The sequence below is a fragment of the Mesorhizobium sp. G2-6-1 genome (assembly GCF_055809095.1).
Map to the genome: position 1 here is coordinate 1,726,099 of NZ_CM147896.1, position 227,479 is coordinate 1,953,577.

Annotated in this window: 204 protein-coding genes, 27 pseudogenes and 2 riboswitches (1 of these 233 cut by a window edge); of the genes and pseudogenes, 121 read left to right on the plus strand and 110 right to left on the minus strand. The window is 57.0% G+C overall.

The window, feature by feature from the left end; all coding sequences use genetic code 11:
- Positions 1-115: 115 nt before the first annotated feature.
- A pseudogene (locus AC0L7S_RS08270) lies at positions 116-1,629 on the minus strand (malonate--CoA ligase).
- Between the two features lie 226 nt (positions 1,630-1,855).
- Here AC0L7S_RS08270 and AC0L7S_RS08275 point away from each other — a divergent pair.
- A complete protein-coding gene (locus tag AC0L7S_RS08275; RefSeq protein ID WP_473473884.1) occupies positions 1,856-2,917 on the plus strand; it encodes a dipeptidase in 1,062 nt (353 codons plus the stop codon).
- Between the two features lie 6 nt (positions 2,918-2,923).
- On the opposite strand, the gene AC0L7S_RS08280 is transcribed toward AC0L7S_RS08275, so the two are convergent.
- From AC0L7S_RS08280 to AC0L7S_RS08295, 4 genes and pseudogenes are all read right to left on the minus strand, one after another.
- On the minus strand, positions 2,924-3,172 hold the full coding sequence (locus AC0L7S_RS08280) for a hypothetical protein (protein WP_473473885.1): 249 nt from the start codon (positions 3,170-3,172) through the stop codon (positions 2,924-2,926).
- A 2-nt stretch (positions 3,173-3,174) separates the two neighbouring features.
- Positions 3,175-4,413 carry an aminomethyl transferase family protein gene (locus AC0L7S_RS08285; protein WP_473473886.1) on the minus strand — a complete coding sequence of 413 codons (1,239 nt, stop codon included), beginning with the start codon at positions 4,411-4,413 and terminating at the stop codon, positions 3,175-3,177.
- A 1-nt stretch (position 4,414) separates the two neighbouring features.
- Positions 4,415-5,980, minus strand: coding sequence for a phytoene desaturase family protein (locus tag AC0L7S_RS08290; protein ID WP_473473887.1), 1,566 nt, complete (start codon positions 5,978-5,980; stop codon positions 4,415-4,417).
- A pseudogene (locus AC0L7S_RS08295) lies at positions 5,967-7,585 on the minus strand (phytoene desaturase family protein). Before AC0L7S_RS08295 ends, AC0L7S_RS08290 begins: the two are co-directional and overlap by 14 nt.
- Before the next feature lie 172 nt (positions 7,586-7,757).
- On the opposite strand from AC0L7S_RS08295, the gene AC0L7S_RS08300 reads away from it, so the two are divergent.
- From AC0L7S_RS08300 to AC0L7S_RS08325, 6 genes are all read left to right on the plus strand, one after another.
- Positions 7,758-8,558 carry a methyltransferase domain-containing protein gene (locus tag AC0L7S_RS08300; protein ID WP_473473888.1) on the plus strand — a complete coding sequence of 267 codons (801 nt, stop codon included), beginning with the start codon at positions 7,758-7,760 and terminating at the stop codon, positions 8,556-8,558.
- Positions 8,559-8,564: 6 nt separating this feature from the next.
- Positions 8,565-9,281: a transcriptional regulator BetI gene (gene betI, locus AC0L7S_RS08305; RefSeq protein ID WP_473473889.1), complete on the plus strand. Its 717-nt coding sequence runs from the start codon at positions 8,565-8,567 to the stop codon at positions 9,279-9,281.
- A gap of 25 nt (positions 9,282-9,306) precedes the next feature.
- Positions 9,307-10,389, plus strand: coding sequence for an ABC transporter substrate-binding protein (locus AC0L7S_RS08310; protein WP_473473890.1), 1,083 nt, complete (start codon positions 9,307-9,309; stop codon positions 10,387-10,389).
- On the plus strand, positions 10,386-11,723 hold the full coding sequence (locus AC0L7S_RS08315) for a flavin monoamine oxidase family protein (protein WP_473473891.1): 1,338 nt from the start codon (positions 10,386-10,388) through the stop codon (positions 11,721-11,723). The genes AC0L7S_RS08310 and AC0L7S_RS08315 overlap by 4 nt, the downstream gene beginning before the upstream one ends.
- A gap of 180 nt (positions 11,724-11,903) precedes the next feature.
- Positions 11,904-12,350, plus strand: a complete 447-nt coding sequence (locus tag AC0L7S_RS08320; RefSeq protein WP_473473892.1) for a DUF302 domain-containing protein — start codon at positions 11,904-11,906, stop codon at positions 12,348-12,350.
- A 193-nt stretch (positions 12,351-12,543) separates the two neighbouring features.
- Positions 12,544-13,821: a PQQ-dependent sugar dehydrogenase gene (locus tag AC0L7S_RS08325; protein WP_473474231.1), complete on the plus strand. Its 1,278-nt coding sequence runs from the start codon at positions 12,544-12,546 to the stop codon at positions 13,819-13,821.
- An 8-nt stretch (positions 13,822-13,829) separates the two neighbouring features.
- Here AC0L7S_RS08325 and AC0L7S_RS08330 read toward each other — a convergent pair whose 3' ends face one another.
- The 5 genes and pseudogenes from AC0L7S_RS08330 to AC0L7S_RS08350 all read right to left on the minus strand — a co-directional run bounded on the left by AC0L7S_RS08330 (position 13,830) and on the right by AC0L7S_RS08350 (position 18,805).
- Positions 13,830-14,204 carry a DUF1850 domain-containing protein gene (locus AC0L7S_RS08330; RefSeq protein ID WP_473473893.1) on the minus strand — a complete coding sequence of 125 codons (375 nt, stop codon included), beginning with the start codon at positions 14,202-14,204 and terminating at the stop codon, positions 13,830-13,832.
- Positions 14,201-16,331, minus strand: a pseudogene (locus tag AC0L7S_RS08335) (TRAP transporter permease). Before AC0L7S_RS08335 ends, AC0L7S_RS08330 begins: the two are co-directional and overlap by 4 nt.
- A gap of 194 nt (positions 16,332-16,525) precedes the next feature.
- Entirely contained in the window at positions 16,526-17,476 is a 951-nt protein-coding gene (locus tag AC0L7S_RS08340; RefSeq protein ID WP_473473894.1) for a TAXI family TRAP transporter solute-binding subunit, read from the minus strand.
- A 274-nt stretch (positions 17,477-17,750) separates the two neighbouring features.
- Positions 17,751-18,230 (minus strand): DUF302 domain-containing protein, encoded by a 480-nt coding sequence (locus tag AC0L7S_RS08345; RefSeq protein ID WP_473473895.1) that lies wholly within the window; start codon positions 18,228-18,230, stop codon positions 17,751-17,753.
- 134 nt (positions 18,231-18,364) lie between these two features.
- Entirely contained in the window at positions 18,365-18,805 is a 441-nt protein-coding gene (locus tag AC0L7S_RS08350; RefSeq protein WP_473473896.1) for a DsrE family protein, read from the minus strand.
- Positions 18,806-18,942: 137 nt separating this feature from the next.
- Here AC0L7S_RS08350 and AC0L7S_RS08355 point away from each other — a divergent pair, with 137 nt between their 5' ends.
- Entirely contained in the window at positions 18,943-19,857 is a 915-nt protein-coding gene (locus tag AC0L7S_RS08355) for an MBL fold metallo-hydrolase (protein WP_473473897.1), read from the plus strand.
- Between the two features lie 3 nt (positions 19,858-19,860).
- Here the strand turns inward: AC0L7S_RS08355 and AC0L7S_RS08360 are convergent, their stop codons facing one another.
- From AC0L7S_RS08360 to AC0L7S_RS08375, 4 genes are all read right to left on the minus strand, one after another.
- The gene (locus AC0L7S_RS08360) at positions 19,861-20,394 is read right to left on the minus strand and encodes a YeeE/YedE thiosulfate transporter family protein (RefSeq protein WP_473473898.1); all 534 of its coding nucleotides are present in this window, start codon (positions 20,392-20,394) and stop codon (positions 19,861-19,863) included.
- Positions 20,331-20,954 (minus strand): YeeE/YedE thiosulfate transporter family protein, encoded by a 624-nt coding sequence (locus AC0L7S_RS08365; RefSeq protein WP_473473899.1) that lies wholly within the window; start codon positions 20,952-20,954, stop codon positions 20,331-20,333. Before AC0L7S_RS08365 ends, AC0L7S_RS08360 begins: the two co-directional genes overlap by 64 nt.
- Before the next feature lie 66 nt (positions 20,955-21,020).
- Positions 21,021-21,368 (minus strand): ArsR/SmtB family transcription factor, encoded by a 348-nt coding sequence (locus AC0L7S_RS08370; RefSeq protein WP_473473900.1) that lies wholly within the window; start codon positions 21,366-21,368, stop codon positions 21,021-21,023.
- 1 nt (position 21,369) lies between these two features.
- A complete protein-coding gene (locus AC0L7S_RS08375; protein ID WP_473473901.1) occupies positions 21,370-21,753 on the minus strand; it encodes a transcriptional regulator in 384 nt (127 codons plus the stop codon).
- A gap of 106 nt (positions 21,754-21,859) precedes the next feature.
- Between AC0L7S_RS08375 and AC0L7S_RS08380 the strand changes: the two genes are divergently transcribed.
- The 9 genes and pseudogenes from AC0L7S_RS08380 to AC0L7S_RS08420 all read left to right on the plus strand — a co-directional run bounded on the left by AC0L7S_RS08380 (position 21,860) and on the right by AC0L7S_RS08420 (position 29,907).
- On the plus strand, positions 21,860-22,594 hold the full coding sequence (locus AC0L7S_RS08380; protein ID WP_473473902.1) for a cytochrome c biogenesis CcdA family protein: 735 nt from the start codon (positions 21,860-21,862) through the stop codon (positions 22,592-22,594).
- Positions 22,595-22,603: 9 nt separating this feature from the next.
- Positions 22,604-23,187, plus strand: a pseudogene (locus tag AC0L7S_RS08385) (SoxW family protein).
- A 133-nt stretch (positions 23,188-23,320) separates the two neighbouring features.
- Positions 23,321-23,782 (plus strand): sulfur oxidation c-type cytochrome SoxX, encoded by a 462-nt coding sequence (soxX, locus tag AC0L7S_RS08390; RefSeq protein WP_473473903.1) that lies wholly within the window; start codon positions 23,321-23,323, stop codon positions 23,780-23,782.
- A gap of 24 nt (positions 23,783-23,806) precedes the next feature.
- The gene (gene soxY, locus AC0L7S_RS08395; RefSeq protein WP_473473904.1) at positions 23,807-24,262 is read left to right on the plus strand and encodes a thiosulfate oxidation carrier protein SoxY; all 456 of its coding nucleotides are present in this window, start codon (positions 23,807-23,809) and stop codon (positions 24,260-24,262) included.
- 28 nt (positions 24,263-24,290) lie between these two features.
- Complete coding sequence (soxZ, locus tag AC0L7S_RS08400) at positions 24,291-24,617, plus strand: thiosulfate oxidation carrier complex protein SoxZ (RefSeq protein ID WP_473473905.1); 327 nt, start codon at positions 24,291-24,293, stop codon at positions 24,615-24,617.
- A gap of 99 nt (positions 24,618-24,716) precedes the next feature.
- Positions 24,717-25,532, plus strand: a complete 816-nt coding sequence (gene soxA, locus AC0L7S_RS08405; protein ID WP_473474232.1) for a sulfur oxidation c-type cytochrome SoxA — start codon at positions 24,717-24,719, stop codon at positions 25,530-25,532.
- Between the two features lie 106 nt (positions 25,533-25,638).
- On the plus strand, positions 25,639-27,330 hold the full coding sequence (gene soxB / locus AC0L7S_RS08410; RefSeq protein ID WP_473473906.1) for a thiosulfohydrolase SoxB: 1,692 nt from the start codon (positions 25,639-25,641) through the stop codon (positions 27,328-27,330).
- A gap of 200 nt (positions 27,331-27,530) precedes the next feature.
- Positions 27,531-28,811 (plus strand): sulfite dehydrogenase, encoded by a 1,281-nt coding sequence (soxC, locus tag AC0L7S_RS08415; protein WP_473473907.1) that lies wholly within the window; start codon positions 27,531-27,533, stop codon positions 28,809-28,811.
- On the plus strand, positions 28,795-29,907 hold the full coding sequence (locus AC0L7S_RS08420) for a c-type cytochrome (protein WP_473473908.1): 1,113 nt from the start codon (positions 28,795-28,797) through the stop codon (positions 29,905-29,907). The genes soxC and AC0L7S_RS08420 overlap by 17 nt, the downstream gene beginning before the upstream one ends.
- A gap of 19 nt (positions 29,908-29,926) precedes the next feature.
- Here the strand turns inward: AC0L7S_RS08420 and AC0L7S_RS08425 are convergent, their stop codons facing one another.
- A complete protein-coding gene (locus tag AC0L7S_RS08425; protein ID WP_473473909.1) occupies positions 29,927-31,027 on the minus strand; it encodes a YeeE/YedE family protein in 1,101 nt (366 codons plus the stop codon).
- Between the two features lie 361 nt (positions 31,028-31,388).
- Between AC0L7S_RS08425 and purE the strand changes: the two genes are divergently transcribed.
- The 5 genes from purE (at position 31,389) to AC0L7S_RS08450 (ending at position 35,039) form a co-directional block, all read left to right on the plus strand.
- Complete coding sequence (gene purE / locus AC0L7S_RS08430) at positions 31,389-31,886, plus strand: 5-(carboxyamino)imidazole ribonucleotide mutase (protein WP_473473910.1); 498 nt, start codon at positions 31,389-31,391, stop codon at positions 31,884-31,886.
- Positions 31,883-32,962 carry a 5-(carboxyamino)imidazole ribonucleotide synthase gene (locus tag AC0L7S_RS08435; protein WP_473474233.1) on the plus strand — a complete coding sequence of 360 codons (1,080 nt, stop codon included), beginning with the start codon at positions 31,883-31,885 and terminating at the stop codon, positions 32,960-32,962. Before purE ends, AC0L7S_RS08435 begins: the two co-directional genes overlap by 4 nt.
- Positions 32,963-33,091: 129 nt before the next feature.
- Positions 33,092-33,217, plus strand: coding sequence for a type B 50S ribosomal protein L36 (ykgO, locus tag AC0L7S_RS08440; protein WP_473473911.1), 126 nt, complete (start codon positions 33,092-33,094; stop codon positions 33,215-33,217).
- A gap of 114 nt (positions 33,218-33,331) precedes the next feature.
- Positions 33,332-33,934 (plus strand): hypothetical protein, encoded by a 603-nt coding sequence (locus AC0L7S_RS08445; RefSeq protein WP_473473912.1) that lies wholly within the window; start codon positions 33,332-33,334, stop codon positions 33,932-33,934.
- Positions 33,935-33,989: 55 nt separating this feature from the next.
- The gene (locus AC0L7S_RS08450) at positions 33,990-35,039 is read left to right on the plus strand and encodes an alpha/beta fold hydrolase (protein ID WP_473473913.1); all 1,050 of its coding nucleotides are present in this window, start codon (positions 33,990-33,992) and stop codon (positions 35,037-35,039) included.
- 132 nt (positions 35,040-35,171) lie between these two features.
- On the opposite strand, the gene pyk is transcribed toward AC0L7S_RS08450, so the two are convergent.
- Both pyk and AC0L7S_RS08460 read right to left on the minus strand, forming a co-directional pair.
- Positions 35,172-36,611: a pyruvate kinase gene (gene pyk / locus AC0L7S_RS08455; RefSeq protein WP_473473914.1), complete on the minus strand. Its 1,440-nt coding sequence runs from the start codon at positions 36,609-36,611 to the stop codon at positions 35,172-35,174.
- Positions 36,608-37,048 (minus strand): DUF1036 domain-containing protein, encoded by a 441-nt coding sequence (locus AC0L7S_RS08460; RefSeq protein WP_473474234.1) that lies wholly within the window; start codon positions 37,046-37,048, stop codon positions 36,608-36,610. The genes pyk and AC0L7S_RS08460 overlap by 4 nt, the downstream gene beginning before the upstream one ends.
- A gap of 307 nt (positions 37,049-37,355) precedes the next feature.
- On the opposite strand from AC0L7S_RS08460, the gene AC0L7S_RS08465 reads away from it, so the two are divergent.
- The 3 genes from AC0L7S_RS08465 to AC0L7S_RS08475 all read left to right on the plus strand — a co-directional run bounded on the left by AC0L7S_RS08465 (position 37,356) and on the right by AC0L7S_RS08475 (position 39,788).
- Positions 37,356-38,153 (plus strand): N-formylglutamate amidohydrolase, encoded by a 798-nt coding sequence (locus tag AC0L7S_RS08465; RefSeq protein ID WP_473473915.1) that lies wholly within the window; start codon positions 37,356-37,358, stop codon positions 38,151-38,153.
- 28 nt (positions 38,154-38,181) lie between these two features.
- Complete coding sequence (locus AC0L7S_RS08470; protein ID WP_473473916.1) at positions 38,182-38,490, plus strand: DUF1244 domain-containing protein; 309 nt, start codon at positions 38,182-38,184, stop codon at positions 38,488-38,490.
- A 116-nt stretch (positions 38,491-38,606) separates the two neighbouring features.
- Positions 38,607-39,788: an MFS transporter gene (locus tag AC0L7S_RS08475; RefSeq protein WP_473473917.1), complete on the plus strand. Its 1,182-nt coding sequence runs from the start codon at positions 38,607-38,609 to the stop codon at positions 39,786-39,788.
- Between the two features lie 7 nt (positions 39,789-39,795).
- On the opposite strand, the gene AC0L7S_RS08480 is transcribed toward AC0L7S_RS08475, so the two are convergent.
- The 8 genes from AC0L7S_RS08480 to AC0L7S_RS08515 all read right to left on the minus strand — a co-directional run bounded on the left by AC0L7S_RS08480 (position 39,796) and on the right by AC0L7S_RS08515 (position 50,495).
- Complete coding sequence (locus AC0L7S_RS08480) at positions 39,796-39,954, minus strand: DUF3309 family protein (RefSeq protein ID WP_473473918.1); 159 nt, start codon at positions 39,952-39,954, stop codon at positions 39,796-39,798.
- A 207-nt stretch (positions 39,955-40,161) separates the two neighbouring features.
- Positions 40,162-43,332, minus strand: a complete 3,171-nt coding sequence (locus AC0L7S_RS08485; RefSeq protein WP_473473919.1) for an efflux RND transporter permease subunit — start codon at positions 43,330-43,332, stop codon at positions 40,162-40,164.
- Positions 43,333-43,334: 2 nt separating this feature from the next.
- Complete coding sequence (locus tag AC0L7S_RS08490; protein WP_473473920.1) at positions 43,335-44,477, minus strand: efflux RND transporter periplasmic adaptor subunit; 1,143 nt, start codon at positions 44,475-44,477, stop codon at positions 43,335-43,337.
- Between the two features lie 450 nt (positions 44,478-44,927).
- Positions 44,928-45,953, minus strand: coding sequence for a class I fructose-bisphosphate aldolase (locus AC0L7S_RS08495; protein ID WP_473473921.1), 1,026 nt, complete (start codon positions 45,951-45,953; stop codon positions 44,928-44,930).
- A gap of 297 nt (positions 45,954-46,250) precedes the next feature.
- Positions 46,251-47,063, minus strand: coding sequence for a hypothetical protein (locus AC0L7S_RS08500; RefSeq protein WP_473473922.1), 813 nt, complete (start codon positions 47,061-47,063; stop codon positions 46,251-46,253).
- Positions 47,024-47,119: a DUF6471 domain-containing protein gene (locus AC0L7S_RS08505; RefSeq protein ID WP_473473923.1), complete on the minus strand. Its 96-nt coding sequence runs from the start codon at positions 47,117-47,119 to the stop codon at positions 47,024-47,026. The genes AC0L7S_RS08500 and AC0L7S_RS08505 overlap by 40 nt, the downstream gene beginning before the upstream one ends.
- Positions 47,120-47,258: 139 nt before the next feature.
- Positions 47,259-48,455, minus strand: coding sequence for a phosphoglycerate kinase (locus tag AC0L7S_RS08510; RefSeq protein WP_473473924.1), 1,197 nt, complete (start codon positions 48,453-48,455; stop codon positions 47,259-47,261).
- A 99-nt stretch (positions 48,456-48,554) separates the two neighbouring features.
- On the minus strand, positions 48,555-50,495 hold the full coding sequence (locus tag AC0L7S_RS08515) for a potassium/proton antiporter (RefSeq protein ID WP_473473925.1): 1,941 nt from the start codon (positions 50,493-50,495) through the stop codon (positions 48,555-48,557).
- Between the two features lie 475 nt (positions 50,496-50,970).
- Between AC0L7S_RS08515 and AC0L7S_RS08520 the strand changes: the two genes are divergently transcribed.
- Entirely contained in the window at positions 50,971-51,609 is a 639-nt protein-coding gene (locus tag AC0L7S_RS08520) for a glutathione S-transferase family protein (protein ID WP_473473926.1), read from the plus strand.
- Between the two features lie 211 nt (positions 51,610-51,820).
- Here AC0L7S_RS08520 and gap read toward each other — a convergent pair whose 3' ends face one another.
- Together gap and tkt are read right to left on the minus strand one after the other, a co-directional pair.
- A complete protein-coding gene (gene gap, locus AC0L7S_RS08525; RefSeq protein ID WP_473473927.1) occupies positions 51,821-52,831 on the minus strand; it encodes a type I glyceraldehyde-3-phosphate dehydrogenase in 1,011 nt (336 codons plus the stop codon).
- 147 nt (positions 52,832-52,978) lie between these two features.
- Entirely contained in the window at positions 52,979-54,970 is a 1,992-nt protein-coding gene (gene tkt / locus AC0L7S_RS08530) for a transketolase (RefSeq protein ID WP_473473928.1), read from the minus strand.
- Between the two features lie 254 nt (positions 54,971-55,224).
- Here tkt and AC0L7S_RS08535 point away from each other — a divergent pair, with 254 nt between their 5' ends.
- The 3 genes from AC0L7S_RS08535 (at position 55,225) to AC0L7S_RS08545 (ending at position 56,791) form a co-directional block, all read left to right on the plus strand.
- Positions 55,225-55,497 carry a DUF4164 domain-containing protein gene (locus AC0L7S_RS08535; protein ID WP_473473929.1) on the plus strand — a complete coding sequence of 91 codons (273 nt, stop codon included), beginning with the start codon at positions 55,225-55,227 and terminating at the stop codon, positions 55,495-55,497.
- A 16-nt stretch (positions 55,498-55,513) separates the two neighbouring features.
- Positions 55,514-55,879, plus strand: a complete 366-nt coding sequence (locus tag AC0L7S_RS08540) for a cell division protein ZapA (protein ID WP_473473930.1) — start codon at positions 55,514-55,516, stop codon at positions 55,877-55,879.
- Positions 55,880-56,131: 252 nt separating this feature from the next.
- Positions 56,132-56,791, plus strand: a complete 660-nt coding sequence (locus AC0L7S_RS08545) for a peroxiredoxin (protein ID WP_473473931.1) — start codon at positions 56,132-56,134, stop codon at positions 56,789-56,791.
- 502 nt (positions 56,792-57,293) lie between these two features.
- Here AC0L7S_RS08545 and rpmE read toward each other — a convergent pair.
- Entirely contained in the window at positions 57,294-57,515 is a 222-nt protein-coding gene (rpmE, locus tag AC0L7S_RS08550; protein ID WP_473473932.1) for a 50S ribosomal protein L31, read from the minus strand.
- 204 nt (positions 57,516-57,719) lie between these two features.
- Here rpmE and AC0L7S_RS08555 point away from each other — a divergent pair, with 204 nt between their 5' ends.
- Positions 57,720-59,519, plus strand: coding sequence for an ABC transporter transmembrane domain-containing protein (locus tag AC0L7S_RS08555; protein ID WP_473473933.1), 1,800 nt, complete (start codon positions 57,720-57,722; stop codon positions 59,517-59,519).
- Between the two features lie 134 nt (positions 59,520-59,653).
- On the opposite strand, the gene AC0L7S_RS08560 is transcribed toward AC0L7S_RS08555, so the two are convergent.
- The 8 genes and pseudogenes from AC0L7S_RS08560 to AC0L7S_RS08595 all read right to left on the minus strand — a co-directional run bounded on the left by AC0L7S_RS08560 (position 59,654) and on the right by AC0L7S_RS08595 (position 67,501).
- On the minus strand, positions 59,654-60,337 hold the full coding sequence (locus AC0L7S_RS08560; RefSeq protein WP_473473934.1) for a nitroreductase family protein: 684 nt from the start codon (positions 60,335-60,337) through the stop codon (positions 59,654-59,656).
- Positions 60,338-60,381: 44 nt separating this feature from the next.
- The gene (locus AC0L7S_RS08565) at positions 60,382-61,866 is read right to left on the minus strand and encodes a carboxypeptidase M32 (RefSeq protein ID WP_473473935.1); all 1,485 of its coding nucleotides are present in this window, start codon (positions 61,864-61,866) and stop codon (positions 60,382-60,384) included.
- Positions 61,867-61,964: 98 nt separating this feature from the next.
- Positions 61,965-62,995, minus strand: a pseudogene (locus AC0L7S_RS08570) (peptidoglycan -binding protein).
- Between the two features lies 1 nt (position 62,996).
- The gene (locus AC0L7S_RS08575) at positions 62,997-64,019 is read right to left on the minus strand and encodes a MotA/TolQ/ExbB proton channel family protein (protein WP_473473936.1); all 1,023 of its coding nucleotides are present in this window, start codon (positions 64,017-64,019) and stop codon (positions 62,997-62,999) included.
- A gap of 182 nt (positions 64,020-64,201) precedes the next feature.
- A complete protein-coding gene (locus tag AC0L7S_RS08580; RefSeq protein WP_473473937.1) occupies positions 64,202-65,002 on the minus strand; it encodes an inositol monophosphatase family protein in 801 nt (266 codons plus the stop codon).
- Positions 65,003-65,110: 108 nt separating this feature from the next.
- Positions 65,111-65,677, minus strand: a complete 567-nt coding sequence (gene efp / locus AC0L7S_RS08585) for an elongation factor P (RefSeq protein ID WP_473473938.1) — start codon at positions 65,675-65,677, stop codon at positions 65,111-65,113.
- A gap of 126 nt (positions 65,678-65,803) precedes the next feature.
- Positions 65,804-66,850 carry a tetratricopeptide repeat protein gene (locus AC0L7S_RS08590; RefSeq protein WP_473473939.1) on the minus strand — a complete coding sequence of 349 codons (1,047 nt, stop codon included), beginning with the start codon at positions 66,848-66,850 and terminating at the stop codon, positions 65,804-65,806.
- Positions 66,851-66,853: 3 nt separating this feature from the next.
- The gene (locus AC0L7S_RS08595; RefSeq protein WP_473473940.1) at positions 66,854-67,501 is read right to left on the minus strand and encodes a thiamine phosphate synthase; all 648 of its coding nucleotides are present in this window, start codon (positions 67,499-67,501) and stop codon (positions 66,854-66,856) included.
- Positions 67,502-67,715: 214 nt separating this feature from the next.
- Between AC0L7S_RS08595 and AC0L7S_RS08600 the strand changes: the two genes are divergently transcribed.
- From AC0L7S_RS08600 to ruvB, 7 genes and pseudogenes are all read left to right on the plus strand, one after another.
- Positions 67,716-68,486, plus strand: coding sequence for a sulfite exporter TauE/SafE family protein (locus AC0L7S_RS08600; RefSeq protein WP_473473941.1), 771 nt, complete (start codon positions 67,716-67,718; stop codon positions 68,484-68,486).
- Positions 68,487-68,549: 63 nt separating this feature from the next.
- Positions 68,550-70,188, plus strand: a pseudogene (locus tag AC0L7S_RS08605) (acyl-CoA synthetase).
- Between the two features lie 229 nt (positions 70,189-70,417).
- Positions 70,418-70,798 (plus strand): hypothetical protein, encoded by a 381-nt coding sequence (locus tag AC0L7S_RS08610; protein ID WP_473473942.1) that lies wholly within the window; start codon positions 70,418-70,420, stop codon positions 70,796-70,798.
- A 560-nt stretch (positions 70,799-71,358) separates the two neighbouring features.
- The gene (gene rcdA, locus AC0L7S_RS08615) at positions 71,359-71,892 is read left to right on the plus strand and encodes a protease adaptor protein RcdA (RefSeq protein WP_473473943.1); all 534 of its coding nucleotides are present in this window, start codon (positions 71,359-71,361) and stop codon (positions 71,890-71,892) included.
- Between the two features lie 69 nt (positions 71,893-71,961).
- On the plus strand, positions 71,962-72,471 hold the full coding sequence (ruvC, locus tag AC0L7S_RS08620; protein ID WP_473473944.1) for a crossover junction endodeoxyribonuclease RuvC: 510 nt from the start codon (positions 71,962-71,964) through the stop codon (positions 72,469-72,471).
- 12 nt (positions 72,472-72,483) lie between these two features.
- Positions 72,484-73,104 carry a Holliday junction branch migration protein RuvA gene (gene ruvA / locus AC0L7S_RS08625; protein WP_473473945.1) on the plus strand — a complete coding sequence of 207 codons (621 nt, stop codon included), beginning with the start codon at positions 72,484-72,486 and terminating at the stop codon, positions 73,102-73,104.
- Positions 73,105-73,147: 43 nt separating this feature from the next.
- Positions 73,148-74,185 carry a Holliday junction branch migration DNA helicase RuvB gene (gene ruvB / locus AC0L7S_RS08630; protein WP_473473946.1) on the plus strand — a complete coding sequence of 346 codons (1,038 nt, stop codon included), beginning with the start codon at positions 73,148-73,150 and terminating at the stop codon, positions 74,183-74,185.
- Between the two features lie 39 nt (positions 74,186-74,224).
- Here ruvB and AC0L7S_RS08635 read toward each other — a convergent pair whose 3' ends face one another.
- A complete protein-coding gene (locus tag AC0L7S_RS08635) occupies positions 74,225-75,457 on the minus strand; it encodes a glycoside hydrolase family 5 protein (protein ID WP_473474235.1) in 1,233 nt (410 codons plus the stop codon).
- 80 nt (positions 75,458-75,537) lie between these two features.
- On the opposite strand from AC0L7S_RS08635, the gene ybgC reads away from it, so the two are divergent.
- The 10 genes and pseudogenes from ybgC to rlmH all read left to right on the plus strand — a co-directional run bounded on the left by ybgC (position 75,538) and on the right by rlmH (position 86,073).
- Positions 75,538-76,014, plus strand: coding sequence for a tol-pal system-associated acyl-CoA thioesterase (gene ybgC / locus AC0L7S_RS08640; protein ID WP_473473947.1), 477 nt, complete (start codon positions 75,538-75,540; stop codon positions 76,012-76,014).
- A 327-nt stretch (positions 76,015-76,341) separates the two neighbouring features.
- A pseudogene (tolQ, locus tag AC0L7S_RS08645) lies at positions 76,342-77,051 on the plus strand (protein TolQ).
- Positions 77,052-77,061: 10 nt separating this feature from the next.
- Positions 77,062-77,520 (plus strand): protein TolR, encoded by a 459-nt coding sequence (gene tolR, locus AC0L7S_RS08650; RefSeq protein ID WP_473473948.1) that lies wholly within the window; start codon positions 77,062-77,064, stop codon positions 77,518-77,520.
- Between the two features lie 2 nt (positions 77,521-77,522).
- Positions 77,523-78,682 (plus strand): annotated as a pseudogene (locus tag AC0L7S_RS08655) (hypothetical protein).
- Between the two features lie 60 nt (positions 78,683-78,742).
- A complete protein-coding gene (gene tolB / locus AC0L7S_RS08660; protein WP_473474236.1) occupies positions 78,743-80,035 on the plus strand; it encodes a Tol-Pal system beta propeller repeat protein TolB in 1,293 nt (430 codons plus the stop codon).
- Positions 80,036-80,257: 222 nt separating this feature from the next.
- A complete protein-coding gene (pal, locus tag AC0L7S_RS08665; protein WP_473473949.1) occupies positions 80,258-80,758 on the plus strand; it encodes a peptidoglycan-associated lipoprotein Pal in 501 nt (166 codons plus the stop codon).
- Positions 80,759-80,937: 179 nt separating this feature from the next.
- Positions 80,938-81,959, plus strand: a pseudogene (gene ybgF / locus AC0L7S_RS08670) (tol-pal system protein YbgF).
- Positions 81,953-83,347, plus strand: a complete 1,395-nt coding sequence (gene tilS, locus AC0L7S_RS08675) for a tRNA lysidine(34) synthetase TilS (RefSeq protein WP_473473950.1) — start codon at positions 81,953-81,955, stop codon at positions 83,345-83,347. Before ybgF ends, tilS begins: the two are co-directional and overlap by 7 nt.
- Before the next feature lie 124 nt (positions 83,348-83,471).
- A pseudogene (gene ftsH / locus AC0L7S_RS08680) lies at positions 83,472-85,408 on the plus strand (ATP-dependent zinc metalloprotease FtsH).
- Positions 85,409-85,590: 182 nt separating this feature from the next.
- Positions 85,591-86,073 carry a 23S rRNA (pseudouridine(1915)-N(3))-methyltransferase RlmH gene (rlmH, locus tag AC0L7S_RS08685; RefSeq protein ID WP_473473951.1) on the plus strand — a complete coding sequence of 161 codons (483 nt, stop codon included), beginning with the start codon at positions 85,591-85,593 and terminating at the stop codon, positions 86,071-86,073.
- A 186-nt stretch (positions 86,074-86,259) separates the two neighbouring features.
- Here the strand turns inward: rlmH and AC0L7S_RS08690 are convergent, their stop codons facing one another.
- The 7 genes from AC0L7S_RS08690 to AC0L7S_RS08720 all read right to left on the minus strand — a co-directional run bounded on the left by AC0L7S_RS08690 (position 86,260) and on the right by AC0L7S_RS08720 (position 91,704).
- Positions 86,260-87,036: an amino acid ABC transporter ATP-binding protein gene (locus AC0L7S_RS08690; protein WP_473473952.1), complete on the minus strand. Its 777-nt coding sequence runs from the start codon at positions 87,034-87,036 to the stop codon at positions 86,260-86,262.
- Between the two features lies 1 nt (position 87,037).
- Positions 87,038-87,700 carry an amino acid ABC transporter permease gene (locus tag AC0L7S_RS08695; RefSeq protein WP_473473953.1) on the minus strand — a complete coding sequence of 221 codons (663 nt, stop codon included), beginning with the start codon at positions 87,698-87,700 and terminating at the stop codon, positions 87,038-87,040.
- Positions 87,700-88,347, minus strand: coding sequence for an amino acid ABC transporter permease (locus AC0L7S_RS08700; protein ID WP_473473954.1), 648 nt, complete (start codon positions 88,345-88,347; stop codon positions 87,700-87,702). Before AC0L7S_RS08700 ends, AC0L7S_RS08695 begins: the two co-directional genes overlap by 1 nt.
- 57 nt (positions 88,348-88,404) lie before the next feature.
- Entirely contained in the window at positions 88,405-89,223 is an 819-nt protein-coding gene (locus AC0L7S_RS08705; RefSeq protein ID WP_473473955.1) for a transporter substrate-binding domain-containing protein, read from the minus strand.
- A 174-nt stretch (positions 89,224-89,397) separates the two neighbouring features.
- Complete coding sequence (locus tag AC0L7S_RS08710; protein WP_473473956.1) at positions 89,398-89,943, minus strand: acyl-CoA dehydrogenase family protein; 546 nt, start codon at positions 89,941-89,943, stop codon at positions 89,398-89,400.
- On the minus strand, positions 89,934-90,557 hold the full coding sequence (locus AC0L7S_RS08715; protein ID WP_473473957.1) for an acyl-CoA dehydrogenase family protein: 624 nt from the start codon (positions 90,555-90,557) through the stop codon (positions 89,934-89,936). Before AC0L7S_RS08715 ends, AC0L7S_RS08710 begins: the two co-directional genes overlap by 10 nt.
- Positions 90,544-91,704, minus strand: a complete 1,161-nt coding sequence (locus AC0L7S_RS08720) for a CaiB/BaiF CoA transferase family protein (RefSeq protein ID WP_473473958.1) — start codon at positions 91,702-91,704, stop codon at positions 90,544-90,546. The genes AC0L7S_RS08715 and AC0L7S_RS08720 overlap by 14 nt, the downstream gene beginning before the upstream one ends.
- 440 nt (positions 91,705-92,144) lie before the next feature.
- Here AC0L7S_RS08720 and AC0L7S_RS08725 point away from each other — a divergent pair, with 440 nt between their 5' ends.
- From AC0L7S_RS08725 to AC0L7S_RS08735, 3 genes are all read left to right on the plus strand, one after another.
- Complete coding sequence (locus tag AC0L7S_RS08725) at positions 92,145-92,354, plus strand: Trm112 family protein (protein WP_473473959.1); 210 nt, start codon at positions 92,145-92,147, stop codon at positions 92,352-92,354.
- A gap of 203 nt (positions 92,355-92,557) precedes the next feature.
- A complete protein-coding gene (locus AC0L7S_RS08730; RefSeq protein WP_473473960.1) occupies positions 92,558-93,328 on the plus strand; it encodes a TerC family protein in 771 nt (256 codons plus the stop codon).
- A gap of 259 nt (positions 93,329-93,587) precedes the next feature.
- Entirely contained in the window at positions 93,588-94,337 is a 750-nt protein-coding gene (locus AC0L7S_RS08735) for a YebC/PmpR family DNA-binding transcriptional regulator (protein WP_473473961.1), read from the plus strand.
- A gap of 66 nt (positions 94,338-94,403) precedes the next feature.
- On the opposite strand, the gene holA is transcribed toward AC0L7S_RS08735, so the two are convergent.
- Positions 94,404-95,498: a DNA polymerase III subunit delta gene (holA, locus tag AC0L7S_RS08740; protein WP_473474237.1), complete on the minus strand. Its 1,095-nt coding sequence runs from the start codon at positions 95,496-95,498 to the stop codon at positions 94,404-94,406.
- Positions 95,499-95,829: 331 nt separating this feature from the next.
- Between holA and AC0L7S_RS08745 the strand changes: the two are divergent.
- The 4 genes and pseudogenes from AC0L7S_RS08745 (at position 95,830) to lpdA (ending at position 100,860) form a co-directional block, all read left to right on the plus strand.
- Positions 95,830-97,061, plus strand: a pseudogene (locus AC0L7S_RS08745) (thiamine pyrophosphate-dependent enzyme).
- A 2-nt stretch (positions 97,062-97,063) separates the two neighbouring features.
- Positions 97,064-98,076: pseudogene (locus AC0L7S_RS08750) on the plus strand (alpha-ketoacid dehydrogenase subunit beta).
- Between the two features lies 1 nt (position 98,077).
- Positions 98,078-99,394 carry a dihydrolipoamide acetyltransferase family protein gene (locus AC0L7S_RS08755; RefSeq protein WP_473473962.1) on the plus strand — a complete coding sequence of 439 codons (1,317 nt, stop codon included), beginning with the start codon at positions 98,078-98,080 and terminating at the stop codon, positions 99,392-99,394.
- 68 nt (positions 99,395-99,462) lie between these two features.
- Positions 99,463-100,860, plus strand: coding sequence for a dihydrolipoyl dehydrogenase (lpdA, locus tag AC0L7S_RS08760; RefSeq protein WP_473473963.1), 1,398 nt, complete (start codon positions 99,463-99,465; stop codon positions 100,858-100,860).
- A 33-nt stretch (positions 100,861-100,893) separates the two neighbouring features.
- Here the strand turns inward: lpdA and AC0L7S_RS08765 are convergent.
- Positions 100,894-101,999, minus strand: a pseudogene (locus AC0L7S_RS08765) (saccharopine dehydrogenase family protein).
- Here AC0L7S_RS08765 and AC0L7S_RS08770 point away from each other — a divergent pair.
- Together AC0L7S_RS08770 and AC0L7S_RS08775 are read left to right on the plus strand one after the other, a co-directional pair.
- Positions 101,998-102,168 (plus strand): hypothetical protein, encoded by a 171-nt coding sequence (locus AC0L7S_RS08770; protein WP_473473964.1) that lies wholly within the window; start codon positions 101,998-102,000, stop codon positions 102,166-102,168. The pseudogene AC0L7S_RS08765 and the gene AC0L7S_RS08770 overlap by 2 nt on opposite strands.
- Positions 102,125-102,553, plus strand: a complete 429-nt coding sequence (locus AC0L7S_RS08775) for an Lrp/AsnC family transcriptional regulator (RefSeq protein ID WP_473473965.1) — start codon at positions 102,125-102,127, stop codon at positions 102,551-102,553. Before AC0L7S_RS08770 ends, AC0L7S_RS08775 begins: the two co-directional genes overlap by 44 nt.
- 61 nt (positions 102,554-102,614) lie before the next feature.
- Here AC0L7S_RS08775 and AC0L7S_RS08780 read toward each other — a convergent pair whose 3' ends face one another.
- Complete coding sequence (locus AC0L7S_RS08780) at positions 102,615-102,776, minus strand: hypothetical protein (RefSeq protein ID WP_473473966.1); 162 nt, start codon at positions 102,774-102,776, stop codon at positions 102,615-102,617.
- Positions 102,748-102,855, minus strand: a pseudogene (locus AC0L7S_RS08785) (DUF6074 family protein); the annotation flags it as partial. The gene AC0L7S_RS08780 and the pseudogene AC0L7S_RS08785, both read right to left, overlap by 29 nt.
- Before the next feature lie 120 nt (positions 102,856-102,975).
- Between AC0L7S_RS08785 and AC0L7S_RS08790 the strand changes: the two are divergent.
- Entirely contained in the window at positions 102,976-103,398 is a 423-nt protein-coding gene (locus tag AC0L7S_RS08790) for a metallopeptidase family protein (protein ID WP_473473967.1), read from the plus strand.
- A 22-nt stretch (positions 103,399-103,420) separates the two neighbouring features.
- Here AC0L7S_RS08790 and AC0L7S_RS08795 read toward each other — a convergent pair whose 3' ends face one another.
- Entirely contained in the window at positions 103,421-103,630 is a 210-nt protein-coding gene (locus AC0L7S_RS08795) for a DUF1737 domain-containing protein (RefSeq protein WP_473473968.1), read from the minus strand.
- Between the two features lie 198 nt (positions 103,631-103,828).
- Complete coding sequence (locus AC0L7S_RS08800) at positions 103,829-104,365, minus strand: TetR/AcrR family transcriptional regulator (RefSeq protein ID WP_473473969.1); 537 nt, start codon at positions 104,363-104,365, stop codon at positions 103,829-103,831.
- 152 nt (positions 104,366-104,517) lie between these two features.
- Between AC0L7S_RS08800 and AC0L7S_RS08805 the strand changes: the two genes are divergently transcribed.
- Together AC0L7S_RS08805 and AC0L7S_RS08810 are read left to right on the plus strand one after the other, a co-directional pair.
- Complete coding sequence (locus AC0L7S_RS08805; RefSeq protein WP_473473970.1) at positions 104,518-105,741, plus strand: efflux RND transporter periplasmic adaptor subunit; 1,224 nt, start codon at positions 104,518-104,520, stop codon at positions 105,739-105,741.
- A complete protein-coding gene (locus AC0L7S_RS08810; protein WP_473473971.1) occupies positions 105,738-108,821 on the plus strand; it encodes an efflux RND transporter permease subunit in 3,084 nt (1,027 codons plus the stop codon). Before AC0L7S_RS08805 ends, AC0L7S_RS08810 begins: the two co-directional genes overlap by 4 nt.
- A gap of 90 nt (positions 108,822-108,911) precedes the next feature.
- On the opposite strand, the gene AC0L7S_RS08815 is transcribed toward AC0L7S_RS08810, so the two are convergent.
- Both AC0L7S_RS08815 and AC0L7S_RS08820 read right to left on the minus strand, forming a co-directional pair.
- On the minus strand, positions 108,912-111,248 hold the full coding sequence (locus AC0L7S_RS08815; protein WP_473473972.1) for a response regulator: 2,337 nt from the start codon (positions 111,246-111,248) through the stop codon (positions 108,912-108,914).
- A gap of 100 nt (positions 111,249-111,348) precedes the next feature.
- Positions 111,349-112,286 (minus strand): annotated as a pseudogene (locus tag AC0L7S_RS08820) (polyprenyl synthetase family protein).
- 157 nt (positions 112,287-112,443) lie between these two features.
- Between AC0L7S_RS08820 and mtgA the strand changes: the two are divergent.
- From mtgA to AC0L7S_RS08835, 3 genes and pseudogenes are all read left to right on the plus strand, one after another.
- Positions 112,444-113,153 (plus strand): annotated as a pseudogene (gene mtgA / locus AC0L7S_RS08825) (monofunctional biosynthetic peptidoglycan transglycosylase).
- 155 nt (positions 113,154-113,308) lie between these two features.
- A complete protein-coding gene (rpmF, locus tag AC0L7S_RS08830) occupies positions 113,309-113,491 on the plus strand; it encodes a 50S ribosomal protein L32 (protein ID WP_473473973.1) in 183 nt (60 codons plus the stop codon).
- 142 nt (positions 113,492-113,633) lie between these two features.
- Positions 113,634-114,041 carry a hypothetical protein gene (locus AC0L7S_RS08835; RefSeq protein WP_473473974.1) on the plus strand — a complete coding sequence of 136 codons (408 nt, stop codon included), beginning with the start codon at positions 113,634-113,636 and terminating at the stop codon, positions 114,039-114,041.
- Positions 114,042-114,102: 61 nt separating this feature from the next.
- Here AC0L7S_RS08835 and AC0L7S_RS08840 read toward each other — a convergent pair whose 3' ends face one another.
- The 3 genes from AC0L7S_RS08840 to AC0L7S_RS08850 all read right to left on the minus strand — a co-directional run bounded on the left by AC0L7S_RS08840 (position 114,103) and on the right by AC0L7S_RS08850 (position 115,932).
- Positions 114,103-114,366, minus strand: a complete 264-nt coding sequence (locus AC0L7S_RS08840; protein ID WP_473473975.1) for an ArsR/SmtB family transcription factor — start codon at positions 114,364-114,366, stop codon at positions 114,103-114,105.
- Positions 114,367-114,397: 31 nt separating this feature from the next.
- Positions 114,398-115,645: an MFS transporter gene (locus AC0L7S_RS08845; RefSeq protein ID WP_473473976.1), complete on the minus strand. Its 1,248-nt coding sequence runs from the start codon at positions 115,643-115,645 to the stop codon at positions 114,398-114,400.
- 95 nt (positions 115,646-115,740) lie between these two features.
- Positions 115,741-115,932, minus strand: coding sequence for a DUF1192 domain-containing protein (locus AC0L7S_RS08850; RefSeq protein ID WP_473473977.1), 192 nt, complete (start codon positions 115,930-115,932; stop codon positions 115,741-115,743).
- A 149-nt stretch (positions 115,933-116,081) separates the two neighbouring features.
- Between AC0L7S_RS08850 and AC0L7S_RS08855 the strand changes: the two genes are divergently transcribed.
- From AC0L7S_RS08855 to AC0L7S_RS08865, 3 genes are all read left to right on the plus strand, one after another.
- Complete coding sequence (locus AC0L7S_RS08855; protein ID WP_473473978.1) at positions 116,082-117,092, plus strand: NAD(P)H-quinone oxidoreductase; 1,011 nt, start codon at positions 116,082-116,084, stop codon at positions 117,090-117,092.
- Between the two features lie 141 nt (positions 117,093-117,233).
- Complete coding sequence (locus tag AC0L7S_RS08860) at positions 117,234-117,374, plus strand: DUF1127 domain-containing protein (protein ID WP_473473979.1); 141 nt, start codon at positions 117,234-117,236, stop codon at positions 117,372-117,374.
- A gap of 244 nt (positions 117,375-117,618) precedes the next feature.
- On the plus strand, positions 117,619-118,305 hold the full coding sequence (locus AC0L7S_RS08865) for a DUF1013 domain-containing protein (RefSeq protein ID WP_473473980.1): 687 nt from the start codon (positions 117,619-117,621) through the stop codon (positions 118,303-118,305).
- Positions 118,306-118,376: 71 nt separating this feature from the next.
- Here AC0L7S_RS08865 and AC0L7S_RS08870 read toward each other — a convergent pair whose 3' ends face one another.
- From AC0L7S_RS08870 to AC0L7S_RS08890, 5 genes and pseudogenes are all read right to left on the minus strand, one after another.
- A complete protein-coding gene (locus AC0L7S_RS08870) occupies positions 118,377-118,820 on the minus strand; it encodes a DUF6691 family protein (RefSeq protein ID WP_473473981.1) in 444 nt (147 codons plus the stop codon).
- Positions 118,817-119,206: a YeeE/YedE family protein gene (locus AC0L7S_RS08875; protein WP_473473982.1), complete on the minus strand. Its 390-nt coding sequence runs from the start codon at positions 119,204-119,206 to the stop codon at positions 118,817-118,819. Before AC0L7S_RS08875 ends, AC0L7S_RS08870 begins: the two co-directional genes overlap by 4 nt.
- 37 nt (positions 119,207-119,243) lie before the next feature.
- A complete protein-coding gene (locus AC0L7S_RS08880; RefSeq protein WP_473473983.1) occupies positions 119,244-119,687 on the minus strand; it encodes an ArsR/SmtB family transcription factor in 444 nt (147 codons plus the stop codon).
- A pseudogene (locus tag AC0L7S_RS08885) lies at positions 119,599-120,479 on the minus strand (MBL fold metallo-hydrolase). The gene AC0L7S_RS08880 and the pseudogene AC0L7S_RS08885 overlap by 89 nt, the downstream one beginning before the upstream one ends.
- A 218-nt stretch (positions 120,480-120,697) precedes the next feature.
- Positions 120,698-121,543 carry an alpha/beta hydrolase gene (locus AC0L7S_RS08890; protein ID WP_473473984.1) on the minus strand — a complete coding sequence of 282 codons (846 nt, stop codon included), beginning with the start codon at positions 121,541-121,543 and terminating at the stop codon, positions 120,698-120,700.
- Positions 121,544-121,792: 249 nt separating this feature from the next.
- On the opposite strand from AC0L7S_RS08890, the gene AC0L7S_RS08895 reads away from it, so the two are divergent.
- The 7 genes and pseudogenes from AC0L7S_RS08895 to AC0L7S_RS08925 all read left to right on the plus strand — a co-directional run bounded on the left by AC0L7S_RS08895 (position 121,793) and on the right by AC0L7S_RS08925 (position 128,854).
- Positions 121,793-123,418, plus strand: a complete 1,626-nt coding sequence (locus tag AC0L7S_RS08895; protein ID WP_473473985.1) for a benzoate-CoA ligase family protein — start codon at positions 121,793-121,795, stop codon at positions 123,416-123,418.
- A complete protein-coding gene (kynA, locus tag AC0L7S_RS08900) occupies positions 123,415-124,251 on the plus strand; it encodes a tryptophan 2,3-dioxygenase (RefSeq protein WP_473473986.1) in 837 nt (278 codons plus the stop codon). Before AC0L7S_RS08895 ends, kynA begins: the two co-directional genes overlap by 4 nt.
- Positions 124,252-124,297: 46 nt before the next feature.
- Positions 124,298-125,434 carry an ABC transporter substrate-binding protein gene (locus AC0L7S_RS08905; protein WP_473473987.1) on the plus strand — a complete coding sequence of 379 codons (1,137 nt, stop codon included), beginning with the start codon at positions 124,298-124,300 and terminating at the stop codon, positions 125,432-125,434.
- A gap of 95 nt (positions 125,435-125,529) precedes the next feature.
- Positions 125,530-126,450 (plus strand): branched-chain amino acid ABC transporter permease, encoded by a 921-nt coding sequence (locus tag AC0L7S_RS08910; protein WP_473473988.1) that lies wholly within the window; start codon positions 125,530-125,532, stop codon positions 126,448-126,450.
- A complete protein-coding gene (locus AC0L7S_RS08915) occupies positions 126,450-127,430 on the plus strand; it encodes a branched-chain amino acid ABC transporter permease (RefSeq protein WP_473473989.1) in 981 nt (326 codons plus the stop codon). Before AC0L7S_RS08910 ends, AC0L7S_RS08915 begins: the two co-directional genes overlap by 1 nt.
- On the plus strand, positions 127,423-128,172 hold the full coding sequence (locus AC0L7S_RS08920; protein ID WP_473473990.1) for an ABC transporter ATP-binding protein: 750 nt from the start codon (positions 127,423-127,425) through the stop codon (positions 128,170-128,172). Before AC0L7S_RS08915 ends, AC0L7S_RS08920 begins: the two co-directional genes overlap by 8 nt.
- Positions 128,169-128,854, plus strand: a pseudogene (locus AC0L7S_RS08925) (ABC transporter ATP-binding protein). Before AC0L7S_RS08920 ends, AC0L7S_RS08925 begins: the two are co-directional and overlap by 4 nt.
- Positions 128,855-128,859: 5 nt before the next feature.
- On the opposite strand, the pseudogene kynU reads toward AC0L7S_RS08925, so the two are convergent.
- The 4 genes and pseudogenes from kynU to AC0L7S_RS08945 all read right to left on the minus strand — a co-directional run bounded on the left by kynU (position 128,860) and on the right by AC0L7S_RS08945 (position 132,898).
- Positions 128,860-130,106 (minus strand): annotated as a pseudogene (gene kynU / locus AC0L7S_RS08930) (kynureninase).
- Positions 130,107-130,121: 15 nt separating this feature from the next.
- Positions 130,122-131,044, minus strand: a pseudogene (locus AC0L7S_RS08935) (ABC transporter permease).
- A 4-nt stretch (positions 131,045-131,048) separates the two neighbouring features.
- Positions 131,049-131,828 (minus strand): ABC transporter ATP-binding protein, encoded by a 780-nt coding sequence (locus AC0L7S_RS08940; RefSeq protein ID WP_473473991.1) that lies wholly within the window; start codon positions 131,826-131,828, stop codon positions 131,049-131,051.
- A gap of 83 nt (positions 131,829-131,911) precedes the next feature.
- Positions 131,912-132,898 (minus strand): ABC transporter substrate-binding protein, encoded by a 987-nt coding sequence (locus AC0L7S_RS08945; protein ID WP_473473992.1) that lies wholly within the window; start codon positions 132,896-132,898, stop codon positions 131,912-131,914.
- Between the two features lie 199 nt (positions 132,899-133,097).
- Between AC0L7S_RS08945 and AC0L7S_RS08950 the strand changes: the two genes are divergently transcribed.
- The 8 genes from AC0L7S_RS08950 to AC0L7S_RS08985 all read left to right on the plus strand — a co-directional run bounded on the left by AC0L7S_RS08950 (position 133,098) and on the right by AC0L7S_RS08985 (position 141,589).
- Positions 133,098-133,844, plus strand: a complete 747-nt coding sequence (locus AC0L7S_RS08950; protein ID WP_473473993.1) for a GntR family transcriptional regulator — start codon at positions 133,098-133,100, stop codon at positions 133,842-133,844.
- The gene (locus tag AC0L7S_RS08955) at positions 133,841-134,809 is read left to right on the plus strand and encodes a threonine ammonia-lyase (protein WP_473473994.1); all 969 of its coding nucleotides are present in this window, start codon (positions 133,841-133,843) and stop codon (positions 134,807-134,809) included. Before AC0L7S_RS08950 ends, AC0L7S_RS08955 begins: the two co-directional genes overlap by 4 nt.
- 174 nt (positions 134,810-134,983) lie before the next feature.
- Positions 134,984-135,502 (plus strand): MarR family winged helix-turn-helix transcriptional regulator, encoded by a 519-nt coding sequence (locus AC0L7S_RS08960; RefSeq protein ID WP_473473995.1) that lies wholly within the window; start codon positions 134,984-134,986, stop codon positions 135,500-135,502.
- A 420-nt stretch (positions 135,503-135,922) separates the two neighbouring features.
- On the plus strand, positions 135,923-138,250 hold the full coding sequence (locus AC0L7S_RS08965) for a bifunctional salicylyl-CoA 5-hydroxylase/oxidoreductase (protein WP_473473996.1): 2,328 nt from the start codon (positions 135,923-135,925) through the stop codon (positions 138,248-138,250).
- Positions 138,247-139,029 (plus strand): SDR family NAD(P)-dependent oxidoreductase, encoded by a 783-nt coding sequence (locus AC0L7S_RS08970; RefSeq protein ID WP_473473997.1) that lies wholly within the window; start codon positions 138,247-138,249, stop codon positions 139,027-139,029. The genes AC0L7S_RS08965 and AC0L7S_RS08970 overlap by 4 nt, the downstream gene beginning before the upstream one ends.
- Positions 139,030-139,033: 4 nt before the next feature.
- A complete protein-coding gene (locus AC0L7S_RS08975) occupies positions 139,034-139,876 on the plus strand; it encodes an enoyl-CoA hydratase family protein (RefSeq protein WP_473473998.1) in 843 nt (280 codons plus the stop codon).
- Positions 139,877-139,879: 3 nt separating this feature from the next.
- Positions 139,880-141,076 carry an acyl-CoA dehydrogenase family protein gene (locus tag AC0L7S_RS08980; RefSeq protein WP_473473999.1) on the plus strand — a complete coding sequence of 399 codons (1,197 nt, stop codon included), beginning with the start codon at positions 139,880-139,882 and terminating at the stop codon, positions 141,074-141,076.
- Positions 141,077-141,151: 75 nt separating this feature from the next.
- The gene (locus tag AC0L7S_RS08985) at positions 141,152-141,589 is read left to right on the plus strand and encodes a RidA family protein (protein ID WP_473474000.1); all 438 of its coding nucleotides are present in this window, start codon (positions 141,152-141,154) and stop codon (positions 141,587-141,589) included.
- 43 nt (positions 141,590-141,632) lie between these two features.
- Here AC0L7S_RS08985 and AC0L7S_RS08990 read toward each other — a convergent pair.
- The 3 genes and pseudogenes from AC0L7S_RS08990 to AC0L7S_RS09000 form a co-directional block, all read right to left on the minus strand.
- Positions 141,633-142,483 (minus strand): annotated as a pseudogene (locus tag AC0L7S_RS08990) (lytic transglycosylase domain-containing protein).
- A gap of 4 nt (positions 142,484-142,487) precedes the next feature.
- Positions 142,488-143,744 carry a flavodoxin-dependent (E)-4-hydroxy-3-methylbut-2-enyl-diphosphate synthase gene (gene ispG, locus AC0L7S_RS08995; RefSeq protein ID WP_473474001.1) on the minus strand — a complete coding sequence of 419 codons (1,257 nt, stop codon included), beginning with the start codon at positions 143,742-143,744 and terminating at the stop codon, positions 142,488-142,490.
- Between the two features lie 172 nt (positions 143,745-143,916).
- Entirely contained in the window at positions 143,917-144,378 is a 462-nt protein-coding gene (locus AC0L7S_RS09000) for a YdcH family protein (RefSeq protein WP_473474002.1), read from the minus strand.
- A gap of 250 nt (positions 144,379-144,628) precedes the next feature.
- Here AC0L7S_RS09000 and AC0L7S_RS09005 point away from each other — a divergent pair.
- Positions 144,629-144,830: pseudogene (locus AC0L7S_RS09005) on the plus strand (YdcH family protein).
- Positions 144,831-145,046: 216 nt separating this feature from the next.
- Here AC0L7S_RS09005 and AC0L7S_RS09010 read toward each other — a convergent pair.
- From AC0L7S_RS09010 to thiB, 4 genes are all read right to left on the minus strand, one after another.
- The gene (locus AC0L7S_RS09010; protein WP_473474238.1) at positions 145,047-146,516 is read right to left on the minus strand and encodes a M48 family metalloprotease; all 1,470 of its coding nucleotides are present in this window, start codon (positions 146,514-146,516) and stop codon (positions 145,047-145,049) included.
- Between the two features lie 169 nt (positions 146,517-146,685).
- Complete coding sequence (locus tag AC0L7S_RS09015) at positions 146,686-147,450, minus strand: thiamine ABC transporter ATP-binding protein (protein ID WP_473474003.1); 765 nt, start codon at positions 147,448-147,450, stop codon at positions 146,686-146,688.
- The gene (gene thiP / locus AC0L7S_RS09020) at positions 147,447-149,069 is read right to left on the minus strand and encodes a thiamine/thiamine pyrophosphate ABC transporter permease (protein WP_473474004.1); all 1,623 of its coding nucleotides are present in this window, start codon (positions 149,067-149,069) and stop codon (positions 147,447-147,449) included. The genes AC0L7S_RS09015 and thiP overlap by 4 nt, the downstream gene beginning before the upstream one ends.
- An 18-nt stretch (positions 149,070-149,087) precedes the next feature.
- Positions 149,088-150,086: a thiamine ABC transporter substrate binding subunit gene (gene thiB, locus AC0L7S_RS09025; RefSeq protein ID WP_473474005.1), complete on the minus strand. Its 999-nt coding sequence runs from the start codon at positions 150,084-150,086 to the stop codon at positions 149,088-149,090.
- 44 nt (positions 150,087-150,130) lie between these two features.
- Positions 150,131-150,242, minus strand: a riboswitch (TPP riboswitch).
- Between the two features lie 137 nt (positions 150,243-150,379).
- Here thiB and AC0L7S_RS09030 point away from each other — a divergent pair.
- Both AC0L7S_RS09030 and AC0L7S_RS09035 read left to right on the plus strand, forming a co-directional pair.
- A complete protein-coding gene (locus AC0L7S_RS09030; RefSeq protein ID WP_473474006.1) occupies positions 150,380-151,024 on the plus strand; it encodes a thiamine diphosphokinase in 645 nt (214 codons plus the stop codon).
- 1 nt (position 151,025) lies between these two features.
- Positions 151,026-152,843 carry an ABC-F family ATP-binding cassette domain-containing protein gene (locus tag AC0L7S_RS09035; protein WP_473474007.1) on the plus strand — a complete coding sequence of 606 codons (1,818 nt, stop codon included), beginning with the start codon at positions 151,026-151,028 and terminating at the stop codon, positions 152,841-152,843.
- A gap of 85 nt (positions 152,844-152,928) precedes the next feature.
- On the opposite strand, the gene AC0L7S_RS09040 is transcribed toward AC0L7S_RS09035, so the two are convergent.
- Together AC0L7S_RS09040 and AC0L7S_RS09045 are read right to left on the minus strand one after the other, a co-directional pair.
- Positions 152,929-154,473, minus strand: coding sequence for a hypothetical protein (locus AC0L7S_RS09040; RefSeq protein ID WP_473474008.1), 1,545 nt, complete (start codon positions 154,471-154,473; stop codon positions 152,929-152,931).
- A gap of 75 nt (positions 154,474-154,548) precedes the next feature.
- Positions 154,549-155,847 (minus strand): adenylosuccinate synthase, encoded by a 1,299-nt coding sequence (locus AC0L7S_RS09045; protein WP_473474009.1) that lies wholly within the window; start codon positions 155,845-155,847, stop codon positions 154,549-154,551.
- A 200-nt stretch (positions 155,848-156,047) separates the two neighbouring features.
- On the opposite strand from AC0L7S_RS09045, the gene AC0L7S_RS09050 reads away from it, so the two are divergent.
- Positions 156,048-156,947: a DMT family transporter gene (locus AC0L7S_RS09050; protein WP_473474010.1), complete on the plus strand. Its 900-nt coding sequence runs from the start codon at positions 156,048-156,050 to the stop codon at positions 156,945-156,947.
- 20 nt (positions 156,948-156,967) lie between these two features.
- On the opposite strand, the gene serA is transcribed toward AC0L7S_RS09050, so the two are convergent.
- The 7 genes from serA to AC0L7S_RS09085 form a co-directional block, all read right to left on the minus strand.
- Positions 156,968-158,569: a phosphoglycerate dehydrogenase gene (serA, locus tag AC0L7S_RS09055; protein ID WP_473474011.1), complete on the minus strand. Its 1,602-nt coding sequence runs from the start codon at positions 158,567-158,569 to the stop codon at positions 156,968-156,970.
- Positions 158,570-158,633: 64 nt separating this feature from the next.
- Entirely contained in the window at positions 158,634-159,809 is a 1,176-nt protein-coding gene (locus tag AC0L7S_RS09060; protein ID WP_473474012.1) for a phosphoserine transaminase, read from the minus strand.
- A gap of 198 nt (positions 159,810-160,007) precedes the next feature.
- Positions 160,008-160,754, minus strand: coding sequence for an outer membrane protein (locus AC0L7S_RS09065; RefSeq protein WP_473474013.1), 747 nt, complete (start codon positions 160,752-160,754; stop codon positions 160,008-160,010).
- 245 nt (positions 160,755-160,999) lie between these two features.
- Positions 161,000-161,659 (minus strand): outer membrane protein, encoded by a 660-nt coding sequence (locus tag AC0L7S_RS09070; protein ID WP_473474014.1) that lies wholly within the window; start codon positions 161,657-161,659, stop codon positions 161,000-161,002.
- 389 nt (positions 161,660-162,048) lie between these two features.
- Entirely contained in the window at positions 162,049-162,999 is a 951-nt protein-coding gene (locus AC0L7S_RS09075) for an acetyl-CoA carboxylase carboxyltransferase subunit alpha (protein ID WP_473474015.1), read from the minus strand.
- A gap of 96 nt (positions 163,000-163,095) precedes the next feature.
- A complete protein-coding gene (locus AC0L7S_RS09080; RefSeq protein WP_473474016.1) occupies positions 163,096-164,013 on the minus strand; it encodes a site-specific tyrosine recombinase XerD in 918 nt (305 codons plus the stop codon).
- Between the two features lie 6 nt (positions 164,014-164,019).
- A complete protein-coding gene (locus tag AC0L7S_RS09085) occupies positions 164,020-164,169 on the minus strand; it encodes a histidine kinase (RefSeq protein ID WP_473474017.1) in 150 nt (49 codons plus the stop codon).
- Between the two features lie 136 nt (positions 164,170-164,305).
- Here AC0L7S_RS09085 and AC0L7S_RS09090 point away from each other — a divergent pair, with 136 nt between their 5' ends.
- From AC0L7S_RS09090 to AC0L7S_RS09100, 3 genes are read left to right on the plus strand one after another with little or no spacing between them, the layout of a single operon-like run.
- Complete coding sequence (locus tag AC0L7S_RS09090) at positions 164,306-164,902, plus strand: shikimate kinase (protein WP_473474018.1); 597 nt, start codon at positions 164,306-164,308, stop codon at positions 164,900-164,902.
- Positions 164,899-166,011, plus strand: coding sequence for a 3-dehydroquinate synthase (gene aroB / locus AC0L7S_RS09095; RefSeq protein ID WP_473474019.1), 1,113 nt, complete (start codon positions 164,899-164,901; stop codon positions 166,009-166,011). Before AC0L7S_RS09090 ends, aroB begins: the two co-directional genes overlap by 4 nt.
- Complete coding sequence (locus AC0L7S_RS09100; protein ID WP_473474239.1) at positions 166,011-166,907, plus strand: transporter associated domain-containing protein; 897 nt, start codon at positions 166,011-166,013, stop codon at positions 166,905-166,907. The genes aroB and AC0L7S_RS09100 overlap by 1 nt, the downstream gene beginning before the upstream one ends.
- Positions 166,908-166,910: 3 nt before the next feature.
- On the opposite strand, the gene AC0L7S_RS09105 is transcribed toward AC0L7S_RS09100, so the two are convergent.
- Entirely contained in the window at positions 166,911-167,213 is a 303-nt protein-coding gene (locus AC0L7S_RS09105) for a BolA family protein (protein WP_473474020.1), read from the minus strand.
- A 144-nt stretch (positions 167,214-167,357) separates the two neighbouring features.
- Here AC0L7S_RS09105 and AC0L7S_RS09110 point away from each other — a divergent pair, with 144 nt between their 5' ends.
- The 6 genes and pseudogenes from AC0L7S_RS09110 to leuD all read left to right on the plus strand — a co-directional run bounded on the left by AC0L7S_RS09110 (position 167,358) and on the right by leuD (position 173,675).
- Complete coding sequence (locus AC0L7S_RS09110; RefSeq protein ID WP_473474021.1) at positions 167,358-167,966, plus strand: J domain-containing protein; 609 nt, start codon at positions 167,358-167,360, stop codon at positions 167,964-167,966.
- 121 nt (positions 167,967-168,087) lie between these two features.
- Positions 168,088-169,074: a cobaltochelatase subunit CobS gene (gene cobS / locus AC0L7S_RS09115; RefSeq protein WP_473474022.1), complete on the plus strand. Its 987-nt coding sequence runs from the start codon at positions 168,088-168,090 to the stop codon at positions 169,072-169,074.
- 61 nt (positions 169,075-169,135) lie between these two features.
- Positions 169,136-171,029, plus strand: a pseudogene (cobT, locus tag AC0L7S_RS09120) (cobaltochelatase subunit CobT).
- 29 nt (positions 171,030-171,058) lie between these two features.
- Positions 171,059-172,051 carry an esterase-like activity of phytase family protein gene (locus tag AC0L7S_RS09125; RefSeq protein ID WP_473474240.1) on the plus strand — a complete coding sequence of 331 codons (993 nt, stop codon included), beginning with the start codon at positions 171,059-171,061 and terminating at the stop codon, positions 172,049-172,051.
- Positions 172,052-172,462: 411 nt separating this feature from the next.
- A complete protein-coding gene (locus AC0L7S_RS09130) occupies positions 172,463-172,948 on the plus strand; it encodes a glyoxalase superfamily protein (protein ID WP_473474023.1) in 486 nt (161 codons plus the stop codon).
- Between the two features lie 121 nt (positions 172,949-173,069).
- Positions 173,070-173,675 carry a 3-isopropylmalate dehydratase small subunit gene (leuD, locus tag AC0L7S_RS09135; RefSeq protein ID WP_473474024.1) on the plus strand — a complete coding sequence of 202 codons (606 nt, stop codon included), beginning with the start codon at positions 173,070-173,072 and terminating at the stop codon, positions 173,673-173,675.
- A gap of 18 nt (positions 173,676-173,693) precedes the next feature.
- Here leuD and ade read toward each other — a convergent pair whose 3' ends face one another.
- Positions 173,694-175,394, minus strand: a complete 1,701-nt coding sequence (ade, locus tag AC0L7S_RS09140) for an adenine deaminase (protein WP_473474025.1) — start codon at positions 175,392-175,394, stop codon at positions 173,694-173,696.
- 555 nt (positions 175,395-175,949) lie between these two features.
- On the opposite strand from ade, the gene AC0L7S_RS09145 reads away from it, so the two are divergent.
- The 4 genes from AC0L7S_RS09145 to leuB all read left to right on the plus strand — a co-directional run bounded on the left by AC0L7S_RS09145 (position 175,950) and on the right by leuB (position 178,552).
- On the plus strand, positions 175,950-176,564 hold the full coding sequence (locus AC0L7S_RS09145; RefSeq protein WP_473474026.1) for a hypothetical protein: 615 nt from the start codon (positions 175,950-175,952) through the stop codon (positions 176,562-176,564).
- Positions 176,565-176,609: 45 nt separating this feature from the next.
- Positions 176,610-177,005, plus strand: coding sequence for a RidA family protein (locus AC0L7S_RS09150; RefSeq protein ID WP_473474027.1), 396 nt, complete (start codon positions 176,610-176,612; stop codon positions 177,003-177,005).
- Positions 177,002-177,352, plus strand: coding sequence for a VOC family protein (locus tag AC0L7S_RS09155; protein WP_473474028.1), 351 nt, complete (start codon positions 177,002-177,004; stop codon positions 177,350-177,352). Before AC0L7S_RS09150 ends, AC0L7S_RS09155 begins: the two co-directional genes overlap by 4 nt.
- Before the next feature lie 93 nt (positions 177,353-177,445).
- Positions 177,446-178,552, plus strand: a complete 1,107-nt coding sequence (gene leuB / locus AC0L7S_RS09160; RefSeq protein WP_473474029.1) for a 3-isopropylmalate dehydrogenase — start codon at positions 177,446-177,448, stop codon at positions 178,550-178,552.
- Position 178,553: 1 nt separating this feature from the next.
- Here the strand turns inward: leuB and AC0L7S_RS09165 are convergent, their stop codons facing one another.
- On the minus strand, positions 178,554-180,416 hold the full coding sequence (locus AC0L7S_RS09165) for a DEAD/DEAH box helicase (protein ID WP_473474030.1): 1,863 nt from the start codon (positions 180,414-180,416) through the stop codon (positions 178,554-178,556).
- Between the two features lie 203 nt (positions 180,417-180,619).
- Between AC0L7S_RS09165 and AC0L7S_RS09170 the strand changes: the two genes are divergently transcribed.
- From AC0L7S_RS09170 to AC0L7S_RS09180, 3 genes and pseudogenes are all read left to right on the plus strand, one after another.
- Positions 180,620-180,754, plus strand: coding sequence for a hypothetical protein (locus AC0L7S_RS09170; protein WP_473474031.1), 135 nt, complete (start codon positions 180,620-180,622; stop codon positions 180,752-180,754).
- Positions 180,755-180,881: 127 nt separating this feature from the next.
- The gene (locus tag AC0L7S_RS09175) at positions 180,882-181,916 is read left to right on the plus strand and encodes an aspartate-semialdehyde dehydrogenase (protein ID WP_473474032.1); all 1,035 of its coding nucleotides are present in this window, start codon (positions 180,882-180,884) and stop codon (positions 181,914-181,916) included.
- A 249-nt stretch (positions 181,917-182,165) separates the two neighbouring features.
- Positions 182,166-182,432: pseudogene (locus AC0L7S_RS09180) on the plus strand (glycine zipper domain-containing protein); the annotation flags it as partial.
- Between the two features lie 112 nt (positions 182,433-182,544).
- On the opposite strand, the gene AC0L7S_RS09185 reads toward AC0L7S_RS09180, so the two are convergent.
- The 5 genes from AC0L7S_RS09185 to AC0L7S_RS09205 all read right to left on the minus strand — a co-directional run bounded on the left by AC0L7S_RS09185 (position 182,545) and on the right by AC0L7S_RS09205 (position 187,047).
- On the minus strand, positions 182,545-183,252 hold the full coding sequence (locus AC0L7S_RS09185) for an HAD family hydrolase (RefSeq protein WP_473474033.1): 708 nt from the start codon (positions 183,250-183,252) through the stop codon (positions 182,545-182,547).
- A 191-nt stretch (positions 183,253-183,443) separates the two neighbouring features.
- Complete coding sequence (rpsP, locus tag AC0L7S_RS09190) at positions 183,444-183,860, minus strand: 30S ribosomal protein S16 (RefSeq protein WP_473474034.1); 417 nt, start codon at positions 183,858-183,860, stop codon at positions 183,444-183,446.
- 49 nt (positions 183,861-183,909) lie between these two features.
- On the minus strand, positions 183,910-184,239 hold the full coding sequence (locus AC0L7S_RS09195) for a chorismate mutase (protein ID WP_473474035.1): 330 nt from the start codon (positions 184,237-184,239) through the stop codon (positions 183,910-183,912).
- A gap of 7 nt (positions 184,240-184,246) precedes the next feature.
- Positions 184,247-185,827, minus strand: a complete 1,581-nt coding sequence (gene ffh, locus AC0L7S_RS09200; protein ID WP_473474036.1) for a signal recognition particle protein — start codon at positions 185,825-185,827, stop codon at positions 184,247-184,249.
- Positions 185,828-186,099: 272 nt separating this feature from the next.
- The gene (locus tag AC0L7S_RS09205; RefSeq protein ID WP_473474037.1) at positions 186,100-187,047 is read right to left on the minus strand and encodes a lysostaphin resistance A-like protein; all 948 of its coding nucleotides are present in this window, start codon (positions 187,045-187,047) and stop codon (positions 186,100-186,102) included.
- A 391-nt stretch (positions 187,048-187,438) separates the two neighbouring features.
- On the opposite strand from AC0L7S_RS09205, the pseudogene AC0L7S_RS09210 reads away from it, so the two are divergent.
- A pseudogene (locus tag AC0L7S_RS09210) lies at positions 187,439-188,199 on the plus strand (lytic murein transglycosylase).
- A 31-nt stretch (positions 188,200-188,230) separates the two neighbouring features.
- On the opposite strand, the gene AC0L7S_RS09215 reads toward AC0L7S_RS09210, so the two are convergent.
- The 5 genes from AC0L7S_RS09215 to tlpA form a co-directional block, all read right to left on the minus strand.
- Entirely contained in the window at positions 188,231-189,295 is a 1,065-nt protein-coding gene (locus AC0L7S_RS09215; protein ID WP_473474038.1) for a sn-glycerol-3-phosphate import ATP-binding protein UgpC, read from the minus strand.
- A gap of 3 nt (positions 189,296-189,298) precedes the next feature.
- A complete protein-coding gene (gene ugpE / locus AC0L7S_RS09220; protein ID WP_473474039.1) occupies positions 189,299-190,147 on the minus strand; it encodes a sn-glycerol-3-phosphate ABC transporter permease UgpE in 849 nt (282 codons plus the stop codon).
- 78 nt (positions 190,148-190,225) lie between these two features.
- The gene (gene ugpA, locus AC0L7S_RS09225) at positions 190,226-191,110 is read right to left on the minus strand and encodes a sn-glycerol-3-phosphate ABC transporter permease UgpA (RefSeq protein ID WP_473474040.1); all 885 of its coding nucleotides are present in this window, start codon (positions 191,108-191,110) and stop codon (positions 190,226-190,228) included.
- Between the two features lie 187 nt (positions 191,111-191,297).
- Positions 191,298-192,608, minus strand: a complete 1,311-nt coding sequence (gene ugpB, locus AC0L7S_RS09230) for a sn-glycerol-3-phosphate ABC transporter substrate-binding protein UgpB (protein WP_473474041.1) — start codon at positions 192,606-192,608, stop codon at positions 191,298-191,300.
- A 148-nt stretch (positions 192,609-192,756) separates the two neighbouring features.
- The gene (gene tlpA / locus AC0L7S_RS09235; RefSeq protein ID WP_473474042.1) at positions 192,757-193,440 is read right to left on the minus strand and encodes a thiol:disulfide interchange protein TlpA; all 684 of its coding nucleotides are present in this window, start codon (positions 193,438-193,440) and stop codon (positions 192,757-192,759) included.
- 32 nt (positions 193,441-193,472) lie between these two features.
- Between tlpA and argH the strand changes: the two genes are divergently transcribed.
- The 4 genes from argH to AC0L7S_RS09255 all read left to right on the plus strand — a co-directional run bounded on the left by argH (position 193,473) and on the right by AC0L7S_RS09255 (position 199,113).
- Positions 193,473-194,873 (plus strand): argininosuccinate lyase, encoded by a 1,401-nt coding sequence (gene argH, locus AC0L7S_RS09240; protein WP_473474043.1) that lies wholly within the window; start codon positions 193,473-193,475, stop codon positions 194,871-194,873.
- Positions 194,874-194,940: 67 nt separating this feature from the next.
- Positions 194,941-195,147: a hypothetical protein gene (locus tag AC0L7S_RS09245; RefSeq protein WP_473474044.1), complete on the plus strand. Its 207-nt coding sequence runs from the start codon at positions 194,941-194,943 to the stop codon at positions 195,145-195,147.
- 18 nt (positions 195,148-195,165) lie between these two features.
- Entirely contained in the window at positions 195,166-196,431 is a 1,266-nt protein-coding gene (lysA, locus tag AC0L7S_RS09250) for a diaminopimelate decarboxylase (RefSeq protein WP_473474045.1), read from the plus strand.
- A gap of 120 nt (positions 196,432-196,551) precedes the next feature.
- Entirely contained in the window at positions 196,552-199,113 is a 2,562-nt protein-coding gene (locus tag AC0L7S_RS09255) for a TIGR02302 family protein (protein ID WP_473474046.1), read from the plus strand.
- A 202-nt stretch (positions 199,114-199,315) separates the two neighbouring features.
- Here the strand turns inward: AC0L7S_RS09255 and AC0L7S_RS09260 are convergent, their stop codons facing one another.
- The 4 genes from AC0L7S_RS09260 to AC0L7S_RS09275 form a co-directional block, all read right to left on the minus strand.
- Positions 199,316-199,699 (minus strand): response regulator, encoded by a 384-nt coding sequence (locus AC0L7S_RS09260; protein ID WP_473474047.1) that lies wholly within the window; start codon positions 199,697-199,699, stop codon positions 199,316-199,318.
- A 281-nt stretch (positions 199,700-199,980) separates the two neighbouring features.
- Complete coding sequence (locus AC0L7S_RS09265) at positions 199,981-200,853, minus strand: DMT family transporter (protein WP_473474048.1); 873 nt, start codon at positions 200,851-200,853, stop codon at positions 199,981-199,983.
- A gap of 252 nt (positions 200,854-201,105) precedes the next feature.
- Complete coding sequence (gene hpt, locus AC0L7S_RS09270; protein WP_473474049.1) at positions 201,106-201,648, minus strand: hypoxanthine phosphoribosyltransferase; 543 nt, start codon at positions 201,646-201,648, stop codon at positions 201,106-201,108.
- A 30-nt stretch (positions 201,649-201,678) separates the two neighbouring features.
- Entirely contained in the window at positions 201,679-202,329 is a 651-nt protein-coding gene (locus AC0L7S_RS09275; RefSeq protein ID WP_473474050.1) for a hypothetical protein, read from the minus strand.
- A gap of 181 nt (positions 202,330-202,510) precedes the next feature.
- On the opposite strand from AC0L7S_RS09275, the gene ftsE reads away from it, so the two are divergent.
- The 4 genes and pseudogenes from ftsE (at position 202,511) to AC0L7S_RS09295 (ending at position 205,857) form a co-directional block, all read left to right on the plus strand.
- Positions 202,511-203,170 carry a cell division ATP-binding protein FtsE gene (ftsE, locus tag AC0L7S_RS09280; protein WP_473474051.1) on the plus strand — a complete coding sequence of 220 codons (660 nt, stop codon included), beginning with the start codon at positions 202,511-202,513 and terminating at the stop codon, positions 203,168-203,170.
- Positions 203,163-204,157: pseudogene (locus AC0L7S_RS09285) on the plus strand (cell division protein FtsX). Before ftsE ends, AC0L7S_RS09285 begins: the two are co-directional and overlap by 8 nt.
- Positions 204,158-204,285: 128 nt before the next feature.
- Positions 204,286-204,966 carry a YdcF family protein gene (locus tag AC0L7S_RS09290; RefSeq protein WP_473474052.1) on the plus strand — a complete coding sequence of 227 codons (681 nt, stop codon included), beginning with the start codon at positions 204,286-204,288 and terminating at the stop codon, positions 204,964-204,966.
- Positions 204,967-205,074: 108 nt separating this feature from the next.
- Positions 205,075-205,857 carry a lysophospholipid acyltransferase family protein gene (locus tag AC0L7S_RS09295; protein WP_473474241.1) on the plus strand — a complete coding sequence of 261 codons (783 nt, stop codon included), beginning with the start codon at positions 205,075-205,077 and terminating at the stop codon, positions 205,855-205,857.
- A 12-nt stretch (positions 205,858-205,869) separates the two neighbouring features.
- Here AC0L7S_RS09295 and AC0L7S_RS09300 read toward each other — a convergent pair whose 3' ends face one another.
- A complete protein-coding gene (locus AC0L7S_RS09300; protein ID WP_473474242.1) occupies positions 205,870-206,397 on the minus strand; it encodes a gamma-glutamylcyclotransferase in 528 nt (175 codons plus the stop codon).
- A 104-nt stretch (positions 206,398-206,501) separates the two neighbouring features.
- On the opposite strand from AC0L7S_RS09300, the gene AC0L7S_RS09305 reads away from it, so the two are divergent.
- Positions 206,502-207,503, plus strand: coding sequence for a DUF2125 domain-containing protein (locus AC0L7S_RS09305; protein WP_473474053.1), 1,002 nt, complete (start codon positions 206,502-206,504; stop codon positions 207,501-207,503).
- 25 nt (positions 207,504-207,528) lie between these two features.
- On the opposite strand, the gene AC0L7S_RS09310 is transcribed toward AC0L7S_RS09305, so the two are convergent.
- Together AC0L7S_RS09310 and AC0L7S_RS09315 are read right to left on the minus strand one after the other, a co-directional pair.
- A complete protein-coding gene (locus tag AC0L7S_RS09310; RefSeq protein ID WP_473474055.1) occupies positions 207,529-208,464 on the minus strand; it encodes a prephenate/arogenate dehydrogenase family protein in 936 nt (311 codons plus the stop codon).
- A gap of 5 nt (positions 208,465-208,469) precedes the next feature.
- Complete coding sequence (locus AC0L7S_RS09315; RefSeq protein WP_473474056.1) at positions 208,470-209,579, minus strand: pyridoxal phosphate-dependent aminotransferase; 1,110 nt, start codon at positions 209,577-209,579, stop codon at positions 208,470-208,472.
- 133 nt (positions 209,580-209,712) lie between these two features.
- Positions 209,713-209,790, plus strand: a riboswitch (SAM riboswitch).
- 59 nt (positions 209,791-209,849) lie between these two features.
- On the opposite strand from AC0L7S_RS09315, the pseudogene metX reads away from it, so the two are divergent.
- The 3 genes and pseudogenes from metX to chrA all read left to right on the plus strand — a co-directional run.
- Positions 209,850-211,007 (plus strand): annotated as a pseudogene (gene metX, locus AC0L7S_RS09320) (homoserine O-acetyltransferase MetX); the annotation flags it as partial.
- Between the two features lie 10 nt (positions 211,008-211,017).
- Positions 211,018-211,632: a methionine biosynthesis protein MetW gene (metW, locus tag AC0L7S_RS09325; RefSeq protein WP_473474057.1), complete on the plus strand. Its 615-nt coding sequence runs from the start codon at positions 211,018-211,020 to the stop codon at positions 211,630-211,632.
- A 13-nt stretch (positions 211,633-211,645) separates the two neighbouring features.
- Positions 211,646-212,857 carry a chromate efflux transporter gene (gene chrA, locus AC0L7S_RS09330; RefSeq protein ID WP_473474243.1) on the plus strand — a complete coding sequence of 404 codons (1,212 nt, stop codon included), beginning with the start codon at positions 211,646-211,648 and terminating at the stop codon, positions 212,855-212,857.
- 337 nt (positions 212,858-213,194) lie between these two features.
- Here the strand turns inward: chrA and AC0L7S_RS09335 are convergent, their stop codons facing one another.
- On the minus strand, positions 213,195-213,962 hold the full coding sequence (locus tag AC0L7S_RS09335; RefSeq protein WP_473474058.1) for a class I SAM-dependent methyltransferase: 768 nt from the start codon (positions 213,960-213,962) through the stop codon (positions 213,195-213,197).
- Between the two features lie 148 nt (positions 213,963-214,110).
- Between AC0L7S_RS09335 and gloB the strand changes: the two genes are divergently transcribed.
- A complete protein-coding gene (gene gloB, locus AC0L7S_RS09340; RefSeq protein ID WP_473474059.1) occupies positions 214,111-214,878 on the plus strand; it encodes a hydroxyacylglutathione hydrolase in 768 nt (255 codons plus the stop codon).
- Positions 214,879-214,894: 16 nt separating this feature from the next.
- Positions 214,895-215,344, plus strand: a complete 450-nt coding sequence (locus tag AC0L7S_RS09345; protein WP_473474060.1) for a cupin domain-containing protein — start codon at positions 214,895-214,897, stop codon at positions 215,342-215,344.
- Here AC0L7S_RS09345 and AC0L7S_RS09350 read toward each other — a convergent pair.
- From AC0L7S_RS09350 to AC0L7S_RS09360, 3 genes are read right to left on the minus strand one after another with little or no spacing between them, the layout of a single operon-like run.
- The gene (locus AC0L7S_RS09350; protein ID WP_473474061.1) at positions 215,337-216,008 is read right to left on the minus strand and encodes a lysoplasmalogenase; all 672 of its coding nucleotides are present in this window, start codon (positions 216,006-216,008) and stop codon (positions 215,337-215,339) included. The genes AC0L7S_RS09345 and AC0L7S_RS09350 overlap by 8 nt on opposite strands.
- Positions 216,005-216,898: an aromatic amino acid exporter YddG gene (gene yddG / locus AC0L7S_RS09355; RefSeq protein WP_473474062.1), complete on the minus strand. Its 894-nt coding sequence runs from the start codon at positions 216,896-216,898 to the stop codon at positions 216,005-216,007. Before yddG ends, AC0L7S_RS09350 begins: the two co-directional genes overlap by 4 nt.
- 38 nt (positions 216,899-216,936) lie before the next feature.
- Positions 216,937-217,722: a DUF3108 domain-containing protein gene (locus tag AC0L7S_RS09360; protein WP_473474063.1), complete on the minus strand. Its 786-nt coding sequence runs from the start codon at positions 217,720-217,722 to the stop codon at positions 216,937-216,939.
- Positions 217,723-217,973: 251 nt separating this feature from the next.
- On the opposite strand from AC0L7S_RS09360, the gene rpmB reads away from it, so the two are divergent.
- Positions 217,974-218,279, plus strand: a complete 306-nt coding sequence (rpmB, locus tag AC0L7S_RS09365) for a 50S ribosomal protein L28 (protein ID WP_473474065.1) — start codon at positions 217,974-217,976, stop codon at positions 218,277-218,279.
- Between the two features lie 134 nt (positions 218,280-218,413).
- Complete coding sequence (locus AC0L7S_RS09370) at positions 218,414-219,094, plus strand: queuosine precursor transporter (protein WP_473474066.1); 681 nt, start codon at positions 218,414-218,416, stop codon at positions 219,092-219,094.
- 100 nt (positions 219,095-219,194) lie between these two features.
- Here AC0L7S_RS09370 and glmM read toward each other — a convergent pair whose 3' ends face one another.
- The 3 genes from glmM to AC0L7S_RS09385 form a co-directional block, all read right to left on the minus strand.
- Positions 219,195-220,547: a phosphoglucosamine mutase gene (glmM, locus tag AC0L7S_RS09375; RefSeq protein ID WP_473474068.1), complete on the minus strand. Its 1,353-nt coding sequence runs from the start codon at positions 220,545-220,547 to the stop codon at positions 219,195-219,197.
- Between the two features lie 283 nt (positions 220,548-220,830).
- Positions 220,831-221,208 (minus strand): ribosome silencing factor, encoded by a 378-nt coding sequence (rsfS, locus tag AC0L7S_RS09380; protein WP_473474244.1) that lies wholly within the window; start codon positions 221,206-221,208, stop codon positions 220,831-220,833.
- Between the two features lie 205 nt (positions 221,209-221,413).
- Entirely contained in the window at positions 221,414-221,797 is a 384-nt protein-coding gene (locus AC0L7S_RS09385) for a fimbrial protein (RefSeq protein ID WP_473474069.1), read from the minus strand.
- A gap of 24 nt (positions 221,798-221,821) precedes the next feature.
- Between AC0L7S_RS09385 and AC0L7S_RS09390 the strand changes: the two genes are divergently transcribed.
- Both AC0L7S_RS09390 and rpoH read left to right on the plus strand, forming a co-directional pair.
- Complete coding sequence (locus AC0L7S_RS09390; RefSeq protein WP_473474071.1) at positions 221,822-222,847, plus strand: RluA family pseudouridine synthase; 1,026 nt, start codon at positions 221,822-221,824, stop codon at positions 222,845-222,847.
- A gap of 187 nt (positions 222,848-223,034) precedes the next feature.
- Positions 223,035-223,946 carry an RNA polymerase sigma factor RpoH gene (gene rpoH, locus AC0L7S_RS09395; RefSeq protein WP_473474072.1) on the plus strand — a complete coding sequence of 304 codons (912 nt, stop codon included), beginning with the start codon at positions 223,035-223,037 and terminating at the stop codon, positions 223,944-223,946.
- Positions 223,947-223,948: 2 nt separating this feature from the next.
- On the opposite strand, the gene AC0L7S_RS09400 is transcribed toward rpoH, so the two are convergent.
- The 3 genes from AC0L7S_RS09400 to AC0L7S_RS09410 form a co-directional block, all read right to left on the minus strand.
- On the minus strand, positions 223,949-224,962 hold the full coding sequence (locus AC0L7S_RS09400) for a DUF3179 domain-containing protein (protein WP_473474073.1): 1,014 nt from the start codon (positions 224,960-224,962) through the stop codon (positions 223,949-223,951).
- Between the two features lie 36 nt (positions 224,963-224,998).
- The gene (locus tag AC0L7S_RS09405) at positions 224,999-225,211 is read right to left on the minus strand and encodes a TetR/AcrR family transcriptional regulator C-terminal domain-containing protein (protein WP_473474245.1); all 213 of its coding nucleotides are present in this window, start codon (positions 225,209-225,211) and stop codon (positions 224,999-225,001) included.
- Between the two features lie 186 nt (positions 225,212-225,397).
- Positions 225,398-226,078 (minus strand): CerR family C-terminal domain-containing protein, encoded by a 681-nt coding sequence (locus AC0L7S_RS09410; RefSeq protein ID WP_473474074.1) that lies wholly within the window; start codon positions 226,076-226,078, stop codon positions 225,398-225,400.
- A 138-nt stretch (positions 226,079-226,216) separates the two neighbouring features.
- Here AC0L7S_RS09410 and AC0L7S_RS09415 point away from each other — a divergent pair, with 138 nt between their 5' ends.
- Positions 226,217-226,513 carry a YjiS-like domain-containing protein gene (locus tag AC0L7S_RS09415; protein WP_473474075.1) on the plus strand — a complete coding sequence of 99 codons (297 nt, stop codon included), beginning with the start codon at positions 226,217-226,219 and terminating at the stop codon, positions 226,511-226,513.
- A 102-nt stretch (positions 226,514-226,615) separates the two neighbouring features.
- Positions 226,616-227,479, plus strand: the 5' portion of a protein-coding gene (locus tag AC0L7S_RS09420) for an HlyD family secretion protein (protein ID WP_473474076.1). The gene runs 330 nt beyond the window's last position; only the first 864 of its 1,194 coding nucleotides appear in the window; it begins with the start codon at positions 226,616-226,618; its stop codon lies off the right edge, out of view.

Here is a 227,479-nt window from a genome sequence, read left to right on the forward strand (position 1 = left end):
ACTCTATAGGGTGAGTTTATGGCGCATTGCAACAGAAGCCTTTGTTTCGCTGCCATTTCCTTGCGCCCAGCCATTTTCCGGGTGAGAGCCTTGCGGTTTAGGGCGTGCGGCGTGTCTAACCAGTGAAAACGTTCTTGTATTTTTCTCGCAGTGCCGCCTTTTGCACTTTGCCCATGGCATTGCGCGGCAGTTCGTCGATGACAAAGAGGCGGCGGGGTTGTTTGAACCGTGCAAGTCTTTCAGAGATCGCGCCAATCAGCTCGGCCTCATCGATTTTCGCGCCCGCAGCCGGAACGACGAGGCCGACGATGCCTTCACCAAGATCGGCATGCGGCACGCCGATGACGGCAGATTCAACAATGCCCGGCTGTTCGTCCAGTAGCAGTTCGACTTCCTTGGGATAGATGTTGTAGCCGCCGGAAATGATGAGATCCTTGGCGCGTCCGACAATGGAAATATATCCCTCGCCATCGACGGTAGCGAGATCGCCGGATATGAAATAGCCATCGGCGCGGAATTCCTGCGCTGTTTTTTCCGGCATTTTCCAATAGCCTTTGAAGACATTGCGGCCTTTGACCTCGATGACGCCAACCGTGCCTGGCGCTACCGGGGTTGCGGTATCGGGATCGCAAATGCGAATGCTTACCCCTTTCAGCGGTTGGCCGACCGTGCCGGCGCGGCGTTCTCCATCATAGGGGTTTGACGTGTTCATATTGGTTTCGGTCATACCATAGCGTTCGAGTATGCGGTGGCCGCAGCGTTCCTCGAAATCGCGATGTGTGTCGGCCAACAATGGTGCGCTGCCGGACACAAACAGACGCATATGCGCGGCCAGTGCGTGCTGAAAACGCGGATCGGCAAGCAGGCGGGTGTAGAAGGTCGGTACGCCCATCATGGTGGTGGCGCGGGGCATATTGGCAATGAGATCGTCGACATTGAAACCGGGCAGATAGATCATGGCAGCGCCGCAAAGAAGGATGGTGTTGGACGCTACGAACAAGCCATGCGTGTGAAAGATCGGCAGCGCATGCAAAAGCACGTCTGTTGCGGTGAAGCGCCAGGCTTCGACCAATGTCTCGGCGTTGGAAAGGAGATTGTCATGCGTGAGCATGGCCCCTTGGAGCGCCCTGTCGTACCGGACGTGTAGAGGAAGGCGGCAAGATCGTCGGGCGCGCGCTCGGCGGGCGCGGATATTTCCGGGTGGTTTGCCGCTCGGGCAGAAAGACTGCCTGAACCGTCGGCATTCAAGGTGAGCAGGCTGGTGCCGGTCTTCGCAGTAACGGACTCAAGTGCTGCTTTATTGGCGTCATCGCAGATCAGCAGCTTTGCTTCGGCATCGTTGATGAAGTATTCGACCTCGGCTGGCGTATAGGCGGTGTTGAGCGGCAGGAAGACCGCACCGGTTTTGACGCATGCGGTATAAACCGCCAGCGCTTCGACCGACTTTTTAGCCTGCAATGCAACACGGTCTCCAGCCGTTATGCCGCAACTCGAAAGAGCATTTGCGAAACGGGCTGCCATACGCAGGAAATCCTCATAGCTGACTTCGCTGCCATCCTTGAGAATGAGGAAAGGTCTTGCGCTGTGCTCATGGGGCAGGAAAAGCGCGTCGTAGAGGGTGTTCGGCATTGGCAGGTGCCCGGTATGCTGTTGCTGCTGGAATTGCGAATTGGGGTATTTTGCAGGAATAGGCACAAGCGTAAACATCGCTGCGCTGATTTATATGAACCTCTGCGGGAAAGCGGGGTTACGTTTGTGTGCTGGCGCGATAAACTTCGCCAGCGATTGTTACCAAGACATTCTTTGTGCGCTCAATCGGGCGTGACAAAGCTGCCGCATTTTAGAATGGTTTTTCATGGCATCACAGGCTCCACTCCCGATATTCGACGGCCACAATGACACGCTTCTCAAACTCTATCATTCTGGCGAGTTGGATAAGGAAAGCCTGTTTGTCGAAGGAGCCCCGCCAAACTGGCATATAGATTTGCCGCGCGCCAAACGCGGCGGCTTTGCCGGGGGAATGTTTGCCATCTTTCCGCCGCCGGTTGAAAGAAACAGGCAAAAGGCGTCGCCGTCGGCATTGGGCGATGAGGAGCCAAGATCGCCGGAACTTGGCCGGTCCGAGGCGCTCGCTTCGACCATCGGCATGGCGTCGATCCTGTTTCGGCTGGAGCGGGCCGGGGCGCTTGATATATGCCGCAGCGCCAATGATATACGTGGCGCGATGAAGCGCGATGTCCTTGCCGCCGTCTTTCATATCGAGGGTGCGGAAGCCATCGATCCAGACCTTGCGATGCTGGATGTTCTCCACGCCGCCGGTTTGCGTTCGCTTGGCATCGTCTGGAGCCGTCCCAATGCCTTCGGGCACGGCGTGCCGTTTTTATTCCCCTCCTCACCCGATACGGGCCCCGGCTTGAGCGATGCCGGCAAGGCATTGGTCAAAGCCTGCAACGAGCTGAAGATCATGATCGACCTGTCGCATCTCAATGAAAAAGGTTTTCGCGATGTTGCGGCACTCAGCGATGCGCCGCTGGTGGCGACACATTCCAATGCCCACTCCGTATGCCCGCATGCGCGCAATCTGACCGACTGGCAATTAGGGGCGATCCGCGAAACGGGCGGCATGGTTGGCCTGAATTTCGCGACGGGTTTCCTGCGCGAAGACGGAAGGATGAACGCCAATACCGGGCTTGATGTGATGGTTCGCCATGTTGATGAGCTGCTGGAGGCTCTCGGCGAGGATGGTGTCGGGTTGGGTTCGGATTTCGATGGTGCAATCGTTCCTTCGGTGATTGGCGATGTGGCTGGCCTGCCCCGACTGATCGAGGCATTTGACGCACATGGCTACGGGCGCGAATTGATAGAGAAGATTGCCTGGAAGAACTGGGTCTCGATGCTTGAACGAACGATCGGATAGAACGGATCACTCACGAAATGCCATGCGCTGTAGCCATTCCTCTCCGATACCACGGTCGCGGATGATCGGCAGCGGGTCGGCGGCGTCGAGCCTTGCGCATATGCGGTAGACTTCCAGCGTTTCGGCGTTCATCTCGCCGCGCTTGTGGAAATACATTGCCGCCGCATAGCGCGTTCGACCGGACCACGGTTCGCCAAGGGCCGTGTTGACCAGCGCCCATTGCTCCGCAATTTCCGGATCGCTTTCACCGGCCATTGTCAAAAGTCCGCTGGCGGGGTGGCGGTGCGCCGGTCCAATTTGATGAAGGGCCGCGCCACGACCTTGGCGCGTTTCATCAGTTTTTGATATTGCAGTTCGCGCAAGGCGTAAATCTCGACCCACAGATCATCAACAAGCGTATCGCCAAAGGGACGCGCCATTGATGCAATGGCGATGTTGCGCTTTGCCATTGGCGACCACATTGCCGCACTGACCAGCCCGACTTCACGGTGCTTCTTGTGGTAGACGATTGCGTGTTCGGCCGGGATATTGCCCTCGATTTCAAGCCCAACCAATATGTGACGCAAGGTTTTGCTTTCGCGCGCCTCAATGATGGCGCGCCGTCCATTGAAGTGAGGTTTTTCAGGATCGATCATGAAACCCAGCCCGATCTCGTCGGGCATACGCAAACGGTTGGCGCGCAGCGCATGTTCGGCGGCGATGAAATCCGCGTTGGCGACGATGAGACCGGCTTCCAGCCGCGCGCGGTCGAGCGCCGCATAGCCGATGGCGCGGATACCGCGCAATTGGCCTGCCGTTATCAATCGATCCCATAGGCTGAGCGCGTGCTTGCGCCCGACGAACAATTCGTAGCCGAGATCGCCGGTAAAGCCGGTGCGCGAGACGGTCACTTTGCCGCCTTCGTGTTCGAATTCAGCGAGATCGAATATCTTCAGCTTGTCGATACCGGCAAACCCGGCCTCGCGTAGTACGGCGCATGATGTCGGGCCTTGCAACGCCAGCGCCGCCACTTCTTCCGTTTCTTCCTCAACCATGACATCGAAGCCGATTGCGCTGTCGAGCAGCCAAGGCAGGTGGCGCTCCTGCGAACACAGCCGGAAGCGTGTGGCCGAGAGGCGAAACAGGGTGCCGTCGTCGAGTACAAACCCCTGATCGTCGCACCACGCGGTGTAGTGAACGCGCCCCGTGTTCAATTTTCTCACGTCGCGCAAGGTAACGCGGTTGAGGAATGCCTCGGCCTCTGGTCCCTCGATCCGGTATTTCGTCATCGGTGAAATGTCGAACAGGGCCGACTGGCTGCGAATGGCAAAATATTCCAGCTCTTCATCCCACAATGAATGCGGTGCCCGGTAACCAGCCCAGGAATACCAATCACTGGTTCTGGCTAATGCATCCAGGCGTGGTTGAAACGGTGTTTCCAGTCGCCATGTGCGAAAATGCGCTTGCGCCCCAATGCGAGCCGTGGCGGATGAGTTGTTGGCATTGTTGGGGCTCATCTCAGGACCTCATTGCCACTATCCGGCGTGCCGCATTCAACCCCGGCACACCCGAAACGCCGCCACCGGGATGCGAGCCCGCGCCGGCCAGAAAGAGCCTGTCGATTGGTGTGTCGTAGCCTGCGCAACCCGATATGGGGCGCGACATCAACATCTGGTCGGCTTGCAGTTCACCATGATGCCAATGACCGCCGGGCATTCGATAGCGCGCCTCGATGTCTGCGGGCGTCAAAAGCTCGGCATGGCGCATGCTCTTTCCAATGCCAGGCGCATAAGCTTCAAGTTGCGTCATGATTGCCTTGAGGAACGCCGGTTTGCCTTTGTCCCATCCTTGCTTCAACGCATAAGGAGCATATTGGATGATCGCTGACAGGACGCAGGCACCATCAGGTGCAAGCGTGGGGTCGGACAGTGAGGGCAGGGTTATTTCCATCACCGGTTCGGGAGAAAATGCGCCATATTTCGCAGGATTGAAGGCACGTTCCACATGATCCGGCGAAGGTGCGATGACGAGACGTCCTTTCAGACCAGCGGCATCGACACTGGTAAATTCGGGCGGTCTGTCAAGGGCGAGATGCAGTTTGGCGGCGTCGCCCTTCATGCGGATATTGGTCAGCTTGCGCACGAAACCGGTGTCGATTTCGCGTGCGCCGACGAGATCGAGGAAGGTTGTCGCCGGGTTGATTGCTGAGACGATCGTTCCCGCGCGAAATTCTTCGCCATTATCGAGAACAATTCCGGTGGCACGCCCGTTCTCGACCAGAATTTTGGTGACCGAGGTGGATGTGCGGATGACGACGCCAGCATTTTCCGCTGCCCTGCCGATGGCCGCAATGACCGCGCCCATGCCGCCTTGCGGCAATAGCTGTGCGCCGCATTCGCCTCCCGTTTCACCGGCAAGGCGATAATAAAGCCCGAGCAAGGAGGTCGGTGAACGCGGGCCGAGATGTGAACCTAGCACCGCATCGAACGCCAGCAGGCCTTTGAGCCTGTCGTCTTCCAATTGCTCATCCAAAAGGTCCGCGACATTCATCAGCAACACGCGCAGAAAATCGCGCATGTCTTCCTTGCCCAATCGCTTCAGTGCCAAAGCTGTTTTGCCCAGTGCCGCGGTTTCGCCAAGCGACATGCCACCGAGATCAGGCGGGCGGCGTGCGAGAAGCGGCTTCAATATGCCTGCGTAACGCAACAATTGAGCGCGCAGGTCGCGCCATGCTGCCTGTTCAGACGCGCTTGCACCAACAAGGGTGTCACCATAGGCACCGTTCAATACAAGCGGTTCGCCCTGCATCGAAAGCGCGACCGATGAGGCAAATGTGGCCAACGTCACATCCAGCCCATGCTTGTGAAGTTCAAGGCTTGCCACGACTTCGGGATGCAGGCGGTTCAGCACATGGGCGATGGATGAGACACGAAAACCCGGCGCGAATGTTTCTGTGCGGGCCGCACCGCCAATGGTATCGGCGGCTTCGAGAACGAGCACCTTTCGCCCGCTTTTGGCCAGCGTGGCGGCTGCGACAAGGCCATTGTGGCCAGCGCCTATGACTATTGTATCAAATGATGTCATGGGCCGGGCTCATATGCTGGTTCGGCTTTGCAAGATCTCGCAGGATTTCGGCTGCGGCATTGCGGCCGGGAGCGCCCATCACGCCGCCGCCCGGATGGGTTGAGGAGCCGCATATATAAAGCCCGCCGACCGGCGAGCGATATTGCGCGTAGCCGGGAACGGGGCGATTGAACAGAAGTTGGTCGAAGGTCAATTCGCCCTGGAAGATGTTGCCTTCGGTCAACCCCACTTCAGCCTCGATTTCGCGTGGCGTGCGAACCTCCATGTGGACGATGCGATCCCGAAATCCTGGTGAATAGTCCGCGATCTGCGAGACAACCGATTGCGCGAAACCGTCACGGTCAGCATCTGTCCATTCGCGCCCGGCAATCCTGGGCGGGGCATATTGCACAAAGCAACTCATGAAGTGCTTGCCGGGGGTGCCATCGTCGGGTCGGCCGTCGTCGGGATCATCATGTCGAGAAATGGATCGACGGACCAGTGGCCTGCCTTCCAGTCGTCATAGGCGCGTTCCATGCGCTCCATCGAGTCGGTGAAATGCAAATCGCCACGGTAGCATGGCGAATCCTTCGGCAGCGCGGGGAATTCGGGCAGTGAATCCAGCGCAATGTTGACTTTGCCGGATGAGCCGCGAATCTTGAAATTCTTCACCCGCCTGAGGAATATGTCGGGCAGTTCCTTTTCCTCGACCAGTTTCAGGAAAGTCCGCTTCACATCGGCATTGGAGATGACCAGCTTGCCCTGAATTTCGTCGCCGCCTGCAAGCACGACGCCTTTCGCCTTGCCATTCCGAATCAGGACGTGATCGACCTCTGCGCCGGTGCGGATCACACCGCCCGACGCTTGAAAGGAGGCGGCGAGCGCCTTGGTGACAGAGCCCATGCCGCCACGCGCATAGCCCCATGCACCGACCGACCCGTCAACTTCGCCCATATAATGATGGAGCAGAACATAGGCGGTGCCCGGCGACATGGGACCGAGCGCCGTACCGATGATGCCGGAAATGGCGAAGTTCGCCTTGATGACGTCGGTCTCGAAATATTCGTCGAGAAAATCGGAAATCGACATTGTCCAGAAACGCAGGGTCAGTGCCATTTCCTCAGACGTGAGGCCGCCAAACTTCTTTCCCAGATAAAGCAATTCACCAAGGTCGCGCGGGCGCAGACTGGTTGGGTCCGGGGCTGTTCGCATCAATAGCGGCTGGATGAAACGGCACTGGCGCGTCACGTCGCGCGCGTAGCGGTCATAGGCTTCGGCATCGCGTTTCGAAAAACGTGCGAATTCGCGCCGGTGCGCATCGTGATCGCGGTAATTTGCAAGATAGTCGCCGTCTCGCGTCAATACGGCACCTCCTTCATAGGAGATCACTTGCAGCCCGAAACGAGGCAATTCGAGATCGCGCATGATCTCGGGCCGGAACAGGGAGCAGACATAAGAACAATTGGAATAGAGGAAGCCGGGCGTCAGTTCGCGACTGGTGGCGGCGCCGCCGACCCAATCGTTCTTTTCGACGACCAGAACATCAAGGCCCGCCCGCTGCAAATAGCAGGCGTTGACCAGTCCGTTGTGGCCGCCGCCAATGACGATTGCATCCCATGTCTTCATCGTGGCCACGTCTTCATCATTTCTGTGGGACCCGCCTGCTGTCGGCGGGAATTTCGCATGACAAATATCTTTTTGTCCAGTCATTTTGAATGAATGTTCAACAAATGAAGTTGCGTTTTTCTGTTTATGCGCTAGGCTTTCCGCAAGTTTGGTTTTGGAAATTGATGATCCTATGGGCGACGCTGCCGAGGCAGAACCGGAATATGACGACACCGCAATTCGCTTCCTCGAAGCACTTTGGGGTGAAGGTTATCTGTCGCCCGGCGGCCCCGATGAGGTTGACCGGATCGTCGACGCCATTCCCCTAAAAGGGCTGTCCGTTCTCGATGTCGGGTGCGGCGTTGGCGGCATCTCCATGCATTTGCTGGAAAAGCACGGTGCGGCCCATGTGACGGGTTTCGATGTCGAGCGTCCGGTTATCGACGTGGCGCAAGAGCGTGCGAGGCGGCGCGGGCTGACTGAGCGTACGAAATTCGTTCAGGCATCACCCGGGCCATTGCCATTTGAAAACGGGTCTTTCGACGTTGTTTTTTCCAAGGATGCCTTGTTGCATGTGCCAGACAAGGACGCGCTGTTTGCGCAGATATTTCGCGTGTTGAAGCCGGGCGGTGTCTTTGCGGCATCGAACTGGATGATCTCGCATGATGGAGAGCCTTCGCCAGAGATGAAGGCCTATCTGGTCGCCGAAGGTCTTTCTTTCGCCATGGCCTCGCCCGCTCGCTATGTGGAGGCCATGCGCCGTGCCGGTTTTGTCGATGTGGCGGTCAATGATCGCAACCTTTGGTATCGGGAGGCTGCGCGTCATGAACTGGAGCGGTTGAAGGGTCCGCTCTATGACATCGCCGCAGCCGCCGTTGGCCAAGCCTATGTCGATAAAAACATCAGGACATGGGAAGCCATGCAGAGAGTGCTTGACAGCGGCGAGCACCGTCCCACTCATTTGTGCGGGTGGAAACCCGGCGCACCTGGATAGCCGGCAATGTTGGAGATGACCAAGCCAATGAAGACGGCAATGGCAAACGATCAGGCGGCTCAACCCGCCACGAAAGACGGCTTTGAAAAGCGTGGAGGGCGCAAGGCCTCAAAAGAAACGCGGCGGTTGCAACTTATAGAGGCGACCATCGATTCCCTGGCCAAGCGCGGTTATTCCGACACAACGATGGCCAATGTAGCCGATGGTGCGGGGTTGTCGCGCGGTATCGTCAACTTCCATTTCGAGAGCAAGGAAAAGCTGCTCGTCGCCACGTTGCAGCATATGTACGACGAATATGCCGCGCATTGGCGCGGCGCACTCGATAAGGCTGGAGACAATCCGGCGGCCCGGCTGCGCGCCTTGGTGGCAGCCGATTTCGACCGTTCGATATGTAACAAGCGCAAGCTTGCCGCCTGGTGCTCGTTCTGGGGAGAGGCGAAGTCGCGTCCAACTTATCAGGCGCTGAGCGGTGCCCGCGACAAGGCCTATCAGGGAACGATCGTCGAACTGTGCGCGCTTCTCAAGCGCGATGCTGGCTATGACTTCAACATTGATGCCACCGCACTTGCCCTGAGCGCGTTGCTGGAAGGGCTGTGGTTGCGCCTGATGATGGGCGCGCAAGACGTCAATCGCGAGGTTGCGCTCATCTCGGCCAATGATTTCCTGTCGTCGGTCTTCCCGGACCATTACCCGCGGGAGGCGGCCAGCCGGGAGACCTCATAAACAACTAAAAACAGAGGATGGAACGATGAAGACAATGACTCGACGTTTGACCCTGACCCTTGCCCTGGCAGGCACATTGATGACCTCTGCCGCTGCCCTGTCGATAGCTGCCGACAACGACCTGATCGTTTTCGACTGGGCAGGCTATGAAGATCCCAGCTTCCATCCGAAATATGTCGAACAGTATGGGGCATCACCGACATTCGCTTTCTTCGGTGACGAGGACGAAGCGTTCCAGAAAGTCCGCTCCGGTTTCAAGGCCGATATCGGCCACCCCTGTTCGCAAAGCGTGGAAAAGTGGCGCGAAGCCGGACTGCTTCAACCGCTCGATACGTCAAGGATCACGGGCTGGAAGGATCTCAATCCCGGCATTATGGCGATGAAGAATCTCGCCACCACCGAAGACGGCAAGGCATGGTTCATGCCCTGGGACTGGGGCGATACGCAGTTGACGTATAATTCCGAAAAGATTGACGCAAAAGATGTCCAGTCGCTGCAAGCCTTTGCCGATCCCAAATTCAAGGATCGTGTTTCAATAGGCGACAATGTCGATGATGCCTATGCGCTGGCGAGCCTTGCCATCGGCCTCAAAGACTGGACTCAGATGACGGATGAACAGTTCAAGCAGGCGTCGGACTTCTTGCGCAAGGTTCACAAGAATGTGCGCCTCTACTGGAGCGACACCACCGAAATTGTCCAAGCCTTGAGCGGTGGCGAAGTCGATCTGGCGTGGGCCTGGAACGATGCGGCTGTGCAATCGATGGCCGCAGGTGCCCCCATCGTTTCCAAGAAAGATACGGACGAAGGCATTTCGACCTGGGTGTGCGGCTATGTCTTGTACAAGGATGCGCCCGGCAATCTCGACAAAGCCTATGATTTCTTCAATGCGGTCAATGATCCGGAAGTGGCCAAGACACTTGTTGGCGATTGGGGCTATGGCCAGGCCAACGTGAAGGGGATGGCCGGCGTCGACCCGGCTGTCTTGAAAGATCAAGGCTATGACGACGTAGAGAAATTCATCGACAAGACGTTGTTTCAGTCGCCGGTTCCAACCGATCTGAAGCTCAAGATGATTGCCGAGTTCGAGAAGATCAAGGCTGGCTATTGAGCGACGCTGAATACAAGTCCGAATACAAGTCCGAATACAGGGATGTCGTCATCATAGGTGGCGGTTTTACGGGTCTGTCGGCAGCGCATGAACTGCAAAAGGCCGGTGTCGATTTCCTGCTGCTGGAGGCGCGTGAGCGCGTCGGCGGCAGGGTCGAACCGGGAACCAACGGCCTTGGTGAATCTATCGACAACGGCGGACAGTTCTTGTGCGACGACATGCCTGAAGTCCTTTCCCTCATACGCCGTCTTGGCAAGACAGTGAGCGAAGTCAGACTTGACGGGGCTGTCGTTGCACAGCCGCCTCTGCCGGAGCAGGAATCCGCGCGCACTTATGTCGAGGCGATGGCGTTACGTGAGCGGATGAAGGCAATTGAGCCGGGCGACCCGGCAATCGCTGGCTTGAGTGTCGGCATCTGGTTGAAGCGGCAGGATGAGACCGACACCGTCAAAGCGGTTTTCCGTTCGATGATCGAAGGGCTTTGGTGTCAGTCATTGGAGCGTGTGCCCTTGTGGTATCTGATCGACAATGATCGACGGATCAACAATCAAGTGACTGAACTGCAATATTTTGTCGAAGAAACCATGCACGCTGTTGCGCAGGATCTTGCGTCGGAAGTCATTGACAACATCAGGCTGCAATATCCGGTGTCACGCATTGAGCACAGCGCGCAAGGCGTACGCATAGGTAGCGGCGACTGCGCGATCGAAGCGCGATCCGTCATCATCGCCGTGCCACCAATGATGGCGGCAAGGCTCTCGTTTTCGCCAGCCTTGCCGGCGCCGCTGGCAAAAGCGCTTGGCACCTGGCGCAACGGCTCTGTCATCAAAGTGCAGCTACGATATGCTCATGCATTCTGGCGTGACAGAGACTTGAGTGGCACGGTGATGTGGCATGATCCGGCCGGTCTCTATGCGTTCGATGTCAGCAAGGATGCCGAACACGCAGCGCTTGGCTTTTTCATCGGCGGCCCTTTGGCCGAACTGTGGCGCGGTTTTGATGAAACAGAATTGAAGGATGAAGTGACAGCCCGGCTTGTCACAGCACTTGGCCCCGAAGCGGGTGCGGCCATCGATATCGCGATTCGCGACTGGACGAATGACGCATGGAGTGGTGGCGCCTATAGCGATCTGATCTTCGACATGGGTGCGATGGATGCCGAGCAGGTCTTGCTGGCAGGTGCGCCGCCAGTCTATTTCGCCTCATCAGAACTTTCCCCATCGTTTCCAGGTTATATTGAGGGTGCGCTTGTCGCCGGGCGCATTGGCGCGCGTAAGGTCATTGCCGACCTTCGCCTTGCCAAGCCGGGTATGGCTTCTGGAGATAGGGTCTGATCGGCGAGCCGCCGAAGCCCTTTCAGTCCGATACATGCCGGAGCGAAACCGAAGGTGGCGGACCATATATGACGGGCATCACACAAGTGTGACTGAACCATTGTAGCCACATTCGGTTAAGGTTGACGGCCTCAAGCGCACAATCAAGTGAGAGCTATCATTATTGATGGGAGAAATGCCTTGAAGACACTAATCATTGCGACGGCGATGTTGCTATCGATATCCGGGACGAGTTGGGCGAATGGTGATTGGATCGTCAAGAAAAGTCCTCACACGGCTTCGCAAACCGCAGACCTTCTGGTCGCTGCGGTTGAAAAAGCCGGTGCTAAGGTTTTCGCAAAAGTCGACCATGCCGCAGGTGCCAAGGCTGTGGGCGCGGAGCTTGAACCGACGATTCTGGTTATCTTCGGCAATCCCAAGATAGGAACCCCCATTATCGAGGCGGACCGGCGCGCGGCCCTTGATCTGCCAATCAGGGTTTTGATCTGGGAAGTGGATGGAGCAACATCGATCGGCTATGAAAAGCCCGAAGCACTGAAAGCACGATATTCGATTGATGGGGCGGATAAATCCTTTGCCACCATGACTGGCGCGCTGAACAAGCTGACAGACGCAGCCATTCAATAGACAATATGGGTGCCGCATCGATCTCTGCGCGTGCCAATTTCTGGCCGGTTTCTGGTAAGGGTATGATTGGGGGTTCTTTCGCCCCGATTCGGGTCGCGTCAGGTGTTGGCGCGATGGGAGATATTTGACGTTGAAGAAAGCCCTGATCGGTTTGGGAGCCATCGCTGCGATCATTGTCGTAGCGGTTGTCGGCATTGCAATTTTTTCGAGAGAAGTTGCAACCGTCGCGGTTGAAGAAGGCTATGGGCCGAACCCGAAACTCCCGCCACCCAACCCAACCTTGTTGCCGACGGTCAATATCGCCAGGGCCAGTCCGTGGCCTGATGGCGAAAAGCCGATTGCGGCGCAGGGGTTGATCGTCAATGAGTTCGCTGGCGGCCTTGATCATCCACGCTGGCTGCATGTGCTGCCAAACGGCGATGTTCTGGTCGCGCAGAGCAACAAGCCGGCAAATTCCGAACAAGGTTTCAGCTTGCGAAACTGGGCGACGGAATTGGTGATGGGCTTGGCGGGCGCTGGCGTGCCAAGCGCCAATCGCATCACGCTGCTGCGCGATAAGGATGGTGACGGCGTTGCCGAAACCCGTGAGACATTTCTGGAAAACCTCAACTCGCCATTCGGCATGACCACTGCAAATGGCAAGCTGTATGTTGCCAATACCGACGCAATTGTTGCGTTCCCCTATCATGAGGGCGAAACCCAAATCATAGCAGAGCCCGAAAAGATTGCCGATCTGCCGGCCGGTGCCATCAATCATCACTGGACGAAAGACGTCATCATTTCGCCTGATGGGACGAAGCTTTACGCCACCGTCGGTTCCAACAGCAATGTGGGTGAAAATGGCATGGATGCCGAAAAGAACCGCGCGGCGGTGCTGGAGATCGATCTGAAAAGCCGCGCCACGCGATTGTTCGCCTCAGGGCTGCGCAATCCCAACGGTCTGTCATGGAACCCGCAAACCGGTGATCTGTGGGTGGTCGTCAACGAGCGCGATGAAATCGGCAGCGACCTCGTGCCCGACTACATGACTACGGTGAAGGATGGCGGGTTTTATGGCTGGCCCTACAGCTATTACGGACAACATGTTGACGAACGCGTGAAACCGCAACGCCCCGATCTGGTCGAAAAAGCACGCGTGCCGGACTATGCGCTAGGTGCACACACGGGGTCTCTGGGGCTTACCTTCAATACGTCGGAACGGTTTGGGAGCGTCTTTCGCGATGGCGCATTCATTGGCCAGCACGGGTCGTGGAACCGCCGGCCGCGCAGCGGCTACAAGGTGATCTTCGTACCATTCACTGATGGTATGCCTTCGGGACCGCCGCAAGATATCCTGACCGGGTTCATCGGTGCCAATGACAAAGCATATGGTCGGCCAGTTGGCGTTGCCATTGACCGAAGCGGCGCGCTCCTGGTGGCCGACGATGTTGGTAACAAGATATGGCGCGTGGTTCCCGGCGCACCGATGTAGGCTGCATGTTATTCTTGCCCATGCGAACAGGGCTCGATCACGATGGGCGCGCTGGCGCTTGCTCCGAGCGTCAGACATGGCAGACCTTTGGCGCAGAGAGACCATCCCCCGACTGTCGCGCCTGAGGCAGCAAGATTGAGCCTTGGCAGTGGCGGCAGCTTCGGCCGGTAAATCCATTGGCCGTTTTCAAAAACACTGCCTTCGGGCGGGTCCATGCCTGCCCCCGAACCCTCAATGCGCGCCTCGGTGACGATCAATCCAGCCGGCGTCACCTTCCAGTGTTCTTCCCATCGGATTTTCTCGACAGAGTGGGTCCATGACAATGTGAAGGCTGCGGCGGCAAGCACTACAGTTTTACCAGCAGCAATGACGCAAATGCTCATGATCGAGCCGTCGCGTCCGGCGTTTTCGTGCGAAACCAGTGCAAACCGAAGAACACGACGGCCAGCGAAAAGCCGATCTCGTCAGTCACGGGAAGCGCTGCGATCAGCGACAAAGCCGCTGCTGTTGCAAGCAATCGCTCCCAGATGACGAGCCGCGCGCGAAGGAAGCCTATGACGGCCGCGCCCCACAAGGCTATCGCCAGCGCCGCCTTGAACACGACAAATGCAACGGCTGGCCAAAACCCGATAGCGGCGGCAAGTGGTCCGCCGTCCTGCATCATCAATGCGGGCGTATAGACCGCCATATAGGGGATGACGAAACCGGCGGCGGCGACCTTTATGGCCTCGAACGAAATCTTGAAACCTGTTTCCTTGGCAATCGGTGCTGCCGCAAAACAGGCCAGGGCGACTGGGGGGTGAGATCGGCGAGGATGCCGAAATAGAACACGAACATATGGGTGACCAGCAGTGGCACCTCAAGATGCAGGAGTGCCGGTCCGGCTATCGAAGACGTGATGATGTAGTTGGGGATGGTCGGGATGCCCATGCCGAGCACGATGCAGGTTATCATGGTGAGGACGAGTGACAGGAAAAGACTGGTGCTGCCGACCGAGACGATAAACTGGCCAAAGGTGGTGGCAATGCCGGTCAGCGTCATGGTGCCGATGATGATGCCAACGACCGCGCAGGCCACGCCAACGGGCAGTGCTGTTTTGGCACCTTCTGCGAGTGAATCGCGGCAAACGGCGAGTGTCTCCCGGCCTCCGTCGACAAAAATATTTGCGATGATGAGAACTGCGGCGGCAACCAGAATTGCGCCGATGCCGATCTTGAAAAAACTCGCCGCTACAAGCCCAAGGCCAATCCAGAAGATGACGCGCAGCACGGCATTGGGAAAGCCGAGCGCCACCGAACCGCCGAGAATGAGAAGGACGGTGAGCGCCAGCCCGATCGTGCCCGCATAAAGCGGCGTGTAGCCGCTGAACAGCAGGTATATCAGCACCGCCAGCGGCAAGATGAGATACCACCCCTTCCTGAAGGCGGCGAGCGGAGAGGGCAATTCGGATTTCGGCAACCCGTGCAAGGCGTATTTGCCCGCTTCCAGATGAACCATCCAGAAGGCGGAAGCAAAATAGAGAACGGCAGGAATGATCGCTGCTTTGACAACTTCGTAATATTCGATGCCGATTGTTTCGGCCATGATGAAGGCAACAGCACCCATGACCGGAGGCATCAGTTGGCCGCCCATGGAAGATGTCGATTCCACGCCACCGGCAAAAGCCGCGCGATAGCCGAAGCGCTTCATCAGGGGGATCGTGAATTGGCCGGTGGTAACGACGTTGGCAACGCCGGAGCCCGAAATCGTACCCATCATGCCTGATGCAATGACGGCGACCTTGGCCGCACCGCCGCGAGCGTGACCAACGAAACCGAGCGAGACATCGGTGAACAGCCGGATCATACCGGCGCGTTCGAGAAAGGAACCGAACAGGATGAAAAGGAAGATGTAGGTGGCCGAGACATAAATCGGAATGCCGTATATGCCTTCCGTGCCATAGGCCATCTGATCGATCACCTGCGAGAAGTCATAGCCGCGCGTGTCGAAGGGGGCGGGCAGATACTCGCCAAAGCATGCGTAGAGCAGGAAGCTGCCGGAAATGATCGGCAGCGCCGGGCCCATGATAATATAAGCGGCGATGAAGACCGTGATCAGTGCGACAATGCCAAACAGCAGGTCGAGCGTATTGGGCGTTCCCGCGCGGAAGATAAGCGGCTGATATTCGACATATTGGTAAAGCGCGACCGAGACGCCAGCCAGCGCCAACAACCAGGCAATCGTCTTGAAGGGGGCGATGCACCGCGCACGATGGCGACAAGGGGAAAGGCCAGCAGCATCAAGAAGCCGATATGGAATGCGCGCAGAATCTGGCTCGGCAGATTGATGATATGGGCGGCCGTTGCAATCTGAAACAGCGAGAAAACAACAGCGATCCAGAAAAGAAGACGCCCTTCGAATGTGACGGGAAATCCGTTGCCGGTGGGATCGTGCAGATCAGGCTTGAGCGCCTTACTGTCATCTGGGCCACCGGGCGTACTGTCAGCGCGGGGATCGTCAATTTTGGTCATGAAAACCTCGAAACTGCACGAACCAATACGGGTGGCGCAACATTAATGAGTCCTGACCCTTGAGCACCGTAAGGAAGAGCTGGCGCTGTCTTTGCGCCACGCCCTTCCCCTTCAGGAAAATCGCTGCATTCGATGGTATCGACGAACCGAAATGGAGCGGTTCAATCCGATACCATCGCAATTATCAGGCAAGGTTACAGCAAGCCCTGTTCCTTGTAGTAGCGCTCGGCACCGGGATGGAGCGGGATCGGCAGTCCCATGACCGCGTTCTTGGCGGAGATCGCCTTGGCGGCATTATGGGCGGCAACCATGTCGTCGAGATGCTCGAAAAGCTGTTTCGTCATCTGATAGGCTTCCTCGTCGGAAATGTCGGCGCGGGTGACGAGAATATTGGTGATGGCAAGCGTCGGCACATCTTCCGTCTGGCCCTCATAAGTGCCGGCGGGAATGGTTGCGGCCTGGAACGGCGCGCCGAGTTTTTCCGCGACTTCTGCCGGAACCGCAACGACGGTAATCGGCATTGATGCGGCCAGGTCCTTGATGGAGGCAACACCGAGACCCGCCGATTGCAAGGTGGCGTCAAGCTGGCGGTTCTTTATGAGTTCGACAGACTCGCCAAAGGGCAGATACTGCGCCTGGCCCAGATCGTCATAACTCATTGACTCGGCTTCAAAAATGCGGCGTGCATTGAGTTCGGTACCCGATTTGGGCGCACCAACGGAAAGGCTCTTGCCTTTCAGATCCGCGAATTTCGTGACGCCTGAATCCTTGGAAGCCACGATCTGGATGTAGTTGGGATAAATCGCGGCAATGGCACGTAGCTTGTCGAGTTTCTTGGGAAAGCCGGCTTCCTCGTCTCCGGCCCATGCGGATTTGACGGAGTCACCGAGTGCGAACGCTATTTCGCCCTTGCCTTGCTGAATCAGGTTGAGGTTATCGACCGATGCCTTTGTGGATTGCACCTGCGTGCGTACGCCTTCGATATTGTCAGCATAGATTTTCGACAGGGCAACGCCCAGCGGATAATACACGCCGGAAGTGCCGCCGGTGAGCACATTGATGAATTCGCCGGCACGGGCCGATGCAGCGGATAGTCCGGTTGTCAGCGCAATTGCGCCGGCAGCAACAAGATTGATGATCTTCATGGTCAGTAGAACCTCCCTGTTGAATCATGCAGGCCTGCAAAACCAGACCTCCGATGGGTACTAGATTAATATTATACGTCGTCGGACAAATTGAAACTTCTGGTTGCCAGAATTGGCGCAGACCCCGGTTCCTCCAAATTGGCATGTTAGGCTGCGTTTTTACGATGCCGCAAGCTATGTTGTTCGATAGTTTTATCCGCAGCCATACCAACCCGGCTTGCATGGCTGCGCGGCAATCGCGAAAATCCGCGAAATCACTCCCAGTTCGAGCAGTTTACTGCCCAGCGGCTTCTTTCGCGATCTCATCAAGTAGCGCGTTGACCTGATCGCGTCCGTCGCCGGGTGGCAGGCGGCGATAGCCGACGGTTACCGTGCCTTTCTGGGTTGCGGCCTCATAAACGAAAAGCCCGTACGGACAATAGGCGATGTTGCCGATGTCGGCCTCCATCGCCTTGCGTGACACCACGGCGGAGCAGAAAAGAAAGAGTTCCGCACCATTGTAAAGCGCCTTGTCTGCGCCGACATCGCCAGCGGTTCGCTTGAGCATATCGCCGACCATGCCGTGATAATCGACGACATAGCCGCGATTGATGATGGCGTCCGATAGATCGGCCGCGACATCGGCGAAACTTGAGTCTGTGGTGTAAGTGGTAACGTCATCTCCGGCGCGGCCTGGCGTCGAAAATGCCAATCCGGCAATGAGGCAAAAAGCGATTATACCAGCACTGCGCAGTTTCTCACAAAACAGTATCATCGAAACCTCGCTTTCTAAAGCGCGTCGCGTCTAAAGGAGTTCATGCAGGGTTCTTCAAGCCTTTGTGCTTGTGCATGTCGTTGTCTGAAAAACCGTTGCATATTTTTGGGCGACATGCAGCAGGCGTCGACCGATCACGGCCTCACATAGGCGTAGCCGTCTGCCTGAAGCTCCATCAGGCGCACAACGCCTGAAGGCACGCTCGTTGCCTCGCTCAACAGCGGCACGTCCTTGCCGGCTTTCTTGATCATGCCTTTATGCGTGTTCTCACAGGCGGCGAATGTGATCTCCGGGCTCTCCAGCGACATGGCCGATATGCGGTCCTTAACCGGGCTCTTGTCGGCAACATACATATTCAGACCGGGGCCATAGGCGACAATTTCGATGGCAACAGCCTCGCCCTTGGCCTCGTAGTATTTCTTGACGTTCTGGGCATTGTTGAGCGCCAGATTCATGACAGCCGGATCGTTCTCATCGACCTGAATAGCCAGTTTGTGAACCGCTTCGGCAGCCTGCGCGGCGACAACGGTGAGCGAAAGTGCAGCGGCAATCGCCGCTTGGCGCATCCAATGCATATTGATTCCTCCATAGCGACCTTCTTGGTGCGTTGACCCGGGTCGTCAAAGCAATAAAGATGCGAAAAATAGAATGTGTCAATGACGCTGCGTTCGCATTCGGTATTTTAAGATAGAGTTTGCTGGAGGGTCTGACGATGGCTTTTACGCGCCGAAGCATGATGGTGGGGTCTGCGACACTGGTTGCGGCGGGGACTATGGCACAGCCACTATGGGCGATTGGGCACCTTGCCGCCGGAGACGCAGAACTGACCATCGTCAGTGACGGTTACATGGAATTGCCGATCGGGTTTGCGATGCCTGATACTCCGGTGCCGGATCTGACACGCCTGCTCTCGGAAAATGGGATGCCGACCGACAGGCTGGTCAATGATTGCAATATCACGTTTCTGAAGCGCGCCGACCGCCTCGCCATCTTCGATGTCGGTGCAGGCAGCCGGTTCTTGCCGACGACGGGAAGGCTGAGCGACAATCTCAGCGAAGCGGGTATCGACGCGGAAGCGGTGACCGATGTCATTTTCACGCATGCCCATCCCGATCATATTTGGGGCGTCACCGACGATTTTGACGAGTTGATGTTTCCCAACGCCAGCTACAAGATCGCGCAGGCCGAGTGGGATTTCTGGTCGTCTCCAGACGCAATTGATTCAATGCCCGATGAGCGCAAGAATTTCGTGGCCGGAGCACGCAACCGTTTTGCGGCGATTGAAGACCGCGTCTCGTTCTTCATGCCCGGCGATGCGGTTTTCGATAATGTCGAGGCTGTTGCGACGCCCGGCCATACGCCGGGCCACACCTCATTCATGGTGCATGGTGGCAGCGACCCCGTGCTGATTGCGGGCGACGCTGTCACCAATGTCGTTGTGTCTCTTGGTCGGCCAGACTGGCCTTCCGGTGCCGATCAGGATCGCGACCTCGCCATCAAGACGCGACTGGCATTGCTCGACCGTGTGGCCGGAGACAAAAACCGCATCATTGGGTTTCATTTTCCGCATCCGGCAGGCGGCATGATCGAACGCAGCGGTTCTGCCTATCGATTCGTGCCTGCCTGACAGCTATTCGACTGGCTGGCGATCCACGTGGCGAAAAGCCGCGAGCGGCTTGCCTTCGATCAGATAGGAAAGCCCCATGCGCGCACCGAGCGCAATGGAGGCCATGACCAGTGGCGCGGAAACGGCCATTACCGAGACTGCGGAAATACCCTGGCCAATCGTGCAACCCAAGGCGAAGACACCACCGGTCCCCATCAGGAAGCCACCAGTGAGGTGGCGACCGAGTTCGCGTGCATCGTCACAAGCTTCCCAGCGTACATCCCTGCGATAGAGCGCGCAGGCACTGGCACCGATGACCACACCGACGACCAATCCGACACCATAGTCTGGTAGCAGGCCGGTGAAGGTGATGAACTGGAAAATCGTATCGGCGACTGGAACGACGAACGATGCGGCCTCGATCTGCACCGGCTCGAACGAGTGGCGCAACGCATATGTTGTTGCCACCCAACCCAGGGAAACAACTCCGCCAATCACAGCACCAGTTGCAAGCGAGCCATATTCGCGACGAAATCCGCGGTCACAAAAATCCACCACAGCAAGCCGGCGGCAGCGACGACAGCGGCGGCCAGGTGAAGATCGGTGCCGGTGAGCCACGAAAGGATCGCACCTATCGATTGATCACTTGCCGGTGACAGGTCGAAAGCCAGATTGTCGACGATGCGCACCCGTCCCATTGCGATGAGCCCGCGCTGCGCGGCAAGCGCCGACAGGCCGAGCACGACCAGAACGATGAGCGCGCGCAGGCTGCCGCCGCCGGTGCGCACCAGTGCGCCGAAACCACAGGTGCCGACCAGCGCCATGCCGAAACCGAAGGCGAGCCCGCCGATAATCGAGCCGGTCCATCCGAATTCCGGGTTGAGGTAGAAGCTTTTGCCGATATCGGCATAGCCGGCGCGGGCAAGCAATTGAGTGAGGATCAGCGCGATGGCGGCTGCCAGCACCCAGGTTCTCAGGCCGCGGCTGTCACCGGCATACCAGTGGCGCTCCAGCGCCGACATTGTGCAAAAATGCTGATGGCGCGCGACAAAGCCAAGGACTATGCCAGCGAGCAGGCCGACCAGCGGCAGGAACCACGGCGAGGTGGTCAAGTCCATCCTTTTCCTCCCGCAGGCCAATGGTGGCCTGCATGACGGCACGCAAAGTGCCGCAACTCCTGTCGCTCAGGTCGTATTGCGTACCGGTGCGCAGAAAAGCTCATAGAGCGTGCCAACGACCGACGAGACCTCTGCACTGGCGATCGAATAGTAAATGACACGGCCTGCGCGACGTGTGTTGACCAATCTGTCGAAGCGAAGTCTGGCGAGTTGTTGCGACACGGCGGCCTGCGGCATGTTCATGATGTCCTCAAGTTCGGACACAGACTTTTCCCCCTCCGCAAGCAGGCAAAGGATCAGAAGGCGGCTTTCATGCGACAATGCCTTGAGCAAGTCGCTCGCCTTGCGGGCCTGATCGAGCAAACGCTTGAAATCTTCCGGTGACTGGGTTTCGCTGGGTTTGGGCAGGCTCATTTCACGCGCCTCCACCTTGTTCGCTTGCGGGCGGCAGTTTTGCCAGCAATTCGTCGATGCGAAACCAGAAGAACTGGTCGCCGGGATAGCCACGCAATCTACCGATCTCCTTGCCCTTGTCCATAAGGATGAACGTCGGGGTGGCGCGCTCTTTTTGCACGTCCTCCAGATCAGCGGGCCACGGTTCGGTGATATCCACGCGCCGCAGCGGCGCACGCCGGCCCTCGTCGGTGTTTGGCCATGCCGGCGCGATCTCCGCGTTGAACCTGGCGCACCAGATACAGCCGGGTTGCTCCACCACCACGAGTTCGGCAGCAAATGTGGGAACAGCCATTGCGCAGAGCATGAATGCAAGGCCGAGCAGGAGCGGAACAGAAAATTTCATCGAGAGGTCCAAATTTGTCGTTTGCAACATATAGTATTTTTCGAATATCTTCCAGAACCAATAGTCGGGCTGCCATAGACGCCGCTCCAAAACCACAGGGGATGAAATGCTCGATGTCAGCCTAGGCGGTGCGTTTCTGGCAGGTCTGCTTTCTTTCGTGTCGCCTTGCGTGCTGCCGATCGTTCCACCCTATCTGGCATGGCTTGCCGGTGTCAGCTTTGAAGAACTCAAGGCGGAAGGCGAAAATGAGGCGCGCCGCAAACGGGTGTTTTTTGCCGCAGTCGCTTTCGTACTCGGCTTTACCACCGTCTTCGTCGCGCTCGGGGCAACAGCAAGTGTGCTGGGCAGAACCATCGCGCAATATTTCGACGTGCTGTCGGTCATCGCCGGCGCCATCATCATCGTGATGGGACTGCATTTCCTTGGCGTCTTCCGTATTGGTTTGCTCTACCGCGAGGCACGCGTTCAGGTGGCCAGAAAGCCTGCCGGTCTGGTTGGTGCCTATGTCATCGGCCTCGCCTTTGCCTTTGGCTGGACCCCTTGCGTCGGGCCGGTGCTGGCGGCCATCCTTTTCATTGCGGGGACTTCGGGTAGCGCGGGCCAAGGCGCATTGCTTCTCGCGGTCTATTCTCTCGGGATAGGTATACCCTTCCTTTTGGCGGCGTTGTTTGCCGGGCGGTTTCTTGGCTGGGCGGCGCGGTTTCGCCAGCACATGCACAAGATCGAAATGGCAATGGGTGGCCTCCTGGTGATTACCGGCGTGCTGTTCATCACCGGACAAATGTCAGTCATCTCCTATTGGTTGCTCGAAACATTCCCTATATTCCAGTTGATTGGATAGGATGTGCAAATGCTCAAGACCACACTCGCCTTCATTGCACTCATGTTTGTCGGGCTCACCCCGGCATTGGCCGATATCGGTGATGACGGATTGCACAAGGAAGCCTGGTTTACGATCACCTTCCGCGACATCGGCGAGGATATCCAGCAGGCCAAGGACGAAGGCAAGCGTCTGGCCATCGTGTTCGAGCAGCGCGGCTGCATCTATTGCGCAGCCATGCATGAAAAGCTCTTGAGCGACCCTGAAGTGCGCGACTACATCAAGGCCAACTTCATGGTCGTCCAGTACAACATGTTCGGCGACGAGGAAGTGACCGATCTCGACGGCGATGTGCTGACCGAAAAAAGGCTGCGCGCAAATGGGGGTATGTTTTCACGCCGACCATCGTCTTCCTGCCTGACGACGTTCCAAGCGGCAAGAGCGTGGCGGAGGCGGCCGTTGCCACCATGCCGGGCGCGTTCGGCAAATGGACTTTTCTGGACATGTTCCGGTGGGTTCGCGAAAAAGGTTATGAAAAGGACGAACATTTCCAGATCTACCATGCCCGCCATATAAAGGAATTGCGTGCGGCTGGCCGACTGGATGCGGAATAAATAACGGGGCGAGGCCAACATATTCAGAAAATCATATTTTTCGATTGATGACTTGGCAAAGTGTCGATAACCTACATTCAAGGAGACAGGAGCCAGCTCGATAGGTTCCGAAAAGTTGGGGGAGAGTGAGCGCATGAATTTTGCTCGAATCTTTATGGCGGCATCCGCCGGTTTGCTGCTGGGTGGCACGGCGTTCGCTGCTGATATCGCTCCTGCAAACGTGAAGTTCGTGGATAATGCGATTTCCGATTCACTGACCGGAGCGCCGGGCAATGCCGAAGAAGGTGCCAAGGTCTTCGCAAACCGCAAGCTTGGCAATTGTCTGGCGTGTCACGCCAACAAGGCCATGTCGGAGCAGCTTTTTCAGGGTGATGTCGCGCCGCCGCTCGATGGTGTGGCCGACCGCTGGAAAGCTGAAGAATTGCGCGCGATCGTTGTCGATTCCAAGCATGTGTTTGGCGAGGAGACTGTGATGCCCGGCTTTTATTCGCTGAATGTCGGCATCAATGTACGCAAGAATCTGGTCGGCAAGACGATATTGAGCGCCCAGCAGGTTGAAGACGTTGTCGCCTATCTGGCGACGCTCAAGGAATAGTCGCGCAAGCGCACGGAGACACCGATGAAGATGAACAGACGGCAGGCATTGCAGTTTTCGGTGGGCGCGGTCGCGCTCGCAGGGCTTGGCCTTCGCATAGATACTGCGAACGCCACGCCTGAGGAAACCAGCAAGGCAATCGCGGAATTTGCGGGTGGCAAGACACCCGGCGCAGGCAAGATAACATTGATAGCGCCGGAAATCGCGGAAAACGGCAACACAGTGCCGATTTCCGTCAGTGTCGATAGCGCCATGAGCGGCGACGACATGGTGCAGTCGGTGATGATCTTTGCCGAGAACAATCCCAATCCGGAAGTGGCGACGTTCAATTTTACCGCAATGAGCGGAGCTGCGGAAGCGACGACGCGCATGCGTCTGGCTAAGACGCAAAATGTCATTGCCGTTGCCAAGATGGCTGACGGCTCAGTGTTCATGGACAAGAAAGAAGTCAAGGTAACCATCGGCGGTTGCGGCGGCTGATGGTAACGAGCGTTTAGGAGCATCGAACATGGCGACACCCAAACCACGGGTCAAAGTGCCGAAAACCGCCAAGGCCGGCGAAGTTATCGTCATCAAGACACTGATCAGCCACGAAATGGAGTCCGGCCAGCGCAAAGACAAGCAGGGCAATGTCATTCCGCGCGAGATCATCAACAAGTTCAGTTGCGAGTTCAACGGCGAGCCGGTGTTCTCCTGCAATATCGAACCGGCGATCTCGGCCAATCCATATTTTGAATTCAGGGCGAAGGTGGCTGAGAGCGGTACGTTCAAGTTCACTTGGGTGGATGACAATGGTTCCACCTATACGGACGAACAGAAAATCGACGTGAACTGATCTGGCCAAACTGTCGGTTTGAGCGAACGGATGCGGCGATTTGTGGGGAGGGAAGGCAAGTTGAAAAAGATCTTACTGGTAATCGCGACCGCCGCGACAATGGTGCCTGGCCTTGCCATGCTTGCCCATTCGGACCCGGTCGACGACAAGCTCGTCGTCGATGATCAGGAGATGATCACGCGCGCTCCCGCACCCGAGGGCCATCCATTCGATGAAGTCTATTCCGGTTGGCTGTTTCGCGAGCCCGAGACACGCGCGCTGGAGGCCGATTCGCTTCAGAATCCCGGCATGCTTTATGTCGAGCGAGGCGAAGAAATATGGAATACGGTCGATGGCACGATGGGTAAATCCTGCGCATCCTGTCACGAAGATGCGGCAAAAAGCATGAAGGATGTTGGCGCGCACTATCCGAAATGGGACGCTGACGCCAAGCGCCCGATCAACATCGAATTGCAGATCGACAAGTGCCGCGTCAACAATATGGGGGCTGAAGCCTATAAATTCGACGCCGCCGACCAGAAGGCGCTGACGACCTATATCAAGTATCAGGCTCACGGCACTCCGGTCTCGGTCGATCTCACCGCCGGCGACATGCAGAGCTGGTGGGATCGGGGCAAGAAGGAATATTATACGCGCACCGGCCAGTTGAACCTGGCTTGCGCGTCCTGTCACGAAGCGAGCATGGGCAAGCATATCCGCGCCGACCATCTGAGCCAGGGACAGGCCAACGGGTTTCCGACCTATCGGTTGAAGCAAGCCAACATGGTGTCGCTGCACAATCGTTTCCGCGGCTGTATTCGCGACACGCGAGCCGAATTTCCAAAGCCGTTTTCCGACGAGTTGATGGCGCTTGAAGTCTATGTGACATGGCGCGGAACGGGTCTTTCGGTCGAAACTCCGGCTGTGCGCCAGTAAACAGGGCATCCCGTCAAGACGGGTCTTGCAAATAACAGCTTGAAAAGCACGTTGTGCGGCCTGGCCTCGCGCCCGGCTGGCTGCTGCGTGCCGAAAGGAACAATTCATGTTCTCACGTCGCGAATTCCTGATGGCGACCGCAGCGCTTTCCGCAATAGCCGGTCCGGGACTTGTCGGCGGCTGGTCGCGCGCAGCCGCCCAGCAGATGCTCAAGCAAGACGACCTTCTCGATTTCGATACATATGGCAATGTGACGCTGGTTCACATCACCGACATTCATGCGCAATTGATGCCGGTCTATTTTCGTGAGCCGTCAATCAATCTGGGCGTTGGCGAGGTTGCTGGCCTGCCACCGCATGTGACCGGTGCGGATTTCCTGAAGATCTACAACATCGAACCCGGTTCGCCGCATGCTTATGCGCTGACCTCGAACGATTTCGCGGCACTGGCCCAAACCTATGGCAAGATGGGTGGACTGGACCGCATCGCCACCATCGTCAAGCGTATCCGCGCTGAGCGCGCCGACAACATGCTGCTGCTCGATGGCGGCGATACGTGGCAGGGCAGCTATACGTCGCTGCAGACCAAAGGCCAGGATATGGTCGATGCGTTCAATGCGCTTCAACCGGACGCCATGACCGGCCATTGGGAATTCACCTACGGTACCGATCGGGTCAAGGAAATCGTCGATGGCCTGCCATTTGCCTTTCTGGGTGGCAATATTTTCGACGCGGAGTGGGACGAACCGGCTTTCGACGCCTACAAGATGTTTGAAAAAGGCGGCGTCAAGATTGCGGTTCTCGGACAGGCGTTCCCCTATACGCCGATTGCCAATCCGCGCTGGATGTTTCCGAACTGGTCATTCGGTATCCGCGAGGAAGAAGTCGCCAAGAACGTAACCGCGGCGCGTGCGGCTGGTGCCGATCTGGTGGTCTTCCTTTCGCACAATGGCTTTGACGTGGATCGCGCGCTGGCCGCCAGAATTGAGGGCATCGACATTATCCTGACCGCTCATACGCATGACGCATTGCCCGAACCGGTACTCGTGGGCAAGACACTGCTGATTGCATCAGGCTCACACGGAAAATTCGTGACCCGTCTCGACGTCGATGTGCAGAACGGGACCATGAAGGGGTTCCGCCACAGGCTGATACCGGTGTTTTCCGACGTGATCAAAGCTGACCCGGATATGACCGCGTTGGTCGCAGGGCTACGCGCACCTTACGAGGACGAACTCAAGCGCGAACTGGCCACGACGCAGTCGCTTCTCTACCGGCGCGGCAATTTCAATGGGACGTTCGACGATCTGATCTGCGATGCTTTGCTGGATGTGCGGGATGCCGATATTGCCTTGTCTCCGGGCTTTCGCTGGGGAACTTCTGTTTTGCCGGGACAGGCGATCACCGTTGAAGACCTTTATAACGCCTGCGGCATGACCTATCCCGCCGCCTATCGTTCCGCCATGACCGGTGCTGCGTTGAAGAACATCATGGAAGACGTGGCCGACAATCTGTTCAACAAGGACCCCTATTATCAACAAGGGGGTGATATGGTCCGGGTCGGCGGCATGGCGTACACAATCGATCCCGATGGCGCGATGGGCGGGCGTATCTCCAACATGACGCTCATCAAAACAGGGGAAGCGATTGACGCGACCAAGGAATATCAGGTGGCAGGATGGGCCTCTATTAACGAGGCGACGGAAGGCCCACCAATCTGGGATGTCGTCGAGGAGTATCTGACCCGCAACCCAATCGTTGAACTTAAGGAAAATCGCTCGGTGACAATCGCCGGGTAGTGTTTCGGCATCCCAAATGCATGCGGTCCAAAATATGCGGCGGATTCTCAGACAGAGACATGCATGAGAGTAAAAATTTCAAGCGCGCGGCGCGGTTTTTCAATGCGAGACACGCTTTGGAAGCAATAGACAAGATGCCTTCGGTTTGATACATAGAAATAACTATATGTTTCTATATTGCACGCCACGGGGAGACACCGATGAAGGAAAAAAGCCAATCGGATGAAGCGTCCTCGCGCCGCAATTTTCTGAAGGCAGGCCTTGCTGGTGGCGCAACGGTTGTCGGAGCACTGACCGCAGGGCGCGCAGCGGCTGCCGGCGATCCCGCAATCACCGAGATTCAGGACTGGAACCGCTATTCCGGCGATGGGGTTGATGCCAGCCCTTATGGAACGCCGTCGGCTTTTGAAAAAGACGTTATCCGGCGCAACGTGCCCTGGTTGACGGCGGACCCGGTCTCCTCGGTCAACTTCACGCCGCTGCATGCGCTGGACGGGATCATTACCCCGAACGGGCTCTGTTTCGAGCGCCACCATGCGGGCGTCGCCGTCGTTGATCCGCAAGAGCACCGCCTGATGATCAACGGTCTGGTCGACAAGCCGCTGGTTTTTACCATGGCCGATCTCAAACGCTTTCCGCGTGAAAACCGGATTTATTTTCTCGAATGTGCGGCGAATTCCGGCATGGAGTGGCGCGGTTCGCAGCTCAATGGCTGCCAGTTTACCCACGGCATGGTCCATTGCGTCATGTATACGGGTGTGCCGCTCAAACATATTCTGGCCGAAGCTGGTGTAAAGCCGAATGGCAAGTGGTTGCTGGCCGAGGGTGCGGATGCAGCCGCCATGACCCGCTCAATCCCGATGGAAAAAGTGCTGGACGATTGCATGGTGGCGTTTGCCATGAACGGCGAAGCGCTGCGCCCCGAACAGGGCTACCCGATCCGCCTCGTCGTGCCTGGCTGGGAAGGCAATATGTGGGTGAAATGGCTGCGCCGGCTGGAAGTCGGTGACGAGCCCTGGCAGCAGCGCGAGGAGACCTCGAAATATACGGACCTTCTGGCAAACGGCAAGGCGCGCCGCTTTACCTGGGCAATGGATGTCAAATCCGTCATAACCAGTCCAAGCCCGCAAGCACCGATTGTCCAGGGTAAAGGCCCCCTTGTCCTGTCGGGCCTCGCATGGTCGGGCAATGGCAGGATCAGCCGCGTTGACGTGACTGTCGATGGTGGCCGCAACTGGACGACGGCACGCATTGATGGGCCAAGCCTGCCTTTAGCGTTGCACCGCTTCTATCATGAGTTCGACTGGGACGGGTCGGAACTGTTCCTGCAGTCGCGTGCCATGGACGAGAAAGGCGTTGTACAGCCCACCAAGGACGAGCTGCGCGCTGTTCGCGGGTCGAATTCGATCTATCACAATAATGGCATCCAGACATGGCATGTCGGCACCGACGGAGCGGTCGAAAATGTCGAGATTTCCTGAAATATTGCTGGCCGCAAGCGTCGCGGTTCTGATGAGCGGCGGCACGGCTTTCTCGCAGGATGCTGGGCTGGGCGAAAGGCTGTTTTCCAGATGCAAGGCTTGCCATGCTGTCGGCGAAGGCGCGAAGAACCGCGCCGGGCCTGAGTTGAATGGCATTCTGGGTCGGGCAGCCGGTGCCGCTGACGGATACCACTATTCGCCGGCGATGGGAAAAGCTGGTGAGGGCGGGCTTGTCTGGAGCGTCGATACACTGAAGGAATTCCTGCTTAGTCCGCGCAGTATGATCAAGGGCACGAAGATGTCGTTCGGCGGCTTGAAGAAAGACGAGGACCGCGAGAACATCATTTCGTATCTGGCGACATTCGCGCTCGACGGCACCTCGTCCGCGACGTCCGAAACCGTGCCGGAAAAGAAAGCGGTAGCCAAACCCGACACGAAAATCGAGCCTGAAGCACCCAAGCCACAAACTGATGTTGCACATGGAGCGGGACTGGTTCTTGGCCTTGGTCGTCTGGCCACCACTGACGAGATCGCCGCGTGGGATATCGATGTGCGGCCCGATGGTCTCGGATTGCCCAAAGGCAGCGGTACCGTAGCTCAGGGCGAAAAGTTATACGACACCAATTGCGCTTCCTGCCACGGCGATTTCGGCGAGGCTATCGGGCGGTGGCCGGTACTTGCCGGAGGCCGTGACACGCTGATGGATGATCGACCGGTCAAGACCGTCGGATCCTATTGGCCTTATCTGTCGACGGTTTATGACTATATCCGCCGCGCCATGCCATTTGGCAATGCGCGTTCATTATCCGATGATGATGTCTACGCTTTGACGGCCTACATTATGTACCTGAACGACATCGTGACTGATGAGAATTTCGAACTTTCAGACAAGAATTTCACGTCGATCCATTTGCCGAACGAGAAGAATTTCATCGACGACAACCGGGCACAAGAGCCGGAATATGCAAAGGAGGGTGAGCCTTGCATGACCGATTGCCAGCCGGGCAAAGCCAAGATCAGCATGCATGCCGCCGTTCTGGATGTTACACCCGACGCCGCAACGGACGACAAGGCACCTGCGGCCGGAATCGAGTAAGACTATTAATCGAGTAGGCCTATTCGGCAGGAAGGGTCATGTGATTGCCACGAGACAGCGAAGTTGGCTCCCTCGCGCCGTCGATCACCCTGTCGGTGATAGCTGCGCCGGCAATCATCGAAACCAGGCCGAGCAATGATGAGACCGCCAGGACCGAGCCGCCGGTGAGCCCTGCCCCAATCGTGCAACCCACGGCCAGGATACCGCCGAAGCCCATGAACGCCGAGCCTATTGCGTAGCGCCAGATCGATGGCGTGCCGGGCTCGTTGAAGGTTGCAATGCGAAAATCGCGAAACAGCAGCGCGGCAATCAATGCGCCGACGATGGTGCCTATCAGCAATCCCTGATCCATACCGGCAATGGCATCGGCGTGCGTGGCTATTTCGCCGGTGGTCGCCAATGGCCGAATGAATGACAGGCTCTCGGCCTGAATGGGGTCGAAAACCTGAGTGGAAAGCTGATAGGTGAAATACCAGCCTGCGACGACCGTCGCGCCAACAGCGCCGCCTCCGCTGAGCCGCCAAAGCGAAACATTCGAGCGCAGCGCGACGACGAAAGCAGCAATGAGCAGCGCAACGCCAATGACGACACCCGCAGTCTGGCTGAACCCGGCATGGGCGAGAAGGTCGTTGCCGCCGATCTGGGCGGTGCTCCACAGGCCGCCGACGCTATCGCGCAGATGGGTCAGGACGCCGGTGTAGGTTGCGTAACCGGCAAGGGCGACAATGAAGATAGAAAAGATGGCGCGCAAATTGCCGGATGATCCGAGCACCAGAAGTCGCGAGACGCAACCACGCGCCATCACCATTCCGACACCAAAGACCAGTCCGCCAATGAGGGCACCTGAGAGGCTTTGGGCTGTCGAAAAGAAACGCGTTTCGCGCACATCGATCTGGCCGTAGGAAAGCAGCAGTTGAACCCCAAGAATGGCGACCGCGAAACCGGCAGCCCAGGTGGCAAGCGCCTTCAAATCGCGACCACGGGTCAGGTCGAGAACAGCGGATCGGGTGCAATAAGCACTGCGCTGGGCGAAAAAGCCGAAGACAAGTCCGAGCAACGCGCCACCGACTATGGCAGCGCCGGGCTCCCCGACCGCGTTAATGAGCGGAACCAGATCCATCGCAAATTACTCCTGAGCGGCAACGCCACAGTAAATAATGCTTGCGGTGGAAAAGCGTGATCTGGATTTATCCAAATCACTCGATTCCGGCAAAATCATTCCATGAAACGCAAAGTTCATAGAACGGCCATGTCGCCATGCCTTGCCAAAGAAACATGACTGAGAAAGCACGTGCGTTGGGTTGTTGGTGGTCGAGCATCAATTTAAGTACGCGATCTGGTGACATGGCTGGATTTTACCGGGGCCCTTTTCATCGCGACCAACGCTTTCCAACGGAGGCAATTGGAAGGGATGCTTCAACCATCCTTGCAGGGCAGTAGGAATTCGGCTACGTCGCCGCTTTGTTGCAAGGAGCATCGCCTTGAACGATCAACGCGCCGACGTCGCCATTATCATGGGTAGTCAATCCGATTGGGCTACCATGCACTTTGCTGCCGAAACACTGGAGGCCCTTGGCGTCTCGCATCGACGGCTGATCGTGTCCGCCCACCGCACGCCAGACCGGCTCTACGATTTCGCCAAGGGAGCCAAAGATGCGGGTTTCCGGGTAATCATCGCGGGGGCAGGAGGTGCGGCCCATTTGCCTGGCATGACGGCGGCGATGACACCGCTTCCGGTTTTTGGCGTGCCTGTCGAATCGAAGGCGTTGTCCGGTCAGGATTCCCTGTTGTCCATTGTACAGATGCCAGCTGGCATCCCAGTCGGTACGCTGGCCATCGGCAAGGCTGGTGCAATCAATGCCGCATTGCTCGCCGCCGCCGTACTGGCATTGAGCGATGCTGATCTCGCTGTCCGTCTCGATGCCTGGCGCACAGCACAAACAGACAAGGTTGCCATAGAACCTCAGGGTGCATCCTGATGCTTCCAGCCGGATCGACCATCGGCATTATTGGCGGCGGCCAGCTTGGCCGGATGCTGGCAATGGCAGCCGCACGGCTCGGCTACGCCACCACAGTGCTTGAGCCGCAGCCGGATTGCCCGGCTTCACAGGTCGCCAACCGTCAAATCATCGCCGCCTATGATGATGTCGCGGCACTCAGCGAACTTGCGGCTGAATGTGGCGTCGTAACCTATGAATTTGAAAACGTGCCCGTTACATCAGCGGACATTCTGGCTGCATCCGTGGCCGTTTCGCCGCCGGCTGGCGCGCTTCGTGTTGCCCAGGACAGGGTCGAGGAGAAGGAATTTCTCAACGGCATAGGCATTTCCACCGCAGATTTCCGAAAAGTCAACAATGATGCTGACCTGGCCGCGGCTTTGGAGGCATTTAGCGGCAGCGGGGTCTTGAAAACACGCCGCATGGGCTATGACGGCAAGGGCCAGCGCGTTTTCAAAAATGTGGAAGACGGCGGATTTTCCGGCACCTGCGAAGCCATGGGAAATGTCCCGCTCATTCTGGAATCGCTGGTGCGTTTCGAGCGCGAAATCTCCATAATCGCGGCGCGCGGCATGGATGGTGCGGTAACAAGCTTTGATCCGGCCGAGAACATCCACCGCGATGGCATCTTGCACATGTCGTGTGTCCCCGCCGCCATTTCCGAGACGACGGCTGGTGCAGCACGCAAAGCGGCTGCGAAAATCCTTGATGCGCTGGACTATGTGGGCGTCATCGGTGTTGAATTTTTCGTTCTGGCGGACGGCACATTGCTCGCCAATGAGATTGCGCCACGCGTACACAATTCAGGGCATTGGACTGAAGCCGCCTGCACGATCTCGCAATTCGAACAGCATATTCGAGCCGTGGCTGGCTTGCCGCTCGGCAGCACAAAGCGTCACAGCGATTGCATGATGCAAAACCTGATCGGCAACGATGTGGAGAATGTGGCTGAACTCCTGACCACTCCCGACGTCATGGTGCATCTTTATGGCAAGGCTGAGGCCCGTGCGGGGCGCAAAATGGGGCATTTCACCCGCATAAATCGCTGCAATCTCTGAACCCCAACAGACGGGTAATGGTTGACACGGGCGAGGCTCCTCGTTTATGAGCTTCTCACAAATTCGGCGCGCTCTTTAGGGCGCGCTATTCGGTTGAGCCCGTTGTGGGCAAGGATTACGGGCAGACCAATGAAAATCAAGAATTCACTCAAGGCACTTAAGGCGCGCCATCGTGACAACCAGCTGGTTCGTCGCAAGGGACGCATCTACATCCTCAACAAGACCGATCCGCGTTATAAAGCGCGTCAGGGTTGAGGTGCGGGCGAAACACTCCAGTTTCGCTTCATTGAGATCGAATGACGCCGACATTCAGGCGTCTTCACGCTAATTTCAGTTTGACGTTACGCTGGCAGAGGCTAGATTCCTGCCATGCGTATTGTTTTTGCCGTCTTCGCGGGCATGCTTGCTTTTGATGCCGCCACAGTTTCTGCCTGGGCCGACGCTCCAGCAGCGAAAGGCGTTGAAGCGGTTAAAATCACCTCCGAGGCGAAGGTTGAGCGTCTCAATCAATTGTTTTCCGACCTCAAGCGCGAGCGCAATGAAAAAGCGGCCTTGCGTATTTCCGTGCAGATTTGGGAGCAATGGTCGCAATCCGGCAGCGCTTCCATTGATCTGATGATGCAGTGGGCGCAAGAAGCTATCGAGAAGCGAAAATTCGATGTTGCGCTCGATTTTCTCGATCAGGTCACAACCTTGCGTCCCTTATACGCGGAGGGCTGGAACCGCCGCGCCACGGTTCATTTCATGATGAAGAATTACGCCAAGTCGATGGCCGATATCGACCACACATTGCAACTCGAACCCCGCCATTTCGGCGCGCTTTCGGGCCTTGCCCAGATCATGATGGATAGTGGCCACAAGGAAGCGGCGCTCAAGGCGTGGCAAAGCGTTCTCAAAATCTATCCGATGTTGCGCAATGCCCAGAACCAGGTCACAGCAATCTCCGAAGAACTGACTGGCGAGCGCATTTGAACTCGCCGGAGAGCCTGCATGCTGCGTTGAACAGGCTGAAGCGCGGGCCTGATAGATGAACTTGTTCTATGCCCTGATTTCGCTGATCATCGCGATCACATTCGCATTTGTTGCCATAACACGTACCGGATCGTGGCTGATCGAACGACGCAATCCGCCGGTCGGAGCCTTCATCGAAATTGACGGCGCGCGCATTCACTACGTTCACATTCGCGCGCCTGCCACGGCGGACTTGCCGCCGGTTATTTTTATCCACGGCGCCAGCGCCAACCTCAATGACCAGATGGTGCCATTGCGCCCACTGCTGGAGGGACGCGCCGAATTGCTCTTTTTCGACCGCCCCGGACACGGTTGGTCGGGGCGCGGTTCCGGCAACAATGAAGACCCATCAAAACAGGCGCAAACACTTGCGAAACTGATGGACCGTCTCGGCATCGATAAGGCGATCATTGTCGGTCATTCATTCGGCGGTGCGCTGGCAGCGGCCTTTGGACATGATTATCCGCAAAAGACGAGCGGTCTCGTCTTTCTTTCTGCCGCAACACATCCCTGGCCCGGCGGGGCGACCTCGTGGTATTATAATTTGGCAACCACACCTGTGCTCGGTTGGCTGTTTTCCGAAACCTTGACCTATCCAGCCGGTTCGATGCGCATGAACGCGGCCACGGAATGCGTCTTTGCCCCGAACGAAGTCCCGAATGGCTATCTCGCCAGCGCCGAAATCCCGCTTGTGCTGCGGCCCGCCGCTTTTCGCGCCAATGCAATAGATGTCGAGGGGCTCTATCGCTACGTGCTTAATGCGCAGCCCGGCTATCATGAGATCAAGGCGCCCACGGTGATCATCTCTGGAGACCGCGATACAGTCGTCTATGAGGAAATCCATTCAGTGGGTCTGGCCAACGATATCCCGGGTGCCGAACTTGTCTGGGTGAAAAACCTCGGGCACAAGCCCGACTGGATTGCGCCCGATCTTGTCGTGGGGGCGATCGAGAAGGTTTCGGGAAAACAACGTGATTTGCAAAGCATGGCAAAGACCGTCGAAGCACGGATCGCCAATGATGCTTTCGGCATCGAACATTGTTCCGATTTTCCAGCACCGAAGTGATGGGTGCGAGACGGCGGGCGCTTCGAGGCTCTAGAGAAGTTCAGCTTTTGATAGAATCATAGAGCCGCTCCAAGCATTTGTTTTTACGCAATTCCGGACGGAAAACCGCACAACACTTTTCCTGGAATTGCTTTAATGCCGGCTTCCACTGCCGTCTTCAGCGACATAGGCAATGCGCAGCATATTGGTAGAGCCCGAAGTCCTCAACGGCACGCCTGCGGTGACGATGATGCCGTCACCCGGCTGGCCAAAACCTTCCTCATGCGCAATGCGGCAGGCACGGTTGACCATGTCGTCAAGGTCAGTCGCGTCCGGCGATACAACGCAATGCGTTCCCCACACCAGCGAGAGCCGCCGCGCAGTGTTGAGGATCGGTGACAAAGCGATGATCGGTACCTGCGGGCGTTCGCGCGCGGCACGAAGCCCGGTCGCGCCCGAGGCCGTATAGGTGATGATCGCTGCAAGTTTCAGCGTTTCGGCGATCTCGCGCGCGGCAAGCGAGATAGCATCGGCCCCCGTTGCCTCCGGGGTGGAGCGCTGTGCATTGATAACGGAAGCATAGGTCGGATCGCGTTCCACTTGAGCCGCGATACGGTCCATCGTTGCGACCGCCTCGACCGGATAGTCACCGGCAGCAGATTCTGCCGACAGCATGATCGCATCGGCTCCCTCGAACACCGCTGTCGCGACGTCGGAAACCTCGGCGCGCGTCGGCACTGGCGCACTGATCATCGATTCAAGCATCTGGGTAGCAACCACAACGGGCTTGCCGGCCCGCCGCGCGGCGCGGGTAATCTGCTTCTGGATGCCGGGAACAGCCTCAAGCGGCATTTCGACACCGAGATCGCCACGCGCCACCATCAGCGCGTCGGACAAGGCCATGATCTCGGCCAGCCTCGAAACGGCCTGCGGTTTTTCGATCTTCGATAGTATCAGTGCCCGGCCATCTGCTATTTTGCGGGCCTCAACCAAATCTTCGGGGCGCTGGATGAATGACAGTGCGATCCAGTCAACGCCAGCTTCAAGCACCGCGTCGAGATCCTTGCGATCCTTTTCGGTGAGTGCGCCAACCGGCAGGTCGGTGTCGGGCAGGCTGACGCCCTTTCTGTCGGAAATGCCGGTTCCGGCTATGACGGTACAGGTGATTTTCTTGCCGTCGCTTTCCACCGCTTTCAGTTCCAGCTTGCCATCGTCGATCAATAGACGATGCCCCGCCTGCACCGAGTTCAAAATCTCTGGGTGCGGTAGATAAACACGCGTCGAATTGCCGGGTGCCGGATCGTCATCCAGGGTAAATGTCTGGCCGACTTCAAGCACTTCCTTGCCATCGGCGAACTGGCCGACACGCAGCTTGGGGCCTTGCAGATCGGCAAGGATACCGATTGGCCGGCCAACAGTCTCTTCAACCGCGCGAATGCGCCCGACAAGTGTGCGCATCAAGTCATGATCGGCATGGCTCATATTGATGCGAAATACGTCAGCTCCCGCCTCGAACAGTTTCGTCAGCATAGCCTCATCGGAAGAAGCCGGACCGATTGTGGCGAGAATCTTGACCTTGCGGCTGCGTCTCATTGATTATTGTTTCCCTGAACAGCGGTGCTGTCGGTTGTGGCTTGCTCGGTCAACTGGACCATCCAGCTTGCCTGCTCGCCAGTATCGTATTCCTGAAATCCGGCGCGCTGGAAGCCTCGGGCAACGCAGTCGGTTACGCCGGCAATCTTGAATTCCTTTTCAGCCACACACATGCTGACCGGTCCATCCCAACGGCCGCCCCGTTCGGCATCTTCGGCATAAAGATAATAAAACCTCGATGACAGCGAGCCTTCGATCAGTGTTTTGCAACTCGACGCTTCGATATGCCACCAGCCTTCCGTGATCCAGCCTGCCTTGGCCCGGTAGCCAATGCCGACCCCGACAAGATTTTGCGTCGCATTGCAGACCCGGAAATCAGCGCGGGCCAAATCGGTCGCCGTCAATATAAGCAGAGGCGCAACGAACAGCGGCAGCATTGCGACAACCACATTTCGCATGCGTCGCTTGCTGGCGGTTACAATTCCCGAGCGCCCAAAATCCGTCATTTCCATCTCTCGACGTTCCTTTTCGGAAAAGTACGAACGCATGTCAACGCGCACGAGCCATAAATCCAATCGATTTAAAACGCCGCTAATGCGACCCTTTGTCAGCCTCTGCCGGATTTTTGCGAAAACCTTGTCCAAACGACGGCTTTCGAGCAGGCAACAGCATTGCGCAGACATCATCTTCGTGGAATGACGCTACCATCCTCTCCCGGCAAAGAATGGGCGTTTTTTACAGGCCATGACCCGATCCACAGTTTTCGCTCCATTCGATATCGTCGAGGGCGATCGCAAGCAAGGCATTGTTATCATTGCCGACCATGCGCGACGCGACCTGCCCGAAGAGTATGGGACGCTCGGCCTGGAGCCAATCGAATTTGACCGTCACATTGCCTACGACATCGGTGTCGAGACGGTTACACGCGAACTCGCATCGATTCTTCGCGCGCCTGCTGTGCTGGCAAATTTCTCGCGCCTGCTGATCGATCCCAACCGTGGCGAGGATGACCCCACACTTGTTCGCCAGCTTTATGATGGCACGGTCATAGCGGAAAACTATCCCCTCACCGTGCAGGAGCGAGACAAGCGTCTCGATAAGTTCTATCGGCCCTATCACGACGCAATCAGCGCCATGACTGCTTCCGTCGCAGAGGCATCGGGCATGGCACCCTTCATCGTTTCAATTCATTCTTTTACACCGTTGATGCAAGGCATCGAACGGCCCTGGCATGTCGGCATCTTGTGGGATCAGGATGAGCGCGCACCACGCGCGCTTATCGACGCGCTTGAAGCCGATGAGAGCCTCATTGTCGGCGATAACGAACCCTATGACGGCGCGCTGCGCGGCGATACGATGTTCAAGCATGCAGTCATCAATGGTTTTGCCCATGTGTTGATCGAACTCAGGCAGGACCTGATCGCAGATCGGGAAAATGCCATCGATTGGGCGGGCCGGCTCGCCCCGATCATTGACGCGATCAACCGCCGTCCCGATATTCATGAGGTAAAGCAATTCGGCTCGCGTACCGGACCGCTATGAGGTTCACCGCATAAGGGAGACGTTTGACATGACTGGATTGACGCAAGATCAACAAAGAGAGTTTGAAGCTGCGGCTTTTCGCCGACTGGTTGAGCATTTGCGTACGCGGAGCGACGTGCAAAATATCGACTTGATGAACCTCGGCGGTTTCTGCCGCAATTGCCTGTCCAACTGGTATCGCGAAGCCGCCGATGGCGCAGGTGTCGAGCTTTCCAAGGAACAGGCCCGCGAAATCGTCTATGGCATGCCCTATGACGAATGGCGCGCCTTGAACCAGACCGAGGTTTCACAGGCCGAGAAAGAGGCTTTTGAAACAAACAGGCCAAAAGACAACTGATATAGATTGGGGTCTGGTCCGGTTTTTTTGCCTAGTGGGCCGAAAGCGGGCTTGCCATCGCAACGAACAGAGATAGAACCCAATCTGCCCCAGCCTGCTGTCAGGATTTGTCTTCGATGCATGGACCCAGTGCGACCAATAGTGCGATAGGCGGCCGCTGGGCCATCGCCGCAATGTTTTTCGCAAACGGATTCCTGACCGGCAGTTGGGCACCGCAAATCCCGGTGTTTCTGACCCGGCTGGACATCAGCAAGTTTACGCTTGGCTTGCTTATTTTTCTGTTCGGCATCGGAGCCGTAATTGCGATGGCCTGGTGCGGTCATCTGATTTCGCGACACGGTTCGCGCAACACGTTGCGCTGGTTTGGCATTGCTGCACCCTTTGGTCTCCTTTTCATTGCCCTGGCGCCGAATGTACCTCTGGCAGCGATTGCGATGATATTGTTTGGCGGATTGATTGGCGGCATGGATGTCGCGATGAACGCGAATGCCGTCGCAGTGGAGCGCAAACTTGGGCGTGCCATCATGTCCTCATCGCATGGCTTTTGGAGCCTCGGTGGTTTTGCTGGGGGAGGATTGGGGGGCATTGCGATCCAGCATTACGGCCACAGCGCCCACGCCGCAGTTGTGACCGTTCTCGCCTTCTCGGCAATCGCATTTGCCATGCGCCATCTCATAGTTGAAACCGCGCCTCCGGTCGAAACGCATCGAAAATTCGCTCTGCCCAGAAATCCATTGGTCTATTTGATCGGCCTGATGGCATTGTTATCAATGATACCCGAAGGTGCGGTGCTCGATTGGGCGGCACTTTACCTGCGCCAGGAACTTGGCACCGGTATCGCCACAGCCGGATTTGCCTTCGCCGCGTTCTCAGGCGCCATGGCGATCATGCGCTTTGCTGGAGACACGGTGCGCAACCGGTTCGGCGCGGTCAAGACAATGCGCCTGTCCAGTCTCATCGCAGCCGCTGGAATGCTTGTAGCCGGGCTCTCGCCATCACCCTGGTTGGCAATCGCGGCTTTCGCGTTGTGCGGGTTCGGCGTCGCCAATATGGTGCCTATCGCGTTCTCCGCCGGGGGCAATCAGGAGGGCATGTCGTCCGGTGCGGGCATCAGCGTGGTCACGACCATGGGTTATTGCGGAATTCTGGTAGCGCCTTCGGCAATCGGCTTCGTTGCCGAGCGAACAGGGTTTGGACCTATCTTCGTCTTTCTGTCAGGGCTGTTGATTATCGTATCCCTGATGGCCGGGCTTGCCCATCGCGCAGACTTCGACGTTGAGCCGCTCCCGGCCGAATAGGGGTCGATCAAATCCTGCCCATGAAAAGCAGCAGCAGCAGGATCACCAGGATGACGCCGACTATACCGGAAGGGCCATAACCCCAGCCTCGCGAATAAGGCCAACTCGGCACAGCGCCGATCAGGATCAGGATCAGCACGATTATAAGCAGTGTTGTGAGTGACATGGAAATACCCCTCTCTTCGAACTGTCAGAGCGCCGTGCGTCCGTTTAGACGCACAAAGGACGCTCTATTGCTTTGATTGAGCATCGGAGAATTCCGAAAACCGGTAACCACTTTTCGGTCCGATGCTCTCACTACATGACAATGCACAAGGCCGCCCGAGGGTTCCCGGGCGGCCTGTCAATTTCACATCGATGAGGGGTTGAGCCTTTATTCAGCGGCTTTCGGGAAAGCCACGTCTGCGTCCTTGACCGGAGCGTCGTCCGATGAGGCTTCTGTTGCCTTGTTGCGCCGGAACAATCGGCTCAGAACACTGCGGCGCTGCCCCGGGATCTGCTTGGCGCGCGTGAACACCATCAACATCGCCGGCGTGACAACCAGCGTCAGGACGGTCGCAAACGACAAGCCGAAGACAATGGCCGAGGACAGGGAAATCCACCATTGCGTCGAGGGTGCGTTGATCGTCGTTTCATGATGGAATATTTCGAGGCCCAAGCCGAAGGCAATCGGCAGCACGCCAAGAATGGCCGAAACTGCGGTCAAGACAACGGGGCGGGCACGTTCCCGGCAGGTTTGCAACACTGCCTCCATCTTGTCCCAGCCCTCTTCACGCAGCCGGTCATAGGTGTCGATCAGGACGATATTGTTGTTCACCACCACACCGGCCAGCGCGATAACCCCGATGCCGGACATGACGATGCCGAAGGTCTGCCCTGTCAGCATAAGACCGAGGAACACTCCGATCGTTGCCATAACGACGCAAGACAAGACCAGCCACACACTGGTGAACTTGTTGAATTGCGCCAGCAGTACAAGGAAGATCAGGAAGAGTGCAGCACCAAAAGCCTTGCTCAGGAAGGCGCTGGCTTCAGCACTATCCTCGTTGGAGCCTGCAAGCTTCCAGCGGATGCCATTGCCCAGTTCCATTTCGCCGACAATCTTTTCGACATTCGCCTGTACGACGGCTACTTGCTTGTCGGCGGCAACGTTTGCCTGAACAACGACTGTTCGCGCCCCGTCAATGCGGTTCAGGATGCCAACGCTTGGCTCCGGTTTGCGGATCACGAAGTTCGAGATCGGCACCGATCCCTCGCTGGTCTGCACCCGCAATTCATCAAGTGTCGAAAGTGTGCGCCGGTCTTCAGGAAGACGCAGACGTATATCAACAGCGTCATCGGCGCCAGCCGGCCGATATTCCGTAAGCTTCAGCCCGTTGGTCACGAGTTGAACCACTGTTCCCACGGCCGTCGGGCTGATGCCGTATTGCGCGGCCTTGGCCCGGTCAACTTCCAGCGCCCAGTCCACGCCGGGCGGCGGCAAGCCGTCTGAGACGTCGATGACGCCGGCAACCTTGGAGATCTTGGCCGCAACATTGCGCGCAATCTTGTCCAATCCGTCCGGGTTGGCCGCCGACAGCCGTATCTGGATCGGTTTGCCAGTTGGCGGGCCAGCCTCGGGAACACGGACTTCGATATCGACGCCGGGAATGCCAGCCATCACTTTACGCAGATCGTCGAGAATCTGGTTGGCGGGCTTGCGCTCTCGCCAATCGACAAATTCGTACTGGATCACGCCCACGACATCTTCGGGAATGTCGGCACCCCCGCCTTGCGTCTTGCCCACGCGGGTATAGACCGACTTCACACCGGGCCAGCCAAGCAGGCGATTTTCAGCCTCGTGGGTCGCTTCATCCATTTCGGCAAGGGAGAGGTTGCCGCGCGCATGTACGTATAGAAGGCCGTAATCTGGTTCGACGCTCGGGAAGAACTCAACGCCCGCGCCAAATTTCGAGTAAGACATCTGGATCCCGACCAGCAACACCACGGTCAGGAGCAATACCGTCTTGGGAAAACGCACGGCCTGGTGGACAATCGCCATGTACCAGCCATCCTTGTGGTCAGCTTCGTCATGGGGAGGTGCCTTGGCAAACTTGGCACCAAGTGTCGGCGTAAAGACCAGCGCATAAAGCATCGATGCCGACAGGGTGACGATCAAGGTAATCGGCATGTATTTCATGAAATCGCCGATAATGCCCGGCCAGAACAGGAGCGGCGAAAACGCGGCAATTCGGGTCATCGTTGCTGCAATAACCGGTCCCGCCATTCGTTTGGCGGCCAGTTCGAACGCCTCTTCGCGCGGCATGCCTTCCGTCATTCGCCGCTCAGCGAATTCGGTGACGATGATGGCGTCGTCGACCAACATGCCAACCGCCAGAATGAGGCTGAACAGCACGATCATGTTGATCGTGTAGCCCATCATGGTCAGAAGCAGGATACCCATCAGGAAGGAGGATGGAATAGCTAAGCCGATCAACAGCGAGGCACGCCCGGACAACGCATAGAGAATGACGATAAACACCAGAATGACGGCAATCATCACATGGTTCTGGAGGTCGCCGAGCAATTGTTTGACGAACACCGATTTGTCCTGCGTATAGGTGACCTGCATGCCCTCCGGCATGGACTTTACAAAGGTATCGGCGATCGTTTTCACCCGCGCGATCGTGTCGATCAAATTGGAACCGATGCGCTTTTTCACCTCGATGGCAATGGCGGGCTTGCCGTCAAGGCGCGTGATGGTCTCTGCATCCTTGAACGTCGAGCGGATCGTTGCGATGTCCTTTGCGCGGACGACGGCGTTGGGCGTGGTCACAACCGGAAGGTTGGCAACATCTTCCGGTGTCTCGATCAGGGAGGGGACCTTGACCGCATATTTGCCTTCAGACCCTTCGATATTGCCGGCGGCAACAAGGCTGTTGGACGCACCCACGCCTTGAATTACCTGATCGAGTTGCAGGCCATATGACGACAGCTTGACCGGATCGATGACGACTTCGACGAGGTCGTCGCGCGCGCCTTGAAGCGACCCTTCAAGCACGCCCGGAACTTCTTCGATGCGGTCGCGCAATTCACGCGCCGCCCTGGTCAGCATCCGTTCGGGAATATGGCCCGAAAGCGTCACGACAAGGACCGGAAACTCCGAAATATTGACCTCGTTGACCGTCGGCTCTTCGGCTGCCTGCGGCAGATCGGCCTTGGCGTCCTGAACCTTGCTGCGGGTATCTTGCAACGCGGAAGCCAGATCGGTGGACGGGTCGAATTCGACCAGTACATAGCCGCCGCCCTGAAATGCTGCCGAGCGCATTTCTTTCAAGCCTTTGAGGCTTTTCAAACGGGTTTCAACCGGACGCAGCAGCAGCCGTTCCGAATCCTCAGGCGAAATACCCTGATAGGCCAGACCGACATACATCATCGGAATCGGGACATCCGGCTCCGCTTCCTTGGGAACCGATTCGTAGGAAACGGCACCGGCAAGGATCAGGAACAGCAAGACCGAAATGGTCAGCCGCGCATTGTTGATGGCAAGCTTGACGATATCCATGGTTACTGCGTCCCACCGGTCACGTCACCAACCAGTTTCCTGATTTCTTCAGGGTCTGCTTCGACCGTCTTGACCTTGTCGCCTTCTGCCACCAATTGCTGCCCTGCAATGATAACGCGTGCACCTGCCGGAATGCCTGCGAGAACCAGGCCGCTCGGCTTATCATCAACAAGATCAATCGGATAGAAAACCACCACATCGTCTTTGTTGACCGCGCGTATGCCGAGATCCCCTTTGTCGCCCAGCGTGACAACCGAACGCGGCAGGACGATTGCTTCTGTCGATTGCGCGCTAAGCGATATCTCCGCCGTCATCCCCGCAGGAATGGTCCTGTCGGGGTTGTCGATGGCAATTTCCAGCCGGAAAGTACGGGTCGCGGAAGACGCATCGCGACTGATATAGCGCACGGTGCCCTCAACAATCTGGTCGTTGACGAGACGAACTTTCGCCTTGTCGCCAATCTTGATGTAGCCAACATCTCGCTCGCTGACTTCGCCGCGCGCGATGATCGGGTCGAGGCTGATGATGGTGGCAACTTCGCCGCCCTGCATGACGGCACTGCCGAGTTCCACATCTACACGATCGATAATGCCGTCGAATGGCGCTTTGACTTCGTTGCGCGCAAGCTCAGCTTCGGCAGCCTCAAGCTGAGATTTTGCCGCAGAAAGAGATGACCGCGCCGTATCGAGCTGCAATTTTGCCAGATTGCCTGATTTGGCAAGCCGTTCGGAGGCTTCAATCTCGGCCTGGCGCTGAACCAGAACCTGTTTGGCGTTGTCGACCGCTGCGACCTTTTCCTCGGCATCCAGCATCAGCACCATGTCGCCTGTTTTGACCCGTTCGCCCTGCTTGACGGGCAATTCGGCGATAACACCGCCGACCCGCGTCGCCAGAACCGCACGCTTGTCGGCTTCGGTGAGGCCGGAGATACGGATGGCGCGCGCATGATTTCCACGAGGCGGAACGATCACCTTGACGACCCGCAGCGGCGCTTCATCGATCTTCGCCTCGTCTGCCTTGGTCTGCGTCGCCTTGTCTTCGCCCGCGGCCCCGCCAACGGAGGAAAACGCGCCGGTCGCAACCCAGGCTGCGAAGCCAATAAGCACAATTATCGCGGCAAGCTTGTGAAACTTGAATTTCGGCATCGTTTTCTTTCCGGTGCGCAGCAAATGATCGTGACTGCAGTTTCGCTCGACGCGAGGTTCAATATGGGTATTGGCACCTCGTGTTCAATTCGCCGTGATCGGCAAGGCGGGCCTTCTACATCAACTTTCAAAGGCAAAACAGTCAGAAAAGTTGATGCGTTATTCGGTTAGTCGAAACTGTTCCTGGCGTTGCCGGCCCCAGACCCGCTCAAAACGGGCTACACGAGCCCGATTGGCAACAATTGTCAGCATAATGACAGATTGTGTGATCTTCGCCTAGTTGCGGTCAATCTGCGGTACACATTCGCGAAACATCCGAATACGGGCGACGACAAGACATGTGCATGTTCTCCTTTGTCGCTCAAGGACGTATGACGAATGCCAATTCCTACAAAACAAAGCCCGGGCGCGAGGCCCGGGTTGAAATTGTCATAACCAGTGTCGAGTGTTTCAGGCGCCGGCTTCGAGGGACGGCTTCCATGTGCCCAGCGCCGCCAGATGGTTCATACGCGCCCGATGCGTGAATGCAGCCTGAGCGGCACCAACGTTTTCCGCTTTGCCCGCCCACGCTTTTTGCGGTGCCGCCTGCAAGGCGCGCCCATATGAGAAGGTCAGCTTCCACGGATGCGGACCAATCGCATTGATGGCATTGAGGTTCGCGGTCGCCTCTTCGTCCGACTGACCGCCGGACAGGAAGGCGATACCGGGAACCGCCAGGGGAACCGTTTCACGAAACAGCTTGATGGTTCTTGCGGCAACTTCTTCCGGCTTGCCTGGCTTTCCTGATTTCTTGCCGGCGATGACCATGTTTGGCTTTAGCACCGTGCCTTCAAGCACGACACGCGCCGCATAGAGTTCGGAATAAAGGTTGAGCAAGGTCGCCTTGGTGATCTCGTAGCATGTGTCGATGTCGTGAGCGCCGTCCATCAGGACTTCCGGCTCAACGATCGGAACAATGCCAGCTTCCTGGCAAAGTGCCGCATAACGGGCAAGCGCATGAGCGTTGGCGGCAATTGAGGTCGAAGACGGTACGTTCTTGCTAACGTCAATGTCGATCACCCCACGCCATTTGGCAAAACGGGCACCGAGCTTGTAATATTCCGCCAACCGTTCGCGAAGACCGTCGAGGCCTTCCGTGATCGTATCGCCGGGGAAATTCACCAGAGGTTTGGCACCCGCATCGACCTTGATGCCGGGAATTGCCCCGGCGGCTTTGATGATATCGACCAGCGGCGTACCGTCGGCAGCCTTTTGCCGAATGGTTTCGTCGAAAAGAATAACGCCCGAGACATAACGGTTCATCGCCTCTTCGGTGCGGAACATCATTTCGCGATAATCGCGCCGGCTGTCGACCGTGGACTCGACGTTGATCGCGTCGAAGCGCTTCTTGATGGTTCCCGAACTTTCGTCGGCTGCCAACAAACCCTTGCCGCCCGCAACCATCGCAGCAGCAATGTCCTCAAGACGTTCGCTCATATTTCTCACTCCTCAACAAGAGCAATTCCAGAAGCGTAAAGCCAGCTTCATAAGGAATTGCGCAAAAACAAAGGGCCAGCGCAGTTCATCGCTTTAATGCCGGGCGAATAACAGAACCCGGCAGGCAAAGAAATGGCGGCTTCAGCCTCAAATCGATTGAAAGCACCTACTTCATTATATCCTTGCGGTCTTATGTAGCAAAAATACCAAGGGTGCCGAGCTATTCAGGACGGTTCTAGAGAGGACCGTCAAATGACGCGTTGGAAGCGGTTGTTGGTTTTAGCTCTAGCGGCGAGCCTATGTGGCAGTATTTCCGAAATCGCAAGGGCCAATTCTTTCCGTGGGTTGGCCGAAACGCCAGACGCGCAAACAGAAAGTTGTGGTCCACTCGCGGTTGAACACATCCTCGTAGGTCGCGTTGCCATAGATCCAAATCACGAATTCCTCTTTTTGGATCGCCGTGAGTTCCGCGGCATCCAAAATGTTATGGATGCTCTTGGATACAGAAGCATCAGGACCGGTTACTATAGGTTCTGTGGTCGAAATATCAGTAAAGCTTATCATCGTTGGCCCGATCGATTCGGGTTTGATAGTCACCTCTCGGCATCGGATTCGCACGTTATAGGCGGGCGTTTGGCCAAAGTTGGTGAATTTCAGTTTGGCGCTAAAGCCAACTTTATCTTCGGCATCTAAAATTTCAGCGTTGTGCAAGCACAGATAGGCGCGGAGTTCGCGCATGCTGGTCTGGCTTTGGAGATGAATCGAATCCTGAGCAGCGGCCACCCCGTCAGCGGCATTCTTGTTAGCTTCTTGGGTGGCAGTCAGCGTGTCTCGCAGCAGAATGACTGCGAAAATGCTGGCCCCGGTCGCGGCAATAGAAAAGAGTGCCATGATCCATTGCGCATAGGTGTCGTCCCACGGATCGAATTCGCGGATAGCGGCTACAAGCTGGGTGACATTGTCATATTGGGGCTTCTCCACCTCGGCGGTGTTTGTCTGAGCTATTGGGTTGTCAGAAGGTTGACTCAACCACGAGACAAGAACAATGGCAACAAGTGCCAGCCCTAACGCTATAAGCGAACCTCTGTCGCGTCGATTGCCGTCAGACATTGTAGGAAAAACGCTGCTGTGAATTTGCCTTGAGACAGCTTATTCCGCACTGTCACCTCCTTTTCGTCAACCCCTATCGCTGCCAATTTCTCGATTAGCTGCGCATAGGTCTACGCCCTAGGGTTTGACAGTGGGAAACTTGGTGCTTTTGCTACAAAGACCGTATCCTTGTCTTTTGCAGACAAGGAAAACAATTTACCGCTTCAAAACATCGACACCGGGCAGTGGTTTACCCTCCATCCATTCGAGAAAAGCGCCGCCGGCAGTCGAGACATAGGTGAAATCGCCAGCGACACCCGCATGGTTCAGCGCCGCCACCGTATCACCACCGCCAGCGACGGACACCAGCTTTCCGGCTTTGGTTCGCGCCGCCGCATGTTGGGCAGCCGCAACTGTGGCACGGTCGAACGGTTCGATTTCGAACGCGCCAAGCGGTCCGTTCCAGACCAGCGTTGCAGCGCGGTCGATCCATTGATTGACGGCATCGACAGTTTTTTGTCCAACGTCGAGGATCATGGCATCGCCGGGCACGGATTCGATTGCAACCGTTTCATTTGCTGCACCCGCCTTGAATTCTCTCGCCACAACACCATCCGAGGGCAGGATGATCGCGCAACCGGCTTCCGCCGCTTCAATCATGATCTGCTTGGCCGTTGGCGCGAGATCGTGCTCGGCAAGCGATTTGCCAACATTCGTGCCGCGCGCGGCCAGGAACGTGTTGGCCATGCCGCCTCCAATGACCAGCGCATCGACCTTTTTCACGAGGTTCATCAACAGGTCGATCTTGGTAGAAACCTTGGCACCACCGACGATTGCAATAACCGGCTTGGTGGGATTGCCAAGGCCTTTTTCGAGTGCATCCAGTTCTGCCTGCATGGTGCGCCCGGCAAAGGCGGGCAGAATATGGGCAAGCCCTTCGGTCGAGGCGTGTGCACGGTGTGCGGCGGAAAAAGCGTCGCTGACAAAAATCTCGCCATTCACAGCCAATTCCGCGGCAAATTCCGGTTCGTTGTTTTCCTCACCCTTATGGAAACGGGTATTTTCCAGAAGCAGCACATCGCCATTCTTCATCGCCGCAACTGCATTGGCGGCCTTCTCGCCAATGCAATCGACAGCAAAGCTGACCGGACGCCCCAGAACCTTAGCCGATGCCACCGCAATCGGTTCAAGCGAGAATTCCGGTGCATAGGTTCCTTTCGGGCGACCGAAATGCGCAAGCAGGACGACCTTGGCTCCATTTCTCGACAATTCGGTGATTGTTGGCGCGATGCGCTCGATACGTGTTGCATCGGTGACCTTGCCGTCCGACATAGGAACATTGAGATCGACACGCACCAGCACGCGCTTGCCATCCACGGCACCTATGTCATCAAGCGTCTTGAAGCTGGTCATCAATATCCCTTTCGTGAAAATCCGCCGGAACATAACCGGGGCGGCAAGCGATGCAAGGCCCGTTGCATAAACGGCGCTGAGAATATGCCAAGACTGTCCTCAGCCACCACCCGGAGGCTTTTCATCTCGCGCACTGGTATCTGTTGGATCAGGCGCGGGCGTCGTTTCTGGAGCCGCCTGCCCGGTGTCCGGCTCACTGTCCGGCTCGGGGTCTGTTTCAGCTTCCGGTTCTGCCCGCTTCCTTCGACGCTGGATGAATTCGACGATACGGTCGCGAATCTCGCCCGCACTGAGGAACACCGGAACGCGCGCCACCGGCGCAGTCGACTCAAATGACAGGCCAAGCCCCGTGATGCGTCCCTTGTCGTCAACATCACGCACGATGAGTTCGATCGGCCCCATCGGCACGCGATCGGCGTATTCGGCATGACCGCCAAGCCGTTCAACGACCAATTCACCGACCGTGAGCTTGCGTTCAGCTTCGGTCAATTCCGGTCCGTAGGCTGCTTGCAATTCTCCTGCTGGGCGCGCCGGATCGACGGCGAACGCGCCGAAGAAATCGACATCTTCAGGTTCCACGGCCGCCCTGCTGGCAAATAGTTTGTCGAGCAGGCGCGGGTAGCGATCGGGCACAAAAATATAGACATTGTCGCCAGCCGTCAGTCTGCCCATATCCTGAAATCGCATGGAACGCCCGTCGCGCACGATCAAGGATGGCCTTGCCCATCGGGGAATGCGCTCGCCACGCGCCACAGGACTTCCCGGAGCGACACGATATGCCAGCAATTCATGGCGGGCAGAGCCCGGCAGTTCCAGTTCAACCTTGTCGAGAGGACCAAGGCGGGCGGGCACGATCAGACCAAGGCGTCGCGCCAGTGGTCCGATAGTCCAACCCTGAACCAAGAGCGAAACCAGCACGACGATAAAAGCGATATTGAAGATCAGGCGACCATTTTCAAGCCCTCCCAACAAAGGGGTAATGGCCAACAGGATAGACACCGCACCGCGCAAGCCCACCCATGAAATGAACGCCACCTCCGGGCGTGGCAGGCGAAAGGGAAACAGGCAAAGCCAGACCGCAACGGGGCGCGCGACAAAGATGAGAAACAGGCCGAGCGCCACAGCCGGCACGAGGATCGCCGGAAACTGGGACGGCGTAGCAAACAGCCCGAGCACGAGAAACATGATGATCTGGGCCAGCCACGACATGCCGTCCTGAAACCGCTTCATCACCGTCACGGCGCGAATGTCGGAATTTCCAGCGACCATGCCCGCCAGATAAACGGCCAGAAAGCCTGATCCTCCAATCGATCCGGCTGCGGCAAATACCATCAGCGACAATGTCAGCACGAAGATGGGCAGCAATCCCAGATCGAGGTTCAACCGATCGACAAGGCGCACGATGGCCATGCCACCCAGAACACCGACGATGGCGCCAATCCCCATACTGATCAGGAAGCCGGTGACAAGGTCCATGGCCAGAACATTTGCTTCAGGGTGTGCACCCGCGGCAATGATTTCGACAAGCGTGATGGTGAGAAAAATGGCGATAGGATCGTTGCTTCCGGATTCCACCTCAAGCGTCGCTCTCACGCGTTCACGCAGGTTGATCTCGCCAGCGCGCAGCAGGTAGAAAACGGCGGCAGCATCCGTGGATGCAACGGCTGCGCCGAGCAGGAATGATTCGAGCCAGGTCAGATCGAGCAAATAATATGAAGCAACCCCGAACACGCCAGTCGTAATGAGAACGCCAATCGTGGCCAGGGACATGGCAGGCCCGGCCGCCTGTCGAAGCGCGTTCAGTGGCGTGCCGAAACCGGAATCGAACAGGATGACGGCCAGCGCCAGCGAGCCAATGAAATAGGCAACACCTGGATTGTCAAACTGGATACCGAGACCGTCTGCCCCTGTGACCAGACCAATTCCCAGAAACAGAAGAAGCAAAGGGGCGCCGAAGCGGAAGGCTATCAGGCTCGAGAACGCGGCGGCGATCACAAGCCCGGTGCCGACCAGCGTCACCAGATAGATCGCGTTCTCCATGCCCCCGTTTCCCCTCGAATAGCGTCCCCCTTTCGGGATCAGTTACATTTCTGAATAAAGCAGAGTGCGGCGAAGACATGGCAGCTTGCAAGGTTGTGGGCGCAAATATTCGCGCTAAGCGAATATTTTTGGCTTTTTCCAGATGAAAGCGCCCGGATATGGCCCCAGCTCTCAACCGAAATGCGGAATCCAGACGGTAGGCGTGCCGAAGCTGCTTGCTGTGCGGGTGGTTGCAAGCGTAATTTTTGGCGAGGAATATCTTCGTGAAGCATTCTGCGTACTCAATGCCCTTTTGGCGACGCTGCAAAATTTGATCGCGAAGCTGTCGCGTTAATCAGGGTTTTCGCGAGAAGCATGTGGCCGGAATCGACCCGTAACCTTCGCGTGGACAGGCAGTGACGAAAAAGTTGACGATTATGTCGGGCACGGAGACGTTCGTCCGTCCTTGCTGTGAACCATTAAACGGAGATGATGAATGGCCGACGTGATTCTGACGACTTTTGATTGGGTACCCGAAGCGCCACGGGGTTATGTGCGTGACATACGTGTGAGGTGGGCACTGGAAGAGGCTGGGTTGCCTTACCGCGTTGAGAGTGTGTCATCGCGTGATAAGAATGCCGAGCATTTCACGCACCAACCTTTCGGCCAGATACCGTGGTTGACCGACGGGGATATCTCGATCTTCGAGAGCGGCGCGATCCTTCTTCATCTGGGCGAGCGTAGCGATACGCTAATGCCTGTCGATCCGCGCGGGCGCTCCGAGGTGATCGAATGGCTGTTCGCAGCCCTCAACTCGGTCGAGATGTCGAGCGTGCCTTGGTCGCTGTTCAAGTTCGCCGGCGATGACGCTGATACGCCGGAACGGAAGCGTCTGGACGGGCTTCTCAACTCGCGGCTCCAGCACATGAATACCGTGCTAGCAGGGCGTGAGTGGTTGGCCGGAAACTTCTCCGTCGCCGACATAGCCATGTCGGACGTGCTGCGCCTTGTCGATCGGTTCGGCGGGCTGGCAGAATATCCAGCGTGTCGTAACTATGTCGCGCGTGCCACGGCTCGCCCGTCCTTCGTGAAGGCACACGCAGACCAGATGACGCATTTCGCTGCGGCAGGCTAAGTCGACCGTCGCGAAATCACTCTTCTGCGACCTTCTCTAGTCGCACAACTCCCAATATTCGCGACGATTTTCGGATCGCTGAAAGTTCAGCCGAGATTCTGTCGCAAAAGGTGGGTGCAAAATTCCGGCTTTTGCGACAGAAAGTATTCGACATTCAAGTTAAGGGTTGGGGACATGGCGCGGGCGCTCTGTCACCAACCAGCGAAACTGGTCAGGCGATTGTCTTGCCAAACGCAACTGCGGTGTCGGCCATGCGATTGGAGAAACCCCATTCATTGTCGTACCAGGACATGACACGCACGAGATTGCCTTCAACGACCTTGGTCTGATCGAGCGCGAACGTCGAAGACGCCGGGTTGTGGTTGAGGTCGATCGAGACCAGCGGCTCTTTCGTATAGGCAAGGATGTTCTTGAGCGGACCGTCGGCGGCTGCGACCAAGGCTTCGTTGACTTCATCGACGGTGACATTGCGCCTGGGGACGAATTTGAAGTCGATGACCGACACATTAGGGGTGGGAACGCGGATCGACACACCGTCGAGCTTGCCCTTCAACTCCGGCAATACCAGACCGACAGCCTTGGCCGCTCCGGTCGAGGTCGGGATCATCGACATCGCAGCAGCGCGGCCGCGATAAAGATCCTTGTGCATGGTATCGAGCGTTGGCTGGTCGCCCGTATAGGCGTGGACCGTGGTCATGAACCCCTTCTCAATGCCGAAAGCGTTGTTCAAAACCATGGCAACGGGTGCAAGGCAGTTGGTCGTGCATGACGCGTTCGAGATGACGACGTGATCTTTCGTCAGCTTGTCGTGATTGACGCCAAATACGACGGTGAGATCGGCACCGTCAGCCGGAGCCGATACGAGCACGCGTTTGGCACCTGCGGCAAGATGGGCAGCGGCCTTGTCTCGGGTCGCAAAAATACCGGTGCATTCCAGCGCGATATCGACGCCGAGTTCTTTCCACGGCAACTGTGTCGGATCCTTGATCGCGGTTACCTTGAACTTGTTGGAGCCGATAGCGATGTGATCGCCCTGCACGGAAACTTCATGGGGAAAGCGCCCGTGAACACTGTCGTAGCGCAGAAGATGCGCATTGGTTTCGACCGGGCCAAGATCATTGACGGCAACGACCTCGATATCCTTGCGGCCAGATTCATAAATCGCGCGCAAAATGTTGCGGCCGATGCGGCCAAAGCCATTAATGGCAACCTTGACAGTCATATTCTTCTCCTGAAGGCGGAAAATTTCCTACCTTTTCATATGGGCGAATGTCGGGGGAAACCACCACCCGCCACGTGCTAAAAATTGATCGGCCAGACATGATCGATCAATTTGTCAAATGCGCTCACAGGCGCGAACCCGCTACCCTCACTTCTGGTGCAACCGCGCCTCGGCGGCCTTGGCAGCAGCCTCAGCGGTGATGCCAAAATGCGGATAGAGCTGTTCGATGGTGCCGCTCGCGCCAAACCCGGTCATGCCGACAAAGATGCCGTCTGAACCGATGAGGCGATCCCAGCCTTGGCGAATACCGGCTTCGATGGCAATCTTGACCCCGGTCTTGCCGATTGTCTTTTTCTGGTAGTCCGCATCCTGTTTTTCAAACAGTTCGAAGCAGGGAACCGAAACGACACGTGTCGGGTGGCCGTGGCCTTGCAAAAGCGTGCGTGCGGCCAAGGCGATTTCAACCTCGGAACCGCTGGCGAAAATGGTGACGGCAGCATTGCCATCGGCACTGGCGAGTTCATACGCACCATGCGCGCACAGATTGTCCTTGACGAATTCGGTGCGCAATGCCGGCAAATTCTGGCGAGTGAGCGCCAGGGTCGAAGGTGTCTTTTCCGACTCCAGCGCCAATTGCCAGCATTCGGCGGTTTCGGTGGCGTCAGCAGGGCGAAACACATTGTGGTTCGGGATGGCGCGCAATGCAGCGAGGTGCTCGACGGGTTGATGCGTCGGGCCGTCTTCGCCAAGTCCGATGGAATCATGGGTCATGACGAAAATCGAGCGAATTCCCATCAATGAAGCAAGTCGCATCGCTGGCCGTGCGTAGTCGGAGAAACACATGAATGTGCCACCGTAGGGGATGATGCCGCCATGCAATGTCAGGCCGTTCATTGCCGCCGCCATGCCATGCTCGCGAATGCCATAGTGGACGTAGCGCTCGCCATAATTGTCAGGCGTGATATTTTTGGTCTGGCTGGTCTTGGTGTTGTTTGAGCCGGTCAAATCTGCCGACCCGCCAATGGTTTCGGGAACGGCACCATTGATGACCTCAAGCGCCATTTCCGAGGATTTGCGTGTGGCGACTTTCGGTTTGTCGGCAGCAAGTTTCTTCTTGTAGTCGCCGATAATGGCATCCAGTTCCACTGGCAGCTTGCCGCTGATGCGCCGCTCGAACTCGGATTTTATCTTGGCATCGGTTTTGGCAAAACGGCCTTCCCAGTCGGTGCGCGCCTTGACGCCCGCTTTGCCTGCTTGACGCCATGCGTCAAGAATGTCTGCCGGAATGTCGAACGGTTCTGAACTCCAGTCGAGGAACTTGCGGGCTCCAGCGATTTCTTCCGCACCAAGTGGTGACCCGTGAACCTTGTTGGTACCGGCCTTGGTCGGCGCGCCAAACCCGATCGTCGTCTTGGCGGCAATCAACGTCGGCTTGTCTGAATGACGAGCGGCCTCGATGGCATAGGCGATTGCTTCGGGGTCCATGCCGTCGATGTGCATGGCATTCCAGCCCGAAGCCTGGAACCGGGCAACCTGATCGGTGTTGTCCGACAGTGATACCGGCCCGTCGATCGAGATGTTGTTGTTGTCCCAGAACAAAATCAGCTTGTTGAGCTTGAGATGACCGGCAAGAGCAATAGCCTCTTGCGAAATGCCTTCCATCAGGCATCCGTCACCGGCCAGAACATAGGTGTAGTGATCGACGAGATCATTGCCAAAGGCTGCATTCATGATGCGCTCGCCAAGAGCGAAGCCGACAGAATTGGCGACGCCTTGACCAAGCGGCCCTGTCGTCGTCTCGATACCGGCAGCGTGGCCATATTCCGGGTGACCGGCAGTGCGCGATCCAAGCTGGCGGAAATTCTTGATCTGGTCGAGGTCGATGTCCTCATAGCCGGTCAGATACAGCAACGAATAAAGCAGCATGGAACCGTGGCCAGCCGACAAAATGAAACGGTCCCGATCCGGCCAGTGCGGATTTTTCGGATCAAATTTCAGGAAGCGCGTAAACAGCACGGTGGCAATATCGGCGCACCCCATTGGCAGGCCGGGATGACCGGATTTGGCTTTTTCCACGGCATCCATGGATAAAAAGCGGATCGCATTGGCCATCCGGTCATGTTCTTCACGCGAGGGCATGTTTCCTCCAGGGCAGGTTCGGGGCTTGGGAGAGCCTTCAAAAGGTGCGCGACACATAGCAGGCGCGCCGTTTTAGTCAATAAATCGGTGTGCATTTGCCGATTTTGCCGCGCTGGAGCCGGTATTAATCCGCGTTAACGGGGGACAGCGCGAGAGCATTGTTGACGCACGCTTCACACGGCGCCTAATCTTTCAGCGGTAACGCGTTCTGATTACGAACGATTCGGTGATGGGCACAACATAGGACGACGGCCATGACCGGTGAAACAACACTGAAGGAAGTCATCGCCCGGCTTGGCAAGGCAATCGACGGGCTCGAAAACGCTGTTGCTGCGCGGTTGGAACATGAGCGCGATTATTCTGAAGCCGAGGCTGAAGTGCAGCGCATGAACGCCGACCGTTCTCGACTGGCACAGGAACTCGACAATTCAGAAGCCCGGGCCGAGCGCCTGGAAGATGCCAACAAGGAAGTATCTCGCCGGCTGGTAGCCGCGATGGAAACCATTCGCGCGGTACTCGACAGGTAGAACGGCAGGTTGTGACATGGCCCAAGTGACGGTTTCAATCGACGGAAAACAGTACCGCATGGCCTGCGACGAGGGCCAGGAAGAACATTTGATCGATCTGGCTGAGCGGTTCGACCGCTATGTGTTGCATCTCAAGGAATCGTTTGGTGAAATAGGCGACCAGCGCCTGACGGTGATGGCCGGCATCATGGTGATGGACGAGTTTTCCGAATTGCAGAAGCGCATAAAGGGCATGGAAAGCGAGGTGCAAACCTTGCGCAAGACACGCGACGATGCGCTGACAAAGGCCGACAAGAACGATTCTGCCATCACGGGCGCGCTCAGCGCGCTGGCGCAACGTATGGAAGACATGGCTTCAACGCTGACGGTCCGAAAAGCCTGATTGAAGGCCACTATCCTTTAACCCCCTTGCTCGACCTTGAATTCGGCCTTGGTTTTTCGGTCTCTGGCGAGGGATCGTATTCGCGCCCTGGGATGATTTTCCCATTTCAACGCAATTTCAGGAAGAATTTTGCGCCGTGCAGGCTGACCGAAGGCTGCCGGCATTTTCTTCAACCCCACAACAGTGCTAGAAATACATGACCGAGCTACCAGCCCGGATCAAATTCAGCACATATATAAGATTGGACACGCCATGAGTCTTCGTATCAACGACACGGCCCCCGACTTCACAGCAGAAACCACACAGGGAACTATTCAATTCTACGATTGGATTGGAGAGGGATATGCCGTTCTCTTCTCGCACCCCAAGGATTTCACGCCGATCTGCACCACCGAACTCGGCACCATGGCAGGGTTGGAAGGTGAGTTCAAAAAGCGCAACGCCAAGATCATAGGTATCTCGGTCGATCCCGTGGAAAGCCACAACAAATGGAAAGATGACATCAAGGTTGCGACCGGTCATGCGGTCAATTACCCGATGATCGGCGACAAGGATCTCAAAGTTGCCAAACTCTACGACATGCTGCCTGCAGCGGCAGGCGACAGTTCAGAGGGACGTACCCCGGCCGACAACCAGACGGTTCGCTCGGTGTTCGTCATCGGGCCCGACAAGAAGATCAAGCTGATTTTGACCTATCCAATGTCGACAGGGCGCAATTTTGCGGAAATCCTGCGCGCAATCGATTCCATTCAGCTTACCGCCAAGCATCAGGTCTCGACCCCGGCCGACTGGCAGCCGGGTGACGATGTGGTCATCGGTGGCGCTGTGTCTGATGAAGATGCAATCAAGCGTTTCGGCGCATTTGAGACTGTCCTGCCATATCTGCGCAAGACCAAGCAGCCATCTGCTTGAACGCACGAAGCAGCCATCTGCTTGATCAAACTAAATGATGGCGGCCGCACGAGGCTGTGTCTTCGTGCGGTCCAAAATTGTGAAGATATTCCGAGAGTGCATTTCGATCGGCTGGTTTCACACTCGATAGCGGCGCGGTCCGCCTCGCGGGAAGCAAGCTCAGCCTGCTTCGCCTAAGCCGAACTTCACGAAAAGGCTGGCACGATGGCCGCGGCACAGCTCATACGCAAGCTGATCGCAAACCGACCCGCCAGATGCGGCGTCAGCGGCTACGTTCAATCCTGTACGGCAACAGTAATTAAAGCACATCGCGTCCACAGGGATCATGCGGAGTGCTTTAAGTTATTGTTTTTGTGCATGTCGTCGTCCCAAAACCGCTGCACACTTTTGGGCGGCATGCACAGGTGCGGCCCAGCTTTTGATAGAATAGCTGAGCCGCTCCAAGTAATTATTTTACGAAATTTTGGACGGAAAAGCGCACAGCGCTTTTCCTGGAATTGCTTTAAAGGCCGAAACCTTCGAAGCGCTTCTTGAACTTCGACAGACGGCCACCGCGGTCAAGCAATGTCTGCTGGCCGCCGGTCCAAGCCGGATGCGTGGAAGGGTCGATGTCGAGGTTCATCGTATCGCCTTCCGCGCCCCAGGTTGAGCGGGTCGCGTATTCGGTGCCGTCGGTCATGACGACTTTGATGGCGTGGTAATCGGGATGGATATCGGACTTCATCGCTCTGTTCCTGGCTCTCGCGGCGCGGCAATGCCAGATGGCCTGCGTCGATGCGCCCCTTTTTAAAACTCAAAGCCGCAGCTATTGATGAGCCACGGCTTCCAAAGAAGTTGGCGTGCCTATACATCAACCGAAATTGAATCACAAGGTCGCGCAGGGCCATATCGATGACCCGGATCGCAAGCGTGGCAGAGGATGCGGAATATGGCGCAAACAGAAAGCGCGGAGGAGCGCAGGCGCTCACTCACACCGCTACGGCGCCTTTTTCCCTATATAGGGCATTATCGCAAGCTGGTTGTCGGTGCGCTTGTGTCCCTGACCCTGGCGGCGGTGACGACGCTTGCCATTCCAGTGGCCGTGCGGCGGATGATCGATCACGGTTTTTCGACATCCGACTCGTCGCTGATTGCAAATTATTTTGCCATGCTGATGGTCATGGCAGCCTTGCTGGCGCTTGCATCAGCCGGGCGCTATTATTTTGTCATCACGCTGGGCGAGCGCGTGGTCTCGGATATTCGGCGCGATGTTTTCAGTCATGTAACGACGCTTTCGCCCAGCTTTTTCGATCGCTCGCAATCCGGCGAGATCATTTCCCGTCTGGCAGCCGACACCACGCAGGTCAAATCGGCAGTGGGGGCGACAGCTTCGGTCGCCTTGCGCAACGTCATTCTCGGGCTGGGTGCGTTGGCGATGATGGTGGTGACCAGTCCAAAGCTGTCAGGTCTGGTCATTGCTGCCATACCGCTGATCGTTGTGCCGCTGGTCGCATTCGGCCGGTCGGTCCGGCGCAAGTCGCGGCTGGCCCAGGACACTTTGGCCGATGCAACCGCCTATGCAAGCGAACAGATCGGTGCGGTCCGTACGCTTCAGGCTTTCACCAATGAAAAGATGGTCACTGGTCGTTTCTCCAGTGCGGTGGAAGCCGCTTTTGAGGCAGCAAGAGCGTCGATCTTTGCGCGCTCGTTCCTGACATTCTTTGCCATTTTCACGATTTTCGCATCGGTCGTGGCGGTGCTGTGGTTCGGATCACGCGATGTGCTTTCTGGTGCCTTGTCGCCGGGAACGCTAGGGCAATTCCTGCTCTATTCGGTGTTCGCCGCTGGCGCGATGGGTGCGCTTTCCGAAGTTTGGGGAGAGCTTTCCCAGGCGGCGGGTGCGGCTGAGCGGCTAACCGAGATATTGGCTGAGAAGCCGGATATTCAAATACCGGCCATTGCAAAACCACTGCCTGCAACAGGCAAGGGGGCGATCAAGTTCGATGACGTGTCGTTCTCCTACCCGGCGCGGCCGGATCGGGCAGCCATTGAGGAGTTGAGTTTTTCGGTCAAGCCGGGTGAGACAGTTGCCATTGTCGGTCCTTCGGGCGCCGGAAAAAGCACGATCATTTCGCTGATTCTGCGCTTCTATGATCCCGAAACAGGCCGGGTTCTTGTCGATAGCGTCAATGCGCGCGAGGTTGATCCAACGGCACTGCGTGAGCGCATTTCAATCGTGCCGCAAGACGTGACGATCTTTGCCGCCAGCGTGCGCGAGAATATCGCCTTTGGCCGTCCTGGCGCTACCGAAACGGAGATTGAAGCCGCAGCAAAGGCGGCATTGGTTGACGAGTTTATCGAGCGTTTAAGCGGTGGCTATGCGGCGCAAGTCGGCGAGCGCGGGGTCATGTTGTCGGGCGGCCAGCGTCAGCGGATAGCCATTGCCCGGGCAATCTTGCGCGATGCGCCGATCCTTCTGCTCGATGAAGCGACCTCGGCGCTGGATGCCCAAAGCGAAATGCTGGTGCAAAAGGCACTTGAACATCTGATGCAGGGGCGCACGACAATAGTCATTGCGCACCGTCTGGCGACGGTATTGAAAGCTGACCGCATTCTGGTGCTTGACGGCGGGCGCATCGTCGAGGAAGGAACGCACAAAAGCCTCGTTGCGCTGAACGGCATTTATTCGCAGCTGGCGAAATTGCAGTTCGAGACTGACCTGGATGCGTCGAAGACCGCAGCACAGTAGCATGGCAGGGCCGGTCTTTCGGCTATAGCCCGCGAAAACGGTTCTGCATTTGACAGGCTCACTGAGCCGCTCCAGATATTTGCTTTTATGCAAATTCGGGCGGAAAGCCGCCGCGTAGTTTTTCTGGAAATGTCTTACAGGAAGGTTGCGATCTCTGTAAGCGGTCGCTTTTCCATTGCATGTTCGGGGATCGTTGCTCCCTCTTTGGGATAACCGACGACCATAAGTATGTAAGGCTTGTCGTGTGGCTCGCGTCCGCAAATCTCGTTGAGAAAACCCATCGGATTGGGAGTGTGGGTCAACATGACGAGGCCAGCCCTGTGGAGCGCGGCGATAAGAAATCCCGTGGCGATGCTGACCGATTCCGGTACATAGTAGTTCTTGCGCATAACGCCGTCTGCCGAGCGGCTTCGGCGTTCCCCGAAAACGCAGATTAGCCACGGAGCTTCTTCCAGAAACGGTTTGCTTGCATCCGTGCCGAGCGGCGCCAGTGCTGCTAGCCATTCTTCCCCGCCGCGGCCGGAATAGAAGGCTTTTTCTTCGGTTTCGGCAGCGTCCCGGATTTGCTTCTTGATCGTGGGATCGCCGATTACGGCGAAATGCCACGGTTGATGATTGGCACCATTGGGCGCGGTTCCCGCCGCCAGAATGCAGGTTTCAATGATATCGCGCGGCACTGGCCTGGTCGAGAATTCGCGCACCGTATGGCGCGCCTTGAGTTCATCATAGAAGGCCTTGGCGTTTTCGCGCATCGTTTCCAGCGGAAGTTCGCGATAGTCGGGCAAGGGAACCGGATTATAGCGCTGGATAAGAGACATTGTCGGGCCTTCTGATGTGATTGAAGTGCTGTGATGTCAGGCTCTCATTGCCCATAGCGGTTCTTTAGATGCTTGATGAAATGAACGGCATTAAGGGGCTCGCCCGTGGCCCGTTCAAGCAACTCCGGGGTTGAGAATCGCGACCCGTGTGCCCAAATCTTGTCACGGCGCCAATCGTTGATCGCCTTGAAATCACCTTTTGCAATGTCGTCGTCTGCTGCCGGATGTTCAGATGTCAGCGCGGCCCATTGCTGCGCGGCCATCATGGCACCCAGCGTATAGGATGGAAAATAGCCGAAAGCGCCACTTGGCCAGTGAACATCCTGCATAGGCCCATCGGCCGGGTTATCGATGGTGGACAGGCAGAGATAGGCGCGCATCCTGGCGTCCCACGCTTCGGCAAGATCGCTCACATCCAGTTTGCCCGAGACGAGGTCTTGTTCCAGTTCAAAGCGCAAGATGACATGTAGCGGATAAGTCACTTCATCAGCATCGACCCGGATCATGCCATTTTCGACATGATGGACATGGCCCAATATGTCGTCTAGCGACCAGTTTTCACCAAGATGTTTTTCCACGACCGGCAGCGCCCAGCGCCAGAAGGCCGGGTTTCGACCAATCTGCTTCTCCACGAACAGACTTTGACTTTCATGAATAGCCATGCCGCGCGCCTTGCCAACAGGCCAATGGGCCCAGGCTTTGGGCAGGTTCTGTTCATAGAGGGCGTGGCCGGTCTCATGCAGGACGCCCATCAAGGCCGACAGGAAATCGGAGGTCTTGTAGCGGGTGGTTATGCGTACGTCGCTGGGCACGCCGCCACAAAATGGGTGGTGTGAAACCGCCAGGCTACCGTGGGTGAAGTCAAAGCCGACCGCAGCCATCATGGCAAGGCCAAGATCGCGCTGCTTATCAATCGGATAAACGCCGGAAAGCGGCTTCAGGGGTCGTTTCGACAACCGTTCTTCCTGAACGGCGAGCGCCTGCGGCACGAAATCTTTCAAAAAGGTCTTCAATTGCGCAAAAACCGGCGCGATATCGGCGCTACGATTGCCGGGATCATACTGTTCCATCAAGGCGTCATAAGGTTCAAGGCCAAGCGCATCGGCCCGAAGGGCTGCCTCTTCGCGGACAAGAACAACAATGTTTTCCAGTGCCGGCTGGAAGCCTGTCCAGTCATTCTTGGCACGCAGATCGCGCCATAATTGCTCGGAACGCATTCGTGCATTGGTTTGGCGTTCGACAAATTCAGCGGGAAGACAGGTCAAATTGATGTGCTGGCGCTTGAATTCGCGCAAGGCGGCGGTCTGCTCCTCGTTAAGCGCCTCATCTCCTGCGGTTGCGATCCAGTCGTCGATTTCCGGGGCAGTAGCCTGACGGTGATACATACCCGCAAGTGTGGCCATCGCATCGGCCCGGTTTTCGCCACCGCCCGGTGCCATGCAAGTCGCCTCGTCGACGCCGAGAATTGTCATCGCATGTTCAAGCGCATCAAGCTTGCGGCAAAGAGTGTCGAGTTTCTGGAAAGACATGGGGTTTCCCGGCTATGACTATGTTGACGAGGGGCAGCAAGCGGGCCGGACGGGCAACTGTGAGAGACGCCCGGGCTCGCGCGCCCTTGTTGTTAGGTTTAACGCTCGGTCAATTTCAACTCGATGCGGCGGTTTTTCGTGCGCGCCTCATCTGTGTCACTCTCATCAAGCGGCTGGAACTCGCCAAATCCGGCAGCAACCAGCCGATTGGCCGGAACGCCATTGGCGATAAGGAATTTCACCACCGAGGTCGAACGCGCCGTTGAAAGCTCCCAATTGTCGCGATAGCGGCCAGTGCCTGACAGGGGACGATTATCGGTGTGGCCGTCAACGCGCAAAACCCAGTTGATCTCTGGCGGTATTTCTTTCTGAAGTTCGATGATGGCGTCGGCAAGTTTTTTCATCTCGCCCTTGCCCGCATCATTGATCTGATCGGAGCCGGTTGGGAAAAGCACTTCCGACTGGAAAACGAAGCGGTCGCCGACAATGCGAATGTTATCTCGGTCGGCAAGGATTTCACGCAGGCGACCGAAAAAATCGGAACGGTAGCGGTTCAACTCCTGAACGCGCTGCGCAAGGGCGACATTGAGACGCCGGCCAAGATCGGCAATCTTGGTGTTCGATTCCCGATCGCGCGTTTCGGATACATCGAGCGCATCCTCCAGCGCGCCGATCTGCTTTCTCAAAGCTGCAATCTGCTGATTGAGCAGTTCGACCTGGCTAAGCGCGCGCTGGCTGATCTGGCGTTCGCTGTCAAGCTGCGTCGACAAGGTCAATGCGCGCGCGTTTGCAGCACTTCCTGCTCCCGCGCCTTGCTCCAGCAATTGTTGAAGCCGGCTTTTTCAGCCTCTGCCGCCGATAGCGACGCTTGCAGGTTTGCCAGTGCGTCCTGGGCATCTTGAGTGTTGCCCTTTTCAAGCGAGAGCAGTTGCGTCAACTCATTGATCTGGGAGTTGAGGCGATTGAGGACTTCATCCTTGCCCGTGATCTCGCGGCTGAGAAGGAACTGCGCCAGCACAAAGACCGACAACAGGAACATGATGGCAAGCAACAGGGTCGACAATGCATCGACGAAGCCCGGCCAGTAATCAATGTGGCGGTCGCTGCGGCGCGATCTTGCCAAGCCCACCTCAGTTCGTCCCCTGCTTCTTCAGCGCATCAGCGATCTTTTCAAGCGTATTTCGCATCGCCTTTTGCTCATCACTTTGCGCCTCGACCCAGTCGCGCATGATTTGCTGCTCGGAGCGCATGTTCTTGACCAGGCCGGATATGCCGTCGGCCAGATTGGCCATGGCCGTTGCAACACGTGGATTGGAACTGCCGCCTTCCTGCAATGTGCGCAGGCGCTCCGACAAGGCGCGGATTTCGTCGGTGGACTCGGCCTTGGTGGCGTCTGGAACGACAATATCGGAGGACAGGTCGGTCACTGATGACAGCCAGTTTTCAAGTTCCGTATAAAAGCGCGTCTGCGCACGTCCCGCCTGCAAATCGAGGAAGCCCAATACCAGGGAGCCCGAAAGACCGAACAGCGACGATGAAAACGCCGTGCCCATACCGGCAAGCGGTGCTGCAAGTCCTTGCTTCAAAGATTCAAGAACCGAAGCGGAGTCGCCGGTTCCAGGGTCCAACGACTGGATCGTGTCGCCAATCGAGCCAATCGTTTGCAGCAAGCCCCAGAAAGTACCGAGAAGACCGAGAAAAATCAAAAGGCCGACCAGGTAGCGCGACGTATCGCGGGTTTCGTCGAGACGCGTGCCGATCGAATCGAGCATCGTGCGCATAGAACTTGTCGAGAATGCCATGGAAGAGGAGCGGCTCAACATCGCCTTCATCGGGGCAAGAAGCACCGGTTCGGTGGTCTCGGAGCCAGCGCGGAAGGAATTGACCCACCGCACTTCCCGGAAAAGGCGAATGACCTGAGCAAATGCCAGAAGGATACCGACCAGAAGAACGCCGACGATCAGGCCGTTGAGGCCCGGATTGGTGGAGAATGCTGACGAAATCTGGCGGGTCAGGACAATGACGATGAAGCCGACCATTGCCAGAAAGATGGCCATTGTCAGCACAAATACCTGTGGGCTGGACAGCTTGTGCGGATCGTAATTCAGCACATCCGAGCCCTTGCCTATTCCGAACGATCTGAGAAATGTCATTCGTATCCCGTTTCCGAATCCGCCGATCATGTCGACGCGACTCTAAGACGAAATCTGGCGAAATTGAAAGGTGCTTGCCACTATGTTGGGTATTCAACCCCAATCAAACCCATTGTTGGGGAAAATGATCGGCGCAGGCGCCACCAAGCCGTACTTCACGAGATCGTCTGCAAAAAATGCCTTCAGCGCGGAGCTACCGGTTTCTTCACCGTCTTCAACAAGTTCCGGTGAATGGTTTCGTTGCCTGCGATCACCGATCCGCTATCCAGCATTTCCTGCGTGCCGTTCATATCGGAAATGAAACCACCTGCCTCGCGCACCATCAGGATGCCAGCGGCAATATCCCAGGCGGACAGGCCGGTTTCCCAATGTCCATCCAGTCGGCCTGAAGCAACATAGGCCAGATCGAGTGCGGCAGACCCCATACGCCGCACACCTGAAACCTCAGCCATTACGTTGCGCAGTTCAACCAGAAAATTGCCGTGATGGCTGCGCCCGAGATGCGGAATGCCGCAGCTGATCACCGTATCACTCAGCTTGGCTCTGCCCGCAACACGCAAGCGACGGTCGTTCATGAAAGCGCCGCCACCGCGCTCGGCCGTATAAAGTTCGTCCATTGCCGGATTGTAAATGACACCGGCGACCAGTTGGCCCTGCCGCTCCAATGCTATTGAAATCGAAAACAGCGGAATGCCGTGCAGGAAGTTCGTTGTCCCGTCCAAAGGGTCGACAATCCAGCGATGTTGGTCATCATCGCCCATGACGGCACCGCGTTCTTCCATGAGGAAAGAATAACCGGGCCTGCCTTTTGACAATTCCGCAAAGATGATTTCTTCAGCCTTGCGGTCAGCCTGGCTGACGTAGTCTCCCGGACCTTTCATGGAAACTTGCAGGTTCTGCACCTCGCCGAAGTCGCGCGACAGCGAGCGCCCCGCCTTCATAGCGGCCTGAACCATGACATTGAGGATCGCGGAGCGCGCCATTCAGAAAGTTCTCCAATTCGGTAAGTCGCACGCCATGTCATGCCTCAATTTCTTGCCAGACGTTTTCTGCGCAAGGAGGGTGTGGGTGGGCGCGCGCATTTGCCGGCTCTAGTCGGCGCGGCGAATGTAGGTGATTTCACTGGTGTCGACGATGATGCGCTCGCCTGAGGCAATGAAGGGCGGCACCAGAACGCGGATGCCGTTTTCAAGGACAGCGGGTTTGTAAGAAGATGCGGCGGTTTGACCTTTCACCACAGGGTCGGCTTCGGTGATGGTCAATGTGACCTGATCGGGCAGCGAAATGCCGATCGGGCGCTCCTCATAAAGCTCAACCGTCACCATCATGCCGTCTTGCAAGAATGCAGCGCGGTCGCCGACAAAGTCTTTCTGCAATTCAAGCTGTTCGTAGCTTTCAGTATCCATGAACACCAATGCTTCGCCCTGCTCGTAAAGGAATGAAAAATCCTTCTGCTCCAGCCGGACCTTTTCAACTGTTTCGGCTGAACGGAAGCGTTCATTGAGCTTGGTGCCGTTGATCAGGTTCTTCAATTCGACCTGATTATAGGCACCGCCCTTGCCGGGTTTGACCGCGTTAGTCTTGACTGCCACCCACAGGCCGCCATCATGTTCGATGACGTTGCCGGGACGGATTTCGTTGCCGTTGATCTTGGCCATAGTGTTTTGATCCGAAATGAGGTGTTCGCCGGGAGGCGATTTCGGGCCTCCAAGACCACAAATTGGCGAAAGAGGCAAGAGAGGCGGCCATCCTTGGCACAAGATGGGCGCATCCCGGATGCCCGTTCAGAGCAGTCGATTGGCCTTCTTGATAGCTTCTCTGGTTTCGTCTTCTGTCAGGCCTTGCAGGAAATCTTCCATTTGCGGATCAATGAGGCCGGCACGGCGGGCAACGATGTACCATGCCCCGGCGAGGATCGAATCGGGACCGACGCCGATGCCGCCCCTGTACATTTTCGCAAGGCGGTTCTGGGCCGCGACATTGCCGCCATGAGCTGCAACCGACATCCAGCCGAACGCGGATTTCAGATCGCGCTTGCCGCCACGTCCCTCGATCATCCACTGGCCAAGATCGAGTTGTGCAGTGTCATAGTTCTGCCTCGCCGCCTGCGTGAGCAATTGCCTCGCCAGGACATCGTCCTTCTTCTTGCCGCCGACGCCGTTGGCGTAGATCTGGGCCATCGCATATTGCGCATCCGGGACACCTGCACTCGCGGCGCGCTCATAATAGCGAACTGCCCGCGAAAGCCCCGCAGCACCCGGATCCTGGCTTACCAGCAATTGCGCGAAATTGAACTGCGCCAGCGAATTGCCGGCTTCGGCAGCCGCCTGCATCAGGGCGTATGCTTCCTTCTCGTCCTTCTTTACGAAATTGCCGTCGAGCAACATCAGGGCATATTGGAACTGCGCTTCGGGTACGCCCCGTTCGGCCGCTGCGGCATACCATTTTGCCGCGGCTTTGGCGTCGAGCGGGACACCGAGGCCGCGCGCCAGAAGTTCGGCCAGCAAGGTCTGCGCTGCGGGATCGCCATTTTGCGCGCGCGGCAGCGCCAGATTGTAAGCTGTCTTGTAAAGCCCTCGTTGATAGGCACCATAGGCGGCGTCGGCGGGCCTTGAACCAAAGCGGGCTGGATCGACCCCGTTGGCGGATGGCAAGGGGCCGGGCTTGTCGGTGGTGGACGGTTGGGGAAGCTGTGTGGCAATGGGCCTGTCAGTTCTCTTGGACATTTCGCCGGTTGTCTTTGACAGTGGTTGAGGCAAGGCATCCGACGCGCGCGCAAAAGAAACATTTGCACCGGCAAGAAACAGCGAAAGGAGCAACCGCGCCACCATTGGTCAATCCTCGAAGTGTGGCGCAGAATTGTCGAGCAAGGCGTTGGCACGAGCGATGGCATCATTCGGGTCGACGCCGTCAGCAAAGATTGCAGACGAGAGCGCCACAAATTCGGCACCTGTGCGCGCCACATCCTCGACTGAGGCGAGATCGGAACCGGCCATGACAATGCAGGGGATTTCGATCATCTCGGCCCACCATTGTCCCAATGCAAGATTGCGTGGATGAGGTTCGGGCTTGTTGTCGTAGCCGAAACGGCCAAAAAACATGTAGTCGGGACGCACTTCGCCAAGTTCCAACGCGGCGTCGCGGGTTTTTACACCGCCTGCGCCGACCATCATCTTGTCCTGCAGGCGATCTATGGCATCGGCAAGCCCGGCCTTGTCTGCCTCGATATGTATACCGTCCGCCTGCACTCTGCCGGCAGTGCGGGAATCCCCTGCGATGATGGTTGCGGCACCGGCTTGCCGGGCCAGCGGGATTACCTGCTCGGCGAAAGCCTGAAACGACGCATCGTCTGTATCGCCCTGCGGCAGGATCAGCGATGCAATGTCACCCCCACTCAATGCGTCTGCCAGACGTTTCATGTCTGTGGCAGGTGGTGCGATCAGGACGATGCGGCAGCGATTGGGGGGCGTTTGATCATTCATGCGCGTAGGTTCCGGCCTTCGCCTATGGCGGGTGAAGATGGTTGCATTGCGGCATAGAACAATGTGGCACGATTGAACAGGCATCCAGCCTATTGTAAATCGCCCGATGGAGCCTCGCCAGTTTTCGAATGCGTGGGTAGGGTCTATTGAGTGCCAGTACTGCCGCGCAATCTCGCATCCTGAAACTCAACCACTCCTTGAATGGAACGCCTGATTGACGCCTCTGCTTCTCGATCCTCTATTTTATGCCACTGCCATTCCGGCTGTCATTCTGGTTGGTCTGTCGAAGGGCGGGTTCGGCGGTGCGGTCGGTATTGTCGGCGTACCGTTGATGGCGCTGATCATGCCGCCGGTCCAGGCGGCTGCAATTTTGCTGCCGATCCTGTGCCTGATGGATATCGTGTCGGTCTGGACATGGTGGGGCGTATTTGATCGAAGGACACTGGTAGAGATGCTGCCTGGCGCCGTTGCCGGTGTTGGCCTCGGCTGGCTTACCGCAGCGCTGGTGACTGAGGAAATGGTGCGGCTGATCGTTGGGGGCGTGGCCATCGTTTTCGTCTTGCGCTGGGCCTATCTGCAACTTCGGCATGGCGCGGACCACACTGTGCAGCCGAACCGGATTGCCGCAGCTTTTTGGGGCGCGATTGCCGGGTATACAAGTTTCGTTGCCCATGTCGGTGGTCCGCCGTTTCAGGTTTATGCCCTGCCGATCAGGCTCGATCCGAAAGTCTTGTCGGGTACCGCAGCTCTGTTTTTCGCTGTCACCAATGCCTTGAAACTTGTCCCGTATTTTGCACTGGGACAGTTCGACGCCACCAATCTCAGCGCTTCGCTGGTGCTCACACCACTGGCCCCGCTGGCAACTCTTGCGGGAGCATGGCTGGTGCGGCGGATGCGGCCAGAGGTCTTTTACCCCTTCACATATACAACTGTCGGCCTGATTGCGTTGAAGCTGTTCTGGGATGGTCTGGTCGGTCTTTGGTAGGCATGGCGCGATTGTTCCAAAGCTATTAATAGATAGCGTGAAAACTGTTTGTTGGGGGATCGGATGGCTAGCAGTTACGAGATCGACCTGGAAAAGAACCCGGCCAACTACCAACCGCTGACGCCGATTACCTATCTTGAGCGGGCGGCCAAGGTGTTTCCCGCACATGTCGCGATTATTCATGGCAGCCAGCGCATTTGCTACCGTGAATTCTGGTCGCGTTCGCTGAAACTGGCTTCGGCACTGGCCAAACGCGGTATCGGCAAGAACGATACGGTGACGGTGATGCTGTCCAACACGCCGCCGATGCTGGAAGCGCATTTCGGCGTTCCGATGATCAGGGCTGTTTTGCATTGCCTGAACACGCGTCTCGACGCCGCAGTCATCGCCTTCCAACTCGACCATGCCGAAACCCGGGTGCTGATCGTCGATCGCGAATTTTCAGGCGTGATCAAAGAGGCGCTGACATTGGCAACGGTCAAGCCATTGGTCATCGACTATGACGATCCGGATTATGACGATGACGCGCCATATCCGAAAGGCGCGCCCATCGGCAGCATCGATTATGAAGCGTTCATGGCAAGCGGCGATGACGATTTTGCATGGTCAATGCCCGGTGACGAATGGGATTCGATTTCCCTGAACTATACGTCGGGTACCACCGGCAATCCCAAGGGTGTCGTCTATCATCATCGCGGTGCAGCCTTGATGGCTTACACCAACACCATCCATGCGGGCATGGGCAGACATTGCGTTTATCTTTGGACGCTGCCGATGTTTCATTGCAATGGCTGGTGTTTTCCATGGACGCTGGCGGTTCAGGCTGGCACCCACGTTTGCCTGCGCTGGGTGCGGCCAAAGGCGATATATGATGCCATCGCCGATCACGGAGTTACCCATCTTTGCGGCGCACCGGTCGTCATGTCGTTGCTGATCAATGCGCGAGACGAGGAAAAACGGACATTTTCGCAGATTGTTTCGTTCAATACAGCGGCAGCACCACCCCGGAGGCGGTTTTGTCGGGCATGGCAGATGCCGGTATTGCGGTAACGCATCTCTACGGTCTGACTGAAACTTATGGGCCAGCGGTGGTCAATGAATGGCAGAGTGAATGGGATGATCTCGACAAGGGTGCGCGTACCGAAAAAAGGCGCGGCAAGGGGTGCGATATGCAGCGCTTGAGGATTTGTCGGTCATCGATCCGGAAACCATGCAAAAGATACCCGCCGACGGCAAAACGATCGGCGAAGTGATGTTTCGCGGCAACATCGTCATGAAAGGCTATCTCAAGAACAAGACGGCGAGCCAGGAAGCATTTTCCGGTGGCTGGTTTCATTCGGGCGATCTCGGCGTCATGCACCCGGACGGCTACATCCAGATCAAGGATCGCTCAAAGGATATTATCATTTCAGGCGGTGAGAATATCTCCTCCATCGAGGTGGAAGATGTGCTCTACAAGCATCCCGCAGTCGCTTCCTGTGGTGTTGTAGCGCGCAACGACGAAAAATGGGGCGAGGTACCGGTGGCATATGTCGAACTGAAACCGGGGAAGCTTGCCACTGAGGCCGATATTATCGAACATTGCCGAACCCTGCTTGCCCGCTTCAAAGTACCCAAGGCCATTATCTTTGCGGAAATTCCCAAGACGTCGACCGGCAAAATCCAGAAATTCCGCTTGCGCGAAATGGCGAGAAGCTCCTGACAACGATATCCGGATACAGGGAGCCTGTTGCGCGAACAAGCATGTAGCTGGCTTATTAAATCACATTGCGGAAACGCCGAAATTTGCTACTATGCTGCGCTTGGGGGTGTTTTGCTGTTTCGTGTGGGGGCGCGGCTGACTAAGCGGTCACTGCACGATTCGACACCAATCCAATCTGTTCATCATCAAACCATTCCCGTGAGGGAAGAGGTCATCGGGAGCATTTGTCATGCAAGTGGTGGCACGTAATTTTTTCACATTGGCGATCATCTATGCCTTGTGCGGCATGGCGCTCGGCCTGAGCATGTCAATAAGTCAGGACCATACGGAAATGCCGACACACGCCCACATTATGGTGGCGGGATGGCTCATGTCGGCAGTCTTTGCGTTTTTCTATCACCTGTTTCCGGCCGCCGCCTCCAAAATGCTCGCCAAGGTGCATTTCTGGCTGACAGCGGTGAGCGGGATCACACTGCTTGTTGGCCTTTATTTGCTGCTGGGAGGCAATGAGGCAATCGAACCCGTGGTGGCCATCGGCTCGATGGGTTTTTACGCTGCCATGTTCTTGTTTGTCTTCATCGCGCTCCCTGTTGTGTGGCGGCGAAACTGACGTTCAAACTGAAGCACATCGCGTTTAAAGGGATACATGCAGGGTGCTTTAAGCCTTTGTTTTTGTGCATGTCGTTGTCTGAAAACCGCTGTACACTATTGGGCGACATGCACTCGAAATCGCATGATACTTCGTTGCCCGGCAGGCTGATGATCATTTAAAAAAATGCAAGTCTGTTAAGGCTCCATTAAGCTTTACGGCTGTTTACTATGTGCATCCAGTTTTCTGGATTCTTACGAGTGGTTGGAGCCACTTTGTTTGACGCCTCCCTGTTAAACTCCTGAGAGCCGCCTTACCCGCGGCTCTTTTTTTGTCCTTATTCGAGCAGTTGTTTGATGCTTGCCAACCCATGCATAGAGGCGAGGGCACAGAGCGCACTGCATGTGTCCATTCAGGCCCAACCTGCTTCACGGACACATGTCGCTATGCCGCGTTAACCCTTTGTTAAACATGTGCTTGCCTTGAACGAAGACGAGGCGCATTTTCTTGCCTCGATTGTATAGGTTGATAGGTGCGGCGAGCACCTGATTCGGCAAGCCGCATGGATGCAAGGGATGATAATGAACAAGCCTTCGAAGGAACGAGAGAAAACCGTGAAACTGGCCGAACGCCGGGTGTTTTCGCAGTCCTTCAAGCCTCTCTACAATGAGGGCATGGGCCTGGTCGAACATGCAGCTGAATATCTCGATGGCACAGGCCGGATCGAGGCGAAGAAGCTGTCGCGGCTGGCCGCGACCCTTTATGCGGCCGAATCGATGCGGCTGACGACACGTCTCATGCAGATTGCTTCATGGTTGCTTTTGCAACGCGCGGCCAATTCGGGCGAAATGACTCGCGATCAGGTGGAAAGCGAGAAGGTCAAAGTCCGGCTCGATACGGTTTCGGCTCATGAAGGCACTGACGGATGGAGTGAGTTGCCGGAAGAGTTTTTGGACCTTGTGCATCGCTCGCTCAGATTGCAGGCACTTGTGCGGCGCATGGATGAGGAGGTCTATGGCGGTAATTCGCAGGCTGAAGAAAATCCTGTTGGGCGCCGGGTAAATCCTGTCTCCGATCAGATCAGCTTGCTGAATACCGCATTCGCCAGGGGATGAGGCGCATTTTCGTTTCCGGTTTGTTCACATTTCGCTGGCAAGTCTGCCGGTGGCAGATAGAGTGGGCAAATGGCGGACGCGATTCGTATCATAGGCATTGATCCGGGGCTTCGGCGCACTGGTTGGGGCGTGGTGGAAAGCCTTGGCAATTCGCTGCGCTTCATCGATGCGGGAACTGTTCGCTCCAACGACAAGATGGCGCTTGCTTCGCGCCTGTGCCAGTTGCATGACGGCCTGGCCGATGTCTTGCACCGTGCCATGCCGCATGAGGCGGCGGTGGAGCAGACCTTCGTCAGCAAGGATGCGTCGGCGACGCTGAAGCTTGGGCAGGCACGCGGCATTGCCATGCTGGTGCCGGCGCGGGCCGGGTTGGTGGTAGCCGAATATGCACCGAACGCGATCAAGAAGGCGGTCATTGGCGTCGGGCATGGCGACAAGAAACAAATCCATATGATGGTCAGGGTTTTGATGCCGAAAGCTACATTCGACACGGATGACGCTGCCGACGCGCTGGCAATTGCGATTTGCCATGCGCATCACCGGCAAAGCGTTGCGTACCGGGTCGCCCAACTGGCATGAGGGATAGCGCGGTTGATCGGCAAGCTTAAAGGCATAATCGACGAAATCGATGAAGATCACTGCATCATCGACGTGCAGGGCGTCGGCTATGTGGTGTTCTGTTCGACCCGGGCACTTGCGACGCTGCCCGCTCCCGGTGAGGCCGTGGCGCTGTTTATCGAAACCTATGTGCGCGAGGACATGATCCGCCTTTATGGATTTCGCTCGACGCTGGAGCGAGAATGGTTTCGATTGTTGATGAACAATGTGCAAGGCGTTGGCGCAAAAGTGGCGCTGGCGATCCTGTCGACGCTGGCACCTGCGGACCTCGCCAATGCGATTGCCCTGCGTGACATCGCCATGGTGTCGCGGGCACCGGGCGTTGGCAAGAAAGTGGCCGAGCGTATTGTTACGGAGTTGAAGAACAAGGCACCAGCCTATGCCGGCGAGGCAAGCGGCACGATCGGCCTGAAACAGGAACTTGGTGAAGGCGTTGCCCCTGCGCCGATTGCCGATGCCGTTTCAGCCTTGGTCAATCTTGGCTATTCGCGAGATATGGCCGCCAATGCCGTTTCGGCGGCGCTGAAGGCTGCGGGCGAGGATGCGGATTCCGCCAGGCTGATCCGCTTCGGCCTGAAGGAACTTGCACGGTGATGCCTGACTTGCCTCGCCCTGTGATGCGTGGCAGGAGAGCGTAATGAGCCTGTCTCCACGCCTCATTACCCCGGAAAAGCGCGGCGAGGACGCCGAACAGACGCTGCGGCCGCAATCGCTTGAGGAGTTCGTAGGCCAGGCTGCGGCGCGCGCCAATCTCAAAGTGTTCATAGAAGCAGCCAAGGGACGCGGCGAGGCGCTGGATCATGTGCTGTTTGTCGGTCCGCCGGGACTTGGCAAGACGACGCTGGCTCAAATAATGGCGCGGGAACTGGGTGTCAATTTCCGTTCAACCTCCGGCCCGGTTATTGCCAAGGCTGGCGACCTGGCAGCACTTCTGACCAATCTTGAAGACCGCGATGTCTTGTTCATCGATGAGATCCACCGGCTCAATCCCGCTGTTGAGGAAATCCTCTATCCGGCGATGGAGGATTTTCAACTCGACCTCATTATCGGTGAGGGACCGGCAGCGCGCTCGGTCAAGATCGACCTGGCAAGGTTTACTCTTGTTGCAGCCACGACGCGGCTCGGATTGCTGACCAATCCGCTGCGTGATCGTTTCGGCATTCCCGTGCGGCTCAATTTCTATTCGGTTGAGGAACTGGAACAGATCGTGCGCCGTGGCGCACGCATTCTTTCCATGCCACTGGGTGACGATGGCGCGTTGGAGATTGCGCGCCGTGCCCGCGGGACGCCGCGCATTGCGGGCAGGTTGCTGCGCCGCGTGCGGGATTTTGCCAGCGTGGCGGGTGACGCCCATGTGTCGCGTAAAGTCGCCGACGAGGCGCTGTCGCGGCTCGAAGTCGATGCGCTTGGCCTTGATGCGCTCGACAGACGCTATCTTTCGATGATCGCAGGCAATTTCGGTGGCGGCCCGGTTGGGATAGAGACGATTGCGGCGGGTCTATCGGAACCGCGCGACGCTATCGAGGATATCATCGAGCCCTATCTCATCCAGCAGGGCTTCATCCAGCGTACGCCGCGTGGCCGCGTCTTGACCGCCAATGCCTGGCGTCACCTCGGGCTCGACGTGCCAAAGGATCTGGCACAGCAGCAGATCAATCTTTTTCAGGAAGAGTAGGTCGCCAGAAAATTAGAAATTCGACTGCAATTCGGGGGCTTATTTCAGCGCGCGGATCATGTCCAGCACGTCCGGTTCGGCCTTCTCGCCATCAAAGGCGTCTACAACACCAAAAGCGCCACCATAGTCCCACAATGACCATGAAAAGCCGTGAGATTCGGCTCGTGCAATCATGTCATGGACATAAACCGCGCGATATTTCGCCGGTATGACATGGGTGTTGCCATATTCCTGCCGGATCATCCCGAATTCGCCAAGCGTGATGTTTTGAGGTGCAATGTCATTTTCCATGGCCCAGTTTTCAACCTGTTTGAATGGCGTATCCATGATTTCAAACAGCTTTTCAGGGCTGTCCATCGAAGCGACCTGTTCGTCCAGATAGGCCAACAAACCGCTGCGTCGTGTCCATGGTGCCTCGGCCTTGATGCGCGCACGGATGGTATCCAGCACAGCATCAAGCTCAGCTCTTGGAATTGCGGTCAGCGGATATGGAAGGCCCGTCACATAGGGAATGAAATCACCGGCCCAGGTGGCCCCTTGATGAGTAAGAAGGAATGGATCGTAGGAATGAAAAGTCCAGATGATATTGTTGTCTGCGATAGCTTTTGGATCAATTCTTGTCAGGGACTCGGCACCGGAATAACAACCGCCGCCAAGAATGAGCGTTAGCCGGGTGGCGGATGAACGCGCCGCCGCGAACAGGCGCTGCAGGTGCGCTGGCCACAGGTCGGTCGCGTCGGTGTCGCAATTGAGAATGGGTTCGTTCATCGGCTCGAAAGCGACCTCGGCGGGGTCTTCATTTGCAAGCGTGTGCGCCATCTTCCGAACGACATCGACATAGGCGTCGAACAGTGCGGGGTCGGCCATGACTTCGGCCATACCAATTCTACGATTGCCACCGGCCGGGATGAGATGCATGTCGACAACAACCTTTAGCCCGGCGCGATTTATCATGCGCACCGAACTCAGCACGCTGGCATAAAGATCGTCGCGCAGAGCCTTCGTCTTCGCGGACAGGAACGGCGAGGGATCGACCGGCATGCGCAGGAAATCGAAGCCGCTATCTTTCAGCTTGCCGAGATCTGCGTCATTCAGGAATTTGCGCCATTCAGGATATGGCAGAATGGTTTGCGGGTTATCCCACTTGTCTTCGCCGGGCCATGTCGTCCATATATCGAGATTGAGGCCGCGTTTCATGACGAAACTGGCGCTTTGCGCCGGCAACATGGAAGCTGCCAGCAACACAAGCCCTGCGACGAGGGTTGTTATCATATTCATCGGTGATGCCATCGGGTCGCTTCACTCTTGAGTGGGCCAAATTCCTGCATGCCGGGAAGCAAAAGGAAAGCGCAATGGGCGATCATGGTGAATCATCAGACATGTTGCTGGCAGGTATTTCCGGGGCGCTGACACCGTTCGGGCATCGGCTTATGGCACGGGTCTACTATGCCGATACGGATTTCTCAGGCGTTGTCTATCACGCACGTTATCTTGAATTCTTCGAGCGCGGGCGCTCCGATTTTCTCAGAATGGCGGGGGTGCACCATACCGAACTGGCCGATGGGAAACATGGCGAGAAAATCGTCTGGGTGGTGCGGCGCATGGAGATCGATTTTCACAGACCGGCCCACATCGATGACATTCTCGCTGTCGATACCTCTGCGACAGAGGTTTCCGGCGCGCGTATTTTCATGGCGCAGCAATTGAAGCGCGATGACGATATTCTGGTCGAAGCGCGCGTCGAGGCCGCGATTATCGGTGAGAACGGGCGGCCACGACGGTTTCCGAAAGAGTGGATTGCGGCATTTCTGCGCAAGGCCGCCGATTAGCCACTTTCAATACCTCAACGGGATATGCGGGGCCGCACCTGTCATTACGGCCCGAAAAGGCGCGATCCGCATCTACTGCGGGCGCAATCTGTAGCTTGGCGCTACCTCATGCGTCATAACCCATCCTTAACCATAACAGTTCATGAAGAGAATAGTGACAATCGAAGGATTCCTTATGCCTTCGTTTCACCAACATTTGCCCTGAAAAGGCCGACAACAGCGCTGAATCGGGGCATTTCTGAAAGGTTCGCGGTAAACGAACCGAAAAGTGCACTGCGCCAAGGGCAAGCCGAGAGCCACGCCCGGAAAGTCTTTAAGGATCGTAGAATGGAAAATATCGCTCTCGCCGAACCTGGCGCGCACTTGTCAATCTGGGCGTTGTTCATGCAGGCCAACTGGGTGGTCAAGCTGGTCATAATCGGTTTGCTTGGTGCGTCCATCTGGACCTGGGCAATCGTCGTCGACAAGTTGATTGCCTATGGCAGAATGCGGCTTGCACTCAACCGTTTCGAGCAAATCTTCTGGTCCGGTCAGTCGCTGGAGGAGCTTTACCGGACACTGGCTGACCGCAAGACCACGGGCATGGGTGCCATCTTCGTTGCCGCCATGCGAGAGTGGAAAAAAGCTTCGAAAAAGGTGCGAAGTCGCCACTGGGCCTTCAGACACGCATCGACAAGGCCATGGATCTGGCACTGACGCGGGAAATGGAACGGCTGGAAGGGCGTCTGGGTTTTCTTGCAACCATTGGCTCGGCAGCACCATTTATCGGCCTGTTTGGCACGGTGGTTGGCATCATGACCTCGTTTCAGGCGATCGCCGGTTCGAAATCGACCAGCCTTGCCGTTGTCGCGCCGGGTATTGCCGAAGCGCTTCTGGCGACGGCCATCGGTCTTCTGGCGGCCATTCCGGCGGTCATCGCCTACAACAAACTGTCATCGGATGCAGGCAAGATCGCGGTCAGGATGGAAGGGTTCGCCGACGAATTCTCCGCCATACTCTCGCGTCAAATCGATGAAAAAGTAGCGAAAGTCGCGTGAGGTAGAAGTCATGGGAATGTCTGCAGGGACCGGTGGATATGGACGCGGCGGGCGAGGATACGGCCGCCGCGGCCGCCGTCAGGCACTGATCTCCGAGATCAATGTCACGCCTTTCGTCGATGTCATGCTGGTGCTGCTCATCATCTTCATGGTGGCGGCCCCGCTTTTGACCGTTGGCGTGCCAATCGAGCTCCCGGAAACCCAGGCCAAGGCGATGAATTCGGAAACACAGCCGATCACGGTATCGGTCAATGAAGGTGGACAGATCTATTTGCAGGAAACCGAAATCCCGCTGGAAGAAGTTGTGCCCAAGCTCGAGGCGATCTCGAAAACTGGCTATGACGAACGCATTTATGTGCGTGGCGACAAGACGGCCGACTACGGAACGGTCATGAAGGTCATGGCGCGCATCTCGGCAGCCGGTTACAAGAATCTCGGCCTCGTTACGCTGCAGGAACAGGATCAGTAATCTTGAAGGTCGGTCTCACCACATCGGTGATCATGCATGGAGCGTTGCTCGTATTCGGGCTTTTTCGCTCTCGGCACCGGCTGCTTTCGAAGTCGCGGATGTCGAGGCGCTGCCGGTCGACATCGTGCCGTTGTCGGAAGTCACGCAAATCCAGCAGGGTGACAAGAAGGCCCCGCTTCGCGAAAAGTCCGCTCCATTGCCAACGGATCGTCCCGACATCGTTGCCGACGCCAAGGATGTTGGCGAAAACAGCATCGATACCAACAAGCCGGTGACGCCGGAAGCAACTCCCAAGCCGGTTGATACCGCCACAGCCCTTCCGCCTGCGCCTCAGCCGGTTGAAAAACCGAAACCTGAAGACGTGCCAAAACCGAAGGATGAACCCAAACCCGTACCTGCCACGGAGTTGGCGCCGGTTCCAAAGCCGAAAGAGGCAGTCAAGCCTGATCCCGTCAAGCAGGCAGAGCCCAAGCCGCAGCCGGTGGCCGAGCCAAAGCCAGCGCCAGCGCCTGAAAAAACGTCTGTGGTGGAGCCTCAACCCGTTGTGAAGCCAGACGCCGTTGCCGAGACCATCGCTGCCGAGCAACCGGCTGAGTCTGCGCAATTGCCCGATATGGCACCTGCCCCGGAAGCGCGACCACAACCGAAGCCGGCGCAAGCCGAAACGGCAAAGGCTCCTGAACGCAAGAATGCGGACAAGCCTGTCAAAGAAGCCTCGTCGCGACCGAAATCGGAAGAGAAGGATTTCAACGCCGATGAAGTGGCTGCTCTTCTCAACAAGCAAAAGCCTTCGGGCGGCGGTGCCAAGCGCACCACCGAAGAGGCATCGCTTGGCGGTAAAAAGTCGACCGGCGGGAACAAGCTTTCGCAAAATGAAATGGACGCCTTACGCCAGAAGCTGGGTGGCTGCTGGAGTATTCCAGCCGGTGTTGACGATGCGGCGACGCTCAAGGTTTCCGTGCGCTTCAGGCTCGATCAATCGGGTGTTTTAGAAGGTCGCCCGGAGGTGATTGCCGGTGGTGCTTCATCGGGACCGGGTCGAACGGCTGCGGAATCTGCGGTTCGGGCTGTGCAAAAATGCGCACCTTTCAACCTTCCGGCCGACAAATATGACAGCTGGTCGGTGGTCGTGGTGAATTTCGATCCGACCGACATGTTCTGATGTTGGTTTCGGGCATAAAAGAGTGAGGTTGAATTTATGAAGAAACTCCTCAAGACGCTGATGGTGGTCGGAGCTGTTGCCTTCGCAGCAAATGGGCTCGCCACGTTGCCTGCAAAGGCGCTGGTGGAGATCGATGTCAACAAGGGGACAATCGAGCCGTTGCCGATTGCCGTAACCGATTTTCTGGCCGGTGACGCGCTTGGCGCAGAGATCTCGGAGATCGTTACGGCCGACCTCAAGCGGTCGGGGCTGTTCGCACCAATCGCCAAGGGCGCATTCATCGAGAAAATCTCCAACCCGGACGTTGCGCCGCGTTTCGACGACTGGAAGGTCATCAATGCGCAGGCGCTGGTTACGGGGCGTGTCAGCAAGGAAGCCGACGGACGTATTCGCGCGGAATACAGGCTGTGGGATACGTTTGCGGGCCAGCAACTGTCGGGTGAGCAATTTTTCGCCAACGATACCAATACAAGGCGCGTCGCCCATATCATTGCCGACGCCATCTATGAACGGTTGACCGGCGAGAAGGGTTATTTCGACACGCGCGTCGTCTACATCGACGAGGTGGGTGCCAAGAATGCGCGCCAGAAGCGACTGGCAATCATGGATCAGGATGGCGCCAATGTGCGCTATTTATCAAATGGAAAAGCGATTGTCCTGACGCCGCGCTTCTCACCGAACCGGCAGGAAATCACCTATATGTCCTATGAGAGTGGCCAGCCAAGGGTTTACCTCTTGCAGATCGAGACCGGACAGCGTGAACTGGTTGGCAATTTTCCCGGAATGACCTTTGCTCCGCGTTTTTCGCCCGATGGCCAAAAAGTCATCATGAGCCTGCTGCGCGACGATGGCAATTCCAACATCTTCGCCATGGACCTGAGAAGCCGCAACACCACGCGGCTGACCAATTCCACGGCAATCGATACCTCTCCGTCCTATTCGCCGGACGGCAGCAAGGTGGTGTTTACCTCGGATCGTGGTGGACGCGCGCAAATCTATGTGATGGGTGCAGATGGATCGGGACAAAAACGCATCTCCTTTGGCGATGGTGTCTATTCGACGCCGGTGTGGTCGCCGCGTGGCGATCTTATCGCCTTCACCAAGCAGTCGGGCGGTCAATTTCAGATCGGCGTGATGCGCGTCGATGGATCGGGAGAGCGGATACTTTCGTCCGGCTTCCAACAGGAAGGACCAACCTGGGCGCCGAATGGCCGCGTCTTGATGTTCTTTCGCGAAGCCGCGGGGTCGGGCGGTCCGAAACTCTATTCGGTCGACCTTACCGGGCGCAACGAACAGGTCATTCCGACGGCAAATTTCGCTTCCGATCCGGCATGGTCACCGCTGCTGGATTAGGGCCGGTTGGTGGTCACTGCAAAAGGGGGTGCCCTGTTGGTCTTTTTGCGCAGCCGTCGCGTTTTGGCCGTATTTCGGCCTAGAGCGGGGATGACATGAAAAATAAAGTGCATCGGTTGAGGATCGAAACGGTTTGTTAACCGTACTTCTTGAGTGCCTGTTTACCTAAACGTGGTTACTGGCAGGTCAATGAAATCACTCGAAACGCGAAGGAGAGGCGGCATGCGCCGTATCGCAAAATTTGCAGCAAATCCGGTCATGATCGCGTTCGTCGCCTCGTTGGCGCTTGCCGGTTGTGCCTCGAAAAAAACCCCAAACAGTGCGGCCGACCTTGGCCTTGGTAGTGCGGCTACGCCGGGTTCGACGCAGGACTTTACCGTCAATATCGGGGACCGGATCTTCTTCGATACCGATTCGTCATCGATCCGCGCGGATGCCCAGCAGACGCTTGCGCGTCAGGCACAATGGCTCAACAAATATCCTCAATATTCCATCGTCGTCGAAGGTCATGCCGATGAACGCGGCACGCGGGAATACAACCTTGCGCTTGGCGCACGCCGCGCTGCGGCTACCCGCGACTTTCTGGCTGCAAAGGGTGTCGCAACAGGCCGGGTAAAGACCATTTCCTATGGCAAGGAACGCCCGGTCGCCGTGTGTGACGACATTTCCTGCTGGTCGCAGAACCGTCGTGCTGTCACCACGCTTGGCGGTGCCGGTTCCTGATCGGCAAGAATACAACATCTTGTTGGCAAAGGCGGTCTTTTGGGCCGCCTTTTTCATAGAAAGTCGCGTTCAAACAAAATTTGGCCGAAGTCTCGCGCCCTGCTAGAACGGTGAGGATTTGTTTTGCCAAATGGCGGCAGCAAATCTCCAGAGGGTTATTCAGTCACGGCGAGAGGCATATGCATTTGAGATCCATCCTGAGCGGTACACTAATGGTGTTGCTCGCTTCGAGCGTCGCGGTTTCGGCAAGCGAGACCGTTCCTTCCAACCAATCCGATCGAGGCTTTTCATTTAAGCTGCCCGGCATCGAGCTTCCTACCCTGTTCGGGAAGAAGCGTACCGATGATGTTCAACTCGCCCAGTCCTCGAACAGTGTAGGTGTGACCGGGCTGGAAGAGCAAATCCGTTCCATGAACGGAAAGATCGAGGAACTGAACTTCCAGATCCTCCAGATGCAGGAACAGATTCGCAAGACCCAGGAAGATAACGAATTTCGCTTCCAGCAACTTGAGCAAGGTTCGGGTGGCACTCGAAGCGGCGCGCAAAAGTCCGATGCCGGAACAGACACTGGTTCGACGGTTGCCGAACAGGGCGGATCGACGGCTGGAGATGTGATCGTCGATTCGGGAGATGGCGAGCCGGGCCAAGTGATTCCGGGAACGTCGTCCAAGACATTCGGCACGATCACTGTCGACAAGAATGGAAACGTGATTGACGCTGGCGGCACTCAGTCGACGACACCGAATGATCAAACATCGGCCGGGGAAGCTCGGCAAATGATGTTGGCGGGAGCATCGTTGCCGCACTTCCGGAAACGAATAACCCGGACGAACTCTACAGCGACTCCTATCAGTTCATTCTTTCGGGAGACTACGGAACCGCCGAGCAGGGTTTCCGGGATCACATTTCCCGTTTTCCGAAGGACGCCAAATCAGCCGATGCGCATTATTGGTTGGGCGAAGCACTGCTTGGCCAGCAGAAATACCGCGATGCGGCTGAAATATTCCTGTCGGCCAGCAAAGATTATCCCAAGGCCAAAAAGGCACCCGACATGCTGTTGAAGCTTGGTGTTTCGCTGGCAGGCCTTCACCAGCGCGATGTTGCCTGTGCGACATTCGGCGAAATTGGCAAGCGTTACCCGGGCATTTCGGGCGCTTTGAAGAAACGCGTCAAGCAGGAACAGGCTCTGGCTGCGTGCTGACACCGACATTCGGGACGGACTTTGCTGACCGTCTGTTTTCCAATATAGATTTTTCACATGGTGTGATCGTCGCCATTTCCGGCGGTAGCGATTCAACCGCTCTCCTGATTCTTCTGAAAAATTATCTCGACAGGATTGCAACCGGCGCGAAACTCGTTGCCGTGACCATCGACCATGGGCTGCGCGCTGGCTCCGCCGCAGAGGCCGCAGAGGTAGGAAATCTTTGCAACCAATACGGCATTTCACACCGCATACTTGTCTGGTCGGGCGAGAAGCCGTCAACTGGCATTCCCGCAGCGGCGCGTGAGGCACGCTACCGGTTGTTGGCAAAAGCAGCTCAGGAAGAAAGCATTGGTGTGATCCTGACCGGCCATACCGTTGACGATCAGGTCGAGACCGTGATGATGCGCCAATCGCGAAGCCAAACCAACATTGAAGGAGATGGTCGCGGTCTGTCCGGGATGGCACCGGCGACACTCTATGACAGTGCGATCTGGATCGTGCGGCCGCTGCTGACCACCCGGCGGGAGGCTTTGCGCGCCATGCTGCGCGCCAATGCAACCCAGTGGATCGACGATCCGACAAACCTCGATACACGGTTCGAGCGGCCACGTATCCGGGCGACCGTGGGGGCTGGTGGCGATGCCCAATTTGATGAGATCGTGGCGCTGGCCGAGCGAGCAGGCGATCGGCGCCTGGAACTCGGCAGGGTTGGAGCTGGTCTGGTCGATGCATTTGCCGGCTGCCCGGTTGCTGGACTGGTTCGACTTGATCCGGCATTTGCAAATTGCCGTGATCGGGTGGGGGCGATTTACGTCTTGCGTGTTTTATTGGCGGCTGTGGGGGGCGTGTCGTTTCTTCCCGACCATGCGCGTGCAGAACAAGTATTCGACCAACTCGGCACCGGGCCGTCTCGCGCTACATTGTCGCGGGTTATCATTGATATTCGGAGCCGTGGTATTTTCCTTCATCGGGAGGCGCGTGGCTTGCCGTCAGCGGTCTCATTGGAAGTCAATCGCCCTGTCGAGGGTCACAGCTACTTGTGGGACGGTCGCAGGCAGATCACTTTCAGCAACAGAGAACCGGGTTTGGTGATCGCGCCAGTTGGGCTGGATAGTGCGGTAAAATTGGCTGAAAACCTGCATTCGGACGACCCGCCAAGCCTCATACGCTCGGCACTGGCCGCCGAACCAGCGCTGTGGCGTGGTAAACATTGCCTTGGTTTGCTTGCCGATGGGGCGACGGGACATGGCGTTGTCAGCGAACCGGCGGTGGCACCGTGGGTGCATTTCCTGCCATCTTTCGATCTTGCGCTTGCTGGCCGGGTCGCCGTCCTTCTCGGAGCCCCACCCGTTGCAGGGCTACCTTTTTGTGTCACTTCACGATAATTCAAGGCAAATGGCTTAACCGATCCGAGCGGTTGTGCTTGGCAAGGGGCAGTACGCTGCCTATGTTAGCTAGAAGTTCTTCTCAACGATGCAGACCAGTTAACGGTCGCCAACGGGATAATCAATGAATCCGAACTATCGCAACCTCGCGCTCTGGGCGATCATAGCGGTCCTGCTTATCGCACTCTTCAATCTGTTCCAGACGCCACAAACTCGAGGTGCGTCGCGTGACGTGGCCTATTCGGACTTCCTGCAGGATTTGACTGCCGGACGTGTCAAGACGGTGACAATCGCCGGCGACCGTATCAGTGGCACCTACAGCGACAACACAACTGGCTTCCAAACATATTCGCCGGGCGATCCGACTCTGGTTTCGCGGCTTGAGGCCAAGAATGTCACTATCAATGCACGCCCGGAAACGGACGGTTCCAACACGCTGTTCGGCTATCTGATCTCATGGCTGCCGATGATCCTGATCCTTGGTGTGTGGATTTTCTTCATGCGTCAGATGCAATCTGGCTCAGGCCGCGCAATGGGCTTTGGCAAGTCCAAGGCGAAGCTTTTGACGGAAGCGCATGGCCGGGTGACTTTTCAGGACGTTGCCGGTGTCGATGAGGCCAAGGAAGACCTCGAGGAAATCGTCGAATATCTGCGCGATCCGCAGAAATTCCAGCGCCTTGGCGGCAAGATACCGCGCGGCGTGCTGCTCGTTGGTCCTCCCGGTACGGGTAAGACGCTTCTGGCGCGCTCGGTGGCGGGCGAGGCCAATGTTCCCTTCTTCACAATATCCGGTTCGGATTTCGTTGAAATGTTCGTCGGCGTTGGTGCGTCGCGCGTGCGTGACATGTTCGAGCAGGCGAAGAAGAATTCGCCTTGCATCATCTTCATCGACGAAATCGACGCGGTCGGACGCCATCGCGGCGCTGGCCTCGGTGGCGGCAATGACGAGCGCGAGCAGACGCTGAACCAGCTTCTGGTCGAGATGGACGGATTTGAATCGAACGAAAGCATCATTCTGATTGCCGCGACCAACCGGCCCGATGTGCTTGATCCGGCGCTACTCAGGCCAGGCCGTTTCGATCGTCAGGTCGTGGTACCGAATCCCGACATCGTCGGACGCGAGAAAATCCTCAAGGTCCATGTACGCAACGTGCCGCTGGCACCGAATGTCGATCTCAAGGTGATTGCGCGTGGCACGCCCGGATTTTCGGGTGCCGATTTGATGAACCTCGTCAACGAATCCGCGTTGATGGCGGCGCGTCGCAACAAGCGGCTTGTTACTATGGCGGAGTTCGAGGACGCCAAAGACAAGATCATGATGGGTGCAGAGCGGCGCTCGTCGGCGATGACGCAGGCCGAGAAGGAACTTACGGCTTTTCATGAGGCTGGCCACGCCATATTGGCGCTCAACGTTCCGTCGGCCGATCCGCTACATAAGGCGACCATCATTCCACGTGGCCGCGCACTTGGCATGGTCATGCAATTGCCCGAGGGCGACCGCTACTCAATGAGCTACAAATATATGATTTCGCGGCTTGCTATCATGATGGGTGGGCGTGTCGCGGAAGAGTTCAAGTTCGGTAAGGAAAACATCACCTCCGGCGCGTCGTCCGACATCGAACAGGCAACAAAGCTGGCGCGAGCCATGGTGACCCGCTGGGGCTTTTCCGACAAACTCGGCCACGTTGCTTATGGTGAGAATCAAGAGGAAGTCTTCCTCGGACATTCTGTTGCGCGTACGCAAAATGTCTCGGAAGAAACCGCGCAGATCATCGACGCCGAGGTGCGCCGGCTGATTGATGAGGCCTATTCGACTGCCAAGTCCATTTTGACGAAGAAGAAGAAAAACTGGATTGCGTTGGCCGAAGGGTTGCTTGAGTACGAGACCCTTTCCGGCGATGAGATCAAGCAGTTGATTGCGGGCAAGAAGCCATCGCGCGATCTTGGCGATGACACACCGCCATCACGCGGCTCCGCCGTGCCGAAGGCTGGCGGAACTGCCAGTGGCAAAAGAAGGGTCCTGAGCCTGAAGGCGGAATGGAACCACAACCGCAAGGCTAGAGAATAATTCGGGAAGCGGCCAGAGCTTCCCGAATTTCCGCCAGAGCGGGATGAGGAAAAGCGGATACCGGTTTTCCTCCCGCATCCCGCTCCAACTTATTGGAATCGATCACGTTCATGATTTTGGATCGGTTCGATCCTAAATCATCGTGATCTAGGTGCGTTGCGCTTCGCAGGACAGCATGAAAATCATCATACACGCCGTGGGCCGCATGAAGGCCGGCCCGGAGAAAGAACTTGCGGACCGCTATTTCGAGCGATTTGCCAGAACCGCTCCTGCTGTTGGTCTGGAACTTACCGGCGTGACGGAAATTCCGGAAGGGCGTGGCCAAACTACCAGTGAACGGCGGCGCGAAGAAGGTCAGAAACTGCAAACACAACTGCAGCCGGGCGGCGCGTTGATCATTCTCGATGAGCGGGGCAAGAACCTGACTTCTGAAGAGTTGGCTGGACGCATCGGCCTTTTGCGTGATGACGGACGCAAGTCGCTGGTTGTCGCCATCGGCGGCCCGGACGGCCATGATCCCTCATTGCGTCACCAGTCAGATCTGGTGGTGTCGTTCGGCGCCTTGACGTGGCCACACCAATTGGCGCGGGTGATGCTTGGCGAACAACTTTACCGCGCGGCAACAATCCTCTCCGGGCATCCTTATCACCGGGCTTGAGGTGGCGCGGAGCAGTCCTCTCAAGCATCGAAACCGACAAGGTGATCAACGCCATCCCGTACTCCGATGAAGACAAAGCTGCCTAAGGCACATCGCGTCTAAATGGGTTCATGCAGGGTGCTTCAAGCTATCGTTTTTGTGCATGTCGTTGTCCCAAAACCGCTGCACACTTTTGGGCGACATGCATTAGAAGCTGTTGCGCTCGTGATAGGTCCGCAAGAAACCGTGGATGCGGGGGTCTTCCGGGTTGTGCAATATCCGGTTCGGCGCGTCTACCGCCACGAGTTCGCCTCTCTCCATGAACGCGACTTGATCGGCGACATGAGCGGCAAAGCCCATTTCGTGGGTGACAACGACCATAGTAATGCCTTCCGAGGCCAATGTTCTCATAACAGAAAGAACCTCGCCCACCAGTTCAGGATCGAGCGCCGAAGTCGGCTCGTCGAAAAGCAGCAGCCGGGGTTCCATTGCAATGGCGCGCGCAATGGCGACGCGCTGCTGCTGGCCACCCGACAGACGCGAGGGATGGTTGGCCATCTTGTCGCCGAGACCAACCTTTTCCAAGGCTTCGGAGGCTCGTTCCCTGGCCGTGGATTTCGACATGGCGCGCACGCGGATCAAACCCTCTGCCACGTTTTGAAGCGCGGTCATATGCGGCCAAAGATTGAACTGCTGGAACACCATGCCGATCGACCGGCGCATTTCACGAAGCTGGCGCCCCGGCATCTTGCGCCCGGCCGGCTTTTCGTAACCGATCATCTGGCCATCAATGCGAACCTCACCCGAATCGTATTCCTCGAGGAAGTTGATGCAGCGCAAAAGCGTGGATTTTCCTGAGCCGGAAGGGCCGATCAAACAGGTCACCTTGCCCGGCGGGATCGACAGGTCGATATCCTTGAGCGCCTGGAACTGGGCGTAAAATTTGTTGACCTTGCGAATTTCGACGGATGACGCGGCAAGCATCTTACGTCCTTTCGATAAGATGTCTGGTGATGTGGCTTTCCAGCCGTCGGCCGAAACGCGAGATGGTCTCGACCAGTGCCCAGAAAAACAATGCCAAAACAAAGTTCGCTTCGAGAAAGCGGAAGGTTTCGGTGGACAGGCGTTGAACCTGATACATCAGTTCGGGCACGGTGATGATCGACAGGATCACCGTCTCCTTGGTCAGGATGATCGAGAAATTGACCAGCGCTGGTAGCGCCGAGACAAGGCCAAGAGGCAGAAGAATGCGGCGCACGATGGTCAACTCGGACATGCCGATGGCCCGGGCAGCCTCGATCTGGCCGATCGGCACAGCGCTGAAGCCGGAGCGGAATATTTCTGCGAAATAGGGGCTGCCATAAATGGTCAGGCCGAGAAGCCCCGCCGGAAAGGCGTCGAGCCGCAGTCCGACAAGCGGGCCGCCATAATAGAGCAGGAAAAGCTGCACGAGGAAGGGCGTGCCGCGGATGATTTCGATATATGCCTGTATGACCCAGCCAAGCTGACGCGGACCGTATCGCCGCGCCAGTGCGATGATCAGACCGAGCACCATTCCGAAGATGGTTCCCAGCGCCCAGCACGCGATGGTGACGCCGAAGCCTCTGAGCAGCATCGGCCCATATTGTTGCAGGATGCTCCACTCCATCAGACGGCCATCCTGTGTTCAAGATAACGCCCAAGCCCGGCGAGACATAAATTTATAAGCAGGTAGATGCAGGCGGCTGCCAGATAGACTTCAAGTGGGCGGAAGGTCGTGGCTGCCTGCGCCTGACTGGCGCGTGTGAGTTCGAGGATACCGACGACGGAGACCAGCGACGACGCTTTGACCAACAGGATCAGCTCATTGACCAGGGCGGGTAGTGAAAGCGTGACCGCCTGCGGCAGCACCACCCGGGTCCAGATGTCGTGCGGCGCCATACCGATCGCATTGGCAGCCTCGGCCTGCCCCCTGGGCAGGGCAAGAATCGCACCGCGCCATATCTCGGAAATATAGGCGCTGGCGCAGATGCCGATGGTGACCACGGCGGCGACCAGTGCCGGAACATCAATGCCGATGACAGGCAGCAGATAATAAAACAGCAATAGCTGGACCAGCAGCGGAACGCCGCGCAGGAAGCTCACCCATAACGCCGCAAATCTGCGCAGCCAGACCATTCGAGACAGGGCAGCGGCGCATATGAGCGCGCCAATCACCAGCCCGAGCGCGATGCCCAGTATGGAGATCAGCAGCGTATAGCGCGCTGCCCAGAAGAGCGGCCCCATGCTGTCAATAAAGGTAGGAATCGAAAACATCGTCGCTCCGATAGTCCAAGGTACCGCAGGTGGGATCATCCCACCTGCGGCGTGGCATTACTTGGTCGGAACTTCGCGGGGCAGTTCGGTATAGGCACCGAGCCACTTCTCCTGGATAGCCTTGATGCGGCCATCGTCGGTCATTTTCAGCATCGCGTCGTTGATGGCATTTGCGAAGCTTTCAGTGTCGGCATCCTTGCGCAGAACCCAGCTGAAATAGGTCGGCTGGCCGAATGTTGCGTGGTCGACAAGCGCGAAGGTTTCGGGGCGGCTCTTGACCAGATAGGTGAGGTTGGGCAGCGAGCCGGCAACCGCGTCCAGACGACCGGCGGCGAGATCGGCATAGGCTTCATCGGTGGTGCCGTATTCCTTCACGGAGACGTCACCCAGTTCCTTGCCATAGGCTTCGAGCTGGCGAAACTGTGCCGTGCCCTGCTGGACGCCGACGGTTTTGCCCTTGATATCTTCCGGCTTCTTGAGTGCATCATTGTTGGCGGCGCGCACCAGTGCGACAGTGGCGTCGGCGATGGGCAGCGTGAAGGTGTAGCGGTCGAGACGCTCCGGCGTAATGGTCACGGGAGCGATGACGATGTCGAACTTCTTGACCTCAAGGCCCGGCAATTCGGCAGTCCAGGGAATGTCCTGATAGACTGGCTCTACGCCGATTTCCTTGGAGACCTGATCGAAGAGATCCTTCGTCATTCCTTCATAGGTGCCGTCGACCAGCATGTCGAAGGGCGCATAGTGCATATCCGTTGCCGTGACTATCTTGCCAGCCGCCTTGATATCGGCAAGCTGGTCGGCCATGGCCGGGACTGTAAGACCCAGTGCGACCATGCCGAAAATGGCGGATTTCAGAGTTCTGTTAACAATCATATCGTTCTCCTTGTTGTGCTGGTTTAGTTTTCACGTTTTCTTAGTTATTTAGCATTTCGTTGCGTACCGCTAGAGCAGATCAGCATTTGGCAAAGTCACTGAGCCACTCAAAATGCTTCCAGTTGCGCGATCCCTGACGGGAAACCGGCCTCCACTTTTCCTCATCCCGCTCTGTCAGGCCAGCATATTGCCGGAAATGATGGTGCGCTGGATTTCACTGGACCCTTCGTAGATACGCATGATGCGCAAATCCCGGTTGATCCGCTCAATGGGAAAGTCGCGGCAATAACCATAGCCGCCATGCAACTGCAGTGCGGTGTCCGCTATCCGACCAGCGGCCTCGGATGCGCTGAGCTTGGCCATCGACGAGGCCAGTGAGAAACGCCCACCGTGACGATGCGCCAGATCGCGCTGACGCGCAGCTTCCTGAGACAGGAGCAGCGCCGAGTGAAATGCGACGCCCATATCTGCGATCATCCAGCGAATGCCCTGTCGCTCGGACAGCGGCGCACCACCGATGACGCGATCCTTGGCATAGGCGATTGCCGCATTCATCGCAGCACCGGCAAGACCGAGACACTGGGCGGCAACCTCGATCCGCCCGTTGTCGAGAACCTGCATGGCGGTGCGGAAACCACGCCCCTCTTCGCCCAGAAGAGCCGTATCAGGGAGTTCGCAATCCAGATTAAGCGAAAATACATGGCCACCCTTCAGGCCCATGGTCTTTTCCGGCGGCCCGGCCTCAAGGCCGGGTGTGCCTTTGGCAGGATAAAGGCGGAGATACCGCGATGCGCCTTTTCCGGGTCGGTTACCGCATAGACCACGATGAAATCGGCAACTCCACCGTTGGAAATGAAGCATTTCGTACCCTTGATGTGCCAGCCGCTCTCTATGCGTCGCGCCCGGGTTTTCATATCTGCGGGATCGGAACCAGCGGTAGGTTCGGTCAAGGCGAAAGCTCCAAGTGCTTCGCCGGATGCTGCGCGGGGTAGCCATTCCTGCTTTTGCGCGTCGCTGCCGCCGATCAGGATCGAGTCGGTCGCCAGATAATGCGCTGTCAGCGCCGAGGCTGTCGAACCGCATGCCCCTGCAACTATGGAAACGCCGCGCAGCAGCGCGGGTGCCGAAACGCCACCGCCATATTCCTCCGGCAGGTTCGCGCCCATCATGCCTGCCTCACCGAGGATGCGAAGCTGTTCATGTACGAAGCGGGCGCTCTCGTCGGTTTCTGCCGCCAGCGGCGCTATCCGATCGGTGCAGAGTCGTTCCAGCACATCGCAGAACTGTCGTTCTTCTTGCGAGAGCATGAACCAGGGATCGTCAATCTGAATCATGCGGTCTCTCCAATCCAAACTGCTTCAATATCTCGTCGAGATCGCCGCCGAGGCGCGGTGCCGCCGTCACGGCGGCGGGTTTGGCGCCATCAAAACGAACCGGTTGGCTGACGACCGGTGCCATTCCAAGAACCGGATGCTCAAGGTTGTTCACCAGCCCGCGCGCTGCCGTGTGATCGTTTTCGGTCGCCTGGGCTATATTCCAGATCGGCGCGGTTGGCAGACCCTTAGCGGCCAATTCGGTAACGGCCTCTTCGGTTGTCAACGCACGCGACCAGCCTTCGATCATCGCTCGCAGTGCCGGCTCATGCCCGGTGCGGCTGCTGTCGGTCGCAAAACGCGGGTCGTCGACAATCTCCGGCTTGCCGATGAGGTCTGCCAGTCGTTTGAGTTGGGCACCATTCAGAACGGCGATAACCACCTGTCCGTCGCGGGTCGCGAAGCAACCGAACGGCGTCGAGAGAGGATGGCGGTTGCCTACCCGTCCAGGCAACACACCACCATAGAAATGCTGGGCATGACTGGTCGTCAACATGGAAAACAGCGTGTCGTACATGGCGACATCAAGCGTCGCACCCTGTCCCGTTGCATTACGGCTCACCAGTGCCGCCATGATGGACCAACTGGCAAACAGACCTGCTACCAGGTCGGCAATGCTTTCGCCGGTCTTCAGCGGAGCACCGCCCTCTTCGCCTGTCGCGGCCATCAGTCCCGACATGGCCTGCACCACCAGATCGTAAGCAGGCAGATCCTTGAAAGGCCCATCCTGCCCGAAGCCCGAAATCGAACAGTAAATCAGGCTTGGCTTGGTCTTGCGCAACGCGTCTGCTCCAAGACCAAGGCGCGCAGCAACACCGGGGCGGAAATTCTCGACCAGTACGTCGACGCGAGCGGCAAGTGCCTGCGCCAGTTTAAGATCATCCGGGTTTTTCAGGTCCAGTACGATACTCTTCTTGCCACGGTTATTCAGCGTGAAAAGCGCGCTCTCGCCGTCTTTGAAGGGTCCGATATGACGGTAGTCGTCACCAGCCGGTGGTTCCAGCTTGATGATCTCGGCTCCCAGATCGGCCAGCAGCGCAGTGCAATACGGCCCGGCGAGCACGCGCGACAAGTCCAGCACCTTGATGCCCGACAGCGGCCCGCTCACGACTTGTCACCCATTGCTGCGGTTTTGGTATTGTTGATAATCTGCATCCGGCACGCTTTCCGTCCTAACTCGCCATCTTAATAAGTATATACATAATTCCCCGAATATGTATATACTTATTTTGTGCAAAACGTTCTGTCCATGCTGCCCGGACTGCAGACGGGCACGTGATGCCAGCCTGATGGAAATGTACCGCCTCGGTGCCGTAACCGATCTTGATCCAGTCGTTCGCGCCAAGCAAGTCAGACAGCTCTGCCACGATCATGCAGACCGGCTTGTCCCGCGCCAACAACCAGCGCTTCCACTTTCTCGACTGACATTTCTGAGTCCGATATGTGCAATCTGGCGAGAATCTCGTAGATTGGCTTCGGGCAAATGCACACGGAAATTTGCTGCACATTTTCCTGGAATTGCTCTAATGGCAGCGCGAGGATTGAGAGATGACAAGCGAGCGCGGTGACAGGAAGGCGGGCGTGGACCCCAAACTGCTGGAGTTGTTGGCCTGTCCACTGACCAAGGGCCGACTAACCTGGGATCCTGCACGAAGTGAACTCGTATCCAAGGTTGCACGGCTCGCCTATCCGGTGCGTGACGGGATACCCATCATGCTTCCCTCGGAAGCGCGCAGCATTACCGACGATGAAAAGTGACGGGTTCTAGGTGTGACGGATCTGCTGCGCCGCGAGGTTTAGATATATTAGACCTTGGCTTTATTCGTGCGTGCTAACGAGGTTCTTTACGGCGTCGATTTGAGGACGCATCGGCGCAAGACTTGTTGTCAAAAGCGCCATTGACGATCACGGCCTTAGTCCCTACCTCTGCATGACCTTGTTGGTGGAGACAGTTTCAGCGAATGCCTTTTCTTGACGCGATTGCGCCGCATTTTGCCTTCGCCAGCGACCCAACCGCCTGGGTGGCGCTTTTCACATTGATCGTGCTGGAGATCGTTCTCGGCATCGACAATCTGATCTTCATCTCGATCCTCACCAATAAATTGCCGAAAGAGCAACAAATTCCAGCAAGGCGGCTCGGCATATCGGCAGCCCTTGTAATGCGGCTGGTTCTGCTCGCCACAATTTCCTTCATCGTGCAACTGACAGCACCTATCTTCACATTGTTCGAACACGGTTATTCGTGGCGGGACCTGATACTGATCGCGGGCGGCCTGTTTTTGCTATGGAAGGCAACGAAGGAGATTCATCATACGGTTGATCCGGCCGAACATAAGGATGCGACCGTTGGCGGCACGTTGCAGATGACGCTGACCGGCGCGATCGTCCAGATTCTGCTGCTCGATCTGGTGTTTTCCATCGATTCGATCATCACTGCGGTGGGCATGACGGATGAGATCGCCATCATGTATATCGCCGTCATTGTCGCCGTATCGGTGATGATGCTGGCGGCAACGCCGTTGGCCAATTTCATCGAGAAAAACCCGACCATCGTCATGCTGGCACTGGGCTTCCTGTTGATGATCGGCATGACACTGATTGCCGACGGCATGGGCTACCATGTGCCAAAGGGTTATATTTATGCGGCGATGGGGTTCTCGGCGCTGGTCGAAGGCTTGAACATGTTGGCGCGGCGCAGAAGGGCTGCGCAGAGCAAGGCTGACCCGCACTGATTTTCCCGTCCGACTTCTTGCTTTCCGGGGGCTGTCCGGGGCGGGAACGCTGGAATCGGCTTGATGCGCTGCCGATCAACTGCGTCCACGACCGGTGGATCGGCAAACATGCTGGATATGTCGTATCAATCTTCGATCGACTGAAGAGCTACCCGAAGGAAACGGCGTCAGTTGGAAGTTCGCTCACTGCTGGACGAATTGCGCTGATTTATCTATAAGCCCGGCAATCCAACCGCCGCAAAAAGACAATAGGGGTCCCATGGCCGGCCATTCACAATTCAAGAATATCATGCACCGCAAGGGCCGCCAGGATGCGGTTCGTTCAAAAATGTTCTCCAAGCTGGCGCGCGAAATTACCGTCGCTGCCAAGTCCGGGGCACCAGATCCTGCGATGAATCCACGCCTTCGCTTGGCTGTGCAAAATGCCAAGGCAGTGTCGATGCCGAAGGACAACATTCAGCGCGCCATCAACAAGGCCTCGATGGGAGACGCGGAAAACTACGAAGAAGTGCGCTACGAGGGCTATGGCCCCGGTGGCGTTGCGCTGATTGTCGAGGCGTTGACCGACAACCGCAATCGTTCCGCGTCAAATGTCCGTGCCGCCTTCACCAAAGCGGGCGGTGCGATGGGTGAAACCGGGTCGGTTTCGTTCATGTGGGACCGTGTTGGCGAGATTTACTATCCGGCAACGGCTGGCAGTGCAGAGAAATTGATGGATGCGGCGATCGAGGCAGGCGCCGATGACGTCGTGTCCGATGAGGATGGCCATACGATTTACTGCACCTTCGAGAGCCTTGGCGACGTGTCGAAGGTGTTGGAAAGCGCTTTGGGCGAAGCAGAGTCAGTCAAGGCAATCTGGCAGCCGCAAAATAATGTTCCCGTCGATGAAGACCGCGCGCAATCACTGATGAAGCTGGTGGCGACATTGGAAGACGACGACGATGTGCAAAACGTCTATGCCAATTTCGAGGTTGACGACGAGACGATGGCAAAACTAAGCGCTGCCTGAGGCAGATCGCTGGTCGGTAGAAGAATAGAGTAAGGCGGAATTTCTTAGCCGGCAATATTTTTTAGATCAACGCCGGTGCAAGCGTGAACTCTCGATCGCAATGCCCAGCAAGGATTGCCTTGCCAGCGAGGTTGAAAGCTCGGGTCTGCGCCTGGTCTGAAGGATGGCTGTGCTGAGGCGCAGCAGCACGCGTTCAATTGCACTCAGGCCCCATCGTTCAAGGGTTCTTTCCATAAGCTTGCGTCGGCCAAAGAATACCGGCGGCCGGTGGGCGGCAATGATAGCTGCTGGATTTCGACCGTTTTCCTCCATTGCGCCGCGCATCGCATGTATGGCTTGAAATTGACGCATGGCTGCAGCAAGCGCCAGGAAGGCATGACCACCGGCCTGGCATTGTTGTGTGAATGCATTGTCAAAATCCTCAACGCGGCCATCGAGGAGCGCATCGACAGCATCATCAAAGGACTGCCCGGAAACATCGCCCGTCATTGCCTTGACGTCATCAAGGGTAATCTCGCTGGCGCCTTGGGCATAAAGCGTCAGTTTTTGTATTTCACCGCGTGATGCAAGCCGGTCGCCGCCAAGATTTCTGCGCAATGCCTGGCGCGCCTCGATCGGCATCGTCATGCCTGCTTTTTGCAACTCCTCATCAATCACGCCATTAATGTCACGCTCCTCATCGCCGTAGCATGGAAGTGCCATTGCACAGTTCGCCGTTTCGACAGCGCTGCGCAAACCTGTACCTTTTTTCAGTTCCCCGGCTTCTATCAGGATAATGGCATCGCCGGGCGGGTCGGCCAGCAGGGCCTTGATATCATCCGCGAAGCCTTTCTGACCACTCGCATTGCGAACCCAGAGAAGGCGGCGAGTGGCAAACATCGGCACCGTGCGTGCCTCGTCAACAAGACGTCCGTCGCCGCGGTCGACCTCGCCTCCATCAAGCTTCACGACCGAGAATGGATCATCGAGTGGCAAGCCTGTTTTCTCGGCAAAACCACGGCCGCGCTCAGCCACGAGACCCCGATCCGGGCCATAAAGCAGGATGATCTGAAAGCGCGGGTCCGGACGGGCGAGCCAGGCATCGACTTCATTGGATTTTTCTGAGCCATGAGCTTCCTTAGCATGAGCGGCGCCGGTTGTGGTACTAACTCGTGATCGGATATGGAAGTCCACATCAGCACACTCTTGCTGCGTTCAAGAATATCTCGACAGCGAGAGGGTTCGTGGTGTCGAATGCCATCATGGGTGTGGCCTCCTCAATGTGCGTGCAGAAATGGCCGCGCGAAGTATTCGAATGCGGCTTATATCCAAGCGGTTCCATTTGTTGCCCGCCAGCACCGAGGAAAAATGGAAAATTACGTGGAAACTCGACCATAATGAGCGTGTAGCGTGTGTAGCGAAGACGGTTGGCACGCTGGCAGCTTGAAAATGGGACTGGCATACGCGCGCAAATATGCAAGAGTTCCGCGAGGCACCGTTGGAGGACGAGGCTATGGCCGAGGGTGAGATGTTACGTTTTCATGTTCCCGAACCTGAAGTAAGACCTGGCGGCACCCCAGATTTCTCGAATGTGGCAATTCCCAAGGCGGGTTCCGTACCGCGACCTGAGATCGACGTCGATCCGCGCACCATACGGGATCTGGCTTTTTCGATCATTCGCGTGCTGAACCGATCGGGGAAGCCGTCGGCCCGTGGAGTGGTTTGCTCTCCGACGAAGAATTGCTGCAAGGTTTGCGCCATATGATGACGCTTCGGGCTTTCGATGCCCGTATGCAAATGGCGCAACGTCAGGGCAAAACATCATTTTACATGCAGCATCTCGGTGAAGAGGCGGTGAGTTGCGCTTTCAGAAAGGCGCTTTTGCCCGGCGACATGAATTTCCCGACCTATCGTCAGGCCGGTCTGCTTATTGCGGATAACTATCCAATGGTCACCATGATGAACCAGATTTATTCCAATGAAGCCGACCCGCTGAAAGGCCGGCAATTGCCGATCATGTATTCATCGAAAGAGCACGGCTTCTTTTCGATCTCGGGCAACCTTGCAACCCAGTATATTCAGGCTGTGGGTTGGGCGATGGCCTCGGCAATCAGCGAAGATACGCGCATTGCGGCGGCCTGGATCGGCGACGGATCGACAGCGGAATCCGATTTCCATTCCGCACTGGTGTTTGCCTCCACCTACAAAGCGCCCGTCATTCTCAATGTCGTGAACAATCAGTGGGCCATCTCAACCTTCCAGGGCATTGCCCGAGGGGGCGTGGGTACGTTTGCGGCGCGCGGTCTCGGCTTTGGCATTCCCTCGCTGCGTGTCGATGGCAACGATTATCTGGCTGTGCATGCGGTGGCGAAATGGGCTGCAGAGCGGGCGCGCCAGAATCTCGGGCCAACGCTGGTTGAATATGTCACCTATCGAACCGGCGCTCATTCTTCATCTGATGATCCTTCCGCTTACAGGCCGAAAACGGAATCCGATGCATGGCCACTTGGCGACCCGGTGATGCGGCTTAAAAACCACCTTGTCTTACGCGGCATATGGTCGAATGAGCGCCATACACAGGCGGAAGCCGAGATTCTGGATACGGTTATCACCGCCCAGAAAGAAGCTGAACAGCACGGCACACTCCATGCGGGCGGCAAGCCTTCCACGCGGGACATGTTCGAGGGGGTGTTTGAACAGACACTGCCACATCTGAGGCGTCAGCGTCAGCAGGCGGGGGTCTGATCATGCCCAGACATACGATGATCGAAGCCATACGCGATGCCATGGATGTTTCCATGGGCAAGGACGAGCGCGTCGTGGTGTTCGGTGAAGATGTCGGCTTTTTGGAGGGGTGTTTCGCTGCACCCAAGGGCTTCAGACCAAATATGGCACGAGCCGGTGCTTTGATGCGCCGATCAACGAGTCGGGCATCGTCGGTGCCGCGATAGGCATGGCGGCCTATGGATTGCGCCCCTGCGTCGAGATTCAGTTTGCCGACTATATGTATCCCGCCTACGATCAATTGACTCAGGAAGCCGCACGTCTGCGTTACCGTTCCAATGGCGATTTCACCTGCCCGATTGTCGTTCGCATGCCGACCGGTGGTGGCATTTTCGGCGGCCAGACCCATAGCCAGAGCCCTGAGGCGCTGTTTACGCATGTTGCTGGCCTGAAGACGGTGGTGCCATCCAACCCACATGATGCAAAGGGCCTGTTGATTTCCGCAATCGAAGACCCCGATCCGGTTATATTCCTGGAGCCGAAGCGCCTCTATAACGGGCCGTTCGATGGTCATCATGAGCGTCCGGTAACGCCGTGGTCGAAGCATGATCTCGGCGAAGTTGCCGATGGGCATTATGCGATTCCACTGGGCAAGGCGGCGATACGGCGAGCGGGCGCTGCGGTTACGGTTCTCGCCTATGGCACCATGGTGTATGTGGCGCAGGCGGCTGCCGAAGAAACCGGAATAGACGCTGAAATCATTGATCTCAGAACTTTGCTCCCACTCGATCTTGATACGATCGTTGCCTCGGTGACCAAGACGGGACGTTGCGTTATTGTGCATGAAGCGACGCTGACGTCAGGATTTGGCGGCGAACTTTCTGCCTTGGTGCAGGAAAACTGCTTTTATCATCTCGAAGCACCGGTGGCGCGTGTCGCTGGTTGGGATACGCCCTACCCCCATGCCCAGGAATGGGATTACTTTCCCGGCCCGGAACGGGTCGGGCGCGCTCTCGTTGCAACGATGGAGGCCTGACATGGGAGAATTTGTCATCAAGCTTCCCGATGTAGGGGAAGGCGTAGCCGAGGCTGAACTGGTCGAGTGGCAGGTCAAGGTTGGCGATGTCGTTCGCGAGGACATGGTGCTTGCGGCCGTTATGACCGACAAGGCGACGGTTGAAATACCATCGCCGACCGATGGCGAAATCATGTGGTTGGGCGCCGAGATTGGCGACACGGTGGCGGTTGGTTCGCCAATCGTGCGCCTGAAAGTTTCCGGAGAGGGAAATGTCGCAGCCGGAGCCAAGGTCACCGCGAAGGCCGAACCGGTGGCCAGGGAGCCAACCAGGCGCGATGATCAAAAAACTGAAGCTGCCGTCGAGCGTTCGCAAACGGATGCCGGGTCAGCAAAGCTTGCGGCGGCAAGAAAGCCAATTGCTGCAGGACAGCCGGCTCATACAGGTGGCGCACCACGCGCTGAAGGTGAAAAACCAATTGCTTCGCCTGCCGTGCGCCTGCGCGCCAGAGAAGCGGGTATCGACCTTCGACAAGTTGCAGGCAGCGGACCCGCAGGTCGCATCAGCCATGAAGATCTCGATGCGTTCGCGTCAGGTGCCGTTCAACGGGGAACGAAGTCGGGGTTCGTTCGCAACGATGCGATCGACCAGATCAAGATCGTAGGTTTGCGCCGCAAGATTGCCGAAAAGATGCAACTGGCCAAATCGCGCATTCCCCACATTACGTATGTGGAGGAAATCGACGTAACAGCCCTGGAAGATCTGCGTGCGGCGCTGAACAAGCAAAAGAAGGCAGAACGGGCGAAGCTGACATTATTGCCATTCCTGATGCGCGCGATGGTTCGAGGTATTGCCGAGCAACCACAACTCAACGCGTTGTTCGACGATGAGGCGGGCATCGTTCATCAACATGGCGGCGTTCATATCGGCATTGCCGCGCAGACGCCAAACGGGCTGGTCGTGCCGGTGGTCAAGCACACTGAAGCCCGAGATCTGTGGGGGTGTGCCGCTGAGGTCAACCGTCTTGCCGAAGCTGCGAAGGCTGGAACCGCGACGCGCGATGAGCTTTCCGGTTCGACCATTACCATCACATCGCTTGGCGCGATGGGAGGCGTGGCGACGACCCCGGTTATCAACCATCCGGAGGTGGCGATCATCGGGGTTAACAAGATGATGGTGCGCCCTGTCTGGGATGGTACCCAATTCATCCCGCGCAAGATGATGAACCTGTCATCCAGTTTCGATCACCGTGTCATCGACGGTTGGGATGCCGCAGTCTTTATCCAGTGTATCAAGGCGCTGCTGGAAACACCGGCAATGATCTTTGTTGAAGACTGATGCCGTGAAGATGGAGCGCGACCTCGGGGTCAGATGGAAACTATTGTTACCATGAAAGAGCGACGCAGATGAAAGACATTTCCTGCAAACTTCTTGTCATTGGTGCCGGCCCCGGCGGCTATGTCTGCGCCATTCGTGCTGGCCAACTCGGTCTGGATACCGTGATAATCGAGGCAGGCAAACCGGGAGGAACCTGCCTCAATGTCGGATGCATACCTTCCAAAGCCATGATTCATGCAGCGGAGGAGTTCGAGAAGGCCGTACACATGACCGGCAGCACCAGTCCGCTCGGGATTTCAGTGCCATCAGCCTCGCTTGACCTGTCCAAAACTATTGACTGGAAGAACGGTATCGTAAGCCGGCTCAACACTGGCGTAGCCGGGCTACTCAAAAGAGCCGGCGTCAAATATGTTCATGGCAAAGCCAAATTCCGTGATGGCAAGACGGTCGAGGTTGCGACCGAGATCGGAACGCAGGTCATTCGTGCTGAATCGGTTGTCGTGGCGACGGGTTCTGCGCCCGTGGAACTTGCGTCATTGCCATTTGGCGAAAAAATCATCTCATCGACCGGTGCTCTGGCGCTAACCAGCGTTCCGGACCGCCTTGCCGTTGTTGGCGGCGGCTATATCGGACTGGAACTTGGCACGGCTTTTGCCAAAATGGGCGCAAAGGTTACGGTTGTCGAAGCCTTGCCCCGCATTCTTGCGCAATATGATCCGGAACTGACCCGTCCGGTCGTGAAGTGCCTCGCTGATCTCGGTGTCGAAGTGCTGACCGGTGTTCAGGCCAAGGGGCTGTCATCCAAGGGCGATGCGCTTCTAATCGAGACGGTGGATGGCGCAGCGCGGAAGATCGCATCCGATAAGGTTTTGGTCACCGTCGGACGCAAGCCGGTGACGGATGGATGGGGACTGGAAGAGATCGACCTCGACATGAACGGGCAGTTCATCAGGATCGACGATCAATGCCGCACGTCCATGCGCGGTATCTATGCCATTGGCGATGTCACTGGCGAGCCAATGCTAGCCCATCGCGCCACGGCGCAAGGCGAAATGGTTGCCGAAATCGTTGCCGGTCATCACCGCAGTTGGGATAAACGCGCGATTGCGGCGGTGTGCTTTACTGATCCCGAGCTTGTCACGGTTGGCTTATCGCCGGAACAGGCGAAAGAACTCCGTATCGAAATCAAGATCGGCACGTTTCCCTTCACCGCCAATGGGCGTGCCATGACCCGGCAGGGGGAGGATGGCTTTGTTCGCGTGGTGGCACGTACCGATAATCATCTGGTGCTTGGCATTCAGGCGGTTGGGCAAGGCGTGTCTGAATTGTCAGCCGCGTTCGGCCTGGCGCTGGAGATGGGTGCCAGGCTGGAAGACATTGCCGGAACGATCCATGCCCATCCAACGCAGGGCGAAGCCTTCCAGGAGGCTGCATTAAAGGCGCTCGGTCACGCATTGCATATTTAAAGGTGAAGCGTGACAGCCGCAGAGGTCAGAGGATCAACTGGCCAACCGGTTCGTCATTTCGTGTTGTGCATAGGCGCGGCCGAAACGGTTGGCGAGGAAAGCATCGAGCGCGATATCTTCCTGCCGCACGAAGCCTGTAGCAGGCAGGTTGCCATCCGCCAGCATGTCGAGTACGGCGCAAATACCGGAGGCGGTGGTAATCTGGATGGCGCTATGCACCGCGCTGCCGATGCGCTGGCTGTAGATCTTGTTGGCGTAGGTTTCCTGCAGCAACCGGCCATTCTTGCGGCCGCTGACCGTGACAAAGATGATGACGACGTCCTGCATCGTTGCGGGCAGCGCGCTTTCGAAAATATCTTTCAGAACATCACGGCGGTGACGCAGGCCGAGATCGTTCAGCAGGGCTTTCATGATGGCGGCATGTCCGGGATAGCGAATGGTGCGGTAGTTGAGCGTACGCACCTTACCTTTTAGCGTCTCGGCAAGTGTTCCAAGCCCCCCGACGTGTTGAAGGCTTCATATGTAACGCCGTCGAGCGAAAATTCTTCGCGCTCCTCAAGCGGCGGCACCTCGATCAATTCGCCCTCGACAATCGCTTCGCAAGGTTCGCAATACTCGTTGATGACGCCGTCGGTGCTCCATGTCAGATTATAGTTCAGCGCGTTGGACGGATATTGTGGCAGTGCGCCGACGCGCATGCGCACGCTTTCCAGAGCGTCGAAACGGCTGGCAAGATCATTGGCAACGATGGAAATGAAGCCCGGCGCCAAACCGCATTGGGGGATGAAGGCGCTACGGCCGGAAGCTGAAGCCAATTCCTTGACCCGTCTGGTGCTGACGACATCTTCCGTCAGGTCGAGATAATGGACCCCGGCGTTTGCCGCAGCCTCGGCAATACGGGTTGTGAGGTGAAATGGCGCGGCGCTGAGAACCGCGAACTTGTCGGCCAACATCGCTTCGAGGTCGCCTTCGATGGCGATATCGAGGGTTGCTGTCGTCACATGGGCAGGTATTTCCAACGCGGCCAGTTGCGCTTCTGATCGATCAACGATGGTGACATGGTAGTCGCCCGTTGATGCCAACATTTCGGCAATGGTCGAGCCAATCTTGCCTGCTCCAACAACGACAATTTGTTTCATGGCCGAAATTCCCCGCGAAATTGATGAACGTCGTGCCAGCATGAACTCTTCCTTGTCGAAAGAAAGCGTGCTTATGATCAGTTCAACGTACTCATTTGCGCATATCGCCGAGGAAAAACTTGGAAATGACGACAAACAACGACCAGGCTTTGATTTCCCTGTTGCGTGAGAATGCGCGTGCGCCGGTCGCCGAACTGGCGCGGCGGCTTGGCCTTTCGCGAACCACGGTGCAAAGCCGCATCGAGCGGCTTGAAACGAGTGGTGTGATTACCGGTTACGGGGTGCGCCTGTCGCCAGAATATGAACAGGGTCTGGTGCACGCGCATGTGCTTTTGACGGTGACGCCGAAACTGGCTGACAGGGTTGTGAGCAACTTACGTGCATTGGCGTCGGTGCGGACCCTGCATTCGGTCAGCGGCAGTTTCGACATGATTGTCATTGTCGAATCGGCCTCGATCAGCGCCCTTGATGGCCTGCTCGACCGGATCGGCGCCATGGAGGGGGTGGAGCGCACCCTGTCCTCGATCATCCTGTCGACACGGATAGATCGCTGAGTGCCTGGCAGCTGCGATTTCACGCTTGCACTTATGGAAATCCTATGGGCGGCTTTCGTATCTATGCCTGGCGAAGGAAGCGGATTTGCAACTCGTCCTGGACCGCCTCCTGAAGGGCGTAAATTTCCTGGCAGAATCTTTTCAGGCTCCAGACCGGCGGAACGAAGATCGCCGACGATTTCGGCAATGCGAAGCCGCCAGAACTCGCTCGCGGCAGGACCATGCACGCATTCCAGATCGTCCACCATCGAGCGGACAAGATGGGTGCGGGAACTCAGGGGAAAGGGAATCAAATCAGCCATGCGCGCATGGTTGGTCGATCGTGGTTTATAGACGGTAAACGGAGATAGCGATTATGCGTGCATGATGCTGATTTGCCGAGTTCATCGCAAACGCCTATATGCGCGGACAAAGGACAATGCATGGCCCGTATCTACAAGACCCGTACCTGGCATGGCGAGCTTTCGCCATCGATCGAGGAGATGGAATTTCTGGCACTTGAAACCTACGCGCATCTGCCTGAGGAATTTCGCAGACTAACGGGTGAGATTGTCATTCAGGTTGCCGAATTTCCGACCGATGAAATCATGGATGATCTGTCGCTGGAGACGCCATTTGATCTTCTGGGACTGTTCGAGGGGCGCGGGATTGCCGAACGCTGGAACCCGGCTACCGGTGAGGGGCCTAACCGGATCACGCTTTATCGACGCGCCATGCTCGACTACTGGACCGAGAATGAGGAGACGCTTGGCGACATTGTCACGCATGTCCTGATCCACGAGATCGGGCACCATTTCGGGCTTTCGGACGACGACATGGAAAAACTTGAGGAAGCCGCCGAATAGGCCACGCCTTTGCCCGCGCCGCTTACCAGTCGCTCAGCTTCGTTTCACCCGACACATATTCCTCACCGTCTATATCCTTCACCACGGCCTGGCCGCAACGCATGGTCTTGGCTTTCTTGTCATAGGCATAGGTAGGCGATCCATATAGATGCCAACCCTTGTTCAAGGCTGCCGTGACCTTGTGGCAGAAGCTGGAATCGTCAACGGCGGTGAGAAAACGATAGAGTCTCATGTCTGTTTCCGGTGCTGTCACGTTGTTTAAAATCGGATTGCGCAAGGATGGTATGCGCACAAACTTCCACCCGGCCACTTCACGCACCAACATCATAAATCGCCGACGCGTTCCATGTCATTACATATATTGATCGGCGTGCTGAAAGGGTGGCATTGTAACGGGAGAGATGGAACGACCGTCTGTTGTCTCTGGCGTCTATTTGGCAATTTCAAGCAGGGATGAGATGAGTTTCTGGCGTTCATCCCCGGAGAGAATGTCAGAATCAAAGAGGTTCATGCTGCGAAGCCCTTCTATGGCAAGATAGCAAACCAGCAGGGCATTCTTATCTTGAGTGACGTCCTTGAGGCGTTCGAAAAGTTTGCGCCTGAATGATTTTATTGGTGTGAGAAAGTCGGGGTCCTCGGCAATGGCCGAAAATATCCATGAAGCGGAAGACTGCGATTTGGCGCACTCACTCGCGGTAAGCCGGATGTAGATTGCAAGCAGGCTCTCGTTGCCGTCACTCTTTGAGCGGGCACTTTCCAATGCCTGCTCAAATTCGCGCAAATAACTTTCCACAAGTCCCTGCATCAACTTGGCTTTGGTCGGGAAATGATAGAGAAGCCCTCCCTTGGAAACGCCCGCGCGGTGAGCAACCGCATCAAGCGATAGCGTGCCCGGTCCGCATTCGCGGGCCAAATCTGCTGCCGCTTCGAGTATCTTTTCGCGCGCGTTGGTTCTTGGTACTTTCATTTCGGCCTCCGGAGTGGGGCGAACATAAACGCAATTGACATTACCGTCCAGACGGTACAGTAAAGAGAATGGATGCGGGGCTCGAAAGCGCCTCGCGAGTGATTTATCCGCACATTCGACCGCCGATACCGAGTGCGACCGAGGGGATTATCTTGATCAAACGTTTCATTATCGCCTTCATCCTGCTTGTGCTGGTCGTTGGCGGCATCATTGGCTTCAACATGTTTCGCGACAATGCGATCACGCAGTATTTTGCCACGATGAAGCCGCCTGCAGCGACGGTATCGACAGTTGTCGTCAAGCCTGTCGAATGGACGCCGGGCGTTGAGGCCATCGGCACTGTCAGCGCCGTGCGGGGCGTCGATCTGACTGTGGAAACAACGGGCATCGTCAAGGACGTTCGTTTCCATGCCAACCAGAAGGTCGAAACCGGGGCGGTTCTCGTCCAGCTTGATGACGAGGTGGAACGCGCCGACCTTGATTCAACAAAAGCGCAGGAGGTGCTGGACAAGACCTCGCTTACCCGTGCCATCGAGCTGCAGAGACGCGGTGTTGGTTCCGACGTAACCCTTGAGACGGCACGAGCCGCGGCTACGGCATCGATCTCACGGGTAGCAAAGTTGCAGGCCGTGCTTGACCAGAAGCAGGTGACGGCTCCTTTTGGCGGTACGGTGGGTATTCCTAAAATTGAGATTGGTCAGTATCTGGCACCGGGCACGGCGGTGGTGACCTTGCAGGACCTGGACACGATGCGGGTTGATTTTTCGATCCCCGAACAGCAGCTTCCGCTGCTCAAGATCGGCCAGACGGTGCGATTGGGCGTCGGTGGCAGCGAAATGCCATTTGCAGGCACCATTCGCGGCATCAACCCGAAGATCGATCCGGCAAGCCGTTTGGTAACGATCAGGGCGGAAGTCGACAACACCGATGGCAAGCTTACGCCCGGCCAGTTCGTGCAGGTTCGTGTGGAATTGCCTGTAGAGAAGAACGTCATGGCGCTGCCGCAGACGGCATTGACGAGCAGTCTCTATGGCGACTTCATCTTCGTCGTAACGCCGGCCAAGGCGGCCAAGGGCGAAACCGGGGATGCCGGAACCAAGCCAGATGAAAAGCCCGCCGAAGCGGAAGCGGCCAAGCCAGCGGCTGATGAGGCCAATTCGGGGTCGGCAACAGAAAAGCCGGAGCTTGTGTTGTCGCAGGTGTTCGTCAAGCTGGGTCGCCGCAATGGTCGTCTGGTCGAGATTCTGGATGGTGTCGCTGCCGGTGACGAAGTCGTGACAGCAGGCCAGAACCGGCTCTTCAATGGCATGTCGGTCACTGTGGACAACACGATTGACCTGACGAAACCCGCCAGTTCGCAGGCTGCCGCACAATGAGCTTTTCCGATATTTTCATCCGCCGCCCGGTCCTGTCGACAGTGCTTGCCTGCATGATCCTGCTTCTTGGGTTCCAGGGCATCTTCAACCTTTCGATCAGGCAGTATCCGAAGGTTGAGGAAACGGCGATCACGATCACGACGGTCTATCCCGGAGCCAGCGCCGATCTCATTCAGGGGTTCATTTCCGCGCCGATTGCGCGCGCCGTGGCTTCGACCGAAAACATCGACTATGTCACCTCGCAAAGCCGTCCCTCGTCGAGCACGGTCACCGTCCAGATGAAGCTCGGCTCTGATCCCGATGTCGCGCTGACCGAGGTGATGTCGAAGGTTCAAGGCGTTCGCGGCGTTCTGCCGAGCGAAGCGAAAGACCCGGTGATCGTCAAGGGTACCGGTCAGCAGTTCGCGATGATGTACCTTTCGATGCAGAACCCGAATATGACTCCCGAACAGTTGACGGAGTACATTGAACGGGTTGTGCGCCCGCGCATGTCAACCATCGAAGGTGTTGCCGATGTGCAGATCTTCGGTGCGGCTGATTATTCGATGCGCGTCTGGATCGATCCTATCAAACTGGCGGCTCGCGGCGTAACCGCATCGGATGTGCTGACCGCGATCAACAATTCCAATTTCCTTTCGGCTCCGGGCAAGACCGAAAATGAATATGTAGCCTTCTCGATTACAGTACGCTCGACGCTACAGACGCCCGAAGCTTTCGCCGAGTTGCCGCTACGTTCCAAAGACGGGGATGTTGTGAGGCTACGCGATGTCGCGCGGGTGGAACTCGCAGCGAAAAGCACCGATACCAGGGTCAATTTCAATGGCAAGCCAGGTACGTTCCTGGCCATTTTCCCGACGCCGGCCGCCAACCCGCTCAGCACTGCGTCGGCAATCCACAAGGTCGTGCCAACTATCCAGCAGACGCTGCCAAAGGGCATGACGATCGAGGTCGTCTATGATTCGACCGAGCAGATCGCTTCGTCGATTGACGAGGTCTTCAAGACCATCGCCGAGGCTGTCGCCATCGTCGTCGTGGTCATTCTTCTTTTTCTCGGGTCGTTCCGGTCCGTTTTGATGCCCATTGTCGCGATACCCCTATCGCTTATCGGCGTTTGTTTCATGCTGTATACGCTCGGGTATTCGATCAATTTGCTGTCGCTTCTGGCGATGGTCCTGGCCATCGGTCTGGTCGTCGATGACGCCATCGTGGTGGTTGAAAATATTCACCGACACATGGAAGAAGACCACATGGCGCCTATGCAGGCGGCATTCAACGGCATGCGTGAAATTTCCTCTGCCATCGTTGCCATGACAGTGACGCTGGCCGCCGTGTTCGCACCGCTCGCCTTCACCGGGGGGCTGACCGGCGCGCTGTTTCGCGAATTCGCAGTGACGCTTGCCGGTTCGGTGGTTATTTCCGGCCTTGTCGCAATTACCATCACTCCGATGATGTCGGCACGCCTCCTCAAGGCCGGGTCGCACAGCCGCTTCCAGAAGATTGTCGACAACACATTCGGGCGCGTCGAGCATGTCTACGAAAAGCTCGTCAGCGGCTCGTTGAAATATCGTCCGGTCACGTTGATGATCGTTGTCGCGCTGGTCGCTGTGACCGGGTTCATGTTCGTCAATACATCCAGCGAACTCGCCCCGGAAGAAGATCAGGGGTTCCTGCTTTCGCTGGTAACGGCACCACGCTATGCAACATCGGATTACACCGAACGATACGTCAATCAGATCCTCGATGAGGTCAAGGATATACCGGAAACGCGGGCATTGTTTGCCGCCGTCGCATTTGGCGGCCAGACCAATGGTGCCTTTGTCGGCTTTGCCTTCAAGGATTGGGCTGAGCGCGAGCGCTCACAAAAGGAGTTGCAGGCCGATATTCAGGCACGCCTGTCTCATGTTGCCGGTGTTGAGGCATTTGTTTTCGCGCCGCCGACATTACCCGGTTCTGGAGGCGGCCTGCCGATCTCGCTGGTGGTGCGTTCGACTGGGGATGCCTCGCAGGTATTCGAGGTAGCCGAAGACATCAAGAAGAAAGCGCAAGCTTCGGGCCGCTTCATTGTCGTGCAGAACTCGATGTCGTTTGATGCGCCGCAGGTGACGGTGACGATTGATCGTGATCGCGCCGCAGCACTCAATTTGCCGATTGCCGATATCGGCCGCACGCTAACCCTTCTTGTGGGCGGGGCGGAAGTCGCGCAATTCGATCGTGATTCCAACAGCTACGATATCATCACGCAGGTGCCTCAGGAATATCGCGACAATCCCGAGAAACTCGGGCAATTCTTCGTCCGCAGCGCGACGGGCGACATGGTGCCACTGGCGGCGGTGGTGAAAATCTCGACGAACGCATCGCCTGCCGCCATCGAGCAGTTCAACCAACTGAATTCCGCTACGATCTCCGCTTTGCCTTTGCCTGGAGTCAGTACTGGAGATGGTCTGAATACGCTTGAGGAAATTGCCCAACAGAATTTGCCAGACACTTTCTTCATCGATTATTCGGGCCAATCGCGGCAGGAAAAGGAGCAGGGCAATGCAATCCTGATTGCATTTGCTGCGGCCGTTCTTGTCATTTATCTCGTTCTGGCAGCGCAGTTTGAAAGTTTCCGTGACCCCCTGATCATCATGATGTCGGTGCCACTTTCGATCTTCGGCGCGGTCGTGCCGCTCAATCTCGGCCTGGGTACACTGAATATATATACGCAGGTCGGGCTTATCACACTGATCGGGTTAATCACCAAACACGGCATCCTGCTGGTCGAATTCGCCAACCAGCAACGTGAACTTCATGGCATGCGCCGGCGCGATGCCATTGTGGCCTCGGCCAAGGTTCGTTTGAGGCCGATTCTCATGACGACTGCGGCAATGGCGCTTGCCGTGGTGCCGCTCATCACGTCAAGCGGCGCTGGTGCGGCTGCCCGTTATTCGATGGGTCTGGTGATCTTCACAGGCATTCTGATCGGGACGATGTTCACGCTGTTCGTCGTGCCGATGTTCTATACCTTCATTGCCAGCAAGGATCTCCCGCATCATGCCGAAAAGCCGGACCCGAAGCTGATGCCTGAACCGATTGACTGAAGGTACTCAAGGCCATGTTGGCCTTGATGCCTCAATCAAAATTGAACGGTTCTCAACCTAAATGACCAGCCCGGAATTTCATGGCGCGGGCTACGCCGTTTTCATCACCAGTGTTTCACTCAACCAACTGCCGATTTTCGCGCCAAGCCGATCAGGCGAGATTGGCTTCGACAGATAGTCATCCATTCCGGCTTCGAGACATTTCTCGCGGTCGCCTTCCAGAGCGTGAGCGGTAACGCCAATGATGGGAACATGGGCATTCTTTCCTGCCTCAATCGTGCGAATGGCCTTTGTTGCTTCATAACCATTCATCTCGGGCATAGACACGTCCATGAGGAGCAGCTTCGGGTTTAAAACCCGATACATTTCCACGGCGGTCCGACCATTGCCGGCAATGCGATAGCTCAAACCAAGACCACTGAGAATCTGGCCGAACACCATCTGGTTGACCTCGTTGTCCTCCGCAATCAGCACATCGATCGGCCCGTTATTTGAACTCGATTGCTCCGCAACTGTCGCCGTTAGCGCATGAAGATGGTTTTGGGCGGCAGGCGTGGCTTGAACAGTTTGCCGATTTTCCAGTGTCTCGCGCACGAAATGCGCACTCCCTGCCTGACTGCGGGCTTTTTGTATGACCGCTATGACTGTGCCAAGCAAGTTGGCCGAGCGAGCAGGTTTGGTCAGATGTGCCGCTATGCCGAAGTCGATCACCAGCCTGCCAAAATCGATCTGATCGACTGAGGTCAAGAGAACGACGGGGATGCTTTTCATTCGACTATCGGCAGAAATTGCCTTGGCAACATCGGCCCCACTCATGCCGGGCATCTGATAGTCGAGGATAACGCAATCGACCGACGCGCCGAGCTGGAAGGCACGGTCGAGGAAAGCGAGGCCCACCGCACCGCTTTCAGCGGCAGCGCAATCAAAGCCCCAGCTCTTCAATTGCTCGAGCAAAATCTCACGATTGACGCCATTGTCATCGATGACAAGGACGCGCGCACCCGTGACATCGCTCGGTATGACCTGATCTTCCGGCTGGGCCTGATGGATGGACATTGGCACGGCAAACCAGAAAATCGACCCGCGCCCGATTTCGCTCTCAACGCCGATCTTGCCACCCATCATGTCGACAAGGCGTGCACCGATGGCCAGGCCGAGCCCCGTTCCTTCATGGCGTCGGGTAGATGACGAATCGACCTGGGCAAACTTCTCAAAGACGTTTTGCAGCTTATCGGCGGGGATACCGATGCCAGTATCTTCCACACTCACCTTGAGTTGAACGACGTTTCCGACGGTTTCGCCGCTGACATCGATCAGAACATGCCCTCTTTCGGTAAATTTCACTGCATTTCCGAGCAAATTCGTGATGATCTGGCGAAAACGCCCTGCATCGCCAATGACGAATGCCGGAAGCCGGGGATCAATCCGTACAATCAGTTCAAGGTTCTTTTCGGCAACGCGCGCCGATACCAGAGTGGCGACATCCTCGACGGCTTCTCCAAGCCGGAACGGTCCCGGATCAAGGGTAAGCTGTCCAGCGTTGATCTTTGAGAAGTCCAGCACATCATTGATGATGGTAAGCAGCGCATTTCCGGATTTCACGATCACATCGGTAAAGGTCTTCTGGCGCGCCGTCAGGTCGGTTTTTGCCAATAATTCGGCCATGCCAAGCACTCCATTCATCGGCGTGCGGATTTCATGACTCATGTTGGCGAGAAATTCGGACTTTGCCCGGTCTGCGGCTTCTGCCTTGTAGAGCGAGGTTGCCGATTCCAGAAATGCGAGGCGGATCGCCCTTTCCATCGGTCGAAAATTCCAGAACGCCACGGCCCCCATGACCGCGGCCAGCAGGAGGGCGCTCCAGAAAAGCAATCTGTCGCTGTGAGCTTCGGCAAGGCGGCGTTCATTGTCTACAGCTGTTCGCGCACGCACCAGCATTGGTTGGGCAAAAAGTTCGTTCTGATTGCGAATTTCGCGGTCGCTCCAGTCATCGACGTTTCTGGCTCCAGCCATGATATTAAGATTGCGCACCATGTCGCGCGCCGACCAAAGCAGGTAGCCATTGATCGAAGCCGATTTGAGTTCGTCGGCCGTCTGTTCGTGAAGCCTGGGCGTAATCGTTGCCACTTCGTTGGTAAGCGAAGTTATTCCCTGTAACAGCCGCTCGGCATGGCTGCGCGCCGCATTGGCAAGTTCATCGCGTGTTTCCGGCCGCCAGGCGGTGACAGCCGTTTCGGCGAAACTTGCCGCATTGTTCAAATCTCGCGAAAAATTCACAAAATGTGCGCTCAGCGCATCAACCTGCTGGCGATATGAATTGGCATGATTCAACGTAACGATCACGCCACCGACAGCGAGCGCAAGAATCAGCAAGCCAGACAGATATCTGATCCTGATGGACCGGATGAATGAAGAATATTCCGGCACGCTTAACCCCACGCATATGCACAAACTTAGTCGCGGGGATTACGCTCCATTAGCATTAAAATTTCGTTCCGCTGCCAGCGCCGGTTTTCGATCCGATAGCCTATCGGTTGCGGCTTGCAACAAACGCTGCCGCCAGCTTGAGTGGCGCTGCACGCTCGCCATAGGGGTCGAGTAACGCATGCGCCTGATCAACCAGGCCATGAAGCTGCCTTCGCGCCCACGCCGCACCATGCAGGGCTGCCAGCGTGGCTTTACCTGCCGCCGCGTCCTTTCCTGTTGCCTTGCCGATCTGGTCGACATCAGCCGTCATGTCGAGCAGGTCGTCGGCAAGCTGGAAGGCAAGTCCTATTGCCGAGCCGAACTCGGCCATTCGTTCGCGATCAGCGAGAGGCGCACCTGACAAAATCGCACCGGCTTCGCAAGCAAAGCGGATCAACGCCCCGGTCTTCATTGCCTGAAGGCGAATAATGCCAGCCTCGTCGGGCCGCATTTTTCTGCCTCCAGATCAAGCATCTGGCCGCCAGCCATGCCGCCAAGACCGGCAGCCCGCGCCAGGCCTGTCACAAGTTCGAGCCGCGTTTGCGCCGACATCTCCTCGCCAGGCGCTTCCATGAGAGGATCTGCGGCAAGAATATCGAAGGCAAGCGTCAACAGGCTATCGCCGGCGAGTATGGCCGTCGCTTCGTCGAATGCCTTGTGCACCGTCGGCTGGCCACGGCGCAGGGCATCATTGTCCATGGCTGGCAGATCGTCATGAATCAGCGAGTAGCAGTGAACGCATTCGAGCGCCGCCGCCACCTGAAGGGCTGCCCCCTCGCCAGCATTGGCATCAAACAAGGCGGCGCTCTCCATGACGAGATAGGGCCGCAACCTCTTGCCGCCATTCAAGACCCCATGGCGCATAGCCGCAATAAGCCGTTCAGGTCTCTTGATCTCGGCTGAGCGCGCGCGGCCATCGAGAAGCTGCGCAAGCAGATTTTCAACAGATGCCGCACGCTCGGCAAGCATCATTTCGAAGGAAATTTGCGCGTCTTTCATCATCTCCGCGAGCGGTAGCCGACACTCGAACATTGCGCAAGAAGCCAAGCACGATTATGCCGAGGCATGATGTGCAAAGATCAGGCCGCATGGCCAAACCGTTTCCAAACCGGTCATTGACCATGAAGGGTTGGCGAACGTGACCAAAGGACGGGCTATGACGGCGCGATCGAAAGGTCGCAAACATGTTGCCACCACGCGTTGGATGCGGCGCGTGATAAAGCTCGTGATTGCCCTGGCGCTGGTTCCCGTGATCCTGACGCTTGTGTATCTGTCGCCTTTCGTCCACCCGGTCTCGACGCTGATGGTGAAAGATCTCTGACTTTTACCACCTATGAGCGGCGATGGGTGCCGCTTGATAATGTAGCGCCGGTCCTGGCCAATTCCGTTATCATGTCGGAAGACGGGCAGTTCTGCTCTCATCACGGCATCGACCTGGGCGAAATGAAGAGCGTGATAGATGATGCATTGGCTGGGGAAGGCGCGCGCGGTGCCTCCACCATAACCATGCAGACAGTGAAGAACCTGTTCTTATGGTCCCGGCCGCTGGTCGCTGTCCGCAAGATCGTTGAATTGCCACTGGCCGTCTATTTCGACGCCGTGCTGTCGAAACGCCGCATCATGGAAATTTATCTCAACATTGCCGAATGGGGGCCGGGCATTTATGGCATCGAGGCGGCCGCCCAATACCATTTCGGCGTGTCTGCAAAGAAATTGTCGCGCCGGCAGGCAGCCCTTCTTGCCGTCACACTGCCTAATCCGTATGAACGCAATCCGGCAAAACCTGGACGGGGACTGAAACGGTTGGCAACCCTTATCGAACGTAGAGCTTCACGCTCTGGCGCTTATGTTGGCTGTTTGAACTGATCGAAAGTGCCATGCCGACAAAAAAACACCGCGTGGTGCTGGTCAAATCTTTCAAGGCCGTGTATAGGCACGCCACTTTCTTCTAGTATTCGGCCCTGAAAATGGCCCTTTCGCGAGGGCATGCGGGCTTTTGATCAATTGAGTGGAGCACATCCATGGCTGTACCGAAACGAAAAACCTCCCCTTCGAAGCGCGGCATGCGCCGTTCGGCCGATGCGCTCAAAGCACCGACCTATGTCGAAGACAAGAACTCCGGCGAAATGCGCCGTCCACATCACGTCGACCTGAAGACCGGCATGTATCGTGGGCGTCAGGTTCTTACACCTAAGGAAAGCTGAGAAAACATTGCTGTCATGCGATGTTTGTCGAGACCGGCCTCAGGCCGGTCTTTTTGCGTTTTGTTGTGGTGAAACGGCCAATATTTCTTGACCGGAACGCCGTGCGGATTTCTACAGGGTAAGTGCAACTTGGAGATATGACATGTTTGCCGCTGTTCCGTTGCTGATCATCCCATTCATCATCTATAATCTGGGCCTTGCCGGATTTCTTGGCGCAGGCGTTGGTGGCGACCCGTGGTCGACAGAAATTCTGTCAGTAGCGATGATGTCGGGTGGCCTTTTTACCATGACGCTTGGCGACCTGATGATCCTGATCGGTCTGGTATTCTTTTTCATCGAAATTTTGAAATCGACACGCACAACGAACGCTTCAGTGCTCGATCATCTGTTATCGACCTTCATTTTCGTAGCGTTTCTGGTCGAGTTCTTGCTGGTCAAAGGGGCGGCACATTCCGTGTTTTTCACCTTGATGGTAATCACGCTGATTGACGTTCTGGCTGGTTTTTCGGTCTCCATTCGCGCTGCCGGCCGTGACGTAAACTTCAACTGACGCCGACATCGCTGGCATATCGCTATCTGAGAAACCGCAGCCCACTTTTGGGCGACATGCATCAGGTTTCCCAGAACTGATCGACCCAGATGTTGAGTTTGAAAAAGCCGCTTGTCGCAATCGCATAGACGCGGCGCGTTCCTTGCGCATGCACGCTGACCAGCCCCGCATCCAGTAATATCTTGAGGTGTTGGGATACGGCAGGCCGCGAAACCGGCAAGCCCGAAGCCAGATCATTGACCGTTTTCGGACCGCGCCGAAGTTCTTCGAGAAGATGGCGCCGGTTGGGATCGGCAATGGCTATGAACGCATCGGCAAGCATCATCTCTTATTTGTGCGCCGAAGTTCGATAATTCTCAACCGTCGGTTTCATTTTTTGTGCGCGGGTCGAGTTGCAGCGATTGCGGCGTAATCGAGCGTTCCACAGGAAGCGTCTTGAATGCATCGCGATCTTCGATCGGCACAGGCGCACGACGGCCGACACGCAGCATCGTATAGGCTGCCAGACAGATATGTGCGAGCGCCGTGGCGAGGAATAGACTTTCCGGCCGGAGCCATCCCATCAGGGCTGCGGCCAATAACGGGCCCATCATCGTGCCAAATCCGTAGAGCAGGAGCAGGCCGCCTGACACTTTCACGAAATCCTCGGCGCGCGCATGGTCGTTGGCATGCGCCACCGCTATCGAATAAAGTGTGTAGGCAAATGCGCCATATGCGGCCGTAATAGCCAGCACAAAAACACCGGAACGAGGCTGGACCAGGAATATGAAAATCCCGAACAAGGCTGACCCGCAAGCCGCACCGGCGAGGACATAGCGCCGGTCCGTCTTGTCGGAAAGGCGTCCTGCCGGAAGCTGCATCGCAGCACCAGCGACAACAACCAGGCTCATCATCAGCGCGATCTCAGGCGTTGATATGCCTATGCGCGCGCCATAGACAGCGCCAAGTGTGCCCCAGGCACCATTGGCAATCCCGATCAACAAGCACGCAATGGCCGCGACCGGCGAATTGGCATAAAGCCCCTTCAGATCCAGCGAAACATCCTCAAGCGGTTGAGGCAGCGCGGCGGTGGAAACGGCTGTAGGAATAAGCGACAGGCAAAAGAAGATGCCGGTAATCATGAACAGCGAAGCCGAGCCAACATCCCCGGCAGCAACGATCAACTGCCCGCCCATGATGGAGGCATAGGTCACCATCATATAAAGACCGAATACCGTCCCGCGCGTCTGGTTGGTGGCTTTCTCGTTGAGCCAGCTTTCGATGATCATGAAAGCACCGGCCATGACGAAGCCGGTAAAGGCGCGCAGTACTATCCAGACATATTCATCGACGATAAGCCCCGTAAGTAGTGCGATGATGGCACCGGAGGCGGCTAACGTGCCGAAGGCGCGCACATGTCCGGCACGGCGCACAATACGCGGCGCAAAGTAGCAACCAGTGACGAAGCCCGCCGCCCAGGCCGTTCCCATAAGACCCAGCGACGCCGTCGAAAACCCTTCCATCTGGCCGCGCAGCGGCAGAAGCAATCCGTGCAGGCCCGACGCAGCCAACAGGAAGGCCGTGCCACGCAACAAGGAGAGGATCGGTCGGTAGGCTGCAAACATCAATGAGTCCTGACCCTAAACGAATCGACGGGACAAATATGCTGAGGACAGAGCGTTTCAGGCTTTTCGGCGGCAGGCGAGAACTTTTCTAGGTTTCATCGGCGAAATAATGCTTCCGCTACTGATTTCGTTGTATCTTTTTCGGTGATCTCGACCTCAAGCCGTGCGATTTCAGCCTGTAGCAAGGTGACGCGTTCCTTCAGTTCGCCAACGGAGAGCAATGACAAATCCTGCCCTATCTCGTGCGTTTGCGGCTTCTTTCTGGAGTCTTCGTCGAAAATCGCCATTGTTATCCCCGATTTTCTTGGCCCGATTTACCCGGCCCGATTTATTTGATTTGGGCAATTTGCCTATGCTGTATGCGAGCATACATAGGGCAAATACAAATATGCAATGGCCGCCCGATGCTCTAAACCGGCAATCACGGAGACGATGAATGGCGAACGCGCACAAAACCCCGGCAACGATGATGGCGGTAGCCATTTCAACGCCGGGCGGGCCAATGGTGCTCAAGCCGGAAAAGCGCGACGTGCCGCAACCCGGCCCCGGCGAGATACTCATCCGCGTCCACGCTGCCGGCGTCAATCGCCCCGACCTCATGCAACGCAAGGGGGCCTACCCCGCACCTCCCGGCGCGTCCGACCTGCCTGGCCTGGAAGTGGCAGGCGAGGTGGCCGCTCTTGGCGAAGGTGCAGCGCGCTGGTGTCTCGGCGATCAAGTCTGCGCCCTGACGCCGGGCGGCGGCTATGCAGAATACGCCGTCACCCATGCCAGCCATGCGTTACCCCTGCCCGCAGGCTTCACCTACACCGAGGCTGCCGCCCTGCCTGAAACCTATTTCACCGTATGGAGCAACGTGTTTGAACGCGGAGCCTTGAAAGCCGGCGAAACACTTCTGGTGCATGGCGGCTCTTCGGGGATTGGCACCACAGCCATTCAGCTTGCCTCTGCCTTTGGTGCCTATGTCATTGCCACAGCCGGGACCAGCGAGAAATGCGCGGCCTGTCTCAGGCTTGGCGCTGACCGGGCGGTCAACTACCGCGAAGAAGACTTCGTTCAAGCTGTAAAGGATGCAACCGACGGCAAGGGGGCGAACGTCATTCTCGACATGGTCGGTGGAGACTATGTCGGTCGCAATTATTCCGCCGCCGCGATTGAGGGGCGCATCGTCCAGATCGCAACGCAGGGCGGGGCAGTGGCAAGTGCTGATTTCTCCAAACTGATGTTGAAACGGCTCATTCACACCGGCTCGACACTTCGCCCGCGCAGTGTCGAATTCAAGGGAGCCGTCGCCGCAGCGCTCGAGGCGCAGGTCTGGCCACTCCTCGCCGTGCGCAAGGTCGCACCGGTCATGGACATGATTTTCCCCCTTAAAGAGGCATGGCGCGCGCACGAACGGATGGAAGAGGCAAATCTCATCGGCAAGATCGTCCTCGACGTCGGCTAAAAGCCTAAAAAATAAACACTTTCTTTATGCTGCATTGCAACAAACGCAATCCCGCTATGCAAAAGAGTCTGTTCAATTCTTGTGCAGAAATGCCTATCTAAGCATCATCGAATTCAAACAGACGATTTTTGGAGAAAAGAAATGAACCTGATCCGCAGCTACCAGAACTGGCGCCGTTACTCGCAGACCGTACGTGAACTGAGCCGGCTGAATTCCCGCGAACTGAATGACCTCGGCATCAACCGCGCCGACATCACCAGGGTCGCCCGCGCCGCTCTGTAAAGAAAAGCGGCCACCCAAGCAGAACCGCCGCTTGGCGCGACTACCGCGCCGCTGGTTCCGAGCCCGCTGGATACGTCCGGCGGGTTTCGTTTTTGTACTATCAGCATCAATCCTTCATCAAAGCGTCCCGGAATTTCTTGCTCCCGGCGGCGAACACGTTTATACAGACCCGGAATTTCCCATTTTGGTGGCTCTATAACCACCGCCCGCGCGGGAACGCGGGCGAGCGAGAAGGATTTTTGCGATGGCCAATACATTGCTCATGCCCAAGGCGACCGCCGTCTGGCTGGTCGATAGCACTGCGCTCTCATTCGAGCAGATTGCACAGTTTTGCGGATTGCACCCGCTGGAGGTCAAGGCGATTGCCGATGGTGAAGCTGCCCAAGGCATCAAGGGCATGGACCCGATCATGACCGGCCAGTTGACCCGCGAGGAAATCGCGTTGGGCGAAAAGGACAGCAATCACCGCCTCAAGCTTTCCGAGCCGAAAGTGCGGGTCCCCGAATCAAAGCGTAAGGGCCCACGCTACACGCCATTGTCAAAGCGGCAGGATCGGCCAAATGCCATTTTGTGGTTGGTTCGCAATCATCCCGAACTGAAAGACGCGCAAATTTCGCGCCTTGTCGGCACGACCAAATCGACAATCGAGCAAATCCGTGAACGCAAGCACTGGAACGCGGCCAACCTGGTGCCGATGGATCCGGTGATGTTGGGGCTTGCCTCGCAAATCGACCTCGACATGGAGGTCAACCGCGCCTCGCGTGGCCGCGAACAGGCGCAGCCGACCGGCGACACGTTGCTCCCCGCAGCTCTTACCGAGCGATTGGTGCCGGAAGCGCCAAAGCCGAAAGACGAAGACGCCGAACTCGATGCCAGTGCCGTGTTCGCCAAGCTTACGGCTCTGAAATCATCTGAGCCCGACGAAGAATAACCGGCCAGTCAGAGGGTTGAGCCGACTGTTTGCCCTGCTTCGAAAACGGATCGCTGAAAATGCGATCCGTTTCAGTTTACCTTGGACGTCGCACCGGCTGTAAACAGCGCACGCGCTGACCGTGCCAGGGCAATGCCACAAACCATCGAAATGACGAAGATGAGCGCGTTCGGCTCCATAAGGCCGAGCGCCGGAATGGACCCGCCGGGGCAAAACCCGGTGATGCCCCAACCTATGCCAAATACCGTTGAACCCGCGATGAGGGGCATGTCGAACTCGCGCCGCGTTGGCAGATGGAAGGTTCTGTCGAAAATCGGGGTGCTGCGTTTCAGGACAACACGGTAGCCGGCGAACGTCACAAGCAGGGCGCTTCCCATGACGAATGCGAGCGACGGATCCCATGTGCCGGCAAAGTCGAAGAAGTTTTGTACCTTTGCCGGATTGATCATCCCGGAAATGGCAATGCCAGTGCCGAAAACGGCACCGATCAAAAGACTTGTTATGAGGCGGGTCATGCAAGACCTCCCAGCATGTGGCGAACGACAAAGACGGTGATGGTGGTCGAAATCATGAAAACCACGGTTGCCATGATCGAGCGCCGGGAGATGCGCGCAATGCCGCAAACACCATGACCGGAGGTGCAGCCGGCTCCGAAATGAACACCGACGCCGACAATAAGCCCTCCGACAAAGAGCAATGACGCTGGCAGTGCGCTTTGAAATGCAATGGGCACGCCAAACAATCCAACGATAAGAGCCGGGGCGGCAATCGCTCCGATAAGAAAGGCAGCCCGCCAACTCCAATCCGCCGCAACCGGCGGCAGGACGCCCGACAAAATGCCTGTCATACCGGCAATGCGCCCATGTGTAGCCAACAGCAGAACGGCAGCGATACCGATCAAGGCTCCGCCCAGAGAGAAAGCAATGGTGTGAATTCGGTCATGTCGGTCGCCCTTTCGGCATCGCGTCTGAGCGGTCTGCGGCACAGAATAACTGGTGCATCGTCCCAATGAAAACCTCAACGCGCGGGTCACCCAAACGGTAGAAAACCTGCTTGCCGTCCTTGCGCGCGGTGATAAGGCCCGCCTCCCTGAGTTCGGCGAGCTGTTGCGACAGTCCCGGCTGGCGGATGCCAAGCAAATCTTCAAGTTCACGAACAGAGCGCTCGCCATCTGCAAGTGCACAGGCAATCAGCAGTCGATCCGGGTTGGACAGCTTCTTGAGGAAAGCAGAAGCTTCATCGACATTGGATTTCAGGTCTGCTGCCTCGTAAGAGAGCTTTTCAATCATCGCGTCAGCCCCACGACGGGTCTTGAAACAGATCGAGCGGTATTTTGAGATACCGCGCTCCATTTGCTTCAGGTTCAGGAAGACGCCCGCCATTGGTGTTGATCTGCAACGACTGAAGGATAAGCTTTGGCATGGCGAGTGTCTGATCGCGGGCCTTGCGCATCGAAACGAAAGCATCTTCCGTCTCGTATTTCGAGACATGGATGTTTTTGCCCGCTGCTCTGCGACAGTCGATTCCCAAAGCGGCTCACGCCCGTTTGGCTGGTAGTCGTGACCGGTAAACACGCGGGTCTCGCCTGGCAACGCCAGGATCGTTTGAATGGACGCCCACAGCGCCTTGGCATCGCCACCCGGAAAGTCGGCGCGTGCGGTGCCGCCATCGGGCATGAACAGCGTGTCATGGACAAAGGCGGCATCGCCAATGACATAGGTGATCGAAGCGAGCGTGTGCCCCGGAGAATGCATTACTTTCGCGTCGATATTTCCAATTTTGAACGTATCCCCATCAGCGAACAGGCGGTCCCATTGAGAGCCGTCGGCGGGAAAATCGGGCCAGTTGTAAAACCCCTTCCAGAGTTGCTGGACATCCGTGATCTTTTCCCCGATGGCTGTGGGCGCGCCGGTCTTTTTACTGAAATAGTGCGCTGCCGAAAAATGATCGGCGTGTGGGTGCGTATCGAGAACCCATTCGATCTCATAGCCATTTTTGGCGACAAATTCGAGAATGCTGTCAGCATTCTTCGACGCCGTCTGGCCAGACTTTTCCTCGAAATCATAGACCGGGTCGATCACCGCGCACTTTTTTGCCGCTTTATCGGCAACCACATATTGGACCGACCAGGTTTTTGGGTCGAAAAATGCGGTGACTTCAGGCTTGACTGCCATGATAAGAACCCCTCTGTTCGAACTCTTAGAATGCGCAAATGCGTGCGGATGTCTTTCACTGGCGTGGACATGGCCCCGGCGCTTTCGACCGTAGTCTCTTACCATGATTGCAATTAATTGCAATCATAATTGCGCAATTAACCAGGCGCACGACACCACCCAAGCCAAACCGATCTGGCTCGGGCTAACTCAATCCTGAATGAGAGCAGTATTGGGCTTCAGCACTCGCCAAGTAAGGTTTGCGTCAAGGGATGAGCAGGGTCCATCAGCCCATCGATAACGCTGTAATGATGCTTGTCCGGCTCGACAAATGTGGCCGTCGCCGCACCAAGTCCGGTCCAGATGTTTGCAAGAAGAGCGTTTTGGCGCACGAATTCCGCACGCTCACTGCCACCCACCCAGCAGGTAAGACGAGCATTATCGACAGGTCGAAGCAAGACCGGGCTTTCCGAGAGGGCTTCAGATTCGTCAATGTTGAGTTTCTCGTTCATGACTGTGCGCATCAACGGGCGCAAATCATGGACGCCGGAAATTGAAACGACGTGGCGAAGGCGCGCGCGCAAATCATTTCCTAGCGGCGAGGTCGTACACGCCATGCGACTGACCAGATGGCCACCAGCCGAATGCCCGGTCAGCATCAGCGGTCCTGCCACCAGTTCGGTTGCCGCAGTGATCGCCGCGCCGATCTCCGCAACAATACCGGAGATACGAATATCAGGGCATAGCGTGTAGGAAGGCATGGCAACAGCATATCCATGCGCGAGCGAGCCCGCCGCCAGATGTGACCAGTAGCTTTTGTCCAGTTGCAGCCAGTAACCGCCATGAATGAACACCACCAGCCCACGTGGCTTGTCTGAATGGGTACCATCCGGCAAGAACAGGTCGAAGCGGTTGCGCGGCCCTTTGCCATAAACGAGGTCAAGTTTTGCCCTGCCACGCGCTACCTGTTCATCGCGAAAGGTCTGTGCTGGCTCTACCCATGCCGCCGGCCAACGCTCTCCTCCCGCGATATGTGCGCTGTTGGTATACGCATCATCCCAATTCTCGATCCGACGAGCAAACATGACCATCTCCGTGAGCCTCAAGCCTTGTCAGCGCTCTATCAGTCCAGCCTTGCCTCGTGAAGTCACTTCAAGACGGCAAACACTTTAGGATTGAAATAATTTTCAGGTGGTGCGACGATGCTTTGGCACATTGGATGGCATTGTTCGAACCTTGCGCGGGTTAGCTGGAAGACGGGACATTCAGCCCCATCGCCGCAGGCAAACGCAGGAACAGAATTCTGTCCAGGTGACCGGGAGGAAAATACGATCATGCTTGGCCCCACTGTGCATTCCGACACGTTCACGCGCGATAATCTTCCGCCGCAAGATCAATGGCCGCAATTTCTGCTTGATGGTTTCGCGTATCCCGAATTCCTCAATGCTGCGGTCGAATTGACAGACCGCATGGTTGAGAAGGGACTTGGCGACCATACCGCGCTGATCGGTAATGGCCGTAGACGCACCTACAAGGAACTGTCGGACTGGACCAACCGGCTCGCACACGCTTTGGTCGAAGATTATGGCATCCAGCCCGGCAACCGTGTGCTGATCCGCTCAGCCAACAATCCTGCCATGGTGGCATGCTGGCTGGCCGCTACCAAAGCTGGTGCGGTTGTCGTCAACACCATGCCGATGCTACGCGCTGGAGAACTTGCCAAGATCGTCGATAAGGCTGAGATTGTACTTGCACTATGTGACACCCGCCTGATGGACGAGATGGTCACATGCGCAAAGGGCAACGCTTTCCTGAAACAGGTCATCGGCTTTGACGGCACCGCCAATCATGATGCCGAACTCGACCGTATTGCACTTGGCAAGTCAGTCCTGTTCGAAGCGGTGAAGACGGGTCGCGATGACGTGGCGCTTCTCGGCTTCACTTCCGGCACGACCGGCGTGCCAAAAGCAACGATGCACTTCCACCGTGATCTGCTGATCATCGCTGACAGCTATGCCAAGGAAGTGCTCGCGGTCACGCCAGATGACGTATTTGTCGGCTCACCGCCACTGGCCTTCACGTTTGGCCTCGGCGGTCTGGCGATTTTCCCGCTGCGTTTTGGCGCGACGGCTACGCTGCTTGAAAATGCCTCGCCTCCCAACATGATCGAGATTATCGAAACATATAAGGCAACGATCAGTTTTACAGCACCGACCGCTTACCGGGCGATGATGAAAGCCATGGACGACGGTGCCGATCTGTCTTCGTTGCGCGTTGCGGTTTCTGCCGGTGAAACCCTGCCGGCACCCGTGTTCGAAGAGTGGGTCCAGAAAACCGGCAAGCCGATCCTCGACGGCATCGGCGCAACCGAGATGCTGCACATCTTCATCTCGAACCGTTTCGACGACATGAAGCCAGCATCGACCGGCAAGCCGGTTGGGGGCTATGAAGCGCGCGTGGTCGATGACGACATGCAAGAGGTCGCCCGCGGAACCGTTGGAAAACTGGCCGTGCGCGGCCCAACCGGCTGCCGCTATATGGCCGATGAGCGGCAAACCAACTATGTTCGCGATGGCTGGAACCTGACCGGAGATTCCTTTGTGCAGGATGAAGACGGCTTCTTTCATTTTGCCGCCCGATCCGACGACATGATCGTAAGTTCCGGCTACAATATTGCCGGGCCGGAAGTCGAAGCGGCACTCCTTGCTCATGAGCACGTGGTCGAATGTGCGGTCATCGGTGCAAGCGATAGCGAGCGCGGCCAGATCGTCACGGCCTACGTCGTTCTGGTCAAGGACATCTCCGCCGACGAGGCGACGGCGAAGCGATTGCAGGATCATGTCAAGGCGACGATCGCACCATACAAATATCCGCGTTCGATCAGGTTTATCGACAGCCTGCCAAAGACGCAAACCGGCAAGATCCAGCGCTTTCGGTTGAGAACGGAACAGCCTCGATGAGCGAAGCCCTCGATCCGCGCAATGAAGGTGCGCAGATGTCGTTCGAAGGGCGCATGTCCTATAGCGACTATCTGCATCTGGAAAAGGTTCTCGACGCGCAGGCACCACTTTCCACCGCTCATGACGAGATGCTGTTCATCGTCCAGCATCAGGTCTCTGAACTTTGGATGAAGCTTGCTTTGCATGAACTCAACAGTGCCATCGACTGCGTGCGCAAGGACGACATTCAACCATGCTTCAAGATGTTGTCACGGGTCGCACGCATCTTCGAACAGCTCAACTATGCCTGGGACGTCCTCAGAACCATGACGCCCAGCGAATACACAGAGTTTCGCGGCTCACTTGGACAATCTTCCGGGTTTCAGTCATGGCAGTATCGCGCCATCGAATTTCTGGCGGGCAACCGCAACCTCGCAATGCTTGGGCCACATAGCCACCGGCCTGAGATTGGTGAAAAGCTGGAGGCTATCCTCGCCCGCCCTTCGCTCTATGATGAAGCAATCCTGCTGCTTGCGCGCAACAATTTCGATGTTGGAATTGATGCCACGCGGAGCGACTGGCGTGAAACGCGCACCGAGAGCATTGAGGTCATGGCTGCATGGGAAGCCATCTACCGGGAGCCGCACCGTTACTGGATGCTTTACGAACTGGCCGAGAAACTCGTCGATTTCGAAGATTATTTCCGGCGCTGGCGTTTCAACCATGTCACAACGGTTGAACGAATTATCGGCTTGAAGCCAGGAACCGGCGGAACAGGAGGCGTTTCCTATCTTAAAAAGATGCTTGAGGTTGAACTGTTTCCAGAACTCTGGAAAGTTCGCACAAAACTGTAAAGAAACCAAAAAGCCCTAAACGGGAACATTCGGGAAGGAGAACCATATGCGCGGTATTCTGGCGGCCAGCCTGCTTGGCCTATCAATGACAGTATCCGGCTTTGCACAAGCCGAGCCTGTAAAAATCGGTGTGATTACGACCCTTTCAGGCGGCGGTGCCGGTCTGGGTGTCGATATGCGTGATGCATTCACATTGGCAATGAAAGAATCGGGCAACAAGGACGTCGAACTGGTCGTTGAAGACGACGCCAGGAAACCGGAACTTGCCGTGCAGATTGCCGAAAAGATGATCCAGAGCGACAAGGTCGATCTGATGACAGGCATCATCTGGTCGAACCTTGCCATGGCTGTCGTGCCAAACGCCGTCGCTCAAGATGTAATTTACATCTCGCCAAACGCCGGGCCTTCGGCGCTGGCGGGCGCCAATTGCAACAAGAACTATTTCAACGTTGCCTACCAGAATGACAATTTCCATGAGGCGATGGGCCAATATGCCAACAAGGACTACAAGAAGACTTTCATCCTTGCCCCCAACTACCCGGCTGGCAAGGATTCGCTGACCGGCTTCAAGCGTTACTACAAGGGTGAACTGGCTGGCGAACTCTACACGCAGGTTGGCCAGACGGACTATGCAGCCGAAATCGCGCAAATCCGCGCATCGGGTGCCGACTCGGTATTTTTCTTCCTGCCCGGCGGCATGGGCATCGCCTTTATGAAACAATATGCCCAGTCCGGTATCGACATTCCGGTGCTTGGCCCGAGTTTCTCCTTCAGCCAGGATGTTTTGCCGGCTATCGGAGACGCTGCCCTTGGTGTCAAGAACTCGGCAAGCTGGTCGAAAGACCTCGACAACGACGCCAACAAGAAATTCGTCGAGGCCTTTACTACGGAATACAAGCGGCTTCCCTCCATTTATGCTGCACAGGCTTGGGATACGGCCAATTTGATCCTGTCGGCAATGTCCAAGGCAAGTGTCAAGGACAAGGACGCCTTCCGGGCCGCGCTCAAGGCTGCCGACTTCAAGTCGGTGCGCGGTGAATTTTCCTTCAACACCAACAACCATCCGATCCAGAACATCTATGTTCGCGAGGTGGTGAAGGAAGGCGACGTGCTGACCAACAAGATCATTGGCACCGCATTCGAACACCACAAGGATGCCTACGCCGATCAATGCAAGATGTAGGCTTGCATAGCTTCGTTGCGGCGGGCCGGTTCCACTAAACGCCGGCCCGCCGCGGCTTACCGACCCAAATCCGCAAACAAATCGGAACAATCCGCTTGTCCGCTGCCCTTCTGATCGAGCAATTGCTGAACGGGTTACAACTCGGCGTGATGCTGTTCCTCATCGCCGCTGGGCTGACGCTGATCTTCGGCGTCATGGGGCTCATCAACCTTGCCCACGGCTCCCTCTACATGATCGGCGCATTCGCCTGCGCGGCAGTCGCAGCAGCAACGGGGTCGTTCTGGGTCGGCCTTGCCGCAAGCCTTGCCGCTGCCGCTGCCGCAGGTGCCATCATGGAGATTGTCGTCATACGCCGTCTTTATGAACGCGATCATCTCGATCAGGTACTGGCAACGTTCGCGTTGATCCTCATCCTGTCCGAAGGCACACGTTGGCTGTTCGGGTCTTTTCCGCTTTATCTCGATATTCCGCCACTGCTACAAGGCGCGGTTGCTCTTCCGGGCGGAGGCCAATATCAGCTCTATCGGCTGGCGATCATCGGTGTCGGGATATTGGTAGCTATCGGCCTCTATTTGCTGATTTCGCGCACACGCCTTGGCATGCGCATTCGTGCGGGTGAATCGGACCGCGAAATGATTGCCGCACTCGGCGTCGACATTCGCACCCTCTACACCGTCGTCTTTGCACTTGGCGCGGCTCTTGCCGGTCTGGCCGGGGCAATGGTCGGCGCTCTTCAATCCGTACAGGTTGGCATGGGTGAACCCGCGCTTATTCTCGCTTTCGTCGTGATTGTCATAGGAGGTATCGGGTCGATCAAGGGTGCGCTTGTCGGTGCAGTTCTCGTTGGTGTAGTCGATACGATGGGCCGTTTCCTGTTACCCAAGCTATTGACACTCGTCCTGCCTGTTTCGCAGGCCAGCATGGTTGGTGCAGCTCTCGCCTCCATGCTGATCTACATCGTCATGGCATTGATCCTGGCTTTTCGCCCGCGCGGCCTGTTTTCGGCGCAGATTTGATGACACACACGATCCGCCAGAATAGCGCCAACGTGTTCGTCATCCTTCTATTGTTTGCGTTCCCGCTGGCGGCTTCTGCTGCTGGTGAGACCTTCTACATCACGCTGGCCACGCGAATTGTCATTCTTGCTTTGGCGGCTCTCGGCCTCAACATCGCCCTTGGCCTTGGCGGTCTGGTATCGTTTGGCCACGCCGCCTTTTTCGGCATTGGCGGCTATATCGCCGGTATTTTCGCAACCCATGCCTTTAACGCTGAACCGCTATTGTTTGGCATTTCGGCCACGACCTCCATGCCGGTGATCTGGATTGCCGCACTTGCCATTTGCGGGCTGGTTGCCTTGCCAATCGGCGCAATCAGCCTTCGCACCTCAGGTGTCTATTTCATCATGATCACGCTGGCGTTTGCCCAGATGATTTACTATTTCGCCATCTCGTGGCCCGCCTACGGTGGCGAAGACGGGCTGTCGATCTACGTTCGAAATGCCTTTCCTGGCGTGAACACGATGCAGCCGCTGCCGTATTTCCTGATCTGCTTCGCTGTCTTGATGCTTGCACTCCTGCTCTTCGGGGTGTTGCGCGCTTCACGATTTGGAACGGCGCTGGAAGCAGCGCGCCAGAACCCGAGCCGCCTTGCAGCGGTTGGCATTGTCCCTTTCAACATCCAACTGGTAGCTTTCGTGTTTTCAGCGATGCTGACCGGACTTGCCGGTGCACTGTTTGCCGATCTCAACCGGTTCGTCAGCCCCTCCATGCTTTCCTGGCAAATGTCGGGCGAGCTGATCGTTCTCATCATTATTGGTGGCAAGGGCCGCCTGTTCGGACCCGTCGCCGGTGCCGTGGTCTATGTCGTGTTCGAATACGCACTGGGCGGCATCACCGAACGGTGGCAGTTCTTCCTTGGCCTGATCCTGCTTGGTGTGGTGCTGTTTGCACGCGGTGGTCTGCTTGGACTTGTCGCTGGAAAGGCACGCCATGGCTGAACCGGTTCTCGAAATCAGCAATCTTGAAAAAAGCTTCGGCGCTTTGAAAGCAACGGACGGCGTCAACCTCGATCTGAGGGAGATGGAAATCCACGCCTTGATAGGTCCGAACGGCGCTGGCAAAAGCACCCTTATTCATCAAGTATCAGGGGCCATGACGCCCGACCGGGGGTCGATCCGGTTTCTTGGAAAGGACATTTCCGGGTTGAGCGTTGCGGCAAGGGTGCGCCACGGTCTTGGCCGCAGCTTCCAGATATCATCGCTCATTCCCGAATTTTCGGCCTTGCGCAACGTCATGCTGGCCGTTCAGGCGCAGCAAGGATCGAGCTTTCGCTTCTGGCGCGCGGTGACAGCCGACAAGTCCTTGACTGAGCCTGCACTGGCAATGCTGGAACGCGTCGGCCTTGCTTCAAGGGCACATATCGTGGCAGCCGAGCTTTCACATGGCGAACGCCGGCAACTGGAAATTGCCATTGCCTTGGCCCTTGGCCCCAAAGCGTTCTTGCTTGATGAACCCATGGCCGGCATGGGACCGGAAGGATCGAAGGACCTTACCCGCTTCCTCGACGGCTTGCGCCAGGAAGCGCCGATCCTACTGGTCGAACACGACATGGATGCGGTTTTCGCGCTTGCCGATCGCATTTCGGTGCTGGTTTATGGCCGCATCATTGCCACGGGAACCGTGGACGAAATTCGCGGCAATCTTGAAGTGCGCCGCGCCTATCTCGGAGAAGCAGCATGAGCCTGCTCTCGCTTCGCGGTGTCGAAACATTCTATGGGGCTTCCCAGGCATTGTTCGGCGTTGACCTTGCCATAGAGGACGGTGAAGTGGTTGCGCTGATGGGGCGCAACGGCATGGGCAAGACGACAACCATCAACTCCATTCTTGGCCTGGTTCATGCCCGCAATGGCACGATCAGCTTCACAGGGCGGGAGATTGCCGGAATGCAGTCACACCGCATCGCGCGGCTTGGCCTTGGCCTCGTGCCGGAAGGGCGCCGCTGTTTTCCCAACCTCACAGTCGAAGAAAATCTCCTCGTTGCGGCTCGCGGAAATGATTGGACACTTGAACGTGTCAACGATCTGTTCCCCGCCTTGGCGAAAGGCGTGGACAATATGCTAATACATTGTCAGGAGGTGAACAGCAGATGCTCGCGGTCGGGCGCGCGCTAATGACCAATCCACGTCTCCTGATCCTCGACGAAGCCACCGAAGGACTGGCTCCGGTCATCCGTCAGGACATATGGGCGGCCATCCGCAAATTGAAGGCGGCAGGCCAATCGATTCTCGTCGTCGACAAGACACTCTCGGAACTCTTGCCGGTCGCCGACCGCTGCTTTGTTCTTGAAAAGGGTGTGACCGTTTTCGAGGGAAAACCTGACGCCCTTACCCCCGAACTTCAGGATCGCTATCTAGGAATTTGAAGCATTCAGGTGACGGCTGAGCGCACAGCAAACCGTTCTTCTTTCCACAAGCCACTGCGCAGAATGTCTTCCATCACCGCAACGGCCTGCCAGACATCGCGATAACCAATATAGAGCGGGGTGAACCCGAAACGCAGGATAGATGGTGCCCGGAAATCGCCAATGACACCGCGCTCGATCAAAGCCTGCATAATCTCATAGGCATTGTCATGGGCGAACGAGACCTGACTGCCGCGCCTGGCACTGTCGCGGGTGGTTTCCAGCGTAACGCCATAGCGGCCACATTTTTCTTCAACCAGTTCGATGAACATGTCGGTCAGGGCAACGCTTTTTCGCCGCAACGCCTTCATGTCGATGTCCTCCCACATATCCAGCGCACCCTTCAAGGCGCGCAAGGAGAGCATCGGCTGCGTGCCGCATTGGAAGCGGCGAATGCCCTCGCCAACGGCAAAGCTGCGTTCCATGGCAAAGGGACGGGCGTGCGCCCACCAACCGCTGAGTGGCTGACTGATGCCCGCGTGATGGCGTTGGGCTGCATAAATGAAAGCAGGCGCGCCGGGCCCGCCATTGAGATATTTATAGGTGCAGCCAACGGCAAAATCAGCTTTAGCCCCGTCCAGATAAACCGGCATGGCACCGGCGCTGTGGCACAAATCCCAAATGACGAGCGCGCCCGCTTTGTGGATCAATGCGGTCAACGCGGCCATGTCACGCAGTTCGCCGGTCTTGTAATTCACATGATTGACCAGAACCACGGCGGTCTTGTCGTCGATCAGATTCTCGATTGCCGGTGCGTCCACACCTTCCAGGCGCAACGAAATATCCGGTCGTGTTGAAACAACGCCTTCGATCATGTAGAGGTCAGTTGGAAATGACCCCCTTCGGCGACAATGACATGGCGATCCGGGCGCAGCGCAAGTGCGGCATGCACCGTCTTGTAGATATTGATTGATGTGGTGTCGCAAACGACGGTTTGCCCGGCTCCGGCTCCGGTCAGCCTGCCGATACTGTCGCCAAGCTGGTAGGGCAGGTCGAACCATCCGGCGCTATTCCAACTGCGGATCAGCCCTTGTCCCCATTCCTCTGCTGCTGCCTTTTCCAGTTCGGCAAGAACGGTGCAGGAAGCAGCGCCAAGCGAATTTCCATCCAGATAGATAACGCCTTCCGGCAAAATGAACCGCTCGCGAAAGACGCGCAGCGGATCGGTGGTATCCATTGCCTCGGCAGCGGCGAGATCAGATGTATCAGGCATCGGCATGAGCCCCGCTTATTCGCGAAAGGTTTCTCTTGCGGCAGCCGGGCTGCGCCCAATCTTCAAGCTCGGCAACGCCAGCATGATCAAGACGAACATCCCGGTAGCCAGCTTGAGATCGGGTGGAGGCATGCCTGCCGCAAGACACAGTGAAACCAGCTGGTAGTAGACGACGGCACCAACAAAGGAGCCAGCAATTGCCGAAAGACGGTATTCTTGCCGGTGATCGCCTCGCCGATCATCAGCGCGGCAAGACCATTGATCAGAATTCCAAGGCCCATATTGACGTCGGCAAAGCCTTGCGACTGAACCATCAGCGCACCGCTTCCCGCCGAAAGTGCACCGGCCAGGCCAATACCGCCGATGGTGGCAGCCCAGACATTGATGCCTTGCGCTTCAGCCATATCCGGATTGGCACCGACCGCGCGCACAGCCGTTCCTTTTTCCGTTTTGAAGAATAGGTAGAGCAGGATGAGGACGGCAACGCCGATCGCTCCGGCGACGACGATTTTGCTTGCCGGGAAACCCGGCTGCAATAAAGGCACCCAGTCGAATACCGAGGTGGTACCGAATACCGAAAGGTTCGAGCGTCCCATGATCCGCAAATTGACGCTGTAAAGCATCGTCAGGATCAAAATGCCCGCAAGCAGGGTATGGATGCGAAATCGCAAATGGATGAAGGCGGTGCAACATCCCGCGGCAAAGCCCGCAAGCAGGGCGATGGCAATGGCCGAAACCGGCGACAGGCCAGCCGCCAGCGCAACGCCACATACGCACCCGCCGAGCGGAAACGCGCCTTCGCTGGTCAAGTCGGGAAAACTCAGCATGCGGAAGGGGATCATGATGCCGAGCACCACGAAACCCAGGATAAAGCTCTGGGCAAGCGTAACCGGTATCAGCGCGATGAAACTCGATGTCGTTTCTTCAATGAAACCCATCACATCAACTCGCCAGCAACATGCGGTCGGTCTTGACCGAGAAATGACCGATCAAGTCACTCACCGTAACATCACGCTTTTCCTCGCCACCGATTTCGAGACGCACGTGACCTGTATCCAGCATGATGACGCGCTGGCCAAACTCGACAGCGTGCTGCATGTTGTGGGTCACCATCAACGTCGTCAGCTTCAAGCTCTCGACGGTACGGATGGTGGCCTGCATGACGATGTCAGCCGTGCGTGGGTCCAATGCTGCCGTGTGTTCATCGAGCAGGAGAAGATCCGGCGAACCGCTGACTGCCATGATCAGTGAAAGCGATTGCCGCTGCCCGCCTGACAGAAGTTCAACCTTCGTATCCAGACGGCTCTCCAGGCCAAGACCAAGCACGGAAAGCCGCTCCTTATAGGTCTTGAGCCGGACAGCGTTCAGACCTCGGCGCAGGCCGCGTTTCGAGGCGCGCAAATCGGCGAGCAGCATGTTTTCGGCAATTGTCATCGAGGCGGCGGTGCCACGCATCGGATCTTGAAACACACGAGCCAGCCGCGTCGCGCGCTTGTGGACTGGCATATTCGTCACATCATCGCCGTTGATCAGAACCTGGCCCGCATCAAGAACGAGCGCGCCCGAGATGGCGTTGAGCATACTGCTCTTGCCCGCCCCGTTGGAGCCGATCACCACGCCAAATTCACCGGTGGCCAGCTTCAGGCTCAGATTGTCGAGGGCGACTTTTTCATCGGCCTGCCCCTTGTAAAACACTTTGTGAGCCGACCGGATTTCCAGCATCGACACTCTCCAGTTTCGGGTACTGGGTCAACGAGAAAATGGCGGCGCATGAAGCCGCCATTTCTCTGGATCAGACCAAAGGATCAGTCCGCAAAGCAGTTGCAGTCATCGAACGATGCCGGAATTTCAAACCCGAAATCCTTGGCAACCTTCTTTGAGATCAAAGGCGAATGGTCTTCATAGGCAGGCTTTACGGGCGCAATGGTCTTGGGATCGGCGCCTTTAAGGATTTCCGCAGCGATTTTGCCTGCATTTTCGCCAACCTGGTCGTAATTGACGGCGAAGCTCGCCGGAACGACGCCGTCGCGCACCGCGCCGTCATCCGAATTGACGATCGGGATTCCTGCCTGACGCGCCGCAGCCGAAACGGCCGCAATCGCTGGCTGAAGAAGGTTGGAGGCGGGCGTGTAGATGACATCAACCTTTCCAGCTAGTGAGGCGATGCGCTGCTGGATATCGTTGACGCTATCGACACCAACCGCAACGACTTCGAAACCTGCCGCAGGAGCCGCTTCTTTGATTTTATCAAGCACGGCAACATCATTTGCCTCGCCGGGGTTATAGGGAATGCCAATGCGCTTGGCATTCGGCAACAGCTTCTTCGTGAAGTTCATGACCGCCGCCACGTCCTGCAAATCGCTGGCGCCGGTGATGCCATCTCCACCGGAATCCCACGATGGAACCAGCTTTGCCGCTACCGGATCGGTAACTGCGGAGAATACAATGGGAATGCCGGAACCCGCGAGCGCCTTTTGCGCAATCTGCGAAACCGGTGTCGTCACCGTATACATCAGTTTCGGATCTTCCGCCTGAAGCTTGGCTATCATTTGCGGTACGAGCGACGCGTCGAAATTCGTGTGGCTTTCGCTATAGACAACGTCTTTTCCTTCTACGAAGCCGTTTTCGGAAAGCGCCTTCTTGAAACCGGCAATTGCGGCATCGAGTTGCGGGTGTTCACCAAAATTGGCGATGCCGATGCGGATAGGGTCGGCTGAAGCGACCGCAATACTTGCGATGAAAGCGCCAGCCAGAACAATTCCGGAAAGCCAACCGGATTTTGACCTGTTCATGTGTATCCTCCCAGATATCTTGGCGAAGAGCGTTCTCCCCCGCCATCTGGTGGAAGATCATAATCTCTTCGCCGGTCTTGTCAAACAACTATATATATATGGTGCAAATGCCGTCGATCATATATAATCCAGAGAATGAGCAGCGTCATAAATTGTGTGGAAAGTCGGCAGACCTGCCTTTTGGGGAGACGGGGGTGGCATGGCTAACCTCGACGCTTCAAGCAAGACGGAAACGGCTTACAAGCTGTTGCGGCGCGACATTCTATCGACGCGGTTGAAGCCCGGTTCTTCTCTGAAACTGGGTACTCTGCACGAAACTTATGGTGTTGGCTGGACGCCTTTGCGCGAAGCCCTGTCTCGACTTGAGGCTGAAAAACTGGTGACGGCCGCCAGCAATCGCGGCTTTGCCGTCGCACCGGTTTCACAAATGGAACTGGAGGATCTTGCTCGTGCGCGTATGGTCGTTGAACTGCCGCTACTGCAGGAATCGATCAACAATGGCGGACCTGAATGGGAATCTGCGGTGGTAACAAGCCACTACCGCCTGTCACGATGCAAGATTGCGCCCGACGATCCGTCCGATGCAGCCGTCGATGAATGGGACGAGAAACATGCTGCGTTTCATACCGCATTGCTGGGTGCCGCTGAATCACACTGGTTGATGCGGTTTCAGGCGACCATTTCGGATCAATTGCGTCGCCACCACCGTTTTCTAGGCTTGGCACCCACATTGCAGGCCGCAGCCGGACTTCAGGATGGTTATGAAAAGGCAATCTTGGCGCTACGTGAATCAATGGCCATCGAACACCATACGGCTCTGATGGAGGCCGCACTCGACCGCGATTGCGAGCGGGCAAGCGCCTTGATGCGCGAACATGTCGGTTACACCTTGTATGCCTACACACAATTCAACAATGTCGGCAAAGACGAGCATGTTGCTACATGATCAGGTCTGGCCTCCCGACGCTCGACGACATTGAAACAGCGCGACAGCGGCTGGCCAAATATATATCGCGCACGCCGCTGGTGCGCCTCGATCTCGATCTTCCAGACCGTCAGATTTTTCTGAAACTTGAAACCCTGTCCCCGATCGGGGCATTCAAGATAAGGCCCGCACTGAATGCCTTGCTGGCACGAGATCACAACACGCTGCGCCGCGGTGTGGCGACGATAAGTTCTGGAAACATGGCCTATGGAATGGCTTGGGCGGCGCGCGCGCTTGGCGTGCCAATGGCCGCATATATGTATAAGGATGCACCACAGACCAAGATCGACGGCGTCCGAAAGCTGGGCGGCGAGGTTCGTTTTATTTCTCACGAAACATGGTGGCAATACATCACAGGTGTTGAAAAACCGGACATTCCCGAATTGCTCATCAACCCCGTCACCGATCCAGCCGTCCTGGCGGGGAACGCCACGATGGGATTGGAGATTGTCGAAGATCTTCCCGAGGTCGATTGCATATTGACGCCCTATGGTGGTGGCAGCCTGACCACTGGTGTTGCCACGGGCGCAAAAACCCAGCGTCAATACACAAGAATATATGCAGTCGAAGACGAAAATGCCGCGCCCGTGACAGCGGCTCTTGCTGCCGGTCGCATTGTCGAGATCCAAACCCGACCGTCTTTCATCAAGAGCATAGGCGGCCCCTCATTGGTGCCGGGGTTGTGGCCGCTTGCGCAGCAGGTCATCGACGGCGCAATTCTGGTGAGCCTGCAACAGGTAACGCAAGCCATGCGGGTTCTGTTTGCCAAGGCAAAGGTTGTTTCTGAAGGTGCCGGTGCTGCATCACTGGCCGCCGCACTTCACAGTGAGCACGCAACCGGAAATGTCGTCTGCGTCATCTCAGGCGGCAACATCGACGCCGAAGCTTTCGCTCATGTCTTGAACGGCAAAATACCTCACGCCTGACTGGCAGGAGCGCAAGCGCATCGAAATTTACGGCTACCGCCAAATCCTCGGCCTGCTTGAACGCATCTGACGCACGGTTTAGTTTAAGCTTCGAGAATCGGTTAAGCAGCACTTGCGCTCAGGATGCGATCCTGAAGACGGCAGTTGCGGCCCCTGAACTGCGAGGTAGGGTCATTGGGTGTGGAACACGTGTCTTCTGATAGCTGGCTCGATGGCGAGACCAAGGTCAATGAAGCGCCAGCCGACCACGGCGACGAGACACGGCTTTGGTTGAGATTGCTAACCTGCACGACGCTTGTCGAGACCGAGATACGCAGACGGTTGCGCGAAGAGTTTGATTTCACGCTACCGCGCTTCGATCTGCTCGCCCAGCTTGAGCGCGCCGAAGAGGGTATGGTGCTGGGGGAAGTTTCCAAACGCATGATGGTATCTGCGGGAAATTTGACGGCTTTGGTCGAGCGTCTTGTGGAAGGCGGCTATGTCAGCCGAACCGCCTCGCCAAAAGACCGGCGGGTTCAAATCATCGCATTGACCCAGGCAGGGCGTAGCGCCTTTCGCAAGATGGCCGACCGTCACGGCGAATGGATTGGCGATCTGTTCAAGGACATGTCGAAACGCGACAACAGGGCATTGATTAAGGAGCTTGGCAAACTCAAGGGATCGATCCGGGCGGGGATGGCGCGCGATAGCTAGGGTCAGGACCCATTAATCTGGTTGGACTGGTATGAGCAAATTTGTTCGGATACGAGGAGAAAGCCCGCAGGAAACCACCCGGTTTTCAAGGGCTTGCGACGCTGTAGGCGGGCAAATTGGCCATATCCTTGCGAACAGTGAAACGGCTGCGACCTGCGTCGTCGAACCGCTCGACCGGGGGTGGACCCCGCTCTTCGCGCTTCTCCTTGCATCTCATTGCCGTTTCAGCCGCCATTTCAATCACATTAATGAGTCCTGACCCTAATGCATGTTGCCCAAAAATGTGAAGCGATTTTCGACCCATATCGACGAAAATAACTTTAAGCTTGAAGTTTTTTCGATTGAGCACATGCTGCAACTCGATCCGTGATCGTGTCTTGCATTTCGTCTGGATGCGAAGCGCCAAACAGGAGATGGGTAATGCGCATTGTCTGCATCGGAGGCGGGGCCGCAGGCCTGTATTTCGCGTTGCTGATGAAGTTGCAGCATCCCGCCCATGAGATCACTGTGGTTGAACGCAACCGGCCTTTCGACACCTTCGGTTGGGGTGTCGTATTCTCGGACGCAACCATGGAGTCCATGCAGCAATGGGACCCGCAGACGGCAACAGCCATCGAGGATGCGTTCAACCATTGGGACGACATCGAGCTGGTTTTCAAAGGTCGCAAGATCCGCACCACCGGGCACGGTTTCGTCGGTATCGGCCGCAAGAAGATGCTGAACATTCTGCAGGAACGCTGCATCGAACTTGGCGTTGAGCTGGTGTTTGAACATGAGGTTCAAAGTGACGAGGAATTTGCCGATGCAGACCTCATCATTGCGGCAGACGGTGTGAATTCAAGAATTCGGGCCAAATATGCTGACATCTTCAAGCCCGACATGCTGATGCGGCCCAACCGCTTTGTGTGGCTTGGCACGGACAAGCGCTTCGATGCCTTCACCTTCGATTTTCGCAAGACCGAGCATGGTTGGTTCCAGGCCCATATTTATCGTTTTGACGACAACACATCGACCTTCATCGTCGAAACCACCGAAGACGTCTACAAGGCCCACAAACTCGATGTCATGGATCAGGACCAGTCCATCGCTTTTTGCGAAAAGCTGTTTGCGGACACGCTCGATGGTCACAAACTCATGGGAAATTCGCGCCATATGCGCGGTTCGGCATGGCTGAATTTCGGTCGATTGGTCTGCGAGAAATGGAGCCATTTCAACGGTCGCAGCCATGTCGTCTTGATGGGCGATAGCGCTCATACCGCACATTTCGCCATCGGCTCCGGCACCAAACTCGCCCTCGACGATGCGATCGAGTTGACCAGACAGTTCGATATCGCCGGACATGATGCGGCCAACATTCCAGCAGTGCTTGAAGCTTACGTAGACATTCGTCGTGTCGATGTCGCCAGAATCCAGAATGCCGCACGCAACGCCATGGAATGGTTTGAGGTTGTCGGCACACGCTATGCCGATACGCTGGAGCCTGAACAGTTCATGTATTCTATGCTGACGCGCTCGCAGCGTATCAGCCATGAAAACCTGCGCTTGCGCGACAAGACCTGGCTGGAAGATTACGAGCGCTGGTTTGCTGCCCGCACTGGTGTTGCCCCGACGCCCGATGGCGCGGTGCCGCCACCCATGTTTACGCCGTTCACTGTGCGCAATCTGACGCTGCAAAACCGAATGGTCGTCTCGCCAATGGCCATGTATTCGGCAACGGACGGCATGCCCGACGACTTTCATCTGGTTCATCTTGGCGCGCGTGCCATGGGCGGTGCTGCATTGATCTTCCCCGAGATGACCTGCGTGACACCGGACGCCCGCATCACACCCGGTTGCCTCGGGCTGTGGAACGACGAGCAAGCCGCTGGGTTCAAACGGGTCGTCGATTTCGTGCATCACAAGACACCGGCAAAGATCGGCATCCAACTCGGCCATGCGGGGCGAAAAGGCTCTACGCGGGTTGCCTGGGAAGGAACCGATCAGCCATTGACTGAAGGCAATTGGCAGTTGATTTCAGCCTCCGCCATTCCATATCTGAAGAACTCCGACACACCGCGTGCCATGACGCGCGAGGACATGGACAGGGTCATCGCAGATTTCGTTTCGGCAACGCAACGAGCCGTAAAAATCGGCTTTGACATTCTCGAACTGCACGCCGCTCACGGCTATCTCCTGTCGAGTTTCCTGTCACCGTTGACCAATCTGCGCACCGACGAATATGGCGGCACGCATGAAAACAGAGCACGCTTTCCGCTTGAAGTCTTCCGGGCAGTCCGCGCCGTCTGGCCCGCAGAAAAGCCGATGTCGGTACGCCTGTCGACCAATGACTGGTTTGAAGGAGGCAACACGCCTGAAGACGCTGCGATCTTTTCACAAATGTTCAAGGACGCCGGCGCAGACATGATTGATTGCTCCTCCGGGCAAGTTGTGAAAGAGGAGCAGCCCGTCTATGGCCGACTTTTCCAGACACCGTTCGCCGACAAGATCCGCAACGAGGTCGATGTGCCAACCATAGCGGTCGGTGCGATCTCGGAAGCTGATCATGCCAATTCGGTGATTGCGGCAGGCCGGGCGGATCTTTGCGCTGTCGCGCGTCCGCATCTGGCCGATCCATCTTTTGTCATGCACGAGGCCGCAAAGATCGGCTATTCGGGGCTTGCCTGGCCAAAACAGTATTTTTCTGCGCGTGCCCAGTATGAAAACAATCTGGCGCGCGCCGCAGCGGCGGAAGCGGAAAAAGCACGATGAGTACGCCACGCCACGCCTTCATTACCGGTGCTGGTAGCGGCATAGGCCGCGCGATTGCCCTCGCGCTGGCTGCGAAGGGATATGTCGTCTCGCTCGCTGGACGTCGGGCCGATCCGCTCGAACGCGTCGCCAACGAAATCGCTTCCAACGGTGGTGCGGGCCTTGTCGTCAGCGGCTTCGATGTCACTGATCCGAAAACCATTGAGCGCGGCGCAACCGGCGCAATTGTCGAGAATGGCGATATCTCTGTCCTCGTCAATTGCGCCGGTCAGGCCCCGTCCGCGCCATTTGAAAAAACCGGCCTCGACATGTGGAACGAGGTTATCAGCATCAATCTGACCGGCGTGTTTCTGGTGATACAGGCACTGCTGCCATCGATCCGGCGCGCAGGCGATGGTGGGCGTATCATCAATGTCGCCAGCACGGCGGGGCTGACCGGTTATCCGTACGTCTCGGCCTATTGTGCGTCCAAGCATGGCGTTGTCGGCCTGACACGCGCGCTGGCGCTGGAACTGGCGCGAACCGGAATAACCGTGAATGCGGTCTGCCCGGGCTTTACCGATACGCCGCTTCTGGATGGGGCTGTCGAAACAATAATCGACAAGACTGGTCGCTCATCAGAAGAGGTGCGAAAAAACCTTGCGCGGTCCAACCCGCAAGGCAAACTTGTGACACCACAGGAAGTTGCCGATGCCGTGCTCTGGCTTGCCGGGGATGGGGCGACAGCGATCACCGGACAGGCTATTCCTGTCGCTGGCGGCGAAGTGATGGGAGGTTGAAACAATGACCAATGCCATGCAGGCCAAACGCCGCCCGTTCAAGGAACACAAGGCAGAGCACTTTCTTTTTGAAACGGATGATGACGGGCGTGTCGCCACGATCACGCTCAATCGGCCCGACAAGAAGAACCCGCTGACCTTCGAAAGCTATGAGGAACTGACCAATTTGTTCCGTTCGCTGGCGCGTGCCAGTGATGTGCGCGTGGTGGTAATGACGGGTGCTGACAACAATTTTTCATCTGGTGGCGATGTCTTCGACATCATCGAACCCTTGACCAAAATGCCGATGCCTGACCTGCTCGACTTCACCCGCATGACCGGCGATCTGGTCAGGCAAATTCGAACATGCCCGCAGCCTGTCATTGCAGCGGTTGACGGGATTTGCGCCGGTGCTGGCGCCATCATGGCAATGGCGGCGGATTACAGGCTTGCGACGCCGGAGACGAAAACCGCCTTTCTGTTTACTCGCGTCGGTCTGGCTGGGGCCGACATGGGCGCTTGCGGTATTCTTCCGCGCATCATCGGTCAGGGGCGTGCAGCCGAACTCCTGTTTACGGGCCGCACCATGTCCGCTTCCGAGGGGCACTCATGGGGTTTTTATAACGCCCTTCATGAGCGCGCGACCATTCTCGAAGAAGCGCGCAATTTTGCCCGCAATCTGACCAACGGCCCGTGGTTCGCCCATTCAATGACCAAGAAAATGCTCGATCAGGAATGGGCGATGGGCATCGACGAACTCATCGAATCCGAAGCGCAGGCGCAGGCAATCTGCATGGCAACGGGCGACTTCCGTCGCGCCTTTGAAGCGTTTGCCGCCAAGGCAAAGCCAGTGTTCAAGGGAAACTGAAGGATGGAAAGCAAGCACGTCGATGCGGCGCGCGGCCCGACCCGCGATCACCTTCAATGGCCGTTCTTCACTGATAAGCATCGCGTTCTGGCCGATGAACTGGACGCATTCATAGCCGGCAAAGGGCTGGGCAATATCGACCACCATGACGTCGACACCGCTTGCAAGGAATTGGTGAAACGGCTCGGTAATGCTGGATTTTTGCGCCATTGCATCCCGCAGGAATTCGGCGGCGCATCCGAAATTATCGACAGCCGTGCGCTCTGCGTCATGCGCGAGACACTCGCTTATGCCGACGGGTTGGCGGATTTTGCCTTCGCCATGCAAGGGCTTGGCACTGGCGCCATCAGCCTGTCCGGCTCGAACGAGATCAAACAGGCCGTTTTACCGAAAATCGGCAAAGGTGAACTGATTTCGGCTTTCGCCCTGACCGAAGCAGATGCAGGCTCCGACGTCGCGGGAATGAGCAGCACGGCGCGGCGCGACGGGGACGACTATGTCCTCAACGGCGAAAAAATCTTCATCTCAAATGGCGGCATTGCCGATGTTTACACGGTCTTTGCCCGGACAGGCGAAGCCCCCGGCACGCGTGGCATTTCGGCCTTCGTCGTTTTTGCCGATACGCCGGGCTTTTCGATTGCCGAACGCATCGAAACGATCGCCCCCCATCCGCTGGCGCGCATCCGTTTCGACGATTGCCGCATTCCGGTTTCACAGCTTCTTGGCGCTCCGGGCGAAGGATTCAAGATCGCCATGCGCACGCTTGACATTTTCCGTCCATCGGTTGCCTCTGCGGCACTGGGCTTTGCCCGCCGTGCGCTTGATGAAGCCCTCACTCATGCACGAAGCCGCCAGATGTTCGGCGCGACCCTGGCTGATCTGCCAACCGCACAAAGCACGCTTGGTGAAATGGCAACGGCCATCGATGCGGCATCGTTGCTGACCATTCGCACCGCGTGGCGACGCGACGTCCAAAAACTGCCAACAACGCGCGAGGCCGCAATGGCCAAGATGACGGCGACCGAGAACGCGCAATGGGTCATCGACCAGGCGTTGCAACTATTCGGCGGGCGCGGCGTACGCGTTGGCGAAATCACCGAGCGCCTTTATCGCGAAATCCGCGCTTTGCGTATCTATGAAGGCGCGACAGAAGTGCAAAAACTGATCATAGGGCGCGAACTGATGAAGAGTGGCGCGTAATAAATTGGATGCATATACGGCGATTGATCGAACGCACATCTTTTGCCCTGACATCTCGAACTGAATGGAGTTGACATGACTGCCACCGAACTGAACGAGCGTGTCCCGGCAAAAACACCGCATCGCATGCTTTTGCCAGAAGGCTGGACACGCCCCAAAGGCTACTCGAACGGCGTCGAAGCGCGCGGGCGCACCGTGTTTGTCGGTGGCCAGATCGGCTGGACCGGCCAGTGCGTATTCGAAACCCACGATCTGGCAGGGCAGGTACGCCAGACGTTGGAAAACATCATCGCCATTCTGCGTGAAGCAGGTGCCGGACCAGAGCACATCACATCGATGACATGGTACGTGCTGGACCGAAAAGCCTATTCAGCCGCGCTCAAGGGGATCGGCGCTGCATATCGAACAACGATGGGCCGCAACTTTCCGGCAATGGCGGTCGTTGAAGTATCGGGCCTGATTGAAGACGAGGCGCTGGTGGAAATTCAGGCCACCGCAGTCGTGCCGGATTAGGGCATGTTGCACAAAAGTGTGCAGCGGTTTCGGGTGACATGCTCTAGCGATTTCTAACAACCACGCATGCGCCGCCTGTTGCGCGCAATTTCCTGCAGATCGTGTCGGCATTGCTGCGGCTGTCAACGCCGATGCGGATTGCATAGATGCCGCGCCGGCCAATCGGTGTGCGTACGCGGCTTACCACGGGCTCATGGGCGGCCAGCAATGCCGGGAATCGGCGCTTTACGCGTTGCCATTGCCTGATAGCCACGCTTCGCCTGAAATTTCCAGCCACCTGAATGCCCCAGGGCTTGATGTTGACAGAGGCCATGGCGCGCGTCGCTGACATGATGACCGGCAGTTGACGACAGGCGGCGGCAAAGCTCTTTTTGCGTCGAGCGGGCGGACATTTCCGGTGTGGCTCGTGTCGGCGAAATTATCGGCGGGTTCGCCCATGATATCGAGAACGTAATCCTCGGTTTCGAGTGGCAGGAAACCACCTGAGGCCAGCCAGCGCGAGACACGGCTCTCACCTGCATTGTAGGCGGCAGCGGCCAGGCCGAGATTGCCAAACCCGGATTTCAGTTCTCCAAGATAGCGTGCCGATGCCGCTATGGCCTGTTCGATGTCGAAGGAATTGGCAAGGCCACGCATTTTGGCGGTGCCGGGCATGAACTGGGCTATGCCTTCCGCGCCAACGGGGCTCACGGCATTTGGGTCGAAGCGGCTTTCTTTCCAGAGCAGGCGCGCGAAATAATGTTCGGGCAATCCGTTGCGGCTTGCATGGAGTTCGATCAGGTCGCAAACCCGGCCGATCAATTGTTCCTTGCTGGGTTTGGGCGGGTCGCCATAGGCGTTTATATTCCACGTCAGGGCGGTGACGATGAGTGCTGACGCCACGCTTGCGCGCATCCGCCTATTCCGCTGCCTTGGCCCTGATGCCAAGCCCGAAACGCTGCTCGATATAGTCGGCGACCATCAGTTCGAAATCCGCCGCGATATTCGGTCCACGAAGCGTGGCCACTTTCTTGCCGTCAATGAAGATGGGCGCGGTTGGCATCTCGCCGGTACCGGGCAACGAAATGCCGATATCGGCATGCTTGGATTCTCCCGGACCATTGACGATGCAGCCCATGACCGCGATCTTGAGTTCTTCAACACCGGGATATTTCACGCGCCACTCCGGCATGTTCTTGCGGATGCCGTCCTGAATTGACTGGGCCAACTCCTGAAAGACCGTCGATGTGGTTCGGCCACAGCCTGGACAGGCGGCGACGATCGGCACAAATTGGCGAAACCCCATGGTTTGCAGCAATTCCTGCGAAACCTGAACTTCGCGCGTCCGGTCACCGCCGGGTTCTGGCGTCAGCGAAACACGAATGGTGTCACCAATGCCCTGTTGCAATAGTATGCCCATGGCTGCCGATGAGGCGACGATACCCTTCGAGCCCATGCCTGCTTCGGTCAGGCCAAGATGCAAAGCGTGGTTCGAGCGGGTGGCAAGTTCGGTATAAACGGCAATCAGATCCTGAACGCCGCTGACCTTTGCGGAAAGAATGATCTTGTCACGGGCAAGGCCGATTTCCTCGGCCAGTTCCGCCGACAATATGGCTGATTGCACAATAGCTTCGCGCGTTACCTCTTGCGCTGTCAGTGGTGAACCTTCGCCCTGGTTCTTGTCCATCAGGCGGGTCAGCAATTCCTGATCGAGCGATCCCCAATTGACACCGATGCGTACCGGCTTGTCGTTGCGGATCGCCATTTCGACAATCGCGGAAAACTGCTTGTCTCTCTTGTCCTTGAAGCCGACATTTCCAGGGTTGATCCGATATTTTGCCAGAGCCCGCGCACAGGCCGGATGATCGGCCAGAAGTTTATGGCCGATATAATGAAAATCGCCGACCAGCGGCGCCGTGACGCCCAGCCTTGCCAGCCGCTCATGAATATGAGGTACGGCTGCGGCGCTTTCGTCGCGATCGACGGTGATACGTACGATTTCCGAACCCGCCCGATGAAGAGCTGCGACCTGCGCAACGGTCCCGTCTATGTCGGCTGTGTCGGTGTTGGTCATTGACTGAACGACCACAGGCGCGCTGCCGCCGACGATCACGCCGCCAACGTTGACGCCAACCGACGAGCGGCGCTCGAATGGAGAGGAATAATATCCGGTCATGCCCGGTCGCCTCTGATCGTTCCGGGGGCATCACTTGGCCGCTTGCACTGGTCAGGATGCTCCAGTCGTTCAATATTACCCACGGTACTATCCACGGGGGCTGTCGAATTGAGAAAACACGCTTCGTATATCCGAGAGTTCGTGAATGAGGTGGAGGAGTATACCCAACTTGTCAATGCCGAGGGATGGCGCAAGGCAAGATTTGACGACGCCGGGACATCGGTAAATCGTGATCCGATGCCACAGATTTGTGCTTTCTATTGAGGTTCGGGTAAATTCTCGCCCGCTCGACGGCGGTGTCGCCGTCGAATGCCATACCCGCTGAGAAGCGAACCTGAACAGGCAAGAGCGTCGCGCGTTCAATCGAATTTGCGAGGGACGCTCCAGCATATTGACAAGCACCAGAATGATCCGAAAACGGTAATCGCTTTTCGGTCTGGTGCTTTGGGTCGCTGCTAATGTGTCGTCGGGTGGGACGATAGTTTTTAATCTCGTCCTTGATCGCCAGCTTGCGCCGCTTGAGGTCGGCTATTTCCAGATCGTCGATTGAGGGATGTAACAATTTATCATCGATTTCACGTTCGATATCGCCGTGCTTCTTCTGCAATTCGTCAAGATGGGACGCAAGAGACATGATTGGTTCTCCCTTTCATGGATTCCTCGATCGCAACCGCCATCGTGCGTCCACCGCAGGCACGCATCTGTGACGGTGCGATGGCAGTCTGCCACCAACTATCGTGGTTGTCGAATATGTAAGGGTAGCATTTCGCGACACTTTGAAATGTGATAAGGGAACTGCTCCGGGGGCGTTGCGCTGCCGGGTCCGCTTAACAGGGTTCCTGACCCAGGCGCCCATTTCGCGCCGGAGACCACAGACGGTAACGATGTCCGAACAGGATCAGGCTGATACCCGCCTTGAATTTGCACGCTTAAAGCAGGATCACGCGGATTTTGATGCTGCGATCAATGCAATGATCGCAATGGGCTGCGATCCACTGCAAATCCAACGCATGAAAAAAGAAGCTTGCCTTCAAGGACAAGCTCAGATCGCTGGAAGACAGTATCATTCCCGACATTATTGCATGAAGCCGGATCGGCAATCTTTCGGAAAGACTGTCAGTCAAGACGACGGCGGCACTTGTTGTCTGCCATGCGCTGAAATGCGTGTCATGTGGTCGCACCCCGTCAAGCAAGCGCACAAAGGACGCTCTTTCACTTTGATCGAGGATCGGATCGGGGACTGAGCATCGGGTCTGTTCGAAAACCGGATTCCGTTTTTCGGCCCGATGTTCTGGTGTGCTCTTATTGGTCGGTGACGATCTTTACCTTTTCGCCGACCGATACATTTGCCCCCGGTGCGAGTGCGTTCAGCACCCGAAAAAGATCGAGCTTGCGGTCAACGCCAACCATGGAAGCTGCAAGCGTGCCCATCGTCTGGCCGGCCTTCACCGTGACAATGCGGATGTGCAAGGGTTTCAATGCGGCTCGTTCTGCGGGGCTCAGTATCCTGAAGCTGCCACTGACGGCGCGCGCGATTGTCTCAAGCGAATTGCTGGCGGCAGGTGCGGCCGTCAACAGTCGATATATCTGACCGCCTGCGCGAATGACGGTGATGTCAAAACGCCAGCCTTCGGCGCTGGCGCGTGCCACCACAGCTTGGTTGCCGTTGATGTTTTCCTGGCGCAGGCTGTTTTCGTCGAGACCTGCCACCCAGCCGCTGCGAACATAGTCGGCAAGCGCCAGGTTCTTGTCGATGGTCACACCATCAAAACGGACTGCAGTATCGCCCGGTCCCGTGGCGGTAACGGCAGCGGCGGAATTGTCGATGACAAATCCATCCGGCACCGAAAACGACACGCCAAGACCCGGATGCAGGAATGTGTTGCTGCGCACATAGCCTTCTTCAGGCGTATCGCCGTAGAGAAGACCGTCAATGCCGGCGAGAAAAGTGTCGCGATCGCGCGTACCTACACCCGGAGCGCCGAACTGGCGGGCATGGCGCTGGGCAAGTTCGATGCGTTGCGGGGTGTTGGGGTGGGAAGCCAGAAAATCGAGGCTCGCGTCGCTGGCACCGCTGATCGAGCGGAAATCGGCATAGGCCGACATGGATTGCAGAAAGCGACTGGCCGCATAGGGATCATACCCCGCTTCGCCGACTGATTTGATGCCGATTGCATCGGCTTCCAGTTCCTGATTGCGAGAGAATTGGGCAAGCCGCAACTTGCCGCGAATAAGTGCGACCTTGGCAGTCGGACTGTCACCGAGGACATCTGAAACAACTTTGGTTGCAAGCCCTTCCTCGGCCTCAAGTTTTTGGCGCTGCAAGCCATGCTTGGCGGTTACGTGACCCATCTCATGGGCAACGACTGCGGCAAGCTCGGCAGAATCATTGGCCAGCGCCAGCAGACCGCGGGTGATGTAGAGATATCCCCCCGGTAATGCGAAGGCGTTGACGTTGGGCGAGTTCAAAATGGTGATGCGATAGACTTCAGTCGGATTGGCAGACACGGTGGTCAGGCTGCCGATGACCTTCGCGACCATTCGCTCCAGTTTAGGGTCGGAATACTCGCCACCATAAGTCGCGAGAATACGCGGATGCTGCGCCTTGGCCATTTCGGCCAGCTTGTTATTGGCCGTCACATTGTCGACGGTGACCGGTTTGTCAGACGGCTGGAAACCGGATTCCCGCAAGTTGGGCGGCATGATGGACTGGCACGACGCCAAGACAACAGCAACAACAGCCAGTGCCGCGCAGCGCGACAACGACAGTATTTTCCGAGCGTTCTGGCTATAAGAGTTCAGGCCGGTCGACAGGTCGACTTCCTTTCCGGTTCCGAAATGCACAACATGCTGGTTCCGAACTGTATTTGGGCGGAACTAGCCACACTCACCCTTGCACTACAAGCAAAGCAACGGTTTCAAACGTCCCTTTGACTGTAAATTATGTCCGCTTGCTGGCAATATAACGTGATCTGTCGTTTTTCGTTCCGATATAGCTTTGAAACGCATCCGAACCAGACCCTTCGAAGAAATCTTCGACGGTTCCAGCCGCCACCACGCTATGATTCTCCAAGAATACCATATTGTTGGCGATTCGCCGCGCATCTTCTGGCTGGTGCGTTACAAACAGCACTGTCATGCGTCTTTCCGCCTGCAAGCCAGCTACCAGATCGAGCATGTCATCGCGTAAAGCGGGCCCGAGCGAGGCGAACGGTTCGTCCAGGAGTAGGACCGGCAGATGACGCACGAGAATGCGGGCCAAGGCCACGCGCTGGCGTTCGCCGCCGGACAGTTCGCGCGGCAAGCGGCGCTCCTTGCCGGTAAGCCCGGTGCGCGCGAGCGCTTCGTCAACGGCACGACGATCATCATCATTCAGGCGCAACGCCGGAGAGCGCCCGAGCCCGACATTTTGCAGCACGCTCAGATGTGAAAACAGGTTGTTTTCCTGAAAAACCATCGATACCGGGCGCTTTGCCGGGGGATCGAATGTTACATCGGCACCACCAATCGATATTCGACCGGTTTGCGGTGTCTCGAAGCCAGCGACAAGGTTGAGCAATGTCGATTTCCCCGATCCGCTGGCACCCATGATCGCGGTGATTTTTGAAGCTTCAAAAATCGTGTCGAAGCTGAAGGATGTCGACCCATAGCTGAATGAAACGATTTCAAGGCGGACTTCGCCACTCGGCCGGGAGATATCACTCATGTACCTTTCTCCTTTCCGAGATGATCGGCGACAAGCATCAGGCCAAGACAGACCAATCCCAACAAAAGTGCCAGACCGGCTGCATCTTCGGTGCGATAGCTACCCATGCGTGAAAGCAGCAGGAAGGGAAGAGTTTTTAGCGAATCGCTGCCGAACAGTGCAATGACACCAAGATCGCCAAGTGACAGGGCCATTGCAAAGGCGAATGCCGTTGCGAAAGGGCGGCGCAGCGTGGGCCATTCGATCAGGCCGAACCGGTTCCAGCCAGTAATTGCAAGCTGGGCGCACAATTTCTCGTGGCGCTCACTTGCTGCATCATAAGCGGGGCGCAGTGCGCGAATGGCGAAAGGCATGGCCATAACCGCGTTGACCGAAACCACCATCACCGGTGCAATTGCGAAGACGTCGCCGAAGTGACGAAGCAGTATGAACCAACCCGCACCAATGACGATGGGCGGCACCACCAGAACAAATCCCGCGCCCGTGTCGGTTGCGTGTTCAAGCATGGTCTTGGCGTGGGTGTTGCGCCCGCGTAACGCCAGAGCGCGCCTCGCCACAGCAAGAGTGAACGACAGCACGACTGCCAGAAATGCCGATAGAGTTGCAAGGATGATGCTGGTGAGGGTTGCGCTGCGCACCGCTTCTTCTGAAGCCAATCGCCCAAGATCGGCGCCCAACCCGGCAATTAGTGTCGCGATCATCGGGCCCGCGACGAAGATGAGGGCGAGCGCGATGAGTGTGACGTTCAAAACCCTTTCGGACATGCCGACCAGGAGATATTGACGCGGTGCGACCGGGAGGTTTGCATCGCCAGCCCTATTGGCTCCCAAGCGCGAGAGCACAAAAAGAATGGCGAGCGTCAGGCCGATTTGCAGCAATGTCAGCGCCACAGCGCGGGCCGGATCGAAATCGAAACGCAACGCCTGATAAATCGCCACTTCGAGCGTCGTTGCGCGCGGGCCGCCGCCCAGCGTGAGGACGATTGTGAATGAGGTGACGCACAGCATGAAGACAAGGCCGGCAATGCCCGGCATCGTCTGTCTTAACACCGGCCATTCGATGAGCCGGAAGGATGAGCGCGCACCCATGTCAAGCTGGCTTGCCAACCGCCATTGGTCGGCTGGCACGGTTTGCAATCCTTCGAGGAATAATCTCGTCGCCAGCGGCAGGTTGAAGAAAACGTGCGCTACAAGAATGCCGGAGAGGCCGTAAATGCCCGGCCACGTCGCGCCATCAATCGTTGTGAAAAAACCGGCGAAATAACCTGCACGGCCATAGAGTGCGAGAACTCCGAGCGCTACGACAATAGCAGGTAAAGCCAGTGGAACGGCAAACAATTGCAGTATCAAGCGACGGCCGGGAAAATGCGGATGCCGCGCCAGTGCGCGCGCCACGAATAGCGCAGGCAACACCGAAAACAGCGTGGACAGGAGAGCCTGCCACAATGTGAAGCGGGCAATACGAAAGAGATAGGGGTCGAAGGCGGCCAGCGCGCCTTTCAGATCTCGCAAGCCTTCGGCAATCAGGCCGGCAAATGCGCCGCCGATGAGAACCGTGATTGCCGCAAGCGCAGCGACGCCTGCGGCAATACGCGGTTCCAATATGCGGGAGCGGGTCATCAGAAACCGATAGCCTGTTTACTGGCTCATGACGCCAAGCCATTCATCGACCCATGCCTTGCGGTTCTGCTCCACTTCCTCGGGGCTGAACAGCAATGTCCTGGCCGGATTGACCAGTTTGTCGAAGGCAGGATTGAGCGGCTTGTCGGTCTTGCCGGCAGGAAACATCCAGTTTGTTTCGGGAATGACATCCTGAAAACCCGGCCCTGTCATGAATGCCAGGAATTTTTGCGACAGCGGGTTATTTGCGCCTGTGGTGGTGATCCCTGCCACCTCAATTTGCAGATAGTGGCCCTCAGCGAATGAAGCCGCCTGATAACGCTCGCTGTCTTCCGCTACCATGTGGTAGGCGGGCGACGTCGTGTAGGAAAGTACCATCGGTGCCTCGCCCTTGGTGAACAGGCCATAAGCCTCGCTCCATCCCGGTGTAACCGTCAGCACCCGATCCTTCAGTTTTGCCCAGGCACCTGCGGCCTCGTCGCCATAAACCGATTTCACCCACAACAGCAGGCCAAGTCCCGGTGTCGATGTGCGCGGGTCCTCGATGACGATTTTCTCATTGGCATCACCTTCAACGAGATCGCGAAGGCTCGCGGGCGGGTTCTTGAGTTTTTCGGTGTCGTAGACGACGGCGAAATAGCTGTAGTCGAACGGCACGAAAGTGTCGTCCTTCCAGTCTCCGGGTACAGTCACATCGGCAATCTCGCCATGCGGCACAAAAAGCCCGGTGGCTTTGGCGCCGGCCGTGAGATTGGTATCGAGACCAAGCACGATGTCGGCTTTGGTCGAAGTGCCTTCCAGTTTCACGCGGTTCAACAGCGCAACGCCATCGGCGACCGAGACAAATTCCACTTCGCAATCGCAAATTGCTTCAAAATTTGTCTTTACGGCAGGACCGGGACCCCATTCAGCCGTGAAGCTTTCATAGGTGTAAACGGTTAGCTTGTCCTTGGCTGTCGCCGGGACGACAAGTGCCAGCGTGACAGATGAGATCAGTGATAAAAACAGCGCGCGCATCGGTGCCTCCTTCGTTCGTGTTGAAAGGGAAATGAGGCGCCGGATGTTCCGAGGCATCTAATCCCTCCGCCGGTACAAACCGGATCAGGTTCAGCGGGTTGGCATTTGCCTCTCAGCCGATCCGCGAAAACGCGCCCGGCACCCCGTTAGAGCACTGCGACAAATAGGGCGGCGTGAGGTTTGGTGCAAGTGGTAGTTTCGCGTAAGCCCGTTCATTTGTGCACCAACTCGTCCGCGCACAGCTTGCCAAGGCCACTTCCTATGCGCGCTTTGCCCTGCTAGAGGCGTCCCCCATGAGCCAATTCACTATTCTGCTTGGCGGCGACCTCACCCGAACGCCGTTGCTTGAGCGCCAGATCGCGGGAACGCGTGTCATCGCTGCCGATTCCGGCATCCGGCATGCTGAGTTACTCGGAGTGACACCTGAACTCTGGGTTGGTGATTTTGATTCCGTGCCCGCGGTGCTGCCGGCTCATCTCAAGGCGGTACCGGTGCAAAAATTCCCGGCGGAGAAAGACAAGACGGACGGCGAACTGGCGATTGATTGGGCTTGCCAAAATGGCGCCAAGACGCTGACCCTTGCCGGGGCTTTTGGAGGTATGCGTGCCGATCATGCTTTCCTGCATCTCACACTGGCCATGCGGCTGGCTGAAAGCGGCCTTGGAATTCTCCTGACCAGTGGCGCGCAAGAGGGTGTGCCCTTGCTGCGGGGCCGAGTCGATTTCGATTATGAGGAAGGCACACTGTTTTCAGTGCTTGGCTTTTCCGATCTCGCGGGCCTGACGGTGGATGGCGCAAAATGGCCGCTGCGTAGCGTTGAGGTGCCATTTGGGTCTTCACTCACCATTTCCAACGAGGTTAGAGGCAATTTGTCCATCGAACTGGCACATGGCCGCGCCCTGTTGCTTGCCCACCCGTTTCCTGTCCCTGAAAGCTGATATGGCCCCACCACTTCTCAACCTTGCAGAAATTAAATTGACCTTTGGTGGCACGCCATTGCTCGACGGTGTCGATTTGACAGTTGGAACGGGCGACAAGATCGCGCTGGTCGGTCGCAACGGGTCGGGCAAATCGACGCTGTTGAAAATCGCTGCGGGACTGGTCGAGGCGCAGGATGGCGAAGTTTTCCGCCAACCGTCGGCGACCATCCGCTATTTGCCGCAGATGCCGGATATGGACGGCTTTTCCAATGTGCGCACTTACGTCGAGGCAGGCCTGGGACCGGCCGACGATCCGCATCGCGCGACCTATCTGATGGAGCATCTGGGTCTGAGTGGCGAGGAAAACCCGAACGAGTTGTCTGGTGGGGAGGCAAGGCGCGCTGCCCTTGCCCGCGTCATGGCCCCGGAGCCCGATATTCTGTTGCTGGACGAGCCAACCAATCATCTCGATCTTCAGGTCATCGAATGGCTGGAGGACGACCTCGCCAGAACATCATCTGCGCTGATCGTCATTTCGCATGATCGCCGTTTTCTCGAACATGTCTCGCGCTCCACCATCTGGCTCGACCGCGGGCGAACCCGCAGGCTGGAAAAGGGTTTCGCGCATTTTGAGGAATGGCGCGACACTGTTCTGGAAGAAGAGGAGCGCGAACAGCACAAATTGGGCCGCCAGATTGTGCGCGAAGAGCATTGGCTTCGTTATGGCGTGACTGCGCGACGCAAGCGCAATATGCGCCGCCTTGGTGAATTGCAAACCATGCGCCAGCAATTCCGCTCCCACAAGGGTGCCGAGGGCACCGCCACGATGACGGCAAGCGATGCGGCGGAATCCGGCAAGCTGGTGATCGAAGCCAAGGGCATAGAAAAGAGCTTTGGTGACCTCACCGTTGTCAGGGGGTTCTCCACGCGCATACAGCGTGGTGACCGGATCGGTCTGGTGGGGCCAAATGGTGCGGGCAAGACAACACTTCTCAAGATGCTGACCGGAGAACTCAAGCCTGATTCAGGCTCGGTTCGGCTTGGCGTCAATCTCGAGGTTGCGACGCTCGATCAGAAACGCGAGGCGGTCGATCCACAGGAAACGCTGGCGCATTTTCTAACCGACGGGCGCGGCGAAAATCTCGTGATCAATGGCGAGCAGCGTCATGTGGTCTCCTACATGAAGGATTTTCTGTTCAAGCCGGAGCAGGCGCGCACACCGGTACGTGAGTTGTCCGGTGGTGAACGGGCGCGCCTGCTTCTGGCCCATGTTCTGGCGCGGCCTGCGAACCTTCTGGTGCTGGATGAGCCGACCAACGATCTCGATATGGAAACCTTGGAACTGTTGCAGGAACTGGTTGCCGGTTTTGCCGGCACGGTTGTGCTCGTCAGCCATGACCGCGATTTTCTCGACCGCACCGTTACCAGTATCGTTGCACCGCAAGGCGACGGGCGCTGGATTGAATATGCCGGTGGCTATTCCGACATGCTGGCGCAGCGCGGTGGAGCAAGGCTCGACGAGCGGAAAGCGAGAGCGAAGCCGGACGAAACCAGTGGTTCATCCAACAGGCAGGCATCCGCTTCGCTCAAAGAGCAAACGAAGAAGCTGTCATTCAAGCAGAAATTTGCACTGGAAAATCTTCCGAAGAAAATCGAGGCGGTTACGCAATCCATATCGCGGCTGGAAAACAGCATCGCCGATCCGGCCTATTATGAGCGCGATCCGGCTTCGTTCCAGAAGACCATCGCCGCGCTCGACAAGGAACGCGTGACGCTTGCCGCGCTGGAAGAGGAATGGCTGGAGCTGGAAATGCTGCGCGAGACACTGGAGGGATAAAGTATCGGACCGAAAAGTGGAATCCGGCTTTCGGATCAATCCGATGCTCAGGGCTGGCCATATAGCCGGATGCTCAGTATTCGGCTTATTCTTCCCCAGCCGATTTTGCCTGCCAGGCCTTCAGTGCTTCGTCGAACACTTTTTCTCCCGGAACGCCTTTTTCCATGGTGATCAATGCCCGGCGCCCGGACTTGTAGATGACGGGCACGTCGATCCACTCCTGATTGCGTAACAGCGTCAGATTTGCCGCCTCATCCGCCTTTGTGTCATTGAGCGCGACAAGAAAATAACCATCGGCGATCTTGGCCGGAATGCCGATCAACGGACTGCCCGCATCCTGCTCCGCCGTTTTCATGGCCATACGCAGAACCTTGTCGATGCCGCCGCCTTCAAAGCCATCGGGCGTCAGGAAAATCATCTCGATGATATGGCTCGCAGGTAGTGTCTGGTCGGCGTTGCGGCGGATGGTCAGGCGCAGTTGCAAATCCTTGCCGGGGATCGTCACCTCACCACGTATCGCCGCCTCAGGTGGTGCATCGCCGCCTGGAGATTCCTGCACGAGTGACCACACGATAGTGCCTGGTTCGGCTGAACCATCGGCAACATTCGTTCGCTCTTCGTAATAGATCGCCTTTTGGCCGACCGGTACAGTGGCTTCAGCCTCGGCGGGGGCCGGTGCTTCGGTATTGGTCGTGGCCTGCGCGTTGCCCGAAGACAGCGGTGCAGTTGGCGAGGGCGAGGTTGTCAGCGCGACAACAGATGTGCCTTCGCCGATCCCGCTTTCACCGCCAGCGGGACCAGGGTTGGTCTCCTTGCCATCCGGCAGAAGACGCTGGGTAAATTTTTGCGATGTACTGGCGTTCGAACCGTTTGCGGGTGGTGTTGCCGATGTCTTTGGAGGTGGCGTCTGCGTATCTGCAGCGGCCTCGTTTTCGGACGGGGTGATCTTGATCGGCTTGACGACGACTGTTTCCGGCAGGCCGTCATCGGGTGCACCCGTGAAGGCATCCTTGTTGATCCAAAGGCCATAGCCGCCACCTGCGAAAACCAGAAGTGCGATGACTGTGGCAATCAACTTGCCATAGCCACGCTTCTGCTGCGCGGGTTCTGGTTCCCGAATTGCTTCGACCGGCTGTTCCCCGTTCTCATCGGCAACAGTTTCCTGTTCGGCCGCGACAGGCGCATCCGTATCGCTCGTGCTGGCGGGATCATCAACGGCTATCGGAGCCGGTTCCTCGACCGGTGCCGGTTCAGGCTTCGATGGTTGCCTGGGCTTGGCAGTTTCACCCTTCGTTGATGGCTTTGACGGGTTGGGTTCGGTCGTCGGCGCTGGCCGGAGGTGAGTTGGCTGGTTCTTGTTGCGGTCTATCGAGGAGAATATATCGTCGAGTTCAGCCAGCGGGTCCGCAGATTTTGCTTGAGGCGCAAAATCTCGCTCGACCGTGGCGATGGCGTCTTCAAGGACGCGCTTCTGGCGCTCGGCTACGGCTGTGGAAGGTGCAGGAACAATCGCCGCAAGCTTTGCAGAAATGGTCGAGCGGGCCTTGTCATAAACTCTGGCGCGCATCTCGGGCGTGGTTTCGCCGAGCCCGTCGAGCGTCTTCTTCAAAACCGCAACGAAATCTGCCATGCTTCAGTAGACCTGTCGTTTTATGTCCCGGTCAAGGGCTGCCTGCCGGATAAGAGGCGCAAATACCCGTGATAATTAGTCTTGAAACGGATCGGTCACAAGTATTGTGTCGTCCCGTTCCGGACTGGTGGAAAGAAGTGCGACCGGCGCGCCGATCAGTTCTTCGATGTAGCGCACATATTTAACCGCCTGGGCGGGCAAGTCGTTCCAGCTGCGTGCGCCCGCAGTGGTGCCCTGCCAGCCCTGGAGTGTTTTGTAAACCGGCTCGACACGCGCTTGCGCGCCCTGGCTTGCGGGAAGATAGTCGATCGGCTCGCCATCCAGCAAATAGCCGGTGCAGACCTTGATTTCGTCGAGACCATCCAGAACGTCAAGCTTGGTCAGGGCGATGCCCTTGATGCCGTTGACGGCGACGGCTTGGCGCACCAGCACAGCATCGAACCAGCCACACCGGCGTTTGCGGCCTGTGACGACGCCGAATTCATGGCCCTGTGTGCCCAGAAATTCACCGACCTCATTGTCTTGCTCTGTCGGGAAGGGACCTTCGCCGACACGCGTGGTGTAGGCTTTGGTGATGCCAAGCACATAGTTGAGTGCGCCGGGGCCAACGCCGGAACCAGCCGCTGCCTGCCCGGAAACGGTGTTGGACGACGTGACAAATGGATAGGTGCCGTGGTCGATGTCGAGCAATGTGCCTTGCGCACCCTCGAACAGGATGCGTTCGCCAGCGCGGCGGCGATCATCGAGCACCTTCCAGACCCTGTCCATATAGGGAAGAATTTTTCCGGCGATCGAAGTCAATTCCTCCATGATCGTCTCATGTGCCACTTCTTCATGCCCAAGCCCGCGCCGCATCGCATTGTGATGGGTCAGCAACCTGTCGATTTTTATTGGCAGCGTTTCCAAATCCGCCAGATCCATCACCCTGACCGCGCGCCGGCCCACCTTGTCTTCGTAAGCAGGGCCGATGCCGCGGCGCGTCGTTCCGATCTTGGTTCCCGAATTTGAAGCCGCATCTTCGCGAAATCCATCCAGTTCCCGGTGCAGCGACAGGATAAGGGCCGCATTTTCGGCTATTTTCAGGCGGTCAGGAGTCACATCCACACCTTGAGCCTGCAACTTGGTGACTTCGGCTACAAAGGCATGGGGGTCAAAAACGACGCCATTGCCGATAACGGACAGCTTGCCTTGCCGAACCACGCCCGACGGCAGCAGCGATAATTTGTAGACATTGCCATCGACCACCAGCGTGTGACCGGCATTGTGCCCACCTTGAAAGCGTACCACGACATCGGCGCGTTCCGACAACCAGTCGACAATCTTGCCCTTGCCCTCATCGCCCCATTGCGAGCCGACGACCACCACATTGGCCATAATTCTTCCCTTCGATCTTTTGCTGTGCAGTAAGCAGCACGCCTGAACGACAGGCTTCTATAACGTCAAGACTGGATTCGCGCGACCGTTGTTTGTCCGGATTTATGCTTCCAGGCACAACAATTTTCATCTTTCGCATCATTTACCTGAAGCAGCAGCCGGATTATGCCGGGCCATATCTTCCATAGCCGGATACCGACATGCATCGTACAGCCTATATTCTGTTGCTTTTGACCATGCTTTTCTGGGCTGGAAACGCGATTGCCGGAAAGTTCGCAATCGGCCATGTATCGCCGATGATCCTGGTGGCGGCGCGTTGGTCGTTGACACTGGTCATTCTGGTCATCATCGGCCGCCGCCAACTTGTAAAGGATTGGCCGGTAATTCGGCCGCGCTTATGGCTGCTGATCCTTCTTGGAACGCTAGGCTTTGCCGTATTCAGCGCCTTCATGTACGGCGCGCTCCTCTACACTTCGGCAACGAATGTCAGTATCGAACAAGGCGGTATGCCGCTGTTTGTTTTCGCGGCATCATTTATCATGTACCGCACGCGTGTCATAACAGCGCAAGTTCTGGGCTTCGGGCTTTCTCTGCTTGGGGTGATCGTCACGGCAATTCACGGCGATATCCAGCGCCTCATCAATCTCGACCTGAATTATGGTGATGCGTTGATGATGGTGGCTATCGCCGCCTATGGCATCTATACCGCATCGCTTCGGCGCAAGCCGAAAATCCATTGGATAAGCCTCATCGCCTGTCTTTGCCTTGGTGGGGCTCTCAGTTCAATTCCGCTGGTAATCGCAGAAGCTGCTGCCGGGGCGACAGTTCTGCCAGATGCGACCGGATGGGCAATCATCGCCTATGTGGTGCTGTTTCCTTCCCTCATCGGGCAGGCGTTCTTTATCCGCGGTGTCGAATTGATCGGCCCAAACCGTGCGGGCCTCTTCATCAATTTCCTTCCACTATGGGGGGCGCTCCTGTCCGTCGTGGTTCTGGGCGAGGTTTTCCAACCCTATCATGCACTGGCTCTGGTCCTCGTACTCGGAGGCGTCCTGATCGCTGAATATAATGGACGAAAGATCGCGGTGCCGCTGCCATAACAGCAACGACACCTTGGCAATCAGATGCCATTCACGTCGAACCGCAATCTTTTTGCCGAAACGATGGACGTGTTTGCGCGAACCTCGGCCAGCACGTTTTCGGGAAACGGTGCATCGAGATAAAGAAGAGCTATCGCATTGCCGCCAGCATGGTCGCGGCCAAGCTGGAAATTGGCGATGTTGACGCCGTTCTTGCCGCAAAGCGTGCCAAGCAGGCCGATAATTCCAGGCGCGTCCGCATTGGTGGTGTAGAGCATGTGCTGGCCAACTTCGGCGTCGAGATTGATGCCCTTGATCTGGATGAAGCGCGGCTTTCCGTCTGAAAAGCAGGTCCCGGCAATCGATCGGGTGCGGTGTTCGGTCTTGACGGTAAGCCGGATATAGCCGTCGAAAACACCCGATTTATCCCGTTTGACTTCGGCAACAATAATACCGCGCTCTTTGACCATGATCGGGGCTGATACCATGTTCACGTCCGAGACTTGCGGGCGAATGAGACCTGCGAGCGTCGCACTGATCAATGCGCGCGTGTTCATTGTCGCGGTCTGGCCGTCGAACAGGATTTCGACTTCCTTGATCGGATCTTCGGTCACCTGGCCGACAAATGCGCCGAGTACTTCCGCAAGCTTGACAAAAGGCTTCAGGCGCGGTGCCTCCTCAGCCGTGATCGAGGGCATGTTGATGGCGTTGGAAACCGCTCCCCTGATGAGATAATCCGACATCTGTTCTGCCACTTGCATGGCGACATTTTCCTGCGCCTCGGAAGTGGAGGCACCGAGATGCGGCGTGCAGACCACATTGGCCATTCCAAAGAGCGCGTTGTTTTCAGCCGGCTCGACCTCAAACACATCGACGCCGGCACCCGCGACCTTGCCGCTTCTCAGTGCCTCCACGAGATCGGCCTCTACGATCAGGCCGCCACGGGCGCAGTTGATGATGCGCACGCCGTCTTTCATCGTTGCGATGGTTTTGGCATTGATGATGCCGCGTGTCTTGTCGGTCATTGGCGTGTGCAATGTGATGAAGTCGGCGCGTGCGAAAAGCTCGTCGAGTTCGACTTTTTCGACCCCCAATTCTTCCGCCCGCTGCTCAGAAAGGAACGGGTCGAATGCAATGACGTGCATTTTGAGGCCGACGCCGCGTGCTGCAACTATCGAGCCGATATTGCCGCAGCCGACGATGCCAAGTGTCTTGCCGGTGATCTCGACCCCCATAAACCGGTTCTTCTCCCATTTGCCTGCCTGCGTCGAGGCATTGGCTTCGGGTATCTGTCGGGCCAGTGCGAAGATCAGGGCGATGGCATGTTCTGCCGTGGTAATGGAATTGCCGAACGGGGTGTTCATCACGATGATGCCGCGGCGCGATGCTGCCGGGATATCGACATTGTCGACGCCGATACCCGCACGGCCAACGACTTTCAGGTTGGCCGCCGCCGCGATCAGTTTTTCGGTTACTTTGGTGGCCGAACGGATCGCCAGACCATCATACTGGCCGATCACTTCACGCAGTTTTTCCTTGTCTTTTCCAATGTCGGGCAAGTAGTCCACTTCGACGCCACGATCCTTGAAGATTTGTACGGCGGTGGTGGAAAGTTTGTCGGAAACGAGAACGCGAGGTGCCATGACGGCCTCCTTCAATGATGGTCAATCTGATAGGGACAGGGCGGCTTAAGACCGCCCGAAATGCTCAGGCTGTTGCCGTGAGTTCATTTTTCTGTTGCGCAAACGCCCAATCCAGCCAGGGCAGCAGCGCCTCAAGGTCGGATGTTTCGATGGTCGCGCCGCACCAGATGCGCAGGCCGGGTGGGGCATCGCGATACGAGCCGATGTCGTAGGCGACGCCTTCCTTGTCGAGCCGTGCCGCAATACCCTTGGCAAATGCGGTCTGCCCCTCGCCATCAAGCGCAACAATGTCACCATCGATAATCGACAGGCACACCGAGGTGTTCGAGCGGGTCATTGGCTCGACCGCGAGATGGCCGAGCCAGGATGAATTGTCGATGAAGCGGTCCAGGACAGCAGCATTCGCATCGGCTCGCGCAACCAGAGAATCGAGGCCGCCAATCGCCTTGGCCCATTTGAGGGCGTCGAGATAGTCTTCCACCGCAAGCATGGAGGGCGTGTTGATTGTCTCGCCTTTGAAAATGCCTTCAATCAATTTGCCGTTGGAGGTCAGGCGGAAAATCTTTGGCAGGGGGCGGTCCGGCTTGTAGGTTTCGAGCCGCTCCACCGCATGCGGTGACAGGATCAACATGCCATGCGCGCCTTCGCTGCCCAGCGCTTTTTGCCAGGAGAAAGTCACGACGTCGAGCTTGGCGAAGTCGAGTTTCTGGGCAAAGGCTGCGGAAGTCGCATCGCAAATCGTCAAGCCTTCGCGGTCGTCGGGAATGAAGTTGCCATCCGGCACGCGCACGCCTGAAGTCGTGCCATTCCATGTGAAAACCACGTCGCGGCTGAACTCCACCTGCTCAAGGTCTGCAAGCTTACCGTAAGGGGCTTCGATCCTGCGGACATCGTCAAGTTTGAGTTGCTTGACCACGTCGGTGATCCAGCCTGCGCCGAACGATTCCCAGGCAAGCATATCGACGCCGCGTGGGCCGAGCAGCGACCAAAGGGCCATCTCGACCGCACCGGTATCCGAGGCTGGAACTATACCTATGCGGTGGCTTGGCGGCACCTGAAGCACTTCGCGGGTAAGTGTAATCACCCGTTCCAGTTTGGTCTTGCCGATCTTGGCCCGGTGCGAACGCCCGAGTACAGCATCTTTGAGCGCCTCGACCGACCAGCCGGGACGTTTCGCGCAAGGACCTGACGAAAAATTGGGATTTGCCGGACGCAAGTCCGGCTTGGGAAGCAGTGTCATCGTGGTCTATCCTTCCAGATAGTAAGCTCCTCGTTGGGGAGGAGTGGCCCACGAATGGCGATATGCCTTCACCTTTCAGGCGTCAAGAGAAAAGTTTCTGTCGTTTGCGGAACATTGGCGGGTCATGCCGAATTTGTCTGCCCGAAAATGCGAAACGGCAGGCCGAAGCCTGCCGCCGAAAATCACGTAATGTCGGATTTACCAGAGATCGTAGCGCAGTCCCACTTTGATCTGGTGATTGTTGACGCCCTTTTCGTTTGAATAGGTCGATGGGCTGGTAATGACGGAATACTCCGCATCGGGCGCAGAAAGATACTGATAGCTGAGGTCCAGCGCGATGTTCTTTGAAAGCTGGTAGGCGATACCGGCGTTCAGCGCGTAAGCGAAGGAATATTGTGTCTTGCTGTCCGTAACCGAGACATCCGCATTGGTAGGCGTCAGATCGTTATAGACGAGATTCAAGCTGCGCTTGCTTTGGAATATGCCGACGCCGGCGCCAATATAAGGGGTGATGCCGACATATGTGCCAAGATCGACGTAACCGTTGAACATGCCGCTTCGCGCGCTGTTTTCAACGCGGGCCGTTCCGACATCGACGCCGGGATTGTTGCTTGCAGTGGTGATCTCGTTGCCGGGCAAGAGACCGAAATTCACATCTGCGCGAAGATAGTCGTTGAAGTGGTAGCCAAAGCCAATGCTGGCAAAAACAGGCTTTTCGCTTTCAGAATAGGAGACGGTCGCCGATCCAAAATTGACGTTGCGATAGCTCCTCTTCGGCAAATAGGCGACATCGCCCCTGAGATACCAGCCTGAGCCGACCTCAACCGGTTGGTATTCCGGTGCCTGATCGACATAGATCGGCGGGTCATAGTCCGCCGCCAGCGCCGCGCCGAACGGCAAGGCAGAGGCACAGAATATGAGTGCAATGCGAGATTTCAGATTCATGATCACCAACTCCTGAAGTTGGCGCTGGTAGGAATGAGAATACCCAGCCGCCGTTTCAAGAGCATTGTTAACCATAGTGGTTAAGTACGAGTTAAGGATAACAGATTGTTACGAAATTGATTGCCGCCCGAGTAATTGCGACGGTTTTTCGGGCAACGGCGTGCATGAAGACAGAGGCTTATAGCGCCAAACGAAAACCGCCCGGCGTGAACCGGGCGGTTTTGAATGATTACAGTCAGTGCGTACTATTTGGTGTAGATGGGCTCCGGCTCATAGGCGACCATCTGAGGTTCGTCGCATTTGCTGTTGCCGCTGAATGAGTAGCGCAAACCGCCGCGCACTTCATGGACGTTGATGCCCTTGTCATATCCTGGCCCTGCACCGACGGCGTAGTCAAACATCTTGCCGCCATTGATGTGGCTGAAACGATAGCCGACGTCGAGATCGAGATTTCTGGTCAGGCAGTATGACGCGCCAGCAGAAAGCGAGTAGGCAAAGCGCCAGCCTTTACCGCCCGTGTGATAGAAATCGCCATTGGCATCGCTATTGTGCAAGGTATCCCATTTGAGCCAGGCGCCACCGATACCGGCACCCACATAAGGTGTCACTCCGTGCCATGTGCCGATGTCGACATAGGCATTGGCCAGCAGCAGAAGGGCGGAATATGATGTTGTGTCGACTGATGAGCAAGGCGTATTGGCCGGCCCGCAAAAGCCGGATGTCTGTCCGCGGAATTTGGCTTTGCTCAGGAAATCTGCGGTCAAATCAGCGCGGAAGTGATTGGTGATCTGATAGCCGACACCGCCGCCAACCGAGAGTGCGCCCTTGAGCTTGCCGAAATCGAAGGTGCCCGAACCGGGGGTGGTCCGTAGGTGATGTAGTCGGCACCACGAAATTTCGACCAATGATAGCCAACGTCGCCACGAATATACCAGCCGCCGAAATTTGCATCCTCATAGATGGGTGCCGCACTCTGCTCGATGACCTGGGGTTCCATCAGGTCAGCCGCGAATACGGGACCTGCCAAACCGACCGCGAGACCGGCAAAGATCACTTTCCTTGCAATATTGTACATCATCGTCACCCTTGGAACGTCGGGACCCGATACAAGCCCGAAACTGATTGAGTTCGCGGTGGATAATGAATTGCAAAGGTTAAAGGCCGTTTAACCCTGCCGATTAACCAAGAATCACGATTGGTTTCTTCGCAATCAGGGGGTTAAGGCTGGTTGTGTGCGGTCGCACGGGCTGCGCCGCACCAAACAAGAATTGCACATTGCAGATCGTCGCAACGCCTAGAGGCTTCGGCCCATCGCCAGATATTTTTCGCGGCGATGTTCGCGAAAATCGGTGTTGGCCCCCGCAAATTCCTTCATCGTGCGGGCAATCAGGTCGCCGGTCGCGGTAATCACGTCGTCAGGAGCGCGGTGGGCACCGCCCAGCGGTTCGGCGACAATGCCGTCGATGATCTTGAGACCGAGAAGATCTTGTGCGGTGATCTTCATGTTGGTCGCAGCGTCCTTTGAGCGTGTCGTGTCGCGCCACAGGATCGAGGCGGCGCCCTCAGGCGAAATCACCGAATAGATCGAATGTTCCAGCATGTAGACGCGGTTGGCTGTGGCAATGGCAATGGCGCCACCTGAGCCACCTTCACCGATCACCACGGAGATCGACGGAACTTTCAGCGACAAACACACCGAGGTCGAACGCGCGATTGCCTCGGCCTGGCCACGCTCCTCGGCTCCAACTCCGGGATAAGCGCCTGCCGTATCAACCAGCGTCACCAATGGAATTTTGAAACGGTCGGCAAGTTCCATCAAACGTACCGCCTTGCGATACCCCTCAGGTCTGACCGAACCAAAATTGTGCTTGAGGCGACTGGCTGTATCAGAACCCTTTTCCTGGCCAATGATAGCTACCGGTTCACCACGAAACCGGGCGAAACCGCCAACAATCGCGTGATCTTCGCCATAGGTGCGGTCGCCGGCCAAGGGTGTGAAATCGGCAAAAAGCCTCTCGATATAGTCGACGCAGTGCGGCCGGTCGGGATGGCGCGCGACCTGCACTTTTTGCCAGGGGGTCAGGGCTTTGTAAGCCTCACGCAGTGCCTCGCGCGAGCGCTTCTCCAAACGCGCAATCTCGTCGGCGACATCGACAGCCTCGCCGCTTTCGGCGAGTTTTTTCAATTCGACGATCTTGCCTTCGAGATCGGCGACCGGTTTTTCGAAATCGAGATAATTGTACATTCGTCAGCGGACCAGTACGCCAGAATAGAAGGGTTTACGGAAAAGAAATTTCTGTTCCGCAGCGGTGAATGTTGCCTTCACATAACGATATGAAGCCTAGTCGGCAAGCGGGTGATGATCGTTGACCAACTGCATCAACCGCTCTTCAAGCACATGCGTGTAAATTTGCGTCGTCGAAATATCGGCGTGACCGAGCAATTGCTGCACAGCACGCAAGTCGGCACCGTTTTGCAACAGATGGCTGGCAAAGGCGTGGCGCAACACATGCGGAGAGATTTTTGCCGCGGTAATTCCTGCTCGGGCGGCAAGGCTTTTCAGGTCACGGGCAAAGACCTGGCGCGAAAGGGCACCGCTTTGCGAAGCGGCGGGAAACAGGAACGGGCTGTCGGCAAGAGCTGGCACGGTGGCGCGGACAGTTAGCCAGTTTCGCATCGCTGTTCGGGCCGGTGCAGACAAGGGCACCATGCGCTCCTTGTTGCCCTTGCCACGAACCATGAAGAAGCGGTCGTCACGCAATGCCACCGTGACCGGCAGGCCAACCAGTTCCGAAACGCGCAATCCGGTTGCATATAACACCTCCACCAAGGCATGAAGCCTCAACGCAGCAAGGCGTTCATCGCCACTATGGGTGGCATCCGTGGCTTCCAGCGCGGCGCGGTCGAGCAATCGTCCCGTCTCGGCTGCCAACATGGTTTTCGGTAGAGGGCGGCCTTTTTTGGGGCTGTCCAGCGTACCTGTCGGATCATCAGTGCGCAGGCCATCGGCATAGAGGAATTTGAAGAACTGCCGGATGGCCGACAGTTTTCGCGCCTGCGAGGTTGGAGCAAAGCCGCGCGCGGCAATCCCTTCGAGATAGTTGCGGATGCCTGCGGTGTCCGCGTTTGCCAATCCACCTGCGATCATCGCCGACGCATCTTCCAGATCACGGCGATAGGAATCCAGCGTGTTGCGCGCAGCGCCCCGCTCGGCACTCATCATTTCAAGAAAGGCTTCGATTTGAACTGCTCTGTTCATGCCTCGTTACTTCTGTGGCAGGAGCTTTTCGACTGGTATGCGCACGCTAAGCTCGGCCTGTTTGGGTGACACAAAAACGACAAGCGCGAACATGGTCCCATAGGCTATTCCTGCCAATACGGCGATCGTCACGACGAAGCGGAACAGTGTCGGCATCGATTTTCTCGCCTGTATCTTCTTCGCGCAACTTCAAACTGTGCCCTTATGGGACGCCAATTCGGCCATTTCAAGTGTGCGCCCTCAAACTGCCAGTGCTTGACGCAAACCGACTTTTCATGTCGATACGCGTCCAATGAACGCTCGACCTTCCGATGAGGTGAATATGGATCACGCCGCAATGCTTGGGCGGCTGGCAGGTCGTTCCATTGTACTTGTGGGCCTGATGGGAGCTGGAAAGACTGCCGTCGGGCGCAAAGTTGCGATGGCGCTCGACCTGCCCTTCGTCGATAGCGACCATGAGATCGAGCATGCTTCGCGCATGACGATACCTGATCTGTTCGAGTTGTATGGCGAGCCCGAATTTCGTGCCCTGGAGCAACGCGTCATCTTGCGCGTGTTGGAAAATGGTCCTCAGGTCCTGTCGACCGGTGGTGGCGCATTCATGAACGAGCAGATACGCGAGGGCATTGCTGCGCATGGCGTGTCGGTCTGGTTGAATGCCGATCTCGAGCTTTTGATGGAGCGCGTTGCCAAGAAGCAGAACCGGCCCTTGTTGAAGAACGCCGATCCGCGTGGCGTGCTGGAAAAATTGATGAGCGAGCGTTATCCCGTCTATGCGAGGGCCAATGTGAGCGTTGTGACGCGCAATGAACGCAAAGAGGTCATTGCGGCGGAGGTCATCGAGGCGCTTGACCGGCATTTGGCGTCAAAGGATGGGGTGGGGCTTTGAACGCAACCGTCACTGTCGAGGTTGGTCTTGGCGAGCGGGCTTACGATATTCTCATCGGTCCGGGCTTGCTGTCTCATGCTGGTGGCGAGATTGCGCGACGTTTGCCGGGCGTGCGGGTGGCAATCGTCACAGACGAAAATGTCGCCAAGGCTCACCTTGATAGGTTGAAGGCCAGTCTCAAAAAATCCGGTATCGAGGCGTCTGCGCTGATCTTGCCGGCTGGCGAAAAAACCAAGAGCTTTGAAGCGCTTCAGAGCGTTGTTGATGGTATCATCGCGGCTCGGCTTGAGCGTGGCGATGCGGTTATCGCACTGGGTGGCGGCGTCATCGGAGATCTTGCCGGATTTGCAGCAGGCATTGTCAGGCGCGGCATGAATTTCGTGCAGATACCTACCTCGCTACTGGCGCAAGTCGATTCGTCTGTCGGTGGCAAGACCGGCATCAACAGCCCGCGCGGCAAGAACCTTGTCGGCGTCTTCCACCAACCGAAGCTGGTGCTGGCAGACACCGATGCGCTCGACACGCTTCCACCACGGGAATTTCGGGCCGGATACGCAGAAGTTCTCAAATATGGGCTCATTGATCGGCCCGATTTCTTTTTCTGGCTGGAAGCGAACTGGAAAGAGGTATTTTCAGGCGGCCCGGCGCGCATCGAAGCCATTGCCCAATCCTGCCGGGCCAAAGCCGGGATCGTGGCCCGAGACGAGTTCGAGAAAGGCGATCGCGCCCTGCTTAATCTCGGCCACACTTTTGGCCATGCGCTGGAAGCCGCCACATCCTACGATGGCACGCGCCTCGTGCATGGTGAAGGTGTCGCCATAGGAATGGCGCTGGCGCACCGCTTCTCGGCACGGCTGAACCTTGCAAGCCCTGACGACGCCGGGCGCGTTGAAGCTCATCTGAAAGCTGTGGGGCTGCCGTGGCGCATGAGTGATATTCCCGGCGAATTGCCCAACGCGGAAACCTTGTTCAATTTTATCACGCAAGACAAGAAAGTGGAGCGTGGTGCACTCACCTTCATCCTGACGCGCGGTATTGGCCAGTCCTTCATCGCGCGCGATGTGCCCGCCTCGGAAGTTGTGACGTTCTTGAAGGACAATCATCGGTGATGCGCGAGGCTGGCTGGGTCATTGCCGGTATCCTTGCCGGGCTTGGTGTGATGGCCTTCATCCTGCGGGTTCGTATCGCCAAGGCGCTGGGTTATGCGCCGCTCAATGGACACCACGGGGGATATAACGGACGCGAACCGGAAGACCAGCGTGGCGGCGAGCCGCGCCGCAGCGACCAGAGTGCGCCACCAATCCGTGATCGCCTCGAGGGCCAGTTCGAATTGCACGAACTGGAAGTTTCGGATGTCATGGTCCACCGCACCAATATGCGTTCGGTTAATGCCGACAATGCGTCGGAGGCCGTGGTGCGCGAGATACTCCAAAGCCCGCACACCCGAATGCCCTTGTGGAAGGGTTCGCTCGACAACATTGTCGGTGTTCTGCACGCCAAGGATCTGCTGCGCGCGCTCAACGATGTCGGCAACGATTTCTCCCGCATCGATGTGATGAAGATTGCCTCGAAACCCTGGTTTGTGCCGGACACCACGACCCTTCACGAACAGCTAAACGCCTTTCTGCGCCGCAAGGCGCATTTTGCCATCGTTGTCGATGAATATGGCGAGGTCGAAGGCCTGGTGACGCTGGAAGACATCATCGAGGAGATTGTTGGTGAGATTGCCGATGAGCACGACATTGACATGCAAGGGGTCAAGCAGGAATCGGATGGATCGGTCGTCGTCGACGGCACGGTGCCTATCCGCGATCTCAACCGTGCGCTGGACTGGGTCTTGCCCGATGAGGAAGCGACCACCATTGCCGGTCTTGTCATTCATGAGGCGCAGTCGATCCCCGATGAAAAGCAGGCATTTACATTTCACGGCAAGCGTTTTGTTGTCATGAAAAGAGACAAGAACCGCATTGCGCGGCTGCGCATCCGACCGGCCACCGAAGGGTGACTCCTACCACTTCACCGGCTCTCCCGGTGCAGCCGGTTCGATGGCGAGTGCATGGACCCCTGCCTTGATTTCGGCTTCAAGCGCTGTATTAACGGCGCGGTGCCGCTGGATTCGCGACATTTCCGTGAATGCCTCAGCCACGATACGCACGCGAAAATGCGTTTCACCAGCCCCGTCGAATTTGCCCTCGTGGCCATTTTCGACGTGATGATGCCCGGCATGGAGGTGACTTTCGTTGATAACCTCCAGGCGTTCAGGCGAAAATGCGTTTGTCAGCTTCACTTCCATCGTCGACTGTATGGACATTGCCGCTTCCTTCCACCAAATAAGAGGTCTCAGCCAGAATCATTACTGATCGTCTACATTAATCCGTGATTCAGCGGTAAGGGTGATGATTGCAAAAATGTCAATTCTTGTTTCGCAACGTTGAACGGCCCATACATCGAGCAGATGAAAGAGTATCCAAAATATTTCGACAAGATTCGGATTCGCCCCGAAAAGAAGGGCGAGCCGAAGCCGCGCGCGCCCGAATGCCAGTGGGACGGTTGCAAAGAGCCGGGCACGCATCGCGCGCCCGTCGGCCGCCACAATGAAGGGGAATATTTCCAGTTCTGCTTCGACCATGTGCGCGAGTACAACAAGGGCTTCAACTATTTTTCAGGCGTTGCCGACACTGATGTCGCGCGTTTTCAGAAAGAGGCGATGACCGGTCATCGCCCGACCTGGAAGATGGGTGTTGCCGGAAGTACGCGCTCTTCACCCGATTTTGCCCAGCAACGCTCCGGCCGGGCGGGTTATCACAATCGCCTGCGCGACCCGTTCAACCTGTTCAATGAGAAGAACCCGCCGCGCGAGCGCAAGCCCAAACCGCTTGAGGCCAAGGCGCTGGAAACGCTTGGCCTTGACGTAAAGGCGACTGGCAATGATATCAAGGCGCGTTATAAGGAACTGGTAAAGCGTCATCATCCGGATGCAAACGGTGGTGACAGAGGTTCCGAGGACCGGTTCCGCGATGTGTTGCAGGCCTATCGGGTCCTCAAGCAAGCGGGCCTGTGCTGATAAAGGTTAAGTCCAACCCTGTTTCCAACTTTCATCCAGTTGGAAAAGGCTCTAAGAGCCCCCGGACAAATTTGTAGTGCTGGCGAAAATTACGCTTCGCCTGTGGAGACGTTGAGACGTTATGAATAAGGTCGATCGCGATATCGCAAACCTGCCGGACACGACTGTTTCGGTGAAAGAAAAATTCGGTTTCGATTCAGAAATGGTCGTGCCCGCCTATTCGACACCGGGCGACCATGTGCCCGATTTCGATCCTGACTATCTCTTCGACAAGGCCACCACCTTGGCCATTCTTGCGGGCTTTGCCTACAACCGGCGCGTCATGGTGTCGGGCTATCATGGCACAGGCAAGTCGACGCATATCGAACAGGTGGCGACGCGCCTCAACTGGCCTTGCGTGCGCGTCAATCTCGATAGCCATGTCAGCCGTATCGACCTTGTCGGCAAGGATGCGATCGTCGTTCAGGACGGCATGCAGGTCACGGAATTTCGTGACGGAATCCTGCCCTGGGCCTATCAGCACAATGTCGCACTCTGCTTTGACGAGTATGACGCTGGACGCCCGGACGTGATGTTTGTCATCCAGCGCGTTCTGGAAGCCTCTGGCCGTCTTACCCTGCTTGACCAGAGCCGTGTCATTCGCCCGCATCCGGCATTTCGCCTGTTTGCCACCGCCAACACGGTCGGTCTCGGTGACACGACGGGCCTCTACCACGGCACCCAGCAGATCAACCAGGCTCAGATGGACCGCTGGTCGATCGTGACCACGCTGAATTATCTGCCCCACGACAATGAGGTCGCCATCGTTCTTGCCAAGGCCAAGCACTATCGCAACGCCAAGGGCAACGAAATCGTCAACAAGATGGTGCGCGTTGCCGACATGACGCGCTCAGCTTTCGTCAATGGCGATCTGTCGACGGTGATGAGCCCGCGTACAGTCATTACCTGGGCCGAGAATGCCGAGATTTTCAGCGATGTCGGCATGGCGTTCCGGCTGACATTCCTCAACAAATGCGACGAACTGGAACGTTCCCTGGTGGCCGAGTTCTACCAGCGTGCCTTTGGTGAGGATTTGCCCGAATCATCGTCCAATGTGGTGCTGGGCTAAAAGCATGGTTGCGGAGCGATTCATGTCTCTTCGGTCTGGACCATGTTTCAGGGAATAATCGATGGCCGGACCCGGCGACAATACACGCGGCAAACCGAAAACGGGCACTGAAGCCGACAGCTTCAGGCGCGCTGTTGGTGTGTGTATGCGCGCCATATCGGGCGACAAGGAACTGGAAGTCAGTTTCGCCAAGGACAAGCCCGCGCTGGCCGGCAATCGTGCCCGCCTTCCAGAACTGGCCAAGAAACCATCAAAGACAGATATAGCCGTCACGCGTGGCCTGGGTGACTCGATGGCGCTGAAACGCGCCTGTCATGACGCGCGCGTCCACACCAGAACTGGCGCCGGAGGGCAAGCAGGCCCGCGCCATCTATGATGCGGTCGAGCAGGCCCGCGTCGAGGCAATCGGCTCGCGGGCTATGGACGGTGTTGCCGACAATATCGGCGTCATGCTGGAAGACAAATACACCAAAGCCAATCTGTTCGATGTGAAGAACCGGGCTGACGCGCCATTGGAAGAGGCGCTGGCGCTAATGGTGCGCGAAAAACTTACCGGACGCGCCGTGCCGAAGAGTGGCGAGCGCATGGTTGACCTGTGGCGGGGCTGGATCGAAGACAAAGCTGGCACTAATCTCGACGGCTTGACCGACAAGCTTGGTGACCAGCAGGCTTTCGCGCGCGTCGTTCGCGATATGCTTGCTTCGATGGACATGGCTGAAGAACTCGGTGACGAAGACGATCAGGACGATCAGGACGAGGACGACAACGAGCCGCAAGGCGAAGACCAGAGCGAGGAAGGCAGCGAGGACGATACGGGTTCCGAAGAGTCCGAAACCGAGGACTCCGACGGCTCTGACGACGATCAATCCGCAGAGACCGAGGCCGCTGACGCAACGTCTGAAGACCTTTCCGACGAGGACGAGGATGAGGCGGAGACACCTGGCGAAACGCGCCACAATGACGACCCCTTCGCCAGCCTGTCAAAAGATGTAAATTACAACATTTTCACCAATTCCTTCGATGAGACGATCGGCGCCGAAGAACTCTGCGAGGAGGAGGAGCTGGATCGTTTGCGCGCCTTCCTCGATAAACAGCTCGCAAATCTTTCCGGCGTTGTCGGGCGTCTTGCCAACCGCCTGCAACGGCGATTGATGGCGCAGCAGAACCGTTCGTGGGATTTCGACCTTGAAGAAGGCTATCTCGATCCTGCCCGGCTGGTGCGTGTGGTCATTGATCCGATGCAGCCGCTTTCCTTCAAGCAGGAGCGCGACACCAAGTTTCGCGACACCGTCGTTACATTGGTGCTCGATAATTCCGGGTCCATGCGCGGGCGGCCGATCACCGTCGCAGCAACTTGCGCCGACATCCTGGCGCGCACACTGGAGCGTTGTGGCGTGTCGGTGGAAATTCTCGGCTTCACCACCCGCGCGTGGAAGGGCGGGCAGGCACGCGAGAAATGGCTGAAGGATGGCAAGCCGCCAAATCCCGGCCGTCTCAATGATTTGCGCCACATCATTTACAAGTCTGCCGATATGCCGTGGCGGCGGGCGCGGCGCAATCTCGGCCTGATGATGCGTGAAGGCCTGTTGAAGGAAAACATTGATGGCGAGGCCCTGTTATGGGCGCATCAGAGGCTTCTGGGGCGGCCCGAGCAACGCAAGATCCTGATGATGATCTCGGATGGCGCGCCGGTTGACGATTCGACCTTGTCGGTCAATCCGGGCAACTATCTCGAACGCCATTTGCGCGCCGTTATCGAGTTGATTGAGACACGCTCTCCGGTGGAGCTACTCGCCATCGGCATCGGCCACGATGTAACCCGCTATTACCGGCGTGCTGTTACCATCGTCGATGCCGAAGAACTGGCTGGTGCCATGACAGAGCAGCTTGCCTCGCTATTTGGCGAAGAGACCGAGCGCGACCGCCAGAGCGGCGGAATGCGGCGGATTTCGTGAGAACGGGCATCTTCACCTTCAATCGTCTGATGACAGGGCTTGTAACGGGCATTCTGCTGGTTTCAGCCCTTTCCAGCGCGCTGGCGCGCAGTGACGTTGAACGATTCGACGTTTCGGTTCGCCCTATCACCCGTTTCGAGATCGGCAGGGATGCGACGGAGTTCGGGCCGCTGGAGTTTGTCGGGGGTTTAGAGATGACCTCGGCAAGCCCTGACTTCGGCGGGCTGTCCGCGATGCGCTTTCTCAAGCCCGGCAGCGATTTCATCGGCGTCGCCGACACCGGCTTCTGGTTCTTTGGTTCGATCACTCACGATGGAAACCAACGCCCCGCAGGTGTGGTGAATTTCCAAATGCAGCAGATGGTCGATAGCCACGGCAAACCCATCAATGAAAAATGGGCGGTTGATGCCGAGGGTCTTGCCGCCAAGGATGGCGTTGCAACAGTAGGTTTTGAGCGCAATCACCGTGTGGCCCAGTTCCGGATTGATCCGAACAATATGCAAGCACCATTCAAGCAACTCGATTTTCTGGTTCCGGCCAAGGAACTGCGCCAAAATCGAGGTTTTGAAACGGTTACGCATTCGAGGGCAAATGATCGGCTCGGTGGCGCGCTGGTGGTGGTCTCGGAGAGAAGCCTCGACAAGGCAGGCAACATCTTTGCCGCGATTATCGAAGGCCCCGGGAAAGGCATCTTCACTGTAAAGCGAAATGGCAATTTCGATATTACCGATGGCGCGTTCCTGCCCAATGGCGACCTGCTTCTTCTGGAACGCAGTTTTTCGATTGCCGACGGCGTACGGATGCGGCTCAGGCGTATTGCCGGCGCCAGCATCGTCAAGGGCGCTGTCGTTGATGGCCCCATCCTCATGGAATCTTCGATGGCCTTCCAGATTGACAATATGGAAGGTATGGACGTGTGGACACGCGAAGACGGGGCGATGATGGTGTCGCTGATCTCCGATGACAACCACTCCATTCTCCAGCGAAATCTCTATCTTGAGTTTGTCCTGCACGACGACTGATCGCGTTTTCAACCGCCGATTTGTGCCCCACTCTACCCTGCCTGACATCTCCCCTCAGGCGGGGAGAACAGCTTCACTTTGTCTTTGGCCAATCACCACGCCGATAGCGACGTATTGACCTATTCTCTAACGATCCCTATTTGAAGCCGGTTAAGGGTTGGGAAGCCCCTGCCATCCGCGGCCCTCATTGGCTTTGGTGAAGCTTCTCGCGAGCATTGGAACCAATAAGTGATCTCCATTTTTTTGGAATGCGCCGATGCTCAATTGCAGTGATAGAGCGTCCGTCTTGTGTCCAATTGAACGCACGGCGCTCTTGTGAACTGTTCGTTTCTCCCTGTCGATGCGACGGCTGAAACGGCAATGCGGAACCCGTTTGACAATGCCGATCGTCAATCGCGAAGGAGCGAATTCATGACCTATGGTTACAATACACGAACCAATACCGGCACACCCAACAGGGATGATGCCATTTCCGGCTACAAGGCCAGCGCCAAGCGGTTGCGCATGGCACTGGCTGAGGATGGCGTTGAAATCAGCCACGCCCGGGCACTCGAACTCATTGCCAAGCAAAATGGTGCGCGCGACTGGAATACGCTTTCAGCACAACCCGTCGATGCGCCTGCCAGCGAGGTTTCGACGATACCGTTTGCGGTCGGCGAGATGGTTGGCGGCACCTTCAACGGGAACGCGGCGCATGGCCGGGTTATTGGGCTGGAAGAAACGATCAAGCCAGACTTGTGGCGTGTGACGGTGGCTTTCGATCCGCCGGTAAATGCGGCGACATCGAAACTGTTTTCGGCCGAGCGTCGCCGTGTGCAGATGGTGGTGGGTGCCGATGGCCGCTCGCGACGGTTGACCGGAACCGAAACCGGCGTGATGGAACTGAAAAGAGCCTGATCGCGCGGCGAGCGCGCAATCCAGCGAGAAAGGCGGCCTGGCAAGGTCGCCTTTCTTTTGTTTGCGCCTTTGTGTAAAGCGTGTACGACAATCTTGCGCAACGAAAATACGGGCAAAAGCCATGGACAAGTTTAACAAGCTCACCGGCGTCGCTGCGCCTTTGGCCATCGTCAATGTCGATACCGACATGATCATCCCCAAGGATTATCTGAAGACGATCAAGCGCACCGGGCTTGGAAAAGGTCTGTTTGCCGAGATGCGTTACAATGAAGACGGTTCGGAAAATCCCGACTTCGTGCTCAACAAGCCAGCCTATCGCAATGCGCAGATTCTGATTGCCGGCGATAATTTCGGCTGCGGATCAAGCCGCGAACATGCGCCGTGGGCGCTGCTCGATTTCGGCATTCGCTGCGTGATTTCCACCTCTTTTGCCGACATTTTCTACAATAATTGCTTCAAGAACGGTGTTCTGCCGATCACTGTCAGCCCGGAAGACCTTGAAAAGCTGATGGATGACGCGTCGCGCGGTGCAAATGCCACCATTTCGGTCGATCTTGAAGCCAAGGAAATTCGCGGCCCGGATGGCGGCGTTGTTACGTTCGACCTCGACGACTTCAAACGCCATTGTCTCTTGAATGGCCTTGATGACATCGGCTTGACGATGGAGAAGGCCAGTTCAATCGCCAGTTTTGAGAAGAAAAACGCAGAGATGCGCCCCTGGGCCTGAATCCTGTCAGAGACAGTTTCAAGTTCCGATAATTTCGAAGCGGTCGACATCGACCATCCCCTTGTCGGTGATTTTCAAATGAGGAATCACCGGGAGGGCAATGAATGACAGTTGCAGGAATGGCTCTTCCATCGCTGATCCGAGTTCGATGGCGGCTTTTCTGAGCGTTCTCAACTCATCTCGCACTGTCTCATAGCTGGCGAGGCTCATCAGGCCCGCAATCGGCAATGACAATTCAGCCAGAACCGCGCCGTCTTTAACCACGACGAAGCCACCTTCGATCTTGCCCAAGCGGTTTACGGCCACGGCAATGTCTTCATCCGAAACACCAACGACGCAGATATTGTGGCTGTCGTGGCTGACGGTTGAAGCGATTGCGCCGTGTTTAAGACCGAAACCATGTACGAATCCGGTTGCAATGTTGCCGTTCTTGCCATGACGCTCGATAACCGCAATCTTGACGACATCGCGTTGAAGATCGACTTCAACGCCGTTAGTTCCGACATTCAGGTCGACATTCAGGCTTTCGGTGATGATCTTGCCGGGGATAATGCCGATGGCGCGTGTCTGACCGCTGTTGGACGAGGCACGGAAGTCTGCTGCCTGTACAGGCTGGGCCTTGACGCTATGGCGGCCAACCGGTGCGATATTTCGGCGTGATGCGAACAACTCATCAGAAACGATCCGTCCGCCGGAAAGCACCATTTCGGCGCGACATTCTTCGAGATTGTCGATTACGGCGAGGTCGGCGCGCCAGCCCGGTGCAACCAGTCCGCGGTCTTTAAGCCCGAAGGCGCGGGCAGCGGAAATGCTGGCTGCGCGGTAGATGGCAAGCGGCGCGACACCCGCAGTGATTGCAGTTCGGATCATATGATCGAGGTGGCCGTGATCGGCAATATCGAGCGGGTTTCGGTCGTCTGTACAAAGCGCGATGAAGGGCGAATTGCGTTCGGTTATGATCGGCATCAGGGCATTGAGGTCTTTCGACACCGACCCTTCACGCACCAGAATGTGCATGCCCTTGCGCAATTTCTCGAGCGCCTCATCAGCCGTCGTCGTTTCATGGTCGGTGCGGATGCCGGTTGCCAGATAGGCGTTGAGGTCAAGGCCACGCAACAGCGGCGCGTGGCCATCTATGTGGCGTCCCTGGAAGGCTTCCAGCTTGCTCATGCAGACGGGATCTTTGGCCAGTACGCCGGGAAAGTTCATGAATTCGGCAAGGCCGATGACCTTGGGGTGGTCGGCCAGAGGCAGCAGGTCATCGACGCCGAGTTCGGCCCCTGAGGTTTCCAGATGCGTTGCCGGTACGCAGCTCGAAAGCTGAACGCGGATGTCCATGATGGTTTCAGCGGCGCTGTCCAGAAAAAAGTGGATGCCGTCAAGGCCAAGCACATTGGCGATCTCGTGGGGATCGCAGATGGCGGTGGTGATACCGCGCGGCAGGACGCAACGGTCAAACTCATGCGGCGTTACCAGTGAGGATTCGATATGGAGATGCGTATCGATAAATCCGGGCACGACAATGCGCCTCGCAATATCGACTTCGCGGACGCCTTCATAGGTACCACAGGTGCCAACGATACGATCGCCGCAAATGGCGATGTCGCTTGATACCAGTTCACCCGAAACGAGATCGAAGAAGCGGCCCCCTTTCAACACCATGTCGGCTGGTGCGCGCCCGGCACCCTGATCGATCATCTGCTCCAGCATAGCGCCCATTTCTGCCTCACTTCGTCATTTTCATGTCGTGATCAAATCACGCTTTGTCTCTCGACCTTCATGCAATCGGCGGTGGAAAACCGGTCTCCGGTTGTTCTGAAACAGCCCTGCAATATGCGCTGAGTATCAGCACATCCTGTTCAAGTGCAATTCCGGCTTGAGAGGAACCAGCGACTGCGTTGAGCCGAGGAAGTTTGGCTGCCGCTTGATTGATGATGGACTTGCACCCGCGTGTTGCATAATTTTGCCGAAGCGCTGCCCATATTGGCGTTGCATCGCGCTATTGATGGGCCAAGCAACGCAGGCAAATGTCGGGAGGTCATGCTCTATGAAACTCATAACGGGATTATTCGTGTTGGCACTGGCTGCCACTGGGTTTTGCATGAGCGCCCTTGCACAGGATAGCACCCCGCACCCATTCCCTTTGCCGGTGGGACACTGACAATCGAGCAGCCCGAGGAATATGGCGAGAAGATCGTCGCCTTCGACGGCAAGGAACTGGCGCGCAACTTTTATGTCTTTTTCAACGGTATCGTCAAAGTCGCCGGGGTCGATGTGGCGCTGTTTGAGGTGGGTGATGGCGGCAACGCCTGTGGCCCGGCCATGGTCATGATATGGAAGCCCGAAGGCGGCGCTATTCGCAGAGCCGGCATTGGCGAGGACGATTGCGGGGCGCCACCTGCTGGTATCAGCTCCGATGCCATTTATTTCGTGCCGTGGCTTTTGCCCGGTGCTTCCGCGCAAGTGAAAAAGTGGTCACCGGTAGATGGATTTACGTTGGCCGGAACGCTGACCTATACACCCGATCCGGGCAGCGGTTGGGCCGATATTGACCCGGCCAAATATCAAAATATCATCGATGCTTTTCACAATGAGGCGGTTTATGGCGCGGCCCGCAAGCTGCTTGGCAACAAGATTACCGACATGGCGACGAGCCTGCTGGTTGGCGGCGGCACGGAAAAAACATCATCCGGCATTTTCTACGCCAGAGGTTGTGTGCCCCATGATTGCGGCGGCAATGACGGCTTCATGGCAATCGATGTCAAAGCAAGAAAGCTCTATTTCGCGCGCATGACCGCCAAGCCACAACCCGATGCCTGGCCCGCGCTGAAAGCGTGGCCGGCAGAGTTGCGTTCTACCATGAAGAAAGCGCTAACGCCGCCGCAATAAGAAAAGGCGTCGCATGTCGAGCGGAGTTGGAAGACGAAGGATATCATGCGCAAATTGATCTCGACTGGCTCGCCTTTCGAAAAGACCGCCGGTTATTCGCGTGCAGTGGTGGAGGGCGACTGGTGCTTCGTTTCAGGCACCACCGGTTACGACTATGCAACGATGGTCATGCCGGAAACGGTTGAACAACAGACCCACAATTGCATGGCGACAATTTCAAAGGCGCTGGATGAGGCTGGCTTTGCCCTGACTGATGTGGTGCGGGTGCACTACTACATCACCGAGACTGCTTTCGCCGATCGTATTTTTCCGATTCTGGGCACCTATTTTGGTGCCGGCCGACCGGCGGCGACGATGGTTGTGTGCGGTCTCATAAAGCCCGAGATGAAAATTGAAATCGAAGTGACGGCCCTGCGGCGGTCAGAGAGGAAGGACATATGACAGTCAAACGCATCGTCGCCAATATCGACACGCAAGACATTGCCGCGGCACAACGCTTCTATGGTGACGTGCTGGGGCTTGATGTCATCATGGACCACGGTTGGATCACGACCTATGGTTGCGGGGAGCGCATGAGCGTGCAAATCAGTTTTGCCAGTGAGGGCGGATCGGGTACGCCGGTGCCTGACCTGTCGATTGAAGTCGATGATGTGGACGCGGCATTTGCGGACATGACGAGCGCCGGTTTTATCGTCGAATACGGACCGACTGATGAACCCTGGGGTGTAAGGCGATTTTTCGTGCGCGACCCATTTGGCCGTTTGGTCAATATCCTTTCACACCGCTGACATCTTTGCGCACCCTATCCGGGTCGGACTTGCGAAAGTGAGCGATGGCGTTTAGCAAGACTGCGGTTCAGTAAATTTCCCGGACGGTTTTCCATGACATCGAAATCTCTTTTCCTGCTTGCCGGTGATGGCATCGGCCCCGAGGCGATGGCCGAAGTCAAGAAGCTGATCGGCACCATGAACGATAAGTTCGGTGCTGACTTCGTTACCGACGAGGGGCTGGTCGGCGGATGCGCCTATGACGCGCACGGACAAGCGATCTCCGATGCCGATATGGAAAAGGCACTGGCGGCTGATGCGGTGTTGTTTGGGGCTGTTGGCGGTCCGAAATGGGACCCGGTGCCCTACGAGGTCCGCCCCGAAGCGGGATTGTTACGGTTGCGCAAGGATCTGGAGCTTTTTGCCAATCTGCGTCCCGCGATCTGTTACCCGGCGCTCGCAGCCTCCTCCTCGTTGAAACAGGAAGTCGTCGAAGGGTTGGACATACTGATCGTGCGCGAACTGACCGGTGGCGTCTATTTCGGCGAACCAAAACAGATCATCGATCTGGGCAATGGCCAGAAACGCGGCATCGATACGCAAGTCTATGACACGTTCGAGATCGAGCGTATTTCAGGCGTAGCCTTTGAGCTTGCGCGCACGCGCAACAATCACGTTACGTCGATGGAAAAACGCAATGTCATGATGTCGGGCGTTTTGTGGAACGACGTGGTGACGGCAATTCACAAGGCCAAATATGGGGATGTGAAGCTTGACCACATGCTGGCCGATGCAGGCGGCATGCAATTGGTGCGCTGGCCGAAGCAGTTCGACGTGATCGTCACCGACAATCTGTTCGGCGACATGCTTTCCGATGTGGCGGCGATGCTGACCGGATCGCTTGGCATGCTGCCATCGGCTTCACTGGGCGCGCCCGATGCCAAGACGGGCAAACGCAAGGCGCTCTATGAACCGGTCCATGGCTCCGCACCCGATATTGCCGGCAAAGGCATTGCCAACCCGATTGCGATGATGGCTTCCTTTGCCATGTGCCTGCGCTATTCGTTCGAGATGGTTGGTGAGGCCGATCGACTGGAAGCGGCTATCGCTGCGGTGCTCGATGATGGCCTGCGCACTAAGGACATCATGTCGGACGGCATGACCGAAATTGGCACATCCCGGATGGGTGAGGCCATCATCACCAAGTTCCTGGCGGCTTAATCTACCCGCTTTTTGATTTCCTGGGCTTTGCTGGCCCGGCCTTGTCGAATTTCGGCTTGGCCGGTTTCTTCGCCCATGAAGCAGGGGCAGATGTGTTGGCGGATGACTTGTCCATCCTGGCTGGTTTGCGCTTCACAGAGTGCGGGCCGGATTTTGCCTTGCCACGATGTGGTTTCTTGTCGGCGCGCGGGGCGTTGTAGCCTGCTCTCGACAGATCGGGCACGCCATCCAGCCGCTTTACCGCAATGCTTCCCTGCAACTTCTTGTCCGGGCCGATTGCCGTGAGAAACCGCTCGGCGCAATCTGCCGCAATCTGCACGAAGGTTTCTTCCGGCTGCATCTTGATCGCGCCGATCTCGCGCTTGGTGATGCCACTTGTCCGGCATAACATCGGTATTAGCCAGCGGGGTTCAGCGTTTTGCCTGCGGCCGATGGACAGTGAGAACCAGACGCTTTCACCAAAATCATCGCGACGATGCGTTGAACCACCATCTCTGGCGCCGCGTTCGCCTTTGTCCGCCGAAGGTCTGAATGGCGCAACCTCCATGAGATCCTCGGGAGCCGAGCGACCGGCACGAAAGAGGCGCACGAATGCCGCAGCCACCTGTTCGGCCCCGTGTTTTTCAAGAAGAGCGGAGAGAAATTCGCGCTCTTCATCTTTCACCGGCTCGTCAAAGGCCGGATCGGCAAGGATGCGCTCGTCGTCGCGGCGCAGCACGTCGTCGGCAGATGGCGGATTTGCCCAGGTCGCCGATATACCGGCATTTTGCAGCAGGCGCTCGGTCCGCCTGCGGCCATTGTTCGACACAATCAGCGCACTGACACCTTTGCGCCCGGCGCGCCCGGTGCGCCCGCTGCGGTGCAGAAGCGTTTCCGGGTTGGTTGGCAGGTCAGCATGGATGACCAGTTCGAGATTGGGCAGGTCGATGCCGCGTGCTGCCACATCAGTGGCGATGCAGACTTTGGCACGGCCGTCACGCATGGCCTGCAAGGCATGGCTGCGCTCGTTCTGGCTCAATTCGCCTGAGAGCGCCACGACTGAGAAGTTGCGGTTGTTGAAGCGGGCGGTGAGGTGATTGACGGCAGCGCGCGTGTTGCAAAATACCAGTGCGTTCTTGGCTTCATAGTAGCGCAAGACATTGATGATGGCATTTTCGCGGTCCGCAGGGGTGACGGTCAGGGCGCGGTATTCAATGTCGAGATGCTGGGACTCTTCACCAGCCGCGGTGATGCGCACCGCATCGCGCTGGTAGCCTTTGGCCAGCGTGGCAATGGCCCGTGGCACGGTCGCGGAAAACATCAAAGTGCGACGCTCAGCAGGCGCGGCATCCAGAATGAATTCGAGATCCTCGCGAAAGCCGAGGTCGAGCATCTCGTCTGCTTCGTCGAGTACCACGGCACGCAGCGCCGACATATCGAGAGCGTTGCGGGTTATGTGGTCGCGTAGCCGGCCCGGCGTGCCGACGACGATATGAGCGCCTCGTTCAAGGGCTCGGCGCTCCGAGCGCATATCCATGCCACCGACACAGGATGTCACTACCGCACCGGTCATTTCATAAAGCCATTCCAACTCCCGCTTCACCTGCAAGGCAAGCTCCCGCGTGGGGGCAATAGCCAGTGCAAGCGGTGCGCTGGCGCGCTCAAAGCGCTCTTGCTTGCCTAGAAGCGTTGGTGCCAGTGCAAGGCCGAAAGCCACGGTCTTGCCGGAACCCGTCTGGGCCGAAACCAAAGCATCAGCCTCGCCAAGCCCGGAACCCAGAACAGCCTTTTGAACGGATGTAAGCGTGGTGTAGCCGCGCTTTTCCAACGCCTTGGCAAGTGCTGGAACAATCCCGTCGCGTTGTGGGTCTTCGGAGTCGGTCATTTTGATCTTTCGGAGTTCGGTTGGGCGCATTTGGCAAAGTGCGTCGAAGAATGAGCATTGCCGAGGCAAAGTATGCCGTGCGCCGCAGTTGTCGGCGTTCGTACTTCGCCGCGCACGCATTGTACAGGGTGGCACCAAACAGTGCGGCGCAATTGACTCTTGGCGCAAAGTGCGTAAAAGCCGCTCCGAACAGGAATTTTCCAATGCGCGGCCTTTTGATGGCGCTTGTTACGCTCGATTTCCCCGGATACGGAGCTGCGGTTCCGCGTGAGCGTGCGCGTACATTCCTGCTTTCGACAAAAACCACGGCCAAGAAATCGACCGTCACCACGGTTTGATCTGCGCTGGCCTACTCGCTCCCTCCCGGGTCCGGCCAGATGAGGTCAAGACTGGAGGGTGGCAAGGCCTGTATCGGTTGCAGGTCTTTCCAGACAAGGCAAGCTGAGAGCGACAGGAGATTTTTCGATGGGTTTCAAGATAGCGGTTGTCGGAGCTACGGGTAATGTAGGGCGCGAAATGCTCAACATACTCGAAGAGCGCGGGTTTCCTGTAAGCGAGGTCGTGGCACTTGCCTCGCGGCGCAGCCTGGGGACGGAAGTATCATTTGGCGACAAGACGCTGAAGGTCAGGCCGCTCGACCAGCATGACTTTTCCGATACCGATATCGCGATCATGTCGGCTGGCGGCAATGTATCGAAAGAATGGTCACCGAAGATCGGCAAGCAGGGTTGTGTCGTCATCGATAATTCATCGGCCTTCCGTTATGATGGTGAGGTTCCGTTGATCGTGCCGGAGGTCAACCCGGATGCGATTTCGGTGTTCACCAAGAAGAACATTATCGCCAATCCGAACTGTTCAACCGCACAGCTTGTTGTGGCCCTGAAGCCGTTGCATGACGCGGCAACCATCAAGCGCATCGTTATCTCCACCTATCAGTCGGTATCGGGGGCAGGCAAGGAAGGCATGGATGAGCTGTTCACGCAAACCCGTGCGGTGTTCGTTGCCGATACTGTCGATGTGAAGAAGTTTACCAAGCGCATTGCGTTCAACGTCATCCCCCATATCGACGTTTTCATGGAAGACGGAACCACCAAGGAAGAATGGAAGATGGTGGCCGAAACCAAGAAAATGCTGGATCCCAAGATCAAGCTGACGGCGACGTGCGTGCGCGTGCCGGTGTTCATCGGTCATTCCGAAGCCGTCAATATCGAGTTCGAAAAGCCGATCACGGCGGATGAAGCAAGGGAAATTCTGCGCGAGGCGCCAGGTTGCCAGGTTGTCGACAAGCATGAGGATGGCGGCTACATCACGCCGATCGAATCGGCAGGTGAAGACGCCACCTATATTTCGCGTATCCGCGAAGATTCGACGATCGACAACGGCCTTTCAATGTGGATCGTTTCCGACAATCTGCGCAAGGGCGCGGCCCTCAACGCGGTTCAGATTGCCGAACTGCTGGTCGCGCGCGGGCTGATTCAGCCAAAGAAGAAGGCGGCCTGAATTTTCCCTCCTCATGCAGGTGGTGAGAATGATTGCCCGTGCAGGCGAGGCTGAGATCGGGTGCCGGTACGGACGTCGCCGGTACTTGTCTTGAGCAGGCATGCTGATGGCGGCATGGTAAATTTCCGATTCATATCGTTTTCAATTCGTGCGTTTAATGCCATTGATAAGCCTCGTTGGGATCAAATCCTTGATTGGGTCGTTTAAGTTACAGTTCGACATGCGTAGAAATGTTCGAGAGGAACTGAAATGAACAAGGTTGTCGTGTTGATGGCACTGCTGTTGCCGCTTGGTGCCTGTTCGCAGACCCAGCAGGGTGCGGCTGTTGGCGGGCTTGGAGGTGCTGCTATCGGTAGTGCCGTGGCATCGCCGGGAAACCGGGCTGAAGGTGCGCTGGTCGGCGGCGCAATAGGTGCAGTTGCAGGCGCTTTGATAGGTCAGGCCAATGAACCCAACCGGTGCCGCTACCGCGACCGTCGCGGTCGGGTTTATGTTGCGGATTGTCCGCGCGGTTATGATGATGGCTATGACGACTACGACGGTTACGATTATAGCCGCCGCAATCAGGATCGTCGATATTCCAGGCGCCGCCGCGGTTATTACTGATTGAAGCGCCGGATTCGAGAGATCAGGAGATACCGGCAATTAGAGCCGGAAGTTTTCCAAGATCGTCAATCTTGTGAAATCTCGGATCGCCTTGCGGTTCGTCGGCATGTTCGATGACCCATGTCAGGGGGTGGGGCACATAAACGCCCCAACTGCCGGCCTCGATTGCCGGTACAATATCTGACTTGAGCGAATTTCCGACCATCATGCTTTTGTGCGGTCCCTCGCCGTGACGGGCGAAAGCCCGCTCATAGGTTGCACAAGTCTTGTCGCTGACAATCTCCACGGCATCGAACATATCGCCAAGGCCGGATGCGGCAAGTTTGCGCTCCTGATCGAACAGGTCGCCCTTGGTGATAAGAATAAGTCGGTAGCGCCCTGCGAGCGCTTCCATCGTTTCGTACACATGTGGCAGGATTTCGACTGGATGGGCCAGCATTTCGCGACCGGCGGCAAGAATGCCGTCAATGGCCTTGCTACTCACGCGCCCTTCAGTGACCATGATGGCCGTCTCGATCATCGATAGCGTAAAGCCCTTGATACCGAACCCATAGAGCTTGAGTGTTCGCTTCTGGACAGCAAGCAATTGATCGGACACATGCTGGGGGTCGGCATGCTCGCCGAGCAGATCAACGAAGCGTTGGCGGGTCAGCGTGTAAAACTGCTCATTTTGCCAAAGCGTGTCATCGGCATCGAACCCGATCGTCGTCAATCGCGTGGTGTCTTGCATGACCTGCCTCTAAATCATGAATCTGCCCGAACACAATAGTTTTGAGCGGGATGCGGGAGTTTAGAGCAGGATACGGGCAGAAAACCATACGCACATTTCTGGAGTTGATCTTGCGCCGATCATGCAGGGCTTGGTACAAATGAAAACGGCGAGCCTTGGCCCGCCGTTTCGAATACGCAATGGTTTGATCGTCAGGAAGCCGCAGCTTCTTCCGCTGGTGCCTCTACTGGTGCCTCTGCGGGAGCAGATGCATCGGCAATCGCGGCGGCGGCATCTTCCTGAGCCTTCTTCAGCAGCGCGTCACGCTCCTGTGCCTTCTTGCCGGGCTGTGCCTTGGTTGGGTTGTTGCGCGCGTCGCGCTTGACCAAACCTGCTTCGCTCAGGAAACGTGCAACGCGGTCGGTCGGTAGCGCGCCGTGGCCCAACCAATGCTTGACGCGGTCGGCGTCGATCTTGACGCGCTCACCATCCTTGGGAAGAAGCGGGTTCCAGGCACCGATTGCCTCGATGAAGCGACCGTCGCGCGGCGAACGCACGTCGGCGACAACGATGTGATAATAGGGGCGCTTCTTTGAGCCCGCGCGGGCCAGTCTGATTTTCAGTGCCATGATTTTCTCCTAAAAGCTCTGATATGTGGATTGGTTTGAAAGTCTGTCTTCAGCCGGTATTAGTCGCGTCGCCGTTTGAAGCGGCGATGTTTTCGTGGTGACGGATTACTTCGCGGATAACGAAATTCAGGAATTTCTCCGCGAAATCGGGGTCGAGATGTGCATCCTTGGCCAGAAGGCGCAGCCGTTCGATCTGCTGGGCTTCGCGCGACGGATCCGCAGGTGGCAGGCCGTGGGCCGCTTTCAAGACGCCAACCGCCTTGGTGCAGCGGAAGCGCTCGGCCAGCATGTGGATAAGGGCCGCGTCGATATTGTCGATAGAGGCGCGGTAATCGGCAAGCGTCGCTTTGGCTTCAGCAAGGTCTTGATCTTCGCTCATCACGTCCTCACTTCTTCTTGCCAAGGCCGGGCAGGCCGCCATTCACGGGGCCGGGAAGCTTCATCCCGCCGGGAAGACCGGGCAAGCCACCGCCGCTGGGGAGACCGCCCGGCATGCCTTTCATGCCGCCAAGCCCGGAAGCTTGAGCCTGCTTTTGCAATTCTTCCAGTTGTTTCGGGTCCATCTTCGACAGATCGGGCATACCACCCATGCCGCCTGCAAGGCCACCGAGGCCCATCTTGGAGGCAAGGCCGCCCATCATGCCACGCATCATGCCACCGCCTTTGCCCTTGCCGCCCATCGCCTTCATCATGTCGGCCATGCCGCGATGCATCTTCAACAGCTTGTTGATTTCGGCGGCGTTCGTGCCGGAACCGGCAGCAATACGCTTCTTGCGGGAATGCTTGAGGATGTCGGGATTGGATCGCTCGGCCTTGGTCATCGAGGAAATGATCGCAAGCTGACGCCCGAACATCTTGTCATCGAGCCCGGCAGCGGCGATCTGGTCCTTCATCTTGCCCATGCCGGGCATCATGCCCATGATGCCGCCCATGCCGCCCATCTTCGACATTTGCTGGAGCTGCTGGGACAGGTCGTTCAGATCGAACTTGCCCGACTGCATCTTCTTGGCCATCGCCGCCGCCTGTTCGGCGTCGATGTTTTCTGAAGCCTTTTCGACAAGGCTGACAATGTCGCCCATGCCGAGAATGCGATCGGCAATGCGCTTGGGGAAAAATTCCTCCAGCGCGTCCATCTTTTCACCAGTGCCGATCAATTTGATCGGCTTGCCGGTGACAGCGCGCATGGAAAGAGCCGCGCCACCGCGCCCGTCACCATCCATACGGGTCAGCACAAGGCCGGTGATGCCAACGCGCTCGTCGAAACTCTTGGCGAGGTTGACCGCATCCTGACCAGTCAGAGAGTCGGCCACGAGAAGGATTTCGTGAGGCGACGAAGCCTTCTTGATGTCATCCATCTCGACCATCAGCGGCTCGTCGATATGGGTGCGGCCAGCGGTATCGAGAATAACGACGTCGTGACCGCCAAGCTTTGCTGCCTGAACGGCGCGTTTGGCAATGTCGACCGGTGTCTGGCCAGCGATGACCGGCAAGGTTGCAACCGCTACCTGCTCACCTAGCTGGCGAAGCTGTTCCTGCGCGGCGGGACGACGCGTGTCGAGCGACGCCATCAATACCTTCTTGCCCTGACGTTCGCCCAGGCGCTTGGCAATCTTTGCCGAGGTCGTTGTTTTGCCCGAGCCTTGCAGGCCGACCATCATCACCACGACCGGGGCCGCAGCGTTGAGATCGATCGCCACGCCTTCGGCGCCAAGCATGTCGACCAGTTCGTCATGGACGATCTTGACGACCATCTGGCCGGGTTTGATCGCCTTCAATACTGCCGCGCCGACAGCCTTTTCACGGACCTTGTCGGTAAAGGAGCGCACGACTTCAAGTGCGACGTCAGCCTCAAGCAAAGCGCGGCGAACCTCGCGCAGCGCGGCAGCGACATCGGCCTCCGACAACGCACCGCGCCCGGTAAGACCATTGAGTATCGAGCCAAGGCGCTCTTGAAGCGATTCGAACATTCTAATCCCTTTTCTCCGGCATCGACCTGATGCCCGAGAGGTCGTGTGTCCGCACAATCTTTTCAAGAAACCGATGGGCAATAACCCAAAACCAAAAAGCACCCGGGGGCGCATGGCGCTGCCGGATGTTGGCCTCCAGGATCGTTTTACAGCTCAAGGCCAAAAGGCCACAGCGTCCCGGTCAGCTTTCGCGAAATTCAGTCGTCGCGGAATTTCGCTGGTGTAGACAAGAAAAGCAGCAAAGAGTCAAGAGCGCGGCGGGTTTGTCGCCACTAACCGTGGTCCACTGCAACCTTGAGCGGTGAGCGCGGGTGCATGAGCAAGAGCAGCGTAAGCGCACTGGACACAAAGCCGATTGCAGTGATGAGGAAAGCGTCGCCGGTCGTCCAGCCCGTCCCTTCAAGCGGCATTGCCGTAAATAACGAAAAGGCGTTGTAACTTTCCTGATGCGAGATCAGCAGAAAGCCGGTGAGATTATTGCCGAGATGGGCACCGAAGGCAGCGCCAAGGTTGCCGGTGATGTAAACGAGGATCATCAGAACCAGCGCGAACGCGCCTATGGAGGCCAGACCGGCAAAATTCATGGAAGGTGTCGAGGTCGTGCTCCAGTGCAACGAAACAAATATGAGAAGCGGCAACAGGCCCCATATGAGCGGGCTGCGAAAACGGTTTGCGAGGCCGCGCGGCAGATAGCCGCGAAACAGCAGTTCCTCCGACGAGGTTTGCAGAAAAGTTAGTGCCGCTATCGGAAGCAGGAACAGCAACCATGAAGTCAGGGCGATGGTTCCGCGCTGAATATCAGGCTGCATCATGAAGAGCAGCACCTCGGAAAAAAGCGAGGTGATGAAGACAGCAACAAGCCCTTTGAGAAAAGCTGGCCATGAAATGTGGAGAGTGTTGCCGAATAGTGCGCCAAGAGGTTCCTTGTGTACCCAGCGCATGGCAACCCAGACACCGATCCAGATTCCGGCAAATGACAGAAGTGCGGTGAGAATGCCCGCCGGTGAAGACATGAAGGTCTTCATCAGTTCCGTCGGCAATTCCATGCCCGCATTCACTTGGCGCATGGAATAGAAATAGACGCCTGCCGTGATGGCAGCGAGCGTCGCAAGCACCCAGAATATGACGATGATGACCAGGCCAACCAGAAGGCGTGGCAAGGTGTTTTTCTCGTTTGACGAGCGGGAATACCGCCTGAAAGCTTCCGAATCGATCCCCACGCACGCCCCCGAAAATTGTGTCAGGGCGCATGCCTAGCGCATGCATCGGCAAAGTTGAATGGTTTGCTCAGTGCAATCGCTGGCAAGGTAAATGGTTTCGTGGGTGCTTGGCTGTCGTGCAGGCTCGAAATTCTCCCGCCGCGAAATCGAACGGCGTTGTGTTAACAATGCTACGAGACGCTAACCGTGATGCCATAATTTGCGCTTGATCCGGGGACAGAGAGCATCGATTCCACGGAATATGGTCAAACGGCGGTGACAAGTCAGGGTTTCACTGGCAAATTCGCGCCGGGACGTGATTCAAGCAACGACGTGATTCAGGCAACCAGGAGAACAATATGGCATTTCTTGCCAAGGGAAAGTTTTTGCTGCAGCCGCAGTTGGGCTGCTTATGATTGCCACCGGCGCGCAAGCCGCCGGAAAATGCGGTAACAACGGAAACGGATTTAACGCATGGCTTGCGGCCTATAAAGCCGACGCAGGCGCACGCGGTATCGACACCGGCCCGTTGCGCGGAGCCAGATACGATAAGGGTGTTATTCGCATCGACCGTAGCCAGCACAAGGCGTTCAGAGGGACTGTCGAGCAATTTCTCGCCCGCCGTGCGCCCGCTTCCTACGTCAGGAAGGCGAAGGGCTATATGAAGTCGCAAGGAAAGCTGCTGCGCAAGATCGAGGCTCGCTTCGGTGTGCAGCCGGAGGTTCTTCTGGCCATATGGGGCATGGAGACAGGTTTCGGCGCAAACTCCGGCAACAAGAGTGTGTTCAGCCCCTGGCTACGCTCGCCTATGATTGCCGCCGCTCGGCCTTCTTCACCCATGAACTGGATTCAGCGTTGGTAATTGCCCAGAAAGGCTACATCTCCGCTGCGCAAATGAAGGGCGCAGGCTTTGGCGAACTCGGCCAGACGCAGTTTTTGCCGTCCAAATATCTGCAATTTGCGGTCGATTACGATGGCGATGGCCGTCGCGATCTCATTCATTCGCGCGCGGACGTACTGGCTTCGACTGCCAATTTCCTTCGTGGACATGGGTGGAGTGCTGGCGGTGGTTACAGACCGGGCCAAACCAATTACAGGATCTGGAACGACTGGAATCGGGCAACGATCTACCAGAAGGCCCTGGCCGAGTTTGCACACAGGATTGCTAACTAAAACAGCAACCCGCGTGACGGAGAAGCGGAGGTCAAACCCGCTTTCCGGCTTTATCGAACCAATGCAATTTTTCAGCCTGTGCGACCACGCGCAGGCTGTCGCCAACTTTAACAGTGGTACGCCCGGCAACGCGAACGACGATATCGTTGCCCCATGCCACGCAATGAAGATAACTTTCCGCGCCTACCGGTTCGACTGCCTTGACGGTTGCCGGCAATGTCAGCGCACCGGCGTGGGCCTGTGCGTCCGAACTTACATCTGCGTCTTCGGGGCGAAAGCCGATTATAACTGCACTGGTTGCCGATGCTTGTATGCCAAGCTGTGTTTTATCGGCAAATACCGGCCCGGACGCTGCTTGTGTGAATGACAGCAGGTTCATCGGTGGTGCGCCGATAAATGAGGCGACAAAGGTCGAGGCGGGCTTTTCATAAATATCAAGCGGTGCGCCGACCTGCTCAACCAGCCCGCCATTCATGACAACCAGAATATCGGCAAGCGTCATGGCTTCGAGTTGGTCGTGCGTGACATAGACCGATGTGACACCAAGCGAGCGCTGCAAATTCCTGATCTCTACACGCATCTGGCCGCGCAGTTTGGCGTCGAGATTACTGAGCGGTTCATCGAACAAAAAGACTTTGGGGTTGCGCACGATAGCACGCCCCATGGCGACGCGTTGGCGCTGCCCGCCTGAGAGTTCACGCGGACGCCGGTCAAGCAAATGTTCAAGCTCGAGTGTTTTGGCGGTTGCGCACACCCGGCTTTCGATCTCGGCTTTCGGCGTACCGCGATTGCGCAGACCGTAAGCCATGTTGTCGTAAACCTTCATGTGCGGGTAAAGCGCATAATTTTGAAACACCATGGCGATGTCACGATCAGTAGGACTGATCTCGTTGACCTCCTGACCATCGATGGAGACGGTGCCACCGGAAATGGTTTCAAGCCCCGCAATCATTCTGAGCAATGTCGATTTTCCGCAGCCGGACGGTCCGACCAGAACGCATAGCTCCTTGTCGGGTATGGCGATGGAAACGCCTTTCACGGCTTCGACCCCGCCGGGATAGACCTTCTTCACATCTTTGAGATCAATTGTCGCCATCGGCTATTTCTCCGAATCCACGAGGCCGCGAACAAACCAGCGCTGCATGGCTACGACGACGAGGATCGGCGGTACAATTGCAAGCATGGCAGTGACCATGACCAGATGCCACTGGGTATCGGCATCGGCGAACGACACCATTTTCCTCAGAGCAATGACGATGGTGTTCATTTCATTGCTGTTGGTGACGAGGAGCGGCCACAGATATTGCGTCCAGCCATAGATGAAGAGAATGACGAAAAGTGCTGCGATATTGGTGCGCGACAACGGCAGCAGGATATCGAAGAAGAAACGCCAGGGGCCAGCACCATCGACGCGCGCGGCCTCGACCAGTTCGCCGGGTATGGTCATGAAGAATTGGCGAAACAACAGCGTGGCGGTTGCAGAGGCGATCAGGGGAATGATCAGGCCGGCATAGGTATCGACCAGGCCAAGATCGACCATGACTTTGTAGGTTGGCAGGATCCTGACCTCCACGGGGAGCATCAGCGTGATGAAAATGAGCCAGAAGAACACCATCCTCAGCGGAAAGCGAAAAAAGACAATGGCATAGGCCGACAGGATCGAAATGATGATCTTGCCGATGGCAATACCCAGGGCCATCACCGTGGTGTTGAACAAAAGCACATCGACACCGACACCGCCGATGCGGGTAACGCCGCCGGTTAGCGCGTCAACATAATTGTGCCAAAATTCTCCACCGGGCAGGAGGGGCAGGGGAGGACGCAGGATTGTTTGCAATGTGTGCGTCGAGGCAACGAAGGTGTAGTAGATCGGGAAAGCCACGATCAGGATGCCGAGGATCAGCACCGCATGGGCGATGAAGGTGCGGGTGCGTGTCGAGCCGATCATCTGGTCAGCCTGCGTGTGCGATCCCAGTGCGTTCTCACTGGCCCGTTTTTATGGAAGGCTGTGGTGGCGGTTTGTCTCTCAGCCATAATGGACCTTCTTTTCCACGTAGCGAAACTGGATTGCGGTGAGTGAGATGACAATGGCCATCAGGATCACCGACTGTGCCGCGGAATCGCCGAGGATCAGATTGACGAAGCCGTCATTGTAGACCTTGTAAACCAACGTTTCCGTAGACTTGCCCGGACCGCCGCCGGTAACGGCGTGGATGATGCCGAAGGTGTCGAAAAATGCGTAGGTCGTGTTGATGACCAGCAGGAAAAAAGTGGTCGGCGCAAGCAATGGAAAAACGATGGTCCAGAAGCGCTTGGTTTCTCTTGCCCCGTCCATCGCGGCAGCTTCGATCAATGCCTTTGGTATTGCTTGCAGGCCGGCAACAAAGAACAGAAAATTATAGCTGATCTGCTTCCATGACGCGGCTGTGACGACCAGCATCATCGCGTCGGTGCCGTTGAGTAGAGGATCCCAGGCAATTCCTGCCCTGCGCAACAGGACGGCCAGCGAGCCGATCGACGGATTGAAGAGAAAGAGAAACAGCATACCGGCAATCGCCGGTGCTACCGCATATGGCCAGATCATCAGCGTGCGGTAAAAGCCCTTACCACGCACCACCTTTTCAGCCATGACGGCAAGCAGCAACGCTACGCTCATGGCAACGAATGCGGTGGCCAGCGAGAATACCACCGTCACCTGGATCGAATTGACATAGGCTGGATCAGACAGCACTTTTCGAAAGTTGGCCAAACCGACGAATCTCGATCTCAGGCCGAATGGGTCTTCCTTGAGCATCGATTGATAAAGCGCCTGCCCCGCCGGCCAATAGAAGAAAATCAGCGTGATGGCGAGCTGCGGCGCAACCAACAGATAGGGCAGATATCGATTTGGAAAGACGACACGCGAACTCATGGCAAATGCCCCATGTTGCGGCATTCACCATGTGGCCGTGCAGCCCTGCGTTCGGTGTAGCGCTCCTTGAAATGAGCGGACAATAATGTAGCGGCAAGCCGCCAGCCTCTTCCTTTGTGAGAGAAGCGACTGGCGAGCCTGAGAGGCGCGATGCAGCAGGGTAGAATCATGAGAAACGAGGGTGTGCCTAATTCCCCATCGCATCCTTGATAGCTGCATCGCCGCGCTGGACCACACTGTCGAGCGCCTGCTGGGCGCTCTGTTCGCCGGCCAACATTTTCTCGAACTCCTCGTTTTCGATATCGCGCACCTGTGGCAGGTTGGCGAGGCGAACACCCTTGGAGTTCTCGGTTGGCGCTTTGCCCATCATTTGCAGGATCGGCGTTTCGCGGCCGGGGTTCTTGTCATAGAAGCCTGACTTCTTGGTGGCTTCATAGGCTGCGAGCGTGACAGGCAGGTAGCCTGATTTCTGATGCAGATATTCCTGCACTTCGGTTTTCGAAAGATAATCGAAGAAAGCGGCAACGCCCTTATACTGCTCGTCGGACTTGCCGCCCATTACCCATAGGCTGGCACCACCGGGAATGGTGTTTTGCGGGGCACCGGGCGCATCAGAATCATAGGGCAACTGACCGATGCCATAATTCATGCCTGACTTGACGATGTCGCCCAGTCCGCCGGACGATTCGGTCAAAATTCCGCATTCGCCAGCAAGGAAAATCTGCTTGGCTTCTGAAGTGCGGCCGCCATATTTGAATGTGCCATCCTTGGCCAGATCGGCAAGCGCCTGGAAGTGGTTGACGAAAATCGGTGCATTGAGCTTGAGTTCGACCTCGCCACCGGCAAGTCCGTTTTCATTGGTGCCGTATGGAACATTGTTCCAGGCGGCGAAATTCTCGAGATGAATCCATGTCAACCATGTCGAGGTGTAGCCGCATGGAGCCGCACCGCTTGTCTTGATCTTTTTGGCCGCATCCCAAACCTCGTTCCAGGTTTTTGGCGGGTTGTCGACATCGAGACCGGCTTTCTGGAAAATATCCTTGTTGTAGTAGAGGATTGGCGAGGATGAATTGTAGGGAAAGGACAGCATGGTGCCGTCCGGCTTGGAGTAGTAGGCTACAATGCCGGGAAGATAGGCGCTTTTGTCGAATTTCAAACCTGCGCCTTCAAGCACGTCAGCGACCGGCTTGACCGCACCTTCGGCGGCCATCATGACGCCGGTGCCAACGTCGAAAACCTGAATGATGTCAGGTGATTGACCCGCACGGAAAGCGGCGATACCGGCGTTCAAGGCTTCCGGATAGGTGCCTTTGAAAACCGGAACGATCTCGTAGTCGCTCTGGCTGGCGTTAAAATCCTTTGAAATCTTTTCGACCACTTCGGCGTTGGCGCCGGTCATGGCATGCCACCAGCTGATCTGGGTAGCTGCAAGGGCCGAGGTTGTGGAATAGAGGGCGAGCGAGGCGGCAATGCCGGTTGCTAGGCCAAGAACTTTCATCTTCGTCTCCCGATTATCGTTGGCGGTTGAGGAGCTGGTCCGCAACAGGGAGTATGGTTCGATTGTGACAGGCAGACAATGGTTTTATTGCATGCCAGTGAAACATTAGCTGCCGGTGATTTTCCGGCGGACCATCACGAAGAAAACATCAGCTGCCGAGAGCTGCCTTGATGACGCGTTGGGCATCGCCGCCAGCCCATTCAGCAGGTCCGTTCATGTGCGCGATGAGGCAACCTTGCGGGTCGATCAACATCGTTACCGGCAGGCCAAGCGCCAGCCCACGCACCTTGACGTCATTGAACAGCGCCATCGTATGGTCGCTGTAATAATTGAGATTGCTGACGCCAACTTCCTTGAGGAACGCCTTGGGCTTGGTGTCGTCTCCGGAATCGACATTGACGGTGACAACCTCGAAGGAGTCCGAGCCCATGTTCTTTTGCAACGTATCAAGTGCGGGCATCTCGGCACGGCAAGGCGCGCACCAGGTCGCCCACAAATTCAGCAGAACTGTCTTGCCAGCATGATCAGAAAGACTTGACGGTTTTCCGTCGGGCCCATTGAAAGCGAGCGCCTTGAGCGATTGAGGAGGATCTGCAGGCAACAATGCGGCCACCTGTCCGGTCGCGGCTGCCGCTATCGCCTTGGCGCTATCTGCCTTGGCCGCGCATTGCAGGTCATCGCTCGACTGACCGACCGCCGCCACCTGTTGCGTTGCGTTGTTGCCAGAAAGCCCTTCCCTGACATATACCGCGACCGCGCCCGCCAATGCGCCCATGACCAGGGCGGCGAGGATAAGGCGTCTGGTGGGGAATGAATTTTTGCCGTCTGCCATTTTCGAATATCTCCAGAATGCGGGTTATAGCCATGAACGACAAGAAGGCCAGCAACCAGATGTGGGGGGGACGTTTTGCCTCGGGTCCGGCTGCGATCATGGAGGCGATCAACGCGTCCATTTCGTTCGACCGTAAACTCTATGCGCAAGATATCCGAGGCTCCGTCGCCCACAGCGAGATGCTGGCCAAGACGGGCATTATTTCTCTTGCCGATCAAGAGAAAATCGCTCACGGATTGAACACGATTTTGCAAGAAATCGAGAGCGGGACGTTCGAATTTTCAAGCCGGCTCGAAGACATCCACATGAATATCGAGGCGCGACTTGGCGAACTGATAGGCCCGATCGCCGGTCGCCTTCATACGGCGCGCTCGCGCAATGACCAGGTGGCCGTCGATTTCAGGCTGTGGGTCAAAGACGAACTCCAACGTATCAGCCAGGCCTTGAAGGGCCTGATAGGCGCTTTTCTGGAGCGCGCCGAAGACCACGCGGCAACCGTGATGCCGGGCTTTACCCATCTGCAAACCGCGCAGCCAGTGACCTTCGGCCATCATTGCATGGCCTATGTGGAAATGTTCGCACGCGACCTGTCAAGGGTGCGCGATGCCATCGAACGCATGGATGAGAGCCCGCTTGGGGCTGCCGCATTGGCGGGAACCGGCTTTGCCATCGACCGGCAAATGACGGCCAATGCCCTTGATTTTCGCGAGCCGACGCGCAATTCGCTCGATAGTGTATCAGATCGCGATTATGCGCTGGAATTTCTGTCGATTGCCGCCATTTCGGCAACCCATCTTTCGCGACTGGCGGAAGAAATCGTCATCTGGTCGACGCCACAATTCGGTTTTGTGCGCCTGTCCGACAGCTATTCGACCGGCTCTTCCATCATGCCGCAAAAGAAGAACCCGGACGCCGCAGAACTGGTGCGCGCCAAGACGGGACGCATCAACGGGCATCTGATCGGATTGCTGACGGTGATGAAGGGCCTGCCCCTGACCTACTCCAAGGACATGCAGGAGGATAAGGAGGCGGTATTCGACGCCGCCGAGACGCTCGATCTGATGCTGGCCGCGATGACGGGCATGGTTGGCGACATGACGGTAAATGTTGCTGCCATGAAGAAAGCCGCGGGCTCGGGCTATTCGACGGCCACCGATCTTGCCGACTGGCTGGTTCGAACACTCGGTATTCCATTCCGCGAGGCGCACCATGTCACGGGCCGCGCCGTAGCACTGGCGGAAGCCAACAAGGTGGGGCTTGAAAAACTATCCCTGGATGAACTGAAATCGATCCATCCAGGCATTACGGATGATATTTTCTCTGTGCTTTCGGTGCAGAATTCGGTCAAAAGTCGCGAAAGCTTTGGCGGTACCGCGCCATCACAGGTGCGCAAGCAGATCAGGTACTGGAAAAAGCGGCTGGCCAAGGCATGATGGCGGGGTGCAAAGCGCGCGGAACTTCGCTAAAAGCATCGCATGAAATACACGGACGGATGAAACAATGACCGCAGGCAGGATATTTGTGGCGCTTACGCTTCTGGCGGCGATGGCAACGGTGACGGCCTGTGGGCGAAAGTCCGGTCTCGACACGCCCTATGAGGCGGCGGTGCAGGCCCGCAGCGACGCAGAAAAAGCCAAGGAACCGGTGCCGCCCGAACCCACCAAACCGGAAACGGACAAGCCCTTCATACTCGATCCGCTCATCTGATACCCCGGACAAATTTTCGTGAACCATTTCGACTATAGCGACGGTGTTCTGCATGCCGAGAATGTGGCGATCCCCGAGATCGCCGCAGCGGTTGGAACGCCGTTCTATTGTTATTCGACGGCCACGCTGACGCGCCATTTCCGCGTCTTTTCAGAAGCCTTTGCCGGTCTTGATTCACTGGTTTGCTATGCCATGAAGGCGAACTCCAATCAGGCCGTGCTCAAGACATTGGCCAAGCTCGGTGCTGGCGCCGATGTCGTCTCGGAAGGCGAATTGCGGCGCGCATTGGCGGCAGGCATTCCGGCAAGCAAGATCCTGTTTTCAGGTGTCGGCAAGACAGCGCGTGAGATGGATTTCGCACTTGAGGCCGGAATTCTTTGTTTCAACGTCGAATCCGAGCCTGAACTCGAACAGCTGTCAGCCCGCGCTACCGCACTTGGCAAGACCGCATCGGTGTCGCTGCGGATCAACCCCGATGTCGATGCCAAGACTCACAAGAAGATTTCGACCGGCAAGGCGGAAAACAAGTTCGGCATTCCCTGGCAACATGCCCGTGCCGTTTATGCCCGCGCGGCGGCTCTTCCGGGGCTGGCTGTGCGAGGTATCGACACGCATATCGGCAGCCAGATTACCGAATTGCAACCCTTTGACGATGCCTTTGCGCTGCTGGTCGAACTCGTCACAACTTTGCGCGCGGATGGCCATACCATCAGCCATGTCGATCTTGGCGGCGGCCTTGGCATCCCCTATCGCGTGGACAACAGCCCGCCACCACTGCCAGATGCCTATGCGGCGATCGTTCGAAAGCACATTACCCAGCTTGGCCTGAAGGTGATGTTCGAGCCGGGCCGCCTGATTGTCGGCAATGCCGGCATTCTCGTCTCCGAAGTGATTTACGTGAAAGAAGGCGACGCGAAGAATTTTCTCATCGTCGATGCGGCGATGAACGATCTGATTCGCCCGACGCTCTACGAGGCCTTTCACGATATCCGCCCCGTGATCCAGCCTGCTGGCGACAACCAGCGCATGACAGTGGACGTGGTCGGGCCGGTTTGCGAAACCGGTGATTTTCTGGGCCTGGACCGCGACTTGCCACGCATGAAAGCAGGCGATTTGATCGCCGTTGGCACAGCCGGTGCCTATGGTGCGGTGCAGGCGGGAACTTATAATACGCGCCTTCTGGTGCCTGAAGTGCTGGTTGACGGTGACCGCTTTGCGGTGGTGCGCCAGCGCCAGAGCTACGAGGCGTTGATCGGTCAGGATTTGGTTCCTGACTGGCTTTAAACATGCGCCGTTCACGTTTACGGGAGGCCGCCTCGCCTTTGCCGTGTTTGTTGGTATTATCGGTGATGTGAGGCCGCGCCATCCCGGCCGGCACCTGAAAGGCGAAAACCCGAAGGGCCGATGACAGAGCGACCCGTAACGGACAATATCAGTAGCCTATCTGCACGGCTGACACTTAGCCGATCGGTAACGCGCGTTGCCATGATCGTCGAACGTGGCTGGCCGCTTGTTCTGCCGTTTGTCATTGTCTTGAGCCTTTATGTCAGCCTCTCATGGTTCGGGCTTTTTGCGGTACTGCCGGACGTGGTGCGTATCGGCATTGTGGGGCTTTTCGGCGTGGCTGGCCTCGCTTGCCTTTATCCGTTACGGTTTTTCCGGGCACCCAGAAATACCGAGGTGGACCGGCGTATCGAAGACGCCAACAACCTCCTGCATAGCCCGGTTCTCGTGCAGAGCGACCGGTTGAGCGGTTCTGAAACAAGCTTTTCACAAACATTGTGGCGCGAACATCAAAAACGGATGGCGGCAAAGCTTGACCGGGTTGGTGCGGACCTGCCCCATACGCGGGTACCCGAGCGGGATCCATGGGGAGTTCGTGCGGTCGCTGCACTGCTTTTTGTCACCGCATTTGCTTTCTCGTTCGGGCCTCTTGGCGGCAGCGTTGCCGACGGGTTTCGCCCGCGTGCAGCGCATGAAACGATCCTCGCGCGCATTGATGCGTGGGTGACACCGCCGACCTATACCGGCAAGGCACCGATCTTCCTGACGGCCGGCGCCAATCAGACGACCGACAGTTTCACGGTGCCGCAAGACAGCGCGATGACGGTGCGCGTCACTGGCGGTTCGGGAGATGAAACGCTGAATTATGTCGCGGCCGATGGCCAAACGCGCATTATCGAACCGTCCGGGTCAGCAGCAGCCGTGGCAGCGGACGCGAAGGCTGCGGCCTCGTCCGTTTCGACGGTGCGCCAGTTTGCCAGCAAGCTCGACGCCAACGGCACGCTCGTGCTGAAATCGGGCAGCACGGAACAGGGCCGTTGGACATTTGCGGTAACACCGGACCAGCCGCCGCAAATCAGCTTTGCCGGAGAGCCCAAGCGGGCCGGAAATGGCAGTCTCACGCTGAACTACAAGATTGACGATGATTACGGTGCAGCGTCGGCCAAGGCGGAATTCACGCTGGCCGATCCACAACCAGCGAATGCGCATCCACTCTATGGCCCACCAGAGATGCCTTTGGCGCTGCCGCGTCGCGCCAGCAAGGCGAACGAGGCCAAGACCACCAAGGACCTGACCGAACATGTCTGGGCGGGAAGCAACATCAAGCTGAAACTGGTGGCGAGCGATCATGCCGGTCAGAGCGGACAAAGTGAAGTGAAGTCGCTGGTCATGGCGGCACGTACCTTCACCAACCCGTTAGCGCGGGCCGTCATCGAGCAGCGCCGCATGCTTGGCCTCGACGCAAACGCCAAGCCCCAAGTGCTTGACCTGATGGACGCTATCACGCTGCGGCCTGAAGACACGTTCGACAATATGGCGCATTTCCTCGCGATCATGAGCGCGCGGACCCGTCTGAAAATGGCTTCCAGCGACGACCAGTTGCGCGATGTGGTGGCATATCTGTGGGACGTCGCGCTCGGCATCGAGGAAGGCGATCTTTCGGCGGCAGAGAAACGCTTGCGCCAGGCCCAGCAGGCGTTGAAGGACGCCTTGCAAAACGGTGCGAGTGACGAGGAAATCGAAAAACTGATGCAGGAATTGCGTCAGGCGATGAACAATTTCCTGCGTGAATTTGCAGAACGCCAGCAACAGAACTCCAGATCGGCGCAATCTCCGCAAAACGGTCAGGAACTCAGCCAGAGCGACATTGACCGGATGATGGACCAGATCGAGAACCTAGCGAAAGCGGGCGACCGCGATACGGCGCAGGAATTGCTGTCGCAACTGGAAGACATGATGAACAATCTGCAGGCCGGTCGCCAAGGGCAACAAGGCCAGCAAAACAGTGAAATGCGCCAGCAGATGGACAAGCTGGGCGAGATCATGCGCCGTCAGCAGGAGATGATGAACGAAACGTTCCGCATGGACAGGATGCAGCGCGGCGAGAATGGCGGCCAACCACAAGAGGGGCAGGACGGCCAGCAGGGCGAACAAGGTCAATCGCAAGACGGCAAGCCGATGACGCCGCAGGAATTTGCCGATGCGCTGAAGCAGTTGCAGGAGGGCCAAGGCAAGCTGCAAAGCGAACTGGGGAAACTGAAAAAGGACCTGGAGGGCATGGGGCTTGAACCAAATGAGGGGTTCGGCCAAGCGGGTAAATCGATGGGCGACGCCGAGAAATCGCTCGGTCAAGGTGAAGGCGAACGCGCCGTCGGCCATCAGGGGCGCGCGCTTGAGGCATTACGGCAAGGCGCCAAGTCGATGATGCAGCAATTGCAGGCAATGCAGGGCGATCAGGGCGGCAGCGAGCAAGGCGGCCGCCAGCAAAATGCGGACCGCGACCCGTTGGGACGGCCACGCGCCACGCAGGGGCCGGACTTTGGCGATTCCGTGAAGGTGCCCGATGAGATCGACGTGCAACGGGCCCGCCGGATTCTGGAAGCTATCCGCAAGCGGCTGGGCAATGCCTTGAGCCCCGACATCGAACGCAGCTATCTTGAGCGATTGCTGGAGCTGAAATAAGTGTCAGTGCGGCCTTCGAGCGGGCCAAAACTTGCGAATTTTGCCGTGGGTTTCTCGAATTTTGCCTGAAAACCGAGCATTATTTCGCTGAAAATGCGCTATTTTTCCTCGGAAATCGCACGAAAAACTGCTTTTTATCCGAAAAACCGGCATGGAAACGGCAGGCTTGACGCGACCCGACGAGCTATAAGCTGAAACCGTGTCAGCCGGTCCCGATGAGCGAACCGGCGAGTGCCTTGCCAACGCGGTCACGAATTTCGGCCAATGTGAATGGTTTTTGCACGACATCGACGATGATGCCATTCAGTTCTTCGGCTCGCTCACGCTGCTCGGCATATCCGGTCATCAGCATGATTTTCATTTCCGGAAACAGGGATGCGGCGGCTTTTGCCATCTCGATGCCATCCATTTCCGGCATGCGGATATCCGAGACAACCAGATCGTAGGCTCCTTCGGCGGCGCGGATGAACTCCAGACCCTGAGCCCCGTCCGCGGCCATTTCCACGACGTAACCGGCCCGCTCCAAGGCGCGGGTAGCTAGAATTCGGACGGATTCGTCGTCCTCGACGATGAGAAGCTTTGTCATGCGTCGATGTTTGGCGCGAATTTATTGAATTTTCCTGAAGCCTGCGCTGCCAACGGCTTATTTCGCGCAGATTTGCAGATCCTGGCGCTAGAGATGTTCAGCTTTTGACAGAATAGCTGAACCGCTCCAAGTAATTATTTTGGTAGTGGGTCATTTTCAATTTGCCAATCTCTACCCAAAATTGACGTGTGAACGAGCTTTGCCTCCCATTCTACGACATCCAAGTGATTGAGATTACGGGTCCAGGAAGATCACAGCAAAAAGGATGATTTTTGCGGCAATCACTCCGAGGTCACCTGTTTATAGTCGCGAATGGCATGCCACAAAACAGCGCACAAAACGATGACGCTGCCTGCAAAGCTCGCTAACGGCGGAATTTCCGACAGAAATATCCACGCCATGAAAATCGCAAGTGGCACTTCGGCTGAACCAAGCAGCCCGGATTCCGCGGCTGTGATTAGTTTGGTTCCTTCCGTCCACAAAATTACCGCAACTGCGAAAATTAACCCGAAAAGCGTGAGGAGAACGCCATCATGCGCACTCACGTCGAGTGGCGATGTAAAGAACCATCCAATGATGAATAACTGGAATGCCGAAGCTGCGCCCGCCAAAACCACAGGTGTTCTGCTGAATACTCTTATGAGTACCATATAGAGTGCGTTGCCGAGCATCATCAATACTGCAACAAAATCGCCGAGAAGGTTGATAGAGCCAACGCCTGCACTAACCATGACAATGACGCCTGCAAGCGACGCAACAGTAGCAATCATCGTTGCATTTCGCACTTCTTGCCGCAGAAATACCCATTCCAGAAACGCCGCTGCGAAGGGCACGGTTGCGTAGATGATGGCGACATTGGCGACATACGTCATCTTGAAAGAAGCTATGAATGCCAGGCTGGCCAGGCTTCCGACACTTGCAAGAAGCCACCCGCGCCAGCCAAGGCGCAAGCTTACTTTTTCAGTGCTTTTGCGGTTTGGCCAAAAAACATAGGCAGCAATCAGAACTGCACCCAATAAACCGCGCCAGCAGGCTATTGTCCAAGTATCGCTTTCGATTGCTTTGGTTAAAACGCCCGACAGGCTAAATGCAACGGTCGAAGCAAGCACCAGACAGATGCCAATCAATTGTTTGCGATTTTTGTCGCTAACCACTTTCGACTACCACACCTGCCGCAGAGAACTTTTGGGCAATTATTATACCATCACTCCTGACAACATAGTGTCAGCAAAGATGAGGTAGTCGCAAATAACAGCCGCATAAGTGGCTATAAGAAACATTTGTCAGATTGTGCCATCAACTGAACAACAACCTCACTCGTTAAACGAAAATTTCAAACTGACCCACGACGATTATTTTACGCAATTTTGGACAGAAAACCGCTGCACATTTTTCCTGGAATTGCTCTAGGCGTCACTCTTGACGATGCCGACAAATGGCAATTCGCGAAAGGCGTGGGCAACATCCATGCCATAGCCCACCACGAAATAATCGGGGCAGTCGAAACCGACATAGTCGGCGTTAAGCGAGGTCTGCCGACGCATCCGCTTGTCGAGCAAAACGGCCACGGAACAGCTTTTTGCTCCGCGCGACAGCATCAGTTCACGGGTAAATTGCAGTGTTTTGCCGGATTCGAGGATATCATCGATCAACAGGACATCGCGCCCCGCAACTTCATTGTCGATATCGCGCAGAACCTTGACGTCGCCGCTCACCTTGCCCGAACCATAGCTGGAAATGAAAATGAACTCGACTTCCGGTGACAGGTCGACATCATGCATGGCGCGAATGAGGTCGGCTGCGAAGACAAATGAGCCCTTCAGGATCGAGACCACCAGAAGGTCGGTATAGTCCTTGCCGGAAATCTCCTTGGCAAGTTCAAGATTGCGTCGTGCGATAGCAGACGCCGAAAAGAGAACTTCAATATCCTTGCCGCGCACGACTGGCATGGTGTGCCCTTCCAATACTGGTTGTCTCGCCTATCCGGCGAAAGCAACGGAAACGGTTTTCACACCGTTTGTAGGGGCCTCGACGCGGCTGGAAAAGCCAAATCTTTCCCCCGGAGCGAGTGCACGGCCTGCTGTCCCCAACGTATAATGGGTTACGCTGCCATCATTGCCGGTTACCCGAATGTCAAACGGAGGCAAAGTTGCTTCCCTTGTGCCGTCATTGCCGGCCTCGCCATCGACGAAAAGCACGGGCCTTGTTCCTGATAGATCGACCCGCGAGGTAACCGCGGAGATGCTCAGCATGGTCCTGGGAGCCTGAGTCGCGGAAAAGAAGGGCGTTTTCTGCGCCAGCGTGTGGCCGCCAGCGACCCAGAAAGCGGCACAGGCAATGCTTATGCCGCTCATCCAGAACATCGGACCGCCGCGCTTTGCGAAGGCGCGTTGGGGTTCAGGCTTTGGCTTGCGTAGACTGTCCATCCCATTAGGCGACGAGATTGCGCGCGCTGGGGATGACAGGACCGTATCGGGGCATGTAGACAGACGCGGCAGCGTTTCAAAGTCGGCGTCGATGATGTCGGCCGCGTTCGTTGCGGGCGCAACACGCAGTTTCCCGGCCGTATCCTGCCCCGGACCGGTCATGATTTCGCCGGAAACCGGTCGTGCTTTGAGCTCGTCAGCCATTGTGGCCTCTGTTCGCTGTCTGTTTCTCGTCCGTAAGCGGAAATGGTTAACGCTTCACCACCGGAGATGTTTTGCAACACCTGGAAACGCCAAAAATTAACCGCTGGTTAACCATGCCAGACGAAGGTCTTCTCAAAGACAGGGGCGGCGTGCCGTCCAGACACAATCCAGGTTGTTTGACGTGATCCGCTTTGAAAATGTCGGCCTTCGCTATGGCATGGGTCCGGAAATTCTCCGTGACATATCCCTGCATATTCCAGCGAGCTCATTTCAATTCCTGAGCGGGCCGTCGGGTGCGGGGAAAACCACCTTGCTGCGGCTCCTGTTCATGTCGCTGAAGCCGACGCGCGGGCTGATAACGATGTTCGGCAAGGACCGTGCCCGCATCACACAGGCCGAACTGCCGCTTCTTCGGCGGCGAATCGGCGTGGTGTTTCAGGATTTCCGCCTGCTGGACCATATGACCACCTATGAGAATGTGGCGCTGCCCTTGCGGGTGAGGGGACGAGACGAAGCCAGCTATCGCACCGATGTTGTGGAGTTGCTGAAATGGGTGGGCCTTGGTGAACGCATGCATTTGCTGCCGCCGGTCCTGTCCGGCGGCGAGAAGCAGCGCACCGCAATTGCCCGCGCGCTGATTGAACAGCCGGAAATCCTGCTTGCCGATGAACCAACCGGCAATGTCGATCCGCAACTGGCGCGACGCCTGCTCAGGCTGTTCCTCGAATTGAACCGATTGGGAACGGCTGTCGTGATTGCAACGCATGATCTTGGCTTGATGGAACAGGTCGATGCGCGGCGCCTGATTCTCGCGGAAGGGAGGCTGGACATATATGACTGACCTCACAGAAAATGATCAGCATGATGATGACGAGCGGCACGATCAACGGGTCCCGGAACAAAGGGCTTTGCGCAAGACGGCACCGATCGTGCCGTCGCACAATGTTGCCGGTCGTGCTTTGGTGCTCGTCATCGCCATCATGACTTTCCTGTCCTGCGTCACATTCGGCGCGGTGACACTGGTTCGCGATACCGCTTCAGTTTGGGAAAACCAGATATCGCGCGAAGCGACAATTCAGATAAAGCCGGTTGACGGCCTGGATATGGAGACGGCGTTGGCGACTGCGGCGCAGATCACCTCCGAGTTCCCCGGTGTCGCGGCCACGCGAATCGTTGATCGCGCGGCAACCGCACGTCTTCTTGAACCGTGGCTGGGGTCTGGCCTCGATATCGACCAGTTACCTGTTCCACGGCTCATTGTGGTGACCATCAACGGAGAAATCCTCCGGATTTCGCTGCAATTCGTGCAGCCCTTACACCGAAACTGCCAAGCGCATCGCTGGACGATCATCGGACCTGGGTTGACCGACTGGTGGCAATGGCGCGCACGACCGTGACGATCGGCATCGCAATATTGGCGCTGATGCTGTCTGCAACGGTGATGACGGTGGTATTTGCCACGCGCGGCGCAATGGCGGGGAATGGTCACATCATCGAAGTCCTGCACTTCGTTGGCGCAGAAGCGGGCTTCATTGCGCGGGAGTTTCGCAAGCAATTCCTGGTGACCGGAATGAAAGGCGCAGCCGCAGGCGGCGTGGCTGCAATCGTCGTGTTTATTGTCTTTTCGTGGTGGTCGTCTCGCAATATGGCCACACCGCAGGGCGACCAGGCGGCAGCCTTGTTCGGGAACTTTGCCATCGGCTCCGCTGGCTATCTTGGTGTCGCCTTGATGGTGGTGATTATTGGAGCGCTGACGGCGGCCACGTCACATGCCACCGTCATTGCATATCTAAGCGACATAGAAATTCGTCAAACTGAGTCGCAATAGATGTTGGCGTGCTTGATCACGAACAAAGACAGCCTGCAACGCAATGTGCGACTGGTGGCCACCAAAGTGCATGAATCCGGGTTTACGATGCCATGATGGACGCGAAGAATCCCAGCGGAACGGCGGATATGATGCCGGTCGCGCACGCCTTGGCGAGCGCCCCGCGTGGTATCTGGTCGATACTTCGCATTTCGGCGTTCCTGATGATCGGAGCGGCTACGCTGTTTCTTGGGGGTTTCGGCTGGTTTTCGAGCCATGTCAGTCATTTGGCAACGCCGAGCGACCCTCAGCAGGCCGATGCCATTATCGTATTAACGGGCGGGCAGTCGCGTCTCGACGCCGCAATGGATCTTCTGGAGTCCGGCAAGGGAGCGCGGCTTTTGATCAGCGGCGTGCATCCGGCGGCCAGCCGCCACCAACTGCAATTGGCGACAGGTGGCGACAAGCAATTGTTTTCCTGCTGCGTCGATATCGACAGGGCTGCCCTCGATACGATCGGAAATGCCGAAGAAAGCGCGAAATGGGTCAAGAGCCACGCTTATGGCAGCGTGATTCTGGTGACCAACAACTATCATATGCCGCGCAGCCTGCTCGAGATGAACCGCCTGCTGCACGGCGCGCGGCTTGAGCCATATCCGGTTGTCAATTCAAAACTCGATGACGGCAGTTGGTTGACCAAGCCCGCAGCGTTGCGCGTCATGTTTACCGAATATAACAAATACCTGCTTTCGCTGGTGCGTGGAGTGGTGCCGCTTCGGCCCTTCCATGACAGCGTTTCGGTAGCCCACGCGTCTGTGGCCAGTAATTGAAAGTCGAGTGATTGAAAGTCGAGTAATTGAAAGTCGGGCGCGACCGTTGCCATTTTGCACATGCTTGGTGTAACCACATGGTACCAAACCACCGGGCCATCCTCGAAGATGCTGTATATCCGTTCGCTGGCGTTTAATTTCGTCTTCTATGTCAGCCTGATCGTCCAGATGATCGTCTGGGCACCATTCTATTTCCTGTCACCACGCCATCGCGCATGGTTCGTGCCGAAGTTCTGGTCACGTTCGAGCCTGTGGCTTTACGACAAGATCGCCGATACCAGAAGCGTGATATCCGGGCAGGAAAACCTGCCTGAAGGATCATTCATACTCGCGCCGAAGCATCAGTCATTCTGGGATGCCATCGCGTTTTTCCCGTTCCTCAAAGACCCGCTTTATATCCTCAAGCGCGAACTGACTTGGATCCCGTTTTTCGGTTGGTATGTGATGAAGATGCGCATGATTCCGGTGAACCGGGGCAGCCGGTCGCGGGCGCTGAAGGCCGTGCTTGCCGCGACAAGGGCAGAAATGGCGCGCAACCCGCGCCAGTTGATCATCTATCCCGAAGGAACACGGCGCGCGCCGGGGGACGAGCCGAACTACAAATGGGGCATTGTCGAGCTTTATAGCGAGCTTGGTGTTCCGGTTGTTCCTGTCGCCCATGTTGCGGGCCTTTACTGGCCGCGCCGAAAATTCCTGCGCTTCAGCGGCACGATCAAAGCGCGTTTCCTGAAACCCATTCCGGCGGGCCTTGCCAAGGAAGAATTCATGAAGCGGCTGGTGGATGAAACGGAGGCGGCTTGCGATCAATTGCTGATCGAGGCGGCTCAGGCGCCCAATCCTCCACCATTTCCGCCGAGCGCACTCAAGCGCCTGCGGGAACTGGGCGTTTAGCCGCCCGATGCTCTAACCTGCGCGGGCCGCAACCTGATGTGCTACGGCCTCCAGCCAATGGTCGCGTATGCCAAGCCCCTGCAAATGTTCGATGGTGCTGTAAACATAATCCTCATTGCGCCCGGATTGGCCAGTTGCGCCATGAACGAAGGAGGCGGCGTCAACCTCGCTGAGTGCTCCGGCATATTGCTCGTGACTGCGATCAGCGACATAGGCGACCGTTTCCACGGTTTCGCCTGTCTCCAGACGCGCCGCCAGATGACGCTCAAGATATACGCTGGTGACCTGCTCGCGGGCGCGCAGATATGCGATAACCTCGTCGTGCAGGCTTCCTTCCACGCGAAAGGCGACGCCAACACATGAACCGCCACGGTCGAGGCCGAGAACCAGACCCGGCCGCTGGCGTGTGCCACGATGAATGAAAGAATAGACACAAAGTGAGCGCCGATAGCCGAAAAGGCGGGCCCGGCGCATTTCCAAATGCGCAAAACCGGGCCGCCATATCAGCGAACCATAGCCAAAAACCCAAAAATCGCCCATATCGCCAAGCCAGTGTCGGTGGCAGGCGGTAACAACCACGTGCCGTTCAAATGATCATTCGCCGGATTCTTTCCGTACACCCATGCGTTAACGAGAGCACCAGCATGACGTCAAGTGATGAAGCAAAGTCGAAACGACCCCGCCGCGGCCTGTTGTGGGTTGGTGTTTGCCTTCTGCTATTGTTCGGGGCCTATAGCGCCGGCTGGTTCTACGTCGCGGGCACAATCAGGGATACGGTTGGCACGACGATTGCCGGGCTTAATGCTCAGGGCATAGAGGCAAGCTGCGCCAATCTTCAGGTCAGTGGCTACCCGCTAAGGCTGGCTGTTGACTGCGACAATCTCGCCTATGAGGACGATGCACGAAACACTGCCGCCTCTACCGGTTCGCTGAATGCAACGACGACCATCATCCGCCCTCTCATATCGGATGTAACGCTGTCAGCGCCACTGCGGACGGCTGTTCCGGGCATGGCGCCACTATGGATCGACTGGGATGGCCTGGAGGGTAGCGTCAGCCTGGCCTGGCCGTTGCAACGTGGCATTGCGCTGGCTGCTGACGGCCTGTCGGGACAGACAGACCCAAGCGATGAGAGCGAACCCGTGCAGTTGTTCAGTGCTGCGAAAGCCGAAGGCGATCTGCGGATCGATGGGGCGGACATCACTTACAGCGGGCGCTTCCATGATCTGGAGATCGCAAGCGAGGCCATCGACAATCGCGTCTTGCCGCCCTTCGATGGAAAGATTGGCGCAACATTGAAAAATGGTGTTGCGCTGATGTCAGTTGGAACAGACAGTTTGCGTGGGCAGTCGATCAATATTGCCCGAGCCGAACTTGCGTCGGGAGACGCGCAAATCGCCTTGTCCGGGCCGGTCTCTGTCGATGCCAATGGGATGATCGACGCCGACCTTACCATCAAGCTTGGCAATCCGCAGGCGGTGGCGGCCATACTGGCTCAGGCAATTCCAGAACGGGCCCGCCAGATCAAGCAAGGGTTTGCGGCTCTTGCGCTGCTGGGTGACGCACCGCTGATGCCGCTTAAAATAGTCAAGGGAAAAGCGACATTGGGCTTTATTCCGCTCGGTCAAATCTCGCCGGTCAGATAAGCCGGCATGCAGATGTGAAATCGGATCAGGTCTTTGCCGGGTGATCGACGGCCTGGCGTCCGAAATCAGGTGCATCGGTATCCTGACCTGCCTCGATAATCGAGCGCCGGACAGCACGGGTGCGGGTGAACAGGTCGAACAGCTTGTCGCCATCGCCCCAGCGTACTGCCCTTTGCAGGGAAGAGAGGTCTTCGGAAAACCGGGCCAGCATTTCAAGAATGGCGTCCTTGTTATGCAGGCAGACGTCGCGCCACATTGTAGGGTCGGATGCGGCAAGCCGGGTGAAGTCGCGAAAGCCGGACGCGGAATATTTGATCACTTCCGACTTGGTGACGGCTTCGAGATCGTCCGCGGTGCCCACGATATTGTAAGCGATGATATGCGGCAGATGCGAAACGATGGCCAGCGTCATGTCATGATGAGCGGGGTCCATCGTGTCAATTTCGGCCCCACAGCGGCGCCAGAATGTTGAAAGCTTTTCAAGGGCGGCCGGGTCGGTATCGGGCAATGGCGTAAATATGCACCAACGGTTGTCGAACAGATCGGCAAAGCCCGAATCCGGGCCTGATTTTTCGGTTCCCGCCAATGGGTGACCGGGAATAAAGTGAACGCCGTTCGGCACAAAAGGCTCCATCTGGGCAATAACGGACGCCTTGGTTGAACCGACATCGGTGAGGATTGCGCCTTGCTTGAGGGCTGGCGCTATTTCCTGCGCGACCGCGCCGGATGCCCCGACCGGTACGGAAACAATGACAAGGTCGGCGTCGCGTACGCACTCGCTGGCATCGGTCGAGTAACTATCGCCAAGGCCGAGCTGCTCGGCGCGCGCCAATGTTTCTTCGCTGCGTGTGGAAATCGAAATATGTGTGGCAAGGCCGTCGCGGCGTATGACGCGTGCCAGCGACGAGCCGATCAGGCCGATGCCGACAAGGGCGATTTTCTCAAATAAAGGCTTTTGCATGAGTGTCAGCTTTTCAGAAATTCGGTGAGTGCGGCCACGACACCACGGTTGGCATCTTCGGTGCCGACCGTCATGCGCAACGCGTTGGGAAAGCCATAGCCGGAAACACGGCGCAGGATGAAACCTCGTGCCGACAGATATGCGTCTGCATTGGCGGCAGAGTGTTTTGTTTCGGCAGGGAAATGGATGAGAATGAAGTTGGCCACACTTGGCGTTACCCTGAGACCCAGTTTGTTCAGTTCATCGCTCAGCCACGGTCGCCATATATCATTGTGTACAACCGAGCGTTCTACGTGGCCGGGGTCGCGCATCGATGCCGTTCCGGCAGCGATTGCGGTTGCGGTGACGTTGAAGGGATCGCGCACCCGGTTCAGCGCGTCGATGATGTCGGTGGGTGCGTAGATCCAGCCGATTCTCGCCCCGCCAAGGCCATGTGCTTTGGAGAAAGTGCGGGTCATGACGACGTTTTGTGAGGTAGCTACCAGTGCAGCACCGGCTTCATAGTCGGTTTCATGGACGAATTCCGCATATGCCGCATCGAGAATGAGAACCACATGTCCCGGCAAGTCGGCGTGCAGGCGGCGAACCTCGTCAAACGGGATGTAGGTTCCGGTTGGATTGTTCGGATTGGCAAGAAAGACCATCTTCGTGCGGGGTGTAACCGCTGCAAGAATGGCATCGATGTCTACATATTCGTCCTTTTCCGGCGCAACGATCGGCGTTGCGCCAGCGGCAAGAATGTAGATCTTGTAGGCAAGAAAGCCGTGTTCGGTATAGATCGCCTCGTCACCGGCCCCAAGATAGATGCGTGACATGAGGGCAAGTGCTTCGTCGGAGCCGTTGAAGCACATGAGATTGGCAAGGTTGAGCCCATGTGTATCGGCGATGGCTTGGCGAAGTTGCCGGGCTGAACCATCGGGATAGAATTCCAGCTCTACCGCGGCCTGCCTGGCAGCTTCAATCGCCTTTGGCGAAGGCCCGAGCGGATTTTCGTTCGAGGACAGTTTGTGGAGCTTGACGCCTTGAGGTGCGGCATTTTTGCCCGGAACATAGGCTTCGATGCTATTGATACCGGCGCGAGGTTGCGGGCGTGGCTGATCCTGTGCCGTGGTCATCGTATCATATCCATTGAGGCTGCCAATGTGGAGGATGCAGCGGAAATACAAGGCGCAGCCGCCAATGTCGAGTGCCAAGCAATGCTTGTGCAAGACAGGCAATTGACGAGGCGTGCGCCGGGTTCTAGAAAGAGGTGACCATCGTGGTGATTTGGCCGGTCGGCTTGCAGCCACGTTAAACAACTCGCTAAAGGGCCGTTGCATCCAGTAACCGGCCGCCAATGCAGTGCCGGTTTTTTGTTGTCTGCAACCGGCGGACAGGAGACTAGGATGGCCGCCAGGCGTGCCCGGAAAACCAGGAATGAGGTCGACAATCCATCGAGCCTGGTATTGCAATTCGATGCCGACAAACCCCTGAAGCTGGATGCCGGCGTCATGCTGTCGCCATTCCAGATCGCCTACCAGACCTATGGCGTCCTAAACGCGGCCCGCTCCAATGCCATACTTGTCTGCCATGCGCTGACGGGAGACCAACATGTTGCAAACACCCATCCGGTTACCGGCAAGCCGGGCTGGTGGGAGGTGTTGATCGGGCCGGGAAAAATCATCGATACGGACAGGTTTTTCGTGATTTGCTCCAATGTTGTCGGCGGCTGTCTTGGCTCGACCGGACCGGCTTCCATCAATCCCGCGACGGGCAAGCCTTACGGGCTCGACCTGCCGATTATCACCATTCGCGATATGGTGCGGGCGCAAGCCATGCTGATCGACCATTTCGGTATCGACCGCCTGTTTTGCGTTCTTGGCGGCTCAATGGGCGGCATGCAGGTTCTGGAATGGGCGGCAAGCTATCCCGAGCGTGTCTTTTGCGCGCTTCCGATTGCGACCGGCGCGCGCCATTCCTCGCAAAACATTGCCTTCCACGAGGTTGGCCGCCAAGCCGTCATGGCAGATCCCGAATGGTGCGGCGGCAAATATTTCGAGCAGGACAAGAGCCCGGAGAAAGGGTTGGCGGTGGCGCGCATGGCAGCGCACATCACCTATCTTTCGGAGGCCGCGTTGCATCGCAAATTCGGCCGCAATTTGCAGGACCGCGAGGCACTGACATTCGGCTTTGACGCGGACTTCCAGATCGAGAGCTATTTGCGCCATCAAGGCATGACTTTCGTCGATCGCTTCGATGCCAATTCCTACCTCTATATGACCCGTGCGATGGATTATTTTGACCTTGCCGCCGATCATGGCGGAAAGCTTGCAAGTGCCTTTGTCGGTACTGCGACTCGCTTTTGCCTCGTCTCATTTACGTCGGACTGGCTGTTTCCAACCGAAGAAAGCCGCTCGGTGGTGCATGCGCTTAACGCTGCCGGTGCATCGGTTTCCTTCGTCGAGATCGAGACGGATCGCGGTCACGACGCATTCCTGCTCGACGAGCCGGAGCTGTTTGCCGCAATCGGCGGCTTCATCGCGTCAGCGGCACGCGCAAGGGGCTGGTTGCGTCATGAGTGTCAATCGAGCACCCCGCGTCGACCTCGAAGTCGTTGCAGATTTCATCCCGCCGCGCTCGCGCGTTCTTGACGTCGGTTCCGGCGATGGAGAACTTCTGCAATTTCTGGAGCGTGACAAGCAGATTGACGGGCGCGGGCTGGAATTGTCGCAACATGGCGTCAATGAATGTGTCGGACGCGGCCTTTCGGTCATTCAAGGGGATGCCGACACCGATCTTCAGTTCTATCCCGACGAGGGGTTCGATTTCGTCGTGATGTCGCAGACATTGCAGGCGACCCGTAATCCCAAACTGGTGCTCGACGAATTGCTGCGCATAGGCGAGCACGCCATCGTTTCATTCCCAAATTTCGGCCATTGGCGGGTGCGCTTCTCGCTGTTCTTCAAGGGGCGCATGCCGATCACCAGGGATCTGCCCTATTCCTGGTATGATACGCCCAACATTCACTTTTGCACCATTCGCGACTTCGTCAATTTGTGCGACGAGTTGGGCGCGAAGGTCGAAAAGGCGACGGCACTCGACATCAACGGGCACAAGATTGGCTTCTCCATGCCGTGGTGGTTCTGGAATTTCTTTGGCCAGCAGGCCATATTCCTGCTGAAACGTTAGGCGGGTCGTGGAAATTCCTGCAAATTCCAAACAGCGGCATGAAACTTGCGGAACCGTCGGTGAGGTCTTCCTCACCTTTCTGAAGCTTGGCTTGACCTCGTTTGGCGGGCCGATTGCGCATCTTGGCTATTTCCGCGATGAACTTGTGGTGCGACGCGGCTGGATATCGGAGCAGGGCTATCTTGACCTTGTGGCGCTTTGCCAATTCCTGCCGGGGCCAGCCAGCAGCCAGACGGGATTTGCCCTGGGACTGCTGCGAGCCGGCCCATTGGGCGCATTGGCGGCGTGGACTGCCTTTACGCTGCCATCAGCGCTGGCGCTCATACTGTTTGCCAGTTTTTCCAGTGCGTTCGATGGCGATCTGGGCGGCGGCATTGTGCATGGATTGAAGATTGCGGCCGTCGCCGTCGTTGCACAGGCCGTCTGGAGCATGGGGCGCAATTTCTGCAAGGATCTGACACGTATATTGATCGCTGTGGTAGCGTTTGCGGTGCTGACATTGTGGACGATGCCGGTCCTGCAAATCATGACTATAGGGGCGGGCGCCGTTGCCGGATTGCTGTTTTTTCGCAAGGAAAAATCAGGCGAGACAGCAACGACAGACTTCGCAATATCGCGGCACGCGGGGGTAACAGCACTGTTGATGTTCTTTATGCTTCTGCTGTTCTTGCCGCTCGCCACGAATGCATTTTCCATGCATGGCCTGGCTGTCGCCGACGCGTTCTACAGGGCAGGTGCGCTGGTGTTCGGCGGCGGTCACGTGGTCCTGCCTCTGCTGGAACGTGAGGTCGTGCAGAGCGGCTGGATCGGGAGCAGCGATTTCCTTGCCGGATATGGTGCCGCACAGGCCGTGCCGGGGCCGCTTTTTTCGTTTGCCAGCTATCTGGGTACGCTGCTTCAAACGCCGCCCAATGGAGTGCCAGGAGCAGCGCTGGCGCTGGTTGCGATATTTCTGCCGGGAATGCTGTTGATTGTCGGTGTGCTGCCCTTCTGGTCGCGTTTGCAAACCTACCCTGCAATCAGAGCTGCGATGAGCGGGGCCAATGCTGCTGTCGTTGGCCTGCTTGGCGCTGCACTCTACAATCCTTTGTGGGTGGGAACCATCACAGGTGTGGCAGATGTGCTGATCGCCGCTGGTGCATTTGCTCTGTTGATGATCTGGCGCAGCCCGCCCTGGATCGTGGTGGTGCTATGTGCCGTCGCGGGTGTGGGTCTTGTGGTTTAGAGCACATCGCGTCTAAAGGGATTCATGCAGCGCGCTTTAAGCCATTGTTTTTGTGCATGTCATTGTCTGAAAACCGCTGCACACTTTTGGGGACATGCACTAAGCTTACAGTTGCATATTGGTTTGCGTTCTTTCACCCCCTCTGTCCTGCCGGACATCTCCCCCTCAGGTGGGGAGATCAGCTTTCACATTCGTCTTTCAACAATCACCAGCGTTGCGCAACAAGTGCCATCAATGGAGATTGGCCAATCTCTCCCCTTGAGGGGGAGATGTCCGGCAGGACAGAGGGGGTAATATAGGTCGCGATGGCCGCAGAACCGAATTCGCAACTGTAGTGCTAGAGGGAGGCCGGGGCATGTTCTTCGAAGCGCATGCCGAGGCCGGGTAAGCCTTGCGGGGATAGGACCGGTACGAAGACACGACGCGATGCCCGCTGCGCGACGGGGACACCCTGATACAGCCGCTTTTGCGCTTCAACGACGATAACGCCCGAAAAGATTGGCCACAACCGCCGTCCCATCCGTTCCATTATGGTATGGAAGCGCAGCATGAAGCGCCGGTGAGATGGCGGGAAGAACAATGCGTCGGACCACGCCGCAGGCGTGAAATTAGCCTCGCGCAACAATTCGGTAAGCTGGCTGCGCGAGAACGGGCGCCCGGTGCCGAAAGGTGTGTGTTCAAAACGTGCCCAGACGCCGCGCCTGTTTGGCACCACGATGACCACACGCCCGGCTGGTGACAGGACACGCCAAATCTCGTTCAGGGTTTCGCGCGGGTTTTCTGCATGTTCCAAAGAATGGACCAGCAACATGCGGTCAATCGACGAATCGCCCAATGGCAATTCCTCGTCGAATATGAGAGCGGTTGCCGTTGGACCCACTGTTGGCCACACTACTGCGCCTTGCGTTGCAGGCATGAAGGCGAAGACGCGTTCGGCGCTGGTGCCAAATCGTTCAAGCCAGGGCAAAGCATAGCCAAGCCCCACCAGTCGCTCATTTGGCACGCTCGCCCATATTGACGACAGCGCCATGGTGATGGAGCGTTCGGCAAGACGCCCGAGAGGAGAGGCATAAAACGATCGCAAGTCGACAATGTCGGAATGCATATGAAGCCTGTCATGATCAGGAAGCGAGAACGATGAACGGTAGCCGCGATGCCCCGCGAGTTCAACAACTCCCGGTGCGACAGGATTTCAGGGGTGACAGCGGCAACTGGCCACCCTATGTCTGCAACAGTAACAAGGAGATATTTGCATGGCCATCCAGATCGACCAGTTCATGTGCCGCGAAGACAATTTCGGCGTGCTCATGCATGATAGCTCGAGCGGCGAAACAGCATTGATCGATGCGCCCGAGGAAGCGACCGTCCTTGCGGCAATCGCACGCACCGGCTGGACGCCAACGACGATTTTGACCACGCATCATCATATCGACCATGTCGAGGCAAATCTGGCGCTGAAAGATCGCTTCAAATTGCGCATTGTCGGACCTGAAGCGGAAAAGGCGAAAATCCCCGGCATTGACGATACGGTCGAGCAAGGATCAGTCATTGCCTTTGGTGACGAGATGATCAATGTCATCTTCACACCGGGTCATACGGCTGGTCATGTGACCTACCATCTACCCAAGGCGAACGTCCTTTTTGCCGCCGACACATTGTTCGCGCTGGGCTGCGGAAGATTGCTGGAATGCGCACCGCCGGTGATGTTCGAATCGCTGAAGAAGCTGGTGGTGCTGCCGCCCGAGACGGTGGTCTATTGCGGCCATGAATACACGCTTGCGAATGCCCGTTTTGCGCTGACGATTGATCCCGGCAATAGCCAGCTTCAGGAGCGTGCGAAAAAGATCGAGGCGCTGCGGGCTGACGACAAGGCGACGCTGCCGACGACAATCGGCGAGGAATTGGCGACCAATCCATTCCTGCGTTGGGCCGACCCTGCGATCCGCAAGAATCTGGGCATGGAAAACGCTTCGGATGCGGATGTGTTTGCCGAAATCCGCAAGCGCAAAGACAATTTCTGATCAGGACGCCATATCGATGAATTCGGCGGAAATCATCACGGCGCTTGGTATGCAGCCCCATCCGGAAGGTGGCTGGTACGCTGAGACTTTTCGTGATGCGCCGGATGGTGGGCGCGGCTGTTCGACCGCGATCTACTTTCTGCTCGAGCAAGGCCAGAAGTCGGCCTGGCATCGTGTCAAGGATGCTGCCGAGGTCTGGCACTTTTATGCCGGAGCGCCGCTGCTGCTGTCCATCTATCAGGACGGAGGGAAGAGAACCGAGCAACGACTTGGCACGGATCTCCTCTCAGGCGAGCGGCCGCAAATCGTCGTGTCTGCCGGTTGGTGGCAAAGTGCAACCTCCACCGGGGCGTGGACGCTGGTTGGATGCACCGTTGCACCCGGTTTCGACTTTGCCCAGTTCGAGTTGGCAGCGCCTGAATGGGAACCCGACACAGGAAAAGCGAAAGCGAAATATTCTAGCTGAGCAGCACACCCAATGTGATGGCAAGCTGCCCGGCATAATAGAGCACCCAGACGCCATAGCGCGCCAAGACGCGACGCGGTGCTTCCGATGGCATAATAAATTTTTCTGCGGCCAGCAGACCGTCGGACGCCATGAACAATATGACGCCGCCAATCACCATTGGGACGCCTGTCGTCAGTGCGGCTATTCCGGTAGCGAGGATCACCAGGATATAGGCCGTCACAGGCATCTTCATGTGTGACGCGAGGCGGTGACGAAGGCTCACCAGAAAGCCGACCGCGCTGGCGACCATTGCCAGAGCTATTCCCCACAAAAGCGGGGTTGAGGCGAGATATTCCACACCGCTGTCAGATCGTGCAAATAGTGCGATATAAAGGAGATGTGCGACGAGGAAGCAGCCGAGGCCGCCAAGGAAGGCACGTTCCCCCTGACGTGACAGGAAGGCGTCGCCGGTGGCACTCAACGCCAAAGCGGCAACCAGAAAAAGCGGCCCGCCCTGGATGAGACTCAGCAGGGCAAGCAGCAGCACCGGGAGCAATTTCAGCGCGGTACGGCGAAGCGATGATGGTAATTCCAGACTGAAGCCGTAAACGATAGCGGCGACAATCGAGAAAATCAGCGTGGCGTTAGGCGTTGCATCAACGCCGCCGGTAAATGGCATCATTGGCTCGCCTCATTTACCGGCGCAGGGCGTTTCGCGAATAAGAGTGATTTTGCGGCCAACACCGCGCCGCCGGTTATCAGGACGCATGCTGCCAATATGCGCCAGCTCGGTTGGGCAAAACCGGTTCCAATCAACACCAGCGTGGACAGCAGCGGTGCGGCATAGCTGGCTGCACCCAGCACTTGAATATTGCCGCGTTTGACGCCGATGTCCCATGCGTAGAAGGCGGCACCAACCGGCATCAGACCGAGGCCAAGCACGGCAAGCCATTGTCCCGCATTGGCCGGCAACACCGTTTCTTCCAGAGCCAGATGACACCCGAGAGAAAGAAGCGCCGTTGCCGCGCAAAACCACGTTACGATGCTGGTTGGCACCGAGGGAAAGCGCCGGGACAACAGCGAATATGAGGACCAGAGAATGGCGCAGATAGCGGCCATCATGTAGCCGAAAGCGTAGCGGGCTTCAAATGCGAGCGTGTTGCCTTTCGTGACAATCAGGAACGTGCCGCCAAGGCCGAGCAGTGCGCCCGCGACATGGTTCCATGCCAGCTTTTCTCCAGGCATGAGCGCGGAACCCAGCACAATCAAAAGCGGCCAAAGATAAGCAATCAGGCTGGCTTCAACCGCCGGTGCATTGCGCAGCGCCGTGAAGTAGAAGAAATGATAGCCGAACAGGCCAGCGATGCCAAAAAGCCAAACCTGTGGCGGGACTTTTTCGTGTTTATCGGCCCTGGGCATGAAAAGGCGCGCCACAAGACCCACGAGTGTAGCGATCGTAAAGGCAATCGCAGAAAGCAGGAACGGCGGCACAGCCCCCGAGGCGTCAGTGAACAACGCCAGCAAGGCCCACATGGCGACCGCGGTAAAGCCAATCAGTGTCGCGCGCGCCATTCCCTCTCCCACAGGCGCGCCATGACGCCTGAACCATTCTAGTTTGCTGCTTCAAAGCGCCGGGCGCGAACGGTGATGGTGCCGATTTCCGTTCCGACAGTCGCGCGAATGGGCGCATATACGCCGGTTTGGCCAAGCGGTGCAAACGTCACCATGATACGGCTGCGTTTTTTCAGAAACTCCAATGCACGTCTGCCCTGGCGATAGCCGGACACCGGTTTGAAACCCATGCGGCAGGTAATGGTCGGGCCCTTGTATCCCTTGACTGAAATCGAACCTTTCGAGACATAGCTGAGCACCAGATCGGCGCGCATCTCGCCGTCATACATTTTTACGGTGCGCCCGCAGACCTCGCCGATGCTAGCCGCCTGAATGACGGTTGCCGCGATGGGATCTGTCGCACCACGCAAATCCATCGCATCAAGCGCCACCCAGTCCTTTCCGCGTTTTTTCGGAGGTGGCACCACCTTTGTCGAGGTTACCTTACCGTTGGCAAAACGAATATCGACAAGCGAAGCTTTCTTGCCAGACGTATAATCGGCGCGAAAAATGCGTGGTTTCAATTGTTGGCCTGAAAAATGCCCTGAAGCCGTGACCGTGCCCTGCGTATCGTCGAATAGCTTGGCAAGGCCGGCGCTGGCGACGCTGCCATTGATCGAATAAGTGCCTCCTTCATAACGGCTTTCAAATGTGGCTCTTGCAAGCGAGAGACCGAGAAACGAGACTGTGTATTCGCCTCGAAAAGCGTTCGGACTTGCCGCTGTGGCTACACCGGGCATGGCTATAACAAGTGCGGCGAGGCCAGCGCGAAAGGCATGCGGCATTTTTGGATCGATTCTGCTGTTTTGGTCACGGATGGCCTACTCCGGCATTGCATGTCCCTTGGCATGTCCATATAGGACTAATTCCGGCGTTTATATGAAGCTGTTGGGGTTCGCCGCTGGAAGCTTGTGCTTGACGCATCAGCTAAATGACACTATGGAACGCCAACTTTTCCATGAGGCCGTCTGCTCGTGACCGCGCTATCTGGCGCGGACCAGAAGACTGGCCTGATAAAGAACTGAAGGTAAGATTCATGTCCCGCGCTTGCGAACTGACCGGCAAAGCCGTCCTGACTGGTAATAATGTGAGCCACGCCAACAACAGGACCCGGCGGCGCTTTTTGCCCAACCTTGTCAATGTGACGCTGATTTCGGAGACGCTGAACCAGAATGTGCGTCTGCGGATTTCCGCGAACGCGCTTCGTTCGGTCGAGCACCGTGGCGGCCTTGATGCGTTCCTGAGCAAAGCCAAGGCCGATACACTTTCGCAGCGTGCGCGCCTTTTGAAGAAGCAGATCGCCAAGAAGATTGCCGAGCAGCCGGCAGCGGAAACCGTTTAAGGCGGGGGACGACCGCCTGGGCATCTGGCTGGAAAGTTGCACCGCAATTTTCACCTAAAGCCGATGCCCACCATGCAGAGCGTCATGCGAGTTTGGCATGACGCACCTCTGGTTCCATAACCCAGGATAAAAAAATGTCTTTTCTGACTCGTTATTTGCCCTTTGTGGCCGCCATGGCGCTTATCGTTGTGGCGTCGAACATTCTCGTTCAGTTCCCCATGCAGGGCACTGTCGCAGGTTTGTCGCTTGCCGATATCCTGACTTGGGGTGCATTTACCTACCCCCTGTCATTTCTTGTCACCGATCTTGCCAATCGCCGTTACGGCCCGGCAGTGGCGCGGCGTATAGTCTTCGTTGGCTTCATGACGGCTGTGATTTGCTCAATCATCGTGCCGCCCTTGCTGTTGCGGCTCGGCCTGATCGAGTTTGGCGCGCCTGCCAGTCGGCTTGCGCGCATCGCCTGTGCGTCCGGTGCCGCCTTCCTGAGCGCCCAACTGCTTGACGTTACCGTGTTTAACCGGTTGCGGCGTCAGAGTTGGTGGCGTGCGCCGATCCTCGGAACTTTGGCCGGTTCGGTATTCGACACGCTGGTTTTTTTCACCATTGCCTTTTCGGCAGCTTTCGCCTTCATCGGCCCCAATGATGCTTTCGCGCTGGAGAACGCGCCGCTTATGGGTGTCGTTTCCGTCGATGTCATGCGCTGGGTTTCATGGGCGCTGGGCGATCTTTCGGTGAAGCTCGCCATCGCGGTGGTGGCTTTGATCCCCTACAGGCTGATTGCAGCGCGCTGGAGCCAAGCGGCGATAACAGCCTGAACAGGTGATCCAATGGGGTCACCTCGGTAGCATCGCAACGCCCGATGGGGTGGAACCGCGCCTAAAGCGGCGCAGCTTTTGATGTAAAGCGCAACGACAATCAGGCGGCGTTGCGGGTTTCCGAAATCACCGAGACGAGATCGTCCACCACGGTTTTGACCAGCGAGGGGTCGTCGCCCTCGGCCATGACGCGGATAAGCGGTTCGGTGCCCGATGGCCTGATGACCAGCCGCCCGGATTTGCCGAGACGGTCGCGCGCGTCGTCGATTGCTGCCTTGACCTGCATATCCTCAAGAGGTGCGCCGCCCGAGATGCGAACATTCTTGAGCAATTGCGGTACGGGTTCGAATTTCCGGGTCAATTCACTGACGGGTTTGTTCTGGCGTTTGATGCAGGCCAGAACCTGTAGCGCCGAAACCAGGCCGTCGCCCGTGGTCGAAAAATCGGAAAGCACGATATGGCCGGACTGCTCGCCGCCGACATTCAGCCCATTGGCCCGCATATGCTCGACGACATAGCGGTCGCCAACCTTGGTGCGGTGCAATTGCAGTTTCAGCCCTTCGAGAAAGCGCTCCAGCCCGAGATTGGACATGACGGTCGAAACAACGCCACCACCGGCCAAGCGCCCGTTCTGGTGCCATGACTCGGCAATCAGCGCCATGATCTGGTCGCCATCGACGATCGAGCCATTCTCGTCGACGATGACGACACGGTCGGCATCGCCATCGAGCGCAATGCCGATGTCGGCGCGGACTTCGTGCACCTTCTTTTGCAGACCGACCGGATGGGTCGATCCGCATTCCTTGTTGATATTGTAGCCGTTCGGGTCGTCGTTGATCGCTACGACTTCGGCACCGAGTTCCCAAAGTGCTGCCGGGGCAACCTTGTAGGCTGCGCCATTGGCGCAATCGACGACAATTCTGAGGCCCGATAGCGACATGGAGCGTGGCAATGTGCGTTTGGCGAATTCGATATAGCGGTCATGCACACCATCAACGCGCTTGGCTCGGCCCATCGCGTCGGAATCGGCAAGCGCCATGTCGATGCCGTCATCAAGCATGGATTCGATACGGCTTTCCAGATCGTCGGACAGTTTGTAGCCATCGGGCCCGAAAAGCTTGATGCCGTTGTCGTGGTAGGGATTGTGGGATGCCGATATCATGACGCCGATGTCGGCGCGCAATGAACGCACCAGCATGGCAACTGCCGGTGTGGGAATAGGTCCGAGAAGAAATACATCCATGCCAGCAGCGCAAAGGCCGGCGACAAGCGCATTCTCGATCATATAGCCGGAAAGGCGCGTATCCTTGCCAAGCACAACGCGGTGGCGATGATTGCCTCTATGGAACGACAAACCAGCCGCCATGCCAACCCGCATGGCGATTTCCGCCGTCATTGGAAACTTGTTGGCGCGCCCCCGAATGCCATCGGTGCCAAAATAACGTCCCGCCATACTACTCAATGTCCTTGCTGACTCGAAAGCTGCATCTAATGCCATAACAGCCGCAAGTTCGACTATCACATTGTGTTATTTATGGTCACGAATCCTTAGGAAATCGTTCTTTTGGTGGAGCAATTGCCAGTATTAGTCGCACATTAGCCAAGAAACGCGTGTTTGCGTGCCTCAACCATATGTCAAAAAACAGCTCACGCCTCTGGCAGGCAGAAGCGAACCCGTCTTTTGCCGCAATGCAATCCCTGGTGGAAAGACGTTGTCGCCCTTCCTGGAATTGCAGTTAGTGCAACGTCCCTTCCTCGAGATCCGGCGCTTGCCACATCTTTTCGAGGTTGTAGAAATCGCGGACTTCAGGCCGGAAGACATGAACGATGATGTCACCGGAATCGATCAGAACCCAATCGGCGCCAGCCAGCCCTTCAACGCGCGCAGTGCCAAGACCGGCAGCCTTGAGCGCTTTCAGGAGATGATCGGCGACGGCCGAGACATGACGGTGCGACCGGCCCGAGGCAACGACCATGTAGTCGCCCAAGCTCGATTTTCCCTGAATGTCGATGGAGACAATATTTTCAGCCTTGGAGTCATCGAGACTGGCAAGGACTGTTTTGATGGCGCGAGACACGGTATCGTTTCCGCTGATCCCGGCCGGTGAAGGCACGATGTCGGCCTTCTTCCGCAATGCTGTTCTCAGTGTCTTTCCTTTCGCATTAAGAACAACCAAATCACTCTTAAAAGCGAGTGACACTGCTTAGATAGGCAGAGTTCCATTGCAGTTTCAAGACATGATCGACGTAAAGCCGTGTTGAAATGCGGCAGTATCGCCATTCAAGCCGCATCCGAAGCAGGCTATTTCCTTGCGGAAGCTACTTGGTTCGGATCGCGAATTGACTGACGAGGCGTTTGTCCGCGATGTCATAGACAAAGATCGTGCGCGCGCCGTCAGTAAGCTCGGCATCTATGGAAATGCGATTTCCGGAAAGCGATTGCGATATGATTTTTGCCCCGACGGGCAACACGATCTCGCCGCTCATCAATTGTCCTGCGGGGAGCTGTATATCACCTGCAAGAGGTGGATTTGCGGGTTTTGAACCCATCGATTTGTAGACAAGGGCTACAATCACCACCATAAGGACGAGAAACAACAGGCCAAGATTGATGCCCATGAAGCGGACAAGCTTGCGGCGCACATTCTCAACCGATGGGTCGAGCGGCTTTTCTTCCTCTTCGTCGGCATGGGGTCGGGTCATGGCATATCCGGGACAGTTTCTTAGATGAGCGCTCATAGCGAAGAGGCCGACGGATTGATAGTGCTGGAAGCAGAAACCGATGCGATTGGTCAACGTCTCGATCAATGGCTGGCGGGTAAACTTGGCCCGGATATGTCGCGCAGCCGTGTCCAGATGCTGATACGCCAAGGTGCGGTGACAATTGGCGGCAGCGTTGTCGAGCAGGCCAAGCGCAAATTGGCAGCTGGCGAAAATGTATCGGTATTGATGCCTGAACCCGTGCCAGCCGAACCCGAGGGCGAGGACATCGCGCTCGCTATCCTTCACGAGGACGATGAACTCATTGTCATCAACAAACCTGCCGGGCTGGTCGTCCATCCGGGAGCCGGCAACTGGACCGGCACTCTGGTCAATGCGCTGATCCACCATTGCGGTGCTAGCCTGTCGGGGATCGGCGGTGTGCGCCGTCCGGGCATTGTCCATCGTCTCGACAAGGCAACCAGCGGCGTGATGGTCGTGGCAAAGACTGATCGTGCCCATAAAGCACTATCGGAAGCGTTCGCAGACCATGGGCGCTCAGGCGATTTGCAGCGCGCCTATGTGGCGCTAGTCTGGGGCATTCCCCCGCATTCGAGCGGGACCGTTAATGCTGCTCTTGGCCGTGCTGCTGATCGCATACGCCGGGCTGTGGTGCCGGCAGGGCGCGATGATGCGCGCCACGCGGTGACGCACTATAGAATCGAGGAACGCTACGGTGAGGGCCAACAGGAATTTGCTACGGCAAGCCTGATCGAATGCCGGTTGGAAACCGGGCGCACGCATCAGATTCGCGTGCATATGGCCCATATAGGACATCCGGTTGTCGGTGACCCTGATTACGCCCAGGCCTTTCGAACAAAGGCCAACCGGCTGCCCGAGGGGCTCAAGACGAAAGTACTCGCTTTCCCGCGTCAGGCCTTGCATGCGCGCCTGCTTGAATTCCGTCACCCGACGACCCATTTAATGATGCGGTTCGAGGCACCGATGCCGGAGGATATGGATGAGCTTGTCCGAGACTTTCACAAAGTTTGAACCGTTCATGAAAAAACCTGACTGGTATTGTTCACTTTAGCGTGACAGTTTGTTTCGCATTGAACAAATGCTGTCTTTTCTGGTTTTGTTCCTGTATATATAGGTGTTGCGGATGTGCGCTTTTGGCATCCGCGTCACATGCCCGCCGCGTTTAGGGGGCATCACTCCAAGAGAGGGAGGGCGCTTCATGGCCCAGTCATTACCCAGTATCGTTTCCGGCGAAGGCGGCCTTAGCCGCTATCTGGAAGAAATCCGCCGTTTTCCCATGCTTCAGCCGCAGGAAGAGTACATGCTTGCCAAGCGCTATCATGAGCATGAGGACACTACTGCCGCACATAAGCTTGTCACCAGCCATCTTCGGCTCGTTGCCAAGATTGCCATGGGCTATCGCGGCTACGGCCTGCCGATCGGCGAAGTGATCTCGGAAGGCAATGTCGGCCTGATGCAGGCAGTCAAGAAATTCGAACCGGAACGGGGCTTTCGTCTCGCCACCTATGCGATGTGGTGGATCAAGGCTTCGATCCAGGAATATGTCCTGCGTTCGTGGAGCCTCGTGAAGATGGGCACCACGGCCAATCAGAAGCGTTTGTTCTTCAACCTGAGAAAGGTCAAGGGCAAGATTCAGGCGCTGGACGATGGCGACCTCAAGCCCGATCAGATCACCGAAATTGCTACGCGGCTCAATGTTTCCGAGGCGGAAGTGGTTTCGATGAACCGCCGTCTTTCAGGCGATGCTTCGCTTAATGCACCGATCCGGGCAAGTGAAGGCGAGGGCGGCGAATGGCAGGACTGGCTGGTTGATGACCACGAAAGCCAGGAGCAGATGCTGATCGAGCAGGATGAGCTGGAAAACCGGCGCGGGATGCTGTCGGGCGCTTTGACTGTTCTCAACGAACGCGAACGCCGCATTTTCGAGGCGCGTCGCCTGTCCGAAGATCCGCTGACCCTGGAAGAGTTGTCGGGCGAGTTTGATATTTCGCGCGAACGTGTGCGCCAGATCGAGGTGCGGGCGTTCGAGAAAGTTCAGGATGCCGTGAAAGCGGCAGCCAAACGTCAGGCTCAATCGTTGCGCACGATTGATGCTCAGCCTGCGGGTTAGATCTAGCGGCCGGTCAGTTTGATCGGCCCGCTGTCTGTCAAAACAGTCAGATCCGGGTGAAATGCCAGGACGACGAAGGCAAATGTCGTGTCGTGTACGATTGCCGAACCGTCCGAGATTCTTTCGGCCGTGACCGAACCGATATCGGTGCTATCGGCGATGGAAGCGTCATCGAGTGCCGAGCTGACACCCTTGCGCCATGACAGCCGGATGCCGTCGATTTCGATGGTGCCGGCGCTTTTCAGATGCGGGAGCGTGACTGCGGCGAGACGATCTGCCTCGCGCACGATCACAACGCGCATCATCGGCGGGAGTTCAACGGGCAAAGCCCCGGTATACAAGGGGTACGGTGCCTCGCGGCTGTCATAGCCGACATAAGGATTGCGGCCGTAGGGGCGCATCGACGCATTGGTCGGGACAAGCACGTCAGCTTCCGGGTTTTCGCGCGCGAATTCCGCGAACCCCTGGATACGCGAAGGGATCATCCTGAGTTTCTGTCCGGCCAGCTTCCCGACAATTGCCAGACCCGTGAACTGCTGCCACCAGCTTTGAGTGGCGCGGTCATACATGACCATGTCGGAGTTTCTGAGCAGGCCGCTGACGCCGAAGGTTGTGACCGTGCCGTCCGCGAGCTTTCTTTGGAAAGCAATCGATGAATTGCAGAGTGGGCAATAGGTTACGACGACAGGTTGGTTGGCCAGCGTATCGTTGACGATTTCATGCCAGGTCAGCACCCTTAGCGGGTATGCGCGCACGACGCCGCCGACTTCGAGGCGGATCACCGGTTCGTTTGGCCCAAGGTTCTCGATCTCGCCTGCCTTTTCGAAAACCGGCGCATCAATCGACGGAATGCCATCGCGTGCCGGACCTCCCGAAACGATCTCGCCAAGGTCGATCTCGGTTCTCGAAAAATCGGTTTCCCAGCCAGCCGCCTTCCACTGGGATGGTTCGGCGATAGCCTGCCCAGCCCACACAAGCGCGAAAGAGAAAATGATATTCGCAAATTTGAATCTCATCAGCGCATTGTCGCATCACGCGTGCCTGCAAGCCAATCAAGTCTGGTTGTGGTGTGGTTGAACACCGTCCAGAATGATCTCGACAGCAGAGCCGACGGCTTTGTGTGCTTCCTCATCCGACGGCGGCGGGCGCAGCCCCAAAACGATCTGCAGATGGAGATTGTCGTGGATCATACCCACAAAATGCCCAGCTAACTGCAAGCTGTCACCCGTCCGAATTTCCCCTCGTTTCTTGGCAGCCTCAAGAATTTATGCCAGCCGGGCCGTCGTCCGGCCCGGTCCCTGTTTGTAAAAGGCTTTTGTGGCCGCTCGGCATGAATGCCACGTCGTTTCTCTGTAGGGATGGACTGGAAGCGCAAGGCTCCTCACACAAGCATTCGTAGAGCAGCAGTTGTGACGTCGCCCATGTTCGGCGTTCCTGTCGGCTCGATAAGCTTACCGGCTTAGAGCCGACCGGACCTGGATTCGAATTGCTGCCTTGATATGATCAAGCCGGTCACCGGCAAAATCATTCCATCCCACAGTCCTCAAGGCTGCCGCGTTCAGCGTTCTGAATGCCAATACCTGCCCGATGAGCACGAACGCCATTAGCCGGACATCGACGTCTTCACTCGATCGATCGAGTGCCGCGGCGACGAGTTCTGTAGAAATGTGCGTGATGGGGCCTATGGCTTGATCGAAAATAATATCGAAGGCCTCGGTCGGGTGTGCCTGTTCGTGCAGCACAAACATCACCCAACTTTCTGGCCGACTTTCTCCCAGCAAGGTATCCGCCAAGCCCGTGAGGAGCCTCACGAGCGCTTCCATTGCTTCACCGGGTTCGGCACCCTTGGCGAGCAATGCCCTGATTTCGGAAAGTGCTGGTCCGATGCCTTGTTCCAGATGTTCGGCAACAAATTTGGCGCAGGCCAAATAAACTCCGTCCTTGCTGCCAAAATAATATTGCAGCGCTGGCAATTTGACCCCGGCGGCCTCGGCGATTGCGCGTGTCGACGCTCCGTCGAACCCACTGGACCCAAAAATGTCCAGCGCCGCCTCAATAATGCGTGTCCTTGCTTCCTCTCCTCGGGCGTACCCGCCTTTCTCAGGATGACGTCGGGCTACTGGTTTCTTCAATTGCAACTCCTGAAAGTATATCGATTGACAAACATCTATCATATGATAGACATTTCTGCAGGTGATGTCCATGCCTCTGCTCAAGACGCAACCGGCATGAGGCTTACCGAACCATTGTGCAGATGATTGGAGATGAAAATGAGCACAATCGATGAATCCGCGCGCCGACCGGGCCATATGGCAGAGGCCGGGTTTCAAGACACCTTCCGTCTATCCGGTATCGTGAAAAAAATGCGCACGATTGTGCGCGGCATTTTTAGCCTTAGCGATCTGCGCCATCTTGAGTCCTTGAGCAACGAACATCTCGACGATATCGGACTTACCCGGACAGATATCATGGACGCTCGCTACCTTGCTTTCCACAAGGACCGGACGACTTTCCTAGCCCTTCGTGCATCAGGCTCGCAGAGCAATTCCGGCCGGCATGGCCAATGATGGAAGCATCTGCGCACCTGCCACAGTCCTTCTGAGTGCGTCTTCGTAGCTCTTTAAGGGCTGGCCGGGGCCGGAGCTGAACGAATCCTTCGGAGACACGACATGAACACGCACGTGACGTACGGCGAATTTACCTCGCCATCTGAACCTGCCCAATTGCCAAACATTGCTGAAACGCAGCCCTCGGTGTTCGAAAACACCGGGAGCGCCGATGCGGCTGCGACCCTCGCGAATGGCAACAACACGCCCACACCGAAACACCGGCGCAAGAAAGCAGTCATTGCTCTGGCAGGCCTTACGCTTCTGACTTCAGCCGGCTTTTACGGACACCATTGGTGGGCGACTGCGCGCTTCGTCGAGACCACGGACGACGCCTATGTGAAATCCGATATCGTCAGCCTTTCGGCAGAGGTGGCCGGCACTGTCAGTTCCATTCCCGTCATCGACAACCAGCACGTCGCGAAGGGTTTTGTGCTTCTGCGCCTCGATGACCGCCGCTACCGTGCCGCACTTGACGCAGCCCAGGCGAAGATCGACGCGGCCAAGGCTTCACTCGACAATATCAAGGCGCTACGCGCGCTCCAGGATAGCCGTATCGAGGCGTCCGGTGCGGATCTTGCTGCTGCACAGGCGAAGCTGTCTTTCGCGACGGCAGACTACCGACGCACCGGCAAGCTTCTCGACAAGGGAACAGTGACCGAGAGCCGCATGGACCAGGCCAGGATGGCTTACCATGCCGCCAGCGCGACCGTCGATAAGGCAAGGGCGGCCCTCGACAGCAGCCGCAAGCAACTCGCCGTGCTTGACAGCGAGCGTCTGCGCAGGACGGCCGACCTCGAAAGCGCGACGGCTGCCCGGCGTCTGGCCTTGATCGACATCGAACATTGCGTGATCCGTGCGCCGCGTGGCGGCATTGTCGGCAATCGCGGCGTACAGACAGGCGACTATGTGGGCCCCGGCACCCGG

What these genes read in the sequence shown, in the direction of transcription:
- AC0L7S_RS08275 (WP_473473884.1), top strand. Translation starts at nt 1,856, where the DNA reads ATGGCATCACAGGCTCCACTCCCGATATTCGACGGCCACAATGACACG.
- AC0L7S_RS08280 (WP_473473885.1), bottom strand. Translation starts at nt 3,172, where the DNA reads ATGGCCGGTGAAAGCGATCCGGAAATTGCGGAGCAATGGGCGCTGGTC.
- AC0L7S_RS08285 (WP_473473886.1), bottom strand. Translation starts at nt 4,413, where the DNA reads ATGAGCCCCAACAATGCCAACAACTCATCCGCCACGGCTCGCATTGGG.
- AC0L7S_RS08290 (WP_473473887.1), bottom strand. Translation starts at nt 5,980, where the DNA reads ATGACATCATTTGATACAATAGTCATAGGCGCTGGCCACAATGGCCTT.
- AC0L7S_RS08300 (WP_473473888.1), top strand. Translation starts at nt 7,758, where the DNA reads ATGGGCGACGCTGCCGAGGCAGAACCGGAATATGACGACACCGCAATT.
- betI (WP_473473889.1), top strand. Translation starts at nt 8,565, where the DNA reads ATGTTGGAGATGACCAAGCCAATGAAGACGGCAATGGCAAACGATCAG.
- AC0L7S_RS08310 (WP_473473890.1), top strand. Translation starts at nt 9,307, where the DNA reads ATGAAGACAATGACTCGACGTTTGACCCTGACCCTTGCCCTGGCAGGC.
- AC0L7S_RS08330 (WP_473473893.1), bottom strand. Translation starts at nt 14,204, where the DNA reads ATGAGCATTTGCGTCATTGCTGCTGGTAAAACTGTAGTGCTTGCCGCC.
- AC0L7S_RS08340 (WP_473473894.1), bottom strand. Translation starts at nt 17,476, where the DNA reads ATGAAGATCATCAATCTTGTTGCTGCCGGCGCAATTGCGCTGACAACC.
- AC0L7S_RS08345 (WP_473473895.1), bottom strand. Translation starts at nt 18,230, where the DNA reads ATGATACTGTTTTGTGAGAAACTGCGCAGTGCTGGTATAATCGCTTTT.
- AC0L7S_RS08350 (WP_473473896.1), bottom strand. Translation starts at nt 18,805, where the DNA reads ATGCATTGGATGCGCCAAGCGGCGATTGCCGCTGCACTTTCGCTCACC.
- AC0L7S_RS08355 (WP_473473897.1), top strand. Translation starts at nt 18,943, where the DNA reads ATGGCTTTTACGCGCCGAAGCATGATGGTGGGGTCTGCGACACTGGTT.
- AC0L7S_RS08365 (WP_473473899.1), bottom strand. Translation starts at nt 20,954, where the DNA reads ATGGACTTGACCACCTCGCCGTGGTTCCTGCCGCTGGTCGGCCTGCTC.
- AC0L7S_RS08370 (WP_473473900.1), bottom strand. Translation starts at nt 21,368, where the DNA reads ATGAGCCTGCCCAAACCCAGCGAAACCCAGTCACCGGAAGATTTCAAG.
- AC0L7S_RS08375 (WP_473473901.1), bottom strand. Translation starts at nt 21,753, where the DNA reads ATGAAATTTTCTGTTCCGCTCCTGCTCGGCCTTGCATTCATGCTCTGC.
- AC0L7S_RS08380 (WP_473473902.1), top strand. Translation starts at nt 21,860, where the DNA reads ATGCTCGATGTCAGCCTAGGCGGTGCGTTTCTGGCAGGTCTGCTTTCT.
- soxX (WP_473473903.1), top strand. Translation starts at nt 23,321, where the DNA reads ATGAATTTTGCTCGAATCTTTATGGCGGCATCCGCCGGTTTGCTGCTG.
- soxY (WP_473473904.1), top strand. Translation starts at nt 23,807, where the DNA reads ATGAAGATGAACAGACGGCAGGCATTGCAGTTTTCGGTGGGCGCGGTC.
- soxZ (WP_473473905.1), top strand. Translation starts at nt 24,291, where the DNA reads ATGGCGACACCCAAACCACGGGTCAAAGTGCCGAAAACCGCCAAGGCC.
- soxA (WP_473474232.1), top strand. Translation starts at nt 24,717, where the DNA reads ATGGTGCCTGGCCTTGCCATGCTTGCCCATTCGGACCCGGTCGACGAC.
- soxB (WP_473473906.1), top strand. Translation starts at nt 25,639, where the DNA reads ATGTTCTCACGTCGCGAATTCCTGATGGCGACCGCAGCGCTTTCCGCA.
- soxC (WP_473473907.1), top strand. Translation starts at nt 27,531, where the DNA reads ATGAAGGAAAAAAGCCAATCGGATGAAGCGTCCTCGCGCCGCAATTTT.
- AC0L7S_RS08420 (WP_473473908.1), top strand. Translation starts at nt 28,795, where the DNA reads ATGTCGAGATTTCCTGAAATATTGCTGGCCGCAAGCGTCGCGGTTCTG.
- AC0L7S_RS08425 (WP_473473909.1), bottom strand. Translation starts at nt 31,027, where the DNA reads ATGGATCTGGTTCCGCTCATTAACGCGGTCGGGGAGCCCGGCGCTGCC.
- ykgO (WP_473473911.1), top strand. Translation starts at nt 33,092, where the DNA reads ATGAAAATCAAGAATTCACTCAAGGCACTTAAGGCGCGCCATCGTGAC.
- AC0L7S_RS08445 (WP_473473912.1), top strand. Translation starts at nt 33,332, where the DNA reads ATGCGTATTGTTTTTGCCGTCTTCGCGGGCATGCTTGCTTTTGATGCC.
- AC0L7S_RS08450 (WP_473473913.1), top strand. Translation starts at nt 33,990, where the DNA reads ATGAACTTGTTCTATGCCCTGATTTCGCTGATCATCGCGATCACATTC.
- pyk (WP_473473914.1), bottom strand. Translation starts at nt 36,611, where the DNA reads ATGAGACGCAGCCGCAAGGTCAAGATTCTCGCCACAATCGGTCCGGCT.
- AC0L7S_RS08460 (WP_473474234.1), bottom strand. Translation starts at nt 37,048, where the DNA reads ATGCTGCCGCTGTTCGTTGCGCCTCTGCTTATATTGACGGCGACCGAT.
- AC0L7S_RS08465 (WP_473473915.1), top strand. Translation starts at nt 37,356, where the DNA reads ATGACCCGATCCACAGTTTTCGCTCCATTCGATATCGTCGAGGGCGAT.
- AC0L7S_RS08470 (WP_473473916.1), top strand. Translation starts at nt 38,182, where the DNA reads ATGACTGGATTGACGCAAGATCAACAAAGAGAGTTTGAAGCTGCGGCT.
- AC0L7S_RS08475 (WP_473473917.1), top strand. Translation starts at nt 38,607, where the DNA reads ATGCATGGACCCAGTGCGACCAATAGTGCGATAGGCGGCCGCTGGGCC.
- AC0L7S_RS08480 (WP_473473918.1), bottom strand. Translation starts at nt 39,954, where the DNA reads ATGTCACTCACAACACTGCTTATAATCGTGCTGATCCTGATCCTGATC.
- AC0L7S_RS08485 (WP_473473919.1), bottom strand. Translation starts at nt 43,332, where the DNA reads ATGGATATCGTCAAGCTTGCCATCAACAATGCGCGGCTGACCATTTCG.
- AC0L7S_RS08490 (WP_473473920.1), bottom strand. Translation starts at nt 44,477, where the DNA reads ATGCCGAAATTCAAGTTTCACAAGCTTGCCGCGATAATTGTGCTTATT.
- AC0L7S_RS08495 (WP_473473921.1), bottom strand. Translation starts at nt 45,953, where the DNA reads ATGAGCGAACGTCTTGAGGACATTGCTGCTGCGATGGTTGCGGGCGGC.
- AC0L7S_RS08500 (WP_473473922.1), bottom strand. Translation starts at nt 47,063, where the DNA reads ATGTCTGACGGCAATCGACGCGACAGAGGTTCGCTTATAGCGTTAGGG.
- AC0L7S_RS08510 (WP_473473924.1), bottom strand. Translation starts at nt 48,455, where the DNA reads ATGACCAGCTTCAAGACGCTTGATGACATAGGTGCCGTGGATGGCAAG.
- AC0L7S_RS08515 (WP_473473925.1), bottom strand. Translation starts at nt 50,495, where the DNA reads ATGGAGAACGCGATCTATCTGGTGACGCTGGTCGGCACCGGGCTTGTG.
- AC0L7S_RS08520 (WP_473473926.1), top strand. Translation starts at nt 50,971, where the DNA reads ATGGCCGACGTGATTCTGACGACTTTTGATTGGGTACCCGAAGCGCCA.
- gap (WP_473473927.1), bottom strand. Translation starts at nt 52,831, where the DNA reads ATGACTGTCAAGGTTGCCATTAATGGCTTTGGCCGCATCGGCCGCAAC.
- tkt (WP_473473928.1), bottom strand. Translation starts at nt 54,970, where the DNA reads ATGCCCTCGCGTGAAGAACATGACCGGATGGCCAATGCGATCCGCTTT.
- AC0L7S_RS08535 (WP_473473929.1), top strand. Translation starts at nt 55,225, where the DNA reads ATGACCGGTGAAACAACACTGAAGGAAGTCATCGCCCGGCTTGGCAAG.
- AC0L7S_RS08540 (WP_473473930.1), top strand. Translation starts at nt 55,514, where the DNA reads ATGGCCCAAGTGACGGTTTCAATCGACGGAAAACAGTACCGCATGGCC.
- AC0L7S_RS08545 (WP_473473931.1), top strand. Translation starts at nt 56,132, where the DNA reads ATGAGTCTTCGTATCAACGACACGGCCCCCGACTTCACAGCAGAAACC.
- rpmE (WP_473473932.1), bottom strand. Translation starts at nt 57,515, where the DNA reads ATGAAGTCCGATATCCATCCCGATTACCACGCCATCAAAGTCGTCATG.
- AC0L7S_RS08555 (WP_473473933.1), top strand. Translation starts at nt 57,720, where the DNA reads ATGGCGCAAACAGAAAGCGCGGAGGAGCGCAGGCGCTCACTCACACCG.
- AC0L7S_RS08560 (WP_473473934.1), bottom strand. Translation starts at nt 60,337, where the DNA reads ATGTCTCTTATCCAGCGCTATAATCCGGTTCCCTTGCCCGACTATCGC.
- AC0L7S_RS08565 (WP_473473935.1), bottom strand. Translation starts at nt 61,866, where the DNA reads ATGTCTTTCCAGAAACTCGACACTCTTTGCCGCAAGCTTGATGCGCTT.
- AC0L7S_RS08575 (WP_473473936.1), bottom strand. Translation starts at nt 64,019, where the DNA reads ATGACATTTCTCAGATCGTTCGGAATAGGCAAGGGCTCGGATGTGCTG.
- AC0L7S_RS08580 (WP_473473937.1), bottom strand. Translation starts at nt 65,002, where the DNA reads ATGGCGCGCTCCGCGATCCTCAATGTCATGGTTCAGGCCGCTATGAAG.
- efp (WP_473473938.1), bottom strand. Translation starts at nt 65,677, where the DNA reads ATGGCCAAGATCAACGGCAACGAAATCCGTCCCGGCAACGTCATCGAA.
- AC0L7S_RS08590 (WP_473473939.1), bottom strand. Translation starts at nt 66,850, where the DNA reads ATGGTGGCGCGGTTGCTCCTTTCGCTGTTTCTTGCCGGTGCAAATGTT.
- AC0L7S_RS08595 (WP_473473940.1), bottom strand. Translation starts at nt 67,501, where the DNA reads ATGAATGATCAAACGCCCCCCAATCGCTGCCGCATCGTCCTGATCGCA.
- AC0L7S_RS08610 (WP_473473942.1), top strand. Translation starts at nt 70,418, where the DNA reads ATGCAAGTGGTGGCACGTAATTTTTTCACATTGGCGATCATCTATGCC.
- rcdA (WP_473473943.1), top strand. Translation starts at nt 71,359, where the DNA reads ATGAACAAGCCTTCGAAGGAACGAGAGAAAACCGTGAAACTGGCCGAA.
- ruvC (WP_473473944.1), top strand. Translation starts at nt 71,962, where the DNA reads ATGGCGGACGCGATTCGTATCATAGGCATTGATCCGGGGCTTCGGCGC.
- ruvB (WP_473473946.1), top strand. Translation starts at nt 73,148, where the DNA reads ATGAGCCTGTCTCCACGCCTCATTACCCCGGAAAAGCGCGGCGAGGAC.
- AC0L7S_RS08635 (WP_473474235.1), bottom strand. Translation starts at nt 75,457, where the DNA reads ATGATAACAACCCTCGTCGCAGGGCTTGTGTTGCTGGCAGCTTCCATG.
- ybgC (WP_473473947.1), top strand. Translation starts at nt 75,538, where the DNA reads ATGGGCGATCATGGTGAATCATCAGACATGTTGCTGGCAGGTATTTCC.
- tolR (WP_473473948.1), top strand. Translation starts at nt 77,062, where the DNA reads ATGGGAATGTCTGCAGGGACCGGTGGATATGGACGCGGCGGGCGAGGA.
- tolB (WP_473474236.1), top strand. Translation starts at nt 78,743, where the DNA reads ATGGTGGTCGGAGCTGTTGCCTTCGCAGCAAATGGGCTCGCCACGTTG.
- pal (WP_473473949.1), top strand. Translation starts at nt 80,258, where the DNA reads ATGCGCCGTATCGCAAAATTTGCAGCAAATCCGGTCATGATCGCGTTC.
- rlmH (WP_473473951.1), top strand. Translation starts at nt 85,591, where the DNA reads ATGAAAATCATCATACACGCCGTGGGCCGCATGAAGGCCGGCCCGGAG.
- AC0L7S_RS08690 (WP_473473952.1), bottom strand. Translation starts at nt 87,036, where the DNA reads ATGCTTGCCGCGTCATCCGTCGAAATTCGCAAGGTCAACAAATTTTAC.
- AC0L7S_RS08695 (WP_473473953.1), bottom strand. Translation starts at nt 87,700, where the DNA reads ATGGAGTGGAGCATCCTGCAACAATATGGGCCGATGCTGCTCAGAGGC.
- AC0L7S_RS08700 (WP_473473954.1), bottom strand. Translation starts at nt 88,347, where the DNA reads ATGTTTTCGATTCCTACCTTTATTGACAGCATGGGGCCGCTCTTCTGG.
- AC0L7S_RS08705 (WP_473473955.1), bottom strand. Translation starts at nt 89,223, where the DNA reads ATGATTGTTAACAGAACTCTGAAATCCGCCATTTTCGGCATGGTCGCA.
- AC0L7S_RS08710 (WP_473473956.1), bottom strand. Translation starts at nt 89,943, where the DNA reads ATGGGCCTGAAGGGTGGCCATGTATTTTCGCTTAATCTGGATTGCGAA.
- AC0L7S_RS08715 (WP_473473957.1), bottom strand. Translation starts at nt 90,557, where the DNA reads ATGATTCAGATTGACGATCCCTGGTTCATGCTCTCGCAAGAAGAACGA.
- AC0L7S_RS08725 (WP_473473959.1), top strand. Translation starts at nt 92,145, where the DNA reads ATGACAAGCGAGCGCGGTGACAGGAAGGCGGGCGTGGACCCCAAACTG.
- AC0L7S_RS08730 (WP_473473960.1), top strand. Translation starts at nt 92,558, where the DNA reads ATGCCTTTTCTTGACGCGATTGCGCCGCATTTTGCCTTCGCCAGCGAC.
- AC0L7S_RS08735 (WP_473473961.1), top strand. Translation starts at nt 93,588, where the DNA reads ATGGCCGGCCATTCACAATTCAAGAATATCATGCACCGCAAGGGCCGC.
- AC0L7S_RS08755 (WP_473473962.1), top strand. Translation starts at nt 98,078, where the DNA reads ATGGGAGAATTTGTCATCAAGCTTCCCGATGTAGGGGAAGGCGTAGCC.
- lpdA (WP_473473963.1), top strand. Translation starts at nt 99,463, where the DNA reads ATGAAAGACATTTCCTGCAAACTTCTTGTCATTGGTGCCGGCCCCGGC.
- AC0L7S_RS08770 (WP_473473964.1), top strand. Translation starts at nt 101,998, where the DNA reads ATGGCCGAAATTCCCCGCGAAATTGATGAACGTCGTGCCAGCATGAAC.
- AC0L7S_RS08775 (WP_473473965.1), top strand. Translation starts at nt 102,125, where the DNA reads ATGACGACAAACAACGACCAGGCTTTGATTTCCCTGTTGCGTGAGAAT.
- AC0L7S_RS08780 (WP_473473966.1), bottom strand. Translation starts at nt 102,776, where the DNA reads ATGGTCCTGCCGCGAGCGAGTTCTGGCGGCTTCGCATTGCCGAAATCG.
- AC0L7S_RS08790 (WP_473473967.1), top strand. Translation starts at nt 102,976, where the DNA reads ATGGCCCGTATCTACAAGACCCGTACCTGGCATGGCGAGCTTTCGCCA.
- AC0L7S_RS08795 (WP_473473968.1), bottom strand. Translation starts at nt 103,630, where the DNA reads ATGAGACTCTATCGTTTTCTCACCGCCGTTGACGATTCCAGCTTCTGC.
- AC0L7S_RS08800 (WP_473473969.1), bottom strand. Translation starts at nt 104,365, where the DNA reads ATGAAAGTACCAAGAACCAACGCGCGCGAAAAGATACTCGAAGCGGCA.
- AC0L7S_RS08810 (WP_473473971.1), top strand. Translation starts at nt 105,738, where the DNA reads ATGAGCTTTTCCGATATTTTCATCCGCCGCCCGGTCCTGTCGACAGTG.
- rpmF (WP_473473973.1), top strand. Translation starts at nt 113,309, where the DNA reads ATGGCTGTACCGAAACGAAAAACCTCCCCTTCGAAGCGCGGCATGCGC.
- AC0L7S_RS08835 (WP_473473974.1), top strand. Translation starts at nt 113,634, where the DNA reads ATGTTTGCCGCTGTTCCGTTGCTGATCATCCCATTCATCATCTATAAT.
- AC0L7S_RS08840 (WP_473473975.1), bottom strand. Translation starts at nt 114,366, where the DNA reads ATGATGCTTGCCGATGCGTTCATAGCCATTGCCGATCCCAACCGGCGC.
- AC0L7S_RS08845 (WP_473473976.1), bottom strand. Translation starts at nt 115,645, where the DNA reads ATGTTTGCAGCCTACCGACCGATCCTCTCCTTGTTGCGTGGCACGGCC.
- AC0L7S_RS08850 (WP_473473977.1), bottom strand. Translation starts at nt 115,932, where the DNA reads ATGGCGATTTTCGACGAAGACTCCAGAAAGAAGCCGCAAACGCACGAG.
- AC0L7S_RS08855 (WP_473473978.1), top strand. Translation starts at nt 116,082, where the DNA reads ATGGCGAACGCGCACAAAACCCCGGCAACGATGATGGCGGTAGCCATT.
- AC0L7S_RS08860 (WP_473473979.1), top strand. Translation starts at nt 117,234, where the DNA reads ATGAACCTGATCCGCAGCTACCAGAACTGGCGCCGTTACTCGCAGACC.
- AC0L7S_RS08865 (WP_473473980.1), top strand. Translation starts at nt 117,619, where the DNA reads ATGGCCAATACATTGCTCATGCCCAAGGCGACCGCCGTCTGGCTGGTC.
- AC0L7S_RS08870 (WP_473473981.1), bottom strand. Translation starts at nt 118,820, where the DNA reads ATGACCCGCCTCATAACAAGTCTTTTGATCGGTGCCGTTTTCGGCACT.
- AC0L7S_RS08880 (WP_473473983.1), bottom strand. Translation starts at nt 119,687, where the DNA reads ATGGCGGGCGTCTTCCTGAACCTGAAGCAAATGGAGCGCGGTATCTCA.
- AC0L7S_RS08890 (WP_473473984.1), bottom strand. Translation starts at nt 121,543, where the DNA reads ATGTTTGCTCGTCGGATCGAGAATTGGGATGATGCGTATACCAACAGC.
- AC0L7S_RS08895 (WP_473473985.1), top strand. Translation starts at nt 121,793, where the DNA reads ATGCTTGGCCCCACTGTGCATTCCGACACGTTCACGCGCGATAATCTT.
- kynA (WP_473473986.1), top strand. Translation starts at nt 123,415, where the DNA reads ATGAGCGAAGCCCTCGATCCGCGCAATGAAGGTGCGCAGATGTCGTTC.
- AC0L7S_RS08905 (WP_473473987.1), top strand. Translation starts at nt 124,298, where the DNA reads ATGCGCGGTATTCTGGCGGCCAGCCTGCTTGGCCTATCAATGACAGTA.
- AC0L7S_RS08915 (WP_473473989.1), top strand. Translation starts at nt 126,450, where the DNA reads ATGACACACACGATCCGCCAGAATAGCGCCAACGTGTTCGTCATCCTT.
- AC0L7S_RS08920 (WP_473473990.1), top strand. Translation starts at nt 127,423, where the DNA reads ATGGCTGAACCGGTTCTCGAAATCAGCAATCTTGAAAAAAGCTTCGGC.
- AC0L7S_RS08940 (WP_473473991.1), bottom strand. Translation starts at nt 131,828, where the DNA reads ATGCTGGAAATCCGGTCGGCTCACAAAGTGTTTTACAAGGGGCAGGCC.
- AC0L7S_RS08945 (WP_473473992.1), bottom strand. Translation starts at nt 132,898, where the DNA reads ATGAACAGGTCAAAATCCGGTTGGCTTTCCGGAATTGTTCTGGCTGGC.
- AC0L7S_RS08950 (WP_473473993.1), top strand. Translation starts at nt 133,098, where the DNA reads ATGGCTAACCTCGACGCTTCAAGCAAGACGGAAACGGCTTACAAGCTG.
- AC0L7S_RS08955 (WP_473473994.1), top strand. Translation starts at nt 133,841, where the DNA reads ATGATCAGGTCTGGCCTCCCGACGCTCGACGACATTGAAACAGCGCGA.
- AC0L7S_RS08965 (WP_473473996.1), top strand. Translation starts at nt 135,923, where the DNA reads ATGCGCATTGTCTGCATCGGAGGCGGGGCCGCAGGCCTGTATTTCGCG.
- AC0L7S_RS08970 (WP_473473997.1), top strand. Translation starts at nt 138,247, where the DNA reads ATGAGTACGCCACGCCACGCCTTCATTACCGGTGCTGGTAGCGGCATA.
- AC0L7S_RS08975 (WP_473473998.1), top strand. Translation starts at nt 139,034, where the DNA reads ATGACCAATGCCATGCAGGCCAAACGCCGCCCGTTCAAGGAACACAAG.
- AC0L7S_RS08980 (WP_473473999.1), top strand. Translation starts at nt 139,880, where the DNA reads ATGGAAAGCAAGCACGTCGATGCGGCGCGCGGCCCGACCCGCGATCAC.
- AC0L7S_RS08985 (WP_473474000.1), top strand. Translation starts at nt 141,152, where the DNA reads ATGACTGCCACCGAACTGAACGAGCGTGTCCCGGCAAAAACACCGCAT.
- ispG (WP_473474001.1), bottom strand. Translation starts at nt 143,744, where the DNA reads ATGACCGGATATTATTCCTCTCCATTCGAGCGCCGCTCGTCGGTTGGC.
- AC0L7S_RS09000 (WP_473474002.1), bottom strand. Translation starts at nt 144,378, where the DNA reads ATGTCTCTTGCGTCCCATCTTGACGAATTGCAGAAGAAGCACGGCGAT.
- AC0L7S_RS09015 (WP_473474003.1), bottom strand. Translation starts at nt 147,450, where the DNA reads ATGAGTGATATCTCCCGGCCGAGTGGCGAAGTCCGCCTTGAAATCGTT.
- thiP (WP_473474004.1), bottom strand. Translation starts at nt 149,069, where the DNA reads ATGACCCGCTCCCGCATATTGGAACCGCGTATTGCCGCAGGCGTCGCT.
- thiB (WP_473474005.1), bottom strand. Translation starts at nt 150,086, where the DNA reads ATGCGCGCGCTGTTTTTATCACTGATCTCATCTGTCACGCTGGCACTT.
- AC0L7S_RS09030 (WP_473474006.1), top strand. Translation starts at nt 150,380, where the DNA reads ATGAGCCAATTCACTATTCTGCTTGGCGGCGACCTCACCCGAACGCCG.
- AC0L7S_RS09035 (WP_473474007.1), top strand. Translation starts at nt 151,026, where the DNA reads ATGGCCCCACCACTTCTCAACCTTGCAGAAATTAAATTGACCTTTGGT.
- AC0L7S_RS09040 (WP_473474008.1), bottom strand. Translation starts at nt 154,473, where the DNA reads ATGGCAGATTTCGTTGCGGTTTTGAAGAAGACGCTCGACGGGCTCGGC.
- AC0L7S_RS09045 (WP_473474009.1), bottom strand. Translation starts at nt 155,847, where the DNA reads ATGGCCAATGTGGTGGTCGTCGGCTCGCAATGGGGCGATGAGGGCAAG.
- AC0L7S_RS09050 (WP_473474010.1), top strand. Translation starts at nt 156,048, where the DNA reads ATGCATCGTACAGCCTATATTCTGTTGCTTTTGACCATGCTTTTCTGG.
- serA (WP_473474011.1), bottom strand. Translation starts at nt 158,569, where the DNA reads ATGGCACCTCGCGTTCTCGTTTCCGACAAACTTTCCACCACCGCCGTA.
- AC0L7S_RS09060 (WP_473474012.1), bottom strand. Translation starts at nt 159,809, where the DNA reads ATGACACTGCTTCCCAAGCCGGACTTGCGTCCGGCAAATCCCAATTTT.
- AC0L7S_RS09065 (WP_473474013.1), bottom strand. Translation starts at nt 160,754, where the DNA reads ATGAATCTGAAATCTCGCATTGCACTCATATTCTGTGCCTCTGCCTTG.
- AC0L7S_RS09075 (WP_473474015.1), bottom strand. Translation starts at nt 162,999, where the DNA reads ATGTACAATTATCTCGATTTCGAAAAACCGGTCGCCGATCTCGAAGGC.
- AC0L7S_RS09080 (WP_473474016.1), bottom strand. Translation starts at nt 164,013, where the DNA reads ATGAACAGAGCAGTTCAAATCGAAGCCTTTCTTGAAATGATGAGTGCC.
- AC0L7S_RS09085 (WP_473474017.1), bottom strand. Translation starts at nt 164,169, where the DNA reads ATGCCGACACTGTTCCGCTTCGTCGTGACGATCGCCGTATTGGCAGGA.
- AC0L7S_RS09090 (WP_473474018.1), top strand. Translation starts at nt 164,306, where the DNA reads ATGAACGCTCGACCTTCCGATGAGGTGAATATGGATCACGCCGCAATG.
- AC0L7S_RS09100 (WP_473474239.1), top strand. Translation starts at nt 166,011, where the DNA reads ATGCGCGAGGCTGGCTGGGTCATTGCCGGTATCCTTGCCGGGCTTGGT.
- AC0L7S_RS09105 (WP_473474020.1), bottom strand. Translation starts at nt 167,213, where the DNA reads ATGTCCATACAGTCGACGATGGAAGTGAAGCTGACAAACGCATTTTCG.
- AC0L7S_RS09110 (WP_473474021.1), top strand. Translation starts at nt 167,358, where the DNA reads ATGAAAGAGTATCCAAAATATTTCGACAAGATTCGGATTCGCCCCGAA.
- cobS (WP_473474022.1), top strand. Translation starts at nt 168,088, where the DNA reads ATGAATAAGGTCGATCGCGATATCGCAAACCTGCCGGACACGACTGTT.
- AC0L7S_RS09125 (WP_473474240.1), top strand. Translation starts at nt 171,059, where the DNA reads ATGACAGGGCTTGTAACGGGCATTCTGCTGGTTTCAGCCCTTTCCAGC.
- AC0L7S_RS09130 (WP_473474023.1), top strand. Translation starts at nt 172,463, where the DNA reads ATGACCTATGGTTACAATACACGAACCAATACCGGCACACCCAACAGG.
- leuD (WP_473474024.1), top strand. Translation starts at nt 173,070, where the DNA reads ATGGACAAGTTTAACAAGCTCACCGGCGTCGCTGCGCCTTTGGCCATC.
- ade (WP_473474025.1), bottom strand. Translation starts at nt 175,394, where the DNA reads ATGGGCGCTATGCTGGAGCAGATGATCGATCAGGGTGCCGGGCGCGCA.
- AC0L7S_RS09150 (WP_473474027.1), top strand. Translation starts at nt 176,610, where the DNA reads ATGCGCAAATTGATCTCGACTGGCTCGCCTTTCGAAAAGACCGCCGGT.
- AC0L7S_RS09155 (WP_473474028.1), top strand. Translation starts at nt 177,002, where the DNA reads ATGACAGTCAAACGCATCGTCGCCAATATCGACACGCAAGACATTGCC.
- leuB (WP_473474029.1), top strand. Translation starts at nt 177,446, where the DNA reads ATGACATCGAAATCTCTTTTCCTGCTTGCCGGTGATGGCATCGGCCCC.
- AC0L7S_RS09165 (WP_473474030.1), bottom strand. Translation starts at nt 180,416, where the DNA reads ATGACCGACTCCGAAGACCCACAACGCGACGGGATTGTTCCAGCACTT.
- AC0L7S_RS09170 (WP_473474031.1), top strand. Translation starts at nt 180,620, where the DNA reads ATGCGCGGCCTTTTGATGGCGCTTGTTACGCTCGATTTCCCCGGATAC.
- AC0L7S_RS09175 (WP_473474032.1), top strand. Translation starts at nt 180,882, where the DNA reads ATGGGTTTCAAGATAGCGGTTGTCGGAGCTACGGGTAATGTAGGGCGC.
- AC0L7S_RS09185 (WP_473474033.1), bottom strand. Translation starts at nt 183,252, where the DNA reads ATGCAAGACACCACGCGATTGACGACGATCGGGTTCGATGCCGATGAC.
- rpsP (WP_473474034.1), bottom strand. Translation starts at nt 183,860, where the DNA reads ATGGCACTGAAAATCAGACTGGCCCGCGCGGGCTCAAAGAAGCGCCCC.
- AC0L7S_RS09195 (WP_473474035.1), bottom strand. Translation starts at nt 184,239, where the DNA reads ATGAGCGAAGATCAAGACCTTGCTGAAGCCAAAGCGACGCTTGCCGAT.
- ffh (WP_473474036.1), bottom strand. Translation starts at nt 185,827, where the DNA reads ATGTTCGAATCGCTTCAAGAGCGCCTTGGCTCGATACTCAATGGTCTT.
- AC0L7S_RS09215 (WP_473474038.1), bottom strand. Translation starts at nt 189,295, where the DNA reads ATGGCGACAATTGATCTCAAAGATGTGAAGAAGGTCTATCCCGGCGGG.
- ugpE (WP_473474039.1), bottom strand. Translation starts at nt 190,147, where the DNA reads ATGATCGGCTCGACACGCACCCGCACCTTCATCGCCCATGCGGTGCTG.
- ugpA (WP_473474040.1), bottom strand. Translation starts at nt 191,110, where the DNA reads ATGAGTTCGCGTGTCGTCTTTCCAAATCGATATCTGCCCTATCTGTTG.
- ugpB (WP_473474041.1), bottom strand. Translation starts at nt 192,608, where the DNA reads ATGAAAGTTCTTGGCCTAGCAACCGGCATTGCCGCCTCGCTCGCCCTC.
- tlpA (WP_473474042.1), bottom strand. Translation starts at nt 193,440, where the DNA reads ATGGCAGACGGCAAAAATTCATTCCCCACCAGACGCCTTATCCTCGCC.
- argH (WP_473474043.1), top strand. Translation starts at nt 193,473, where the DNA reads ATGAACGACAAGAAGGCCAGCAACCAGATGTGGGGGGGACGTTTTGCC.
- AC0L7S_RS09245 (WP_473474044.1), top strand. Translation starts at nt 194,941, where the DNA reads ATGACCGCAGGCAGGATATTTGTGGCGCTTACGCTTCTGGCGGCGATG.
- AC0L7S_RS09255 (WP_473474046.1), top strand. Translation starts at nt 196,552, where the DNA reads ATGACAGAGCGACCCGTAACGGACAATATCAGTAGCCTATCTGCACGG.
- AC0L7S_RS09260 (WP_473474047.1), bottom strand. Translation starts at nt 199,699, where the DNA reads ATGACAAAGCTTCTCATCGTCGAGGACGACGAATCCGTCCGAATTCTA.
- hpt (WP_473474049.1), bottom strand. Translation starts at nt 201,648, where the DNA reads ATGCCAGTCGTGCGCGGCAAGGATATTGAAGTTCTCTTTTCGGCGTCT.
- AC0L7S_RS09275 (WP_473474050.1), bottom strand. Translation starts at nt 202,329, where the DNA reads ATGGCTGACGAGCTCAAAGCACGACCGGTTTCCGGCGAAATCATGACC.
- AC0L7S_RS09290 (WP_473474052.1), top strand. Translation starts at nt 204,286, where the DNA reads ATGATGCCGGTCGCGCACGCCTTGGCGAGCGCCCCGCGTGGTATCTGG.
- AC0L7S_RS09295 (WP_473474241.1), top strand. Translation starts at nt 205,075, where the DNA reads ATGCTGTATATCCGTTCGCTGGCGTTTAATTTCGTCTTCTATGTCAGC.
- AC0L7S_RS09300 (WP_473474242.1), bottom strand. Translation starts at nt 206,397, where the DNA reads ATGGGCGATTTTTGGGTTTTTGGCTATGGTTCGCTGATATGGCGGCCC.
- AC0L7S_RS09305 (WP_473474053.1), top strand. Translation starts at nt 206,502, where the DNA reads ATGACGTCAAGTGATGAAGCAAAGTCGAAACGACCCCGCCGCGGCCTG.
- AC0L7S_RS09310 (WP_473474055.1), bottom strand. Translation starts at nt 208,464, where the DNA reads ATGCAAAAGCCTTTATTTGAGAAAATCGCCCTTGTCGGCATCGGCCTG.
- AC0L7S_RS09315 (WP_473474056.1), bottom strand. Translation starts at nt 209,579, where the DNA reads ATGACCACGGCACAGGATCAGCCACGCCCGCAACCTCGCGCCGGTATC.
- metW (WP_473474057.1), top strand. Translation starts at nt 211,018, where the DNA reads ATGAGTGTCAATCGAGCACCCCGCGTCGACCTCGAAGTCGTTGCAGAT.
- AC0L7S_RS09335 (WP_473474058.1), bottom strand. Translation starts at nt 213,962, where the DNA reads ATGCATTCCGACATTGTCGACTTGCGATCGTTTTATGCCTCTCCTCTC.
- gloB (WP_473474059.1), top strand. Translation starts at nt 214,111, where the DNA reads ATGGCCATCCAGATCGACCAGTTCATGTGCCGCGAAGACAATTTCGGC.
- AC0L7S_RS09345 (WP_473474060.1), top strand. Translation starts at nt 214,895, where the DNA reads ATGAATTCGGCGGAAATCATCACGGCGCTTGGTATGCAGCCCCATCCG.
- AC0L7S_RS09350 (WP_473474061.1), bottom strand. Translation starts at nt 216,008, where the DNA reads ATGATGCCATTTACCGGCGGCGTTGATGCAACGCCTAACGCCACGCTG.
- yddG (WP_473474062.1), bottom strand. Translation starts at nt 216,898, where the DNA reads ATGGCGCGCGCGACACTGATTGGCTTTACCGCGGTCGCCATGTGGGCC.
- AC0L7S_RS09360 (WP_473474063.1), bottom strand. Translation starts at nt 217,722, where the DNA reads ATGCCGCATGCCTTTCGCGCTGGCCTCGCCGCACTTGTTATAGCCATG.
- rpmB (WP_473474065.1), top strand. Translation starts at nt 217,974, where the DNA reads ATGTCCCGCGCTTGCGAACTGACCGGCAAAGCCGTCCTGACTGGTAAT.
- AC0L7S_RS09370 (WP_473474066.1), top strand. Translation starts at nt 218,414, where the DNA reads ATGTCTTTTCTGACTCGTTATTTGCCCTTTGTGGCCGCCATGGCGCTT.
- glmM (WP_473474068.1), bottom strand. Translation starts at nt 220,547, where the DNA reads ATGGCGGGACGTTATTTTGGCACCGATGGCATTCGGGGGCGCGCCAAC.
- AC0L7S_RS09385 (WP_473474069.1), bottom strand. Translation starts at nt 221,797, where the DNA reads ATGACCCGACCCCATGCCGACGAAGAGGAAGAAAAGCCGCTCGACCCA.
- AC0L7S_RS09390 (WP_473474071.1), top strand. Translation starts at nt 221,822, where the DNA reads ATGAGCGCTCATAGCGAAGAGGCCGACGGATTGATAGTGCTGGAAGCA.
- rpoH (WP_473474072.1), top strand. Translation starts at nt 223,035, where the DNA reads ATGGCCCAGTCATTACCCAGTATCGTTTCCGGCGAAGGCGGCCTTAGC.
- AC0L7S_RS09400 (WP_473474073.1), bottom strand. Translation starts at nt 224,962, where the DNA reads ATGAGATTCAAATTTGCGAATATCATTTTCTCTTTCGCGCTTGTGTGG.
- AC0L7S_RS09415 (WP_473474075.1), top strand. Translation starts at nt 226,217, where the DNA reads ATGAGCACAATCGATGAATCCGCGCGCCGACCGGGCCATATGGCAGAG.